This window comes from Sphingomonas glacialis, assembly GCF_006439055.1.
Classification (GTDB): domain Bacteria; phylum Pseudomonadota; class Alphaproteobacteria; order Sphingomonadales; family Sphingomonadaceae; genus Sphingomonas; species Sphingomonas glacialis_A.
Genome location: NZ_RCZC01000002.1, coordinates 168,725 through 399,410 on the forward strand (window position 1 = coordinate 168,725; position 230,686 = coordinate 399,410).

204 protein-coding genes and 1 tRNA gene (2 of these 205 cut by a window edge) are annotated in these 230,686 nt (G+C 67.0%); 103 read left to right on the plus strand and 102 right to left on the minus strand.

The features are described from left to right. A protein-coding gene (locus EAH76_RS04605; RefSeq protein ID WP_140848686.1) for a hypothetical protein crosses the window boundary here: on the minus strand, positions 1-157 show its 5' portion. The gene continues 290 nt to the left of window position 1, outside the view; the window shows 157 of its 447 coding nt (coding positions 1-157); it begins with the start codon at positions 155-157; the stop codon falls past the left edge of the window. 45 nt (positions 158-202) lie between these two features. Then, on the minus strand, positions 203-832 hold the full coding sequence (locus EAH76_RS04610; RefSeq protein WP_140848688.1) for a carbonic anhydrase: 630 nt from the start codon (positions 830-832) through the stop codon (positions 203-205). A 66-nt stretch (positions 833-898) separates the two neighbouring features. On the opposite strand from EAH76_RS04610, the gene lipA reads away from it, so the two are divergent. Together lipA and EAH76_RS04620 are read left to right on the plus strand one after the other, a co-directional pair. Further along, the gene (gene lipA / locus EAH76_RS04615) at positions 899-1,816 is read left to right on the plus strand and encodes a lipoyl synthase (RefSeq protein WP_140848690.1); all 918 of its coding nucleotides are present in this window, start codon (positions 899-901) and stop codon (positions 1,814-1,816) included. A 112-nt stretch (positions 1,817-1,928) separates the two neighbouring features. Continuing rightward, positions 1,929-2,408 carry a type II toxin-antitoxin system RatA family toxin gene (locus EAH76_RS04620; RefSeq protein ID WP_140848692.1) on the plus strand — a complete coding sequence of 160 codons (480 nt, stop codon included), beginning with the start codon at positions 1,929-1,931 and terminating at the stop codon, positions 2,406-2,408. Here EAH76_RS04620 and EAH76_RS04625 read toward each other — a convergent pair. The 3 genes from EAH76_RS04625 to ispF are packed head-to-tail and all read right to left on the minus strand — an operon-like array spanning position 2,348 to position 4,630. Beyond that, a complete protein-coding gene (locus EAH76_RS04625; RefSeq protein ID WP_140848693.1) occupies positions 2,348-2,878 on the minus strand; it encodes a CinA family protein in 531 nt (176 codons plus the stop codon). The genes EAH76_RS04620 and EAH76_RS04625 overlap by 61 nt on opposite strands. Beyond that, on the minus strand, positions 2,871-3,392 hold the full coding sequence (locus EAH76_RS04630) for a hypothetical protein (protein ID WP_140848695.1): 522 nt from the start codon (positions 3,390-3,392) through the stop codon (positions 2,871-2,873). Before EAH76_RS04630 ends, EAH76_RS04625 begins: the two co-directional genes overlap by 8 nt. Beyond that, positions 3,389-4,630: a 2-C-methyl-D-erythritol 2,4-cyclodiphosphate synthase gene (gene ispF, locus EAH76_RS04635; RefSeq protein WP_140848697.1), complete on the minus strand. Its 1,242-nt coding sequence runs from the start codon at positions 4,628-4,630 to the stop codon at positions 3,389-3,391. The genes EAH76_RS04630 and ispF overlap by 4 nt, the downstream gene beginning before the upstream one ends. Positions 4,631-4,740: 110 nt before the next feature. On the opposite strand from ispF, the gene dusB reads away from it, so the two are divergent. The 9 genes from dusB (at position 4,741) to EAH76_RS04680 (ending at position 15,926) form a co-directional block, all read left to right on the plus strand. Further along, positions 4,741-5,745, plus strand: a complete 1,005-nt coding sequence (dusB, locus tag EAH76_RS04640) for a tRNA dihydrouridine synthase DusB (protein ID WP_140848699.1) — start codon at positions 4,741-4,743, stop codon at positions 5,743-5,745. Then, positions 5,721-6,815: a two-component system sensor histidine kinase NtrB gene (locus EAH76_RS04645; protein ID WP_140848701.1), complete on the plus strand. Its 1,095-nt coding sequence runs from the start codon at positions 5,721-5,723 to the stop codon at positions 6,813-6,815. The genes dusB and EAH76_RS04645 overlap by 25 nt, the downstream gene beginning before the upstream one ends. Then, entirely contained in the window at positions 6,812-8,230 is a 1,419-nt protein-coding gene (ntrC, locus tag EAH76_RS04650; RefSeq protein ID WP_140848703.1) for a nitrogen regulation protein NR(I), read from the plus strand. Before EAH76_RS04645 ends, ntrC begins: the two co-directional genes overlap by 4 nt. A 93-nt stretch (positions 8,231-8,323) precedes the next feature. Continuing rightward, a complete protein-coding gene (locus EAH76_RS04655; protein ID WP_140848705.1) occupies positions 8,324-10,543 on the plus strand; it encodes a sensor histidine kinase in 2,220 nt (739 codons plus the stop codon). 3 nt (positions 10,544-10,546) lie between these two features. Then, positions 10,547-11,920, plus strand: a complete 1,374-nt coding sequence (locus tag EAH76_RS04660; RefSeq protein WP_140848707.1) for a sigma-54-dependent transcriptional regulator — start codon at positions 10,547-10,549, stop codon at positions 11,918-11,920. 243 nt (positions 11,921-12,163) lie between these two features. Beyond that, positions 12,164-12,994 (plus strand): 23S rRNA (adenine(2030)-N(6))-methyltransferase RlmJ, encoded by an 831-nt coding sequence (locus EAH76_RS04665; RefSeq protein WP_140848709.1) that lies wholly within the window; start codon positions 12,164-12,166, stop codon positions 12,992-12,994. Positions 12,995-13,520: 526 nt separating this feature from the next. Further along, positions 13,521-14,012, plus strand: coding sequence for an RNA chaperone Hfq (gene hfq, locus EAH76_RS04670; RefSeq protein ID WP_010186442.1), 492 nt, complete (start codon positions 13,521-13,523; stop codon positions 14,010-14,012). Next, entirely contained in the window at positions 14,009-15,295 is a 1,287-nt protein-coding gene (gene hflX / locus EAH76_RS04675) for a GTPase HflX (protein WP_140848711.1), read from the plus strand. The genes hfq and hflX overlap by 4 nt, the downstream gene beginning before the upstream one ends. Then, positions 15,273-15,926 carry a GNAT family N-acetyltransferase gene (locus EAH76_RS04680; protein ID WP_140848713.1) on the plus strand — a complete coding sequence of 218 codons (654 nt, stop codon included), beginning with the start codon at positions 15,273-15,275 and terminating at the stop codon, positions 15,924-15,926. The genes hflX and EAH76_RS04680 overlap by 23 nt, the downstream gene beginning before the upstream one ends. On the opposite strand, the gene mazG is transcribed toward EAH76_RS04680, so the two are convergent. The 11 genes from mazG to EAH76_RS04735 form a co-directional block, all read right to left on the minus strand. Further along, on the minus strand, positions 15,907-16,650 hold the full coding sequence (gene mazG / locus EAH76_RS04685) for a nucleoside triphosphate pyrophosphohydrolase (protein ID WP_140850361.1): 744 nt from the start codon (positions 16,648-16,650) through the stop codon (positions 15,907-15,909). The two genes, EAH76_RS04680 and mazG, sit on opposite strands and share 20 nt — an antisense overlap. Before the next feature lie 153 nt (positions 16,651-16,803). After that, the gene (locus EAH76_RS04690) at positions 16,804-17,484 is read right to left on the minus strand and encodes an RBBP9/YdeN family alpha/beta hydrolase (RefSeq protein WP_140848715.1); all 681 of its coding nucleotides are present in this window, start codon (positions 17,482-17,484) and stop codon (positions 16,804-16,806) included. Between the two features lie 497 nt (positions 17,485-17,981). Further along, a complete protein-coding gene (locus EAH76_RS24075; RefSeq protein WP_140848717.1) occupies positions 17,982-18,164 on the minus strand; it encodes a hypothetical protein in 183 nt (60 codons plus the stop codon). Further along, positions 18,161-18,925 carry an MBL fold metallo-hydrolase gene (locus EAH76_RS04700; protein WP_140848719.1) on the minus strand — a complete coding sequence of 255 codons (765 nt, stop codon included), beginning with the start codon at positions 18,923-18,925 and terminating at the stop codon, positions 18,161-18,163. The genes EAH76_RS24075 and EAH76_RS04700 overlap by 4 nt, the downstream gene beginning before the upstream one ends. After that, complete coding sequence (locus EAH76_RS04705) at positions 18,922-19,698, minus strand: TatD family hydrolase (RefSeq protein ID WP_140848721.1); 777 nt, start codon at positions 19,696-19,698, stop codon at positions 18,922-18,924. The genes EAH76_RS04700 and EAH76_RS04705 overlap by 4 nt, the downstream gene beginning before the upstream one ends. Beyond that, positions 19,698-21,239 carry a methionine--tRNA ligase gene (gene metG / locus EAH76_RS04710; RefSeq protein ID WP_140848723.1) on the minus strand — a complete coding sequence of 514 codons (1,542 nt, stop codon included), beginning with the start codon at positions 21,237-21,239 and terminating at the stop codon, positions 19,698-19,700. The genes EAH76_RS04705 and metG overlap by 1 nt, the downstream gene beginning before the upstream one ends. A gap of 55 nt (positions 21,240-21,294) precedes the next feature. Further along, the gene (locus EAH76_RS04715) at positions 21,295-22,272 is read right to left on the minus strand and encodes a DNA polymerase III subunit delta' (protein ID WP_140848725.1); all 978 of its coding nucleotides are present in this window, start codon (positions 22,270-22,272) and stop codon (positions 21,295-21,297) included. Next, positions 22,269-22,895, minus strand: coding sequence for a dTMP kinase (gene tmk / locus EAH76_RS04720; RefSeq protein WP_140848727.1), 627 nt, complete (start codon positions 22,893-22,895; stop codon positions 22,269-22,271). The genes EAH76_RS04715 and tmk overlap by 4 nt, the downstream gene beginning before the upstream one ends. Then, positions 22,892-24,061, minus strand: coding sequence for a D-alanyl-D-alanine carboxypeptidase family protein (locus EAH76_RS04725; RefSeq protein ID WP_140848729.1), 1,170 nt, complete (start codon positions 24,059-24,061; stop codon positions 22,892-22,894). Before EAH76_RS04725 ends, tmk begins: the two co-directional genes overlap by 4 nt. Before the next feature lie 18 nt (positions 24,062-24,079). Continuing rightward, positions 24,080-24,982 carry an SPOR domain-containing protein gene (locus tag EAH76_RS04730; protein WP_140848731.1) on the minus strand — a complete coding sequence of 301 codons (903 nt, stop codon included), beginning with the start codon at positions 24,980-24,982 and terminating at the stop codon, positions 24,080-24,082. Between the two features lie 2 nt (positions 24,983-24,984). After that, positions 24,985-26,031: a lytic murein transglycosylase gene (locus EAH76_RS04735; RefSeq protein ID WP_140848733.1), complete on the minus strand. Its 1,047-nt coding sequence runs from the start codon at positions 26,029-26,031 to the stop codon at positions 24,985-24,987. Positions 26,032-26,137: 106 nt separating this feature from the next. Between EAH76_RS04735 and EAH76_RS04740 the strand changes: the two genes are divergently transcribed. From EAH76_RS04740 to EAH76_RS04790, 11 genes are all read left to right on the plus strand, one after another. Further along, positions 26,138-26,227: transfer RNA gene (locus EAH76_RS04740), tRNA-Ser, on the plus strand. Positions 26,228-26,385: 158 nt separating this feature from the next. After that, positions 26,386-27,465 carry a glycoside hydrolase family 43 protein gene (locus EAH76_RS04745; protein WP_140848735.1) on the plus strand — a complete coding sequence of 360 codons (1,080 nt, stop codon included), beginning with the start codon at positions 26,386-26,388 and terminating at the stop codon, positions 27,463-27,465. 8 nt (positions 27,466-27,473) lie between these two features. Further along, positions 27,474-28,928 (plus strand): xylulokinase, encoded by a 1,455-nt coding sequence (xylB, locus tag EAH76_RS04750; RefSeq protein WP_140848737.1) that lies wholly within the window; start codon positions 27,474-27,476, stop codon positions 28,926-28,928. A gap of 20 nt (positions 28,929-28,948) precedes the next feature. Next, entirely contained in the window at positions 28,949-30,259 is a 1,311-nt protein-coding gene (gene xylA, locus EAH76_RS04755) for a xylose isomerase (protein ID WP_140848739.1), read from the plus strand. Positions 30,260-30,383: 124 nt separating this feature from the next. After that, positions 30,384-31,964 (plus strand): aldehyde dehydrogenase (NADP(+)), encoded by a 1,581-nt coding sequence (locus tag EAH76_RS04760; protein WP_140848741.1) that lies wholly within the window; start codon positions 30,384-30,386, stop codon positions 31,962-31,964. A gap of 124 nt (positions 31,965-32,088) precedes the next feature. Beyond that, positions 32,089-33,240 (plus strand): fumarylacetoacetate hydrolase family protein, encoded by a 1,152-nt coding sequence (locus EAH76_RS04765; RefSeq protein WP_431357973.1) that lies wholly within the window; start codon positions 32,089-32,091, stop codon positions 33,238-33,240. Beyond that, on the plus strand, positions 33,237-33,983 hold the full coding sequence (locus EAH76_RS04770) for an SDR family NAD(P)-dependent oxidoreductase (protein ID WP_140848743.1): 747 nt from the start codon (positions 33,237-33,239) through the stop codon (positions 33,981-33,983). The genes EAH76_RS04765 and EAH76_RS04770 overlap by 4 nt, the downstream gene beginning before the upstream one ends. After that, a complete protein-coding gene (locus tag EAH76_RS04775; RefSeq protein WP_140848745.1) occupies positions 33,983-34,849 on the plus strand; it encodes an SMP-30/gluconolactonase/LRE family protein in 867 nt (288 codons plus the stop codon). The genes EAH76_RS04770 and EAH76_RS04775 overlap by 1 nt, the downstream gene beginning before the upstream one ends. Continuing rightward, positions 34,833-36,323: a sugar porter family MFS transporter gene (locus tag EAH76_RS04780; protein ID WP_277754272.1), complete on the plus strand. Its 1,491-nt coding sequence runs from the start codon at positions 34,833-34,835 to the stop codon at positions 36,321-36,323. Before EAH76_RS04775 ends, EAH76_RS04780 begins: the two co-directional genes overlap by 17 nt. A 209-nt stretch (positions 36,324-36,532) precedes the next feature. After that, positions 36,533-37,312 (plus strand): HupE/UreJ family protein, encoded by a 780-nt coding sequence (locus EAH76_RS04785; protein ID WP_277754258.1) that lies wholly within the window; start codon positions 36,533-36,535, stop codon positions 37,310-37,312. Position 37,313: 1 nt separating this feature from the next. Next, positions 37,314-37,952 carry a hypothetical protein gene (locus EAH76_RS04790; protein WP_140848748.1) on the plus strand — a complete coding sequence of 213 codons (639 nt, stop codon included), beginning with the start codon at positions 37,314-37,316 and terminating at the stop codon, positions 37,950-37,952. Between the two features lie 103 nt (positions 37,953-38,055). Here EAH76_RS04790 and EAH76_RS04795 read toward each other — a convergent pair whose 3' ends face one another. After that, positions 38,056-39,372 carry a sugar MFS transporter gene (locus tag EAH76_RS04795; RefSeq protein WP_140848750.1) on the minus strand — a complete coding sequence of 439 codons (1,317 nt, stop codon included), beginning with the start codon at positions 39,370-39,372 and terminating at the stop codon, positions 38,056-38,058. 193 nt (positions 39,373-39,565) lie between these two features. Between EAH76_RS04795 and EAH76_RS04800 the strand changes: the two genes are divergently transcribed. After that, entirely contained in the window at positions 39,566-41,380 is a 1,815-nt protein-coding gene (locus EAH76_RS04800) for an IlvD/Edd family dehydratase (protein ID WP_140848752.1), read from the plus strand. Positions 41,381-41,449: 69 nt separating this feature from the next. On the opposite strand, the gene EAH76_RS04805 is transcribed toward EAH76_RS04800, so the two are convergent. The 4 genes from EAH76_RS04805 to EAH76_RS04820 form a co-directional block, all read right to left on the minus strand. Continuing rightward, positions 41,450-42,367, minus strand: coding sequence for a Gfo/Idh/MocA family protein (locus tag EAH76_RS04805; protein ID WP_140848754.1), 918 nt, complete (start codon positions 42,365-42,367; stop codon positions 41,450-41,452). Between the two features lies 1 nt (position 42,368). Next, a complete protein-coding gene (gene araD1 / locus EAH76_RS04810) occupies positions 42,369-43,352 on the minus strand; it encodes an AraD1 family protein (protein ID WP_140848756.1) in 984 nt (327 codons plus the stop codon). A 144-nt stretch (positions 43,353-43,496) separates the two neighbouring features. Next, positions 43,497-44,123 carry a response regulator transcription factor gene (locus tag EAH76_RS04815; RefSeq protein ID WP_140848758.1) on the minus strand — a complete coding sequence of 209 codons (627 nt, stop codon included), beginning with the start codon at positions 44,121-44,123 and terminating at the stop codon, positions 43,497-43,499. Further along, the gene (locus tag EAH76_RS04820; RefSeq protein ID WP_140848760.1) at positions 44,113-45,615 is read right to left on the minus strand and encodes a PAS domain-containing sensor histidine kinase; all 1,503 of its coding nucleotides are present in this window, start codon (positions 45,613-45,615) and stop codon (positions 44,113-44,115) included. Before EAH76_RS04820 ends, EAH76_RS04815 begins: the two co-directional genes overlap by 11 nt. A gap of 233 nt (positions 45,616-45,848) precedes the next feature. Here EAH76_RS04820 and EAH76_RS04825 point away from each other — a divergent pair, with 233 nt between their 5' ends. Then, entirely contained in the window at positions 45,849-46,499 is a 651-nt protein-coding gene (locus EAH76_RS04825) for a BON domain-containing protein (protein WP_140848762.1), read from the plus strand. Next, positions 46,496-47,509 carry a L,D-transpeptidase gene (locus tag EAH76_RS04830; RefSeq protein ID WP_241659560.1) on the plus strand — a complete coding sequence of 338 codons (1,014 nt, stop codon included), beginning with the start codon at positions 46,496-46,498 and terminating at the stop codon, positions 47,507-47,509. Before EAH76_RS04825 ends, EAH76_RS04830 begins: the two co-directional genes overlap by 4 nt. A gap of 26 nt (positions 47,510-47,535) precedes the next feature. On the opposite strand, the gene EAH76_RS04835 is transcribed toward EAH76_RS04830, so the two are convergent. Next, positions 47,536-48,066: a GNAT family N-acetyltransferase gene (locus EAH76_RS04835; RefSeq protein ID WP_140848766.1), complete on the minus strand. Its 531-nt coding sequence runs from the start codon at positions 48,064-48,066 to the stop codon at positions 47,536-47,538. A gap of 311 nt (positions 48,067-48,377) precedes the next feature. On the opposite strand from EAH76_RS04835, the gene EAH76_RS04840 reads away from it, so the two are divergent. After that, the gene (locus EAH76_RS04840; protein WP_140848768.1) at positions 48,378-49,763 is read left to right on the plus strand and encodes a M20/M25/M40 family metallo-hydrolase; all 1,386 of its coding nucleotides are present in this window, start codon (positions 48,378-48,380) and stop codon (positions 49,761-49,763) included. On the opposite strand, the gene EAH76_RS04845 is transcribed toward EAH76_RS04840, so the two are convergent. Beyond that, a complete protein-coding gene (locus EAH76_RS04845; protein ID WP_140848770.1) occupies positions 49,730-50,341 on the minus strand; it encodes a TetR family transcriptional regulator C-terminal domain-containing protein in 612 nt (203 codons plus the stop codon). The genes EAH76_RS04840 and EAH76_RS04845 overlap by 34 nt on opposite strands. Before the next feature lie 47 nt (positions 50,342-50,388). On the opposite strand from EAH76_RS04845, the gene EAH76_RS04850 reads away from it, so the two are divergent. Further along, a complete protein-coding gene (locus tag EAH76_RS04850) occupies positions 50,389-51,552 on the plus strand; it encodes an aromatic ring-hydroxylating oxygenase subunit alpha (RefSeq protein WP_140848772.1) in 1,164 nt (387 codons plus the stop codon). A 177-nt stretch (positions 51,553-51,729) separates the two neighbouring features. Further along, a complete protein-coding gene (locus EAH76_RS04855) occupies positions 51,730-53,337 on the plus strand; it encodes a phytoene desaturase family protein (protein ID WP_140848774.1) in 1,608 nt (535 codons plus the stop codon). Positions 53,338-53,350: 13 nt separating this feature from the next. Here EAH76_RS04855 and EAH76_RS04860 read toward each other — a convergent pair whose 3' ends face one another. Further along, entirely contained in the window at positions 53,351-54,721 is a 1,371-nt protein-coding gene (locus tag EAH76_RS04860; RefSeq protein ID WP_347233102.1) for an APC family permease, read from the minus strand. Positions 54,722-54,819: 98 nt separating this feature from the next. On the opposite strand from EAH76_RS04860, the gene EAH76_RS04865 reads away from it, so the two are divergent. The 4 genes from EAH76_RS04865 to EAH76_RS04880 all read left to right on the plus strand — a co-directional run bounded on the left by EAH76_RS04865 (position 54,820) and on the right by EAH76_RS04880 (position 58,676). Further along, positions 54,820-56,391 (plus strand): cytochrome ubiquinol oxidase subunit I, encoded by a 1,572-nt coding sequence (locus EAH76_RS04865; RefSeq protein WP_140848778.1) that lies wholly within the window; start codon positions 54,820-54,822, stop codon positions 56,389-56,391. 16 nt (positions 56,392-56,407) lie between these two features. After that, positions 56,408-57,550, plus strand: coding sequence for a cytochrome d ubiquinol oxidase subunit II (gene cydB, locus EAH76_RS04870; protein WP_140848780.1), 1,143 nt, complete (start codon positions 56,408-56,410; stop codon positions 57,548-57,550). Between the two features lie 18 nt (positions 57,551-57,568). After that, complete coding sequence (cydX, locus tag EAH76_RS04875) at positions 57,569-57,688, plus strand: cytochrome bd-I oxidase subunit CydX (protein WP_140848782.1); 120 nt, start codon at positions 57,569-57,571, stop codon at positions 57,686-57,688. A gap of 280 nt (positions 57,689-57,968) precedes the next feature. Beyond that, on the plus strand, positions 57,969-58,676 hold the full coding sequence (locus EAH76_RS04880) for a Crp/Fnr family transcriptional regulator (protein WP_140848784.1): 708 nt from the start codon (positions 57,969-57,971) through the stop codon (positions 58,674-58,676). 3 nt (positions 58,677-58,679) lie between these two features. Here EAH76_RS04880 and EAH76_RS04885 read toward each other — a convergent pair whose 3' ends face one another. Then, positions 58,680-59,186, minus strand: a complete 507-nt coding sequence (locus tag EAH76_RS04885; RefSeq protein WP_140848786.1) for a hemerythrin domain-containing protein — start codon at positions 59,184-59,186, stop codon at positions 58,680-58,682. A 50-nt stretch (positions 59,187-59,236) separates the two neighbouring features. Beyond that, on the minus strand, positions 59,237-59,899 hold the full coding sequence (locus EAH76_RS04890; protein ID WP_140848788.1) for an OmpW/AlkL family protein: 663 nt from the start codon (positions 59,897-59,899) through the stop codon (positions 59,237-59,239). 137 nt (positions 59,900-60,036) lie between these two features. Between EAH76_RS04890 and hemN the strand changes: the two genes are divergently transcribed. Then, a complete protein-coding gene (hemN, locus tag EAH76_RS04895; RefSeq protein WP_140848790.1) occupies positions 60,037-61,380 on the plus strand; it encodes an oxygen-independent coproporphyrinogen III oxidase in 1,344 nt (447 codons plus the stop codon). A gap of 85 nt (positions 61,381-61,465) precedes the next feature. Continuing rightward, positions 61,466-62,269, plus strand: a complete 804-nt coding sequence (locus tag EAH76_RS04900) for a universal stress protein (protein WP_140848792.1) — start codon at positions 61,466-61,468, stop codon at positions 62,267-62,269. A 17-nt stretch (positions 62,270-62,286) separates the two neighbouring features. Here EAH76_RS04900 and EAH76_RS04905 read toward each other — a convergent pair whose 3' ends face one another. The 4 genes from EAH76_RS04905 to EAH76_RS24080 form a co-directional block, all read right to left on the minus strand. After that, a complete protein-coding gene (locus EAH76_RS04905; RefSeq protein WP_140848793.1) occupies positions 62,287-63,135 on the minus strand; it encodes a GGDEF domain-containing protein in 849 nt (282 codons plus the stop codon). A 141-nt stretch (positions 63,136-63,276) separates the two neighbouring features. Then, positions 63,277-64,383 (minus strand): S-(hydroxymethyl)glutathione dehydrogenase/class III alcohol dehydrogenase, encoded by a 1,107-nt coding sequence (locus tag EAH76_RS04910; protein ID WP_140848795.1) that lies wholly within the window; start codon positions 64,381-64,383, stop codon positions 63,277-63,279. Between the two features lie 67 nt (positions 64,384-64,450). After that, the gene (locus tag EAH76_RS04915) at positions 64,451-65,719 is read right to left on the minus strand and encodes an MFS transporter (protein ID WP_241659561.1); all 1,269 of its coding nucleotides are present in this window, start codon (positions 65,717-65,719) and stop codon (positions 64,451-64,453) included. Positions 65,720-65,795: 76 nt separating this feature from the next. Beyond that, complete coding sequence (locus EAH76_RS24080) at positions 65,796-68,576, minus strand: TonB-dependent receptor (protein WP_140848797.1); 2,781 nt, start codon at positions 68,574-68,576, stop codon at positions 65,796-65,798. 104 nt (positions 68,577-68,680) lie between these two features. Here EAH76_RS24080 and EAH76_RS04925 point away from each other — a divergent pair, with 104 nt between their 5' ends. The 5 genes from EAH76_RS04925 to EAH76_RS04945 all read left to right on the plus strand — a co-directional run bounded on the left by EAH76_RS04925 (position 68,681) and on the right by EAH76_RS04945 (position 75,520). Further along, positions 68,681-68,863 (plus strand): hypothetical protein, encoded by a 183-nt coding sequence (locus EAH76_RS04925; RefSeq protein ID WP_026046530.1) that lies wholly within the window; start codon positions 68,681-68,683, stop codon positions 68,861-68,863. Between the two features lie 143 nt (positions 68,864-69,006). Next, positions 69,007-70,215, plus strand: a complete 1,209-nt coding sequence (locus tag EAH76_RS04930) for an efflux RND transporter periplasmic adaptor subunit (protein ID WP_140848799.1) — start codon at positions 69,007-69,009, stop codon at positions 70,213-70,215. A gap of 9 nt (positions 70,216-70,224) precedes the next feature. Continuing rightward, the gene (locus EAH76_RS04935; protein WP_140848800.1) at positions 70,225-73,425 is read left to right on the plus strand and encodes an efflux RND transporter permease subunit; all 3,201 of its coding nucleotides are present in this window, start codon (positions 70,225-70,227) and stop codon (positions 73,423-73,425) included. Next, entirely contained in the window at positions 73,422-74,912 is a 1,491-nt protein-coding gene (locus EAH76_RS04940) for an efflux transporter outer membrane subunit (RefSeq protein WP_140848802.1), read from the plus strand. Before EAH76_RS04935 ends, EAH76_RS04940 begins: the two co-directional genes overlap by 4 nt. Positions 74,913-75,001: 89 nt before the next feature. Beyond that, positions 75,002-75,520, plus strand: a complete 519-nt coding sequence (locus tag EAH76_RS04945) for a GNAT family N-acetyltransferase (RefSeq protein ID WP_140848804.1) — start codon at positions 75,002-75,004, stop codon at positions 75,518-75,520. Positions 75,521-75,541: 21 nt separating this feature from the next. On the opposite strand, the gene EAH76_RS04950 is transcribed toward EAH76_RS04945, so the two are convergent. Next, on the minus strand, positions 75,542-75,874 hold the full coding sequence (locus EAH76_RS04950; protein ID WP_140848806.1) for a phasin family protein: 333 nt from the start codon (positions 75,872-75,874) through the stop codon (positions 75,542-75,544). Between the two features lie 285 nt (positions 75,875-76,159). On the opposite strand from EAH76_RS04950, the gene EAH76_RS04955 reads away from it, so the two are divergent. Beyond that, positions 76,160-76,939, plus strand: a complete 780-nt coding sequence (locus EAH76_RS04955; protein WP_140848808.1) for a hypothetical protein — start codon at positions 76,160-76,162, stop codon at positions 76,937-76,939. A gap of 35 nt (positions 76,940-76,974) precedes the next feature. Beyond that, a complete protein-coding gene (locus EAH76_RS04960) occupies positions 76,975-77,457 on the plus strand; it encodes a bactofilin family protein (protein ID WP_140848810.1) in 483 nt (160 codons plus the stop codon). A gap of 7 nt (positions 77,458-77,464) precedes the next feature. Here EAH76_RS04960 and EAH76_RS04965 read toward each other — a convergent pair whose 3' ends face one another. The 5 genes from EAH76_RS04965 to EAH76_RS04985 all read right to left on the minus strand — a co-directional run bounded on the left by EAH76_RS04965 (position 77,465) and on the right by EAH76_RS04985 (position 82,335). Further along, positions 77,465-78,925: a hypothetical protein gene (locus EAH76_RS04965; protein ID WP_241659562.1), complete on the minus strand. Its 1,461-nt coding sequence runs from the start codon at positions 78,923-78,925 to the stop codon at positions 77,465-77,467. Between the two features lie 64 nt (positions 78,926-78,989). After that, positions 78,990-80,384: a dihydrolipoyl dehydrogenase gene (gene lpdA, locus EAH76_RS04970; protein ID WP_140848811.1), complete on the minus strand. Its 1,395-nt coding sequence runs from the start codon at positions 80,382-80,384 to the stop codon at positions 78,990-78,992. Further along, entirely contained in the window at positions 80,377-80,775 is a 399-nt protein-coding gene (locus EAH76_RS04975; RefSeq protein ID WP_140848813.1) for an acyl-CoA thioesterase, read from the minus strand. The genes lpdA and EAH76_RS04975 overlap by 8 nt, the downstream gene beginning before the upstream one ends. 10 nt (positions 80,776-80,785) lie before the next feature. Further along, a complete protein-coding gene (locus tag EAH76_RS04980) occupies positions 80,786-80,995 on the minus strand; it encodes a hypothetical protein (protein ID WP_140848815.1) in 210 nt (69 codons plus the stop codon). Next, a complete protein-coding gene (locus EAH76_RS04985; RefSeq protein WP_140848817.1) occupies positions 80,995-82,335 on the minus strand; it encodes a pyruvate dehydrogenase complex dihydrolipoamide acetyltransferase in 1,341 nt (446 codons plus the stop codon). The genes EAH76_RS04980 and EAH76_RS04985 overlap by 1 nt, the downstream gene beginning before the upstream one ends. Before the next feature lie 140 nt (positions 82,336-82,475). Here EAH76_RS04985 and EAH76_RS04990 point away from each other — a divergent pair, with 140 nt between their 5' ends. Both EAH76_RS04990 and EAH76_RS05000 read left to right on the plus strand, forming a co-directional pair. Then, positions 82,476-82,928, plus strand: coding sequence for a universal stress protein (locus tag EAH76_RS04990; RefSeq protein WP_140848819.1), 453 nt, complete (start codon positions 82,476-82,478; stop codon positions 82,926-82,928). A gap of 168 nt (positions 82,929-83,096) precedes the next feature. Beyond that, positions 83,097-84,416 (plus strand): M28 family metallopeptidase, encoded by a 1,320-nt coding sequence (locus EAH76_RS05000; protein ID WP_140848823.1) that lies wholly within the window; start codon positions 83,097-83,099, stop codon positions 84,414-84,416. 6 nt (positions 84,417-84,422) lie between these two features. On the opposite strand, the gene EAH76_RS05005 is transcribed toward EAH76_RS05000, so the two are convergent. After that, complete coding sequence (locus EAH76_RS05005) at positions 84,423-85,301, minus strand: RcnB family protein (RefSeq protein WP_140848825.1); 879 nt, start codon at positions 85,299-85,301, stop codon at positions 84,423-84,425. A gap of 108 nt (positions 85,302-85,409) precedes the next feature. Beyond that, positions 85,410-85,895: a GAF domain-containing protein gene (locus tag EAH76_RS05010; RefSeq protein WP_140848827.1), complete on the minus strand. Its 486-nt coding sequence runs from the start codon at positions 85,893-85,895 to the stop codon at positions 85,410-85,412. Between the two features lie 102 nt (positions 85,896-85,997). Here EAH76_RS05010 and arfB point away from each other — a divergent pair, with 102 nt between their 5' ends. Then, on the plus strand, positions 85,998-86,420 hold the full coding sequence (gene arfB / locus EAH76_RS05015; RefSeq protein ID WP_140848829.1) for an alternative ribosome rescue aminoacyl-tRNA hydrolase ArfB: 423 nt from the start codon (positions 85,998-86,000) through the stop codon (positions 86,418-86,420). Here arfB and EAH76_RS05020 read toward each other — a convergent pair. Further along, positions 86,417-88,906, minus strand: coding sequence for an ABC transporter permease (locus tag EAH76_RS05020; protein ID WP_140848831.1), 2,490 nt, complete (start codon positions 88,904-88,906; stop codon positions 86,417-86,419). The two genes, arfB and EAH76_RS05020, sit on opposite strands and share 4 nt — an antisense overlap. After that, a complete protein-coding gene (locus EAH76_RS05025) occupies positions 88,903-89,604 on the minus strand; it encodes an ABC transporter ATP-binding protein (protein WP_140848833.1) in 702 nt (233 codons plus the stop codon). The genes EAH76_RS05020 and EAH76_RS05025 overlap by 4 nt, the downstream gene beginning before the upstream one ends. Between EAH76_RS05025 and EAH76_RS05030 the strand changes: the two genes are divergently transcribed. Together EAH76_RS05030 and EAH76_RS05035 are read left to right on the plus strand one after the other, a co-directional pair. Then, the gene (locus tag EAH76_RS05030; RefSeq protein ID WP_140848835.1) at positions 89,595-90,272 is read left to right on the plus strand and encodes an arylesterase; all 678 of its coding nucleotides are present in this window, start codon (positions 89,595-89,597) and stop codon (positions 90,270-90,272) included. The genes EAH76_RS05025 and EAH76_RS05030 overlap by 10 nt on opposite strands. Then, complete coding sequence (locus EAH76_RS05035; RefSeq protein ID WP_140848837.1) at positions 90,269-90,526, plus strand: hypothetical protein; 258 nt, start codon at positions 90,269-90,271, stop codon at positions 90,524-90,526. Before EAH76_RS05030 ends, EAH76_RS05035 begins: the two co-directional genes overlap by 4 nt. 21 nt (positions 90,527-90,547) lie before the next feature. Here EAH76_RS05035 and EAH76_RS23885 read toward each other — a convergent pair whose 3' ends face one another. Beyond that, positions 90,548-90,847: a putative quinol monooxygenase gene (locus tag EAH76_RS23885; RefSeq protein ID WP_161988973.1), complete on the minus strand. Its 300-nt coding sequence runs from the start codon at positions 90,845-90,847 to the stop codon at positions 90,548-90,550. A 152-nt stretch (positions 90,848-90,999) separates the two neighbouring features. Between EAH76_RS23885 and EAH76_RS05045 the strand changes: the two genes are divergently transcribed. From EAH76_RS05045 to EAH76_RS05055, 3 genes are all read left to right on the plus strand, one after another. Further along, a complete protein-coding gene (locus EAH76_RS05045) occupies positions 91,000-92,028 on the plus strand; it encodes an alpha/beta fold hydrolase (RefSeq protein ID WP_140848841.1) in 1,029 nt (342 codons plus the stop codon). Between the two features lie 97 nt (positions 92,029-92,125). Then, positions 92,126-92,347 carry a hypothetical protein gene (locus EAH76_RS05050; RefSeq protein ID WP_140848843.1) on the plus strand — a complete coding sequence of 74 codons (222 nt, stop codon included), beginning with the start codon at positions 92,126-92,128 and terminating at the stop codon, positions 92,345-92,347. A 38-nt stretch (positions 92,348-92,385) separates the two neighbouring features. Beyond that, entirely contained in the window at positions 92,386-92,661 is a 276-nt protein-coding gene (locus EAH76_RS05055) for a hypothetical protein (RefSeq protein ID WP_241659563.1), read from the plus strand. On the opposite strand, the gene xth is transcribed toward EAH76_RS05055, so the two are convergent. The 4 genes from xth to EAH76_RS05075 are packed head-to-tail and all read right to left on the minus strand — an operon-like array spanning position 92,654 to position 95,700. Continuing rightward, entirely contained in the window at positions 92,654-93,454 is an 801-nt protein-coding gene (xth, locus tag EAH76_RS05060; RefSeq protein ID WP_140848847.1) for an exodeoxyribonuclease III, read from the minus strand. The genes EAH76_RS05055 and xth overlap by 8 nt on opposite strands. Beyond that, a complete protein-coding gene (locus EAH76_RS05065; RefSeq protein ID WP_140848849.1) occupies positions 93,451-94,812 on the minus strand; it encodes an ABC1 kinase family protein in 1,362 nt (453 codons plus the stop codon). The genes xth and EAH76_RS05065 overlap by 4 nt, the downstream gene beginning before the upstream one ends. 10 nt (positions 94,813-94,822) lie before the next feature. Further along, the gene (locus tag EAH76_RS05070; RefSeq protein ID WP_140848851.1) at positions 94,823-95,317 is read right to left on the minus strand and encodes a DUF427 domain-containing protein; all 495 of its coding nucleotides are present in this window, start codon (positions 95,315-95,317) and stop codon (positions 94,823-94,825) included. Further along, positions 95,314-95,700 carry a thiol-disulfide oxidoreductase DCC family protein gene (locus tag EAH76_RS05075; protein ID WP_140848853.1) on the minus strand — a complete coding sequence of 129 codons (387 nt, stop codon included), beginning with the start codon at positions 95,698-95,700 and terminating at the stop codon, positions 95,314-95,316. Before EAH76_RS05075 ends, EAH76_RS05070 begins: the two co-directional genes overlap by 4 nt. Before the next feature lie 224 nt (positions 95,701-95,924). Between EAH76_RS05075 and EAH76_RS05080 the strand changes: the two genes are divergently transcribed. The 6 genes from EAH76_RS05080 to EAH76_RS05105 all read left to right on the plus strand — a co-directional run bounded on the left by EAH76_RS05080 (position 95,925) and on the right by EAH76_RS05105 (position 105,293). Beyond that, a complete protein-coding gene (locus EAH76_RS05080; protein WP_140850366.1) occupies positions 95,925-96,884 on the plus strand; it encodes an SDR family oxidoreductase in 960 nt (319 codons plus the stop codon). Continuing rightward, positions 96,881-97,417: a DUF4142 domain-containing protein gene (locus EAH76_RS05085; RefSeq protein ID WP_140848855.1), complete on the plus strand. Its 537-nt coding sequence runs from the start codon at positions 96,881-96,883 to the stop codon at positions 97,415-97,417. Before EAH76_RS05080 ends, EAH76_RS05085 begins: the two co-directional genes overlap by 4 nt. Positions 97,418-97,900: 483 nt before the next feature. Continuing rightward, positions 97,901-100,540 carry an HWE histidine kinase domain-containing protein gene (locus tag EAH76_RS05090; protein WP_140848857.1) on the plus strand — a complete coding sequence of 880 codons (2,640 nt, stop codon included), beginning with the start codon at positions 97,901-97,903 and terminating at the stop codon, positions 100,538-100,540. A gap of 56 nt (positions 100,541-100,596) precedes the next feature. Beyond that, the gene (locus EAH76_RS05095; RefSeq protein ID WP_140848859.1) at positions 100,597-101,487 is read left to right on the plus strand and encodes a transporter; all 891 of its coding nucleotides are present in this window, start codon (positions 100,597-100,599) and stop codon (positions 101,485-101,487) included. Between the two features lie 249 nt (positions 101,488-101,736). Next, entirely contained in the window at positions 101,737-104,097 is a 2,361-nt protein-coding gene (locus tag EAH76_RS05100; RefSeq protein ID WP_140848861.1) for a phosphoketolase family protein, read from the plus strand. Further along, positions 104,094-105,293 (plus strand): acetate/propionate family kinase, encoded by a 1,200-nt coding sequence (locus tag EAH76_RS05105; protein WP_241659564.1) that lies wholly within the window; start codon positions 104,094-104,096, stop codon positions 105,291-105,293. Before EAH76_RS05100 ends, EAH76_RS05105 begins: the two co-directional genes overlap by 4 nt. Here the strand turns inward: EAH76_RS05105 and EAH76_RS05110 are convergent. The 4 genes from EAH76_RS05110 to cydD all read right to left on the minus strand — a co-directional run bounded on the left by EAH76_RS05110 (position 105,279) and on the right by cydD (position 110,144). Then, positions 105,279-105,920 carry an NAD(P)H-dependent oxidoreductase gene (locus tag EAH76_RS05110; RefSeq protein ID WP_140848864.1) on the minus strand — a complete coding sequence of 214 codons (642 nt, stop codon included), beginning with the start codon at positions 105,918-105,920 and terminating at the stop codon, positions 105,279-105,281. The two genes, EAH76_RS05105 and EAH76_RS05110, sit on opposite strands and share 15 nt — an antisense overlap. Positions 105,921-106,001: 81 nt before the next feature. After that, positions 106,002-106,796: a universal stress protein gene (locus tag EAH76_RS05115; RefSeq protein WP_140848866.1), complete on the minus strand. Its 795-nt coding sequence runs from the start codon at positions 106,794-106,796 to the stop codon at positions 106,002-106,004. A gap of 28 nt (positions 106,797-106,824) precedes the next feature. Continuing rightward, entirely contained in the window at positions 106,825-108,489 is a 1,665-nt protein-coding gene (locus EAH76_RS05120) for an amino acid ABC transporter ATP-binding/permease protein (protein ID WP_140848868.1), read from the minus strand. After that, complete coding sequence (gene cydD / locus EAH76_RS05125; protein WP_140848870.1) at positions 108,486-110,144, minus strand: thiol reductant ABC exporter subunit CydD; 1,659 nt, start codon at positions 110,142-110,144, stop codon at positions 108,486-108,488. The genes EAH76_RS05120 and cydD overlap by 4 nt, the downstream gene beginning before the upstream one ends. Positions 110,145-110,258: 114 nt before the next feature. On the opposite strand from cydD, the gene EAH76_RS05130 reads away from it, so the two are divergent. Together EAH76_RS05130 and EAH76_RS05135 are read left to right on the plus strand one after the other, a co-directional pair. Next, positions 110,259-111,053, plus strand: a complete 795-nt coding sequence (locus EAH76_RS05130) for an NAD(P)H-dependent oxidoreductase (RefSeq protein WP_241659565.1) — start codon at positions 110,259-110,261, stop codon at positions 111,051-111,053. A 124-nt stretch (positions 111,054-111,177) separates the two neighbouring features. Then, on the plus strand, positions 111,178-111,801 hold the full coding sequence (locus EAH76_RS05135) for a response regulator transcription factor (protein WP_140848874.1): 624 nt from the start codon (positions 111,178-111,180) through the stop codon (positions 111,799-111,801). Positions 111,802-111,831: 30 nt separating this feature from the next. On the opposite strand, the gene EAH76_RS05140 is transcribed toward EAH76_RS05135, so the two are convergent. Then, a complete protein-coding gene (locus EAH76_RS05140) occupies positions 111,832-113,298 on the minus strand; it encodes a hypothetical protein (protein WP_241659566.1) in 1,467 nt (488 codons plus the stop codon). A 147-nt stretch (positions 113,299-113,445) separates the two neighbouring features. On the opposite strand from EAH76_RS05140, the gene EAH76_RS05145 reads away from it, so the two are divergent. Continuing rightward, the gene (locus EAH76_RS05145) at positions 113,446-115,830 is read left to right on the plus strand and encodes a hypothetical protein (RefSeq protein ID WP_241659650.1); all 2,385 of its coding nucleotides are present in this window, start codon (positions 113,446-113,448) and stop codon (positions 115,828-115,830) included. Between the two features lie 21 nt (positions 115,831-115,851). Here EAH76_RS05145 and EAH76_RS05150 read toward each other — a convergent pair whose 3' ends face one another. The 10 genes from EAH76_RS05150 to EAH76_RS05195 form a co-directional block, all read right to left on the minus strand. After that, entirely contained in the window at positions 115,852-117,318 is a 1,467-nt protein-coding gene (locus tag EAH76_RS05150) for an efflux transporter outer membrane subunit (protein WP_140848878.1), read from the minus strand. A 5-nt stretch (positions 117,319-117,323) separates the two neighbouring features. After that, positions 117,324-118,841: a DHA2 family efflux MFS transporter permease subunit gene (locus EAH76_RS05155; RefSeq protein WP_140848880.1), complete on the minus strand. Its 1,518-nt coding sequence runs from the start codon at positions 118,839-118,841 to the stop codon at positions 117,324-117,326. Then, positions 118,838-119,983 carry an HlyD family secretion protein gene (locus EAH76_RS05160; protein WP_140848882.1) on the minus strand — a complete coding sequence of 382 codons (1,146 nt, stop codon included), beginning with the start codon at positions 119,981-119,983 and terminating at the stop codon, positions 118,838-118,840. The genes EAH76_RS05155 and EAH76_RS05160 overlap by 4 nt, the downstream gene beginning before the upstream one ends. A gap of 370 nt (positions 119,984-120,353) precedes the next feature. Beyond that, complete coding sequence (locus EAH76_RS05165; protein ID WP_140848883.1) at positions 120,354-120,884, minus strand: hypothetical protein; 531 nt, start codon at positions 120,882-120,884, stop codon at positions 120,354-120,356. Positions 120,885-120,983: 99 nt separating this feature from the next. Further along, positions 120,984-122,285: an ABC transporter ATP-binding protein gene (locus EAH76_RS05170; RefSeq protein WP_140848885.1), complete on the minus strand. Its 1,302-nt coding sequence runs from the start codon at positions 122,283-122,285 to the stop codon at positions 120,984-120,986. 10 nt (positions 122,286-122,295) lie between these two features. Next, positions 122,296-124,041 carry an ABC transporter permease gene (locus EAH76_RS05175; RefSeq protein ID WP_140848887.1) on the minus strand — a complete coding sequence of 582 codons (1,746 nt, stop codon included), beginning with the start codon at positions 124,039-124,041 and terminating at the stop codon, positions 122,296-122,298. Between the two features lies 1 nt (position 124,042). After that, a complete protein-coding gene (locus tag EAH76_RS05180; RefSeq protein WP_140848889.1) occupies positions 124,043-125,389 on the minus strand; it encodes a carbohydrate porin in 1,347 nt (448 codons plus the stop codon). Between the two features lie 373 nt (positions 125,390-125,762). After that, on the minus strand, positions 125,763-128,336 hold the full coding sequence (locus EAH76_RS05185) for an HWE histidine kinase domain-containing protein (protein ID WP_140848891.1): 2,574 nt from the start codon (positions 128,334-128,336) through the stop codon (positions 125,763-125,765). Beyond that, positions 128,329-128,883, minus strand: coding sequence for a biliverdin-producing heme oxygenase (locus tag EAH76_RS05190; protein ID WP_140848893.1), 555 nt, complete (start codon positions 128,881-128,883; stop codon positions 128,329-128,331). Before EAH76_RS05190 ends, EAH76_RS05185 begins: the two co-directional genes overlap by 8 nt. Before the next feature lie 76 nt (positions 128,884-128,959). After that, the gene (locus EAH76_RS05195; RefSeq protein WP_140848895.1) at positions 128,960-129,517 is read right to left on the minus strand and encodes a DNA-3-methyladenine glycosylase; all 558 of its coding nucleotides are present in this window, start codon (positions 129,515-129,517) and stop codon (positions 128,960-128,962) included. A gap of 182 nt (positions 129,518-129,699) precedes the next feature. Here EAH76_RS05195 and EAH76_RS05200 point away from each other — a divergent pair, with 182 nt between their 5' ends. The 5 genes from EAH76_RS05200 to EAH76_RS05220 all read left to right on the plus strand — a co-directional run bounded on the left by EAH76_RS05200 (position 129,700) and on the right by EAH76_RS05220 (position 136,611). After that, on the plus strand, positions 129,700-130,902 hold the full coding sequence (locus tag EAH76_RS05200) for an MFS transporter (RefSeq protein WP_140848897.1): 1,203 nt from the start codon (positions 129,700-129,702) through the stop codon (positions 130,900-130,902). Between the two features lie 91 nt (positions 130,903-130,993). Beyond that, positions 130,994-132,247, plus strand: a complete 1,254-nt coding sequence (locus EAH76_RS05205; RefSeq protein ID WP_140848899.1) for an MFS transporter — start codon at positions 130,994-130,996, stop codon at positions 132,245-132,247. A 162-nt stretch (positions 132,248-132,409) separates the two neighbouring features. Beyond that, entirely contained in the window at positions 132,410-133,453 is a 1,044-nt protein-coding gene (locus tag EAH76_RS05210; RefSeq protein WP_170208000.1) for a rod shape-determining protein, read from the plus strand. An 85-nt stretch (positions 133,454-133,538) separates the two neighbouring features. Continuing rightward, positions 133,539-133,811: a DUF1488 family protein gene (locus EAH76_RS05215; protein WP_010186626.1), complete on the plus strand. Its 273-nt coding sequence runs from the start codon at positions 133,539-133,541 to the stop codon at positions 133,809-133,811. Positions 133,812-133,905: 94 nt separating this feature from the next. Continuing rightward, entirely contained in the window at positions 133,906-136,611 is a 2,706-nt protein-coding gene (locus EAH76_RS05220; RefSeq protein WP_140848903.1) for a M1 family metallopeptidase, read from the plus strand. 86 nt (positions 136,612-136,697) lie between these two features. On the opposite strand, the gene EAH76_RS05225 is transcribed toward EAH76_RS05220, so the two are convergent. Next, complete coding sequence (locus EAH76_RS05225) at positions 136,698-138,017, minus strand: MFS transporter (protein ID WP_140848905.1); 1,320 nt, start codon at positions 138,015-138,017, stop codon at positions 136,698-136,700. 122 nt (positions 138,018-138,139) lie between these two features. On the opposite strand from EAH76_RS05225, the gene cyoA reads away from it, so the two are divergent. The 9 genes from cyoA (at position 138,140) to EAH76_RS05270 (ending at position 147,480) form a co-directional block, all read left to right on the plus strand. Further along, positions 138,140-139,252, plus strand: a complete 1,113-nt coding sequence (gene cyoA, locus EAH76_RS05230) for a ubiquinol oxidase subunit II (RefSeq protein ID WP_140848907.1) — start codon at positions 138,140-138,142, stop codon at positions 139,250-139,252. 13 nt (positions 139,253-139,265) lie between these two features. After that, complete coding sequence (gene cyoB, locus EAH76_RS05235; protein WP_140848909.1) at positions 139,266-141,284, plus strand: cytochrome o ubiquinol oxidase subunit I; 2,019 nt, start codon at positions 139,266-139,268, stop codon at positions 141,282-141,284. Then, entirely contained in the window at positions 141,281-141,919 is a 639-nt protein-coding gene (cyoC, locus tag EAH76_RS05240) for a cytochrome o ubiquinol oxidase subunit III (protein WP_140848911.1), read from the plus strand. Before cyoB ends, cyoC begins: the two co-directional genes overlap by 4 nt. Continuing rightward, on the plus strand, positions 141,916-142,332 hold the full coding sequence (gene cyoD, locus EAH76_RS05245; RefSeq protein ID WP_140848912.1) for a cytochrome o ubiquinol oxidase subunit IV: 417 nt from the start codon (positions 141,916-141,918) through the stop codon (positions 142,330-142,332). The genes cyoC and cyoD overlap by 4 nt, the downstream gene beginning before the upstream one ends. Beyond that, positions 142,329-143,024, plus strand: a complete 696-nt coding sequence (locus tag EAH76_RS05250) for an SURF1 family protein (protein ID WP_140848913.1) — start codon at positions 142,329-142,331, stop codon at positions 143,022-143,024. The genes cyoD and EAH76_RS05250 overlap by 4 nt, the downstream gene beginning before the upstream one ends. Then, positions 143,021-144,304, plus strand: coding sequence for an ATP-binding protein (locus EAH76_RS05255; RefSeq protein WP_140848914.1), 1,284 nt, complete (start codon positions 143,021-143,023; stop codon positions 144,302-144,304). The genes EAH76_RS05250 and EAH76_RS05255 overlap by 4 nt, the downstream gene beginning before the upstream one ends. Next, positions 144,301-144,843 (plus strand): response regulator transcription factor, encoded by a 543-nt coding sequence (locus tag EAH76_RS05260; RefSeq protein WP_140848915.1) that lies wholly within the window; start codon positions 144,301-144,303, stop codon positions 144,841-144,843. Before EAH76_RS05255 ends, EAH76_RS05260 begins: the two co-directional genes overlap by 4 nt. Positions 144,844-144,916: 73 nt before the next feature. Then, positions 144,917-146,029 carry an NADH:flavin oxidoreductase/NADH oxidase gene (locus tag EAH76_RS05265; protein ID WP_140848916.1) on the plus strand — a complete coding sequence of 371 codons (1,113 nt, stop codon included), beginning with the start codon at positions 144,917-144,919 and terminating at the stop codon, positions 146,027-146,029. A gap of 41 nt (positions 146,030-146,070) precedes the next feature. Then, positions 146,071-147,480 carry an alginate export family protein gene (locus EAH76_RS05270; protein ID WP_140848917.1) on the plus strand — a complete coding sequence of 470 codons (1,410 nt, stop codon included), beginning with the start codon at positions 146,071-146,073 and terminating at the stop codon, positions 147,478-147,480. Here the strand turns inward: EAH76_RS05270 and EAH76_RS05275 are convergent. Together EAH76_RS05275 and EAH76_RS05280 are read right to left on the minus strand one after the other, a co-directional pair. Continuing rightward, a complete protein-coding gene (locus EAH76_RS05275; protein WP_241659567.1) occupies positions 147,477-149,843 on the minus strand; it encodes a putative bifunctional diguanylate cyclase/phosphodiesterase in 2,367 nt (788 codons plus the stop codon). The two genes, EAH76_RS05270 and EAH76_RS05275, sit on opposite strands and share 4 nt — an antisense overlap. 1 nt (position 149,844) lies before the next feature. Continuing rightward, the gene (locus tag EAH76_RS05280) at positions 149,845-150,453 is read right to left on the minus strand and encodes a methylamine utilization protein (RefSeq protein WP_140848918.1); all 609 of its coding nucleotides are present in this window, start codon (positions 150,451-150,453) and stop codon (positions 149,845-149,847) included. Positions 150,454-150,576: 123 nt separating this feature from the next. Here EAH76_RS05280 and EAH76_RS05285 point away from each other — a divergent pair, with 123 nt between their 5' ends. The 13 genes from EAH76_RS05285 (at position 150,577) to EAH76_RS05345 (ending at position 165,733) form a co-directional block, all read left to right on the plus strand. Continuing rightward, positions 150,577-151,470, plus strand: coding sequence for a DUF3034 family protein (locus EAH76_RS05285; protein WP_170208001.1), 894 nt, complete (start codon positions 150,577-150,579; stop codon positions 151,468-151,470). Between the two features lie 15 nt (positions 151,471-151,485). Next, positions 151,486-151,950 (plus strand): group I truncated hemoglobin, encoded by a 465-nt coding sequence (locus tag EAH76_RS05290; protein ID WP_140848919.1) that lies wholly within the window; start codon positions 151,486-151,488, stop codon positions 151,948-151,950. Positions 151,951-152,019: 69 nt separating this feature from the next. Then, the gene (locus EAH76_RS05295; protein ID WP_140848920.1) at positions 152,020-152,634 is read left to right on the plus strand and encodes a TetR/AcrR family transcriptional regulator; all 615 of its coding nucleotides are present in this window, start codon (positions 152,020-152,022) and stop codon (positions 152,632-152,634) included. Positions 152,635-152,958: 324 nt separating this feature from the next. Next, positions 152,959-153,354, plus strand: a complete 396-nt coding sequence (locus EAH76_RS05300; protein WP_140848921.1) for a hypothetical protein — start codon at positions 152,959-152,961, stop codon at positions 153,352-153,354. After that, positions 153,351-154,622 (plus strand): efflux RND transporter periplasmic adaptor subunit, encoded by a 1,272-nt coding sequence (locus EAH76_RS05305; protein WP_140848922.1) that lies wholly within the window; start codon positions 153,351-153,353, stop codon positions 154,620-154,622. Before EAH76_RS05300 ends, EAH76_RS05305 begins: the two co-directional genes overlap by 4 nt. A 220-nt stretch (positions 154,623-154,842) precedes the next feature. Next, a complete protein-coding gene (locus EAH76_RS05310) occupies positions 154,843-158,040 on the plus strand; it encodes an efflux RND transporter permease subunit (RefSeq protein ID WP_140848923.1) in 3,198 nt (1,065 codons plus the stop codon). A gap of 8 nt (positions 158,041-158,048) precedes the next feature. Next, positions 158,049-159,452 (plus strand): efflux transporter outer membrane subunit, encoded by a 1,404-nt coding sequence (locus EAH76_RS05315; protein ID WP_140848924.1) that lies wholly within the window; start codon positions 158,049-158,051, stop codon positions 159,450-159,452. Between the two features lie 455 nt (positions 159,453-159,907). Next, positions 159,908-160,357, plus strand: a complete 450-nt coding sequence (locus EAH76_RS05320) for a MarR family winged helix-turn-helix transcriptional regulator (protein ID WP_241659568.1) — start codon at positions 159,908-159,910, stop codon at positions 160,355-160,357. Continuing rightward, a complete protein-coding gene (locus EAH76_RS05325) occupies positions 160,354-162,399 on the plus strand; it encodes an FUSC family protein (RefSeq protein ID WP_140848926.1) in 2,046 nt (681 codons plus the stop codon). The genes EAH76_RS05320 and EAH76_RS05325 overlap by 4 nt, the downstream gene beginning before the upstream one ends. Beyond that, complete coding sequence (locus EAH76_RS05330; protein WP_140848928.1) at positions 162,396-162,602, plus strand: DUF1656 domain-containing protein; 207 nt, start codon at positions 162,396-162,398, stop codon at positions 162,600-162,602. Before EAH76_RS05325 ends, EAH76_RS05330 begins: the two co-directional genes overlap by 4 nt. Next, positions 162,599-163,483, plus strand: a complete 885-nt coding sequence (locus EAH76_RS05335) for an efflux RND transporter periplasmic adaptor subunit (RefSeq protein ID WP_140848930.1) — start codon at positions 162,599-162,601, stop codon at positions 163,481-163,483. Before EAH76_RS05330 ends, EAH76_RS05335 begins: the two co-directional genes overlap by 4 nt. Next, the gene (locus EAH76_RS05340) at positions 163,480-164,883 is read left to right on the plus strand and encodes an efflux transporter outer membrane subunit (protein WP_140848932.1); all 1,404 of its coding nucleotides are present in this window, start codon (positions 163,480-163,482) and stop codon (positions 164,881-164,883) included. The genes EAH76_RS05335 and EAH76_RS05340 overlap by 4 nt, the downstream gene beginning before the upstream one ends. Positions 164,884-164,902: 19 nt before the next feature. Continuing rightward, positions 164,903-165,733 (plus strand): aldo/keto reductase, encoded by an 831-nt coding sequence (locus EAH76_RS05345; protein ID WP_140848934.1) that lies wholly within the window; start codon positions 164,903-164,905, stop codon positions 165,731-165,733. Here the strand turns inward: EAH76_RS05345 and EAH76_RS05350 are convergent, their stop codons facing one another. The 4 genes from EAH76_RS05350 to EAH76_RS05365 all read right to left on the minus strand — a co-directional run bounded on the left by EAH76_RS05350 (position 165,734) and on the right by EAH76_RS05365 (position 169,203). Beyond that, positions 165,734-166,576 (minus strand): exonuclease domain-containing protein, encoded by an 843-nt coding sequence (locus EAH76_RS05350; protein ID WP_347233087.1) that lies wholly within the window; start codon positions 166,574-166,576, stop codon positions 165,734-165,736. A gap of 43 nt (positions 166,577-166,619) precedes the next feature. Then, positions 166,620-167,210 (minus strand): alpha-ketoglutarate-dependent dioxygenase AlkB, encoded by a 591-nt coding sequence (locus tag EAH76_RS05355; protein ID WP_140850371.1) that lies wholly within the window; start codon positions 167,208-167,210, stop codon positions 166,620-166,622. Between the two features lie 231 nt (positions 167,211-167,441). Further along, entirely contained in the window at positions 167,442-168,746 is a 1,305-nt protein-coding gene (locus EAH76_RS05360) for an OmpP1/FadL family transporter (RefSeq protein ID WP_140848938.1), read from the minus strand. A 46-nt stretch (positions 168,747-168,792) separates the two neighbouring features. Then, the gene (locus EAH76_RS05365; RefSeq protein ID WP_140848940.1) at positions 168,793-169,203 is read right to left on the minus strand and encodes a DUF2147 domain-containing protein; all 411 of its coding nucleotides are present in this window, start codon (positions 169,201-169,203) and stop codon (positions 168,793-168,795) included. Between the two features lie 346 nt (positions 169,204-169,549). Here EAH76_RS05365 and EAH76_RS05370 point away from each other — a divergent pair, with 346 nt between their 5' ends. Then, on the plus strand, positions 169,550-169,984 hold the full coding sequence (locus tag EAH76_RS05370) for a MerR family transcriptional regulator (protein WP_140848942.1): 435 nt from the start codon (positions 169,550-169,552) through the stop codon (positions 169,982-169,984). Here EAH76_RS05370 and EAH76_RS05375 read toward each other — a convergent pair. From EAH76_RS05375 to EAH76_RS05390, 4 genes are read right to left on the minus strand one after another with little or no spacing between them, the layout of a single operon-like run. Then, on the minus strand, positions 169,981-170,721 hold the full coding sequence (locus tag EAH76_RS05375) for a FadR/GntR family transcriptional regulator (RefSeq protein WP_140848944.1): 741 nt from the start codon (positions 170,719-170,721) through the stop codon (positions 169,981-169,983). The two genes, EAH76_RS05370 and EAH76_RS05375, sit on opposite strands and share 4 nt — an antisense overlap. A 29-nt stretch (positions 170,722-170,750) precedes the next feature. Further along, entirely contained in the window at positions 170,751-171,389 is a 639-nt protein-coding gene (locus tag EAH76_RS05380) for a 2-dehydro-3-deoxy-6-phosphogalactonate aldolase (protein ID WP_140848945.1), read from the minus strand. Further along, entirely contained in the window at positions 171,386-172,288 is a 903-nt protein-coding gene (locus tag EAH76_RS05385) for a 2-dehydro-3-deoxygalactonokinase (RefSeq protein WP_140848947.1), read from the minus strand. Before EAH76_RS05385 ends, EAH76_RS05380 begins: the two co-directional genes overlap by 4 nt. Further along, complete coding sequence (locus tag EAH76_RS05390; protein ID WP_241659569.1) at positions 172,285-173,145, minus strand: SMP-30/gluconolactonase/LRE family protein; 861 nt, start codon at positions 173,143-173,145, stop codon at positions 172,285-172,287. Before EAH76_RS05390 ends, EAH76_RS05385 begins: the two co-directional genes overlap by 4 nt. A gap of 214 nt (positions 173,146-173,359) precedes the next feature. Here EAH76_RS05390 and EAH76_RS05395 point away from each other — a divergent pair, with 214 nt between their 5' ends. From EAH76_RS05395 to EAH76_RS05410, 4 genes are all read left to right on the plus strand, one after another. Further along, on the plus strand, positions 173,360-174,097 hold the full coding sequence (locus tag EAH76_RS05395; RefSeq protein WP_140848949.1) for a glycosyltransferase family 2 protein: 738 nt from the start codon (positions 173,360-173,362) through the stop codon (positions 174,095-174,097). Positions 174,098-174,183: 86 nt separating this feature from the next. Further along, entirely contained in the window at positions 174,184-174,648 is a 465-nt protein-coding gene (locus EAH76_RS05400; protein ID WP_347233103.1) for a potassium channel family protein, read from the plus strand. Between the two features lie 32 nt (positions 174,649-174,680). Beyond that, complete coding sequence (locus tag EAH76_RS05405; RefSeq protein WP_140850373.1) at positions 174,681-176,165, plus strand: PAS domain-containing sensor histidine kinase; 1,485 nt, start codon at positions 174,681-174,683, stop codon at positions 176,163-176,165. A 53-nt stretch (positions 176,166-176,218) separates the two neighbouring features. Then, on the plus strand, positions 176,219-176,602 hold the full coding sequence (locus EAH76_RS05410; protein WP_140848951.1) for a response regulator: 384 nt from the start codon (positions 176,219-176,221) through the stop codon (positions 176,600-176,602). Here EAH76_RS05410 and EAH76_RS05415 read toward each other — a convergent pair. Then, positions 176,595-178,097: an MFS transporter gene (locus EAH76_RS05415; protein ID WP_170208002.1), complete on the minus strand. Its 1,503-nt coding sequence runs from the start codon at positions 178,095-178,097 to the stop codon at positions 176,595-176,597. The genes EAH76_RS05410 and EAH76_RS05415 overlap by 8 nt on opposite strands. A 152-nt stretch (positions 178,098-178,249) precedes the next feature. On the opposite strand from EAH76_RS05415, the gene EAH76_RS05420 reads away from it, so the two are divergent. Then, positions 178,250-178,921, plus strand: coding sequence for a DUF6445 family protein (locus EAH76_RS05420; RefSeq protein ID WP_140848953.1), 672 nt, complete (start codon positions 178,250-178,252; stop codon positions 178,919-178,921). 22 nt (positions 178,922-178,943) lie between these two features. Here the strand turns inward: EAH76_RS05420 and EAH76_RS05425 are convergent, their stop codons facing one another. Further along, positions 178,944-179,966 (minus strand): LacI family DNA-binding transcriptional regulator, encoded by a 1,023-nt coding sequence (locus EAH76_RS05425; RefSeq protein ID WP_140848955.1) that lies wholly within the window; start codon positions 179,964-179,966, stop codon positions 178,944-178,946. Between the two features lie 213 nt (positions 179,967-180,179). Between EAH76_RS05425 and EAH76_RS05430 the strand changes: the two genes are divergently transcribed. From EAH76_RS05430 to EAH76_RS05460, 7 genes are all read left to right on the plus strand, one after another. Beyond that, positions 180,180-183,134, plus strand: coding sequence for a TonB-dependent receptor (locus tag EAH76_RS05430; protein WP_140848957.1), 2,955 nt, complete (start codon positions 180,180-180,182; stop codon positions 183,132-183,134). Between the two features lie 81 nt (positions 183,135-183,215). Beyond that, on the plus strand, positions 183,216-184,739 hold the full coding sequence (locus EAH76_RS05435; RefSeq protein WP_140848959.1) for a tryptophan halogenase family protein: 1,524 nt from the start codon (positions 183,216-183,218) through the stop codon (positions 184,737-184,739). Next, positions 184,736-186,550, plus strand: coding sequence for an alpha-amylase family glycosyl hydrolase (locus EAH76_RS05440; protein WP_140848961.1), 1,815 nt, complete (start codon positions 184,736-184,738; stop codon positions 186,548-186,550). The genes EAH76_RS05435 and EAH76_RS05440 overlap by 4 nt, the downstream gene beginning before the upstream one ends. A gap of 5 nt (positions 186,551-186,555) precedes the next feature. Beyond that, entirely contained in the window at positions 186,556-188,175 is a 1,620-nt protein-coding gene (locus EAH76_RS05445) for an alpha-glucosidase (protein ID WP_140848963.1), read from the plus strand. Then, entirely contained in the window at positions 188,172-189,692 is a 1,521-nt protein-coding gene (locus EAH76_RS05450) for a tryptophan halogenase family protein (protein ID WP_241659570.1), read from the plus strand. The genes EAH76_RS05445 and EAH76_RS05450 overlap by 4 nt, the downstream gene beginning before the upstream one ends. Before the next feature lie 18 nt (positions 189,693-189,710). Next, positions 189,711-192,200: a TIM-barrel domain-containing protein gene (locus EAH76_RS05455; RefSeq protein WP_140848965.1), complete on the plus strand. Its 2,490-nt coding sequence runs from the start codon at positions 189,711-189,713 to the stop codon at positions 192,198-192,200. A 162-nt stretch (positions 192,201-192,362) separates the two neighbouring features. Further along, positions 192,363-193,502 (plus strand): aldose epimerase family protein, encoded by a 1,140-nt coding sequence (locus EAH76_RS05460; RefSeq protein WP_140848967.1) that lies wholly within the window; start codon positions 192,363-192,365, stop codon positions 193,500-193,502. Positions 193,503-193,590: 88 nt separating this feature from the next. Here EAH76_RS05460 and EAH76_RS05465 read toward each other — a convergent pair whose 3' ends face one another. From EAH76_RS05465 to EAH76_RS05490, 6 genes are all read right to left on the minus strand, one after another. Next, positions 193,591-194,268: a hypothetical protein gene (locus EAH76_RS05465; RefSeq protein WP_140848969.1), complete on the minus strand. Its 678-nt coding sequence runs from the start codon at positions 194,266-194,268 to the stop codon at positions 193,591-193,593. Positions 194,269-194,460: 192 nt separating this feature from the next. Continuing rightward, positions 194,461-195,570, minus strand: coding sequence for an ABC transporter permease (locus tag EAH76_RS05470; protein ID WP_140848971.1), 1,110 nt, complete (start codon positions 195,568-195,570; stop codon positions 194,461-194,463). Continuing rightward, a complete protein-coding gene (locus EAH76_RS05475) occupies positions 195,567-196,703 on the minus strand; it encodes an ABC transporter permease (RefSeq protein ID WP_140848973.1) in 1,137 nt (378 codons plus the stop codon). The genes EAH76_RS05470 and EAH76_RS05475 overlap by 4 nt, the downstream gene beginning before the upstream one ends. Then, positions 196,700-197,698 carry an HlyD family secretion protein gene (locus tag EAH76_RS05480; protein WP_140848975.1) on the minus strand — a complete coding sequence of 333 codons (999 nt, stop codon included), beginning with the start codon at positions 197,696-197,698 and terminating at the stop codon, positions 196,700-196,702. Before EAH76_RS05480 ends, EAH76_RS05475 begins: the two co-directional genes overlap by 4 nt. After that, positions 197,695-199,179 (minus strand): TolC family protein, encoded by a 1,485-nt coding sequence (locus tag EAH76_RS05485; protein ID WP_140848977.1) that lies wholly within the window; start codon positions 199,177-199,179, stop codon positions 197,695-197,697. Before EAH76_RS05485 ends, EAH76_RS05480 begins: the two co-directional genes overlap by 4 nt. A 75-nt stretch (positions 199,180-199,254) precedes the next feature. Continuing rightward, on the minus strand, positions 199,255-200,148 hold the full coding sequence (locus EAH76_RS05490; protein ID WP_140848979.1) for an aldo/keto reductase family oxidoreductase: 894 nt from the start codon (positions 200,146-200,148) through the stop codon (positions 199,255-199,257). Between the two features lie 96 nt (positions 200,149-200,244). On the opposite strand from EAH76_RS05490, the gene EAH76_RS05495 reads away from it, so the two are divergent. Beyond that, positions 200,245-201,144: a LysR family transcriptional regulator gene (locus tag EAH76_RS05495; RefSeq protein WP_140848981.1), complete on the plus strand. Its 900-nt coding sequence runs from the start codon at positions 200,245-200,247 to the stop codon at positions 201,142-201,144. On the opposite strand, the gene EAH76_RS05500 is transcribed toward EAH76_RS05495, so the two are convergent. From EAH76_RS05500 to EAH76_RS05575, 16 genes are all read right to left on the minus strand, one after another. Beyond that, positions 201,145-201,471 (minus strand): PilZ domain-containing protein, encoded by a 327-nt coding sequence (locus EAH76_RS05500; protein WP_140848983.1) that lies wholly within the window; start codon positions 201,469-201,471, stop codon positions 201,145-201,147. 183 nt (positions 201,472-201,654) lie between these two features. Continuing rightward, the gene (gene rpmE / locus EAH76_RS05505; protein WP_140848985.1) at positions 201,655-201,888 is read right to left on the minus strand and encodes a 50S ribosomal protein L31; all 234 of its coding nucleotides are present in this window, start codon (positions 201,886-201,888) and stop codon (positions 201,655-201,657) included. A gap of 82 nt (positions 201,889-201,970) precedes the next feature. After that, positions 201,971-202,189, minus strand: a complete 219-nt coding sequence (locus EAH76_RS05510) for a hypothetical protein (protein ID WP_140848987.1) — start codon at positions 202,187-202,189, stop codon at positions 201,971-201,973. Then, entirely contained in the window at positions 202,189-202,665 is a 477-nt protein-coding gene (fabZ, locus tag EAH76_RS05515; RefSeq protein WP_133188489.1) for a 3-hydroxyacyl-ACP dehydratase FabZ, read from the minus strand. The genes EAH76_RS05510 and fabZ overlap by 1 nt, the downstream gene beginning before the upstream one ends. Before the next feature lie 5 nt (positions 202,666-202,670). Next, positions 202,671-203,408, minus strand: coding sequence for an OmpH family outer membrane protein (locus tag EAH76_RS05520; protein ID WP_140848989.1), 738 nt, complete (start codon positions 203,406-203,408; stop codon positions 202,671-202,673). Next, positions 203,408-206,197 (minus strand): outer membrane protein assembly factor BamA, encoded by a 2,790-nt coding sequence (bamA, locus tag EAH76_RS05525; protein ID WP_194150940.1) that lies wholly within the window; start codon positions 206,195-206,197, stop codon positions 203,408-203,410. Before bamA ends, EAH76_RS05520 begins: the two co-directional genes overlap by 1 nt. Before the next feature lie 68 nt (positions 206,198-206,265). After that, entirely contained in the window at positions 206,266-207,399 is a 1,134-nt protein-coding gene (locus EAH76_RS05530) for a M50 family metallopeptidase (protein WP_140848991.1), read from the minus strand. After that, positions 207,396-208,589 (minus strand): 1-deoxy-D-xylulose-5-phosphate reductoisomerase, encoded by a 1,194-nt coding sequence (locus EAH76_RS05535; protein ID WP_140850378.1) that lies wholly within the window; start codon positions 208,587-208,589, stop codon positions 207,396-207,398. The genes EAH76_RS05530 and EAH76_RS05535 overlap by 4 nt, the downstream gene beginning before the upstream one ends. Continuing rightward, positions 208,586-209,386 (minus strand): phosphatidate cytidylyltransferase, encoded by an 801-nt coding sequence (locus EAH76_RS05540; protein ID WP_140848993.1) that lies wholly within the window; start codon positions 209,384-209,386, stop codon positions 208,586-208,588. The genes EAH76_RS05535 and EAH76_RS05540 overlap by 4 nt, the downstream gene beginning before the upstream one ends. Further along, positions 209,383-210,087, minus strand: coding sequence for an isoprenyl transferase (locus EAH76_RS05545; protein WP_140848995.1), 705 nt, complete (start codon positions 210,085-210,087; stop codon positions 209,383-209,385). The genes EAH76_RS05540 and EAH76_RS05545 overlap by 4 nt, the downstream gene beginning before the upstream one ends. Before the next feature lie 35 nt (positions 210,088-210,122). Beyond that, positions 210,123-210,680 (minus strand): ribosome recycling factor, encoded by a 558-nt coding sequence (gene frr / locus EAH76_RS05550; protein ID WP_133188501.1) that lies wholly within the window; start codon positions 210,678-210,680, stop codon positions 210,123-210,125. 3 nt (positions 210,681-210,683) lie between these two features. Further along, positions 210,684-211,358 carry a UMP kinase gene (pyrH, locus tag EAH76_RS05555; RefSeq protein WP_241659654.1) on the minus strand — a complete coding sequence of 225 codons (675 nt, stop codon included), beginning with the start codon at positions 211,356-211,358 and terminating at the stop codon, positions 210,684-210,686. A 353-nt stretch (positions 211,359-211,711) separates the two neighbouring features. After that, positions 211,712-212,650 carry a translation elongation factor Ts gene (gene tsf, locus EAH76_RS05560; protein ID WP_140848999.1) on the minus strand — a complete coding sequence of 313 codons (939 nt, stop codon included), beginning with the start codon at positions 212,648-212,650 and terminating at the stop codon, positions 211,712-211,714. 85 nt (positions 212,651-212,735) lie between these two features. Next, the gene (rpsB, locus tag EAH76_RS05565; protein WP_140849001.1) at positions 212,736-213,581 is read right to left on the minus strand and encodes a 30S ribosomal protein S2; all 846 of its coding nucleotides are present in this window, start codon (positions 213,579-213,581) and stop codon (positions 212,736-212,738) included. A 420-nt stretch (positions 213,582-214,001) separates the two neighbouring features. After that, positions 214,002-214,817 carry a CDP-alcohol phosphatidyltransferase family protein gene (locus EAH76_RS05570; protein WP_140849003.1) on the minus strand — a complete coding sequence of 272 codons (816 nt, stop codon included), beginning with the start codon at positions 214,815-214,817 and terminating at the stop codon, positions 214,002-214,004. Positions 214,818-215,010: 193 nt separating this feature from the next. After that, positions 215,011-215,739 carry a phosphatidylserine decarboxylase gene (locus tag EAH76_RS05575; RefSeq protein ID WP_140849005.1) on the minus strand — a complete coding sequence of 243 codons (729 nt, stop codon included), beginning with the start codon at positions 215,737-215,739 and terminating at the stop codon, positions 215,011-215,013. 174 nt (positions 215,740-215,913) lie between these two features. On the opposite strand from EAH76_RS05575, the gene EAH76_RS05580 reads away from it, so the two are divergent. Together EAH76_RS05580 and EAH76_RS05585 are read left to right on the plus strand one after the other, a co-directional pair. Then, complete coding sequence (locus tag EAH76_RS05580) at positions 215,914-217,137, plus strand: NADP-dependent isocitrate dehydrogenase (RefSeq protein WP_140849007.1); 1,224 nt, start codon at positions 215,914-215,916, stop codon at positions 217,135-217,137. 295 nt (positions 217,138-217,432) lie between these two features. Next, on the plus strand, positions 217,433-219,223 hold the full coding sequence (locus EAH76_RS05585) for a cation:proton antiporter (RefSeq protein WP_140849009.1): 1,791 nt from the start codon (positions 217,433-217,435) through the stop codon (positions 219,221-219,223). Positions 219,224-219,263: 40 nt separating this feature from the next. Here the strand turns inward: EAH76_RS05585 and alaS are convergent, their stop codons facing one another. Then, the gene (alaS, locus tag EAH76_RS05590) at positions 219,264-221,945 is read right to left on the minus strand and encodes an alanine--tRNA ligase (protein WP_140849011.1); all 2,682 of its coding nucleotides are present in this window, start codon (positions 221,943-221,945) and stop codon (positions 219,264-219,266) included. A 391-nt stretch (positions 221,946-222,336) separates the two neighbouring features. Between alaS and EAH76_RS05595 the strand changes: the two genes are divergently transcribed. Next, positions 222,337-222,909 carry a DUF922 domain-containing protein gene (locus tag EAH76_RS05595; RefSeq protein ID WP_140849013.1) on the plus strand — a complete coding sequence of 191 codons (573 nt, stop codon included), beginning with the start codon at positions 222,337-222,339 and terminating at the stop codon, positions 222,907-222,909. A gap of 173 nt (positions 222,910-223,082) precedes the next feature. Here EAH76_RS05595 and EAH76_RS05600 read toward each other — a convergent pair whose 3' ends face one another. Continuing rightward, on the minus strand, positions 223,083-224,369 hold the full coding sequence (locus tag EAH76_RS05600) for a M24 family metallopeptidase (RefSeq protein WP_431357974.1): 1,287 nt from the start codon (positions 224,367-224,369) through the stop codon (positions 223,083-223,085). A 132-nt stretch (positions 224,370-224,501) separates the two neighbouring features. Here EAH76_RS05600 and EAH76_RS05605 point away from each other — a divergent pair, with 132 nt between their 5' ends. After that, on the plus strand, positions 224,502-225,809 hold the full coding sequence (locus EAH76_RS05605; RefSeq protein WP_140849015.1) for a dicarboxylate/amino acid:cation symporter: 1,308 nt from the start codon (positions 224,502-224,504) through the stop codon (positions 225,807-225,809). A 121-nt stretch (positions 225,810-225,930) separates the two neighbouring features. Here EAH76_RS05605 and EAH76_RS05610 read toward each other — a convergent pair whose 3' ends face one another. The 5 genes from EAH76_RS05610 to EAH76_RS05630 form a co-directional block, all read right to left on the minus strand. Beyond that, on the minus strand, positions 225,931-226,563 hold the full coding sequence (locus EAH76_RS05610; protein ID WP_140849017.1) for a glutathione S-transferase family protein: 633 nt from the start codon (positions 226,561-226,563) through the stop codon (positions 225,931-225,933). A gap of 232 nt (positions 226,564-226,795) precedes the next feature. Beyond that, the gene (recA, locus tag EAH76_RS05615; protein ID WP_029625358.1) at positions 226,796-227,905 is read right to left on the minus strand and encodes a recombinase RecA; all 1,110 of its coding nucleotides are present in this window, start codon (positions 227,903-227,905) and stop codon (positions 226,796-226,798) included. Between the two features lie 136 nt (positions 227,906-228,041). Further along, positions 228,042-228,923: an SDR family oxidoreductase gene (locus EAH76_RS05620; RefSeq protein WP_140849019.1), complete on the minus strand. Its 882-nt coding sequence runs from the start codon at positions 228,921-228,923 to the stop codon at positions 228,042-228,044. An 87-nt stretch (positions 228,924-229,010) separates the two neighbouring features. After that, positions 229,011-229,361, minus strand: coding sequence for a response regulator (locus tag EAH76_RS05625; RefSeq protein WP_140849021.1), 351 nt, complete (start codon positions 229,359-229,361; stop codon positions 229,011-229,013). A gap of 37 nt (positions 229,362-229,398) precedes the next feature. Then, positions 229,399-230,686, minus strand: the 3' portion of a protein-coding gene (locus EAH76_RS05630; protein WP_140849023.1) for a response regulator. It continues 1,118 nt past the right edge of the window; 1,288 of the gene's 2,406 nt are visible here — the last part of the coding sequence; the start codon falls outside the window, past its right edge — the gene reads right to left on this strand; its stop codon occupies positions 229,399-229,401.

The window sequence follows — 230,686 nt, forward strand, 5'->3', positions numbered from 1 at the left end:
CGATCCAGTTCGGCGGCGTGCCGCCATAACCGCGCGCTTCCTGCAGCCGGAAGGTCTGCAACGCGCCGCTCACCGAGAACAGCAGGATCATCGGCGCGAAAAACAGGCCGAGATAATGGTGATAGCGGCGCAAGGTCCGCAGCGTGTTGGGTCTCATGCGATCTGCGCTACGCGAACGTAACGACTCGGGCAATTGTGGACCTTACGCAGGGGCAAAATCGCCCGCTTCGTCCATCACGTGCAGCACGCCGTCGGCGATCGCGAAATAGGCGCCGCGCAGCCGCAGCGCGCCGGCCGCCTCGGCCTCGCGGATATTGGGGAAGCTGCGCAGATTGGCGATGCTGACGCGGACCGTCTCGAGTTCCATCTCGCGAATCGCGGCAGGGCCGGTGCCGTGCTCTGCAACAATCCGGTCGCGCGCCGAATCGAGCATGTCGATCCAATGCGCGATGAAGCCGCCTTCGCCCGGCGCCTTGCCCTCGAACGCGCGTGTCAGCGCCGCATGGACGCCGCCGCACGAGCCGTGGCCCATCACCACGATCTCGCCGACCTTGAGCTGGCTCACCGCGAATTCGAGCGCTGCCGAGACGCCGTGGCGCGACCCGTCGAGCTCGAACGGCGGCACCAGATTGGCGACGTTGCGCACGACGAAGATCTCGCCAGGCGACGTGTCGAACACCTGGGCTGGATCGACTCGGCTGTCCGAACAGGCGATCACCATCACCTTGGGGCTCTGCCCCTCGGCCAGTTCCGCCCAGCGATCACGCTGGCGGACATAGTCGGAGGCGCGGAAGCGGTGATACCCGCCGACGAGGTCGCTGAAATCGGTCATGCGCTGCTTTTACCGGAGGACAAGAGGGGGTGGCAAGCCGCGTCGTCAATCGCTATCTGCACCCCAATGAACGAGATGTCCCCGCTCGCCCGCCCGCCCCGCGAACGCAAGCCAGACTGGCTGCGGGTCAAGGCGCCCACCTCGGCCGGCTTCGCCGCGACCCGCGAATTGATGCGCTCGAAAAGCCTGACGACCGTCTGCGAGGAGGCGGCCTGCCCCAATATCGGTGAGTGCTGGAGCAAGAAACACGCGACGGTGATGATCCTCGGCGACACCTGCACGCGCGCCTGCGCGTTCTGCAACGTCAAGACGGGCATGCCGCGCGCGGTCGACAAACTCGAACCGCAGAACGTCGCCGATGCGGCGGCGCAGATGGGCTTGCAGCATATCGTCGTCACCTCGGTCGATCGTGACGATCTGCCCGACGGCGGCGCGTCGCAGTTCGTCAAGGTGATCCAGGCGCTCCGCGCGACGACGCCGAACACGACGATCGAGATCCTCACCCCCGATTTCCGCAACAAGGCGCAGGCCGCGGTCGAGTCGATCATCGAGGCCGGGCCCGACGTCTACAACCATAATCTCGAGACCGTGCCGCGGCTCTACCCGACGATCCGCCCCGGTGCGCGCTACTACGCGTCGCTGCGGCTGCTCGAGAGCGTCAAGCGCCACGACCCGCGGATCTTCACCAAGTCGGGCGTGATGCTCGGGCTCGGCGAGGAGCGGCTCGAGGTCCATCAGGTGATGGACGACATGCGCAGCGCCGAGATCGACTTCCTGACGATGGGGCAATATCTCCAGCCGACCCCGCGGCACGCCAAGGTGCTCGACTTCGTCACGCCGGCGGCGTTCGACGCCTATGCCGCGATCGCCCGCGCGAAAGGCTTCTTACTCGTCGCAAGCTCGCCGCTGACGCGTTCGAGCTACCACGCCGGCGATGATTTTGCCCGCCTGCGCGCGGCACGTGCGGAAAAGCTCGCGCGGTGAAGGTCGGATCATCCCGTCGCCCCGGCGCAGGCCGGGGCCAGTGCGTTTGGGGCAACTGGTCCGCGCACCTGCTGGCGGCCCCGGCCTCCGCCGGGGCGACGGAGTAGCGCGGATGCCCCGTCACTCTGAAACCCGGCGCCTGCCCTACAGCCCCGAGCAGATGTTTGATCTGGTCGCCGATGTCGGCCGCTATGCCGAATTCCTGCCCTGGGTCTCGGCGATTCGCGTGCGGTCGAACAGCGCGACCGAGCTGACCGCCGATATGATCGTCGGCTTCAAGGGCCTGCGTGAGACCTTCACCTCGAAGGTCGATAAGGAACGGCCGGGCCGGATCCATGTCGAATATCTTGACGGGCCGCTCAAATATCTGCGCAACGACTGGGTATTCCGCCCCGACGGGACCGGGTGCGCGGTCGACTTCACCGTCGATTTCGCGTTCAAGAACCGCGTGTTCGAAATGCTCGCGGGCCAAGTGTTCGGCACCGCGCTGCGCAAGATGATCGGCGCGTTCGAGGAACGCGCCGCGGTGCTTTACGCCTCGCCCTCGACCTCCGGCGGCAACAGCAGTTCGAGCGCGCACAGCGCCGCCTGAAGCCGCACGCCACCGCGGCCGAGATCGCCGAAATCCTTGCGATCGGCGACGACATGCCCGGGATCGGCACCCCGCTCGGCGCGCGCGAAGACGACCGTGCCGACAGGCTTCTTCTCGGTCCCGCCGCCGGGCCCCGCGACGCCGGTGATCGCCACCGCGACGTCGGCGCCGCTCGCCTCGAGCGCGCCCTGCGCCATGCTCCACGCGGTCGCCACCGAAACCGCGCCGAACGTCTCGAGCACATCGGCGCTGACGTTGAGCATTTCGAGCTTCGCGTCGTTCGAATAGGTCACGAAGCCGCTCTCGAACATGTCGGAAGACCCCGGAATCTCGGTCAGCGCCGCGGCGACCAGGCCGCCGGTGCAGCTTTCGGCCAGCGCGATGCGGCGCCCGGCCGCGAGGTTGGCCGTGACCACCTTGCGCGCCGCCGCGACCAGTTCGGCCGGGAGGATGGTGTCGCGCTTATCCATGGGTCGGGCAGATCGTGAAGGGCGCGCGCTTCTTCGAAGAGTCGCTGCCGAGCAGGAACAATTGCACCACCAGCGCTGCGGTATTGGCGACGGGTAGCGGGGCGAGCAGGCCGGTGATCCGGTCGATCCGCGGGCAATCGCCCGGCTTAAGATCCTTGACGACCAACGGCCCGAGCAAGCTGCTGACCAGCGGGCGGATCACGTCGGGGTCCATCCCGCGCAGCTGTTCGCCGCCGAGCTTGCCGATCGCGGGCTTGGCCGCATTCCACGCCGAATCGCCATCCATGCGGTAGCGTGCGACCAGGGCAGGGAGCCCAGCCCGCAGCGTCGCGGTCGGCGGCAGCGTGCTCGCACACGCCTTGCCGACGGCATCGAGCACGTCGGGCAGCACAACCCGGACGAGCGATTGCCCCTCTTGCTCGGTCAGGCACGGCAGGTCGGTCGGCGCGGCCTGCGCGGCGACCGTTGCGGTCGCCCCGATCCAGAGTGCCGCGAGTGTCGTCAGCCGCTTCATCGCTTGCCCCCCGGAACCCGGACCGTCGCCGCCGCCTGCGCGGCAATGCCTTCGCCGCGCCCGGTAAAGCCGAGCCGCTCGGTCGTCGTCGCCTTGATGCTGACCTGATCCGCGTCGAGCTGCAAGAGGTCTGCGATCCGGTCGCGCATCGCGGCGCGGTGCGGGCCGATCTTGGGCTCTTCGCACATGAGCGTCAGGTCGACGAAATCGATGATCCCGCCGCGATCGGTGATGAGTGAGGCGGCATGCTGGAGGAACTGCGCCGAGTCGGCGCCGCGCCATTGCGGGTCGCTCGGCGGGAAGTGCGTGCCGATATCGCCCGCCGCAATCGTGCCGAGCAAAGCGTCGGTGATCGCGTGGAGCGCGACGTCGGCGTCGCTATGCCCCGACAGGCCCTTGTCGTGCGGGATCCGCACGCCGCCGAGCCACAGCTCCTCGCCGACTTCGAGCCGATGGACGTCGAACCCGGTCGCCATGCGCGTGCGCATCGTGGTGGCGAGGCGGTCCTCGGCGGCGGCGAAATCGGCGGGGTGGGTGATCTTTTCGAGCATGGGGTCTCCTGCGACCAGGGCGACGCGGCCGCCGGCGGCGCGCACCATCTGCGCGTCGTCGGTCGGTTCGTCACCGGTCCAGCCGCGATGCGCGGCGAGGGCGGTGGAAAAGGCAAAGGCTTGCGGCGTCTGGATACGATGCAGCGAGTCGCGCGGCACGGTTTCGCCGAGGTCGGTATCACCCCTGGCGAGCGTATCCGCGACGGGGAGGGCGGGGACGGCGCCGTCATGGTCGTCGAGCGCGGCGAGCAGGCGGTCGATGACGAAGGCGCTGAGGAACGGGCGTGCGGCGTCATGAATAAGCACGCGCTCCACCCCACCCGTCGCCCCGGCGGAGGCCGGGGCCGCTGCGTTGCTCACGTCCCCCGCTGAAACGAGGCGGCCCCGGCCTTCGCCGGGGCGACGATCCTGGGTCAGCGCCTCCAGCCCCGCCAGCACCGACAGCCGCCGCGAAGCACCGCCGATCACATAGTCGACCTCGCCCACGGCGTCGCGCAACGCCGCTTCCTGCCCGGCACCGATCACCACGATCACCCGATCGATCGCCGGATGCGCCGACAGCGCGGTATAGGAATGCGCCAAAACGGCCTTGCCGCCGAGCGGCGCATATTGCTTTGGAATGCGGCTGCCCGAGCGCACGCCGGTGCCGGCGGCGACGATCAACGCGGCAGTGCGGGGGTTCGTCATGCGATGAGCGCCTAGCCCAAGCCGAAGCGCCCCGCCAGCCCAGCCGCACATGCTTGCCGGTTCGCGCGCTTTCCCCTATAGGCTGCCCGTTTTTCAGGCAGACTCTCCCCGTGACTTCGCGCACCCTTGCCCCGCTCAAGATTGGCCCCGTGACGATCGCCTCGCCGGTGATCCTCGCGCCGATGACCGGCGTCACCGACATGCCGTTCCGCACGCTGGTGCGGCGCTACGGCTCGGGGCTCAACGTCACCGAGATGGTGGCGAGCCAGGCGGCGATCCGCGAGACGCGCCAGTCGCTGCAAAAGGCCGCGTGGGCGCCGATCGAGGATCCCGTCTCGATGCAGCTCGTCGGCTGCACGCCGTATGAAATGGGCGAGGCGGCCAAGCTCAGCGAGGATCGCGGCGCAGCGATCATCGACATCAACATGGGCTGCCCGGTGCGCAAGGTCACCAATGGCGATGCCGGCTCGGCGCTGATGCGCGATCTCGATACCGCGGGTGCGATCATCAAGGGCGTCGTCGATGCCGTCAGCGTGCCCGTCACGCTGAAGATGCGGATGGGCTGGGACCATGCGAGCCTCAACGCACCCGAACTCGCGCAGATCGCGCAGGATCTCGGCGTAAAACTCGTCACCGTCCACGGCCGCACCCGCAACCAGATGTACAAGGGCAATGCCGACTGGGCGTTCATCCGCTCGGTCAAGGACGCGGTCAGCATCCCGGTGATCGCCAATGGCGACATCAATTCGATCGAGGATGCCGAGGCGGCGCTCGACCAGTCGGGTGCCGATGGCATCATGATCGGCCGCGGTTCCTACGGTCGCCCGTGGTTGCTAGGGCAGGTGATGGAGTGGTTCGCCACTGGCCGGCGCGTCGAGGATCCCTTGATCGAAGAACAATATCGCGTTATCTCAGAACATTACGAAGCGATGCTCAGCCATTACGGCAATGAGACCGGGGTCAACATGGCGCGCAAGCATATCGGCTGGTACACGCGCGGCCTCCACGGCTCGGCCGAGTTCCGCAACAAGGTCAACCAGATCCCCGATCCCAAGGTCGTGCAGGCGATGCTCGCCGAATTCTACGCCCCCTGGTGCAGCCGCGCCGCCGCGTGACCGGGAACGTCGTCGGGGGCGGGGCCCCGGATTTCGCTGAACTGTTCGCCGCGCTGCCGGTCGCGGTGCTGGTGGTCGATGACCGGTCCTGCATCGTCCACGCCAATGCCGAGTGCGAGACGCTGCTCAACCTGTCGGAGCGCGCGATGCTCGGCCAGCCGCTCGTCGCGGTGATGACCCCGCCCAGCCAGCCCAATGCGCGCGACAATCACGGCCTCGCCGCGTTCGACACCGAGATAGCGCTCAAGCGAGGCGGGAAGATCCGCGTCGATTATATCGAGACGCGCGTCGCCGATCATCCCGGCTGGCACACCATCACCCTGCATCATGCCGCCACGTCGCGCCGGATGGGGCACAGCGCCGACCGCGCGGCCGCGGCGCGCGCCGCGATCGGCGCGGCGGCGATGCTCGCGCATGAGATCAAGAACCCGCTCTCGGGCATCCGCGGCGCGGCGCAATTGCTGTCGAAGGGGAAGGGGGCCGAGGAGCTCACCACCCTGATCACGACCGAGGTCGATCGCATCGCCGCGCTGATCGACCGGATGCAGGATTTCACCGACACGCGTCCGCTCAAGCTTGCGCCCGAGAACATCTATCCGCTGCTCGGTCATGCCCGGCGCGTCGCGCTCGCCGGGTTCGCGCGCCATGTGACGATCGACGAGCGGTTCGATCCATCGCTGCCGACGGTCCAGCTCGATCGCGACGCGATCCTGCAGGTCGTGCTCAACTTGCTCAAGAATGCGAGCGAAGCGACCAGCGAACAGGCCGATGCGCGGATCACGCTCGCCACCGCCTATCGCCACGGCATGGCGGTGTCGCCCGCAGCCGGCAAGCCGCGCCAGCCGCTGCCGATCGAGATCTGCGTGATCGACAATGGCCCGGGACCGCCAGCCGACATTGCCGAACATCTGTTCGACCCGTTCATCTCGGGCAAGCCCGAGGGGCAGGGGCTTGGCCTCGCGCTCGTCGACAAGCTCGTCCGCGATATGGGCGGGATCATCCAGTTCGCGCGCGAAGGAGCCCCGCCGATGACCGTGTTCCGTATCATGCTCCCGCGCGGTGACGCATGAGCCGCACCGGCCGGATCCTAGTGCTCGACGACGACGCCGCGATCCGCACCGTCGTCGGCCAGGCGTTGAAGCGCGACGGCCACCGCGTGCTGACCGCCGCGACGATCGCCGAGGCCGAGGTCCAGCTTGCGACGGCTCTGCCCGACGTGCTGATCAGCGACGTCAAGCTGCCCGACGGCAATGGGCTCGACCTGGTCGACCGCGTCGTACGCGCGCATCCCGGGCTCCCGGTCATCGTGCTGTCGGCGCAGAACACGCTCACGACGGCAGTGCGGTCGACCGAAGTCGGCGCGTTCGATTATCTGCCCAAGCCGTTCGATCTCGACGCGCTGTCGCGCACCGTGCAGAGCGCGCTCGCGCGCGGGTCGGGCGGCGTTTCCGAACCGATCGAGGCGGAGGACCGCGCGCTGCCGCTGATCGGGCGCTCGCCCGCGATGCAGGACGTCTATCGCATCATCGCGCGCGTCGTGTCGAACGACCTCACCGTGCTTGTCTCTGGCGAATCGGGCACCGGCAAGGAACTCGTCGCGCGCGCGATCCATGATCTGGGACCACGCCGCCGGTCGCCCTTCATCGCGCTCAATATGGCGGCGATCCCGCGCGAACTGATCGAGGCCGAGCTGTTCGGCCACGAACGCGGCGCCTTCACCGGCGCACAGGCGCGCTCGGCCGGCCGCTTCGAGCAAGCCGCGGGCGGCACGCTGTTCCTCGACGAAATCGGCGACATGCCGATGGAAGCGCAGACGCGGCTGCTCCGCGTGCTCCAGTCAGGCGAATTCACCACGGTCGGCGGCGCGCGGACGATCCGCGCCGACGTCCGCATCGTCGCGGCGACCAATCGCGAGCTCGCGCAGCTCGTCGCGACCGGCCAGTTTCGCGAGGATCTCTTCTACCGCCTCAACGTCGTCCCCGTCACGCTCCCCGCGCTGCGCGCGAGGCGGCAAGATATCGCCTTGCTCGCGCGGCACTTCCTCGATCGTGCCGCCGAGGACGGCCTGCCGCGCAAGCAGCTCGACGCCGACGCGATCGCGGTACTCGAAGCCTATGACTGGCCCGGCAACGTCCGCGAGCTCGAGAACATGATGCGCCGCGTCGCTGTGCTCGCGCGCGACGAGCGGATCGACGCCGACGAGGTCCGCGCGATGCTCGGCGGCGCGATGCCGTCGGTCGCGGTGGTCGGCGATGCCGGGATCGACGCCGCGATCCGCGCGCGGATCGAGCGACTCGCGATCGAGGAACCCGCCGCGCTCGACGACGGGACGCTCTACGACCGCATCATCGCCGAGGTCGAACGCCCGCTGATCGAGGCGCTGCTCGCACGCCACGGCCAGAACCAGCTCCGCGCCGCGCGCGCGCTCGGGATCAACCGCAACACGCTGCGAAAGCGGCTCGACGTGCTCGGAATCGATCCCTGAGCGCGCCGCGCGGACGCCCGATGGGTGCCGAAGTGCGACAAAACCCCGAATTGTGTGTTTTCCTTGCAACGCAACCGTTGTAGCAATGTCACGATGAGCGACGCCTCGGCCTCTTCTGTCCCTGTTCCGGCCGCGAGGTCGTGGATCAGCGTGACGCCGGCGCTCGAGCTTTCGGTCGTCGCCGGCGCGGTCGCGATCGCGATCGCAAGCTATTTCGTGATCGCGAGCGGGGCCGCGTCGCAGAGCCTGCTGAGCCCCGGTGTGGTCGCCTTGCTGCTCGTCTCGAATCTGCTACCCGGTGTCGCCTTGCTCGTCCTGCTCGGCCGCCGCGTCGCGATGCGGCGCGCCGCGCGCTCGCCGATCGGCGGGCGCGGCCGGCTCCACGTCCGGCTCGTCGCGATCTTCTCGATGATCGCGGCGGTGCCGACGCTGCTCGTCGTGATCTTCGCCTCGCTGCTGTTCCAATACGGCGTGCAATTCTGGTATTCCGACCAGGCGCGCGACATGATCGAGAACGCGACGGGCGTAGCCTCGACGTCGTACCAGCAGATGCTCAAGCGCTGGCAGCAAGCGACCGTCACCGCCGCGCAGGACATTGCCGGCTATCCCGAATTCAGGGCGGGCTCGCCGGCATTCGACAACATCTTCTTCTACCAGATCTATTTTCGAAGCCTGTCGGACGGCTTCATCTTCGCCGCCAGCCCCAAGAACGACATCCAGCTGATCTACGCGATCAATCCCGACAAGCTCGATCTGCGCAACGAGATCACCGCCACCGATCTCGACCGCGTGCGTCGCGGAACGCCGAGTGTCACGACCGTCAAGGGCAACCGCATCGAGACGTTGACCGCGATCCCGGGCACAACCGACCGCTATTTCCTCAGCGTGGCGATCTCCGACGTCAAGGTGATGGAGGAGCAGTCACGCCGCAGTACCGAGGTGCTCGCCACCTATCGCGACCTGCTGGTCAAGGCGCGCTCGCTGCAGCTGAAGTTCAACGCCGCGCTGCTCGCGATCTCGCTGCTGATCGTCGCGATCGCGGTGTGGATCGCGCTCGCCGTGGCGGATCGTCTGGTCCGTCCTGTCGGCGAACTCGTCGCAGCCGCGCACCGCGTCGCGGCGGGCGATCTCGGCGCGCGCGTCCCGACGCCGACCACCGACGACGAAGTCGGCACGCTCGCCAACGCCTTCAACGGCATGACCAGCCGGCTGCAGGCGCAGAACAGCGCGCTCGAGAGCCGCCGCGCGCTGATCGAGGCGGTGATGTCGGGCGTCACCGCCGGCGTCATCTCGGTCGCGCCCGACGGCACGATCCGGCTGATCAACCGCTCGGCGATCACCTTGCTCGAAAGCGTCGAGGAGACGCTCGCAGGCAAGCCGCTCAGCCTGATCTCGCCCGAACTCGCAGCGCTCGTCGAGGGCAAGGAGCGCGAGGCGATCGTCGAGCTCGGCGCTGGCGGCGGCGAGGCGCGCACGCTCGCGGTGAAAGTCACCCGCGCGGCGGAAGGCCCGATCCTGACCTTCGACGACATCACCGGGCAGCTGCTCGACCAGCGCCGCGCCGCCTGGTCCGACGTCGCGCGTCGCATCGCGCACGAGATCAAGAACCCGCTCACCCCGATCCAGCTCGCCGCCGAGCGCCTCCAGCGCCGCTATGGCAAGCAGATCGACCCCGAGGACACCACCTTCGCCCGCCTGACCGAGACGATCATCCGCCAGGTCGGCGATCTCCGCCGGATGGTCGACGAATTCTCCTCCTTCGCGCGGATGCCCAAACCCGTGTTCCGCGAGGAATCGCTGGTCGATCTCGCGCGCCAGACGATGTTCCTCCACGAAGTCGCGCACCCCGGCATCGTCTTCACGCTGACGCACGACGATCCCGGCCCGACCCTGGTGTGCGACCGCCGTCAGATCGGCCAGGCGCTGACCAATATCGTCAAGAACGCGGTCGAGGCGGTCGAGGCGCATACCGACGCGTCCTCCGCCGAAATCGCGATGACGCTGAGCGAAGACGAGGGGCATGCCACGCTGACCGTCGCCGACACCGGCATCGGCCTGCCCGCCAATCGTGACCGTATCGTCGAACCCTATGTCACGACGCGCGCGCGCGGCACCGGGCTCGGCCTCGCGATCGTCAAGAAGATCGTCGAGGAACATTGCGGCACGATCGCCTTCTCCGACCGCCCCGGGGGGGGCACGATCGTCACCGTGCGCTTCGACACGGCGATGCTCGCCAATCTCGACCAGGGTGATGGAGGCGATGGGGGCATCGCCAACACGCCCGCACCCGCCCTTTTACAGAACCGGACCTGAGCCATGCCCCTCGACATCCTCGTCGTCGATGACGAACGTGACATTCGCGATCTGGTCGCCGGCGTCCTCGAAGACGAAGGCTATGGCGCGCGCGTCGCCGCCGACAGCGATTCGGCGCTCGAGGCGATCTCGGTGCGCCGCCCCTCGCTCGTCCTGCTCGACGTCTGGCTCCACGGCTCGCGGCTCGACGGGCTCGAACTGCTCGACGAGATCAAGAGGCGCGACCCGTCGATCCCGGTGCTGATGATCTCAGGCCACGGCAATCTCGACACCGCGGTCGCCGCGATCCGCCGCGGCGCCGCCGATTTCATCGAAAAGCCGTTCGAGGCCGAACGCCTGCTGCTGATGGTCGCGCGCGCGACCGAGACCGAGAGCCTGCGCCGCGAGATCGCGTCGCTGCGCGAATCGGTCGGACAGAATAACGATCTCACCGGCAATTCCGGCGCGATCAACGGCGTCCGCGCGACCTTGAAGCGTGTCGCCGCAACCGGCAGCCGCGTGCTGATCATGGGCTCGGCCGGCGTCGGCAAGGAAGTCGCCGCGCGGCTGCTCCACGGCTGGAGCCAGCGCGCCAACGCGCCGTTCGTCATCGTCAATGCCGCCCGGATGACGCCCGAGCGCGTCGAAGAAGAACTGTTCGGCGCCGAGGAAGCGGGGCAACTCGTTCGCTCCGGCCTGCTCGAACAGGCGCATGGCGGAACGCTGTTCCTCGACGAGATCGCCGACATGCCGCTCGCCACGCAAGGCCGCATCCTGCGCGTGCTGACCGACCAGAGCTTCAGCCGCGTCGGCGGGCAGCGTATCGTCAAGGTCGACGTCCGCGTCGTCTCGGCGACCGCGCGCGACCTGACGCACGAGATCGCCGAGGGGCGTTTCCGCGAGGATCTCTATTACCGCCTCAACGTCGTCCCCGTCGCGATCCCCGGCCTCGCCGAGCGCCGCGAGGACATCCCCGCGCTGATCGACCATTTCATGGCGCATTACGCCTCGGAACGCCGCGTGCCCACGCCCGAGGTCGCGCCCGACGCGATGGTCGCGCTGCAATCGTACGAATGGCCGGGCAATGTCCGGCAGCTCCGCAACGTGGTCGAGCGCACGATCATCATGGCACCGGGCGACCGGATCGGCCGGATCGACCTCGACATGCTGCCCGCCGACATCCTTGGCGATCCCGGCGAACTCGGCGGGAGCGGGACGGCGATCATGGGCTCGCCGCTGCGCGAGGCACGCGAGACCTTCGAGCGCGAATATCTGCGCGTGCAGATCCGGCGCTTCTCGGGGAATATCTCGCGGACCGCGAACTTCATCGGGATGGAGCGCTCGGCGTTGCACCGGAAGCTGAAGCTGCTGGGGATTACCGAGGTGCGCGAGGATTGAGGGGCGGGCGGGGACGGACGCGGTAATCCCAGTCGCGTCCGGTTTCTCCATGATCGAGCATTCGCATGCGCCCGGAGCCGCGCGCCTCTGCCTCTTGTGACGGTCGCGAACGCGGGCTTGCGGCCTCGCGGGGAAGGGCGTTGAAGGTTTCCGCCCGACTTTATACGAGCACCGGATTGGTACCTCGATCGCCTCGCGCTCAGAAGCCCGTATAAAGGTCGATCGTCAGGATTTTGAGACGCAATGAATTATCGACATTCCTTCCATGCCGGCAACAGCGCCGATGTCGTGAAGCACAGCCTCCTGATCGCCCTCGTGCGGGCCTTGCAGCAAAAGCCGGGCGCGCTGACGCTGATCGACACCCATGCCGGTTGCGGGCTGTACGACCTTGGCGGTGAGGATGCCCAACGCACCGGCGAGTCCGCGCAGGGTGTGCTGCGCGCCTTTGCCGACCCGAACCGGTTGCTGGACGACTACCGCACCGCAGTACAGGCTGTGAATGTCGGGGCCGAGCCGCAGCTCTACCCCGGCTCGCCGCGGATTCTGGCGCAGCTTCTGCGCCCGCAGGATTTCCTGATCCTCAACGAAAAACATCCCGATGACGCCTATACCTTGCGCGGCGTGATGCGCGGCACATCCGCTGCCGTGCATGAGCGCGACGCTTACGAGCTTTGGCTGGCGCTGCTGCCGCCCCGCACCGCGCGCGGCGTGGTGGTGGTCGATCCGCCCTACGAGCAGACGGACGAACGCGAACGGATCACTGCCACCCTCGCTGCCGCTCACCGCAAATGGGCGCATGGCGTGACGGTGATCTGGTATCCGCTCAAAGACCGCGCCACGCATTGGCAGTGGAAGGCGCAGTTACGCAGGCTCGGCATCCCGAAATTTCTTGGGGTGGAGCATTGGTTGTACGATGGCGACCAGCCCGACATCTATAACGGCGCGGGCCTTTATATCTTCAATCCGCCCTACGCCTTCACGCAGGCGCTGCCGCCGCTGCTCGAAGCCCTGCGCGCCGTGCTGGCACCGGAGGGGCATAGCGGCGAGATCACAGCCGATTGGTTGAACGATTAAAGCTTCCTTCGAGGGCGGCTCATTGCCGGATACGCTGGGAAGGGTAGCGAAGTCGTAATAGCGGCAGAACCGCCGGGTCTGCAGTCGATATAGTCGCTCACGAATTCCCGTATCGATCAGGTCAGCGTTCCACCAAAGTGTTCAGTAAGCTATCTCTGTCCTACAAACACAAAATCTGATATCGTGGCATCACTGCCTATCAGTGACTTATCCGAATAAAACATGCCCAAGAATACTCTAGCGGAAGTCTTCGCTACCGCATGATACCGAAACACCATCGATGGTGAGACTTTTGTGTGACTTTCCGACCCGGCCAGCTGGGGAAACGCCTGTCACGGCGCGTCCCGAGCTGTGCGAGCCGGTGCGCGATCGAACGCCGCCGACGCGAGACCACACCCTTTCTACCCCCGACCGCTGGACGAACCGCCCCCGGCACCCTAAATCAGCCTCAGCGTCAATCAGGCGCATCTCGACGCCGGAACCGGCGCACTGCGGGAACCACCCGCCAAAAACATAGGATCGACCGATGGCCGACAAGCACACTTCGCTGCAAGACCTGTTCCTCAATGCGCTCCGCCGCACCAAGACCCCGATCACGATGTTCCTCGTAAAGGGCGTCAAGCTCCAGGGCATCGTCACCTGGTTCGACAATTTCTCGGTGCTGCTCCGCCGCGACGGCCAGTCGCAGCTGATCTACAAGCACGCCATTTCGACGATCATGCCGTCGAACAGCGTCGATATCGACGCGATCGTCAACGCGGTCGGCGAAGCGCAGCGCAAGCAACCGTTGCTGCAGGAAATCTTCCTTAACGCGGTCCGCAAGTCCGAGGACAACGTCACGATGTTCCTCGTCAACGGCGTGATGCTCCAGGGGCAGATCGCGGCGTTCGACCTGTTCTGCATGCTGCTCCAGCGCGACGGCATGGCGCAGCTCGTCTACAAGCATGCGGTCTCGACGATCCAGCCCGCGCACCCCCTCAATTTGGCTGATGAAACAGCAGGTTCGGACGAAGATTGACCACAGGTTTCGAACGTGACCGCGACGACGTAGCGCGCGGTGCCAAAGCCGTTGTCGTCTACCCCGATACCGGTGCATCGACGCGCGACGCCGAGGCGCGGCTGGCAGAAACCGCCGGCCTCGCCATGGCGATCCATGTCGAGGTGGTCGATCGCGTTGCGATCAAGGTCCGCACGCTCCAGCCTTCGACGCTGATCGGCAAGGGTCAGCTCGAGGCGCTCGCGGCGACGGTGCGGATGGGCGAGGCCGAACTCGTCGTGTTCGACGCGAGCCTCACGCCGGTCCAGCAGCGCAACCTTGAAAAGGCGCTGTCGGCCAAGGTGATCGACCGCACCGGGCTGATCCTCGAGATCTTCGGCGAGCGCGCCGCGACCGCCGAAGGGCGCTTGCAGGTAGAGCTCGCGCATCTCGACTACCAGGCCGGTCGCCTTGTGCGCAGCTGGACCCATTTGGAACGTCAGCGCGGCGGCTTCGGCTTCCTCGGCGGCCCGGGCGAGACGCAGATCGAGGCCGACAGGCGCTTGATCCGCGACCGCATGGCCCGGCTGAAGAAGGAACTCGAGCAAGTCTCGCGCACCCGCGGCCTCCACCGCGACCGGCGCCAGCGCGCGCCGTGGCCGGTGATCGCGCTGGTCGGCTACACCAATGCCGGAAAATCGACGCTATTCAACCGGATGACCGGCGCCGACGTCATGGCGGAAGATCTGTTGTTCGCGACGCTCGACCCGACCTTGCGCCAGATCGCACTGCCCGGGATCGACAAGGCGATCCTGTCGGACACGGTGGGGTTCGTTTCAGAACTCCCGACCCAGCTCGTCGCGGCGTTCAAGGCGACGCTCGAGGAAGTGGTGTCGGCCGATCTGCTGATCCACGTCCGTGACATCGCGCATCCCGACACGCTGGTGCAGCGTGACGATGTCGAGACGGTGCTGCGCGACATCGGCGTCGATACCTCGGTCCCGCGGATCGAGGCGTGGAACAAGCTCGACCTGCTCGACGAGGATGAGCGCACCGAATGGCTCGGCGAGGCAGCACGGCGCGACGATGTCGTGGCGATCTCGGCGCTGAGTGGGGAAGGGGTGGCGCATCTGCTCGACACCGTTGCGGCGCTGCTCACCGCGACGCATCGGCGCTACACGATCCTGCTCGAGGCCGGCGACGGCGCGGGCGCGGCCTGGCTCCACGCGCATGGCGAGGTGCTGAGCCAGTCGGTCGAGGGCGAGCAGGCGATCTACGAAGTCCGGATGGCCGAGCGCGACTATGAGCGCTTCGCTCAGCGCTGACGGGGTCGATCCCGACCTGCTCGCGGGCTGGGTCGCAGCGCGGTCGCTCGCGCGCGGCGTGGCGGCGCCGGTCGCCGATCATGGCGGCTGGCGCGTCGATACGCGCAGCGATGTCGAACATTGCCGCTACATCTTCGCGCGCACCGACCCTGCGATCGCCTCGCTTGCGCGCTCGATCGACCTACCTCGAATCCTCATCAAGGTGTGCACGCAAGACGCTGCATTGCGGGCGCTTCTGTCCGGCGGATGGGCATTGCAGGATCGCGCCTGGGTCATGACCAGCCTCGTCGAACCGCCCGAGCGGCGCTTGGCGTCTGGATATACGCTGACGGTCGAACACACCAACGGCGTCATCGCGGCGACGATCACCGCCGCCGACGGGTCGCTCGCCGCGAGCGGCTATGCGGTCGAGACCGACGGCGTGTTCGCCTACGACCGGATCCGCACCAGTGCCGATCACCTCCGCCGCGGGCTCGGCCATGCGGTGATGACCGCGCTCCACGCAGAGCGTCGTTCCGCGGCATCGCGCGAAATTCTCGTCGCGACCGACCAGGGAAGGGCGCTCTACACCAGCCTCGGCTGGACCGTGCAGAGCGCCTATGCGAGCGCGCTCAGCCCGCCGGCTTCTTGATCGCCTGCCAGAGCGCTTCCTTGTCTTCGAGCGACAGCGCGGTGAAACCGTCGCCTGCCGCAGCTTCCATCGCGGTGAAGCGCCGCTCGAACTTGGCATTGCCACGGCGCAGCGCCGCCTCGGGATCGACCCCGAGCTTGCGCGCCCAGTTCACCACCGAGAAGAGCAGGTCGCCGATCTCGTCCTCGCGCTCGGCCTGTGTCGCCGCGGCATCGACTTCGGCGATCTCCTCATGGATCTTCGCCCGCGAGCCCGCGGCGTCGGGCCAGTCGAACCCGGTCCGCGCCGCGCGCTTCTGCAGCTTTTCCGCGCGGAGCAAAGCGGGCAGGCCGGCCGCGACGCCGTCGAGCGCTCCGCCCGCGCCCTTCGCGGCGCGTTCCTCGGCCTTGATCTGTTCCCAGCGCTGATGCCCGCCATTCTCGGCGTCGCCGAAGATGTGCGGGTGGCGGCGCTCCATCTTTTCGCTGATCGCCGCAACCACGTCTGGCAGCGCAAAGAGCCCGGCCTCCTCGGCGATGCGGCTGTGGAACACGACCTGCAGCAGCAGGTCGCCGAGCTCTTCCTTCAGATCGGCCATGTCGCCCCGCGCGATCGCGTCGGCGACTTCATAGGCTTCCTCGATCGTATAGGGCGCGATGCTCGCGAAATCCTGCGCGACGTCCCATTCGCACCCGGTCACCGGGTCGCGCAACCGCCCCATGATCGTGACGAGGCGCTCGATCATCGCAGTATGGCTCCGCAATTGGCGGCGATACGCGGATGCTCGGTCGCTGCCCGCGCTGAACTCGATCGGTGCATCTAGATCCCGGACTTGCATCTGAAAGGTGTCGATGAACCTATCGCAATCCGGCAGGCGACGCGATCCCTCCCGCGATCGTTAGTGACGAATATGCGCCCCTTCGCCGTGGGAGGTCCGGCCCGCCTCGATCGTCCCACTCGTGCGGGGGTTGGGATCGGAGTCGAGCAAGATCGCCTGCGCCTGCCGAGCCAATGTCCGCACATTGCCGGTACGGGCATCGCGCAAGAGCTCGGCTGCGGCCTGCCCCTGCGGCCAATGCGCCAGGCCGGAGCGCGCATTGATGTGGCCGGCGCGCCCGATATCGACGAGGCCCGCGCCCCATTTCCGCGCCAATGCCCGCGATTCGTCCATCGTCGCATAGGGATCGTCCTCGCTCGCGACGAGCAGCGAGACGAAGGGCAAGGCGTGGCGCGGGTCGTTGCCGAACCGCGCAATCCGCGGATCGAGGTCGGGGCGGTCGGTCGCAGGTGGCGCGACGAGCACCGCGCCGAGCACCGACGACGCGCCGCTCGGGCCCGACGCATTGGCCCACCACGTCACCGCCTGACAGCCTAGGCTATGCGCGACCAGCACGACCGGCCCACGTGCAGCGGCGACGGCCTGATCGATCCTGCTCATCCATACGGTCCGATTGGGGTTCTCCCAATCACCGAGGTCGATCCGGTGTGTATCGCTGCGCTCGCGCTCCCAGCGCGTTTGCCAATGATCGTCGCCCGAGCCAAGCAGCCCGGGAACCGTGAGGAAGATCGGGCTGATCATGACGGAGCACCTCGGCCGCAGCGCCAGGATAGGGGCGCCGAGCGAAGGCGCTTTCGCATTCCATCAAAGCCTGCAGACGACATGGCTAATTCCGATCTCGTTGATAGGACATGATCACTCAAGCCGGCGAACGCCGCCAACGCCGCTTTCTTGCTGCCGCTAAAGCTGACCTATGGCGGTCGAGATGGCGCCGGTGATTATCCGTTTTCGTCTGCTGGTAGGGTGAGAGCCGCCACGGCCGCGCCTTATACGGCGGGTTCCACTGGACGCCGGATGCGTTCGCGGTGCGGTACCGCACCACGCAGCATTTTCAGGTTGCGGAGTATCCGTCTGCGCGGCGTCGAATAGAACAGATCACGATAAAGGGCGACGGGCCGTTCTGAGGAAATGTGGGTGATGGAGCGAAGCGGAGATGTCCCACGATCACCAGATAGTCGTTACCAGTCGAGTCCGATAATATCCATTATGTTAATTATAGACTGGTTCCGGCGCAGCGGTCAGCCCGCCGTTGTGGCGCCCTGCCAAAGCGTCACGATGATAACCAGCACGCCGAAGATCGCGATCCACGCGAGCGCCATCTTGATCGCATCGCCAATCGGCAAACGCCGCGCGACCAGCGCGCTGAGCGGCAGGACGAGCACCAGCAGGTACAGCACGATCCTCATCACGCTGTCGGTCACAGCAACAGTTCCAGCCCGTCATAGCCCGGCTCGACGCCAACCGGCAATTCGGCCGCCAGCGTCGCATAGTCCATCGACTGATCCATATGCGCGAGCACGGTATGCCGTGGCCGGAACGTCTCGACCCAGCCGAGCACGCTCGGCAGATCAGCGTGCGACGGATGTGGTCGCCGGCGCAGCGCGTCGACGATCCAGATGTCGAGATCCTGATACAGCATGGCCATATCGGGCGTCATCGCACTGAAATCGGTCGCATATCCGATCGATCCCACCATGCTGTCGAAGCGCAGCCCGGCCGAAACGAACGGACCGTGCGGCTGCTCGACGGTGCGGACGGTGATGTCGCCGATTGTGATCGCATCGGGCAGTTCCTCGCTCACCACCGTGGGCGGATAGCCGTCATGCCCGCGAAAGACATAGCTGAAACGGCGTTCGAGCATCGCCTTGAGATCGGGCCGGGCAAGCCCGCGTACCGGCCGCCCCATCGCGTGAAATACCTGGCGCAGATCGTCGATGCCATGCGTATGATCGGCATGGTCGTGCGTCCAGATCACAGCGTCGAGCGTGTCGACCTTGGCCGCCAGCAACTGCTCACGCATGTCGGGTCCGGTGTCGACGAGGATCCGCGTTGTCGCGGTCTCGACCAGGATCGAGGCGCGCAGCCGGCGATTGCGCGGGTTGGTCGGATCGCAAGCACCCCAGTCATTGCCGATCCGCGGCACGCCCGATGACGTGCCAGACCCGAGAATCCGCACCTTCATACGCGCGTCTTGGTGAACAAAACGTGAAAGTTCTCGGCCGTCGCGGCGGCGAGCGTGTCGAGCGATTCACCGCGCAGCTGCGCGAGGAACGCCGCGGTATCGGCAACGAACGCAGGCTCACCGGTCTTGCCACGATGCGGCACCGGCGCGAGGAACGGCGCATCGGTCTCGATCAGCAGCCGATCGAGCGGCAACCGCGCGGCCGTCTGCTGCAGATCCTTCGCGTTCTTGAAGGTCACGATCCCCGAGATCGAGATATAGCAGCCGAGTTCGAGCGCGATATCGGCGAATGCGCCGCTCGCGGTGAAGCAATGGATGACGGCGGGATAGGCCCCCTTCCCCATCTCCTCGCGCATGATCTCGGCGGTGTCGTCCTCGGCCTCACGCGTGTGGACAACGAGCGGCAGCTGCGTCTCGAGCGCCGCGGCGATATGCGCGCGGAAGCTCGCACGCTGCCGATCACGGTCGCTGTGATCGTAGAAATAATCGAGCCCGCTCTCGCCGATCCCGACGACGCGGGGATGCTGCGCGCGCTCGACCAGTCGCGCGGTTCCCACGTCAGGATGCTGATCGGCTTCATGCGGATGGATGCCGACGGTCGCCCAGACGTCGCTCTCGCGCTCGGCGGTCGCGATCACTGCATCCCATTCGCCCTCACGCGTCGCGATGTTGAGCATCGCATGCACACCGCGCGCCCGCGCGCGGCCGAGCACCTCCTGCTGCCCCTCGACCAGACCCTTGTAATTGAGGTGGCAATGGCTGTCGGCGAACATCAGGCGTCCACCGCCGGAGCTTCGAGCCGCGGGAAGACGCCCGCCGGGGCCGGCAGAGTCAGCCCCGGCGCGAGCAGATGACCTAGCGCCTCAAAGCTGCGCGCATCGGGCGCCTGTCCGAGCAGGTCGAGCAGCTTGTCCGCCCCGCCCGGAATGGCCCAGCGCGCGAGGATGGCGATACGGCGGATCGCATCGGCGGCATGATACAGGATCGTGTCGGCGCGCTCGGGATCGGTCTTGCGCACGCTCCACGGCGCCTGGTCGGCGAAATACTGATTGGCGTCGCGCGCGGCCGACCAGATCGCCTCGAGCGCGTTATGAAGCGCCAGATCGGTCATCGCAGTGTGCATTCCCGTCTCGGCTGCCTCGACGCTGGCGATCAGCGCGTCTTCCGCCGCGGTCCGCGTGCCCATTGCCGGGACGACGCCGCCGCACGCCTTGGCGATGATCGACAGGCAGCGCTGCGCGAGATTGCCGAGATTGTTGGCAAGATCGGCGTTGCAGCGCGTGACGATCGCGTCCTCCGAATAGCTGCCGTCCTGACCGAAGCTGACTTCGCGCAACAAGAAATAGCGCAACGCATCGACGCCGAAGCGCGTCGCCAGTTCCATCGGATCGGTGACGTTGCCGACCGACTTCGACATCTTCTCGCCGCGGTTGAGCAGGAAGCCGTGCCCGAACACCGCCTGCGGTAGCGGGATGTTCGCGCTCATCAGGAAGGCCGGCCAGTAAACGGCATGAAACCGCACGATATCCTTGCCGATGATGTGCAGGTTCGCCGGCCAGAAGGTCTCGAACACTTCGACGTCGTCGGGATAGCCGACACCGGTCAGATAGTTGGTCAGCGCATCGACCCACACGTACATCACATGGCCAGGGCTCCCGGGTACGGGAACGCCCCAGTCGAAGCTGGTGCGCGACACCGACAGGTCGGACAGCCCGCCCTCGACGAAGCGCAGGATCTCGTTGCGGCGCGCTTCCGGTCGGATGAAGTCGGGATTGGCCGCATAGAAATCGAGCAGCGGCTGCTGGTATTTGGAAAGCTTGAAGAACCAGGTTTCCTCGGCGGTCCACTCGACCGGCGTGCCCTGCGGCGACAGCTTGACGCCGCCCTCGCCTTCGACGAGTTCCTTCTCGTCGTAAAACGCCTCGTCGCGGACCGAATACCAGCCTTCGTATCGGTCGAGATACAGATCGCCAGCGGCTTCCATCGCCCGCCAGATTGCCTGGCTGGCGCGGTAATGATCCTCGTCGCTGGTGCGGATGAAACGATCGTAGGAGATATCAAGCGCGTCCGCCATCGCCTTGAAATATCCGCTCATTTCATCGGCAAGCGCGCGCGGCGTCAGATCGCGCTTGCGCGCTTCCTGGACCATCTTGAGGCCGTGCTCGTCGGTCCCGGTCTGGAAGCGAACCTCGCGGCCCAGCTGGCGCTGGTAGCGCGCGATCGCATCGGTCGCGATCGCCTCATAGGCGTGGCCGATATGCGGGCGGCCATTGGGATAGCTGATCGCGGTCGTGATGTAATAGGGGTCGGTCATGCGCGCGTCCTAGAACATCGGGCGCGGTTATTGAAGCCTCGCCGCCGCGTTCGGCTTACGCCGCAAGCCGCGCGACGATCCCCGCCATCTCGTACACCGTCGCCTGCGCATCAAGCGTGAGGGCGCGCGCCGTGGCGGCAAGCGTCCGCGCCGCATCGTACCCGTCGAGCGCAATGCGCAGCCGTTCGCCGCGCCGTTCGGCCGCGTGCGCGGCGATAAATGCAGGCGCGCGGTCGAGGAACGCCTCATAGCGTTTCTGCGCGGCCTTCAGCGCGAGCGACTTCGCCAGCCGTACGCGCTTGCCGTTTCCAGGATCGCCATCGCGCGCGATGACCGCCAGCGCCTGATCGAGCGCGGCGAGATCGAGCCCGGCAAACCCCAATGCGCGTCCGGGCGATCCGTGCGCGACGCCGACCAGCGCGGCCAGTTCGGCCGGTTCGACGCCGGGCAGCGCATGCTCGAGCACCGACGTCATGTCGGCGTCGTTCAACGGATCGAAGCGCAGCTGGCGACAACGCGAGCGGATCGTCGGCAACAGCCGACCCGGCGCATGGCTGATCAACAGGAAGATCGTCCCCTGCGGCGGCTCCTCGAGGTTCTTGAGCAAGGCGTTCGATGCGCCGGGCCGCTCGAGATCATCGACCGAGTCGATGATCACGACGCGCCGGTCGGACATCGACGGCCGCGTCGCGAACATCGGCCCGAGCGCGCGGACCTGCGCGATCGGAATGCTGCGCGCCAGATCGAGCCCGGTCTTATCGCCTTCCTTCGGCTGGCGGGTGAGTTCACGATAATCCGGGTGCGAACCCGCGGCGATCAGCTTGCGCTGCGTGTCGCTTTCCGGAACGGCGAAGCCGGGCGGCAAGTCCGCCCCCGCCCCTTGCGCGAGCAAGCGCAGCGCCGCGGCGCGCGCAAAGGTCGCCTTGCCGATCCCTTCGGGGCCGGCAAACAGCCAGGCATGGTGCAGCGCCCCGCTCGTCATTGCGGCGGCGAACGCCTGATGCGCGGCAGTATTGCCGAGCGGAAGCGTCATGGCAGCAAGTCCGCGACCGCAGCAAGGACAGCGGCGGCGACCTCGTCGATCCCGCCCGCGGCGTCGATCAGCCGGAAGCGCTCGGGCTCGCTCGCCGCAAAACGCTGGAACGCGGCGGCAACGTCGGCATGGAACGCCGGCCCACGCGCCGCGAAGCGATCGGAGGCGTCGCCGTCGCGCAGCGCCGCCCGCGCGCTTCCCTGCTCGGGGGAGAGTTCCAGCACCAGCGTCCGATCGGGCAGCATGCCGCGCGAGCCGAAGCCGTGCAACGCCAGCACGGCGGCATCATCGATCCCGCCCGCGACGCCTTGATACGCCCGACTGCTATCGAGGAAGCGGTCGCAGATCACCCACCGGCCAGCACCTAGCGCCGGCCGGATCGTCTTCTCGACATGATCCGCCCGCGCCGCGGCAAACAGCAGCGCCTCGCTATGCGCGCTCCAGCGCGACACATCGCCCTGCATCAGCAGGCCGCGGATCGCCTCCGCGCCCTCGCTACCACCCGGCTCGCGGGTTACGAGCGCATCGATCCCGCGCGCGCCGAGCGCGGCGGCGAGCCGTTTGGCTTGCGTCGACTTGCCCGCCCCCTCCCCGCCCTCGAGCGAGATGAAGCGTCCGCTCACCCGCCGAACAGCCCCATCAGGCCCGCCCAGGCGCGCCCGAAAAAGCCGGCTTCGCTGACATCGTTCGCCGCCACCAGCGGCAGGCGCTCGGCGGGCATGCCGGGCGTGACCACGACGAGATCGGCGATATGCTGACCGGCCTTGATCGGCGCCTTGATCGGGCCATCATATTGGACGCTGAGCTTCATCTCGCCCGCAGTCCCGGCCGGGACGGTCGCGCTCAGATCGTTCGCTGCGACCAGGCCGACGCTGCTCGAGCTGCCGAGCTGGACCTCGGCGGTCTCGATCTGCTTGCCCTTGGCGAGGATCGGCTTGGCCTGCCATGCACGGAAGCCCCATTCCATGAACTTGACCGATTCCTCGGCGCGCTGCCCCGAGCTGCCGAAGCCCGCCATGACGAGCACAAGACGGCGGCCGTTCTGCATCGCGGAACCGGTGAAGCCATAGCCGGCCTCGTCGGTATGCCCGGTCTTCAGACCGTCGGCACCCGACACGCGGCCGAGCAACGGATCGCGATTGGCCTGGTCGATCGGCTTCTCGCCGCCGAGCGTCTTGCCCCAGGTGAAGCTGCGCAGCGAATAGAAGCGCTTGTAGAGGTCGGGATAGTTCTGGATCGTTGCGGAAGCGAGCTTGGCGAGATCGCGCGCTGTCACATAGGTCACGCCGTTGTCGGGCCAGCCGTTCGCGGTGCCGAAATGGCTGTTCGTCAGGCCCAGTTTCTGCGCCGCGCGGTTCATCCGCTCGGTGAACGCGCTCTCGGTGCCCGAAATCCCCTCGGCCAGGACGACGCACGCGTCGTTGCCCGACAGCGTGACGATGCCCTTGAGCAGGTTCTCGACGCTGACCTCTTCGCCCGACGACAGGAACATGGTCGAGCCCTGCGAATGCCAGGCGCGCCACGTCTCGGGGCGGACCGGCATTTTCTGGTCGAGCTTCAATTCGCCCGACTTGATCATCTCGAACGCGACATAGACCGTCATCATCTTTGCGAGCGAGGCCGGCGGCATCCGGCGGTCGGCATCCTTCTGGTAGAGGATCGTACCCGACGACAGATCCTGCAGATAGGCGACCGGCGCCGGGGTCTGGAATTCGGGGGCGGCAACTGCCGGGCACGTCGCGGCGATGGCGACGACAGCGGCGGCAAGCAGTTTCTGGCGCGAGGACATGCGGTTCGGTCTCGTTTTTCAGTCGGTGTGGAAAATGCGTGCGTCAGCATAGCCGCGTCGGGCGGCGCCGTCACGTGCGCGCTGTGCGGCGGCGGAATCGGCGAAGGGGCCAAGCTGAACGCGGTAAAGCTTGCCGAGCGGAGCGACGCGGCCGCCCAGCTGCTTGGCCAGCGCGGCGGCGCGTTCGCCGGACGACAGCGCCGCGATCTGCACCATAAGGCCCCCGCGCGCTGGCACCTGTACCGCCGCGGGCTTCGCGCGAACGGGGGGTTCGATCTCGGGTACGGGGCGCGGTTTTACGGGCGCGGGTCGCTGCGGCGCTGGCGCTGGGCGTATCGCGCTGACCGCAGGCCGGCTGGGCAGTCGCGGCACGGTCGCGACGCGCTCATTGGGCAGCTTGTGGCGGAGCGCCACGAGCAAGGTCGGCGGTGCGTCGAGCCGCGGCGACGCTGCCTGCCCGGCTTGCAGGGCACGCAAATCCTGCGGCGAGGTGACGACCGTGCGAACGCGGACGCCTGCATGATCGCCGACACCCAGCGCCTGCGCGGCGCCCGGCGATAACGCGACCACCGCGCCACTGCTGGGGGCGACCACCATCGCGACGATCGTCCGCCCGCTGTCGAGCGCGGTCAGCTCGACCGGCGTGCCCGGGGCCAGCGTCGGATGCCCGACGCCGATCACGACATTCGCCCAGCGACCTTCGGGCGGCCCGGCGAGCACGGCCGCATAGCCAACGCCATCCTCATGAACCTCCCCCGACGTGCCGCGCGGCCCGGAGCCTTGCGCGACTTCGGGCGGCACATCCGGCGCCGGCACCGCGGTCGCCGACGGCAACACAGGCGGATCGCGCAGGTCACGCTGCACAGTGCTATCGGGCGCGAGCAAGGCGCTCAGCAGCGCCAGACCGAACAGCGGCGCCACGCTTATTGTTCGACCGCGTCGGCGAGCAAGCCGACCGACAGCGCATAGAAATTCGAACAGTTATAATCGAGGATCACGCGGTAATTGCCGGTGATCAGATAGCCCGTCCGCCCGACCCCATCGGGTTCGATCAGCGTCGCCAGCACCGAATCGCCGGGCCAGCTGCGCGATACCGGCGCGACGCCGAGCGCGCGCCACTCCGCCATCGTCTTCCAGCCGCTATGGCGCGCGAACACCTTGAGACAGCGCGGCGACAGCAAGCGATTGGTGATCTGGCTGCGATCGAAGCTCGCCGGCACCGACACCGCCAGGCCCCACGGCTGGCCCGGCCGCCACCCGGCATTGGTGAAATAATTCCCGATCGAGGCCAGCGTATCGGCATGGCTCGACCAGATATCGGCGCGCCCGTCGCCGTCACCGTCGCGTGCGAGCCGCAGATAGATCGACGGCAGGAATTGCGGCCCGCCGGTCGCCCCCGCCCAGCTGCCGACAAGTTGCGAGCGCGTCACACCACGATCCATCATCTGCAGCGAGGCGATGAACTCGTCGGCAAACAGATCGCGCCGCCGCCCTTCATAGGCGAGCGAGGCGAGTGCGCGCGGCAGGTCGAACCCGCCCATCACGCGGCCATAGCTCGTCTCATGCCCCCAGATCGCGACCATGATCGATTCGGGAACGCCGGTCTCCTGCTCGATCCGCCGCAGCCGCCAGCGTTCGGCCTGATACGCGCTGCGGCCATTGGCGATGATCGCGCTGCTGAGATGCTGCGCCTTGTACGACGCGAAATCGGGGATCCCGGCGTTGGGATTGGCACCAGGCTGGCCGCGATCGAGCTCGATCACACGCTGGTTGAGCGTCAGCGTCGGGATCACCGCGTCGAGCGTCGTACGGCTCACACCCTTCGCCTCGGCCTTGGCGCGCAGCGTCGTCAGATAGCTCTGAAAACCAGAGTCATCCTGCGCGCCGGCGGCCCCGCCGACGCCCAGGCACAGCGCAGCCGCCGTCAATCCAAGGGCGATCCGCGCCCGCAATGTGTGTTTGTCCCGCATAAGCCAACATTGGCACAGCCATGGGCGCACATGAACCCCCAAAGCCCCGCGCTTGATCACAAACCTTGCACGAAGCGGCGTCCCATGGCTATGCGACCGGCGGCGCGGAGAGATGGCCGAGTGGTTTAAGGCAGCGGTCTTGAAAACCGCCGTGGGTGCAAGCTCACCGTGGGTTCGAATCCCACTCTCTCCGCCAGCCGCTCGCGCAAATGACGCCTCTCTCCGCGATAGCTGGCCACGCCAGCGGAGGCCCCTTCCAAAGTTGAAATCGCTTTTCCGAAACCGCTTGCGGCGGTCAAATGTTAGCGCTACCCGTTCGCCATAGCGCGGTTACGCGCATTCGGGAGAGGACCAATGGCATATCGCTTCGTAGCCGCCGTGGTGGCATGTGGAACAGCGTCGCTCGCGCTGGCGCAGGATCGCGCTCCCGATGGGCGGCAGTATCTGTCGCAGCCGCTCGTCAAATCGATCTACACCGCCGATCCGTCGGCGCACGTCTTCGATGGCAAAATCTACGTCTATCCCTCGCACGACGTCCCCACTGAAACCCCTGACGACGATCTTGGTAACCAATATGCGATGCACGACTATCGGGTGTTGCGGATGGACAAGATCGGTGCTCCCGTCACGGTCGGCCCGGTCGCGCTCGACGTGAAGCAGGTGCCCTGGGCGTCGCAGCAGATGTGGGCGCCCGACGCCGCTTACAAGAACGGCACCTATTACCTGTATTTCCCGGCACGCGACAAAACCAAGGACAAGAACGGCCTCGGCAAGTTCATGGTTGGCGTCGCGACGTCGAAGAGCCCGATGGGCCCGTTCAAGGCCGACCCCAAGCCGATCGCGGGCGCCTTCTCGATGGACCCGGCTGTGTTCACCGACACTGACGGCAAGAGCTATTTGTATTTCGGCGGGATCTGGGGCGGACAGCTTCAGCGCTGGAAGGACGGCAAATTCGATCCCAGCGGCAGCGACACCGATCTCGGCAAGGACGATCAGCCCGCGCTCACCGGCAAGGTCGCGCGACTCAACGCCGACATGAAGAGCCTCGCCGAGACGCCGCACGATGCTGTGATCCTCGACGAAGCCGGCAAGCCCGTGCTCGGCGGCGATCATGACAAGCGCTTCTTCGAGGCGTCTTGGATGTTCAAGCGCGGCGGGCAATATTATTACACCTACTCGACCGGCGACACGCACTTCCTCAATTATGCGACCGGCACAAACCCGTACGGCCCGTTCACCTATCGCGGGCATTTCCTGCTGCCGGTGCAGGGCTGGACGACGCATCACTCGATCATCGAGACCGGCGGCAAGTGGTGGCTGTTCTATGCCGACACGCAGCTCAGCGGGAAGAACCACCTGCGCAACGTCAAGGTGACCGAGCTCAACTTCAACGCTGACGGGACGATCAAGACGATCGATCCGCTGGTCAAATAAGGCAGCCGATGTTTCTGGGAATCGATATCGGCACGTCGGGCGTCAAGGCCGTCGTCCTCGACACGCATGGCGCGGTCGTCGGCCAGGGCGTCGCGGCGCTCACCGTCCAGCGCCCCCACCCCTTATGGTCCGAGCAGGACCCTGAGGATTGGTGGAAGGCAACGAGCGCCGCGGTGCTCGCGATCGACCCGAGCGTTCGCCGCGCGGTGCGCGGGATCGGGCTCGCCGGGCAGATGCACGGCGCGACCTTGCTCGGCGCGGACGATAAGCCGTTGCGCCCCGCGATACTCTGGAACGACGGGCGCTCGTTCGCCGAATGCGCGGCGCTGGAAGAAGCGACCGGGGATTTCCGCACCGTTGGCGGGAATATCGTGATGCCGGGCTTCACCGCGCCCAAGCTCGAATGGGTCCGTCGCCACGAGCCCGAGATCTTCGCGCAGGTCGCGACCGTGCTCCTCCCCAAGGACTATGTCCGGCTGCGGATGACCGGCGAGAAGGCGTCCGACATGTCGGATTCGGCAGGCACGCTGTGGCTCGACGTCGCCGGCCGCCGCTGGAGCGAGACGCTGCTCGCCGCCTGCGGGCTCACCGAAGCGCAGATGCCGCGTCTGGTCGAGGGCACCGACGTCGCGGGAACGCTGCGCGCCGATATCGCCGAAGCCTGGGGCATTCCGCAGGTACCCGTCGCGGGCGGCGCGGGCGACAATGCCGGTGGTGCCGCGGGCGTCGGCGTCGTCACGGACGGCAAGGCGTTGCTGTCGCTCGGCACGTCGGGGGTGATCTTCGTCGCCAATGACAAGTTCCGTCCCAACCCGGCGCGCGCGGTCCATGCCTTCTGCCATTGCCTGCCCGACATGTGGCACCAGATGTCGGTCCATCTCAGCGCGGCCTCGTGCATCGATTGGGTCGCGCGGCTGACCGGTGCGAGCGGTGCGGCCGAACTGTTCCAGCGTGCCGAAGCGGCGGGTGCTGCCAACGGTCCCGAGATTTTCCTCCCCTATCTCTCGGGCGAACGCACCCCCCACAACGACGCGCAGGTCCGCGGTGCCTTTTTCGGGCTCGACAATGACACCGACGCCAACCGGCTCGCGCAGGCCGTGCTAGAAGGCGTTGCGTTCGCGCTCGCCGACGGGCTCGACGTGTTGCGCGAAGCCGGCACCGAAGTCGCCGAACTCGCGGTGATCGGCGGCGGCGCGCGCTCGCGTTATTGGGGCGAGACGCTCGCGGCGGCGATGGACGTGCCGCTCGTCTATCTCCAGGGCGGCGAAGTCGGCCCCGCGCTCGGCGCGGCGCGGCTCGCGCAGCTTGCCGTCGATGGCGGCACCCCGGCCGAGGTTTGCGTCGCCCCGCCCGTTTCGCACCGGATCACCCCCAATGCGGAATTGACCGCACGGCTCGCGCCCAAGAAGGCGGCGTTCCGCGCTGCCTATGCCCGCATTTCCCCCCTCACCGCATCCAACTGACCTTTCGAAGGAGCGCCCCCATGGCCAACGACTTTTTTGCCGACATCCCCCAGATCAGCTTCAAGGGGCCCGAGACCGACGACGAGCTGGCATACCGCTATTACGACAAGGACCGGGTCGTCATGGGCAAGCGGATGGAAGACCATCTGCGCTTCGCCGCCTGCTTCTGGCACACCTTCTGCTGGCCAGGTTCGGACGTGTTCGGTGGCGGCACGTTCAACCGCCCGTGGCATGCCGGTGCGAATGATGCGGCCGCCGCCGCGCAGAAGCGCGAAGTCGCGTTCGACTTCTTCTCCAAGCTCGACATCCCGTTCTACGCCTTCCACGACGTCGACGTGATGGCCGACGCGCACAGCGTCGACGAGCATCGCCGCAACTTCGCCGAAGCGGTCGATCATCTGGAGAAGCTGCAGGCCTCGTCGGGCCGCAAGCTGCTTTGGGGCACCGCCAACCTGTTCAGCCACCCGCGCTTCGCCGCCGGCGGAGCGACCAACCCCAACCCCGAAGTCTTCGCGTTCGGCGCGATGCAGGTGCGCGATGCGCTCGAGGCGACGCATCGCCTGGGCGGCGCGAACTATGTGCTGTGGGGCGGTCGCGAGGGCTATGAGACGCTGCTCAACACCGATCTCAAGCGCGAGCTCGACAATCTCGGTCGCTTCCTGTCGCTCGTCGTCGAGCACAAGCACAAGATCGGCTTCACCGGCACGATCCTGATCGAGCCGAAGCCGTTCGAGCCGACCAAGCACCAGTACGATTTCGACACCGCGACGGTGTACGGCTTCCTCAAGCGCTACGGCCTCGAGAATGAAGTGAAGGTCAACATCGAAGCGAACCACGCGACGCTCGCCAGCCACACCTTCGAGCATGAGATCGCGACCGCGGCAGCCCTCGGCATCTTCGGCTCGATCGACGCGAACCGTGGCGATCCGCAGAATGGCTGGGATACCGACCAGTTCCCCAATTCGGTCGAGGAACTGACGCTCGCCAATCTCGAGATCATCCGGGCTGGCGGCTTCACAACCGGCGGGTTCAACTTCGACGCCAAGGTGCGGCGCCAGTCGATGGATGCGGTCGATCTGTTCCACGGCCATGTCGGCGCGATCGACGTCGTCGCCAAGGGCCTGCTCAACGCAGCCGCGCTGATCGAGGACGGTCGCCTCGATGCCATCAAGACCGAGCGTTACGCCGGCTGGGACGCCGATTTCGGGCAGAAGATCGGCTCGCTCGATCTGGCCGGGATCGCCGATCTCGCGGTCGAGCAGGGCATCGACCCTCAGCCGCGCTCGGGTCGCCAGGAGCGGATCGAGAATCTGATCAACCGCTTCATCTGACGAAGCGATCGGCCCGTCCGTTTCGCGCGGACGGGCCGATGTCCGCGCCGAGCCCTGCGCCGATCGCCTTGTACTCTGCGCCGGCAGCTTCTATTATGTCGGACTAATTCAAGGAAGGTTATCTATGATCGACGGAGCGATTTTGGTCGGTGCCGAGCAACGGCAGGCGACGACGCGATTCTCGGGGATCGACCCTTCGACTGGTGCGACCCTCACCCCCGATTTCTCCTCGGCCGGCGTCGATGCCGTGGCCGATGCTGCCGCGCTCGCTGAGGCCGCGTTCGTTGATTACGCCGCGACCGATCTCGAGACGCGCGCGAGCTTCCTCGAAGCGATCGCCGACGCGATCGTCGCAATCGGTGACGAACTGATCGACCGTGCCGTCCAGGAAAGCGGCCTGCCCCGCCCCCGCATCGAAGGCGAGCGCGGCCGGACCGTCGGCCAGCTGCGCCTGTTCGCGACCGTCGTTCGTCAGGGCGACTGGCTCGACGCGACGATCGACCCTGCCCTTCCCGACCGCGCCCCGCTGCCGCGCCCAGATCTGCGCCGCGTCAATGTGGCCGTAGGCCCGGTCGCGGTGTTCGGCGCGTCGAACTTCCCGCTCGCTTTCTCGGTTGCCGGTGGTGACACCGCGTCGGCGCTCGCCGCAGGCTGCCCGGTCATCGTCAAGGGCCATCCGGCGCATCCCGGCACGGGCGAGCTCGTCGCGCGCGCGATTGCCAGCGCCGTCGCGAAATGCGGCCTTCCTGCCGGCACCTTCTCCTATCTGCCCGGCGACACCAACGATCTCGGCGGTGCGCTCGTCGCTGATCCGCGGATCAAGGCAGTCGGTTTCACCGGTTCGCGCGGCGGCGGCCTGGCTTTGGTCAAGATCGCTTCGCAGCGTGCCGAGCCGATCCCGGTCTATGCCGAAATGTCGAGCATCAACCCGGTGATCCTGTTCCCGGCGGCGCTCGCGGCGCGCGGTGATGCGCTCGCATCGGCGTTCGTCCAGTCGCTGACGATGGGTGCCGGTCAGTTCTGCACCAACCCCGGCCTGGTGCTGGCGATCGACGGTCCCGCGCTCGACGCCTTCGTCACGGCAGCCGGCGCGGCGCTGAGCGAGGTCCGGCCCGCGACCATGCTGACCCCCGGCATCCATGCCAGCTACGAAAAGGGCGTCGCCACGCTCGCGCAGCATGGCGCGGTCAAGACCGTGGCGCGGGGCTGCTCGACCGATGGCGCCAACCAGGCGGTCGGTGCGCTGTTCGATACCGATGCCGCGGCCTTCCTCGCTGACAGCGCGCTCGGACATGAAGTGTTCGGCTCGTCGGCAGTCATCGTGCGCTGCAAGGACAGCGCCGAACTGACGCGCGTCGTCGCGCAGCTCGAAGGCCAGTTGACCGCGACGCTCCACGTCGATGCGGGCGATCATGCCGAAGCCGCCAAGCTGCTTCCGACCCTTGCCGGTCGCGTCGGGCGGATTCTCGCCAATGGCTGGCCGACCGGTGTCGAGGTCAGCCACGCGATGGTGCATGGCGGCCCCTTCCCCGCCACCAGCGACGGGCGGACGACCTCGGTCGGCACGCTGGCGATCTATCGCTTCCTGCGTCCCGTCTGCTTCCAGAACCTGCCGGCGGAGTTGCTGCCGACAGCGATCGGCCCCGACAATGCGTGGAATGTCGCGCGCCGGATCGACGGCATTCGCGAAGCTTCGCCGCGGTGAAACCGTGCGGCCGTGGCGGGCATCGGCTCGCCACGGCCGTAGCAGAAGCGACTCGGTAAACGGGCGTATCCCGCGCTCTTGACACACGGCTCGCCGGCGTGTTGTTAGCGCTATCAGAAAAAGAATGCGGCAGGAGTTGATGATGGCGGGCAGCAACGACCCAAGGCGGTCGGCACTGGCAGCGGACTGGCAGAGCGGAACCTTCCTTGGCCGCATCGAGCGTGCCGAGGGTCCATCGCCTGTCCTGCTCGTCCATGGCGAACTGTTCGACATGGCGAAGATCGCCCCCACCGTTTCCGCGCTCGTCGAAGCGGGCGATTTTACCGGCCAGGGCGGCGAGTCGCTCGGCGCGTTCGATCCTGCGGCGGTGACCTTGCTGACCCCCGTCGATCTGCAATGCATCAAGGCGTGCGGCGTCACCTTCGCCGTGTCGGCGATCGAGCGCGTGATCGAGGAACGGGCACGCGGGGATTCGAGCGCCGCTGCCGATATCCGCGCGCGGCTCGAGACGCGCGTCGGCGGCTCGATCCGTGCCGTCGTACCGGGCTCGAGCGAGGCTGCCGATCTCAAGCAGGCCCTGATCGACGACGAGATGTGGTCGCAATATCTCGAGGTCGCGATCGGTCCCGATGCCGAGGTGTTTACGAAGGCGCCCGTCCTCTCGACCGTCGGCGGCGATGCCGAGATCGGCATCCGCTCGGATTCGACCTGGAACAACCCCGAACCCGAGATCGCGCTGCTCGTCGACAGCCGCGGCACCGTCGTCGGCGCGACGCTCGGCAACGACGTCAATCTGCGCGATTTCGAGGGCCGCTCGGCGCTGTTGCTCGGCAAGGCCAAGGACAATAACGCATCCTGCTCGCTCGGGCCGATGGTCCGGCTGTTCGACGACAGCTTCGGCATCGACGATGTCCGCTCGGCCGAATTGCGGCTGCGGATCGAGGGCGAGGACGGCTATGTTCTCGATGGCGCTAGCAACATGGCCGAGATCAGCCGTGATCCGCTCGATCTGGTCCACCAGACGCTCAGCGAACATCAATATCCCGACGGCCTCGTGCTGTTCCTCGGCACGCTGTTCGCGCCGGTGCAGGACCGCGACGAGCCCGGGCGTGGCTTTACGCACAAGGTCGGCGACAGCGTCTCGATCGAGAGCGCTCGGTTGGGCCGTCTGGTCAACCGCGTCGTCACGTCGCGCGATGCGGCGCCGTGGAGCGTCGGGATCAGCGCGTTTTTCACGAATCTTGCCGCACGCGGCCTGTTGGGAGCAACCAAGTGAGCGGTGCCGTCTATCCTAGTCTCGTCGGCAAGCGCGTATTGGTCACTGGTGGCGGCAGCGGAATCGGCGCGGCCCTGGTCGAGGCGTTCGCCGCGCAGCAGGCCCATGTCGCCTTCATCGATGTCGATCAGGATGCCGGCGAAGCGACCGCGGCAAAATTCGCACCCGGCAGGTTCCACCCGTGCGACCTGCGCGATCTCGATGCGCTTGCCGCGACGATCGCGAAGATCTCGACCGAGCTCGGCGGGATCGACATCCTCATCAACAACGCCGCGCGCGATGACCGCCATACGATCGAGGAAGTGACGCCAGCCTATTGGGACGAGCGGATGGCGACCAACCTGCGCCATCTGTTCTTTTCGGCCCAGGCCGTGGTCCCCGGGATGAAGGCCGCGGGCGGTGGCGTGATCATCAATTTCGGGTCGATCAGCTGGCATTTGGGGCTGCCCGACCTCGTTCTCTACCAGACCGCCAAGGCCGCGATCGAAGGCCTGACGCGCAGCCTCGCGCGCGATCTCGGGCGCGACAACATCCGGGTCACGACGATCGTCCCCGGCAACATCCAGACCCCGCGGCAGGAACGCTGGTACACCCCCGAGGGCGAGGCCGAGATCGTCGCGGCACAATGCCTCGATGGCCGCATCCAGCCGTCCGACGTCGCGTCGCTCGCGCTGTTCCTCGCGTCGGACGATGCGCGCATGTGCACCGGCCATGACTATTTCGTGGACGCGGGCTGGCGCTGATGGTCGGGGCGGTACGCTCGGTCCAGCCGATCGGCGCGATCCTCGGCGAGGGGCCGGTCTGGTACGACGCGGCTTTGTGGTTCGTCGATATCAAGCGCCAGCGCATCTATCGCTACGATCCGGCGCGCGATGCGCTCCAGGAATGGGACGCGCCGGGCGAAGTCGGCTGGGTCCTGCCGCGCGCGGGCGGCGGGATGATCGCTGGCCTGGATACCGGGCTGCACGCCTTCGATCCCGTAAGCGGACAGTTCGAGCATCTGTTCGATCCCGAGGCGCACCTTCCCGGCAACCGCCTCAACGATGCGACGACCGATGCGCAGGGTCGCATCTGGTTCGGCAGCATGGACAATGCCGAACAGGACGCGACCGGCCGGCTGTACCGTGCAGAGGCGACCGGCAGCTCCGATAGCGGACTGTCGCCGGTCGTCATCACCAACGGCCCGGCGATCGCGCCCGACGGTGGGGCGCTCTATCACACCGATACGCTCGGCCGGACGGTATGGCGGGTCGTGCTCAACGACGACGGCACGCTTGCTGCGCCGACGCTGTTCTGCGAGATCGCGCCGGGAGAAGGTCATCCCGACGGCTCGACGATCGATGCCGAAGGCTGTGTCTGGGTTGCCCTGTTCGGTGGGTGGGGCGTGCGCCGCTATGATCCGGCGGACACGCTGATCGAGACGGTGCGCTGCCCCGTCGCCAACGTCACCAAAATCGCATTCGGCGGCCCCGATCTGCGCACCGCCTACGCGACCACCGCGCGTAAGGGCCTGAGCGAAGAGGATTTGCGCGCGCAGCCCCTCGCGGGCAATCTGTTCGCCTTCGACGCCGGCGTGGCGGGCCTCCCGGTTCATCCAGCAAAACTATAAACAGCTTCAGGAGCGGAAAAACGATATGGCGACTACCCAGCCCGACACCCAAAGGGGCAATCTAGGGTTCATTGCCGCGATCGTGGCAGTGGCCACGATCGGCGGACTGTTGTTCGGTTACGACAGCGGCGCGGTGAACGGGACACAGCCCGGGCTCAAGGCCGCGTTCGCGCTCGACGATGCGGGCCTGGGCTTCACCGTTGGGTCGCTGCTGATCGGCTGCGTCGTCGGGGCTTTCTTCGCCGGCACGCTCGCCGATGCCGTCGGCCGCCGCAACGTGATGCGCTATGCCGCCTTGCTGTTCCTGGTCGGCGCGATCGTCCAGGGCGTCGCGCATGACCATACGCTGTTCGTCATCGCGCGCATCTGCGGCGGGATCGCGGTTGGCGCGGCCAGCGTCCTGTCGCCCGCCTACATCTCCGAGGTCGCACCGCCCAGCATCCGCGGGCGTATGACGACAGTGCAGCAGATCATGATCATCACCGGTCTGACCGCTGCCTTCTTCGCCAATTATTATCTCGCGGCGGCCGCGTCCAACCCGGCCAATCCGAACGATGTCGCCTCGCTCAACCCGCTCTGGTTCGGCATTGCGGCATGGCGCTGGATGTACCTGCTGCAGGCGGTCCCTGCGGTCATCTTCTTCATCGCGCTGTTCTTCATCCCCGAAAGCCCGCGCTTCCTGGTCTCGAAGCAGCGGAACGAAGAAGCGCTGGACGTGCTGACCAGCCTGTTCGGCAGCCGCCAGGGCGCGCTGACGCTCGGCGAGATCCAGGCAAGCTTCTCGAAGGACCACCGCCCGCGTTTGTCCGACGTTCTGACGCCCGCAGGTGGCCGTGGCTTCCTCGGTCTGCGGTCGGTCGTCTGGGCGGGTCTGTTGCTGGCGGTGTTCCAGCAGCTCGTCGGCATCAACGTGATCTTCTATTACGGCGCGACCTTGTGGCAGGCGGCGGGCTTCTCCGAATCGCAGGCGCTGATGACCAACATCATCTCGGGCTCGATCTCGATCGTCGCGTGCTTCATCACGATCGGCCTGGTCGACAAGATCGGCCGCAAGCCGCTCTTGCTGATGGGTTCGGCCGGCATGGCGATCACGCTGTTCGCGATGGTCTATGCCTTCTCGACCGGCACGCTCGTCGCCGACAAGCTCACCCTGCCGGGCCATATGGGCCAGCTCGCCGTCGGCGCGGCACTGGCCTATTCGTTCGCGTTCAACATCAGCTGGGGCCCGGTCATGTGGGTGATGCTCGGCGAGATGTTCCCGAACCAGATCCGCGGCTCGGCGCTCGCGGTGTGCGGCTTTGCGCAGTGGTTCGCCAATTATCTCGTCGCACAGTCGTTCCCGATCATGCTCGGCAGCATCGGCCTCGCGAAGAGCTATTCGTTCTACGCGGTCTGCGCGGTGATCAGCTTCTTCCTGGTGCAGAAGTTCATCGTCGAGACCAAGGGGAAGTCGCTCGAAGCGATGGAGGGGTAATAGACACGCGCGCCGCGCCTGCGGCGCGCGCTGTTACGCTCTTAGAGCAGATCCGTTTGGCGGGACCGCGATGATGCCATCGCGGTCCCGTTTTCGTTTGCGGATAGCTCAAGCTTCCCGATGCCAAGCCGATAGGCCGGCTGCCCGTACGGTTACGGAAGCGCCCGTAGCGGCGGCCCGTACGGTTCGTAACTTCACCCTTCAAACCGTTGCTCTACGCTTGCCCGAAATCGAGACTGATTGGGGAGCAGGGTTTGCCGGATCTATCAAGCTACCGGGTTTCGTTCGCTCCAGCCTGCCGGTTTGCGCTGCTGGGAGTGATTGCGGTGTTGCTCGCCAACGTATCGGGCGAAGCCTTGGCGCATGCGATCGGCGGGAAGGACGCGGCGTTCGTAGCCGCTACGAAGGGTCCGGCGCCGCTGCCGTTTGCCTATCTCGGCGGCAAGCACATGGTCACGGGTTATGACCATCTGCTTTTCCTGCTCGGGATCATATTTTTCCTGACTCGGTTCCGGGATGTCGCCCTCTACGTGTCGCTCTTTGCCATCGGCCACAGCATAACCTTGCTGTCGGGCGTACTGATCGGCTTTGGTCTGAATGCCTATCTCGTCGATGCCGTGATCGGCCTGTCGGTCGTCTATAAGGCCTTCGATAATCTCGGCGGCTTCGAGACCCTGTTCGGCGGACGTCCCAACCCCAAATGGGTCGTATTGGTCTTCGGGCTGGTCCATGGTCTCGGCCTCGCCACCAAACTGCAAGAGCTGCGGCTCAATCAGAATGGCCTGCTGATAAACCTCGTCTCGTTCAACGTCGGGGTCGAGATCGGCCAGCTCATCGCGCTCTCGATCATGCTCGCGCTGATCGCGGTTTGGCATCGGACCCGCTGGTTCTCCTCAACCGCAATCGCCGCCAATGGGCTGCTGATGGTCGCGGGGTTTTGCCTCATCGGGGTCCATCTGGCCGGTTATGTCATCACCAAGGGAGCTTGATATGGTCACCGCGGAAATCCAGCCCCCTTTGTCGCGTCGTCGCCTGCTTGGCCTCACCGTCGCTGCCCTGCTGGCTGCGCTCGTCATCCTGTTCGGCGCGATCCTGCCCGCCGAATATCATCTCGACCCGCTTGGCTTGGGCCGGCTGACCGGAACCGAACGGTTGTGGGCGCCGCCCGAAGAAACCGTCGCTGCAAAGCCATCATCAGATCCGGAACCCGCAGTTCGCAATTATGCGACCACGTTTCGAAGCGACGAAATCATCGTCCCGCTTCAGGCGGGTGGCGATCCGTCCCGCAACGACGAGATCGAATATAAGGTGCATCTGAAAAAGGGAGGGACGTACATCTATTCATGGGCGGTCATCGGGGAGAGTGGCCCGACCGACGTCTATGTCGAATATCACGGCCACACGCTGGCGAGCCGCGAGACAATGAAGGTCGCCTATTACAAAAAGGGCTTTGCCCAGAACGACAACGGCACGTTCACGGCGCCGTTCGACGGGATCCACGGGTGGTTTTTTCAGAACCAGTCGCTGAAGCCGCTCCGCATCAAGCTGCGGCTTGCCGGGTTTTACGACCTCGTTCCGCCGGGTGAGGCGGGGAACGAAGGCGAACTGGTCGCCAAGCGGCTAGAATGAAGCCGCCGGTTGCGCCCGTTCTCGAAAATCGGCTTTCGCGCTCGTCAGCAGCTCGGGGCGCGACCGGATTTGGCCGTTGGCTCCCCGCCGCCGCGGCTGGCGATCACTCCGCTCCGCTTTTCGCCGCCACCTCGGCGCTCACACGGCACCCCCACACCGCATAGAACAGCACGTACAGTTCGCACGCGGCGGTCAGCAGGAACGAGTTCTGCAGCCCGTACATGTCGGCAAGCTTGCCCTGCACGATCACCAGCGCACCGCCGGCGATCGCCATGATCAGCAGGCCCGAACCCTCTTCGGTCAGCGGCCCGAGCCCGCGGATGCCGAGCGTGAAGATCGTCGGGAACATGATCGAATGGAACAGCCCGACCGAGATCAGCGCCCACATCGCGACATGGCCCGTGGTGAAGGTCGCAACGAGCATCACCACGCACGCGCCGATGCTCGCGGCGGCGAGCACGTGCTCGGCCGGGATGCGCTGCATCAGATAGCTGCCGACGAAGCGGCCGACCATCATGCCGCCCCACAGCAGGAAGAGATAATGCGCGGCCTGCTCGTGCGTCGTGTTGCCGATTTCGGGCTGGCTGATGAAGTTGATGAAGAGGTTGCCGACGCCGATCTCGGCGATGAGGTAGATGAAGATCGCGGGGATGCCGAAGATCAGATTGCGGTGCGACCAGAGCGAATGGTTGGCGCGATCGGCCTTGGCGTTGCGCTTGGTCGCGCTGCCCATTGCCGGAAGCGGCGAACGCGCGATGACCACTGCGAGCAGGACCAAGACGACCGCGACGATCAGGTACGGCAGCTGGACCGACTGCGCGTCGGCGAGCCGCTGTGCCGGGGTCAGCGCCGCAGCACCTGCCGCCGCCGTGCCAGACGTCGAGCGGCCGAGGATCAGATACCCGCCGAACAGCGGCGCAAGCGTCGCGCCAAGCGAGTTGAACGCCTGCACCAGGTTGAGCCGCGACGAGGCGGTCTCGGGCTTGCCGACGACCGCGACATAGGGGTTGGCGGCGACCTGGAGCAGCGTGATGCCGCTCGCGATCACGAATAGCGCGAACAGCGTGACGCCGTAAGACGGGATCCGCGCAGCCACGATCATGCCGAGCGCACCCGCCGCCATGATGACGAGCCCGACCACCAGCGAACGCTGATAGCCGATCCGCTCGATCAGCTTGGCCGACGGGATCGACGCGACGAAATAGGCGATGAACCAGACGCTCTCGATCAGCGTGGTCTGAGTGTAGCTCAGATCGAACACGCTGCGCAGATGCGGCAGCAGCGTGTTGTTGATGACCGTGATGAAGCCCCACATGAAGAACAGGCTCGCCAGCAGCGTCAGCGCCGAGCGATAGCGCCCGCCATCGGGTGAATCGCCCGTGGCGACGGGAGCGTGCGCGGCAATCACGGGTGCGGCCATTCGTAAATCCTCTATCTGGCGATACCGCGCGCGGGGCGGATTGCCTTCTCGTTATTTGTCCGAGTATAAGTCTGGCGTTATCTCGTCAACAGATAGCCTCGGCGACCAGAGGGCGCTGCGCGGGAATTTGCAAGCCCGCCCGCGTCTTCCGAAAGTCGTATCGCTACTGCTGACCCAGTCCGGACGATCCTGCATGACCGATACGCCTAACGACCTCTCCACCCCGCTGGCCCGGCTGCGCTCGCGCGCCTGGTTCGACAATCCCGACAATATCGACATGACCGCGCTGTATCTCGAGCGCTATCTGAACTTCGGGCTGAGCCTCGAGGAACTGCAGTCGGGCAAGCCGATCATCGGCATCGCGCAGACCGGCAGCGATCTGTCGCCGTGCAACCGCCATCACCTCGTCCTCGCCGAGCGCGTCCGCGAAGGCATCCGCGAAATGGGCGGCATCGCGATCGAATTCCCGGTCCATCCGATCCAGGAAACCGGCAAGCGCCCAACCGCCGGACTCGACCGCAACCTCGCCTATCTCGGCCTTGTCGAGACGCTCTACGGCTATCCGCTCGACGGCGTCGTGCTGACGATCGGCTGCGACAAGACGACGCCGGCCTGCCTGATGGCGGCCGCTACGGTGAACATCCCGGCGATCGCATTGTCGGTCGGGCCGATGCTCAACGGCTGGCACAAGGGCGAGCGCACGGGCTCGGGCACGATCGTCTGGAAGGCGCGCGAGATGCTCGCCAAGGGCGAGATCGACAATGCCGGCTTCATCAAGCTCGTCGCCTCATCGGCGCCATCGACCGGCTATTGCAACACGATGGGCACCGCGACGACGATGAACTCGCTCGCCGAGGCGCTCGGCATGATGCTGCCGGGCTCGGCCGCGATTCCCGCGCCGTATCGCGACCGCCAGGAAGTCGCCTATCTCACCGGCAAGCGCATCGTCGACATGGTACGCGAGGATCTCAAGCCCTCCGACATCATGACGCGCGACGCCTTCCTCAACGCGATCGTCGTCAATTCGGCGATCGGCGGCTCGACCAACGCGCCGATCCATCTCGCCGCGATCGCGCGCCATGTCGGCGCCGAGCTCGAGCTGAACGACTGGCAGACGCACGGCCACAAGGTCCCGCTGCTCGTCAATCTGCAGCCGGCGGGCGAATATCTCGGTGAGGATTATTATCGTGCGGGCGGCGTGCCCGCCGTCGTCGCCGAGTTGATGCGCCATGACCTGATCCAGGAAGGCGCGCTGACCGTCAACGGCCAGACGATCGGCGACAATTGCCGCACCGCGACGATCGAGGACGAGCGCGTTATCCGCACCTTCGAGACGCGGCTGGTCGAGGAAGCCGGCTTCGTCGTACTAAAGGGCAATCTGTTCGACGCTGCGATCATGAAGACCAGCGTGATCAGCGCCGAATTTCGCGCGCAATATCTCTCCAATCCCGAGGATCCGGAAGCGTTCGAAGGCCCGGCGATCGTGTTCGACGGCCCTGAGGATTATCATCACAAGATCGACGATCCCGCGCTCGGCATCACGCGCGAGACGCTGATGTTCATGCGCGGCGCGGGCCCGATCGGCTATCCCGGCGCGGCCGAGGTCGTCAACATGCGGCCGCCCGCCTATCTGATCCGCGAGGGCGTCCATGCCCTGCCGTGCATCGGCGACGGGCGTCAGTCGGGGACGTCCGCCTCGCCGTCGATCCTCAACGCTTCTCCTGAAGCGGCCGCCAATGGCGGGCTGGCTTTGCTCAAGACGGGCGACCGCGTGCGGATCGATCTCGGCCGCGGCACCGCCGACGTGCTGATCTCGGACGAAGAACTCGCCGAGCGCCGAGCGGCGTTGGTTGCGGCGGGCGGATATCAATATCCTGCCTCGCAGACACCGTGGCAGGAAATGCAGCGCGCGGTCGTCGGCCAGCTCAACACCGGCGCGATCCTCGAAGGTGCCGAGAAGTACCAGCGCATCGCGCAGACTCGCGGCCTGCCGCGCGACAGCCACTGAGCTGACGCAAAAAGGGACGGCGGTTGTGGCCGCCGTCCTTTTAATACTCACCGCCGCTGCGGGCGTCGCTCAGTCCTCGAACGCCTCGACCTGCCGCCGTTCGGCGCGCAGATAGGCATCGGCCACGTGCCGCAACGGCGCGACGTCGACATCGCTCTCGCCCGCCGCAATCAGCGCCGCGAAACGATCGTAGAGCCCACGATATTCCGCCTCGGGCGGAAGCGTCTGTTCGACGCCGTCGATGCGCAACTCGCTGCCGCCCTTCGACAGCAATAGCGTGCCCGCATCGGTCTCGACCTTGATGTCCCACGTCTGCGGGCCCGTCTGGCGCCAGTCGAACTCGGCACGGATCGGCGTTCCCGCCGCATCGGTGAAGTGCAGATCTGCCGCGATCGGCGAGGCGCGGTTCGCTGGAATCTCGAGCAGCCCCTCGGTCAGGAAGAAACCCGGCAGGATCGCGGTCGCGATCGACAGCGCGTTGATGCCGGGGTCGAACACCCCCATCCCGCCGGCTTCCCAGATCCAGGCTTGCCCCGGATGCCAGTGCCGCACGTCTTCCTTCCATTCGATATGGACCGAGTGCAGCGACTTGTCCGCGAGCCATGCGCGCGCCGTCTCGACCCCGGCGGCGTAGCGCGAATGCCAGCTGGCGAAGAGCGTCACGCCCTTTTCGCGCGCCTGATCGCGCAACAGTTCGACTTCGGTGAGCGTCGCGCCGGGCGGCTTCTCGAGAAAGACATGCTTGCCGGCTGCGATCGCGACGCGCGCCGCCTCGAAGCGGACCTGCGGCGGCTGGCAGAGGGAAACGGCGTCGATATCCTCGGCGGCGAGCATCTCCTCGATCGTGGTGTGCGTCACCCCGTGCTCGATCCGCCCATGCCGGCTGGCGGCGGTGACGAGATCGAAATCGGGCGAGGCGTCGAGGACGGGGATATGCTGGTCGCGCGCGATCTTGCCGACGCCGACGATGCCGATGCGGATCACCATCTCAAAGCGCCTTCACGCTGACGGGAAGCGGTGCGTCGATCGCGATCGGGTTGCGCACCGGCAGATGGAACGGCGCGGCCTCGATCTCGAACACGTCGCCCGCCTGCGTCTGCACGCCCTCGCTGAACGACAGCGTCGCGGTGCCGAAGAAATGGACGTGGACGTCGCCGGGGCGGCGGAACAGCGCATATTTGAAATGGTGATGCTCGAGATTTTCGATCGAATGCGACATGTTCGCCTCGCCCGACAGGAACGGCTTTTCCCACAGCACCGCGCCATCGCGCACGATCCGACTGGTGCCGCGCACATCGGCCGGAAGCGCGCCGACGCGCAGCTCAGCGCCGAGCGCCGCGGTGCGCAGCTTCGAATGCGCGAGCCACAGGTAATTGCCACGCTCGGTTACATGGTCGGAAAATTCGTTGGCGAGCGCGAAGCCCAGCCGGACCGGCGTGCCGTCCGCATCGATCAGGTAGATGCCGGCAATCTCGGGCTCCTCGCCTGCGTCGAGCGCGAAGGCGGGCGAGCGAAGCGGCTCGCCGGGGCCGACCAACTGCGAGCCATCGCCCTTATAGAACCATTCGGGCTGGACGCCCTGCCCCGGCTCGCACGGCTTGCCACCCTCGACCCCCATCAGGAACATCTTCATCGAATCGGTCGGCGCCGGATTTTCGACGGCAGCGCGGTGCATCTTGTCGCGCCCCTCGGCCGAACCGAGATGCGTGAGGCCCGTGCCCGTCAACAGCATATGCGCGGGATCGGCATGGTCGATCGGTGCGAGCACGGTGAGCGTCGTCAGATCGAGCACATCGCCGACGCCAGCGCGTTCGACCGCCGCCGCCAAATCGATGCCATCGGCCAGCGCCATGGTGGCGAGCGCGAGCGTGCTGCTCGCGCCGGGGACTGTCCGAGCAACGCCCTCGGCGTCGAGGGCGGCCACGCCGCGCGTGCCGTCAGCGGCACGAAATTGAACGAGCGACAAACTCATCGTAGCTTCTCTCCAGTGTGCGACCTAACGGCTGACGGGTCGGCGCAGCGACGCCCGGCATTAGTCTGACAACCAGCTAGCAGCGCGTCCGCAGATGTTCAACCGAGCTTCCGCCGCCGGGTCCTGGCCGGAGGACAGGGGCGCTCACGCTCCCGTCAGTGGCCCAGGATCGGCCGCAAAAGCGAGCCGTAGGACGTCCGACATCGATCGCACGCCGAGCTTGTGCGTCAGATTGGCGCGATGCGTCTCGACGGTGCGCGTCGAAATGCCGAGCTTGTACGCGGTAATCTTGTTCGGCTGGCCTGCCACCAGCCCGTCGAGCACGTCGCGCTCGCGAGGCGTGAGGGCGGCCAGCCGCATCGACGCCTCGCTCGCATCGAGCTGCTGCGCGAACGCCGCCTCGAGCCGCTCGAACGCTTCGTCGATCGCGTGGAGCAAGGCCGCCTTCTCGAACGGCTTTTCGAGGAAGTCGATCGCGCCCGCCTTGATCGCGCGGACCGACAAGGTGATGTCGCCATGTCCGGTCAACACGATGATCGGATAGGCGATGCTGCGCTCGACCAGGATGCGCTGGACCTCGAGCCCATCGAGCCCGGGCATCCGGATGTCGAGCAGGATGCATCCAGGCTCGGTCCCACCGACTGCGCCGAGAAATTCGGTGCCCGAGGCATAGGCGCACACCTCGAAACCAGCGTTGCGCAACAGGAACCCGGCCGAACGCCGGATCGCCTCTTCATCGTCGACCAGATGGATGATCCGCTTATCCGACATCGGCGAGTTCCCGCGGCAAGGTGAAATGAAACGCCGCTCCGCCGCCGAGCGCGGGCGTCGCCCAGATCCGGCCGTGATGCGCTTCGATGATCGTGCGACAGATCGAGAGGCCGAGCCCCATTCCGTCGGGCTTGGTCGAGGCAAACGCCTGGAACAGCCGATCGGCGATCGCGGGCGGAATGCCATCGCCGCTGTCGGCGACGGTGACCAGCATCTGGTCGTCGGCAGCGATCGCGGTCGAGATCGTCAGGATGCGGCGCGGCGAGTCAGCCATCGCCTGCAGCGCGTTACGGATGAGATTGACCAGCACCTGCTGGATCTGGACGCGGTCGGCATGAACGCCCTCTGTATCGTCGGCGAACTCCATATGGATCGCGATCCCCGTTTCGACAGCGCCAATCAGCCCGAGCTTGGCCGCGTCGCGCACCAGCGCGTTGAGCGGCTCGCTACATTGTTCGACGTCGCCGCGCGCGACGAACGCGCGCAGGCGCCGGACGATCTGGCCGGCGCGGATCGACTGCCCCGCAGCCTCGCTGAGCGCTTCGCGCACATCGGCAACGTCGCGCACGGTCGGATCGGTGAGCATGTCGCGCGCAGTCTCGAGATAGTTGGTGATCGCGGTCAGCGGCTGATTAAGCTCGTGGGCGAGCGTCGAGGCCATCGTTCCCATCGCGCTGACACGCGAAACGTGGATCAGTTCCGACTGGAGCTCGCGCAGCCGCGTCTCGGCACGATCGCGTTCGGTCAGGTCGCGGACGAAGGCGGTGAGGATCCGCTGCCCCGCGCTGACCGTCTCGCCGACCGCGAGCTCGGCGGGAAAGGTCGTGCCATCGGAGCGAAGCCCCGTGACCATCCGTATCGCGCCGACCAGCGTGGCGGTACTGCCGTCCGCCCCGCCGAGGTCGAGCCCGCACAGCAGCGTGGCGACATTGCGGCCGAGCACGGCCGCTTCGGCATAGCCGAAGCTGCGCTCCGCTGCCGCGCTGAACGATACGATCCGGCCCTGCTCGTCGGTCACGATCATCGCGTCGGGAACGGTCGCGAGGATCGACAGCACATGCTGCTCCCGCCGCGACAACGCCGTTTCCGCTGTCTTTTCCTCGGTAATATCGCGCACCACCTTGCCGAAGCCGCGTAGACTGCCGGCGTCGTCATACAGTGCCGTGATCGTCACGCTCGCAAGGAACGATGATCCATCCTTGCGCAGCCGCCAGCTTTCTTCCTCGAAGCGCCCCTCGGCCGCGGCGCGCACCAGGTCGGCGTCCGGCTTGCCGGCGAGGACGTCCTCTGGCGTGTAGAAGACCGCGGCATGGCGGCCGAGGATCTCGATCTGGCGCCAGCCCTTGATCCGTTCGGCGCCACGATTCCAGATCGTCACATGGCCCTGCGGATCGAGCATATAGATCGCATAATTGGTCGCGCCGTCGATCAGCAGCGCCAATTCCTCGGCGAGCAGGCGCGCATCGCTGACCGGCAATGGCGCGGGCGTCATGCCGGACGATCGAGACGCGAAGCGGCTATGGCGAATGTCCTGGGCGCGCGCACGCCGGTGTCGGCCGTGCATGGCCAACCAACCGGCGTAGATCGGCTATGACGGGTCTATCATAGGTTCGGTACGGATCAGCATCAATTCGTTAAGCTCCGGAAGATGCGTACTATCCGAGTCTATCGACTGCGGGGTCCGGCCGACAGAATGACGACAGCGCCCGCCCCAGGAGTTTCGCCATGTCGTCCGATCACCATCTGCAAGCCGCAGTCCTCGCCGAACTCGCCTGGGACCCGCGCGTCAATGCCGCGCATATCGGTGTCGCCGCGCGGGAGGGGGTCGTCTCGCTCAGCGGGCATGTCGCGAGCGGTGGCGAGAAGCAGGCCGCCGAGTCGATCGCCGGCCGCGTCCGCGGCTGCAAGGGCGTGGCCGACGAGCTGACCGTTCAGCTTGCGTCGAGCGCGGTCCGGGACGATGAAGCCATCGCCACGGCGATCCTCGATCGGTTCGACTGGGATGCGTCGGTACCCTCGGGCGCGATCCTGCCCGCGGTCGCCAATGGCTGGGTCACGTTGACGGGCGAAGTCGACTGGCACTTCCAGAAGGAAGCGGTCGAGCGCGACGTTCGTCAGCTGACCGGCGTCAGCGGCATTACGAACAGCGTGACGATCAAACCGCGCGTCGATGTCATCGGCGTTTCCGACGATATCCGCGCCGCGCTGCATCGATCGTGGTTCTTCGACACCGATACGATTACGGTCACCGCCGAGGGCGGCAAGGTCACGCTCACCGGCACCGTACCCTCGCTCCACGACCGGCGCGCGGCCGAACGCGCCGCCTGGAGCGCGCCGGGCACGGTCGATGTCATCGACAAGATCGCGATCGTATGATGATGCCGCGGCACCGCGTGCGTGGCGCGCTGTTCGGGTTGGCGGGCGCGGCGCTGCTGTGCGGGGTCGTCTCGGCAGCGCGGTCGCAGGTCGCACCCTCCGCGCCCGTCGTCGATGCCGCCGCGGCCCCTTCCCCGCTCCGCTCCGACGGCGCGGTCGAGGCGTTGCGGCCGGGCGAGTATCTCTGGGCGCCGCAGCTTGCCCCGGCTGGCCCCGTCATGATGATCATCAGCCTGACCACGCAGCGCGCCTATGCCTATCGCAACGGCGTCCCGATCGGCGTGTCGACGGTGTCGAGCGGCAAGCGCGGCCATGCCACGCCGACCGGGGTCTTCACAGTGCTGCAAAAGGCGGTGACGCACAGATCGAACCTTCATGCCGATGCGCCGATGCCCTTCATGGAGCGTCTGACCTGGGGCGGCATCGCGCTGCACGCGGGACATTTGCCGGGCTATCCCGCCTCGCACGGCTGCGTGCGCCTGCCCCTTGCCTTCGCCAAACTCCTCTACGGCATCTCTTCGCTCGGCATGACGGTGGTGGTGACCGACGCGGCGGACGTGCCGGTCGCCGCCCCTGTTCCCGCGATGCTTGCGCCGCCGCGCGGGCCGGATGCTTTCCTGGAGTATCTGTGGCAGCCCGAGCGGTCGCCGAGCGGGCCGCTGTCGATCGTGATCAGCGGACAGGATTCACGCGTCGTCGTGCTGCGCAACGGCGTCGAGATCGGGTCGGGCGCGATCCGCCTCGATGCCCCGGTCCCGCGCACGGTCGCCTTCTCGCTGCTCGGGATCGACGCGGCCGGCGAACATTGGGTGCGACTGCCGCTCCCGGGCGATCCCGTGGCGGCGACGGGAGAGATGACCGAGGCCGAGCGGTCGCAGGGGCATTTGCCCGGGGGGCTTCGCGTCGCGATCGAGCGGGCGCTGACCCCCGGCACCACGCTGCCCGTCACGCGCAGTTCGCTGAAGAGCAGCGGTGTCGGTCAAAAGCTGACCGTCATCACCGGCGACTGAGGCTCACCTCCGCCCGGCGGCATTGATCATCCGGGCGATCGGGCAGTGCTGATCGCGCGGCTTACGCGGAGCAATGTCGGGTCGCCAGGATAGGGCGCTACCGTGAAGCCCATGTCGCGCTCGACTTCGATCGCGGCATGGTTGTCGCGGCTTTCGATCGCTTCGATCACCTGGACGCCCTTGGCGTCGGCGACCGCAGCGAGATGCGCGAGCAACGCCCAGCCGATGCCGTGCTGCTTGAAATCCTTGCGGATCGCGATGGCGACTTCGCCGCGCTCGAACGCCGGATCGCAGGCGAGCATCGCGGTCGCGATCATCATCGATCCATCGTGGGTGAAGGCGAGGAAATTCTCGGTGCGGCGATGGTCGACATGCGTCAGCGCGCTGATCTGCGCGGCGCCGACTTCGTTGAGGCCGGCAAGGAAGCGAAACCGCAGATCCTCGCGCGTCACGTGCGTGAAGAACTCGGCGACCGTGCCATCGTCGTCGGCGCGTGCCGGACGGACGTGGAAGGTGAAGCCGCTGCGGGTGGTGAGTGTCTGGCTCGGTTGCTGCATCGGACGGACTTTCGCGCGGGAGCGATGCCCGGTGCGAGCGTCGCGAGATCAGCGTCATGCCTTCTCGAGCGGGCGCCGACAGTTGATAAAACTACGTAGAACAGGCGCAATCGGCGTCGGAAGCTCTGGCCGCACTGCCCACCGCGAGCCCCATCGCCGATCAGAACGCGGCTGCGATCCCCTGCAAATCCGCCCGCACGGTGCGCGTGCGACCGGCCTGAACTGACGTAGGTAGCACCCCCGAGAGCAACCGCTTGCGCCGCCTGAACCGCGCGCTAGGGTCGCGGCGTCTCTCGTCCAAGGACCTCTGCATGCGCGCTGCCTTTGCTTTCCTGCTGTCTACCGCGATCCTGACGAGCAGCGTCCACGCCGCCGCGCCGACCACGGCGGCGGATGCCGCGCTCGATCTCGCCAAGCAGGCGATCGCGCTGCGCTCGGTGCGGGGCCCCGGCAACCAGACGCCGCAGGTTGCCGCGCTCTACAAGGGCGCGCTTGTCGCGGGCGGTTTTGCCGACAAGGACGTCGAGATCGTGCCGCTCGACGATACCGCCTATCTCATCGCGACCTGGCCGGGCAGCGATCCAACGCTCAAGCCACTGGTGATCTCGGGGCATATGGACGTGGTCGAGGCTAAGCCCGCCGACTGGCAGCGCGACCCGTTCACCCCGGTGGTCGAGAACGGCTATCTCTACGGCCGCGGCGCGACCGACATGAAGCTCGACGGGACGATCGCGATCACCGCGCTGACCGACCTGCGGCGCACCGGCTACAAGCCACGCCGCACGATCGTGATCGAATTCTCGGGCGATGAGGAAACCGTGATGAAGACCTCGGCGGTGATCGCCGAGCGCCTCAAGGGCGCCGATATCGTGCTCAATATCGATGGCGGCGGCGGCGTGCTCGACGAGGCGAGCGGAAAGCCCAAATATTGGACCTGGAACGGCGCGGAAAAGACCTATGCCGATTTCCGGCTGACCGTCACCAATCCCGGCGGCCACTCGTCGATGCCGCGGCCGGTCAATGCGATCGTCGAGCTGTCGAAGGCGCTCGAAAAGGTCGGCGCGTATCGCTTCAAGCCCGAGCTCAGCCCGCTGACGCGCGAGGCGCTCGGCAAGGCCGCGCCGTTCGAGGAGCCCGTGATCGGCGCCGCGCTGAAGGCGTTCGTCGCCGATCCGACCGACACGGCCGCGATCGCGACGCTGACTGCCAATCCCGCAACGGTCGGCAAGATCGGCACGACCTGCGTCCCGACCTTGGTCAGCGGCGGCCATGCCGAGAACGCGCTTCCGCAGCGCGCCACTGCCAACATCAATTGCCGGATCTTTCCCGGCCACAAGCCGGCCGAGATCATGGCCGAACTCGGCCGCGCGATCGGCGATCCCGGCGTGGTGCTGAGCGACGTGACCGAAGGATCGGTCCCCAACGACGCCTCGCCGATGCGGCGTGATTTCATCGCCGCGATCGATCGCGCGATGGGTCAGGTCTATCCGGGCGTGCCGGTCTTCCCGGCAATGGCCTCGGGTGCGAGCGACAGCATGTGGTTCCGCTCGCATAATGTCGCGAGCTATGGCGCGAGCCCGACCTTCATCAAGCCGTCGGACGATTTCAGCCACGGCCTCAACGAGCGCGTGCCCGTGGCGACGATCGCACCGGGGATCCGATACTATCGGCTGCTGTTCGCCGATCTCTCGAAATAGCCGTCGAGCTGGCGCGCGGCGAGTTCGCGCGCCTCGTCGGGCGTGAACGCGCCCGGCAACAGGCACAGTTCGAGCCATAAGCCATCGACCAGAGCGGTGATCGCGATTGCTGCGAGGCGGCGTTCGGCGGGTGCGAGGCCGCACTCTGCGAGCAACGCGGCGAGATCGTCGCGATAGGATTGATAGATCGCGTCGTGTTGCGCGGCGATCTGGCTTTTGCCCGACAGGCTCCAGAACGCGATCCACGTCGCGAACAGCCCGCGATCGGCGATCGGCGGGGCAAAGCTCGCCGTGACGTACGCGGCGACGCGCGACCGTGGGTCGGGATCGGCGGCGGCCACGGCGGCGGCGAGCGCGTCGCGCACCTGCTGCCCGGTCGCGGCATAGGTCTCGGCGACCAGCGCATCGATTCCGGCGAAATAGTGCCCGACCAGCCCCGGCGACACCCCCGCCTCGAGCGCGATCGCGCGGACCGATGCACCCGTCGCGCCGTCGCGCGCGAGAACGCGCCCGGTCGCCGCGATCAGCGACTGGCGCCGCACGTCGGGTTCGGAGCGAACGAAAGCAGGCTTGCTCATGCCGCGAGCCTATTATACGATCGTCCAACAAGCAATCGGAGCCGAGCATGGCGCACCCCTTCGCGACGAGTGACGCCCCGGATCCCGATGCCGACTGGAGCCTGCCCGGCTGGCTCTACACCGACCCCGAATATCACGCGGTCGAGGTCGAGCGCGTGCTGCGGCCGTCGTGGCAGATCGTCTGCCATCTCAACGATGTGGCGAATCCCGGCGATTTCCACACGATCGACTATCTCGGCGAGAGTGTGATCGTCGTGCGCGGCGACGATCACAAGGTGCGCGGTTTTGCCAATGTCTGCCGACATCGCGCGATGCGGCTGGTCGAGGGCCCCACGGGCTGTGCAAGGAAATTCGTCTGTCCCTACCATGCCTGGACCTATGAGACCGACGGCCGCCTGTCGGGCGTGCCGATGCGGCGTGATTACCCCGCGCTCGCGCTCGAGGACCATGGTCTTGCCGCGGTCGATCTCGAAGTCTGGCGTGGCTTCGTGTTCGTCCGGCTCGAGGGCGATGGCCCGTCGGTCGCGGCGATGATGGCGCCGTACGATGCGCAAATCGCGCCCTATCGCTTCGAGGAGATGCAGACGCTCTCCCCCGTCCGGCTGCGCGAGCGTGCGGTCAACTGGAAGAATGTCGGCGACAATTATTCGGACAACCTCCACATTCCCGTCGCGCATGACGGGCTGACGCGGCTGTTCGGCAAGAGCTATGCGATCGAGGCGGCGCCGTTCGTCGACAAAATGTCGGGCCAGATCGTCGACCGTCGATCGGACAATCCGTGGGAGCGGTTCTACCAGACGCATTTGCCGCGCGTCGATCACCTGCCAGAGGCGAACCAGCGGTTGTGGCTGTATTTCAAGCTGTGGCCCAACATGGCGTTCAATCTCTACGCCGACCAGATCGACTTCATGCAATGGCTGCCGTTGACGCCGACCACCAGCGTGCTGCGCGAAATGGCGTTCGCGCTGCCCGACGATCGCCGCGAGATGAAGCTCGTGCGCTATGCCAATTGGCGGATCAACCGCGTCGTCAATGCCGAGGACACCTGGCTGATCGATCGCGTCCAGCAGGGCATGGCATCGCGCAGCTATACTGCGGGGCCGATCGGGCGGAGCGAGGTGTGTCTGCGCAGCTTCGCGCGGAAGATCCGCGAACGGATTCCCGAGGCACGCCTGCACCGCGCGCCTGCGCCGGGGTGGTCGCGCCGTTAGATCCTCTCCCGCTCGCGGAAGAGGCAACGCAGACTTGGTCCGCCTTCTTCAGGCGGGCCTAGTCGTAATCGGTGAGGGTCGTCTTCTTTCGGAAATCGCGGGAGCCGAAGAAGAAGACCCTTCCCTGCCCCTCCCGCGAAGGCGGGAGGGGGAAGTCGAAAAGAAGGCGGGAGCACAATGACCAAACGCTACGACGCAGTGATCATCGGTGGTGGCCATAATGGCCTGGTCTGCGCCTTCTACCTCGCGCGGGCGGGGCTCAAGGTGCGTATCCTCGAGCGCCGCCATGTCGTCGGTGGCGCGGCGGTGACCGAGGAGTTCCACCCCGGCTTCCGGAATTCGACCGCGAGCTACACGGTCAGCCTGCTGCGCCCGAAGGTGATCGCCGACATGAAGTTGCACGACCGCGGCTTTCGCATCATCGAGCGGACGATCAGCAATTTTTTCCCTTTCCCCGACACCTATCTCACGCTCGGCGGCGGCACCGCGCGGACGCAGGCGCAGTTCGCGCGCTTCAGCCAGAAGGATGCCGACGCCTACCCGGCCTATGACGCTGCGCTGGAAAAGGTCGCGCAAGTGCTGCGTGATCTCGCGCTCAAGACCCCGCCCAATGTCGGCGGGGGCCTGCGCGCGCTGCTCGCCGGGGCGGCGCAGGGCTGGCCGGTCGCGAAGATGGGGATCGAGCAGCAACGCGACCTGCTCGACATCTTCACCAAATCGGCGCGCGATTTCCTCGGCGGCTGGTTCGAGGACGATCACGTCCAATCGGCCTTCGCGTTCGACGCCGTGGTCGGAAACTATGCCGGCGTCTCGACCCCGGGCAGCGCCTATGTCCTGCTCCATCATGTCTTTGGCGAGGTGAACGGCAAATATGGCGCGTGGGGCCATTCGGTCGGCGGCATGGGTGCGATCACACAGGCAATGGCGCACGCCTGCCTCGAAGCCGGCGTGGAGATCAGCCTCGATGCGCCCGTCGCCAAGCTGCTGACCGAGGGTGGCAAGGTCGCTGGCGTACGCCTCGAGTCGGGCGAAGAGGTCGCGGCCAAGACCGTCGCGGCCAATGTCGGCCCCGCCTTGCTCTATCGCCAGATGGTCGATTCCTCCGATCTACCGGCCGATTTCAACCGTCGGATCGCCGGTTTCAAGACCGGCAGCGGCACCTTCCGAATGAACGTCGCGCTGTCGGAGCTGCCCGATTTCAGCGTGCTGCGCGGCAAGGACAAGGCCGAGCATCATACCGCCGGGATCATCATCGCCCCCGGCATGGACTATATGGACCAGGCCTTTATCGACGCGCAGCAGCACGGCTGGTCGAAACAGCCGATCGTCGAGATGAAGCTGCCCACCACGGTCGACGACAGCCTCGCACCGCCCGGCCAGCACATCGCCAGCCTGTTCTGCCAGCAATTCGCGCCGACGCTGCCGGATGGCCGCTCCTGGGACGATGCCCGCGAGGAGGTGGCCGATCTGATCATCGACACCGTCACCGCGCATGCCCCCAACTTCAAGGCCAGCGTGATCGCGCGCCAGATCCATTCGCCGCTCGACCTCGAGCGCAAGTTCGGGTTGATCGGCGGCGACATCTTCCATGGGGCTATGGGGCTCGACCAGCTCTGGGCGGCGCGGCCGGTGCTCGGTCACGGCGACTATCGCGGGCCGATCAAGGGGCTCTATATGTGCGGATCGGGCACGCACCCGGGCGGCGGCGTCACCGGCGCACCGGGGCACAATGCCGCGCATGAAATCCTGCGCGACCGAAGTCTGGTTGGGCGGATGTTCGGATGAGGCCGCGTCCGGCTCAGGTCAGGCGATTGCGCAGGAAATAGAAGGGCAGCGCGGGCAGCATCAGCGCAAGGCTCAGCCCGATCGCCTCGAACCCCGCGCCCACCATCGCCCACGCGGCAAAGGCGAGCCCGAGCGCCGCCGCGATCGGGGCGACGCGCATCACCAGCGCCGTGAGGCACGCGCCGACATAGAGCCAGATCGTCGCCGCCGACGTCAACCGCAGCATGAAGTCGAGCAGGCCGCCCAGCGAACGCGTCGCGTTCGACAGGATGAGCAGGCTGGCAAGCGTACTCGAGACGAGCAGGATCGCGACGGGCACATCACGCGCATTGGTCCGGCCGATCCAGCGCGGCAGCAACCCGGCGCGCGCCATGCCGAGCGGAACCTCGCCCTGCACCAGCGTCCAGCCGTTGAGCGCACCGATCGCCGCGACGGCCGCGAAGCCCGCGGTGGCGAGCCCCGCCCCGGCGCCCCAATAGGTCGATACGAACAAGGCGAACGGCGCCTGCGCGTTTGCCACCGCCGCAGTCGGCAGCGCGAAGATGATCCCCGTGCACACGACGAGGTACAGCGTCCCCGTCAGCACCAGCCCGACCAGCATCGCGCGCACGATGGTCCGCGTCGGATCGCGCACACGCTCGGCAGCGACACTCGCTGCCTCGAACCCGACGAGCGCGTAGAAGGCGAAGGTCAGCGCAGGCGTCAGCCCGTGCCACGCGAAAGCCGGATGCTGCGCGATCGGACGCCCCGCCCCGCCCTGCCACACGATCCCGGCAAGGATCAGCACGATCGCGCCGAGCGGGACGAGCTTGAGCACCGTCGTGCCGATCTGAAACGCCCCGGCCAGCCGTGCGCCACCGAGATTGAGTAGCGTCATCAGCCAGATCAGCACGGTCGCCGAGAGGGCCTGCGCCAGCGTCGTCGCGCCGATCATCGGCGAGAATTGCGCGAGATAGCGCACTGCGGTGAGCGCGATGATGGCGTTGGCCGACCAGATCCCGATCCAGTAGCTCCACCCGACCAGCACGCCGCACAGCGGCCCGAGCCCATGCGCCGACATCGCGACGACCCCCGTCGCGTCGGGCATCGCCGCGGTCAGCCGCGCGAGCACCCAGGCGATCAGCATCGCGCCGCCGATACCGACGATCCACGCCGCGATACTCGTCCAGCCATACGGCGCGAGCTGCGCCGGCAAGACGAAGATGCCCGAACCGATCATCCCGCCGACCACCAAGGCGGTCGTGGTCCAGAAACCGAACGGGCGGCGCGACTCCGATTCGATGCTGAAGCTCCCTTCATCGACGAATGGAGCACGTTGCGGAGCCCGACACCAGTGCGCCGCATTCAGCGCGATCGCGACGTCTGAGAGGGCTTTGACGACGATCTACGGCCGAACCTACGGGAAAACCCCAATATCTGGCGCGCTGCGATTTGGGTTGATGCCGGCGACCGCTGCTTGTGCGGCGTTGATGGAGATAGACAATGGATCCGGGTGTCGTCGACCTGTCGCGGCTGCAATTCGCACTCACCGCGCTTTACCACTTCCTGTTCGTCCCGCTGACGCTCGGTCTCAGCTTCATGCTCGTCATCATGGAGGCGGTCTATGTGATGACCGACCGGCCGATCTGGCGCGTCATCACCCGTTTCTGGGGCAAGTTGTTCGCGATCAACTTCGTGCTCGGCGTCGCCACCGGGCTGACGATGGAATTCCAGTTCGGCACCAACTGGTCGTATTTCTCGCATTATGTCGGCGACATCTTCGGCGCGCCGCTCGCGATCGAAGGGCTGATGGCGTTCTTCCTCGAGGCGACCTTCGTCGGGCTGATGGTCTTCGGCTGGACCAAACTGTCGAAGCTCGCGCATCTCGGCGTGACCTTCATGGTCGCGCTCGGCACCAATCTCTCGGCCCTGTGGATCCTCGTCGCCAATGGCTGGATGCAGAATCCGGCGGGCGCGACTTTCAATCCCGAAACGATGCGGATGGAGGTCAGCAATTTCGGCGAAGTGCTGTTCAACCCGATCGCACAGGCCAAGTTCGTCCATACCGTGAGCGCGGGCTATGTCTGCGCCTCGGTGTTCGTGCTCGGCATCTCGGCGCTCTACCTGCTGCGTGGCAAATATGTCGGTGTGGCGAAGCGCTCGATGGCGGTCGCCGCGGCGTTCGGCCTTGCCTCGTCGCTGTCGGTCGTCGTGCTCGGCGACGAGAGCGGCTATGCGCTGACCGACAACCAGAAGATGAAGCTCGCCGCGATCGAGGCCGCCTGGCACACCGCCCCCGCCCCCGCCGGCATCACGCTGATCGGCCTGCCCGACGTCGCCGCGCGCACCACGCATTATGCGGTCGAGGTGCCATGGGTGCTCGGACTCATCGCCACGCGCAGCCTCGACAAGGAAGTCACCGGCATGTCCGAGCTCGTGCTCAAGGCACAGGAGCGGATCACCTCGGGCGTCGTCGCCTATGACGCGGTGCAGAAGCTCAAGACCGATCCGAACAACGTCCGCGAACGCGCCCGGTTCGAGGCGCATAAGCGCGACCTCGGCTATGCGTTGCTGCTGAAGGCGCATGTCGCCGATCCGCGCCAGGCGAGCCCCAGGCTGATCGCCGCGACGGCGTGGGACGTCGTCCCCAACGTGCCTTTGATGTTCTGGAGCTTCCGGACGATGGCGTTCATCGGCTTCTACATGATCGCGCTGTTCGCAACCGCCTTCGTGCTGGCGAGTCTTCGCCGCCACGACAGCACGCGCTGGTTCTTGCGCCTCGCGCTCTATTCGATCCCGCTGCCATGGGTCGCGATCGAGCTTGGCTGGATGCTCGCCGAAATCGGTCGCCAGCCCTGGGCGATCGACGGCGTGCTGCCGACCTTCCTCGCCACCTCTACGCTGAGCACCACGGCGCTCTGGACGACGATCGTCGGCTTCACGCTGCTCTACGGCGCGCTCGCGGTAATCGAAGTGCGGCTGATGATCGGGGCGATCCGCAAGGGGCCGTTCGAGCATGTCGATGATCCCGCGCCCGTGATCGCCATCGTCCCCGCTCTCCCCGTCGCCGCCTGAATCGAAAGGACGGACAATGTTCGACTATGAAATCCTGCGACTGATCTGGTGGACGCTGATGGGCGTCCTGCTGATCGGCTTCGCCGTCACCGATGGCTTCGATCTCGGTGTGGGCGCGCTGTTGCCGTTCGTCGCGCGCAGCGATGCCGAGCGGCGGATGGTGATCAACTCGGTCGGCCCGACCTGGGAGGGCAACCAGGTCTGGTTCATCACTGGTGGGGGCGCGATCTTCGCGGCGTGGCCGTTCGTCTATGCGGTGAGCTTTTCGGGCTTCTATCTGGCGATGTTCCTGTTGCTCGCGGCGCTGATCCTGCGTCCGGTCGGCTTCAAATATCGCTCGAAGCGCCCCGATGCGGCCTGGCGCAGCCGGTGGGACTGGGCGCTGTTCGTCGGCGGGTTCGTTCCTGCGCTCGTGTTCGGCGTCGCGGTCGGCAATGTCCTGCTGGGCGCGCCGTTCCGGCTCGATAGCGACCTGCGCTCGTTCTACGAGGGCAGTCTGCTCGGACTGTTCACGCCGTTCAGCCTGTTGTGCGGATTGCTGTCGGTCGCGATGCTCGTGCTCCACGGCGCGACCTGGCTGACCTTCAAGACCGAGCAGGGTGGGCCCGTCCACCAGCGCGCGCGGCGCTTCGGCGCCGTCGCCGCGATCCTGACGGTCGCGCTGTTTGCCGCCGGCGGCCTCTACGTCGCCTTTGGCGATATCGGCTATCACATGGTGTCCGCCGCCGATCCGCTCGGCCAGTCCAACCCGCTGCGCACCACGACCGAGCATGTCGCGGGCGCGTGGCTCGGCAATTACCGGCTCTACCCATGGATGCTGGTCGCGCCGGTGCTCGGCATAAGCGGCGCGGTACTGGCCTTGCTCGGCATTACGCTCGGCGCTGAGAAAAGCGCATTCGGCGGATCGGCGCTCGCGATCACCGGGATCATCTCCACGGTCGGGCTTGCGATGTTCCCCTATATCCTGCCCTCGAGCATCGATCCGCATTCGAGCCTGACGGTGTGGAACGCGTCTTCGACGCCGACGACGCTCGGGATCATGCTGTTCGTGACCGCGATCCTGCTGCCGATCGTGCTGCTCTACACGAGCTGGGCGTTCAAGGTGATGTGGGGCCGCGTCACCACCGCCGAAGTCGCCACCAACCCCGATTTCTACTGACCGCGAAAGGACCGAACGATGTGGTATTTCACCTGGGTATTGGGGCTTGGCCTCGCGGTTGGCTTCGGCATCCTCAACGGGATGTGGCATGAGTTCCATCTGCCGCCCGAAGACGAAGACGGCACGCCGCACGCGTGATGCAACCCTCCAGAAAAAAGGACCGCGGCCGATCGGAGCGATCGGCCGCGGTCCCCTGTCGCTGGCAGCGCGGGTCGGTCTCAGCGACCGCGCCGTCGATCGCGCAGCGCATCGTCGATCGCGACCGCCGCTACCGCGAGCAGGAAGACCAGGGCAGCGCCGACTGCGAGGTACAGGAAAGCCGTTTCCGCCATTGCGCATCTCCGATCGAGGGTGAGGTCGCCAATGTGCGCCCCGCGGCACGCATCAGCTTTGACCCGCGTCGAACCGGTGCGCGGCGATGAGCGCGGTCTGCGCCGATTGCGCGGTTCGCGACGCGAGCCTGTGCAGCAGCCTCGGCGATGATGCACTGCGCCAGCTCCACCGGATCGGTCGACGCCAGCGGGTCGCACGCGGCGAGACGATGCTGTGGGCGGGTTCGGACAGCCTCGTCTGCGCGACCTTGCTGTCGGGCGTCCTCAAGCTCAGCGCGGCGACCAGCGACGGGCGCGAGCAGATCGTCGGACTGCACTTTCCCAGCGACTTTATCGGCCGGCTCTATGCCGACACGATCCCGTTCACCGTGTCGGCATTGACCGATGCCGAACTGTGCGTCGTCCCGCGCGATCGCTTCGAGGCAATGCTCACGACCAACGGCGAGATGGAACGGTTGTTGCTGAAGCGCACCTTCGCGACGCTCGACGCGACGCGTGCGCGGCTGCTGATCCTGTCGCGCAACACCGCGGCGGAGAAGGTGGCGGGCTTCGTGCTCAGCATGGCCGAACGCGCCCGCGGGATCAGTGATTTTCAGGCGCTGCCCGGTGGGCCCGTGACCTTCGAACTGCCGCTGACGCGCGGGCAGATCGCAGACGTGCTCGGGCTGACGATCGAAACCGTCAGCCGACAGCTTACCAAGCTCCGCCACGCAGGCGTGTTGGCGTTGCCCGGCGTGCGCAGCGTGACGATCCGCGACGCGGCGGCGCTGCGTCATTGTGCCGGGCTCGACTAAGCCTCAGCCGGCGCCCGCGGCGAGACGCTGCGTCAGCACCGCGCGCGCCGCCGGGGTCAAGCGATCCCCGGCGAGCGCCAGCAGCGCAAGCTCCTCGAACGCCATTGCCTGGCGGCACCCCTGGAAGAAGCAGCGCAGCATATAGCCGAACGCCTCTGGACACAGCGTCGCGCCGGCATCGGGTTGCAGCGCCGCGACGATGTCTTCGGACTGCGCGAGACAGGCGGAGTGCCCCGCGGTAATCTGCCCGATCAACGTATGGCACAGCGGCTGCGCCAGCGAGCCGGCGAACACCCGCGTAAACAGCCGCTCCTCCCGCACGACATGCCGCCCGAGCGCAACGCGCAGGTCGGCGCGCAACGCGTCGGCTTCGCGTGGCGACGGACGCTGCGGCAACCAGTCGGCATGCTGCTCGAGCCGATCGCACAACCGATCGAGCGCGGCGTGGTCGGACACCAGTCCCACCACGTCGATCTCGTCGATGACGTGCCAGCGCATCGGCTTCGCCACAGGGTGGGTCCAAGGCTCCGCGTGCGCGCCCGGCGTTGCGCCCGACGGGCTCATAGCCGGACGCCGAGCCCGATGCCGAACACCAGCGGGTCGATGCTCGTATTGACGCGGTTGACCAGCGCGCCGGTCGTCAGCCGCGCCTTGGTGTCGATGTCGATATATTTGACGTCGAGATTGGCGAAGACGCGCTTGGTGATGTCGAAATCGAGCCCCGCCTGCAGCGCATAGCCGAAGCTGTTCTTCAGATGGACATCGGTATCGCCGATCGCCGCCTTGAGCGCGCTGCTCGCCTTGCTCGAATAGAAGATCGTGTAGTTCGCCCCGACCCCGACATAGGGGCGGATCTTCGCGTGCGGCAGGAAATGATATTGCACGGTGAGCGTCGGTGGCAGCACCCAGGTGCTCGCGACGTGATCGACGCCCGACAAGGCCGCACGCCCTTGCAGCTGGTGCTTAGTGGTGGCGAGGATCAGCTCGGTGCCGATATGGTCGCTGATCATATAGGTGAAATCGAGCTCGGGCGCGTAGCTGTCGGTCACCCCGATCCGCGCCGAGGGGAAGCTCGGCTGGACCCCGCCCGAACTTTCGTTGGGCGAGACCATGATCGCCCGGACGCGGACCAGAACGTCGCCCTTTTCCTGCGCGAGGGCCGGCACGGCGCTGCACAATGCGGCGAGGCCGAGCAGCGGAGCGGCGAGTGTGGGGATGCGCATTGGGGTTCTCCTGGTGAAACGATGCGCCGGGCCTAGACCGGCGCGGCGCAACGCCCTTTGATCCCGCGCAAACTCGGTCGCGCGGCGATTTGACCTGGGTCAAAGGCGCGCGCGGCGCGATTTGGCAGGACGGCGCCATGCCCAGCTATTTGCCCGATCTCGCGACCCAATCGGTCCCGCGCTACACCAGTTACCCGACCGCGGCGGAATTCCACGACGGCGTCGGCCCCGCCGAGCAGCGCGCCGCGCTCGCGGCGATCGCGCCGGGAGCACCGGTCTCGCTCTACCTCCACATCCCCTATTGCCACGAGATCTGCTGGTATTGCGGATGCAACACCGGCGCGATCGGTCGCGCCGACCGGTTGAGCGCCTATCGCACAGCGCTCGAGCAGGAGATCGATACCGTCGCGGCGGCGCTGCGCGGGCGGGTGAGCGCGATCCATTTCGGCGGGGGGAGCCCGAACGCGCTCGACCCTGCAGACTTCGTCGCGCTCGTCGCGCGGCTGCGCGACCGCTTCGATTGTGGCGATACGCTCGAGATCGCGGCCGAGCTCGATCCGCGCACGCTCGACGCGCGCTATGCCGCCGCGCTTGCGCAGGCTGGGGTGACGCGGGTCAGCCTCGGCGTGCAGAGCTTCGACGCCGCAACACAGGCGCGGATCAACCGCCACCAGCCGCTCGATCTCGTCCGCCGCGTGGTCGGCGAGCTCCGCGCCGCGGGGATCGCGCGGATCAATTTCGACCTGCTCTATGGCCTGCCGGGACAAGACCTCGAAGGCGTCGCCGCGACCATCGCCGCCGCGCTGACGATGGCGCCCGACCGGGTCGCCTTGTTCGGCTATGCCCATATGCCGCGGCTCCTGCCGCGCCAACGGATGATCGATGCGGCGAGCCTGCCGGACGGCGCGGCCCGCTTCGCGCAGGCGATGCTCGGGAACGCGCTGTTCGTCGCGGCGGGGTATCGCGCAATCGGGTTCGACCATTTCGCGCGCCCCGACGACAGCCTCGCTTACGCCGCCGCCGAGCGACGCCTGCGACGTAATTTCCAGGGCTTCACCGACGAAACCGCCACCGCGATCATCGGGCTCGGCGCGTCGGCGATCAGCCAATATGCCGGGCTGCTCGTGCAGAACGAGAAGCATGTCGGGCGCTATCGGCTGCGTGCCGCCAATGGCGGGCTTGCTGGCGTCCGCGGCATCGCCCGCTCGGCCGACGATCGCCTGCGCGGCGCGGTGATCGAGCGGCTGCTGTGCGACGAAACGGTCGATCTGGCCGAGATCGCGGCACAACACGCGACGCCGGTCGCGCCGCTCGCCGCCGCGCTGCCCGATCTCGCGCCACTCGCGGAGCGCGGCCTGGTGCGGATCAGCGGCACTCGCCTCACGCTCCTGCCCGCCGGACGGCCTTATGGTCGGATCGTCGCCGCATATTTCGATCGCTATCGCGCCCCGCAGGCGCAGCGGTTCAGCCGCGCGATATGAGCCGCTCGCCGTCCGTAGACATCCCGATGGGGGCCGGCAGGCCCCTGTCCTACCCTTTGCTCCGACACCCGCCAAGGACGCCGAAATGAAGACCATCCTGCTGCTCGCCCACGACGATTCGGGACAGGAAGCCCGCTTCCAGGCGGCGGTCGATATCGTCCGCGCGGTCGACGGTCATCTCACCTGCCTGGACGTCGCGATCCTGCCGGCGATGATCGCCTCGGATCATGTCGGCGACATCGGCGCGGCGTCGTTGCTCGCCGACGAGGTCGCCCGCGAAAGCGCCAATCGGACGCATCTCGAATTCCGGCTGATGCACGAAGACGTGGCGTGGGACTGGATCGAGGCGACCGGCGCGATCGGCCAATGCCTGCGGAGCGCGGCGGAGCGCGCCGATCTGATCGTCGTCAGCCGCCAGCTCGACGATTTCCCGCTGCCCGACATGCGCGGTGCAGCCAGCGCGCTGATCATCAAGTCTGGCAAACCGCTGCTCGCAGTGCCACCCGATCTCGCCCGTTTCGACCACACCAGCGCAGTGATCGCGTGGGACGGATCGGTCTTCGCTGCGGCGGCGCTACGCGCGGCGGTCCCGCTGTTGGGCTTCGCCGAACAGGTGACGATCCTCCAGATCGGGGCGGCCGCGAGCGACGCCCCGGCAGAGGACGCAGCCGCTTATCTGGCGCGCTACGGTATCCCGGCGACCGTCGAACACCAGCCGTACGGCGAGACCCGCGTCGCCGACCAGATCGTCGAGCGGGCACTGGCGATCGGCGCGGGCTATATCGTGATGGGCGGCTTCGGCCATCTGCGCTTCGTCGAGGCGCTGTTCGGCGGGACGACGCGGGCGCTGCTGGCACACAGCCCGCTACCGCTGTTCCTCGCGCATTGAGCGGTGCCTGGCGGCAGTTACGCCATGCTCTTGACGCGATCGCGGCCGCCGCGCTTCGCCTCGTACAAGGCACTGTCGGCACGCCGCATCGCCGAGGCGAGCGAACCATATTCGCGAACGACCGCCAATCCGCACGAGAAGGTCAGCCCGTCGCCACCGCGACGGCCGATCACGTCGCGCTGCAGCGAGGCGCGCAGCCGTTCGACGATCTCGGTCGCCTCGTCGAGCGCGGTATCGGGCAGCAGGATCGCGAACTCCTCGCCCCCCCAGCGCGCGGGAAGATCCGAGCGCCGCAGCTCGGTCTGCAGCCGCTTGGCGAACTCGACCAGCACGCGATCGCCCTCGTCATGGCCGTAGCGATCGTTGACCGCCTTGAAATGATCGAGGTCGAGCACCGCGACGACCGAATTGCGCTCCTCACGCAGCAGCGGTGCGATCGCGTCCATGAAGCCGCGGCGATTGCGGAGCCCCGTCAACAGGTCCTTTTCGGCGGCTTCGGCGAGACGTGCGACCCGCTTATGGGTTTCGGCGGATGCGCGAGCGACCGAGGCGAGCAAGGCGCCGACCAGATCGTCACCCCCCGACGGCACCGCAGAGACCGGCTCCCCGCGTTGCAGCGATTGGAGCAACGCGGTCGCGTGCGCGACCGGGGCGAGCAGCCCGCGAATCGCCGCGATCGCCGAGACCGTGCCGACCAGGGTCGCGACCAGCAGCGCGGTGAACAGCCGCCAGTCCCATCGCGCCAGCGCCAGTTCGGCCACGCAAAAGACGATGATCGGCAGATGCACCGCACCAAAGCAGATGCTGAACATCCGGAACTGGAAATTCCGCGGAAACAGGAATCGCGTCGCTTGATAAAACCGCATGCCCGTCCTTAAGCAACCTCATCCCAAGATCGGCGCTATTGGTTTGCGCTTTCCCAAACGTTAACGAACCGGTCGATACCGACGGCCGGTCGCCAAACCCCAGGGTCAGCGCGATGGTTCCAGCGAAACCGCTTCGGCCGCTTAATAGACGACGACGCTGCGGATACTTTCGCCGGCGTGCATAAGATCGAAACCCTTATTGATCTCCTCGAGGCTGAGGACATGCGTGATCATCGGGTCGATCTCGATCTTGCCGTTCATGTACCAATCGACGATCTTCGGAACATCGGTGCGTCCCTTCGCCCCACCGAACGCCGTCCCGCGCCAATTGCGCCCGGTGACGAGCTGGAACGGGCGCGTGCTGATCTCCTTGCCCGCCTCGGCGACGCCGATGATGATCGAGGTGCCCCAGCCGCGATGGCACGCCTCGAGCGCCTGCCGCATCACCGTCGTGTTGCCGGTGCAATCGAAGGTATAGTCGGCCCCGCCATCGGTCAGCGCGACGAGATGCGCGACGAGATCGCCGACGTCCTTCGGGTTGACGAAGTGCGTCATGCCGAACTTGCGGCCCCATTCCTCGCGGTCCGGGTTGATGTCGACCCCGACGATCATGTTGGCGCCCGCCATCCGCGCACCCTGCAGCACGTTGAGACCGATGCCGCCGAGGCCGAACACGATGATGTTGTCGCCGACCTGGACTTTTGCGGTGTTGACCACCGCGCCGACACCCGTCGTCACGCCGCAGCCGATATAGCAGCTCGTCTTGAACGGCGCGTCCTCGCGGATCTTCGCGACCGCGATCTCGGGCAGCACGGTGAAGTTCGAGAAGGTCGAGCAGCCCATGTAATGGAAGATCGTCTCGCCCTTGTACGAAAAGCGCGAGGTGCCGTCGGGCATCAGCCCCTTGCCTTGCGTCGCGCGGATCGCGGTGCACAGGTTGGTCTTGCCGCTGAGGCACGACTTACATTGGCGGCACTCGGGGGTGTAGAGCGGGATGACATGGTCGCCCGGCTTAACCGAGGTGACGCCCGGCCCGACCTCGCGCACGATCCCTGCCCCTTCATGGCCGAGCACGCTCGGGAACAGCCCCTCGCTGTCGAGCCCGTCGAGCGTATAGGCGTCGGTGTGGCAGATCCCCGTCGCCATGATCTCGACCAGCACTTCGCCCGCCTTGGGGCCTTCGAGGTCGAGCTCGACGATCTCGAGCGGTTGCTTGGCGGCAAAGGCGACGGCGGCGCGGGTTTTCATGGGGGCACTCCTTCAGGCGATCGCCAATCCCTTACGGCGGTGTCCCGAGGCGTCAACCGCCGCCGGATCAGGCGGTGTCGCGCCGCGGCATGCCGCGCAGCAGCAGCGCCACGCCGAGCGTCGCCACGCCGAGCATCCCGATCACCCCCGGCACATCGCTGCCGAGCGCGATCATCGCGGTCGCGACGATCACCACCACCACGGTCACGAGCGAATTGGCGATGTTGTTCGCAGCGATCACGCGCGAGCGCTCGGCGGGCGGCGTCGTGGTCGAGAGGATCGCGTAGAGCGGCACGATGAACATCCCGCCCGCAAACGAAATCCCGGCGAGCCCGATCAGGATATGCCAGCTCCCCGCCGCGGCAAAGAAGCGCGCGATGTCGAGCCCCGCCGCGCGCACCTGGAAGCCGTGCGTCGAGGCCCACAGGTCGATCATGCACGCGCCCATCAACGCAGCCGATAGCGGGACGTAGCGCGCCGACACTTCGCCGCGCAGCAGGCGGTTGACCGTCAGCGAGCCCGCCGCGATCGCAGTCGAGAAGACGAGCAGGAACAACGTCACCACCGCCTTCGATCCGCCCAATGTGCCGCTCACCAGCGGCGCGAATTCGGAGACGAGCACCGCGCCCGCGGCGAAGAACCAGCTGATCCCGAGGATCGACAGGACCACCGCGCGGTCGCGGCTGGCGGTCCGGATGATGTCGGCAGTTCCCTTGAAGACGTTCCAGTCGATGTGGTGAAGGCGGCCGCTCGGCGGTGCGGGCGGTATGGCGAGGCTGGCGAGGAAGCCGACGCACGCGAGCGCGGTCGCCGCCACCCCCGCCTCCCACGGCGCCAGCACGCCGGCGAGCAACTGCCCACCGAGGATCGCAAGGAAGGTCCCCGCCTCGATCAGCCCGGTCGCGCCCATCATTTCGTGATGCCCGAGATGCTGCGGCAGGATCGAGTATTTGACGGGACCGAAGATCGTCGAGTGCAGCCCCATCAGGAACAGGCAGACGAGCAGGATCGCGATCGACCCGATCGCGAAGCCGAGCAAGGCAACCGCCATGATCGCAATCTCGGCGGCCTTCACCCAGCGGATCAGGATGCGCTTGTCGATCGCGTCGGCGGTCTGCCCGCCGATCGCCGAGAACAGGAAATAGGGAAGGATGAAGATGCCGGTCGACACCGTCGCCAGCATCTCGCCGCTCAGCGCGGTGTGGTGCGCGCCGAAATTGGCAAGGAACAGCAGAGCGAACTTGAGCACATTGTCGTTGAACGCGCCGAGGAACTGGACGACGAACAACGGCGCGAAGCGGCGCTTGGTGAGCAGCGAAAAATCGGGCGAGGCCATCGCCCGCTTGTCGCCGCAGCGCGACCCGGGCGCAAGAGCCGCGCCCAGGTCGATGTCGGAAGAACCTTGGCCCGCGTCAGAGGAACAGTTTGCGGATCGATAGGCGTACGGTTCGACCGAGCGGGTTGAGATAATCCGGCTGGTAGGCGACCGGCGTCGTTCCGTTCGCGTCGGTCACGCGCTGACGCGCGTCGAACAGATTGTCGATCGCAACCGCGACGCGCATCCCGCGCATCCAGGGATGCGCTTTGACCAGCTCGATGCGCTGCCCGAGGTCGCCGAACAGCCGCACGCCGAGCGTGCCGAGCGCAGAGAAGTGCAGGTTCTGCGGGTTGCCGAGCGTCCCGCCATTGACGTCGGTTGCGCTCTGCCAATTGGCCGAGAGACGGACGCCCAGTCCGTTATTGTTATACCCCGCCTGCCCTTCGAGTTCGTGCCGCGGTTGCCCGCCGCTCGACCCGATCGCGTCGCCGTTGAGCAGATCGAGCGACGGCCCGCCGCGCTGGACGAGCACGCGATCGGTGAAGTGCCAGGTATGATAGAGCGCGAACTGCAGTCGCCCGCCGCCACCGCCACGACCGCCGCCGCCGAAGCCGCCAAACCCGCCGCGCCCGCCGCCCGGGCCACCGCCCGGCCCGCCGGGACCGCCGGGACCGCCGGGACCGCCTGGCCCAGCACCGCCCGGTCCGCCACCTGGTCCACCGCCGCCCGGCCCACCGGGGCCATCCGGGCCGCCGCCGCCGCCACCGCGCTCAGCGCGCGCCTGGGCGATCTGCCGTTGGACGCTCTCGGGGATCTTGATCCCGGCAAACGGGTTGGGCCCGGTGCCGGCGCGCCACGCTTCGATCTGCTTCTGCAGCTTCGACTTGAGCGCCATCGAGAAGTTGATTCCCCAGCGCAGCTCGGACCGGCTGCTCTGCGCGAAATTGATCGGGCGCGTGTCGAGTTGCGTCAGCACCAGATCGCCGTTCGCGTCGCGGACGCGGGTGAAGCGCGACGGGAAGGCGGTCTCGATCGCGGCCGTGCCGGTGGGGAAAGCCACGATCGGATTGTCGATCCGCGCGTCGATATAGGTCGCGGTGAGCGACAGATCCTTCGTGCTCCACGGCTTGACCGACGCGCTCAGCTTGTAGGTGTGGCTGGTGCTCGCGATCAGATTGGGGTTGCCGCCCGAGATCGTCGTCACGCTGGCATTCTGCCCGAGCACATAGTCGAACACCGGCACGTTGGGGGTCACGATCTGCGGATTGCCGAGCTGCGTCGCGCTCGGCGCAGTATCCTGCGTCGTCGCCGAGGCGATGATCCGCACCGGCACGATCGGCGACCAGTTGAGGCCGTAGCCCAGCGTGGTCAGCGTCCCGAAATCGGAGAGATGGTTGACCGCGACATTGCCGTTGACCGACAGCGTGCCGATCGCGGCGAGCACGTCTTTCGCGCGGCTGGTCAGCGGCACGTCGATGTTGAGCTGGCCATTGACGATGTCGCGCGACACCGCGCCGGTCGACGTCAGCCCGTTGCGATACGAGCGGCTGTCGAAGCTGCTGATGTCGCCGCCGAGATGGACGCTGGTCGAAACCTCGCCCGCCGGCAGCTTGAACACCGTGCCGGTGAGCAGCGCATCGATCTTGCCCTCGTCCGACGTCGAATAGGCGCGTGTCGTGGCGCGCGTGCCGATATCGGCGGCGCCGAGCGTGCCCAACGGGTTGGCGTTCGGGTCATTGGCGGCGAGCCGTGCGTTGAAGGCGGTCGCGTCGAGCCCGGCATCGGTGAACGTCTTCGATTCCGAATGGTCATAGGTGCCCGTCACCGACCATTGCCACACCTTGCTGAGCGAACCGTTGAAGGTCGTGCCGAGATGCGCCGCGATCGTCGAATTGCGCTGCTTGAGCGGCGAGAAATCGCCGTCGAGCGTCCGGCTGACGGTCACGGCATCGGCCGAGAACGGGTTGCCCGCGGGCACGTTGAGCGTCGTGGTCGGCAGGCCGTTGAGCCCGATCGTGTCGCTCGCCGACAACGTGCCGTTGAGCGTTCCCGAAATGTCGCCGAAGCTGCGCGCATAGGTCGTGTTTGCGTTGAACGTGCGGCCCGAGGGCAGCAGCGTGCGATATGGGCGCTGGTCGGTCGGGTCGGTCGCGACGGTCGTCGCGCCCGCGGTGGTCGATCGAACGGTGGGCTGGATGTCGCGCTCGCTCTCGGTCAGCGCCTCGACCGGCTGATATTCGAGGTGGAGATTGACCCGCCCCTTATTGGCGATCTTGAGCAGATCGAGCTCGCCCTGCGGCGCATTGCGCCCGCCTTCGGTGGCGAGCTTGTCCGACAGCTCGACGGTCGCCGCGCGGAAACGCCGGCGCAGGACGAAGTTCACCACCTTCTGGTCGGCGGTATAGCCATATTTGAGCGCGACCTCCTCGGGCAGGATCTCGACCCGCGCGATCGCCTCGGTCGGCAGATCGCGGATTTCGGCAAAGCCCGAGATACGCTTGCCGTCGAGCAAGATGACCGGCGCGCCGCCGCTGCCGCGATCGCTGCGGATCTGCGGGGCGAGTTCGGTGAGCAATTCGGTTATCGAGCTGACGCCGTAGGAGCGGATGTCGGCCGGCCCGAAGGTCTGTTCGGGCGGGATATCGCCGATCACCGATCCGGGCTGCTTGGCGCCACGCACGACGATGTCGGGGCCATCCTCAGCTTCGTCGACGGCGGGGGCTGGCGCCTTGGTGGCCTTCGTCTTTGTTGCGCTTTTTGTCGTCGCCTGCCCGGTCGCTTGCCCTGGCACCGGCTGCGTCGCCTGTTGTGCGGCGGCGAATGCCGGGGTCGCGGCAAGCGCGAGCGTCAACAATTTGGTCGTGCGGATCATCATGGCCCCATTTATGTCTTTGCGGTCCGCTAACTGTCGTCTGTCGCAAGAGTATGCCAGCGCTGGTCGCGCTGGCACTTGCCTAGCAGCTGCCGTAGAACCACCCCATGAGTGAAGAACGATTCGAACGCCATCGCCAGCCCTGGACGACTGACGAAATCCAGAAGCTGCATACGCTGGCGAAAAAGGGCATGGCGTTGAAAGCCATTTCCAAAGCGCTGAAACGCAGCGAGGAATCGACCAAGGACCGCGCCAAGGCGGACGGCCTGACGATCGCGAAATTACGCTAAGCACTCGCGCCGTGGCCGCCATCGAATTGCGGCCGTACCGAGACAGTTGATATGCCGCTGGAACTACCGCTATCAGGTCGCGTTTGGCGTCCGTTGCGTAGGGTATCCACCGTGCGCGAACAGCCTTGAAAGCGGTGGACAAGATGGCGGTTGAGTGTTCTTCCCTGCGCGCGGTGGTGTTTGTCGGCACCGCGGCGCTTCTGCTTGGCGGCTGTGGTGCGGCAAAACAGGAAAAGGGCGGGCGCGGTGCGCCCAAGGGCCCGCCTGAAGTCGGCTATATCGTGATCCAGCCGAGCAGCGTGCCGCTGGTCACCGAACTCGCCGGGCGTACTGCCGCCTATCAGAGCTCCGAGGTCCGCCCGCAGGTGACTGGCCTGATCAAGCGGCGCTTCTTCACCGAAGGCTCGTTGGTCCGTGAGGGCCAGCCGCTCTATCAGATCGACCCGAGCCTCTATCGCGCCTCGACCAACCAGGCGAACGCCAATGTCGCCAGCGCGATCGCCAATGCCGAGGCGACGCGCGTCAAGGCCGATCGCTACAAGCCGCTCGCCGACATGCAGGCAGTGGCGAAGCAGGATTATACCGACGCCGCCGCCGCCGCGCGCCAGGCCGCCGCGACCGTGTCCCAGACCAAGGCGGCGCTCGACACCGCCAAGATCAATCTCCGCTTCACGACCGTCCCCGCACCGATCACCGGGCGGATCGGTCGGTCGCTCTACACCGTCGGCGCGCTGGTGACCGCAAGCCAGACCGATCCGCTCACAACGATCCAGAAGCTCGATCCGATCTATGTCGATATCCAGCAGGCCAGCGCCGACCTGCTCCGCCTGCGCCGCGCGCTCGCCTCGGGCGGTTCGGTCGCGACGCGGGCGAGCGTCCAGCTCAAGCTTGAGGACGGCTCGGACTATGGCCTGACCGGCGATGTCGAATTTTCCGAAGTCGTCGTGGATGCCGCGACGGGCACGGTGACGCTGCGGGCGCGCTTCCCCAATCCCAAGGGGATCCTGCTCCCCGGCATGTTCGTCCGCACGCGCTTTGCGCAATCTATCGATCCCAACGCCTTCCTCGTCCCGCAACAGGCGGTCTCGCGCAGCCCCAAGGGTGAAGCGACGGTCTTCGTGGTCGGCCCCGACGGCAAGGGCGGCTATAAGGCCGTCCAGCGTCCCGTGACCGCGACGACGACGCAGGGCACCGACTGGATCGTCACCGCCGGGCTCAAACCCGGCGACAAGATCATCACGCAGGGCGTCGGCAAGGTGAAGGTCAACCAGACCATCAAGCCAGTCGCCGCGAATGCCCCGCAGACGATCAAGTCGCCCAACGCGGGTGACACGTCCGCCAAGACGAACTGAGCCCGCCCGGTGATCTCTCGCATCTTCATCGACCGGCCGATCTTCGCCTGGGTCGTCGCCATCATCATCATGCTCGCCGGCGTCGGCGCGATCTACACGCTGCCGGTCGAACAGTTTCCCGACATCGCGCCGCCGCAGGTCAACATCCGCGCGACCTATCCCGGCGCTTCGGCCGCGACGCTCGAGAATTCGGTCGCGCAGGTGATCGAGCAGCAGCTTACCGGCATCGATGGCCTGCTCTATTTCGCGACAAGCTCCTCCTCGCGCGGCCAGGTGACGATCACCGCGACCTTCGACAAGGGCACCGATCCCGACATCGCGCAGGTCCAGGTGCAGAACAAGGTCCAGCAGGCCCTCTCGCGCCTGCCGCAGCAGGTCCAGCAGCAGGGCCTGACCGTCACCAAATCGAACCCCGACTTCCTGCTGATCGCCGCGATCTACGATACGACCGACCGGACGACCAACCAAGACGTGTCGGACTATCTCGTCTCGAACCTCCAGGACACGATCGGCCGCATCAAGGGTGTCGGCGACATCAACGTGTTCGGCGCGCAATATGCGATGCGCATCTGGCTCGATCCCAACAAGCTCGCCAGCTACAGCCTGATCCCGAGCGATATCACGACAGCGATCACGGCACAGAACGCCGAAGTCGCCGCGGGCGAGATCGGTGGCGTCCCCAACACGCCCGAGCAGGTGCTCGACGCGACCGTGACCGCGCAGTCGCGCCTTTCGACCCCCGAGCAGTTCCGCGCGATCGTGCTCAAGACGCAGCCGGACGGGTCTGCCGTCCATCTGTCCGACGTGGCGCGCGTCGAGCTTGGCGCCGAAAGCTATGCCGTGACGAGCCGCGTCAACGGCCATCCGGGCGCGGGCATCGCGGTTAGCCTCGCACCGGGCGCCGACGCGCTCAGCACCGCCGAACTCGTCAAGGCCGAGATCGAACGCTCGGCCAAGGCCTTCCCGAACGGCTATGCCTACAGCTTCCCGCAGGATTCGACCTCGTTCATCAAGCTTTCGGTCGAGGAAGTCGAAAAGACGCTGTTCGAGGCGATCCTGCTCGTCGTCGTCGTGATGTTCGTCTTCCTGCAGAACTGGCGCGCGACGCTGATCCCGACGATCGCGGTGCCGGTGGTGCTGCTCGGCACCTTCGGCATCTTCTCGCTCGCCGGTTTCTCGATCAACACGCTGACGCTGTTCGGGCTCGTGCTCGCGATCGGCCTGCTCGTCGACGACGCGATCGTCGTGGTCGAGAATGTCGAGCGCCTGATGGAAGAGAATCCCGACATGTCGCCGCGCGATGCGACGATCCAGTCGATGAACGAGATCACCGTCGCGCTGATCGCGATCGCGCTCGTCCTTTCGGCGGTGTTCCTGCCGATGGCGTTCTTCGGCGGATCGACCGGCGTGATCTATCGCCAATTCTCGGTGACGATCGTCTCGGCGATGGTGCTGTCGGTCGTCGTCGCGCTGGTGCTGACCCCCGCGCTCACCGCGACGCTGCTCAAGCGCAAGCAGGACATGAAGCAGGACGGCTGGCTCGCGCGCAAGACGCAACCGGCCAAGGACTGGTTCAACAACGGCTTCGACAAGACGATCGATCGCTACGGCACGTCGGTCAGCAAGGTGATCGACCGCAAATGGCTGTTCGTGCTGATCTATGCCGGCGTGCTCGCGATCCTCGCGATCCTGTTCCTGCGCTTGCCGACCGGCTTCCTGCCGAATGAGGATCAGGGGATCGCGCAGATCCAGTACAATCTCGCGCCGGGCGCGACGCTCAATTCGACCCGCAAGGCGCAGCTCGAGATCGAGAAGTATTTCTCCGGGCCCGAGGGCAAGAATGTCGGCGGCTATCTGACCGTCGCCGGCGGCGGCGGCGGGTCGGGCGGGCAGAATGCCGGCCGCGGCTTCATCGCCTTCAAGGATTGGGCCGACCGCAAGGGGACCGAAAACGGCGCCGACGCGATCACCTCGCGCGCGACCAAGGCGCTGAGCGGCCTGCGCGACGTCGAATTCTACGCGACCGTCCCCTCGCCGGTGCGCGGACTTGGTCAGTCGACCGGTTTCACGATGGAATTGCTCAATTCGGGCGGCCTCAGCCGGGAACAGTTCAAGGCGACGCGCGACAAATTGCTGGCCGACGCCCGCGGCGACAAGACGCTGGCGGCGGTGCGACCGACCGATCTCGACGATCAGCCGACGCTGCAGGTCAATCTCGACGCGCAGAAGCTCAGCACGCTCGGGCTGACCCAGGCGAACGTCAATTCGACGCTGTCGACCGCGTGGGGCGGCAGCTATGTCAACGATTTCAACGACCGTGGCCGCGTCAAGCGCGTCTATGTCCAGGGTGACGCGCCGTACCGCTCGTCGCCCGACGACCTCGCGCAATGGTACGTCCGCGGCTCGACCGGCGCGATGACGCCCTTCTCGGCCTTCGCCACCACGGGGTGGAGCACGGCAGCGCCGTCGCTCGCGCGCTTCCAGGGGATTTCGTCGTACGAATTCTCAGGCCAGGCGGCACCGGGGCAAAGCTCGGGCACGGCGATGGAGAAGATGGCCGAGCTCGCCGCGAAATATCCCGGGACGAGCGTCGCCTGGAGCGGCCTGTCGTATCAGGAACGCCTGTCGTCGGGCCAGGCACCCTTCCTCTACGCGATCTCGCTGCTCGTCGTGTTCCTCTGTCTCGCCGCATTGTATGAAAGCTGGTCGATCCCGATCGCGGTGCTGCTGATCATTCCGCTGGGGCTGGTCGGCGCGGTGTTCGCGGTGACGCTGCGCGGTCTGCAGAACGACGTGTATCTGCAGATCGGCCTGCTGACGACGATGGGCCTTGCGGCCAAGAACGCGATCCTGATGATCGAATTCGCCGAGCAGGCCGAAAAATCCGGCAAGCCCGTGGTCGAGGCCGCGCTCGAGGCCGCGCGGATCCGACTGCGTCCGATCCTGATGACGAGCTTCGCCTTCATCTTCGGCGTGTTGCCCTTGGCGATCTCGACCGGTGCCGGCGCGAACAGCCGCGTCGCGATCGGCACAGCCGTGATCGGCGGGATGCTGACCGCGACGATCCTCGCGATCTTCTACATCCCGCTCTTCTTCGTGATGATCCGCCGCGGCGCGCGCGGCCTCTCGAAGAAGCTGCACCACGATAAGACGCCGGACGACGAGACGCCCCCCGCGCGTCCGACCGGCCAGGGCGAGGCGACCGCATGATCCGCAAGACTGTCTCGCTCGTCTCGCTCGCAGCGCTGTCCGCCTGTTCGCTCGCGCCCAAATATGTCCGGCCCGAGCTGCCGGTGCCGCCGAGCTGGCCGGTCGGCGACGCCTATCTCGTGCAGAACGAGGCGACGCTGCCGAGCGTCAGCTATCGCGACATCTTCCGGGATCCGCGACTCCAGAAGGTCATCGAGCAGGCGCTCGTCAACAATCGCGACCTGCGCGCCGCCGCCGCCAACATCGCGATCGCACGCGCGCAATATCGTATCCAGCGTGCCGAACTGCTCCCCGAGATTGGTGGAACTGCGAGCTACTCGCGTCGCGACAACGGGACGCGTGGCGTCACCAATACGGGGAATGGCGTGGGTACGGGTACCGGCGGGACCGGGACCGGAGCGGTCACGACCAACGGTGGCGCGACCAATAATTTCTCGGCAAGTCTCGGGATCACCGCGTTCGAGGTCGATCTGTTTGGCCGGATCCGCTCGCTGACGACCGCCGCCCAGGACCGGTATTTCGGCACCGAGGCGACGGCGCGCGCGACGCGGCTGACACTGGTCGGCGACATCGCGACCGCGTGGCTGACCTATGCCTCCGACACCAGCCTGCTCAAGATCGCCCGCGACACCGCGGCGCTCGCGGCCCGCAGCGTATCGCTCACCAAATTGCGCGTCGATGGCGGGATCGCGGCGCGCACCGATCTCGACCAGGCGCGGATCATCGAGCAGACCGCGCTGTCGGACTTGGCGACGCAGACCACGCTGGTCGCGCAGGACGTCAACGCGCTGCAGTTGCTCGTCGGCGCGCCGGTTGACGCAGCGCTGCTGCCCGCCTCGATCGAACAGGCCGCGCCGACCATCGCCGAACTCCCTGCCGGCCTCAACTCGAGCGTCCTGTTGCGCCGCCCCGACGTCGTCCAGGCCGAATATGAACTGCGCGCGACCAACGCCGAGATCGGCGCGGCGCGCGCGGCGCTGTTCCCGACGATCTCGCTGACGGCGCTGGCGGGTCTGGCGAGCAGCTCGCTCGGCAATCTCTTCACCGGCGGCGCATTCAACTATTCGGTCTCGCCGAGCGCGAGCTATTCGATCTTCCGCGCGGGTGCCGGGCGCGCCGGCGTCGCGCAATCGCGCGCACAGCGCGACTATGCGCTGGCGACGTATGAGAAGGCGATCCAGACCGCGTTCAGCGAAGTCGCCGACGCACTCGCGCGGCGCGGTACGATCACCGCGCAGCTCACTGCGCAACGCGCGCTGACGGCGGCGTCGAGCGACAATTATCGCCTGTCCGACGCGCGCTATCGCGGCGGGATCGACACCTTCCTGCAGAGCCTTACCGCGCAGCAATCGCTCTATTCCTCGCAGCGCAGCCTGATCTCGGCACAGCTCACGCAAGCGACCAATCTGGTGACGCTCTACCGCACGCTCGGCGGCGATTCGACGCTCGACGTCACCGCGGCCGGGCCGAAGTCCGCCCAACCGTAACGAATGCGTGACAAGCCGAGGCGCGCGTGGCAGCGTCGCCGCCTAAGTCTAGGGAATCCAGCCCTGGATCGGCGCGGGGAGCGATCGAGATGGGCTATCACATCCGCCGGTTCGAGCCCAAGGACGAGGGCGCGATGCTCGCCTTTGCCGAGACGCTGCCCGAGCACGATCTCCTGTTCCTCGGGCGCGATCTGCGCCATCCTCGCGTCATCGCCGCCTGGGTCGCGGCGATCGACGAGGGTTATATCGACAGTCTCGTTGCCGAAGATGGCGGGAAGTTCGTCGGCACTGCCGCGCTGCTACGCGATCCACTCGGCTGGAGCGCGCATGTCGGCGAGATCCGCCTGCTCGTCGCGCCGACCAAGCGCGGAAACGGTCTCGGCCGCGACCTGCTCGAGGGCGTGTATGCGATCGCGCTCGAACGCCGGCTCGAAAAGATCAGCGCGCAGATGACTCCCGACCAGATCGGATCGGTCATGCTGTTCGAAAGCCTGGGCTTCCGGGCCGAGGCGTTGCTCAAGGACCATGTCCGCGATCGGGCGGGCAACACGCACGACGTGGCGATCCTCAGCCACGATATCGCGCGCACCGCCCCGCCCGCGCGCTGAGCGACGGGTCGACCCGCCGCGTTATTTCTCGCCGCGGACCGCGCCGACGGCTTCGCGGCCGAACTGAAGGATCACTTCGCCCATCTCGCGCGCCTGGCTCATGCTGCGCTGGCCCTGATCGCGGAGGAAATCGCCCTGGATCTTCATCACTTCCGATAAGTCCTTCGCGCCCGCCGCGGCGCGCATCGCCGCAAAGGCTTCGCGCGCATTCGCCTCGGCCTGATCGAGCATCTTGATGCCGACCGCCGAGCCGCTCTCGGCCATCTTGCCGCCGGCGTCGCGGAGCGCCTCGCCGGCTTTCTTGGCGGGTTCGGCGACTTTTTCGTTGAAGGCGTCGCGTATCTTGTCGGTCATGCGCTCGGATCCTTTTCCCGGGGGGTGCGACAGGATCGGCAGGTGCTGCCCGGCAACGCGTCGCGAGGCTGGCGGACGATCGCGAGGCTGACGGGGTACGGCATCCGACTCTCCTCTGCCGCGGTCTGTGCCGCTTGCAGGAGGCAAGCTTAATCACCTCCCCCGCCAAGCGCAAATCGAGCCGGCGCGCATCCTTAACGGGGTAGCAACCCCGACGCGCCACAAGACGGGACGATGGTTCGCCCCGCCCCCACCCTGCTCCTACCGCCGCCAAGCGCCGCGGCGATGCTGCTGCTTCCGCTCAGCGTTCTGGCAGACGGCGCGCTGTTCTGGCCGGCAGCGTGCTTCGCGACAATCCTGGCGGCCAGCGCGCGGCACTATGGCGCGATGCTGGTCTGGTATGGGCTGGCACTCGGCTTCGATGGCGATGCGCTAATCCTCGGGCCGTTCGTGATGGCGGTCGCGATCGGCGCGCGGATGCGGTGGCAGATGCTGCCGCTCGTCCCGGTGTTCGCGCTCGCGATGCTCGTTGCGCGGTCACGGGGGCTGCCATTGTCGCTCGACCTTCAGCCATTGGCGATGGCGGACGAAGCGCCCTCGCTTTGGGCGATCGTGCGGACGCTGCCCTGGATCAATACGCTGCCGCTCGCCGGGCTTGCGCTGACCAGCGCGTTCGGCGCAGCGGTCGCGTTCGTCGCCTGGGGATCGACGCGACCGCTCCGTCAGGCCGCGTTGCTCGATACGGCCTTGTTCTGCGCGCTTATGCTCCCCGTCCTCCTGCCGGCCGCCGAACCGCAGGCCCTTCTGCTCGCCGGAGGATTGGCATGGCTGGTCGCGGTGCTCGATCCGCGGGCGCCGCGCTGGCGGATCGCCGCTTTGGTGACGACCGGCGCGCTCACGGCATGGCTGGGCGGCGCGACCGCGGCGCCTTTCGCGGCGATCGCGCTTGTCGCGGCGACGCTGCTCCACGCGCGCATTGTGCTCAAGCCCGCCGCCAACGACAATCCCGCGATGGCGCGTGCGATCCACCGAGGCCCTCTGCCGCTCCAGCGCGAGACGTGCTAGCCAACCCCGATACGGACAGTCAGGGGGCATGTGCGATGGCGATATTCACCGGCAAGGGACGCGACGGCGGCGGTACCGCGGGGGCGCTGCTGGCGTCTCCCACAAGCGCCAAGCGCGGGATGTTCTCGGTGATCAGCGCCGATATGGTCGTCGCGGGGAATATCACGGCAAGCGCCGACCTCCACATCGACGGGCGGATCGAGGGCGATGTCCAATGCGCCACGCTGATCCAGGGTCAGGACAGCCGGATCGCCGGCGCGATCATCGCCGAAACCGCGCGGATCGGCGGCGCGATCGAAGGGTCGGTCGCGGTGCGCCATCTCACGATCGAGCGTTCGGCGCGGATCCTCGGCGACGTGCAGTACGAGACGATCGCGATCGAGCTCGGCGCGTCGATCGATGGACGGGTCAAGCACGTGACCGAGAGTAGCGACGCCGGCATCTTCGACCGCGCGACGGCGGTCGCCCCGCTGCGGCAGATCGAGCCCGTGCGGCAGATCGAGACCGTCTCGGACTAAGCGCGCGTCAGCGCAGCATCGCGGCATAGGAGGTCGGCGGCGCCGGAAGGCGCAACCGCGCCACACCGCCGGGGAGGATCACCAGCGCGAGCGCGACGCCGGTGCCGAGCACGGCTTGCCGCGACCAGCGCGCTTCGGACCACAAGACGATCGTCGCCAGCGCCGTCGCCGCCATCGGCCACAGATGGTAGCGCAGGTCCGACGCGATGCTGAGCACGCTGAAGCTCGCCTCGAGCACGATCGCCGAAGCGAGCAGCGCCAGCGCGAAATCGCGCAGCGGCGCCTGGGGCCGCCGAACCGCAACGACCAGCGCGGCGAGGGCGAGCGTGAGCCACGCGATCGGCCAGCCGAGCGGCGACTCGGCATTCCACCGCGCGAGCATCTGCCAGCGCGGCACGGCTGGCCCGGGGCTGCGCAGGCCGACGGGGTTGGCCTCGGTAACGCCTGGCGGGATCGCGCTCGGCCAGCCGGCTGGTACGATCCAGCGCTCGGTCGAATTGAGATGCGCGAGACGATGCCCCGCATAGGCCAGCGGGTGCCGAACGATCGCCTCTGCAAGGAGCCGGTACAGCGGCCCCGCGCTGAGGCCGTGCAACCGCTCGAGCGTCGGCCCGCAGCGGTCGGGCGTGCCGAGCGGATCCCAGAAGAAGGGTTTGACGCAGTTGCGTGCGACGACCGTGCGCGCCTCTCCGGGGGTGAGACCGACCGGATGTGCCGGGTCCTGCGCCGCGATCGCCGACAGGTCGTAGAACGCCTCGGTCCGTTCGACGCCACTCGCGCCGGCGCCGAGCACGCCATGGTTGATCGCCTGCGAGAGCCCCAGCACCGCGACGACCCCGCCGAGCGTCAGCAGCGCGCGTGCCCACCACCGCGCCGGGCCGAACAGGATCACGACCAGCGGCACCGTCGCAAACACCGCATTGGAGCGCACCAGCGTCGCATAGGCCAGCAAGACACCGACCGCGAGCAGCGCCGAGACGGGCAGCCGTACGCCACGCAACCGCCACCAGGCGATGATCCCCGCCGCGGCGAGCATCGCGCCAAGCATCTGCGTGTCCTTGAGCACCACGCTCTGCCACCCGAGGAACAGGGGAAGCACCGAGACCCCCAGCACGCTCACCGCGGCGTGGCGCCGCCCCAGGCGCGCGAGCGTCGCGGCGAGCAGTCCGAAGCCCGTCCAATAAAGCGTCATCTGGAGCGCGAGCATCGGCCCCGCCTCGCCGCCGAACAGGCCATGCAGAACCTGCCACAGCCGGGCCATGATCGGCGGGTGCCAATCCTCGAATTGGCCGGCAAGCGCCTGCCCGAACTGCGCGATGCCGTCGTAGGTCGCCACGCCCGGCCAGAACAAGGCAAGCGAGCCCGCGAGCAGCAGCAACGTCGCCCCGCCGATCCGTGCCGCCGCGACAAGATCGGTACGCGGCGGCGGGGCCGGTGGCTCGGTTGCGCGCGTCATACCGTCAGGCATGACGCGCCGCACCATAAGTGTAAAGGCCCGAACTGGGCCGCTTTATCGCGGCCCGGCGCGCCACCTAGATATGGATCGCCCGGCCGTACGCGCCGAGCACGCTCTCGTGCATCATTTCGCTGAGCGTCGGATGCGCGAACACCGTTTCCATCAGCTCGGCCTCGGTCGTCTCGAGCTGGCGTGCGACGACATAGCCCTGGATCAGCTCGGTCACTTCGGCGCCGACCATGTGCGCACCGAGCAGCTCGCCGGTCTTGGCGTCGAACACCGTCTTGACGAAACCCTCGGCCTCGCCGAGCGCGATCGCCTTGCCGTTGCCGATGAAGGGGAATTTGCCGACCTTGAGTTCGTAGCCCGCTTCCTTGGCTTTCGCCTCGGTGAAGCCGACCGAAGCGACCTGCGGGCGCGAATAGGTGCAGCCCGGGATGTTCCACTTCTCGAACGGATGCGGCTTCAGGCCCGCGATCGCCTCGACGCAGACCACGCCCTCATGGCTCGCCTTGTGCGCCAGCCACGGTGCGCCGGTCACATCGCCGATCGCGTAGATCCCTTCGACATTGGTGCGCGCATAGCCGTCGACGTCGATGTGACCACGGTCGGTCTTAATCCCGAGCGCCTCGATCCCGATATTCTCGGTGTTGGGCACGATGCCGATCGCGACGATCGCATGGCTGAACTCTTCGGTCGTGACCGTGCCGTCCTTGCCCTTGATCTTGGCGGTGACACCCTTGGCGTTCGGCGTCAGCGCCTCGAGGCCGGTGCCGACGAGCAGCTTGATGCCCTGCTTGGTCAGCGCCTTGTCCATGAACGCGGAGACTTCCTCGTCTTCGACGGGGAGGATGCGCGGCAGCATCTCGACGATCGTGACGTCGGCGCCCATGTCGTTGTAGAAGCTCGCAAACTCGACGCCGATCGCGCCCGAGCCGATGACCAGCAGCTTGGTCGGCATCTCGGGCGGCACCATCGCGTGGCGATAAGTCCAGATCCGCTCGCCATCGGCCTTGGCGAACGGCAGGTCGCGCGCCCGCGCGCCGGTGCCGATGATGATGTGCTTGGCCTCGAGCTCGGTCGTCTTGTCGCCTTGCTTGACCGAGAGCTTGCCCTTGCCCGTCAGCGCGCCGAAGCCCTCGTAGACCGTGACCTTGTTCTTCTTCATCAAGCCCTTGACGCCGGCATTGAGCTGCCCCGCCACCTTGCGGCTGCGCTCGACCACCTTGTTGAGGTCGAACGACACGTTGTCGGCCTTGAGCCCGTAGCTCTCGGCATTCTGCATATAATGGTAGATTTCCGAGGTGCGCAGCAGCGCCTTGGTCGGGATGCAGCCCCAGTTGAGGCAGATGCCGCCGAGGCGCTCGCGCTCGACGATCGCGGTCTTGAGACCGAGCTGCGCCGCGCGGATCGCGGCGACATAGCCGCCGGGGCCCGAACCGAGGATGATGAGGTCGAATTGGTCAGCCAAGGGAGGATTCCTCTATCACTAGCGGGCGCGGCCGGTCGTCCTCGCCCATCGAAACAAGAATATAGGTGCCGCGAGCGGCGCGTTCAGTGCCTTCGCCGTGGCGGTCGCGCCGCCATACGTCGACCGCGACGGTCATCGAGCTGCGTCCGGTCTTGACGATCTCGGCATGAAACGAGACTTCGTCGCCGATCTCGACCGGGGCGGTAAAGCTGAAGCCATCCGCCGCCACGACCGGCGCACGCCCGCCGCAATGCCGCGACGCGACCGAGCCTGCCGCCAGCGCCATCTGCCCCATCAGCCAGCCGACGAAGATCTTGCCGTACGGATTGGCATCGCATGCCATCGCGGTCGCGCGGATCGCAGGCGGGATGCTCGGGGGCTGGTCGCTCATGCCCAAAGCGTCAGCCGCGCCGTGCCCGGTCCGCACGCCACGCGAGCCGCAGCGACGGAAGCCCCAGGAGCACGATCACGGCCATCATGCCGAACGCCACTTCCCAGATCGGGCTCGCGGCGTGCGGCAGCGACCAGACCGCACCATAGGCGATCACCGCCGCCCCGATCACGCCGGCGGCGATGTGCAGCAGCTCGATCAGGGTAGCGCGGCCGATCATCAGGCCAGCATCGACAGCGGCGATTCGACCAGCGTCTTGAACGCCTGCATCAGCTCGGCGCCATCGGCACCGTCGATCGCGCGATGGTCGAAGCTGCCCGTCGCCGACATCACCGTCGCCACGCCGAGCGCGTCGTCGATGATGTACGGGCGCTTCTCGCCCGAGCCGATCGCCATGATCATGCCCTGCGGCGGGTTGATCACCGCCTCGAACTGCTTGATGCCGTACATGCCCATGTTGCTGAGCGAGGCCGTGCCGCCCTGATATTCCTCGGGCTTGAGCTTGTTGTCACGCGCGCGCGCCGCGAGATCCTTCATCTCGGCCGAGATCGTCGCGACGCCCTTGCTGTCGGCGCCAGAGATGATCGGCGTGATCAGCCCCGACGGGGTCGACACCGCAACCGAGATGTCGGCGCGGCTGAAGCTGATCAGCTGGTCGGGGGTGAACATCACGTTGCACTTGGGCACCTGGATCAGGCTGGCGGCGAGCGCCTTGATCAGCAGATCGTTGACCGACAGCTTCACGCCGCGGCCTTCGAGGCCCTTGTTCATCTCGCTGCGCAGCTTGAGCAGCGCGTCGAGGCGGATGTCGACCGTCAGATAGATGTGCGGAACGGTCTGCTTCGATTCGGTCAGGCGGCGCGCGATCGTCTTGCGGACGTTGCTGAGCTTCTCGGCCGTGTGCGGGATGTCGGGGATGACGGCGGGCTTGGCTGCGGCGGCGGGCGCCGGGGCTGCACTCGGAGCAGGCGCGCTTGCGACTGCAGCCGGGGCTGCGGCCGAAGCCTTCGCGCCTTCCAGATCGGCGCGAACGATCCGGCCGTTCGGTCCGGAGCCCTGCAGCGTGGCGAGGTCGATGCTCTTTTCGGCGGCGATGCGGCGCGCGAGCGGACTCGCCTTGACGCGATCGCCGTCCTGGCGGGCAACCGGGGCCGATTTCGGCGCAGCGCCGCCTTCGGGATTGCCGTGATCCTCGGCCTGCTCGGGCGTACGCTCGACGGGCTTGGCTTCGCTGCCGGTCTTGTTGGGATCGGCCGGCGACGGCTTGGGCTCGGATTCCTTGGCGGCGGGCGCGGGCGTCGTCGCGTCGGCGCTCTCGCCCTCGGCGAGCAACGTGGCGATGACCGTGCCGACCTTCACGTTATCGGTCCCCTCGGCGACCAGGATCTTCCCGATCGTGCCTTCGTCGACGGCTTCGAATTCCATCGTCGCCTTGTCGGTTTCGATCTCGGCCATCAGGTCACCCGATTTGACGGTGTCCCCTTCCTTGACCAGCCATTTCGCCAGCGTGCCTTCCTCCATCGTGGGAGAAAGAGCGGGCATCTTGATTTCGACCGGCATCAACGCGTCCTCATCTGTCCGAATCCGTAGGGGTCGTCTCTCGCGCCCGACGCGCGGCGGGTCAAGGCCATGGCTTGCACGATGCGATACTTAGCCCCACCTATCGCTCACAATATCGCTGTGGGGGGAGAGCGAGCGCCATGCGGACCTATCTGGTCGTGATCGACGAGACTCAAGAAAGCAGCATCGCGCTGCGCTTCGCCGCACGGCGTGCGGTAAAGACCGGGGGCGGCGTCGAGATCCTCGCATTGATCCCGCCGACCGAATTCACCGCCTTTGCCGGGATCCAGGCGACGATCGAGGAGGAAGCGCGCCAGCATGCCGAGGGCCTCGTCGCCGCGGCGGCCGGAACTTTGCTGCAGGAATCGGGACTGAAGCCGACACTGACAGTGAGGGAGGGCGAGGGACCCAAGGTCATCCGCGATGTGATTGCCGGCAATTCGGAGATCGCAGCGCTCGTGCTCGCCGCCGCGGCGAGCGGCGTGCCGGGGCCGCTGGTCGCGCATTTCGCGGGCGCCGATGCCGCGTTGCCGATCCCGCTGATGATCATCCCCGGCTCGCTCGACCGCGAAGCGATCGACCGGTTGAGCTGACGTCTTCTCCCCTGGGCTTCTCCTCCCCTCCCTGAAAGGGAGGGGTCGGGGGTGGGTCGGCCCGTTGTGACGCGCCACCTCCGCCACGGGCCGACCCACCCCCAGCCCCTCCCTTCCAGGGAGGGGAGGCAACTTGCGTCGCGCCTTTTATCGCGCCACCATACCGCGATGCGTACCCTCCCCACTGCCGCCGCGCTGCTCGCGCTTCTTGCAACGCCCGCTTTCGCCAAGGATGCCGCGCCGCCCGCGCCCGACCCCGCGCGTCTCAAGGCGACGGTCGAGAAGCTCGTCAGCTTCGGTACGCGGCATACGCTCTCGTCAGCGGACGACCCCGTCCGTGGGATCGGCGCCGCGCGCACTTGGGCGGGCGGCGAGCTCACCCGTATTGCGGATGCGTGCGACGGCTGCATCACCGTCGCCAATATCGCGCGGACCTTCACCAACGCGCGCGCGCCGAACGGCGTCAACGTGGTCGACGTCCTCGGCTTCCAGCAGGGGCTCGACCCCAAGCGCGTGATCATCGTCGGCGCGCATATCGACAGCCGCGTCAGCAACGAAATGGACGCGACGCACGATGCCCCCGGCGCGAATGATGACGCCTCGGGCGTGGCACTGGTGCTCGAGACAGCGCGGATCCTGTCGAAGCAAAAATTCCGCGCGACGATCGTCTATGCGGTGTTTTCGGGCGAGGAGCAGGGGCTGTTCGGCGGCACGCTGCTCGCTGAGACCGCCAAGGCGCGCGGCTGGACCGTGTCGGCGATGCTCAACAACGACATCGTCGGCAACACGATGGGGCAGAACGGCGTACGCGTCGCCGACCGTGTCCGCGTCTTTTCCGAAGGCATTCGCGCGGCGGACGAATTGCCCGCGCAACTGGCGCGGCGAGGGAATGGCGGCGAGGATGATGGGCCCTCGCGGAGCCTTGCCAAGACGATCGACGGAGTCGCGGGGACGATTCCCGGCGGGCTCGACGTGTTCGTCGATCGCCGGCCCGATCGCTTCGGGCGCGGCGGCGACCATGAGCCGTTCCTCAAGCTCGGCTATCCCGCGGTGCGCTTCTCGGTCGGCGCCGAGAATTGGACGCAGCAACACCAGGACGTCCGCGTCGAGAACGGCATTCCCTATGGCGACACGATCGACAAGATGGACTTTCCCTATCTCGCCAAGGTCACTGCGATCAACGTCGCGACGATCCGCCGCCTCGCCGCAGCGCCCGCCGCGCCCGACGGCGTGACCGTCGCCGGGGCGTTGAGCTTCGATACGACGGTCAAATGGCAGCCCGTGGCGGGCGCAAGCGCCTACCGCATCCACTGGCGCCGCAACGACACGCAGGATTGGCAGAAGACGGTCGACGTCCCGGGCACCGCGACGAGCACGGTGCTCAAGGATATCAGCGTCGACGATCACTTCGTCGGCGTCAGCGCGGTCGCGGCGGACGGGTCGGAAAGCCTGGTGAGCTTTGCCGGACCCGAACCGCGCAAGCGCTGAGCGCGGTCAGCTTCCCAGGATCGGCTGCTCGACCGGACGGCACACCGGCTTGCGCCGGACGGGCCGGTAATAGCGCTTGCGCGCGGCGCGATAGACGTGCCGCTCGCGGACGGTTTCGACATATTCGGTGGTCGTCGTGGTGACGATGGGGGCGGACTGGATCGTCACCACCGTGGTCGTCGCACCCGGATAGGCGTAGCTGTAGCCGCCGCCATAGCCAGACCCATAGCCAGATGAGGTCGAATAGGTCGTCACGTTGCCGTTCTGGACGATCGGCGGCAGCGGCGCGGGATAGGGCTGCGGCGGATAGGGTCGGCCGTAGCCGCCCGACCGATCATACCCACCATCCTCATAGCCGCCCTGATAGCCGCCGTCCCAATCGAGCCCATCGACAGTATCGTAGACCCGGCCGCGCGGATCGAGCAGCACGGCGTCGTCATAATAGCGATACCAGCCATAACCGGCCGGCGGTGCCGACAGCCCATAGCCGGAATAGTCGCCGATGAAGAAGTTCGGCGAGAACCAATAGCCCGGCATGCGATAGCCGCGCGACCGCGGACGGTAGGCGTTCCAGCCGCCCGGCGCGTTGAGCCCGCCCTGCCAGCGCCCGCCAACCGATCCACCCCAGCGATGCCGATCGGGCTGATTGACCGGACGCGGCCCGGAGTTCGGCCGGCCAGGCCCGTTCATCGGCGGCCGCTGCATCTGCGCCTGCATTTGGGGCTGCATTTGCGGAGCCGGGGCTGGCGGCGCGGGGATCGTTGCGCCCGGCACGGGATAGGGCGCGCCCGGGTTAGACCCGCCACCGCGATACCGTTGCGCATCGGCCTGCCCCGCACCAAGCGCAGTGACCAGCGTCAGAGTGGCCAGGATAAAGGGTCGCATCGTCAAGCCTCCGGAACGGCACCGCACACAGAGTGTGTACGAAGCGTTAACCCGTCAGCTACCATTTCGATCGACGCGATTCTAGATTAACGGCTGTCCCGTTTCGGATCAGCCCGCGATCCGCGACGCGAGCAGCGCCATCAGCGCTTCGCACCCGGCGGCATCGGCAGGGTCGAAGCGCGCCGCGCTCGGGCTATCGAGATCGAGCACGCCGATCAGCCGGCCGTTATGGACGATCGGAACGACCAGTTCGGACCGACTCGCCGCATCGCAGGCGATGTGACCGGGAAAAGCGTGGACGTCTTCGACCAGCTGCGTCGTGCGCGTCTGCGCGGCGGCGCCGCACACACCGTCGCCGAGCGCGATGCGGATGCAGGCGGGCTTGCCGAGGAACGGCCCGACGACGAGCATATCGCCGACCAGCCGGTAGAAGCCCGCCCAGTTGAGATCGGGCAGATATTGCCAGATCAGTGCGGCGGCGTTGGCCATGTTGGCGACCGCGTCGTGCTCGCCGTCGGTCAGCGCGTCGAGCGCCGCATGGAGGTCGCGGTACAGCTCGGTCTTCGAGCTTTGATCGATCGTGAAGTCGTACATGCCCTGCCCCTATCGCGTTCGCGCACGCGGCGAAAGCGCCCAGCTGCTCGATCGACCGCCTGCATGATCGACCGCGCCGCGCTTATCTTTTAGGGAGGCGCGATGGCCGCAATCCCGATCACCCGCTCGATCAGCATCGACAGCGACGAACTGCTGGAATCGTTCACCCGCGCCGGCGGCCCGGGCGGGCAGCATGTCAACACCACCGACAGCGCGGTGCTGCTGCGTTTCGATGTGGGCGCATCGCCGTCGCTGCCCGACGCGGTGAAGAATCGGCTCGCAGTACTTGCGGGATCGCGGCTGACGCGCGATGGCGTATTGGTGCTGCGGAGCGAAGGCGCCCGCTCGCAATTGCTCAACCGCCAGGAAGTCCGCGAACGGCTGATCGAGCTGATCCGCGAGGCGACGATCGTCCCCAAACGCCGCCGCCCGACCAAGCCCTCCAAGGCGGCCAAGGCCAAGCGGCTTGACGGCAAGACCAAGCGCTCGACGGTCAAGTCGCTGCGCGGCAGAGTGACCGACTAGAGCTCGCGCAGCGCGCTCGCAGGCCGCGCCCGCAACGCCGGGAGGCTCCCCGCCAGCCCGGTCCCGAGCGTCAGCGCGACGGCTGCGGCAAGCGTGGCCCCGACCACGTCCCAACGCGGCGCCCAGCCGATCTTGAAAACCTGCGTCACGACGTACCAGCCCGCCGCCGACCCCATCGCCAGCGCGACCACGACGAGGACGAGCGAGAGAACGGCATATTCGAGCGCCTGCGCGCCAAGCACCTGCCGCCGGCTGCCGCCGAGCAGCTTGAGGATCACCGCATCGTAGCGCCGCGTCGCGCCCGAGGCCGCAACCGCGCCGATCAGCACCGCGATCCCCGCCGCGACCGTCACTGCCGCCGCCGCGCGGATCGCCAGCGCGATCTGGCCGAGCACCGCGCTGACCTGGCCGATGACATCGCCCACCCGGATCAGCGTCACCGAGGGCAACGCCGCCGCGACCTGTCGCGCGATCGCGCCGTCGCGCTCGGGCGCGGCATAGACGCTGGCGAGCAGGCCGTGCGGCGCCTCCTCGATATAGCCGGGCGAGAAGACGATCGCGAAGTTCAGCCCGAGCCCGCCCCAGTCGATCTTGCGCAGCGCCGCGATCCTTGCGGGTACGTCGACCCCGAGCACCGAGACGGTGATCGTATCGCCGACATGCAGCCCGAGCGCCGCCGCCGCTTTGTCCTCGAGCGACACGAGCGGGGGCCCGCGATACTCGGCGGGCCACCAGCGCCCGGCGACGACCGCATTGCGCGGCGGCAGGCGTGCTGCCCAGGTGATCGTCCGGTCGCCGCGCAACACCCAGGCGTCGCTCGGCAGCGTCTTGATCTTGCTGACGGGGACGCCGCGCAACGCGACGATCGATCCGCGCAGCGACGGCAGCGCCTCGATCTTCGCGCTCGGCGCTGCCCTTCGGACGGCGCGCGCGAAGGTCGCGGCATCGTCGGGCTGCAGGTCGATCGCAAAGAAGCGCGGTGCCTTGGCGGGCGCGGCATTGCGGAGTTCGGCGCCAAGGCTCGAATCGATCACCGCGAGTGCGACGAATAGCGAGAAACCGAGCCCCAGCGCGACGACGAGGCGATCGGTCTGCGCACCCGGCCGATGGAGATTGGCGATCGCCAGCCGCAGCAGCGGACGGCGCGACCGCGGCATCCGCGCCGCGATCGCCCGGATCGCGACGCCACAGCCCCAGAGTAGCGCGATCAGCACGAGGATCGCGGCGACGAAACCGAGCGCGAGCCAGGGGTCGGATGCGGTCGCGACCGCCAGTCCGATCAGCGCCACGACCAGCACCCCCATCGCGCCGACCACGCGCGCGCCCGGCCAGCGCCGCGCGCCCAGCGTGTCGCGCAGCAGCGTCGCCGCCGGCACCGACCGCGCGCGTGCCAGGGCGGGCAAGGCGAACAGCAATGCGACGAGCACAGCAAGCCCCGCCGCGGTCGCCAACGGCACAGGATAGATCGCAAGCCGCGGCGGCACCGGTAGCGCTGCACCGGCAAACGCCGTGACGGCCCAGGGCAACGCTGCCCCGACCACGAGCCCGGCGCCGATCCCGACAGCGGCGACGAGCCCGAGCTGCGCGAGGAAGATCGCCGCGATCGTCCGCGACCGCGCGCCGAGCACCTTCAGCGTCGCGATGATCTTCGCCTTGCCCGCGAGATAGGCGGCGACCCCGCTGCCGACCCCGACGCCCGCGATCGCCAGCGCGGCCAGCCCGACCAGCAACAGGAATTGCCCGAGCTGCGCGATCCCGCGGCGAAATCCGCCGGCCGCCTGGTCGCTCAGCTTGGCCGACCATCCCGCACCACGGAACTGTCGGAGCACCGAGTCCCGAGCCGCCGCCGCGCTATCGGCACGCGTGAGCACGACGCGGTAGTGGCTCTCATACAGGCTGCCCGGCTGAACCAGCGCGGTCGCGTCGAGCCCCGCCAGATCGACCAGCACCGGCGGCCCGAGTGCAAAGCCCGCCCCCAGGCGATCGGGTTCATTCGCGATCACGCCGATCACGCGAAGCCGCGCCTGCCCCAAGGTGAGCGTAGCGCCGGGCTTCACGCCGAGCCGATCCGCCAGCGCCGGCGCGATCGCGATCTCGCGTCCATGCGGACGCGCCGCCAGCGCACCGGGCGCGAGCCGGAATTGCCCGAGCAGTGGCCAGGCCTGATCGGTCGCGCGCAGATCGACCAAGGCGGGCGCACCGCCGGCGCTCGCCATGCCGCGCAGCGAAACCGTCTCCGAAACGCGCCCGAGCCGCCCGAACGCAGCCAGTTCGGCGACCGTCGCGCGCCGCTGCGACACGCTGAACTCGACATCGCCGCCGAGGATCTGGCGCGCGTCGACGTCGAGCGCGGCGATCATGCTCGCAGCCAGGCTCCCGATCCCGGCGAGCCCCGCCGTCCCGAGGAACAGGCAGATCGCGAGCAGCAGCAGCCCTCGCCCGCCGCGCCGCAGATCGCGCAGCGCAAGCCGCAGGACGAGCGTCACGCGCCGCGCCGATCGCCGACGATCCGCCCGTCGCCTAGCTCGATCACCCGCGCGCAGCGTGCCGCCAGCCGCGGATCGTGGGTGATGATGAAAAGCGTCGTTCCGCTCGCCGCGTGGCGCGCGAACAGCACGTCCATGATCGCCGCGCCGGTCGCGGTGTCGAGATTGCCCGTCGGCTCATCGGCGAAGATCAGCGCCGGACGCCCGACCAGCGCGCGCGCGATCGCGACACGTTGCTGCTCGCCGCCCGAAAGCTGCGCGGGGTAATGGCCGATCCGGTGCGCGAGACCGACTGCCGCCAGCTCGGCCTCCGCCCGCGCGAAGGCGTCCCCCTCCCCGGCCAGTTCGAGCGGCACCGCGACATTCTCGAGCGCGGTCATCGTCGGCAGCAGATGGAAAGCCTGGAGCACGATCCCGATCCGCCCGCGCCGCGCGACCGCGAGCGCATCCTCGTCGAGCGTGGTGAAGTCGCGCCCAGCCACCGTCACGATCCCGCCGGTCGGACGCTCGAGCCCGGCGAGCACCGCCATCAGCGATGATTTGCCCGAACCCGATGGCCCGAGCAACGCGACGCTCTCGCCAGCGGCGACGTCGAGATCGATTCCGCGCAGGATCTCGACGCTGGCGGGCGCCCGGCCGAGGACCAGCGAAACATTGCGCGCGACGATCAACGCGCTATCGACAGGGGATGGTTTCATCGAACTTCCTTGGGCGATATCGCTGGCGACGGCAAATCGCGGCCGGGCTCGCTCTGCTTTCCTGCGTAATCCCGATCGGTGCGACCGCCTCCCCCAAGGCGCCGCTGATCTGGGCGTTCGGCGACAGTCTTACCGCGGGCTATGGCCTGCCGCCCGAAGCGGGCTTCACCGCCAAGCTGCAGGCCGCATTGCGGCGCGCGGGGATTGCCGCGACGGTCCGCAACGGCGGGGTCGCAGGCGATACGGTCGCACAGGCGCGCGCACGGCTGCGCTGGGGGTTGCGCGGGCTCGGCGCGACGCCCGATCTGGTGATCGTCGAGCTCGGCGCGAACGACATGCTGCGCGGGCTTCCTGTCGCGCAAGCCAAGGCGAACCTCGACGCGATCCTGACCGAGTTGCAAGCGCGGCACATTCCCGTGCTGCTCGCCGGAATGCGCGCCGCGCCAAACCTCGGCCGAGAGTATGTCCAGGCCTTCGATGCCGTGTATCCGACCCTCGCCAAAGCCCATTCGGTCCCGCGCTACCCCTTCTTCCTCGACGGGGTCGCGGCGAACCCGCGACTGATCCAGGCCGACGGGATGCATCCCAACGCGCGCGGGGTCGACATCATCGTCGCGCGGATCGTGCCGAGCGTGCGCAGCGCGCTCCGGCCTGAGGCGCGGCGATGAACCTCGACGACCAATTCCTGCGCTATTTCGGCAGCAGCGATCTCGCCGAAGTGACGCCCGCCGCACTGCAAGGGGGAATCGACCATATGCGAGTCGATTTCGGGCTGGAGCAGGACCGCGAGCGACGCTTCGGGCTGTGGACGCTGCTCCACATGCTCGGCGCAGCGCCCGACCTCGACATCGCTTTCCCCGATGCAGCGGACCGCGCCGCGGCGCGGCGTTTCATCGAGATCACCGAGCATCACGAGGGCTGAGGGCGGCCTGACGGCCTGGCGTCAGTCCGCCACGTCGATCGGATGGGTGACGATGATCTCGGGCCGCGCGGTCGCGAGATCGCGCGCAGCGACGCCCAGTGCCTTGAAATGGTCCGAGGCCATATGCTGCTGCACGGCGGCATCGTCGACATACAGCTCGTTGAAGACGAAGCGCTGCGCACCCTCGGTCTCACGCCACAGTTCGTAATGCAGCACGCCCAGCTCGGCGCGCGAGGCCGCAACGCAGGTCCGGGCGGCGGTGATGAAGGCATCGTCCGCGCCGGGCTTGACGGCGATGAAGGCGACGATCTTGACGGCCATTATGTGCACTCCTGTGTCCTGCGGCGAACCTGGGGTCGCAGGCCGGGCAAAGCAAGCGGGCACCATGTCTCGGCAGCGCAGAAAATCGGAACTCGCGGCGCGTCGGTTCATTGGACCTTCGCACCCCGCTGCCCGAGGTGAGGAAATCCACCATGCGCCATATCCTCCCGGTCCTTCTCGTCGCGACCGCAACCGTGTCATCGGCGAGCGCGCAAGATCGGACGCCGTCCCCCGCGCCGACAACAAAACCGCTCGGAGCGAACCTCGAGAGCTTCACCTACCCCTTTCCGGTCCACTGGTACGAGACGATGTCACAGGGCGCGCCGGTCCGCATGGCGTATCTCGACGTCGCGCCGACCGGGGTGGCGAACGGCCGGACGGTCGTTTTGCTCCACGGCAAGAATTTCTGTTCGGCGACGTGGCAGGACACGATCATCAATCTCGCAGCAAACGGCTATCGCGTGATCGCGCCCGACCAGATCGGCTTCTGCAAATCGTCGAAGCCGACGGGCTATCAATACAGCTTTGCCGCGCTCGCGACGCTGACGCGCGGGCTGCTCGACCAGGCCGGAGCGGGCAAGGTTCTGCTCGTCGGGCATTCGACCGGCGGTATCCTCGCGACCCGCTTCGCCTTGCTGTATCCGCAGCGCATCGAGCGGCTGGTGCTCGTCAATCCGCTCGGGCTCAACGACACGCTCGCGCACGGCGTCCCCTATACCGAGCTCGGCGCGTTGCGGCAGGAAGAGGCGAAGACCGATGCCGCATCGATCAAGGCCTATCAGCTGCGCAATTACTATCATGGCGAATGGCGGCCAGCCTATGATCGCTGGGTTGCAATGCTCGCCGGGCAATATGCCGGGCCCGATGGCGACCGCGTCCGCGATGCGCAGGCGCGGCTGTCCGACATGATCGAGACGCAACCCGTCGCGGCCGAGCTCGACCGGGTTCGCGCGCCGGTGTCGCTGATCATCGGCCAGCGCGACCTGACCGCGTTCCGCGCCAACACCGCGCCCGCGCCGCTGCGGGCGCAGGTCCAGACGGTGCCGCAAGCCGCGGAGAGCGCGGTGCGCCGGTTCCCCGACGCACGGATCGTTCGGATCCCCGGCGCTGGCCATGCTCCACAGGTCGAGGATCCCGCGACTTTCGGACGGCTGTTGCTTGCCGAACTGGATCGCCGGTGAGGCGGAAAGAGACCGTAGCGTGAACATTATTTCACGAGACAGCACGCTGTCGTCACGGCAAGATCGCGCCCCAAGGTTCCAGTGTAAGGACATCCGAATGCGTATCGTTTCCCTGCTCGCCGTCTCCGCCGCGTTGGCGTCGGCCTCGCCCGTTCTTGCCAAGGGCTGCATTCGGGGCGCTGCCGCCGGCGGTGTCGCGGGGCATTTCGTCGGCAAGGGCCATGCCGTGATGGGCGCAGTCGCGGGCTGCGCGATCGCGCACCACCATTACGCCAAGCAGGCGCGCGCCGAAAAGGCGGCCGCGCGCGCACAGCACTGAGCGACCATCCGACAACGCCCGACGGCCGCTATTTCGTCGTGCGCGGGCGGCTCTGGCGCAAGAGCAACCCCGCGCTCGACGAAGCGACACGCGCAGGCTTGGTGCACGATCTGATGGCGGCCCGCCGCGCTGTCGGAGCTGCCCTTAGAAGCCATGACGAGACCGCCGAGCGATCGGCGCGAGCGGCGGTCGATGCCGCAAAGCACGCGCTCGGCGAACGCGGGCCGGTGTGGTGGGACGACGGCGCGCCCGATTACAACCGGCATATGGCGCACAACACGCCCTACGCCGCGTGGTTCGCCGCGCTCAGCTAGACCGACGCTTTCGCGCGGGCTTGTCGGAAAGCTCGATCCAGACCGGCGCGTGGTCGCTCGTCTTCTCCCACCCGCGCACATCGCGATCGACCTGCGCATCGACCAACCGCCCGGCGAGCGCCGGGCTCAGCAGCAGATGGTCGATCCGCAAACCGGCATCGCGGCCATAGGCGTTCCGGAAATAGTCCCAGAAGGTGTAGATCGTCTCGTCGGGATGCAGCGTGCGCAGCGCATCGGTCCACCCCTGCCCCGTCAACTTTGCGAACGCCGCGCGGATTTCAGGCGCGAACAGCGCATCGTCAACCCAGCGTTCGGGCTTATAGACGTCGCGCTCGGTCGGCATGACGTTGAAATCGCCCGCTAGCAACACGGGCAGTCCGGATTCGAGCAAACTCGCGGCATGCGCGATCAGCGCGTCGAACCAGCGCAGCTTATAGTCGAACTTCGGCCCCGGCCGCGGGTTGCCGTTGGGCAGATAGAGACCGCCGATCAGAACGCCGTTGACCGCCGCCTCGAGATAGCGGCTCTGCGCCGGATCGGGATCGTCGGGCAGTCCGCGGCGCGTCTCGTGGATCTCGCCGACCCGGCTGAGCAGAGCGACGCCGTTCCAGCTTTTCTGCCCATGCCAGATCGCGTCGTAGCCGAGGTCACGGATCGCAGCTTCGGGAAATTTGTCCTGCGGGGCTTTCAGTTCCTGCAGCACGACGACATCGGGCGCGCTTTCCGCGAGCCAGCGCAGCAGGACGGGCAAGCGCCCGTTGACGCCGTTGACGTTGTAGGTTGCGATCTTCACGCCGCAGCGCTGGACGGGCGATCCGAAACCGGGGCAGGCGCGACCGCCCGCGTCACCATCGCGCGCACATCGACTCGCGCCTTGAGCCGCGCCGCGAGCAGAGCCGTCCCGCTGATCTTGCGCTGGACGAACAGCGTGTCGATCGGGGGGACGTGCCACGTGTCGCGATCCGCCGCAATCGCCATGCCCTGCTCGCGAAGCACCCCGACGAACGCGCGATCGCCGAAGTCGAACGGGCCGGTGCGGTTGAGCTCGACCAGGATCACGTCGATCATCCGATCGACGAGCGCACCGTGACGCGCCACCGCCGCGTCCCCGAGGAATCCGGCGGACACCGCTGCTGCGCGCACCCCGGCATGGTCGCCCGCAAGCCCCGCTTCGAGCAACTGCCGATAGCCTTGCGCCGTCTCGGGTGCGACGGCGCGGGTCGCGCCAAAATCGAGCAGCACGAGCTTTCCCGTCGTCGGCTGGTAGCGATAATTGGCGAAGTTCGGGTCGGTCTGCATCAGGCCGAACTCGAACAGTTCGCGCAGCACCAATGCCATCAGCGATTCCATCGCAACGTCGCGGACGCCTTGCTCGGCCTCGACCAGCGACTCGATCGCCACACCCTCGACGAAGCTCATCGCAAGCACGTCGCGGCCGCTGAACTCGCGATCGAGCGTGGGCACGACATAGGCCGGGCTGTCCGCCAGCAACGCACCGAAGCGCGCGAGCTGCTCGCCCTCGCGGACATAATCGGCCTCTTCGTGGAGCTGGCGCTTCGCCTCGGCGAGCAAGGGCGCGATATCGATCGTCTTGGGCAGCGCGCCCGACACGCGCAGCAGCGTCGCGACATTGTCGACGTCCGAATCGATGCTGTCGCGCACGCCCGGATATTGCACCTTGATCGCGAGATCGCGTCCATCGGGCGTCCGCGCGCGGTGGACCTGGCCGATCGACGCCGCGGCGAGCGGCCCGGCATCGAAACGCGCGAAGCGGCGGCGCCAATCCTTGCCCCAGTCGCGCGCAAGCACCTGCTGGAGCTGCGCGGGGGGCATGTGATACGCATTGTTGCGCAGCCGCGCGAGAATTTGCGAGAGCTCGGGCGGAAGGAAATCGCCCGAATCCATCGAGATCATCTGCCCGAGCTTCATCGCCGCGCCGCGCAGATGCGACAGCTGATCGGCGACGCGCCCGACATTGGCCGGGGTCAGCAGCAGGTCGCTCATCCGCGGCCGCTGCCCATCGGCGATCCGGCGTGCCCCCTCGGCGATCACCCCGCCCGCGACGCCGCCGGCCAGGCGCCCGAACACCCCGAGCCGCGCCATGCGTCCACTGGGGACGGATTTTCCGTTCGAATTGCGATCGTCGGTCATGGGTCGGCCCTTACCAAAATCTGCTGCCCGGCACGCCCTTGAACGGCCCGGCAAAGGCAGACGTGATCCACCCGCCATAAAAGCCGCCGGGCTGCGGGGTGACCGTCTCGCCATCGACGCTGCAGCGATCGAACGGCGCCGCGTAGAAGGCGATATGATCCTTGAGCATCGCGAACTCGCGCGTCGGACTCAGGTAGCTCCAGCCTACGCTCGGCAGGACCTGCCCGTCGATGACGACGTCCCAATAGGTCGCAGCGCCTTTCCACTCGCAGAACGAACTCCCCGCACCCCGCCGCAGCGCGCTTTCGCGGATGTCGGCGCGCGGGATGTAATAGCTCGGCGGGTGGCTCGTCTCGAGCGTGCGGACGCTCGCACGCGTATCGGCGAGCACCATGCCGCGGTGCTCGATCACGACATGCGCCGGGCTCGGCTCGGCGATCGCCGGGCGCGGGAACGACCAGACGCTTTCCTGGCCCGGTTTCGGCGGGATCGGCTCGGGTGTCATTGGCGCTCCAATCGCAAGGCCAGCCGCTGCAGCCGCGGGCGCGCCCGCAGGAACAGGCGATAGCCATATTCTAGCATTGTCAGCACGAAGCGGTTGCGGGCGAGCAGCCCAAGCGGCCGCAAAACCGGGATCGCGCGCCACATCGCCGCGAACGCGGCGGCGCCCGACAGCAATCGGTCGCCTTCGCGCGCATGGAAGCGGGCCAGCAGATCGGCGCGATCGATCGGGCATGCCGCCGGACCATCGCCGGAAATATCGATGAACGCGATCCGTCCCGCGCGGTCGAGCCGCTGCAGGCCCGCAATCTCGCGGCGACAGAGCGGGCAGCCGCCGTCGAACCACACGGTAACGCGCGTCGAATCGGAGGCTGCTTCACGGTCCATGCGACTGCATAACGCGAAACCAGGCGGATCGGGCGCACAGATCCATCATAGCAAAGCCGCTAGCTACGAGCTCCGGCGCGGCCCTGTCGCTTACCCGTCCGACCCGTCCATCCGATGCTTGATACAAATCTAGCAGAAAAGCCGGTGCGAGAGCGGCACTCCCACGACGCTTGCGGGTTGGGGGCAAAAGGAGATTTGCCGTGACCGAGACGACACGCCGCCAGATGCTGACCGCCGCCACCTTGGGGACGGCGGCCGTGCTCGGTGCGACACCCGGCATCGCCGCAGAGGCGCAACCCAAGCCCGCCAAGCAAAACCCGCGCGACAAATACCCCAAGCCGCCGTTCGAACCGCAGCGCCAGCCCTGGCCCGGCCTCGCCAGCCAGATGAAGCCGCGTCCCGACCATGGCGAGACGAGCTATATCGGCAGCGGACGCCTGCGCGGCCGCAAGGCGCTGATCACTGGTGGCGATTCGGGCATGGGGCGTGCCGCCGCGATCGCCTTTGCGCGCGAAGGCGCCGACGTCGCGATCAACTATCTGCCCGCCGAGGAAGCCGATGCCCGCGAGGTGGTCGACCTGATTCACCGCGCCGGCCAGAAGGCCGTCCCGCTCACCGGCGACCTGCGCTCGGCGCCGTTCTGCCGGCAACTCGTCGATCGCGCGGTCAGCGCCCTCGGTGGTCTCGACATCCTCGTCTGCAACGCCGCACGGCAACAGTCGATCGCCTCGATCCTCGACGTCACCGACGAGGAATTCGACCAGACGATGAAGACGAACATCTATGCGCCGTTCTGGATGATCAAGGCGGCGGTGCCGCACATGGAGCCGGGTTCGGTGATCATCGGCACCACGTCGGAACAGGCGTACGACCCATCGCCCGATCTCTATGCCTATGCGCAAACCAAGGCGGCGACGATGAACTACGTCAAGTCGCTCGCCAAGCAGCTCGGCGCGAAGGGCATCCGCGTCAACGGCGTCGCGCCCGGGCCGATCTGGACGCCGCTCCAGGTCTCGGGCGGCGCGTCGCAGGGCAAGCTCGTCACCTTCGGCGCGACCACGCCGCTCGGCCGGCCGGGGCAGCCAGTCGAACTCGCCGGGATCTATGTGCGGCTTGCCGAAGACGATGGCAGCTTCACGACCGGCAACATCTACGGTGCCGGCGGCGGTCAGGGTCAGCCATGAGCAAGGACCCCGCACTGCGCACCCCTGCCCGCCTCCTCGCCCTTGCGCTCGGTGTCTGCGTGCTCAGTCCTGCGATCGCGCAGGAAACCGGATCGCGTCAGACGCGCGACTTCGTCCAATCGCTCGCGCAATCCGACACGTTCGAGATCCTCGCGGCGCAAAGCGCCCTCGCGCAAAGCAGTGACCGCGACGTCCGCGGGTTCGCGCAGATGATGATCACCGATCATACCGCAATGGATCGCCTGCTATCCGACAGCGCGGCAAAGGCCGGGCTGGCGCCGCCGGTCAAGGCGATCGGTGCCGATCAGGCGCTGCTGTTGAACGGCCTCGGCGGGCTGACCGGCCCGGAGTTCGACAAGACCTATCTCCAGCAGCAGGCGCTGGCGCATCGCTCGGCGCTCGCCGAGGCACAGACCTACGCGGCATCGGGCGACAACGCCGTGATGCGGTCGGTTGCAAAGACGGCGGCCCAGGCCATTTCCGCGCACGTCGCGATGGTCGAGCCCGTGCTTGGCAAAGCGGCGGCTCGGTAGGACGGTTTCAAAACTCTCACCAGGCAATTAGTCCGAGTCGGGACTATTCGGCTAACTATCGCGTCTCATTGCTCTATTTTAATGGCACAAGTTGGAGGCACGGGCGCGATCAGCTATGATTTGCGAGCCACGCCAAAGAAAGCTTTCGATCATAATATCCTATAGATCTGGGGTCATTTATGTCGTGATTATCAAGAAAGGACGACGATAAGCCCCAAATCTGCTATTATACGCTAATGAAACGGCTGGCTGAAAATGCTGAAAATGGGCTTTCGCTCTTCATGCTGCGACCGCCATGCAGAGATATGGTCGTCCACTTTACCCAAGGACGCGCTCACGTGGGCAGACCGGTGCGCACCAGGGCCGCGGGCGGGCCGGGCATAACGCCCTCCCCCAATTCCCGACGCAATGGGATCCGGCGTCCGATCTCGCCACTGCCGGCACGTGGCGAGCGGCCGCAGCGGCAGTGAGGCGACACGCATCATGTCAGACCATCTCGACGCCGACTTCGACCTGACGATTTGCGACCGCGAGCCGATCACGCGGCTCGATCAGATCCAGGACTTCGCTTTTCTCATCGCGATGACGAACGACTGGACCGTGGTGCGCGTCTCGTCGAACACCCACGACTTTCTGGCGGTCAGCCCCGAGCAGTTGCTCGGTTCGCGCTTCGATATCTGGTTGACCAAAGCAGCGTTGCACAAGATCCGGACACGCGTCGCGCTCCTCGCCTCGACCGGCAGCGAACGCCTGTTCGGCCTCACGCTCGTTCCGGGGATGCCGCCACTCGACGTCTCGATCCATTTCCAGGAGGATCTGCTGATCGTCGAAGGCGAGTTCTCGCAAAAGACCGACGAGCCCGAAGTCGCCTCGATGGTCCGGGCGATGGCAGCGCGGCTCGCCAAGGCGAATACGTTCGAGAAATTCCACACCGATGCCGCACGCCAAGTGCTGGCGATCTCGGGTTTCGACCGCGTGATGATCTACCGTTTCGACGAAGAGGGCGCCGGCGAGGTCATCGCCGAATCGACCCGCGCGGGCATTGAGAGCTTTCTCGGGCTCCATTACCCGGCGAGCGATATCCCGCAACAGGCGCGTGCGCTCTACCTGCGCAACCCGTTCCGGATCATCTCCAACGTCGCCGACACCCCCGTCGCGCTGCTTCCGCCGATTGATGCCGTGACGCCACCGCTCGATCTCTCGATGGCGGTCAGCCGCGCAGTGTCGCCCGTTCACATCGAATATCTCGTCAACATGGGCGTCGCCGCATCGCTGTCGATCTCGATTATCGTCGAGGGGCGGCTGTGGGGCCTGATCGCCTGCCATGCCACCGCCCCGCGGCTGCCGAGCTTCGTCCTGCGGACCGCCGCCGAACTGTTCGGCGCGATGTATTCGCTGATGCTCGAAAGCCGGCAGCGCCACGGCAGCGGCGAGGACGAACGCAAGGCGCGGCTGCTCGCCGACCGTTTGATCGCGATGATCGCGGGCGACGAAACGCTGCTTCGCAATGCGCAATGGCTGCAGGACATGACGCGCGACGTGATCGAATGCGACGGGATCGCGATCCATGTCGGCGGAACGACCCACAGCCACGGCGCCACGCCGTCAGAGCAACAGATCGCAATCCTGGCACATCACCTCAACGGAGCCTCACCCAGCCGCGTCTTCATCACCGATTGCCTTGCGGAGATTCATCCGCCGTGCGCCGCGACCGCCGACCAAGCGGCCGGCATGATGTCGATCCCGATCTCGCGCTCCCCGCGCGATTATATTCTGTTGTTTCGGCGCGAACGGCTAAGTCAGATCCGCTGGGGTGGCGACCCCGCCAAATTCCAGAGCGCGGACGGCGGCACGCCCCGGATCTCGCCGCGCCGGAGCTTCGAGGCCTTTGTCGAAGAGATCCGCGGACGCTCGGCACGCTTTTCGGATCGCGAGCAGCGAATGGGCGAAGCGATCCGCCAGGCGCTGATCGAAGTGATCCTGCGCTATTCCGATGCCGCGATCGTCGAGCGACAGCGCGCGGCGGAACGGCAGGACCTGTTGATCGCCGAACTCAACCACCGCGTCCGCAACATCCTCGCGCTGATCCGCGGCCTGATCACCCAGACCGGCGGCGCCAGTCCCGCCATGGCGCGTTATACCAAGGCGCTGGGTGGCAGGATCCAGGCGCTCGCGCGCGCACACGACCGGATCACGCGGCAGAGTTGGGGACCGGCCCCGCTCGCCGGCGTGTTCGAGGACGAGTTCGCCGCGCATCAGGGGACGAAGGAACGGCTTTCGCTGGCGGGGCCCGCGGTGCTGCTTCAACCGAAAGCGATTTCGACGATGGCGCTGGTGATCCACGAACTGGTCACCAATTCCAGCAAATACGGCGCGCTGTCGATGACCGGATCGGTCGACGTTACGATCGCCATGGTCGATGGCGAGGGGATCCATCTGCACTGGCGAGAAAGCGGTGGCCCGCCGGTGGCGCCACCGACCCGCCGCGGCTTCGGCTCGGTCGTCCTCGAACGCGCGGTTCCGTTCGATCTTGAGGGAACCGCAGACCTTCATTTCCGGCCGGGCGGGATCGAGGCGGACTTCTTCATCCCGCAGCAGCATGTCTTCGTCCCGGACGATGTCGCTGCGTCCGATCCGACTCCCGCCCGCCCCCCCGCCCGGCCCTCCTCCCCGCCCGCCGAACTCGCCGCGCCGCCGCCGGAAGCCGTGCCGGCGCTAGCATCCGATGCGCCGCTTCGCGGGGCGCTGGTGCTGCTGGTCGAGGACAACATGCTGATCGCACTCGAAGCCGAGGACATGCTGCGCTCGCTCGGCGCGGCCGAGGTGTTCGTCGCGCCCACGCTGGTCGATGCGGAGCGACTGATCGCGGCGCATCGCTTCGCGTTCGCGATGCTCGATATCAATATCGGGCGCGGTACGAGCTTCGAACTCGCCACGAAGCTCAAGAGGTCCGGCACGCCGTTCATCTTCGCCTCGGGCTATGGCGACGAACTCGCACTCGGACGGCGTGCCTCGGAGGAGGTGGTGATCCAGAAACCCTATGAGCGCGACCATCTGCTGCGCGCGGTCCACTGGGTGCTGCGCGATGCCGCTGCCGGGCCGGGCAGCGCCGAGCGGGATTGACCCCGATCAGGTTGCTGTCGCTTGCTCCAGGCGTCGCGTGACCGCATGGAGCGGCGATGACCTTTCGCCACGCCCCAGCCCGTCCGTTTCCGCGCCTGCGCGCGCTGCTCTTCCTCGCGCTCGCGACCCTGCCCGGCGCCGCGCTCGCGCAGGAACCCGCGCAGGGTGATCCGTCGCAAGGCACCGGGCCGCTTCCCGCCAATGTCGCGCCGAACCCAACCCCGATCTGCACCGATCGCCCGACCCGCGCGAGCGTCGCCTGCACCGTTCCCGCAGGCGCCTTCCAGCTCGAGACCGACCTGATCGACTGGACCCGCCAGACGCTCGACGGGGTTCGCACCGATACGATCCTCTACACCAACCCGACGCTCAAATACGGCGTCGGTCGCCACACCGACGTCGAGGTCAATATTGCGCCGTATGAAACCGTCCGGACGCGGATGGAGGATGGCAGCGTGACGACCGATAGCGGCGTCGGCGATCTGTTCGTGCGCGTGAAGCAGAAGCTGACGGTCGATCGGTCGAAGACGCAGGTCTCGGTGATCGGCTCGGTCAAGGCGCCGACCGCGGGATCGCGGGTCGGCAACGGCCAGTGGGAGGGCAACCTCGCGCTCCCGGTCAACATCCCGCTGCCCGCCAAATTCACGCTGACCACGAGCCCGGAAGTCGACATTGCCGCGAATCAGGGGGACGTGAACGGCTACCATCTCGAACTCGTCAATCTGATCAACCTGTCGCACCCGGTCGGCAAGAATGCGACGGTCTATGCCGAATTCTGGACGAAGGAGAGTTTCGAGCCGCGCCAGAACGGCCAGCAATATTCCGCCGATCTCGCTGCATCGTATCAGCTGACCAAGACGCTCCAGCTCGATGCCGCGGCCTATATCGGGCTCAACCGCGAGACGCCGGGGCTGCAGCTCTATACCGGTCTATCGACGCGCTTCTGAAGCAGGATCAGCGCGACTCTGCGCGCTCGTCTGAAGATGCGCCATGATTGAATGGGGCGGGTCGCCGCAAGACCGCGGCGGCATGCCTCTCCGCGAGGCTATGCAGCGGACACGCCCTACGGGTTTACCCGTATGGCGACAGCCCCTCGAACCGGCGAGGAGCAGAGCGTCGGTCGCCGGATCTCGCGCGCTTCCGCGCGGGGCCGCCGTCCAGGCAGATGGCCCTATCGGGCGCTTCCGGAGACGCGCATGTCCGATCCCCTTTCGCTCAAACAGGTCGCTGCTATCCACGCCTATTGGCGCGCGGCGAACTACCTCTCGGTCGGGCAGATCTATCTGCGCGGCAATCCGCTGCTCGAGCGGCCGCTCACTCTCGCCGACATCAAGCCGCGCCTGCTCGGCCATTGGGGCACGACGCCGGGGATCAACTTCGTCTATGCGCATCTCAACCGGCTGATCGTCGCGAACGGTCTCGACATGATCTACATCATCGGGCCGGGGCATGGCGGACCCGGCCTCGTCGCCAACGCCTATCTCGAGGGCGCGTATACCGAACATTATCCCGCGATCGAGCGCAGCCGCGGCGGGATGGAACGGCTGTTCCGCCAATTCTCCTGGCCGGGCGGTATCCCGAGCCACGTCTCGCCCGAATGCCCGGGCTCGATCCACGAAGGCGGCGAGCTCGGCTATTCGCTCGCGCACGCATACGGCGCGGCGTTCGACAATCCCGGCCTGATCGTCGCCTGTATCGTCGGCGATGGCGAAGCCGAGACCGGGCCGCTCGCGACCAGCTGGCACAGCAACAAGTTCCTCAACCCGGCGCGCGACGGCGCGGTGCTGCCGATCCTGCATCTCAACGGCTTCAAGATCGCCAATCCGACGATCCTCGCGCGGATCGGCAAGGACGAACTGACTGACCTGCTGCGCGGCTATGGCCACGAACCCTATTTCGTCGAGGGCGACGATCCCGAGTTGCTCCACCAGGCGATGGCCGCGACGCTCGACACGGTGCTGCGCAGGATCGAGACGATCCAGGCGGAAGCCCGCGCCACCCCCGCCACGCCGCCTACCCGTCCGCGCTGGCCGATGATCGTGCTCAAGACCCCGAAGGGCTGGACCGGCCCCAGGACGGTCGATGGCCTCCCGGTCGAAGGAACGTGGCGCGCGCATCAAGTCCCGATCGCCGACTTCAAGAAGCCCGAGCATCTCGACCAGCTCGACGCCTGGATGCGCAGCTATCGCCCGGCCGAGCTGTTCGACGCGGCGGGCAAGGTGCGCGAGGAGATTTCCGCGCTAGCCCCGACCGGGCATCACCGGATGAGCGCGAACCCGCACGCCAATGGCGGCGCGCTGCTCGAACCCCTGTCGCTCCCCGACTTTCGCGATTTCGCGGTCGCGCTCGACGTCCCCGGCGCAGTCGAGGCCGAGGCGACGCGCGTGCTCGGCCACTATCTGCGCGAGGTCATGCGGCTCAATCTCGACAGCCGGAACTTCCGCCTGTTCGGGCCCGACGAGACCGCCTCGAACCGGCTCGATGCAGTCTATGACGTCGCGGGCAAGGCGTGGATGGGCGAGGTCGAGCCGATCGATATCAACCTGAGCCCCGACGGGCGCGTGATGGAAGTGCTCAGCGAACATCTCTGCCAGGGCTGGCTCGAGGGCTATCTGCTCACGGGCCGGCACGGCTTCTTCTCGTGCTACGAGGCCTTTGCCCACATCGTCGATTCGATGCTCAACCAACATGCCAAATGGCTCAAGGTCAGCCGCCAGATCGCATGGCGTCGGCCGATCGCGTCGCTCAACTATCTGCTGACGTCGCATGTCTGGCGGCAGGACCATAATGGCCTGTCGCATCAGGATCCGGGCTTTATCGACCAGGTCGCCAACAAGACCTCGGACATCGCCCGGGTCTACCTCCCGCCCGACGCCAATTGCCTGTTGTCGGTGGCGGACCATTGCCTGCGCAGCCGCGACTATGTGAATTTGATCGTCGCGGGCAAGCAGCCCGAATGGCAATGGCTCGGCATCGAGGAAGCGGTGCGGCATTGCACCGCAGGGGCCGGCATCTGGCACTGGGCGGGCGTGCAGGACGACGACCCTGACGTGGTCATGGCATGCGCGGGCGACGTCCCGACGCTCGAGGCGCTGGCGGCGGTCATGCTGCTGCGCGAACAGGTGCCCGATATCCGCATCCGCTTCGTCAACGTGGTCGATCTGATGGTGCTCGAGCCGAGCAGCGAGCATCCGCACGGGCTCGACGACCACGCCTTCGATGCGCTGTTCACCACCGACACGCCGGTGATCTTTGCCTTTCACGGCTTTCCCGCGACGATCCACACGCTGACCTATCGCCGCACCAACCACCGCAACATCCACGTCCGCGGCTTCAAGCAGGAGGGCACGACGACGACGCCGTTCGACATGGTCGTGCTCAACGATCTCGACCGTTATCGCCTCGCGCTCGACGCGATCGAGCGGATCCCGCGCCTTAAGGCGCAGGTTCCGGCGGCGCGCGATCGCTATTGGGCGGCGATCGAGCGGCACAAGCTCTACATCGCCGAACATGGCGAGGATCTGCCTGAGATCCGCGACTGGCGCTGGTCCGCGTGAGCACTTCAGGGGCAACGATCCTGACCTTCAACGGCGGATCGTCGTCGCTCAAGTTCGGTTTGTTCCGGGTTGCCGATGCGACTACCGAGCCCTTGCTGACCGGCGAGATCGAGACCGAGGGCGGCGGAGCGGTTCGGCTGCACGCGGCAACGGCCGCGGGACGCTGGCATGTCGATCATTCGCTCGGCCAAGCCGCGCCGGAGACGTGGACCGGCCATGTCGTCGCCCTGCTCGATCGCACCGAACTACCCGCCCCGATCGCAGTCGGGCATCGCCTCGTCCATGGCGGCCCGGATCTGCTCGCCCCAACGCGGATCACCGACGCGGTGCTCGACCAACTCGAGCGCGTGCGCAGCTTCGCCCCCGTCCATATCCCCGCCGCGCTGGCGACGATCCGCGCCGCGCGCCGCCATTTCCCGCACTGTCCGCAGATCGCCTGTTTCGACACCGCCTTTCACGCGACGATGCCGGCGGTGGCGAGCACGCTGCCGCTCCCCAAGACGCTGCGCGACCAAGGGCTGCGGCGCTACGGCTTTCACGGCCTGTCGTGCGAATCGATCGTGCGTCAACTCGGCAAGGATGTACCCGAGCGTCTGATCATCGCACATCTCGGCAATGGCGCGAGCGTCACCGCGGTGCGCGCCGGCCGATCGGTCGACACCAGCATGGGGCTTACCCCGACCGGCGGCCTGATCATGGGGCGCCGCACGGGCGATCTCGACCCCGGCATCCTGCTCCATCTGCTGCGCGACGGCGGTTACACGGTGGGAACCCTCGCCACGCTGGTCGATCGCGAAAGCGGGATGCTCGGCATCTCGGGGGTCGACAGCGATCTGCGCCGGCTCAACGCTGCAGCCTCGGCCCAGCCCGCCGCCGCCCTCGCGATCGCGATGTTCGGGCACTCGCTCGCCAAGATGCTCGCCGCGATGACGTGTTCGCTCGGCGGGGTCGACATGATCGTCTTCACCGGCGGCATCGGCGAGCATGATGCCGGCGTCCGCGCGACCGCCGCGGATGCGCTCGCCTGGATGGGCGTTGCGCTCGATCCTGCCCGCAACGTCGCCGGCGTGACAACGATCAGCGGCGCCGCCTCGCGCGTCGCGCTGCGCGTGCTTGCCGCGCAGGAGGATGCCCAGATCGCGCTCCACAGCGCGGCGGTGCTAGACGCCGCGCAAAGCGCCTCAGTCGGCGGCTAGAACGGGCCCGTCGAGCTCACGCACGAGCGCGCGCGCCTGGCCGCGGACTTCGTCGAGGTGACGCCGACCCCAGGCTGGCTCCATGTCCGACGTGATATGGCCGAAATGCACGTGCCGCGACGGCAGCATCGCAAAGGCATGTTCGATATAATGATCGAACGCCTGCGTCAGCGCGCGCAACTGGCCCATTTCGTCGAGCCAGATCTCCTTGAGCCCCGAGGTCGTGAAGCTGAGCAACTGCTTGCCCGCCAGGACGCCCTTCGCCGTGCCTTCATACACCGCATCGGGCAGCACCCCGGTCCCGAGCACGCGCTCGACATAGCCCTTGAGCATCGCCGGCGGCCCGCCGAACCAGATCGGATAGACGAGCACGAACACGTCGGTATCCTTGAGGATCGCGAGTTCCTCGCTGACGTCGGCGAACTGCCGTTCGTCTTCACCCGGACGTTCGATCGACTTGAGCACGGGATGGAACCCCATCGCGTAGAGATCGCGCACGATCACCTCATGGCCATGCTCGCGCACCGTCGCGCAATAGGCCGCCGCAATCGCCGCGTTGAAGCTGTCCTGCTCGGGGTGGCAAAGGATGACGACGTGACGCGGCGGCTTGGAACGAGTGTCAGGCATGCGAAATCTCCTTGCCCTAGCGATACGCCGCGCCGCTGCCCGGCGCGCTCCGGGATCTTACGTAGAACACTTCCGCCGGGCTCAGTGGCCGAGCACGAGCGGGACCGCGCAATGGCCGAGCATCCGCTTGGTCACGCCGCCGAACGTCTCGAGCAGGCGGCCGTGCGTGTAGCCGCCCATCACGATATAATCGCAATTGAACCGCGCGCATTCGGCCTCGATCAAGCGGTCGGGGGCTGTCAGGCCGTCGTCGATCGTCTTGACGGTCGCATAGATGCCGTGGCGTGAAAGATATTCCGCGGCCTCGGCCGGCTCAGTGCGCTCGCTGCCGTCGCGCGCCATGAAGATCTCGACCGCGTCGGCCAGCGCGAGCAGCGGAACGCACGCGCGCAGCGTCGCCGCCGCCGATGCCCGACCATCCCAGGCGACCAGCGCGCGTCCGATCGCGAAGCGCGTCAGCGTTTCGGGCACCGCAACGATCGGCGTGCGCGAATGCATCAGCACGCGCCCCGCCACGTCGCGCATATCGGGGTCGCGGTCATCGGTGAGCTTGCGGCTCAGCACGATCAGGTCGGCGAGCTCGGCGGCCTCGAGCACCGAATCAGCGAGCGTCCCGGTGGCATCGATCCAGTTCCAGCGCACGTCTTCGCGCGCGAGCCGCGCCACCAATTCGGTCTTGTTCCCAGCCTCGCGGGTGCGTTCGTCCTCGAGCAGGCCGACCGCGGCGATGCCGTAATAGTCGCCGTTGATCGATGCCGGCACGACGACATCGACGCACGAGAGATGCCCGTCGAGCGCGCGCGTCAGGTCGAGCGCGGCCTGCAGTCGCGATTCCTGCCCGGTATCGTCATGCACAAGCAAAAGAACGTTTTTCATCGCCGCCTCCCTTGATGGTGCGCCGACGCTATTGGGCGACCGTCTCGGCCGCTATCGGGATTGATACGGATAGGGGCTGGCGAACGTCCCGCTGGTGCGCTGCATTCGTGTCGAGCACGACGACGCGCTCGCACAGCGCGGCCAGCGCCGGGCGATGGCTCACCAGCAGCAGGCCCTGCCGCGTCATCGCGAGCCGGGCGGTCAACCGCGCGAGGATCACCTCCTCGGTCGCGCGATCGAGTCCTTCGCTCGGTTCGTCGAGCACCAGCCACGGCGCCGGACGCAGATAGGCGCGCGCGAGTGCAAGCCGCCGACGCTCGCCGCCCGACAGGCGCGCGCCATTCTCGCCGATCCAGCTGTCGAGACCATGCGGCAAGGCGCGCACGTGGTCATCGAGCGCGGCGTCGTGCAGCGCGTCCCAGAGCGCGGTGTCGTCGGCATCGGCGCAGCCTAGCAGCAGATTGTCGCGCACCGTGCCCGACAACAAAGCCGCGTCCTGTGGCGCCCAGGCGAACAGATCGCGCCGGTCGGCCGGGGCGAGGTCGGCAAGGTCGTAATCGTCGAGCCAGATCTGTCCGCGGTCGGCCGCGCGTAACCCGAGCAACGTCTCGACCAGGCGCGTCTTGCCGGCCCCCGAACGACCGGACAGGTGAACCCGCGTCCCGGGGGCCAGCGGGCTATCGGATTGCGCCAGGCGGATCGACGGACGCACCGACGCCGACCCCCGCGATACCGGCGGTGCCTCTTGTTCGAGCAACCCACCAAGTCGCGCTTCGGCCTCGCGGACCGCGCCGCGCTGCGCGATGCGGCGCACCAGCGGCGCGGCCCCGTCGATCGTCATCGCGGCAGCGAGCGCGCCCAGCGCGACGATCGCCGCACCATGCTCCCGCGCGAGGACGGTGACCGCACCTGCCGCGAGTGCAATCGCCACCGCCTGCGCCAGTTCGAACCAGCCGAGCGCCGCCGTCTGCGTGGCAACGGCCTCGCCCAGCACATCGCTCCGCGCGCCGATCCGCGCCGCGGCCCATCCCTCGAGATCGTAACAGCGGAGCTCGGCAGCGGCGGCGGCATGCGCGGCAAGCTCGTCCTTCAACGCTCCGGCAGCGCGCTGCACGGCCCGACCGGGTTCCTCGAGGCCGCGCGCAAGCCGGTCGGCGACGAGCAGCAGCACACCGAGACAGGCGAGCACCGCCAGCGCCGCCGCACATCCGCCCAGAACGGCGAGGCAGGCGCCCGCGACCGCTGCCGCGGCGAGGCCCCACGGCGCCGATGCCATTGCGAAGCGCGTCTCGATCACGCCGACATCCTGGACGATCCGCGCGGTCGCCTCGCCGGTCGAAAAGCCGAGCGCGCGCGACACCGGGGCGGCCGCGATCGCGCGGAAGAGAGCCGGGCGGATCCGCGCCAGCGCGCCGAACGCCGCCTCGTGGCTCGCGAGCCGCTCGCCGTAGCGCGCCCCCGTCCGCACGATCGCCAGCAGGCGGATCGCGGCGCTCGGCAGCATATAGTTGAAGCCCTGCACGACGATCGGCCCGGCGAGCCCAGCGATCGCCGCGGCGGTGATGAACCATCCCGACAGCCCGAGCAGCAGGACCGACGCCGCGCTGACGAGTGCGGCATAGCCGGCCGCACGCGCCAGCATCGACCGCTGGCGGCGGCGCTGTTCGGCGAGCAGCACGGCGAGCGGGGTCATGCGCGTGGTTCCAGCGATACGATCCGGTCGGCGATCGCCGCCAGCACCGCGCTGTGCGTCGCGATCAGCGTGGTGCTGCCCCGGCAGGCGGCACGGATCGTCTCGACCAGCGCGGCTTCGCCCGCCTGATCGAGATGCGCGGTCGGTTCGTCGAGCAACAGGACCGCACTCGGCTTGAGCAGCGCGCGCGCGAGCGCGATCCGCCGGATCTCGCCCCCCGACAATCCCCCGCCGCGCGCATCGATCGGCGCATCGAGCCCGCGCGCAGCGAGCATCGGCCCAAGTCCCGCGCGAAGCGCCGCCTGCTCGATCTCGTCCGCCGTCGCGGTGGGCCAGGCGAGCGCGATATTGGCGCGCAGCGTCGCCGGGATGATCAGCGGTGTCTGGCCGACCCATGCGGACGCCGCGGCAAGCGAGATCTCCGCGCCGAGATCGACGCCGTCGATCGTCACCCGCCCCGCGCTGAGCGGCGCAAGCCCGAGCAGGAGGTGCAGCAGACTGCTCTTCCCGCTCCCCGACGGGCCGACCACCGCGACGATCTCACACGGGGCGATATCGATCGAGACATTGGCTATCGCAGGGGCATCGCTCCCGGGATAGGCGATCGCAACGTCCGTCAGGGTAATCCGCGGCGCCGTCTCGGGCGCAAGCGCTGCAACCGTCACGCCCGGCGGCGCGAACAGCACGTCGGGAAAGCGCTCGACCGCCGTCTGTGCGGCCTGCTTGTCGTGATAGGCTGCCGCCAGCCGCCGCATCGGCAGATAGAATTCGGGCGCCAGCGCGAGGACGAAGAAGGCGCGCGCCAGATCGAGCTTCTCGGGAACCGGGAAGGGCAGCAAGCCAAGCAGGTTGAACCCGGCATAGACCGCGACCAGCGCGACCGACAGAGCCGCGAAGAATTCGAGCGACGCCGAGGACAGGAAGGCGACGCGCAGCACGCGCATCGTGCGCAGCGCAACATCGTCTGACGCGGTGCCGAGCCGCTCGGCCTCGCGCTGCTCGCCGCCGAACGCGAGCAGGATCGGCAGTGCGCGGATACGGTCGGCGAACAGGCCCGACAGCCGCGACAGCGCACCGAACTGCCGCCGCGATTCCTCCGCCGCGGCGCCGCCGGCGAGGATCATCGCGGCGACGAACGGAATGAGCGTTATGCCGAGGATCGCGGCCGCGATCGGGCTGGCGATCGCGGTCACGGCGAGCACCAGCAGCGGCGCCAGCGCACCGGCGGACCGCGCCGGGAGGAAGCGCGCGACATAGCCGTCGAGCGCTTCGACCTCGTCGACGCAGGTCGCCAGCAGCGTGCCCGTCGTCGCGCGTCCGCCCGGCGCGCGCGCCAGCAGATCGGTGACGAGCGCGGCGCGCACCCCGCGCTTGGTCCGCTGCGCCGCCTCCGCACCGATGCGCGCCGCGAGCAGCGCGCAGCCGCCGCGCACCATCCCGGCGGCGACGACCAGCACGACCCATGGCAACAGCGCGCCCCAGCCCGCCGCAACCTGCACCACCGCGCCGGAGATTCCCGCAGCGAACCCGATTCCCGCCAGCGTGTCGCCGACCAGCAAGGCCGTCGCTGGCCAAAGCCGCGCAGCGGGCGGCACGATCCGCGCGAGACGCTGAACGGCGTCGAGGGGATCGGGGCGGGCGGAGATCGAGCGCATGGCGGCGGGGTAGAAAGCGCCGTCGCGCCGGCGAATACGTAATACCCCGTAGCGGCGCCGCGGCACCGGCTCCGTATAGACCCGTATGGCGCATCCGCGCGCCGCCGTGCTTCGATGTGTGCGGCAAAGGAACGAGTCGATGATGAAGCGCGCATCCCCATCCCCACGATCGGTCGCGTCCGCTCGATCGATCGCCTCGCGCGCGTCCAGCCTGCGAAGCGTGCGATGACCTGCGCCACCGACGCCGACCCGGCCGACCTTCGCCACGTCGTGATCCTTGGCACGCCGAGCCCGAGCAGTTTCACCCATGCCGTCGCCGAAGCCTATTGCGCCGAAGTGCGCGAATGCGGCCAGGCGGCGGACCTGCGCGATCTCTATGCGATGGGGTTCAAGCCCCTGCTCAGCAATGCCGAGCGTTCGACCGCGCCGAACCATCAGCGCCCATCCGATGTCGCCGCCGAACTTGCCGTGCTCGACGGCGCCGCAGTGATCGCGCTCGTCTATCCGCTGTGGGTCGGGATGCCGCCCGCGATCATCAAGGGCTATATCGATCGGGTGTTCGGCGCCGGTTTCGACCAGGCCGCGCTGTGCCCCGATGAACCGATATCGCCGTTCACGGGCAAACGCCTGCTCAGCTTCAGCACATCGGCGTCGACCCGGCCGTGGCTTGAAGAACACGGTCAGTGGACGTCGATTTGCCAGGGGATCGACAGCTACCTCTCCTCGGTCTTCGCGCTCGTCGATGGCGGGCATGTCCATTTCGACTCGATCGTCGAAGGGGTCTCGGCGCAATATGTCCGCCAGTGCCTGTCCGACGTCCGCGAAACCGCCCGCCGCACCTGCGCCGCCGTCCTCAGCGAGCGCCATGCGCGCCGCAACGAGGCGCGCCGCGTGCTGCTGGCCAGCTGATTCCGTCACCGGGCCACACCATCCGATGCCGCTCATCCCCCACGATCAGCCCGATACCGTCGCGCAGGATGGCGCCGCTGGCGCCCCCGGTCTAAGCTCGCCTGGGCGGCACGGAGTTGCGCAAGTGGCAGAACACAGACTCGTCCACATCGTCGATGATGAGGAAGCGATCCGCCGGTCGGCGAGCTTCATGCTCAAAACCTCAGGGTTCCTCGTCGAAACCTGGGCGTCGGGCGTCGAATTCCTTAAAGCGGCGCGGCATGCGGAGATGGGGTGCGTCTTGCTCGACGTGCGGATGCCCGAGATGGACGGACTCGAGGTCCAGCAGGCGATGCTCGAGCGCGGCATCGCGATGCCCGTCGTCGTGCTGACCGGGCATGGCGATGTCTCGATCGCGGTGCGGGCGATGAAGGCGGGCGCGATCGATTTCATCGAAAAGCCCTTCAGCAAGGCGGTCCTGCTCGAGGCGCTCGCGGCCGCTTTCGAGCGGATCGACCGTGCCGAGACCGAGGCGGTCCGTGCCGCCGGCGCGGCGGTCGCGATCGGCGGGCTGACGGTGCGCGAGCGCGAGGTGCTGGCGGGTCTCGCGAACGGCCTGCCCAACAAGACGATCGCCTATGATTTCGGCATTTCGCCGCGCACGGTCGAGGTCCACCGCGCCAATATCATGACCAAATTGCACGCGCGCAGCCTGTCCGAGGCGCTGCGCATCGCATTTGCCGCAGGGTTGGGCGGTCCTACGAGCTGACGTCCGCGTCGGCGCTCCTGTCCACGCTCGCTACCGCCGGCGATAGACCGCGATCGCCTCGTGCCCCATCGGGCGGACCGCGACGAGGCGATAGTCGCGCGCCATCGCGGCGGTGACGATCTGCCGGATTTCGGGCCGCTCGCCCGAAAATGCCGGCCGCATCACGACCACCGCAGGACGCGCGGCGAGGATGCGCCGGACCTCGCTTGCCTGATCGACCCCGGTTGCGCCGCTTTCGCGTGCGCGGTTGAGATGCGCCGGCACGACATAGCGCGACAGGCGGCAGCGTTCGGTCGCGGCATAGAGCATCGTCGTCCCAGAATAGACGTAGAGGCACCCCGGCCCGCGCCCTACCGCCTCGCTGAGCGCCGCGAACTGCGCCGCATCGCCCCGCGCCCGCAGATTGACCTGGACGACGATCTGCGCGGCCAGCGCGACAATCACGAGAATCGCCGGCCCGAGCCGACGCCGGAACCGCGCATTCCCGAAAAACCCGGCGGCGCAGGCACAGCCCGGGACGAGCACCGGCAGCCCGTAATGATCAAACCACGTCCCGAACAGGACCAGCCCGATCACCGCTGCCGCGAACCAGAGATAGAGGAAACCCCGCGCATCGGGCGATCCGTCGCGTGTACCGCCCCGCGCGGCGAACGCCATCGCGACCAGCGGCGACAGGATCAGCACGAGCGTCGCGATGTTGCGCGCCATCTCGCCCAGCGGATTGGCATTGCGATGCGCGATCGAGGCGAAATTGGCGAAGACGAACGCATCCGCCTGCCCGTGCGCCGCATAAAAACCATAGGCCGCAACCGTCGGCGCGAGCGCAAGCGCCACCAGAATCGCCCCATAGGCTGCGAGCATTACCGGGCGGCGCACCGCGCGCCATTCCTGCCTCAGCAGCCACAGGCCGAAGAAGATCCCTTCGAACAGCGCGGTATATTTGATCTGCATCGCGGTGCCGACCAGCACCATCGCCAGCCCGCCGAGGACACGCCGATCACGCCGTTCGCCCGCCGCGACGATCAGCGCCGCGGCGGCCACCATCGGCAGATTGTAGAAGATCGGCGACTGCCCCCCGACCCCGTTGAGCAAATCGGGCCACACCACATAGGCGATCGCCCCCGCCAACGCCCCCCGGCCCCATCCCGCGCGCCGCGCAAGATGCGCGACCAGCAGCGCCGTCAGGATGAGCGAGAGCGTCGCCATCGCCTGATAGGCGAGCAGCCCCCAGCGCAACGGCAACCCGGCCGCCGGCATATAGAGCAGGAACAGGCCGATCGGCTTGCGATCCCAGATGTCGATATAGGGCAAGGCGCCGCGCCACATCGCCTGCGCGGTGACGTAATAGAATTCCTCGTCGACCTGGATCACCGGATCGCCGAAGGTCATGATCCGCGCGAGCAAGGCGATCGCGGCGATGAGCGCGACCTGCGCGAACGTCGGGACGCGCCCGCCACGCTGGGCCTGCGACGAAGGCGGGATCGGAGACATGGGCATAGCGAGGCGCCTAGAGCCCCGGCCCCGCTTTGTCACCAACCCGGCCCGCGCGCCGCGTGCGGGGTTGCGGCGGCTCGGCTTCAGCCCCATTGTCGCCACACGCCAAGGGCATAGGCCGGGGCAAACATAAACTGGGCCGTGGACACCGTGTTGCGTTTTTCTCCTATCGTCGGTCTGCTTGGTCTCCTGCTGGCGGCACCCGCCGTCGAGGCGGCATCGTCCTCGTTCGACCTGATCGGGCCGCGGCTCGAGGTCACCGTGCTGCGCGACGGCGTCACGCTGCCGCTCGAGCGCGTGCCCAATCTCGCCGAGGGCGACCGCATCTCGATCAAGCTCGCGGTCCTTCCGGGGCATGACGAACATTACCGGCTGATCGCGGTGTTCCTGCGCGGCGCGGTCGATCGGCCCGGCAAGGATTGGTTCCGCGAGGCCGAGAGCTGGCGCGACAAGAATGCCAGCCTGTCGCTCCTCGTCCCCAAAGACGCACAGCAGATGCAGCTGTTCATCGTCCCCGAGCGTGGTGGCGGTGCGGGCGCGGTGATCAGCGCGGTACGCAAGCAGCCCGGCGCGTTCGTCCGCGCCGCACAGGAGCTCAACCAGGCCTCGCTCGACCGCGCGCGGCTCGACACCTTTCTGAGCGAGATGCAGCGCGCCGAGCGCAAGAACCCCGAAAGCCTCGCGACCGTCTCGCCGGTGCTGACGCGCAGCCTTGCGGTCAAGCTCAAGGCCGAATGCCTCGTCCAGCCGACCGAGGTGCAGTCGGCGTGCCTCACCGGCGACCGCGAGACGCTGTTGCTCGCCGATACCCACAGCTCGGCGCTCGCCGACACGCTGGCCGGCGCGCCGACCGATCTCGCTTTCCAGCTCAGCGCGACGCCGCAGGCCGGCTATGGCTCGTACAGCTCGTATATCGGCGTGGTGCGCGACGTGTTCCGCCTGTTCGGCGCGTTCCAATCGACCCAGTTGCAATTCATCCCGGCGCTCGCGCAGCAGCGCGAGGGCCATGTGACGGTGTTGCTCAACACGCCGGTCTCGTTCGCCAAGCCGACCTCGGTGATGGTCGTCGCACTTCCCGCGATCGAGGCGCCCAAGCCGCCGCCGCTGCGCCAGCCGCTCCCCGCAACGATGCTGTGCGCGGCGCCAGGGCTGGTGCTGCCGGTCGAAGGCGCGCCGCTCGTCTACGCCACGGGGTACGCGCACGACATGGTGCTGCGGCTGAAGCGGCTCGACGGGACGCAGGCCGAAATGCCGGTCCGCGCCGATCCAAGTCTCGGTGGTTTCGTCGCGACGGGCGACATTCCGTTCGGCCCGTTCGGCCAGGTCATCTCGGCGCAATTGCACGGCGCCTGGGGCTTCTCGTCGTTCGACGGCCCGAGCTTCGGCTTGACCAAACCCGGTGACGGCACCTGGAAAGCGACCGATCGCACCGCGCTGGTCGTCGGCCGCTCGAACGAATTGCAGTTGACCGGCGGCAGCGCGGGCTGCGTCACCAAGATCGGGCTGCGCCGCGGCGATGGTCCGGTCGAGCCGCTGACCTGGAAGCAGTCGGGCGCGCACGGGATCGTCGCAACCGTTCCGCTCGAACAAGCCGAGCCCGGCACGGTATCGATCGTCGTCGAGGAAAAGGGCGTCGCGACCGCAACCGAAGTGCCGCTGCGCGCGCTGCAACAGGCCGGCAGCGTCGACGAACTGAGCTTTCATGCCGGGGACGATCAGGCGACGCTGACCGGAACGCGGCTCGACCAGGTCGTCGCGGTGACGCTTGGCTCGCTCGCCTTCCAGCCCGGCGCACTCACCCGCGTCGGCAAGCAGGACCGGGTCGTGCTCCAGGCCAGCACACCGGCCAGCGCGATGGCGCTCGCTGCCGGGACGACGCTCCCTGCCGACATCAGCTATGCCGGGGGTCGGCACAAATCGCTCAACGTCACGATCGCACCGCGGCGCGTCTCGGCGACGCTGGTCCGGGTGACGGCGCGCGCGCCGGTTCGCGACGGCGTCCTGCCGATCGCCCTGCCCGAAAACGCGGTCTTCGCGCAGGACGCGAAGCTGACCTTCGCCTTCCACCTCGACGATCCGGCGCCGCTGTCGGGGCGCGAGACGATCGAGATCAGCACGCTCGACGGGCGGTCGAGCACGACCGTCACGGCCGGCAAGGGCTATGACCTGCAGGACGCCAAGACCGGGATCGTCTCGCTCGACCCGGCCGAGGCGCTCGGCCCGACCGGATATGGCGCGCTGCGCTTCCGCATTGCCGGGGATGGTGCGGGGTCATCGTGGACGCCGTTGGCGACGGTCGTGCGGCTGCCGGAGATCCGCGCGATCAATTGCGTGGCACGCAAGGCCTGCAAGCTGACCGGCAACCGTTTCTTCCTGATCGACGCAGTCGGCGCGAATGCCGAACTGCAGCCCAGCCAGACGATCCCCGACGGGTTCGTCGCAACCGAGATCACCGCGCGCGCCAGCGCCGACGGGCGGGTCTTCCTGCGATTGCGCGATGCGCCGCAGGCAATCGCGACAGTTACGGCGCCCTAACGTCGGGCCCTGCTGCTGCGTTCAGCCCGCGCCGGGCGTATCGGTGGCAGGCCCGGTCCAGCCCCCGGCGGTCGCGACATACAGCCGCGCGACATTGAGCAACTGCCGCGTGCGCGCGAGCACCAGGCCGTTGCTGGCGCGTTGATACAGGCGCTCGGTCTCGAGCACCTGGAGAATGCCCGAATTGCCGACCTGATAGCTGCGCTGCGACAGGTGCCGCGATCGTTCGGCGACCGACACCGATTCACTCTGGTTGGTGACCGAGCGGGCGTCGCTCTGGATTGCCGATAGCAGATCGGCGACCTGGCCGAACGCGGTCAGCACGGTCTGCTGATACGTCGCCTCGCTCGCTTTCGCGCGGTTGATCGCGGCCGCGCGCTGCGCCTTGAGCGTCCCGCCATGGAAGATCGGCGCGGTGACACCGGCGAAGATGTCGTAGCCACGGAACGCATTCTTGACGAGATCGCCGATCCCCGGCGCGCCCTGCGTCAACGTCGCGCCGAGCGTGATGTCGGGATAGAGCCGCGCGGTCGCGACCCCGATGCCCGCCGCCGCGGCATGGAGATCGGCTTCGGCCTGCAGGATGTCGGGCCGGCGATGGACGAGCTCGGAGGGCAACGCGACCGGGATCGCGCTGGGCAAGGTCAGCTTGGCGATATCGAACTCGGTCGCGCCGAGCTCCGACGGTGCAATACCGACCAATGTCGCGAGCAAATGCCGCGCCTCGGCCAATTGCTGCTCGAGCTGCGGGATGTCGCCGCGGTCGGCGGTATATTGGCTCTGCGCGTTGAGCACCTCGACCAGCGTACCCTCCCCGCCCTGGCGCCGCTTCTGCGTGAGATCGACGTTGCGCAGATCCTCGGCGAGCAAGGCGTTGGCGGTCGCGATCTGTGCGCGGATCGCGGCGACGGTGAGGACCTGGTTGACCACCTGTCCGGCGATCGAGAGATGCGCGGCCTCGGTCTGGCGCTGCTGCGCCTCGACCTGCGCGGCGCTCTGCTCGACCTGGCGGCGCAGCCCGCCGAACAGATCGAGATCGTAGCTGATCCCGCCGCCGACCGAGTAAAGGTGGAATTCGGGATTGCCGCCCGACGCGAGCGGATTGTTGCCCGAAAAGCCGAAGCCGGCGAGATTGACCTGTTCCTGATCGACGCGCGCGTTCGCGTCGATCTGCGGCAGCTGCCGCCCGGCGACCGCGCGCAGTTCGTCGCGCGCCGCAGCGAGGGTCGCATTGCTAGCCGCCAGGCTGCGGTTGTTGGCGATCGCGCGATCGACCAGCGCATCCATCTCGGGCGATCCGAACGCGGTCCACCAGCGCTGCGTCGGGCCAGCGCCGAGCGTCACCGCAGGCGCCCCGCGCACCGCGGTATTTTGCTCGCTGGACGGCTGATAGCCCGTCGTCCCCGGCGCTTGCGGGCGCACGAAATCGGGGCCGACGGTGCAACCGGCAAGCGCGGTCGCGGCGAGGAGGATGGGAAGCAAGCGCATTGGCATCAGTCCATATGGATCGTTGGCCCGTCGCCCGCGCCTTTGCGCGGACCGCGCATCAGCAGGAGCAACGGGATCACCGCGAGCGTCAGCACGAACAGCAGCCAGAACGCGTCGATGTACGAGACCATCGACGCCTGCCGGGTGACCTGTGCGTTCAATGCCGCGACGGCGCTGGGCAGATCGAAATCGAAGCCTTGCGCCATCGCCGGATTATCGGGCCGGACGCCCTCGGTCAGCCGCGAATGGACCGCGGCGGCGTTGCGGATCGTCAGCGCCTGCAGCACCGAGATGCCGACCGCCGAGCCGATATTGCGCGTCAGCGTGAACATCGCCGCGCCCTCGTTGCGATATTTGACGTCGAGCGTCGCGAACGCGATCGTCGTCAGCGGCACGAAGACAAGCCCCGTGCCAAGTCCCTGGATGAACCCGGAAACGATCACCAGCCGCTCGCTCATCTGCAGCGAGAAGCCCGCCATGATGTAGAGCGAGATCGCCGCCAGCCCAAAGCCGATGAAGATCAGCAGCCGCGCATCAACGCGCTTGATGATCCGCCCGACGATGATCATCGAGATCAGCGTGCCGATCCCGCGCGGCGCGGTGACGAGCCCGGTCAGGACGACCGGATAGCCCATCAGCGTCTCGAGCATCGTCGGCAGCAACGCGAGCACGCCGAACAGCACGGTGCCGAGGAAGAAGCCGAAGATCGAGCCCGTCAGGAAGTTGCGATCCTTGAACATGCCGATATCGATGAAGGGCTTCTTCGCGGTCAGCGTATGGACGACGAAGAGATAGCCGAAGAACAGCGCAAACCCCGCCTCGATGCAGATCTCGAGCGAGCTGAACCAGTCCTTGGTCTGCCCGCGGTCGAGCATCAGCTGGAACGCCCCGATCGCCAGCGTGAGCATCGCGAAGCCGAACACGTCGAGCCGTGGCCGCACCGCGTCCTTGGTCTCGGTGAGGAATCCCGACAGGCCGACAAAGGCGAGGATACCGATCGGCAGGTTGATGTAGAACACCCAGCGCCACGTGAGATTGTCGGTCAGCCAGCCGCCGAGCGCCGGGCCGATGATTGGCCCGAGGATCGCGCCCATGCCCCACACCGCCATCGCCGGGCCGTGGCGTTCGGGTGGATTGATGTCGAGCAGGATCGCCTGGCTCATTGGCACCAGCGCGGCGCCGAACACGCCCTGCAACAGCCGGAAGCCGACCAGCTCGCCCAGGCTATTGGCGAGCCCGCAGAGCCCCGACACGACGGTGAAGCCGACGATCGACCACAGCATCAGCCGCTTGCGCCCGAAGCGTCCGGCGAGCCAGCCGGTGAGTGGCGTCATGATTGCCGCCGCGACGATGTAAGACGTCAGCACCCAGGTGATCTCTTCGCTCGACGCCGAGACGCTGCCCTGGATATGCGGCAACGCAACGTTGGCGATCGTGCTGTCGAGCGAGTTCATCACCGTTGCCGCCATCACCGATGCGGTGATCAGGTTGCGGACGGCGGGGGCCGGATAGGCGCTGGTCATCGCACCGGCGTCGCGGCGCCGAACAGGTGACGCTGATAGCCGGTATCGACCGTGACCTCGACGCTCAGCCCGGCATGCAGCGGGATGTCGCGCGGCAATTGGTCGATGCTGAACTCGATCGGCAGGCGCTGGACGACCTTGACCCAGTTGCCCGTCGCGTTCTCGGGCGGGAGCAGCGCGAAGCTGTTGCCGGTGCCGGGGCTGAAGCTCGCGACGCGGCCGGTCAGCTTGAGATCGGGAAAGGCATCGACCTTGAAGGTTGCGCGCTGGCCGACGCGCATGTGATCGAGCTGGTTTTCCTTGAAATTGCCCTCGACCCACAGCCGCGTCCCCGCGAGCGTGAAGACGGGCTTTGCCGCCGAGACATAGCTGCCAAGCTGAAGCTGATCGACCTTGGTGACGATGCCGTCCTGTGCCGCCCGGACCGTCGTATAGCCCAGGTTCAGCCGGGCGCGTTCGAGCGCCGCCTGCGCGCGCTGCACCGATGGCTGGCGTTCGGTCGGCGCGCTGACGCTGCCGGTCAGCGTGGCCGCGACACCGGCATTCTGCTGGACCGAGGTCTGGATCTGCTGGCGCGCGGTCTGCTCGGCGAGCACCGCCTGGTCATATTGCGCCTGCGATGAAATGCCCTCGGCGAGCAGTGCCTTCTGCCGCGCCGCTTCGCGCTGCGCATAAGCGAGCTTGTCGCGGCCCGCTTGGAGCGTTGCCTCGCCTTCGCGATAGCTCGCACGGACCGAGGCGACCTGCGTGCGCGCGCTGGCGAGTTCGGCCGCGGCTTCGTCGACGGCCGCCTGATACGGCGCCGGGTCGATCCGGAACAGGACGTCGCCTGCCTTGACGCGCTGGTTGTTGTGGACGGCGATCGCGACCACCGGGCCGCTGACATTGGCGCTGACCGAGACGAGACCCGACTGGATATAGCCGTTGTCGGTCGCCTCGTAGCGGCCGCCGCTCAGATAGAAATACAGGATCACCAGCGCCGCGACGATCGGCGCGAGCAGCAGCAACGGCGTCCGCAGACGACGCCGCGCGCTGGGCTGGCGGTCGGCGGCTTGCACCACGGGGGCAGGCTCGACGATCGGCGTCGCGTCTTCCAACGCAGGATAGTCGGCCGAACGACCTGGCGAATCTTCCAAGCTCATACTCTTTGCTCTCGAAAAGCATTGGGTCCGCGGACCACAAATCGGACGCGGATAGCAGCTGCAACCGCGGTCGCGCCTTGCCGCTTCCGCCGATACCATGCAAGCAGATAATATGTATGCTTATGTTTTGAAAGAGGGGCAGTGGTATTGTAAGAGACGGTCGAACAGCGTGCGAGCGATAGGAAGGGATCGGACCACCCGGTCCCGCGAGCGGAGCATCAACGTTCCGCCGGCGAGAATGCCAACCGCATCGAGACGATCGATTTTCTTTTTAGCTTTATAAGCTTATGTGCGATTTGGTGATACCCGAACGCAGAAAGGCTGGCGCTAGGCCAGCCTTCTCAAACGCAAATGTGGGGTGGGCCGAAGTCTAGTCGCAGATCTGCTCATAGCTTTGGATCTGCGGGATCCAGACGGACTCGCACCCTACGCTGTCATCGAGATACGCATCGTCATAGCCGTAGCCATCCCCGTACCCGCCATAGCCGGATCCGTATCCGTACCCGCCATAGCCGTACGCTCCGATCGCGTAGCCGAGGGGCGCGCCGTAATAGCCGCCATAGCCATAGCCATAGCTCGGATAATAGCCGCCATAGCTGCGGCCGCCGCGATACCCGCCATTGCCCCGTGCGATCTGGTCGCCACGATAGCTGCCGCGGATACCGCCATCGCGACCGCCGCCACCGCGAAAGCCGTCACCACCGCGCACGCCGCCGCCACCGAACGACCCACGACCACCAAAGCTGCCGCCACCATGGCCGCCGCCGCCGCCGCCACCGCCCATATGCGAGCCGCCCCCGCCACCGCCGTGCGAGCCACCGCCGCGTTGCGCGAGCGCAGGAGACCCCGCCAGCAGCGCAATGCCGGCGATCGAAGCCAAAAGAGCGGTATAGGGTTTCATCGACTAATCCTCGGGGAGTGCCCCTCACCATGTCGATATAGGAAGCCCGCCTCTGCCTTTTGAGGGGGCCGCACAAACCGCCCCCGAATGCGTCGTCGATCAGGCCGGGTCGTCGAGCGAAAACAGATCGCCGTCGTCGTCGAACGCGAACAGCTCGGCATAGCGCCCCCATTCGGTCACCGTGCGCAGCGTCGTCGCGGCGAAATCGGGCGACATATGGTCCTCGAGTTCGTCGCGAAACCGGCGCGCCGGCGCCTGATGGCTCGGGCGCTCGTCGAGCACGACACGGATGTGGCGCGCAAGCCGGACGTGGGTTTCGAGCGTGCGGCGAAAATTGGCCTTGCGCTGGTCGACATCCTCCTGCGCGAAAGCGGCGCCGCGCTTGGTCAGCACTGCATCGCCATCATCGATATCGACGAATTGCAACATCTGCAGCGTCTCGACGATCGGGAAGAGATCGTCGATCTCGAGCTGGAGCGTGTCGGCCAGCGTCGCGAGCGGCGCGCGCCCCTCGAACGGCGCCGCCTCGATCTCCTCGATCAGGCCCGCCAGGCTGTTGATCGAAACGTCGGGCAACGGCCGGTCCAGCCCGTGTTCGGGCTGGGTTCCCGGGAGCGCAACGGGCACGACCGCGCGCTGCGTCATGCGCGCGTAGATCTGCTCGACCAGTTCGCGGAATTCGGGATCGAGCCGGTCGCGCGGCTGCGGCAGATCGACGGTGAATTCGGCGGCGATCCGGCCCGGGTTGGACGACAGGACGAGGATGCGATCGCACATCAAGACCGCCTCCTCGATATTGTGCGTGACGATCAGGACGGAAGCGATGCCGAGCTTCCCCTCGCCCCACAGGTCGAGCAGGTCGGTGCGCAGCGTTTCGGCGGTGAGCACGTCGAGCGCCGAGAAGGGTTCGTCCATCAGCAGCAGCGATGGCTCGACGACGAGCGCGCGCGCAAGGCCAACGCGCTGCCGCATCCCGCCCGACAGCTCCTTGGGGAAGGCGTTCTCGAAGCCGTCGAGCCCGATCAGATCGATCGCCGCGAGCGCGCGGGTGCGCCGTTCCTCGGCCGGCACGCGCTGCGCTTCGAGGCCGAGCTCGACATTCTGCAGCACCGTCAGCCACGGGAACAGCGCGAACGACTGGAACACCATCGAAACCGAGCGCGGCGCACCCTCGGCGTCGGGGACGAAGCGCAGCTCACCGCTCGACGGGCGGACCAGGCCGGCGATCGAGCGCAGCAGGGTCGACTTGCCCGATCCAGAGCGGCCGAGCAGCCCGACGATCTCGCCTTCGCGCACGGCGAGTGCAACGTCTTCGAGGATCGGCGGCCCACCCTGCTCGCCACCATAACTGTGGCTGACATGCTCGAGCGTGACGACGGGGCGTGCGGTGTGCGTGATCATGACAAGGTCCTCAGGACAGGCGCAGACGGCGTTCGGACAGGCGATAGAGCGGACGGAACAGCAAGCGGTTGATCGCGATGACGAACACCGACATCACCATGATGCCGAGCAGGACGCGCGCGCCGTCGCCCGCGGTGGTGGCATCGGCGATATAACTGCCGAGCCCCTGCGCGCGCAGCCGTGTGCTGCCCCACGACACGGCTTCGGCGACGATGCTGGCGTTCCACGATCCGCCCGAGGCGGTCAGCGCGCCGGTGACGTAATAGGGGAAGATCCCCGGTAGGATCAGCCGTCGCCACCATTGCCAGCGCGTCACGCCGAACATCTGCGCGGCTTCGCGCAAGTCGCTCGGGATCGCGCTCGCGCCGGCAATGACGTTGAACAGGATGTACCATTGCGTGCCGAGCACCATCAGCGGCGACAGCCATACGTCGGGATCGGCATGGAAATGCACGATCGCGACGACCGCGATCGGGAACAGGACATTGGCCGGGAACGCCGCAAGGAATTGCGCGACGGGCTGGATCCGCGACGTCCAGCGCGGGCGCAACCCGACCCACACCCCGATCGGCACCCAGACGAAACTCGCGAGGATGATCAGCACGATCACGCGCAACAGCGTGATCAGGCCAAACCGCAACGCCGCCCATGCGTCGCCGAGCGACAGCGTCTGGTGGAGAAAATCGATCGCATAGACCGTTGCGGCAAGTGCGCTCAGCGAGACCATTACAGTCCACAGCCGCATCCCTCGGGCCGCGGGCTTCTGTGCCTTGCTCGTGAACTGCCGCTGCTGTGCGATCGGGCGGCGCGCGGGTTCGAGCAGACAGACCATCTGCCCGACCGCACGGAGCGGCGCGGTGAACGCCGGGAGCAGTCGCGCCCGGCGGAACAGGTCGAACAGCCACGATTTCGGCGGCGCGACGCTCGCAGTCTGCTCGACGCGGAAGCGATCGGCCCAGGCGATCACCGGGCGGAAGACGAGTTGGTCGTAGAGCAGGATGACGACTGCCATCGCGCCGACCGCGAGCGCTACTGCGCTGAGATTGCGCTGCTCGATCGCGATCGCCAGCCATGAGCCGATCCCCGGCAGCATGATCTGCGTATGCCCGACGCTGATCGCCTCGGACGCGACGACGAAGAACCAGCCACCCGACATCGACATCATCGCGTTCCACACCAGCCCGGGCGCGGCGAACGGCAGTTCGAGGCGGATCAGCTTGCGCAGCGGCGACAGGCCGAAACCGCGCGCGACCTCGTCGAGATCGGCCGGAACCTGCCGCAGCGACTGGTACAGGCTGAACGCCATGTTCCACGCCTGGCTGGTGAAGATCGCAAAGATCGCCGCGCATTCGACCCCGACCCGGCTGCCCGGAAACAGCCCCATGAAGGCGGTCACGGTGAAGGTCATGAAGCCCAGCACCGGCACCGACTGGAGGATGTCGAGCGCAGGGATGATCACCAGTTCCGCCCGCCGGCTCTTGGCCGCCGCGGTCGCCGCGACCAGCGTGAAGACGAACGATGCCGCCAGCGCCGCGAACAACCGCAGCGTCGTCAGCAGCGCGTAGCGCGGCAATTGCCACGCATCGAGCACGACCGGCTCGAGCCGGAGCTGTGCGAGCGGCTCGGTCGCGTCGTTGACCCCTGCCGCGATCGCAACCCCGGCCGCGGCGAGGATCGCGAACAAGGCGGCATCGGGCCAGCCGAACCGCACCTTCAGGCGCCGCGGCGAAAAGCTGAGAAAACCGGGCGTTTGCATGTCAAAACGCTCCATGCAGCCGCAAGGCGGCGATATTCGCCGGCCCGCGATCGCGATTGTAGCTTGGGTTGGCGATATGCTGCGCGTCGAGCGTCGCGTCGACACCCGGCAGGACATGCACGTCGTAATAGAGCTCGGCGATCTCCTCGCTGCCCGCATCGGGCAGCCGCGCATCGCCGACGAGCACGCCGATCCCACCCGCGGCGAGATACCGCTGATGCTCGGCCGAGATGCCGTTGACGACCAGCGCCAGCCCGATCCGGTCGGTCGACCGTCCCCAGCCCTTCCCCGCGAGCACCGCACCGACCTGCGCCGTGCGATCGATATCGGTAAAGTCGTACGGCTCGATCGCGCCATCCGACCAGCCGAGACGGCCGAAAATGCCGAGCGTGCCGGTCAGTTCCTGCTCGGCATTGGCATAGACGCCGAGCCGCGTCCGCCTACCGCGCACCAGCGCGGTATCGACCGGGGCACCGCTCGCCGCGCCGAGTGCCAGCGCATCGTCGAACCGCCCGAACTGCCCACGATTGCGGAACATGCCAAGCCGCACGGTTCCCGCGCGCTGCCCGAAGCTGTGTCGATGCTCGACCTCGCCATCGAGTTGATACTGGCCGAAACCGCGCTCGAGCGTCTCGCCATTGGGCACCCGCGACAGGTTGAACACGCCGAAGCGGACGGTCCAATGGCCGCGATAGGCCTCCAGTGCCGCGCCGGTCGAATAGCCCCAGGCGTCGGCGGCGTAGTCGAGGCTGCCAGCGTCAACCACCGACCAGTTGAGAAAATCGGCGCGCGGATCGTGCGCGTAGCGGTTCGAATCGAACACATCGCCGACGCCGATCTTGCCGACGGTGAGGACGAGCCGATCGACCGGGCGCGACCCCCCGAGCTGGTTGGATGACGCCACCACCGCCTCGCGCTCGCTGCCGAGCCCGATCGTCTGGCGGAAGAACAAGCGCTGCAGGCGGAAATAGGGCGCGGACTTGCCCACCTTGTACGCCTCTGCGCTCGGGAATCCCGCCGCGCCGAGCGTGTTCGACAGGCCGAAGCCCTGATCGATCTCGGGGTTGGCCCACAGCTCGGCACCCTGCCACGGGTGCACGCCGACATAGGCGGTGACGTCGGTGGTCTCCTTCACCTGGCGTGGCGTCAGGCTGTTGGGGCCTGAATAGGGCGAGGCGAAGCCCCCTACCCCCTGGACGACCAAGGTCGCCTGTCCGTGGAGCGCGAAGCTCTGCGGATCGCTTGGTTGCGCGTCACTGGTCTGCGCCGCGGCGGAACTAGCGGCGAGCAGCAGCAGGCTGCCGAGCGTCGCGATCGGAAGATACGGCAACACGTTGCCCATGGGCATACGCGGCCGAAACGGCGCGTCAGCGACGCGCACGGCAAGATACGATGCGCGCTTGGGCGCGAAACAGGGTCATCGGCGAAATCCTCGGGTCTCGTGGTTCGAGCCCGCCGGAGATCGCCTCAGGCCAGCAGTATGCCGCCCGTGACGACCCGGTCGGGCCCAGGATTCCGGCAATCGGCAACGCAGAAGCCGAGGCTTCTACTGTCGCCGTCTCCGGACAAGGGGCTAGATCGGGGCATCGGGTTCCTGTGTGGAAGAGGCATCAAAGCGGTGCCGAATCGAGCGATCGATCACGATATCGCGCGGCGCCTAGCAGCTTGCCGGGCGCACGCACAGCGTTTGTGCGGCAGTGCGGCATAATCCGTGGCGGCGCTCATTCGGTCGCGACCGGCCCCAGCATTTCGTCCATCGCCCGTGCGACGTTTTCGAGCGTGTAGGGCTTCTGCACGACCATGCGCTCCTGATGATCCGACGGCAGTTTGGCCTGCTCGCCATAGCCGGTTGCGAACAGGAAGGGCACGCCGAGCGCGAGCAGCCGATCGGCGATCGCGAAGCTGTTGCGGTCGCCCAGGTTGATGTCGAGCATCGCGACCGCCGGCCGGTTCTGCTCGATCGCATCGAGCGCGCCATCGACCGTCGCCGCGGTGGTGACGGTCTCCGCACCAAGCCGTGTGACGATGTCCTCGGCATCGAGCGCGATGATCAGACTGTCCTCGACCAGCAGCACATCGCGTCCCTGCAACATGCGGTCGGGCACGACCGGCTGAAGGCCCGGTACAGGTCGCGCGTAGCGGACCGGCGGGGCGATCCCGGGAGGCGCCTCCGATACGTGCCGTGCGGGGATGCGGAAGCGCGCGACCACGCCCTCGGGCCGATATTCAACATCGGCCGTCCCGCCGATATCATAGGGGACCGAACGGTGGATGATCGTCGTGCCGAATCCCTTGCGGGTCGGCTGAGCAACCGCCGGGCCGCCCGACTCGCGCCAAGTGAAATGCAGGTCCTCCGCCGCATCGCGCTCCCAGCAGATCGTCACACGCCCCGCGGGCACCGACAGGCTGCCATATTTGGTCGAATTGGTGACGAGTTCGTGCAGCACCAGCGCCATCGTCGAATAGGCCTGGGGGTTGAGCAGCACCGGCGCACCGTCCGACACGATCTTATCGCCATCGGCGAGGAAGGCGGCGGCCTCGGCGTCGATCAGCGCCTGCATCGGCGCCGGGCCCCAATGATCGTCGGTGATCTGGTTGTGCGCCCGCGCGAGCGCGTGGATCCGCCCGTCGACCACCTTGACGAAATCCTGGACGACATTCTCGGCCGGCTGCGACTGCCGGATCAGCCCGCGGATCACCCCGAGCACGTTGCGCACGCGGTGGTTGAGTTCGGCGATCAGCACTTCCTGCCGCGCGCTGGCCTGCTGCCGCTCCGCCGAAGCCTCGTCGGCGAGCCGCAGCACGACCTCGATCAGCGTCGCACGCAACGTCTCGGCAACGCGCACTTCGGACGGCGTGAAGGGCAGCGAGCGGCCCTGCACGATCTCCTTCCACTCGGCGAAACTTTCGCGCGGCGACAAGCGTGGGCCGTTGACGCCATATTCGACCGGTTTGTGCGGATCCCCCGCCCACCGCACCGACCGCACCATCTCCGAGCGGAAGAGCACGACATAGTCGCGCGGCGCGCGTGAAATCGGGATCGCGAGCAGGCCCGCCGAAGCCGAGGCGAATGTCTCCGCACCCGGGAGGATCGCGGCGATCCGGTCGGTCGCGAAGACCTTGCCCGCCGCGGTGCTGTTCAGCGCGCGCACGATCCGGCGGAACTCCTCGGCCGGCGGCGTCACGCCCGAAAAGGCGTGATTTCCGCCGATCGACACGCCGACACCATCCGCCGCGATCGCCCGCGTCAGGATATCGCCGAGCCAGTCGGGATTCTTCAGCAGCGTATCGTCGGACGCGACCGCGCCGAGCAGCTGATCGGCGATGTCGCGTGCGCCGCGCTCGAATTCGACGGTCGCCTGGCGCTCGCGGCTTTCGAGCCGCATCGCGAACATCTGCGCGAACAGTTCGCTGATCGACCGCCGCTCGAAGGTCGGGCAGCGCGGCGCGTAATGGTGGCAGGCAAACAGGCCCCACAGCCTGCCGTCGACCAGGATCGAGATCGACAGCGAGGCTTGAACGCCCATATTCTTGAGATATTCGATATGGATCGGCGAAACCGACCGCAGCACTGACAGCGAAAGGTCGAGCGGCTGACCCGCCGCATCGCGCGCCGGAAGGATCGGGACGGGCTGGTCATCGACGTTCGCAATCACGCGCAACAGGTTGCGCTTGTACAGGGCGCGCGCCTGGACCGGAATGTCGCTGGCCGGATAACGCAGCCCGAGGAGTTTGCCGATCCCGGCTTTCACCGCCTCGGCGACGACCTCGCCTGAATCGTCGGCCGCGAAGCGATAGACCATCACCCGGTCGAAGCCGATCAGCGCGCGGACCTGGCGCGCGCCTTCGCGGAAGAAAGCATCCATATCGGCGCATTGATCGAGCCGCGAGATCATCGAGCGTACCATGCCGCTCGCATCACCATATTCGCCCGATGCGGGTTCGGCCTCGATCACGATCTGATCGCCGGAATAATGCATCGCGACGTCGAACGGCTGTCGATCGGGCAACAGCGCAATGTCGAACATCCGTTCGACCGCGTCGGCGCCGCGCAATATCGCCGCGCGGTTGCGCAGATCGTGGATGACCGACGACGAAAAGATTTCGGACAGCGGGAGGCCGATGAGATCGTCCGGGCCGTGCCCGATATACGCGGCGATATTCGCCGATGCGCGCGCGACAAGCCAGTCCGCGGTCAGCGCAAGCAGGAACCCGATCGGCTGGATCGCGCCAAGGATGTGGATCGGTTCGCGATCACAATTCGTGAGATCGACGGTTCCGAAAGCGTCAGCCAAAGTGCCCGATCCTTACAAATCGCTGCCCGCTCGTCTCGAACAACGCAAACACGTTACGCGCCGCGGCGACCGCGACGGAGCGCTTTACCGCACTATCGAGCCGGACGTCGAGCATCTGGAGCAAGCTGCGCCAGGCGGCCGAGTCGACACCGCCCAGGAAGCGCGTCGGGAAGTCGGCGGGGACCGAACGTTGGAGCATCGTCCCGCCGAGCCGCGATCCTTCGAGCACGTAGAGACCACCGAGCACCGCCGCCTCACCGTCGAAGGCGATCGTTCCGGCGGGTTCGGGTGTGGCGAGGCCAAGTGCCGCGAGATCGGCCCGGATCAAATCGCCGCGCTGGCGGGCGTCCCAATCGGGGACGATGGTGGCGACACCGCCCGCGGCAAGCGCGCCTTCGACCGGAATATGCGCTGCCGCCTGCGCGCTGAGAAACGCGCCATACTCGCGCCGATCATCGAGCCTGACCTGCGAGAAGATGCGATCGACCTGGTCGTGCTGATCGCGCGTTTCGGCTCGCAAAAGGGATCGCGCGGTGGTTTCGGGCATCATCACGCCTTTGTACCGGGTATCGTCCCGAATGGAACCGTACTCGATCAGGCCCGGATCGATCCGCGCCGCGCGTTCAGACCGGTTTGCTCAGATAGCGCGACCCAGCGAGGCAGAAGCGCCAGGGCGTTGCCGCCGCCTTGGTGATCCCGATCCGCGGCCCGGCGACGATCCGCGATGGCGTATCGGGCGCCGTCAGCGCGAACGGGGACTGGTCGAGCGGCGCGCCGTCCAACGCCGCATCGACGCCGAGCGCCTGTGCCAGCCGCCCGGGCCCGCTGCACAACAGCCGGTCGGCGATCGCGCCGCGGCGCGCGCGCATCACGTCGATCCCGGACAGCGGCTCGACCGCGCGGATCAGCACCGCACTGCCCGGCTGATCCTGCGCGCAGACGAAGTTCAGGCACCAGTGCAGACCATAGATCCGATAGACATAGGCATGACCGACCGGGCCGAACATCGCGGCATTGCGCTTGGTCGCGCCGCCGAAGCTGTGCGAGGCGGGGTCGCCGGCGTCATACGCCTCGGTCTCGACGATCCGGCCGCCGACGCCATCGATGCACAGTTCGGCACCGATCAACCCGCGCGCGACGCTGACCGCGTCCTGCGCAAAGAAATCCCGCGAAATCGTCACCGCGGCCGATCCGTATCAGCAGACCAGGCGGCGCGCGCTTCGCGACGATCGCGGAAAGATTGTAATGGCGTCATCGCGCCCGGCTTGTATGGGGCGGAGCGCGCGGATCAACCCCCTGCACCACGGAGAGGCTGCTGAATCGCCCGTCGCCGCTGTTCGGCGACGGATCAAGGAGCCTGTCCATGCCTGCCCTTCCCCCAACCTCGGCACGTCCCGCGGGAGTCCGGCATGTCGGCCTGGTCCATTTCGCGCTGGCCGTCGGCGGCTTCGCGATCGGGACGACCGAATTCGCGACGATGAGCCTGCTCCCCTATTTCGCGCGCGACTTGCATGTCGATGAGCCGAGCGCGGGGCATGTCATCAGCGCTTATGCGCTGGGCGTGGTCGTAGGCGCGCCGCTGATCGCGATCCTGTCAGCCAAACTGCCGCGGCGCACGCTGTTGATCGGCCTGATGACGATATTCGCGATCGCCAACGCGCTGTCGGCGCTCGCGCAGTCCTATACGATGCTGCTGCTCGTCCGCTTTCTCAGCGGTCTGCCGCATGGTGCGTATTTCGGCGTGGCGTCGCTCGTCGCGGCGTCGCTGGTTCCGCCCGAACGGCGGACCCACGCGGTCGGGCGGGTGATGCTCGGACTGACGGTCGCGACGATCATCGGCGTGCCGGTCGCGACGTGGTTGGGACAGGCGTTCGGCTGGCGCTTCGGCTTCGCGATCGTTGCGGTGCTCGCGCTGATCACCGCCGGGCTCGCGATCGCGATCGTGCCGCGCGACCGCCCGCAGGCCGGCGCGAGCCCGCTGCGCGAACTCGGCGCGCTGCGGCGCGGGCAGGTGTGGCTGACGCTCGGCATCGGCGCCATCGGCTTTGGCGGGCTGTTCGCAGTCTATACCTATCTGACCGCGACACTCACAGCGGTGACGCACGTTCCCGCCGCGCTCGTTCCCGTCGTACTGGCGGCGTTCGGCCTAGGCATGACCGTCGGCAATCTGGTCGTCCCGCGCTTCGCCGACAAGCGGCTCATGCCGACCGGCGGCGTGCTCCTGCTCTTCATGGCGGTGGTCCTCGCGCTCTACACGATCGCCGCGCACAATTTCATCGCGGTCACGCTCGACGTCTTTGCGATCGGGCTCGGCGGGGCGCTCGGGACGGTGTTGCAGACGCGGCTGATGGACGTCGCGGGCGACGCGCAGACGCTGGCGGCCGCGCTCAACCATTCGGCGTTCAACGTCGCCAATGCGCTCGGGCCGTGGCTCGGCGGGATGGCGATCGCCGCCGGCTTCGGCTGGACGTCGACCGGCTGGGTCGGCTGCGCGCTCGCGCTCGGCGGGTTTGCGATCTGGTGCGTGGCGGTGGTGATGAGCGCGCGGGAGCGACGCGCGGCTTAGGCCGGGGCACCTTCGGTCCGCGAAAGGTCCGCCTGTCGGGATACGCGCAGGACGCCTTCGACAAGCCGCGCCCACGCCCGTAAGAAGCGCCATGCCCACCGCCTCGACCCGCCGCATCCTTCTCGCCAGCCTGATCGGCACCTCGGTCGAGTTTTACGATTTCTACGTCTATGCGACCGCGGCGGCGCTCGTATTCGGCCCGCTGTTCTTTCCGGCAAGCGATCCCGGCGTCCAGATGATCGCATCCTATGCGAGCTTCGGCCTTGCCTTCTTCGCGCGACCGCTTGGCGCGGCGGTATTCGGCCATTTCGGGGATCGGCTCGGTCGCAAATCGACGCTGGTCGCCTCGCTGATGCTGATGGGCGGATCGACCGTCGCGATCGCCTTCCTGCCGACCTATGCGCAGATCGGCTGGATCGCGCCGCTGCTGCTCTGCATCCTGCGCTTCGGCCAGGGGCTCGGGCTCGGCGGCGAATGGGGCGGCGCTTCGCTGCTCGCGGTCGAGAATGCGCCGAAGGGTCACGAGAATCGCTGGGGGATGTTCCCGCCGCTCGGCGCGCCGATCGGCTTCATCGCCGCGAACGGCTTCTTCCTGCTGCTCGGCGCGACGCTCACGCCCGCGCAATTCACCGCCTGGGGCTGGCGCCTTCCCTTCCTCGCCAGCGCGGTGCTCGTCGTGCTGGGACTGTGGGTGCGGCTCAAGCTCAGCGAGACGCCGGCGTTCCGCGAGGCCGCGGCGCACGACGCGCTGCCGCCGGTGCCGATCGCCGAGCTGTTCCGCCACCATCTGCGCGCAACGCTCGCCGGGACGGGCGCGGTGATCGCCTGTTTCGCCCTCTTCTATCTGACCACCGCCTTTGCGTTGAGCTATGGCACGACGACCCTCGGTCACAGCCGCCAGGCGTTTCTCGGAATCGAGATCGGCGCGATCCTGTTCCTCGCGCTCGGCGTCATCGTGTCGTGTACGCTCGCCGATCGCACCGGCGCGCGGCCGATGCTGCGCTGGGGTTTTCTAGGGTGCGCAGTGTCGGGACTGCTGATGGGGCCGATGCTGGGCGCGGCATCCTTGTGGATCGTGTTCGCGTGGCTCGCCCTGTCGCTGTTCGCGATGGGCTCCGCCTATGGGCCGCTCGGCGGGTGGCTGCCGTCGCTGTTCGACGCGGGCGTGCGCTATACCGGCGTGTCGATCGCGTTCAATCTCGGCGGGATCCTCGGCGGCGCGCTCGCCCCGATCGCGGCGCAGAAACTGGCCGAGGCAGGTGGGTTGAACCTGGTCGGCATCTATCTCGTCGGCGCCGCGCTGCTGAGCCTGGGCGGGCTGGCGCTGCTCAAACCGGCGCGTTGAGCGAGTCGCGCGCGCCGCTCTGGCCCGCAACTTGCCGCGCGAAACGATCGGCGGGTCGGAAGCGCGCTTGACCGACGGCGCGGCGGCACCCACGGAGTCGTCCAAAGCCTGCGCCGGAAGCCTTCCGGCGGCCAGACCACGCAAACATAATCGAGACCTATCATGTGGCCGGCGCGGCTCTTCACTTTCTCTTCGAACGACATGGCGATCGACCTCGGCACGGTGAACACTTTGGTCTACCTGCGCGATAAGGGGATCGTGCTCGACGAACCCTCCGTCGTCGCACTCGAGACGATCGACGGCGTGACGAAGCTGCGTGCGGTCGGCACCGATGCCAAGCTGATGATGGGCAAGACGCCCGAGGAAATCCGCACGATCCGCCCGATGCGCGACGGCGTGATCGCCGACATCGATGTCGCCGAACAGATGATCAAGCATTTCATGGACAAGGCGCTCGGCGGCGCGAGCCGGATGCCGCGGCGCCACAAGGTCGTGATCTGCGTGCCGTCGAGTTCGACCCAGGTCGAGCGCCGCGCGATCCGCCAGGCCGCGACCAATGCCGGCGCGGCGAACGTCCTGCTGATCGAGGAGCCGCTCGCCGCCGCGATCGGTGCCGGGATGCCCGTCACCGAGCCGATCGGCAGCATGGTCGTCGATATCGGCGGCGGCACCACCGAGGTCGCGATCCTGTCGCTGCGCGGGCTTGCCTACAGCACCTCGGTGCGCGTCGGCGGCGACAAGATGGACGATGCGATCGCGTCGTACATCCGCCGCAAATACAACCTCATGATCGGCGAAGCGACCGCCGAGCGCGTGAAAATGACGATCGGCATGGCGCGCAAGCCCGAGGACGGTGTCGGCCTGACGATGAACGTCCGTGGACGTGGGCTCGTCGGCGGGATCCCGACCGAGATCGAGATCAACCAGGCCGAAGTCGCCGAGGCGCTCGCCGAACTCGTCGCGCAGATCGTCGAGGCGGTGATGAACGCGCTCGAGCAGACCCAGCCCGAGCTTGCCGCCGATATCGTCGATCACGGGATCGTCATGACCGGCGGCGGCTCGCTGCTGCGCGAACTCGACACCGTCCTCGCCGATGCGACCGGGCTGCCCGTGGTGGTTTCGGAGAATGCGCTGACCTGCGTCGTCACCGGTGCGGGCCGTGCGCTCGAGGATGCGGTGTTCAGCGGGGTGCTCAGCGAAAGCTGATAGCGCGAGGGAACCTCCACCGCGTACTTGCGCTTGATCAACCGCACGGGCACATCGCGCCCTCACACGATCTGGAGCATTCTGCATGGCCGCCGACAAGATGGATATTCTGCACTCGAGCCTGCTCGACAATGACGATGAACGCGTCGTCGAATTCATGGGCGAAGTCGATGGCGAGGAATATCAGTTCGCGGTGCAATATGCCGTGCTCGAAGCGCTGAGCGGCGACGCACCCGAAGACGACGCGATCGAGCAGTTCAACCGCTTCGAGGATTCGATCGCCGAAGCCGGCTTGGTCGCGCTCGCGCGCAACAGCGACCAGGCGATGATCGTGATCAGCGAGAACGATCTCGAATAGTGCCTTTCGCCATGCCGGGTCCGCCCGGCATGGCGGCTTGCGAGACGTGTCTTAGCTGGATAGACCACGAGCTTCCTCGTGGAGACACCATCCGATGCGCGCACGCTTGCTCCTGTCCACTGCAGCGTGGCTGCTTGCGCTTTCATCGACAGCGCAGGCCGAAACCCCGATAACGCCGGACCCGGCGGCGCCCAAGGGCAAGCTTCCCGACACCGCACAACCGACCGCGTACCGCCTGTCGTTCATAATCGATCCCGATCAGCCGCGCTTCAGCGGCGAGGACGAGATCGACATCACGGTCAAGGCACCGACCTCGGTCCTTTACCTTCACGGCCGCGATCTCACCGTCGCTGGCGTCCTCGCCAAGGTCGGCGGCAAGGTCATCGCGGCGCGCTATACCCAGGTCGACAAGACCGGCGTCGTCCGGCTCGATTTCGCCTCGCCCCTGCCCGCCGGCGCCGCGACGCTGAGCTTCTTCTATGACGGCGCATTCGGCGATGGCGCGTCCGGCCTCTACCGCGTCAAGGTCGCCGACAAATGGTACAGCTGGACGCAGTTCGAATCGATCGACGCGCGCGCCGCATTCCCGAGCTTCGACGAACCTGGCTTCAAGACGCCGTTCACGCTGCGCGTCATAACCAAGGTCGGTGATCGCGTGACAGGCAACGCCCCCGAGACTGAAGTCCGGCCGCTGAAGGTTGATCCTCAGTCCGGCGCGGCAAAATTCCTGCGCGCCGCAGGCAAGCCCGTCCCCGCCGCGATGGAAGAGCATGTCTTCGCCCCCACCCGCCCGCTGCCGACCTATCTCGTAGCGGTCCATACCGGGCCGTTCGTCCGCGTCGATGGCACGGTTGCGCCTGATCCCGAGCGCAGCGCCCCACTGCCGCTCGGCGCGGTCGCGACGCAGCCGCAGAAGGACAAAATGGGCTATGTCATGGCCGAGACGCCGCGCATCGTGCAGCTGCTCGAAAAGTATTTCGGCGAGCCCTTCCCCTTCCCCAAGCTCGACCAGATCGGCTCGCCCATCATGCCCGGCGCGATGGAGAATGCCGGCGCCGACACCTATGGCGACGGCATCATCTATCTCCCGCCCAATGCCTCGACCGGCAGCAAGCAGGAATTCGGCATGGTCGTCGCGCACGAGCTCGCGCACCAATGGTTCGGCGATCTCGTCACGCCCGCTTGGTGGGACGATATCTGGCTCAACGAAAGCTTCGCCAACTGGATGGGCTATCGCATCGGTAACGAATGGCGGCCCGAGCTCAACATCGGCGTCGGCGGGCTGGCCGAGGGCTTCTCCGCGATGAACACCGATGCGCTCGAAGTCGGCCGCCCGATCCACCAGGCGATCGCCACCAATGGCGAGATCGACAGCGCGTTCGATTCGATCACCTATGGCAAGGGCGGCCATGTCATCGCGATGATCGCGGCCTATCTCGGCGACGACAAGTTCCGCGACGGCGTGCGGCTCCACCTCAAGCGCCACGCTTATGGCAATGCCACGTCGGAGCAATTCTTCCAGAGCCTCGCCGACAGCGCGCAGGACCCGCGCGTGCTGGCGGCGCTCAAGAGCTTCGTCGATCAGCCCGGCGTGCCGGTGGTCGATCTCGCGCGGAACGGCAGCCAGTTCACCGCCACCCAGTCGCGCTACGCCTTTCTCGGCTCGACCCCGCGCGCCGAGGATTGGACGATCCCCTTCTGCTACCGCCCGATCGACGGCGCGCGCGCCTGCACGCTGATCGACCGGCCGAGCGTTACCTTCGCCGCCCCGGCGGGCGGTGCCTTCGTGCCCAATGCCGGCGGGACGGGCTATTATCGCTTCAACCTTCCGCAGGCCGACTGGCAGGCGCTGATCGCGCAGTCGCCCGCGCTAAAGCCCGCCGAGGCGCTCGCGGTGCAGGACAGCCTGTGGGCTGGTTTCCGGGCCGGCAAGGTTCCCGCCGCGTTACTCGTTACCGCGGCAAAGGCGATGGCCGCCAACCCCGATTCGAACGCGGCAATCAATGGCGGCGCGCGCCTATCGGGTCTGCGGTCGCGTGGGCTGATCGCCGATGCACAAAGCCCCGCCTATCGCCGGCTGATCGGATCGCTCTACGCGCCGATGCTCGCCAAGATGGGGTTCGACCCGGCCGCCGGAGCGCACGCCGCCGATACGCCCGATCGGCAGAAGCTGCGCCAGTCGCTCGTATCGCTCGTCGCCGAGGAGGCGGAGGACAAAGCGGTCGACGATCGCCTCACCGCTGCGGCGACGCGCTATCTAGGCGGCGAGCAGCAGGCGCTCGACCCCGCCTTTCTCGGCGCGGGCTTCGCCGCCTATGCGCGGCAAGGCGGCTTGCCCGCCGCGCGCAAACTGGTCGCGGTCGCCTTGGCGAGCGAGGACTCGGACGTTCGCGCATCGGCGCTCGTGGCCGCCGGATCGACCGGGCGGCGCGACGTGCAGGACTATCTGCTCGCGCTGTCGGACCCGCGACTGCGCGGCTACGATCGGCTCGTCGTGATCCAGTCGCTGACCGGCACGCCCGGCACCGTCGAAAGCGCGGGCGACTGGCTGCTGGCGCATTACGATGCCCTTCGCGCCGGGGGCAACGGCGTGTTCATCACCAGCCGTTTGCCCGGCGCGCTCAGCAGCCAGTGCGGGGTCGATCGCGCCGCGAAGATCGAGACCGTGCTCGGTTCCAAGGTCCGCGCCGCCGGCAGTGGCGTGCTCGCATTCGAGCGCGTGGTCGAGTCGATCCGCCACTGCGGCGCGCTGCGCGACGCCAAGGCCGGCGAGATCGCCGCGGCGATCGACGCCAGCTGAGGCTGCCCCAAACGAAAAACGCTTCCACGGCGATGGCCGGGGAAGCGTCTTGACGTCTCGTTTTATCGACGGTGGGGCCGCACCGATCAGGTGCGGCTCGCCAGCTCCTTGTTGAGCCACAGCGCCAGCAGCGTAGCGAGCGCGCCCGACAGCAGATACGCGCCGCCAGCGACCAGCCCGAAGCGCGACGACAGGAACAAGGCGACGAGCGGCGCGAAGCCCGCGCCGACCAGCCAGGCGATGTCCGAGGTCAGCGCCGCACCGGTATAGCGCGACTCGCCGGAGAATTCCGACGCGACCACGCCCGACGACTGGCCGAACGAAATACCGAGCAGCGCAAAGCCGAGCACCATGAAGATCACTTCGCCAAGCTCGCCCGCGGCGAGCAACTGCGGCGCGAAGCCCGAGAACACCGCGATCGCCGCCGCCGACGCACCGAGCAGGGTACGCCGCCCGATCCGATCGGCGAGATAGCCCGACGCGACGATCGCGACGACGCCGATCGCGGCACCCAGGACTTCGATGACGAGGAAGCGCTCGGGGTTGCTCTCGGTATAGAGAAACACCCACGACAGCGGGAACACCGTCACCATATGGAACAAGGCGAAGCTCGCGAGCGGGGCAAACGCGCCGAGCGCGATCGTGCGGCCCTGCTTGCGGACGGTCTCGAGCACCGGTGCGGGGATCAGGTCACGGCTGGTGAACATGTCCTGATAGTCCGAGGTGCTGACGATACGCAGCCGGGCGAACAGCGCGACGACGTTGATCGCGAAGGCGACGAAGAACGGATAGCGCCAGCCCCAGTCGAGGAAATCGACCGCCGACAGCGTGCTCGTGAAATAGGCAAAGAGGCCGGCGGCAACCATCAGGCCGAGCGGCGCGCCGAGCTGCGGTATCATCGCATACCAGCCACGCTTGTCCTGCGGCGCGTTGAGCGCGAGCAAGGACGACAGGCCATCCCAGCTGCCGCCGAGCGCGATCCCCTGGCAGATGCGCAGGAAGGCGAGGACGAACGCGGCATAGACGCCGATCTCGGCATGGCCTGGCAGGAAGCCGACTGCCACGGTCGATCCGCCGAGCAGGAACAAAGCGATCGTCAGCTTGGTGCCGCGACCATACATATGGTCGATCGCGAGGAAGATCATCGAGCCGATCGGGCGCGCGATGAAGGCGAGCGCGAACAGGCCGAACGAATAGAGCGTGCCGGTCAGGCGATCGACGTACGGGAAGATCATCGTCGGGAAGACGAGCACCGAGGCGATCGCATAGACGAAGAAATCGAAGAATTCGGACGTACGCCCGATCACCACGCCGATCGCGATCTCGCCCGAGGAGACATGCTCCTGGTTGATCCGGCTGGCGTCGGCCTCGATCGCGCGCGACGTCGGGGTGTGGGTGGCTTGCATCGGTGTTCGAACTCCCGGCCATGATCGCCGTTTATCGCGTTCCCCTACGCTTGCTGCACCGCAGCGAGGATTGGACAAAATGTCCAATGGGAGGCGCTCGGTTTGAGGCTTAGCTGCGCGGCATGATCCGACCTCCCTCGCTCCTCCGCCCCGCACTTGCGGGCCTCGCGCTGCTGGCGCCCGCCTTGCTCGGGGGGTGCAGCACCGTCGTCCTGTCCCCTGCAGGCGATGTTGCGCAGCAACAGGGCGACCTGATCGTCATCGCCACGTTGTTGATGCTGATCATCATCGTGCCGGTGATGGCGTTGATCGCTATCTTTGCATGGCGCTATCGCCAGACCAACACCGATGCGCCGTACAATCCCGAATGGCACCATTCGACCGCGCTCGAGCTGGTGATCTGGGCAGTCCCGCTGCTGATCATCATCTGCCTCGGTGCGGTGACCTGGACCAGTACGCATCTGCTCGACCCCTATCGCCCGATCGGCCGGATCGACGCGACTCGCCAGGTTGCGCTCAACGCCAAGCCGCTGCGCGTCCAGGTCATCGCGCTCGACTGGAAATGGCTGTTTATCTACCCTGACTACGGCATCGCCACGGTCAATCAGCTGGCAGCGCCGGTCAATCAGCCGATCGAGTTCGACCTGACCTCGTCCGATGTGATGAACGCCTTTTACGTCCCCGATCTTGCCGGCATGATCTACGCGATGCCGAGCATGACCACCAAGCTCAACGCGGTCGCCAACAAGCCCGGCAACTATCCGGGCTTCTCGTCCAATTTCAGCGGCGACGGCTTCTCGTACATGAAGTTCCGCTTCCTGGCCGGCTCGCAGACCGACTTTGACGCCTGGGTCGCCAAGATCCGCGCTAGCGGAACGATGCTCGACCGCGCGACCTACCTCAAGGTCGCCAAGCCCAGCATGAACCATGCGCCGACCTTCTATGCAGGCGTAGCGCCCGGGTTGTTCAACGCTGCTGCCAACAATTGCGTCGCGCCGGGCCAGGTCTGCATGGACGCGATGATGCGCGCCGATGCGGGCCCCCACCATGCCGAGCATGGCGAAGGGCACGCCAAGAATAACGACGCGATGAAGATGTCGGCGATGCCGATGCCGATGGCCAAGTCGGACGCACCGGCAGCCGTCAGCGACGCGACCGCCAAGAATTCCGCCCAAAGCACAGCGCGCCTTGCCGGCGCAGGTCTGCCGATGCCCGGCGACCGGAGGACCTTCTGACATGATGCCCCCGATGACAGACGTACACCCAGTGGTCAGCCCGCTCCTCGGGCGTCTGACGCTCGACGCGCTGCCGCTGCATGAACTGCCCGTGTTGCTCGCCTTTGGCGGCGTCACGGTCGGCGGCATCGCGCTGCTCGCGATCATCACCTACTTCAAGGCATGGGGTTGGTTGTGGCGCGATTGGTTCACATCCGTGGACCACAAGAAGATCGGCATCATGTATGTCATCCTCGCGCTGGTAATGTTCCTGCGCGGCTTCTCCGACGCGCTGATGATGCGCGCGCAGCAGGCGATGGCGTTCGGCGACAACGCCGGTTACCTCCCGCCCGATCACTATAACCAGATCTTCACCGCGCACGGCGTGATCATGATCTTCTTCGTGGCGATGCCGCTGGTGGTGGGCCTGATGAACTTCGTCGTGCCGCTGCAGATCGGCGCGCGCGACGTGTCCTTCCCCTATCTCAACAATTTCAGCTTCTGGCTGACCGCGTCGGGCGCGATCATCACGATGATCTCGCTGTTCGTCGGCAACTATGCGCGCACCGGCTGGCTCGCCATGCCGCCGCTGTCGGGGATGGAGGCGAGCCCGGACGTCGGGGTCGATTATTATATCTGGGGCCTGCAGATCGCAGGGCTGGGCACCTTGCTCTCGGGCGTCAATCTGCTCGCGACGATCGTCAAGATGCGCGCGCCGGGCATGACGCTGTTCAAGATGCCGATCTTCGTGTGGACAGCGCTTTGCACCAACACGCTGATCGTCGCCGCCTTCCCGGTGCTGACCGCAGTGCTCGCGATCCTGTCGCTCGACCGTCTGCTGGGGATGCAGTTCTTCACCAACGGCCTCGGCGGCAACCCGATGATGTACGTCAACCTCATCTGGATCTGGGGCCACCCGGAGGTATACATCCTCATCCTGCCGGCGTTCGGCATCTACTCGGAAGTCGTCGCGACCTTCTCGCGCAAGCGCCTCTTCGGCTACACGTCGATGGTCTATGCGACGATCGTCATCACGATCCTCGCCTATCTCGTCTGGCTCCACCACTTCTTCACGATGGGGTCTGGCGCGAGCGTCAACTCGTTCTTCGCGATCACCACGATGATCATCTCGATCCCGACGGGCGCGAAGATCTTCAACTGGCTGTTCACGATGTACCACGGCCGCATCCGCTACGAATTGCCGATGATGTGGACGGTCGCCTTCATGCTGACCTTCACGATCGGCGGCATGACCGGCGTGCTGCTCGCGGTGCCGCCAGCCGACTTCGTGCTGCACAACTCGCTGTTCCTGGTGGCGCATTTCCACAACGTCATCATCGGCGGCACGCTGTTCGGCATGTTCGCGGGCATCAACTTCTGGTGGCCCAAGGCGTTCGGCTTCAAGCTCGACCGGGTGTGGGGCAAGCGCTCCTTCTGGCTGTGGGTGGTCGGTTTCTGGACCGCCTTCGCACCGCTCTACGTGCTCGGCCTGATGGGCGTGACGCGTCGCCTGAGCCATTTCGACGACGCTTCGTACCAGCCCTACTTCATCGTCGCCGCACTCGGCGCGGGGCTGATCGCGATGGGCATCGGCTGCATGTTCATGCAGTTCTACGTCAGCATCCGCGACCGCAACACCGATCGCCTGCGCGACGTGACGGGCGATCCGTGGGATGGCCGTACGCTCGAATGGTCGACCTCGTCGCCGCCGCCGGACTACAATTTCGCATTCGCGCCGATCGTGTATGACAACGACGCCTTCTGGGACATGAAGACGCGCGGGTTCGAGCGTCCGACGACGGGCTTCAAGGCGATCCACATGCCCAAGAACGCCGCGGCCGGCGTCATCATCGGCCTGATCAGCGTCGGCTTCGGCTTTGCGATGATCTGGTACATCTGGTGGCTGGCGATCGTCACGCTGCTCGCAATGCTCGGCGTGTCGATCTGGCATTCGTTCAACTACAAGCGTGACTTCCACATCCCAGTCGAGGACGTGATCCGTATCGAGGACGAGCGCACGCGCCTCCTCGCAGCGCAGAAGGTGGTGGCATGAGCGCCGAACTGACCTACGAGCCGACCGCCGGCGGCGAGAAGCCGGTGTTCTTCGACCTTGACGAGCACGATCATCCCGAGGGCGGCAGCACGATGCTGGGCTTCTGGATGTATCTGATGAGCGATTGCCTCATCTTCGCGGTGCTGTTCGCCTGCTATGGCGTGCTCGGGCACGGCTATGGCGGCGGCAAGGGGCCGAAGGAGCTGTTTGAGCTGCCGCTCGTCGCGTTCAACACCGCGATGCTGCTGTTCTCCTCGCTCACCTATGGCATCGCCATGCTGACGATGGAAAAGGGCAGCGTTCGCCAGGTGCAGTTCTGGCTGGTCGTCACCGGCCTGTTCGGCCTGACCTTCCTCGGCGTCGAGATGTACGAGTTCAGCAACCTGATCGCGGAGGGCCATGGCCCGTCGCGCAGTGCGTTCCTCTCGGCCTTCTTCACGCTGGTCGGCACGCACGGCTTCCACGTCACCTGCGGCCTGATCTGGCTGACCACGCTCGTCATCCAGATCGGCACGCATGGCCTCGGCCAGGCCAATCGCCGTCGCCTGCAGTGCCTGAGCATGTTCTGGCATTTCCTCGACGTCATCTGGATCGGCGTCTTCACCATCGTCTATCTCATGGGAGTGCTCGGATGAGCGCCGATACGCACATCACCGCCCACGAATACGATGCCGGCGCGGACGGGCATCACGACTCGCATGGCGACGACATGCCGCACGGCTCGATGCGCGATTACGTTATCGGCTTCGTCCTCTCGGTCATCCTGACGGCGATCCCGTTCGCACTGGTGATGACGGGCGCGCTCGATCACACGTGGACCGCGATCATCGTGCTCGGCTCGGCGCTGGTGCAGGTGTTCGTCCACATGATCTACTTCCTGCACATGAAGACGAGCAACGAGGGCGGCTGGTCGTTCATCGCGCTGCTGTTCACGCTGATAGTCATCGTCATCACGCTGTCGGGATCGATCTGGGTGATGTATCACATGAACGCCAACATGATGACGATGAGCCCCTCCATGTCGTCCGAGACGATGAGCCAGCAATGAGGCGATCCCCCGCGACGATGGCCGCGCTGCTGGTCGTCGCGGGGGTGCTGTGTGCCGGTTTGATCGGGCTGGGTATCTGGCAGATCGAACGGCTTAGCTGGAAACGCGCGCTGATCGCTTCGGTCGAACAGCGCGTCCATGCCGCGCCGGTCTTGGCACCCGGCCCTGATCGGTGGGCAACCGTCAGCGCAGCGCAGGACGGCTATCGCCACGTCCGAGTCGCCGGCCGCTACCGCGATACCGCGACCGTGTTTGTCCAGGCGGTCACCGAGCGCGGCCCCGGTTTCTGGGCGATGACCCCGCTGCTGTCCGATCGCGGTTTCACTGTCCTGATCAACCGCGGCTTCGTCACGACGCGCCAGGCTCCGGCCGGTGGTGCCGCGAGCGTCTCGGGATTGCTGCGGCCGAGCGAACCCGGCGGCGGCTTCCTGCGCAGGAACGATCCCGCCGCGAACCGCTGGTATTCGCGCGATGTCGCCGCGATCGCCGCGGCGCAGCGGCTTGGACGCGTCGCGCCCTATTTCATCGACGCCGATGCCGGGCCACCCGGAAGCCGGCCCGTCGGCGGACTGACCGTCATCCGCTTTCCGAACAATCATCTGGTCTATGCGCTGACCTGGTTCGTGCTCGCGGCGATGGTCGCTGGGGCCGGCGCGATGCTCGTCCGCAGCCAGCGCCGCGGCGCCGCGTGACCGCCCCGCTCCCGCCGCTCGACACGACCGGGCGCGACAACCTTCGGCAGTTGATCAATCTGCGTTGGCTCGCGGTCGGGGGCCAGTTCGCCACGATCCTCGTCGCGCAATTCTTCATGGGGCTGACGCTGCCGCTGGTGCCGATGCTGCTCGTCGTCGGCGGGCTGGTGCTGCTCAACATCGTCAGCCTCTCGCAACTGCCGCGCCGCGTCGCGATCTCGAATGGCGAGCTGTTCGCCAGCCTGTTGCTCGACGTCGGCGCGCTGACCGCCTTGCTCTATCAGAGCGGCGGGGCGACCAACCCGTTCATCGCGCTGTATCTCGTCCAGATCGTGCTGGGCGCGATCCTGCTCGAGGCATGGTCGAGCTGGGCGCTGGTCGCGGTGACCAGCGCGGCGTTCGCCTTGCTCGCCGAGGTGCATATGCCGCTGCTGCTGCCGCAGCGCTTCGCCTATGGCTGGAGCGACCTGTACGTGCTCGGTTCGCTGATCTGCTTCGTGCTGATCGCGGTGCTGATCGTCGGCTTCGTCACGCGGATCAACCGTAACCTCAGCATGCGCGACGCACGCCTCGCGACGATGCGCCAGCAGGCGGCCGAGGAGGACCATATCGTGCGGATGGGCCTGCTCGCGACGGGCGCGGCGCACGAACTCGGCACGCCGCTCGCCTCGCTCTCGGTGATCGTCAACGATTGGGGGCACTCGCCCGCCCTGCGCGCACAGCCGGGGCTCGCAGAGGAGATCGAGGACATGCGCGTCGCGCTGACGCGCTGCAAGACAATCGTCACCGGCATCCTGATGGCGGCCGGCGAGGCGCGGGGCGAGCATCCGACGATCACCAGCGTCCATCGCTTCTGCGACGAAGTCGTCGCCGAATGGCGCGTGCAGAATTCGGAAGAGGCGATCGTCTTCCGCAACCGCTTCGGCACCGATCTCGCGATCGTCGCCGATACCGCGGTCAAGCAGATGATCTGGAACCTGCTCGATAATGCCAAGGAAGCGTCGGGCCAGCCGATCACGCTCGAGGTAGCGCGCGACGGGCCGTCGCTGCTGTTCGCGGTAAGCGACACCGGCCCCGGCTTCGCGCCCGAGATGCTCGCCAATATCGGCAAGCCCTATCATTCGACGCGCGCGCGGCTCGGCAGCGGGCTCGGCCTGTTCCTCGTCGTCAACGCGATGCGCAAGCTTGGCGGGACGGTCGAGGCGCGCAACCGCGCGAGCGGCGGCGCAGTGGTGACCCTGACGCTGCCGCTGTCGGCATTGGAGTGGGACGGAGCATGAGCGACAAGCATCTGTTGATCGTCGAGGACGACGGCGCGTTCGCCAAGACGCTGCGCCGTTCGTTCGAGCGCCGCGGCTACGTCGTCGAGATCGCCGCCGACCAGGGCGCCGTCGCGACCGCGCTCGCCGAACGCACGCCCGACTTCGCCGTGGTCGATTTGAAGCTCGGCGCGACCTCGGGGCTTGCCTGTGTCCAGGCGATCCATGCGCATGACGCAACCACGCGGATCGTCGTGCTGACAGGCTATGCCAGCATCGCCACCGCGGTCGAGGCGATCAAGCTCGGCGCGACCAACTATCTCGCAAAACCGTCGAACACCGATGATATCGAGGCGGCATTCGGCCAGACCGATGGCGCGGCGGCGGGCAATGTCGATGCGCCGCTGACCAACCGCCCGACCTCGATCAAGACGCTCGAATGGGAGCATATCCACCAGACGCTCGCGGCGAACAATTTCAACATTTCCGAGACCGCGCGGCAGCTCGGGATGCACCGGCGCACGCTGGCGCGGAAGCTCGAGAAACAGACCGTCAAATAAGCGCGGTTGGGCGCACGCAGGTGCGTCCAAATCCAGGTTCGTGCGTTTTAGCGACGACACTGGGGAGACTTCCATGCCAGGCCCAAAACTGTTCGAGCCGATTACCGTCGGCACGCTTGCGTTGCGCAATCGCATCGTGATCGCCCCGATGTGCCAATATTCGGCGGTCGACGGTGCGATGACCGATTGGCACCTCATTCATCTCGGCCATCTCGCGCTGTCGGGCGCGGCGCTGTTGACGATCGAAGCCACCGCCGTCCTGCCCGAGGGTCGGATCAGCTATGGCGATGTCGGGCTGTGGAACGACGCGACCGAGGCAGCGCTCGCTGGAGTGATCGCGGGGGTTCGCCGCCATTCGGACATGCCGATCGCGATCCAGCTATCGCATGCCGGTCGCAAGGCGTCGACCGAGCTGCCGTGGCGCGGCGGCAAGCAGATCGCGCCGTCGGCGCCGAACGGATGGCAGACCGAAGCGCCCTCCGCGACGGCCTTTGCCGATGGCGAGAATGCCCCGGTCGCGCTCGATCGCGACGGGCTCGCGCGGGTCCGCGACGCTTTCGCCGCATCCGCCACGCGGGCGGCGCGGCTCGGGATCGACCTGGTCCAGCTGCACGCCGCGCACGGCTATCTACTGCATCAATTCCTCTCGCCTTTGTCGAACCGGCGCGACGACGAATATGGCGGCAGCCTTGAGAACCGGATGCGCTTTCCGCTCGAAGTGTTCGACGCGGTGCGCGCGGCTTTCCCGGCGGACAAGCCGGTTACCATGCGGGTCTCGGGGACCGACTGGGTCGAGGGCGGCTGGGATATTGAGGGCACCGTCGCCTTCGCCCAGGCGCTCGAAGCCCGCGGATGCGCGGCGATCCACGTGTCGAGCGGCGGGCTCGATCCGCGCCAGGCGATCCCGGTCGGGCCATCGTATCAGGTCCCGCTCGCACGCGCGGTCAAGCAGGCGGTCGCGATGCCCGTCGTCGCGGTCGGATTGATCACCGAGTATGACCAGGCCGAGGCGATCGTCGGGACGGGCGACGCCGACATGATCGCGCTGGCGCGGACGATCCTCTACGATCCGCGCTGGCCATGGCATGCGGCAGCTCATCTCGGCGCGCATGTCGTGGCGCCCGAGCAATATCTACGCTCGCAGCCGCGCCAGTACGGCCGCTTGTTCGATCGCCCGGACACCTGATCGCCAGCACTCCGGCGGCAAGACAGACCAAGGATAGCGCGATGAAGATGCTTTCATTGGCGGCGACGGCGCTCGGCCTTTCGCTGGCGCCGTTCACTGCGCACGCCCAGTCGCTTCCGGCGTCGCCCGCCTCCTCGACCGAGAAGCCCGGCAAGGAAGAGACGGCGCCCAAAAAGGACGAGACCGGGTTGATCGTCACCGCGTCGAGCCGGCTGCGCTATGAAACCGTCGATGGCCGCCCGCGGCCGGGCCTCGCCACCGCCGAGGATGCGCTTGAACTCCGCACCGGCATCGCGGTCGAATATGGCCCCGGCCCGCTCTCGATCGGGGGCGAGTTGATCGACAGCCGCGCCTATCTCACCGGCACGCGAACCGCGATCGGGACGAATGAGGTCGATGCGCTGGAGCTGCCGCAGGCGTATCTCAAGCTGCGGCTTGATGGCGCGGTCGGTCGCGGAAACGCGCTGAGCGTTGAGGGCGGGCGGTTCCTGATCAATCTCGGATCGGGCCGGCTGATCGCGACCGACGAATATCGCAACACCGTCAACGGCTTCACCGGTCTGCGCGGCGATCTCAAGCTCGGGAAACGGTTCGAGGCGACGCTCTTCTACGTGCTGCCGCAGGAGCGCCTCCCCGACGCCGACGCTGCGGTCCGTGCCAACAAGGTCGTGTTCGATCGCGAGACGTTCGACGACGTGCTGTTCGGCGGCTATGTCCATCGCAAGCAGGCGCTGGGTGCGGCGCAGGTCGAATTCGCCTATTATCGCCTCGCCGAACATGACTCGCCCGGTCGCGAGACCGCCGACCGCCGCCTCCACACGATCGATGGCCGGATCTTCAGCGAGGCGAAGGCCCGCACGGTCGATTACGATCTCGAGGGCGCGTATCAGTTCGGCCATGCCAGCGCATCGACGCTGGCGACCGCGCGCTCGGCCACTGTCGCGGCAGGCTTCGCGCACGCGGCGATCGGCTACAGCTTCGCCATGTCGTTCAAGCCGCGGATCGGCCTGTTCTACGATTATGCGAGCGGCAACGGCCGGGGCGGCAACGTGAACCGTTTCGACACGCTGTTCGGCAGCCGACGCGACGATCTCGGGCCATCGGGCACCTATGCCGGGCTCGCGCGCGAGAATATCAGCGCACCGGGCATCCGGTTCGACGCCAAGCCCGGCAAGCGCGTCGAAGCGCTGCTCGACTATCGCGGCATCTGGCTCGCCTCGCGCTACGACCGGTTCTACGGCGTCACCGACGCGACCGGGCGTTCGGGCGATTTCGGTGGGCAACAGCTCGAGGGGCGGCTGCGATACTGGCTCGTGCCCGAGCACCTGCGGTTCGAAAGCAACTTCGCCTTGCTCTACAAAGGCGACTTCCTCGAGAACGCGCCGACCGCGCTGGCGTCAGCCCAGCACATCGTGCGCTTCCTCGAATTCAACGTCCAGGCAAGTTTCTAGGCCGCCGCGCTCATTGCGCTGCCGATCATCGCCTCGACCAGTTCGCCTTCGATCGGGCGGCTGAAGAGATAGCCCTGGATGCTGCTGCAGCCCTGCCCGCGCAGCTCGCTCAGCTGGTCGCGGTCCTCGACGCCCTCGGCGGTCGTCTCCATGTGCAGCGCGGTCGCGAGATCGACGATCGCGCGGACGATCGCCGCGGCGCTCTTGTCCTCCGCGACCGCGTTGACGAAGCTCTTGTCGATCTTGATCTTGTCGAAGGGAAAGCTGCGCAGATAGCTGAGCGACGAATACCCGGTCCCGAAATCGTCGAGCGCGATGCGGATCCCCATCGCGCGCAATTTGTGGAGCAGCGTCACCACGGTCGTCTCGCCGTCGAGGAACACCGACTCGGTGATCTCGATCTCGAGCCGATTGGGGGCAAGCCCGCTATGGCTGAGCGCCTGGAAGATGACGTTGGGGAAGCCCGAATTGCGGAACTGCAGCGGCGAGACGTTGACGGCGATGCGAACATGGTCGGGCCAGGCGGTCGCCTGACGGCAGGCCTCCTGCATCACCCAATCGCCGATCGCGATGATCAGCCCCGTCTCCTCGGCGACCGAGATGAACTCGATCGGCGGGACATTGCCCCGCGTCGGGTGTTCCCAGCGCAGCAGCGCCTCGAACCCGCCGATGCGATCGCGCTTGAGATCGAAGATCGGTTGGAAGTTGAGCCGGAACTGGCCGCCCTGGATCGCCTCGCGCAAATCGAGCTCGAGCATGCGTCGTTTGCGCGCAGCGGCATCGAGCGCGGGCTCGAAGAAGCGGAACACGCCGCGCCCGTCCTGCTTGGCGCGGTATAGGGCGAGATCGGCGTTCTTGAGCAAGGCGTCGCTATCGGCGCCATCGTTCGGGCTGATCGCGATTCCGATGCTGACGCCGGTCGCGATCTGATGCCCCGCAACCGTGATCGGCGTGCGCATCTCGTCGAGGATCGCCTGGGCGAGCGCGCGCGGGCGATCCGAATCGCCGCGATCGTCGAGGATGATCGCAAATTCGTCGCCGCCGAGCCGCGCGACGACCGCGTCATTGGCGAGGCGTGACAGCGTATCGCCCATACAGCGCAGCAAGGCGTCGCCGATCGGGTGCCCGAGCGAATCGTTGATCCCCTTGAACCCGTCGAGATCGAGGCAGAGCAGGGTCGTCCGCTCGCCGCGCTTGAGCGAGCGCGGCAGGTCGCTCTCGAGCTGCTGGCAGAAATAGGTCCGGTTGGGCAGGCCGGTCAGCGTATCGTGGAAGGCGAGATGCGTGATGCGATGCTCGCGCTCGACGATCCCGGCGGACATCAGATTGAAGCTGGCGGCCAGCCGACCGACCTCGTCGTCGCTTTCGACCAGCAGCTCGGTACGATTGCCCTCCTCGAGCGCACGCGCCGCGGCGTCGAGCGCGGCGATCGGACGCGCGATCCCGTTGGCGAGGCGGCGGCTGCCGAGCAGGACGAGCAACAGGCCGAGGATCCCGGCCAAAGCGACGCCGATCTGCATCGTGCGATACCCCGCCATCGCCGCGGCCCAGGGGTAACTGAGCAGCAGGATCGCAACGGGTTTCCCGGCGGGGCCGCTGAGCGGCTTGGCGAGCGCGAGCGCATCGCCGCCGGGCAGCGACAACAGCCCGGGCTCGCCACGGCCGCCGATCGCGGTCGCGACGAAGGCGTCGAGTGCAGGTTCGGGCGTGATCGCGCCCGATACGCCGCGCCACGATCCCTGCGCGTTACGCGCCAGGATCGTCGCGGTCAGCGGGATGGACGAGAGGTGCTGCAGCGCCGCCATTTCGCGAAGATCAAGGGGAAGCGCGAAGATCACCCAGCCGATGTCATCGGGCGCGAGCACGGGCGCCACGATCAGCCGAAACACCCCGGTTTTCGTCGTGATCACCGCGTCGGTCCGCCCCTGCGCCAGCGTCGTCGGCACGCTTGCCACCGCGCGCCGGACGTCGGCGGGGCCGGCCCCGAACACCCGCCCTGTGGGATCGACGAAAAACGCCTGGGGCACGTCGGCGCGTGCGCGCAGCGATCCGAGCGCGGATTCGATCGTCGGGCGATCCCCGCTGGCGACCGCCGAGCGAAAACCGAAATCGCGCGTCAGCACCGACGCGCTGTCCCCCAGCGCCCGCGCGCGCATCGCCCAGATCCGATCATAGACGCTGCCGCTCGTGCGCAGCTCGGCGCGGACCGCATCGCGCGCCTGCCCCCAGATGACGAGTTGCCCGACGAGCGCGACGGCAAGCAGGCAGACGGCGAACAGCATTCCATATTGCACGGCGAGCCGCGTCCGCAGGTGCCGGAAGCGCCAGCGTCGCAGCGCCGGGAAGGTCACGGCGCGGGACATGTCAGCGCCCCCGGATTGTATAGGTGGTGGCAAAGCCGGTCGGTGCGATCGTAGCCGATTGCACCAGCATATTGTCGGGTGCGCGGATCGAAGGATGCCACACCCGGATCGTCGCGCCGCCCGCCGGAACGCCGGTGATCGTGGCATGGCCGTTCGCGTCGGTCTGCACCGCATAGGGCGTCTCGACGACGACGACATAGCCGTTCATCGCGTCATGGATGTTGCATCCGAGCGCAACCACGCCGGGCTTGTCGAACACCACCGAACGGGTCTCGTCCTTGCCATAGAGCTTGAGATCGAACTTGCGCGGCTTGGAAAAGGAATAGACGTGGTGCCTGACCTTGTCGCGATTGGGAAAGGTCACCGTAGCCCCGACCGGCACGATCAGGACGTGCGGGACGAACGCGATATTCTGTTGCGCCATCTCATAGGGCGGATCGAATTTGATCGGCCCGGCGGGTTTCCGCGGCGTGTCGAGCGCTATGACGGCGCCGGCAAGCGGTTTCCCGTCGCTCCCGCGGACATCGACGCTGACCGTCGCGGCGATCGCTTCGGCGGGCAAAAGGACAGCCGCGAAAACGGCTGCGTACGCTACAAAACATCTATCCATCGACTCGGCGATAGGGCCGATCCGTAGAGAATTCCTGAATCCCGCATTCACGAAAAGACAAGGAAACCGCGCTAGCCGCAGCAGCACCGCAGCGGTTGTTTCCCGCTGCGGACGGGGCGTTCCATGCGTGTTTTTGTAAAATGTTTGACAGCCGCGGTGCTCGGCCTGGTCCTCGCGAGCCTGCTCGGCGCGCAACCCGCCCAGGCGCGCGAGTTGCGACAGGGCGGCAAACTGCTGCTGACCGGCGGAGTCTCGACCGTCGAGGGCGCAGCCGGCGGCGGACTGGCGACCTGGGCGTTGATCGCGGGCAACGAAACCGATGCCGGGATCGGCGGCAGCGCACATGCGACGCTCGTCGCGCTGCCCGATTTCGATCTCAAGAGCATCGGAGGCGCGATCGGGTTCCACAATCGGATCGAGCTGTCCTACGCGCATCAGCGCTTCGATACGCGTCAGGCGGGCGCGGCGCTGGGTCTGGGGCGCAATTTCACCTTCGGCCAGGACGTGTTCGGCGCCAAGCTGCGCGTGATCGGCGATGCGGTCTACGATCAGGATCGCATCCTCCCGCAAATCGCGATCGGGGTGCAATATCATCGTGCCGAGAAGGCGCCGGTCATCGCCGCGGTCGGCGGGCGGCACGCGCAGGGCACCGATTTCCTCGTGTCCGCGACCAAAGTCGTGCTCGCACGCAGCCTCGTGCTCGATGCGACGCTGCGCTTCACCAAGGCCAACCAGTTCGGTCTGCTCGGCTTCGGCGGCGACAAGAGCAATGCCTATCACGCAGCGTTCGAAGGGTCCGCCGGGCTCTTGGTCTCGCCGCGTCTGCTGCTCGGCGCCGAAATCCGCACCAAGCCCGACAATCTCGGCTTCGCGCGCGAGCAAAAAGCGGTGGATGCCTTTGCGGCATGGCAATTTCAGCGTCATCTGGCGGTAACCGCGGCCTATGTCGATCTCGGCAGCATCGCGACCGTCAAGCGCCAGCGCGGCGCATTCCTGTCGCTCCAGGCCAGTTTTTGAGATAGGCGCTCGACCATGTTGCTTCTCGCTTTGGCGCTCGCACTTCAGACCACCCCGCCCGGCGAGGATGCGGTCGATCCCTATCTGCAAAGCAATGCCAATGCCGGCGCGACCCCGTTCACGGGGACTGCGATGCTCGCCGCGTTCCACGGTCGTGCGGGGATTGATCGGATCGCCGACGATCTCGTCACGCGGATCGTGGCCGACCCGCGAATCGCCGACATCTTCAAGGGGCAGGACGAAGTGCGGTTGCGGCGGCTGCTCAAAGAGCAGTTCTGCTACATCCTCAATGGCGGCTGCGCCTATAGTGGACGGACGATGCGCGAGGGGCACAGGAATCTCGGGCTGCAGACCGCCGATGTCGGCGCGCTAATCGAGGACCTCCAGGCGGCGATGCGCACGGAGCGCGTGGCCTTCCACGCGCAGAACCGTTTTCTCGCCAAGCTGGCGCCGATGAAGCGCGCGGTCGTCGAACGCTGACAGGCCCCGGCCCTCAGCGATTGTGACACATCTGGACGTTTCGCCGCAAACGCCTATATACCGAACGGTATGAATAGCGTTTGCTCCATCTCGCCCCCGAAAGGGAGGCCGCGCGAGTTCGACATCGACGTGGCGCTGGGCCAGGCTTTGCTGGTGTTCTGGCGGAACGGCTATGAAGCCGCGTCGATGACCGAGCTGACCGCCGCGATGGGGATCACCAAGCCGAGCCTGTATGCCGCGTTCGGCAATAAGGAGCAGCTGTTCCACAAGGCGCTCGACCTCTACGAACGCGAGAAGCTCGCTTATATGACCTCGGCGCTCGAAGCGCCGACCGCGCGCGCCGTCGCCGAGCGGCTGCTCCGTGGAGCGCTCGAGATGCAGATGAGCACCTGCGACCCCAAGGGGTGTCTCGGCGTAATCAGCGCGGCGACCTGCGGCGCCGAGGCCGAGCCGATCAAGGCCGAAGTCGTCAAACGTCGCGCATCGTCCGAGGCAGCGCTGATCAAGCGCTTCGCTGATGCGCAGAGCGCCGGCGAATTTCCCGAAGGCATGACGCCCGAAGCGCTCACGCGGTTTCTCTTCGCAATCCTGCAGGGCATTGCGCTGCAAGGCGGATCGGGTGCGACGTGTGCCGAGCTGTCGCAGCTCGTCGAAACCAGCATGGCGGTTTGGCCGACCCAATAAAAACTTGTCGCGAATTATTCTGACCGGTACAGAATGCAGTTGACGCACCAAACGGCGCCTTTATATACCGACTGGTATTGAAGCTGGATCCTAACGCGGACCCGGTAGCGGCAAAAGGGTCTGCGCCCATGACCATCACGATCACCTGACCCACTGCCCGGCGGCCAACCGCTGGGCTTTTCTGTAAATTTTCATGGCCAACCCGCAGGATGCACGCGCTTCCTGCAATGGTCTGTCACGCCCATCGGGCGGCCGTTGCGGACGGACGTCGCTCCGCAGCGCCTGTCGCCCACCCGTCCGCCAAAGACCCATAGGGGGAATTTCATGGCCTATCTGGACCTCGACAACATGTTCGCCGCGCCTGTCGCCAGCCGCACCCAGACGCCGGCGGCGGTGAAGGCCGCCGGCTTCTCCGCGCTCGAGTGGAGCGTCATCGCGCTCGCCCAGCGCGACACGCTCGGCAGTCTCAACACGCCGGGACGGCTGTCGCGCGCGCTTGGCGGCCTGTTCGGCGGCGGCACCACGTCACGGCTCGCCGATCCCAAGCTCGAAGCGCTCCGCCGCGCCGCGGTCCATGCGCGGCATCGCGGCTTTGCCCTGCCCTCGTCCGAAATCGCGCATTTCCATTCGGTCGGCTTCAGCGAAGCGCAGCTCGAAACGCTGGTCACCAGCGTGACCGGAATGCGTGTCGGCCGAACCGACCGGAGGATCTTCGCATGAACATGATAACGCCGATCGATACGCCGCACGATCTTCGCTCCGGGTCTGATACGCTCCCTCCAAGGCATCGCAATCGCTGGCAGAAGCGCGCGCTGATCCTCGTCCCGATCGCGATCGCCGGGGTCGTCGGGGTCAAGCTGTTCGATCATTCCGACGCCGTCGCGGCGCTTCCGCCGCCCGCCGCGGTGACGATCGCCACCCCGCTGGTCCGCCAGATCAGCGAGTGGGACGATTATGTCGGCCGCTTCGCCCCGAGCCGCAGCGTCGAGGTCCGTCCGCGTGTGGCGGGCGAAGTGACCGGGGTGCATTTCCACGATGGCGACGTCGTCAGGCAGGGCCAGTTGCTCTTCTCGATCGACGCCCGCCCCTTCGCCGCCGCGCTCGCCGAGGCGCGCGCCAACGAAGCCAGTGCGCAGAGCGCGCTGGTCCTCGCACGGTCCGATCTCGGCCGCGCCACTCGGCTGGTCGCCGATGATGCGGTGTCGGCAGGCGAGGTCGATGCGCTGCGTGGCAAATTGCAGGCGGCACAAGCCGGATTGGCCGCAGCCCAGGCGCGCGTCCGCGCCCGCGCGCTCGACGTCTCCTTTACCCAGATCCGCGCACCGATCGGCGGGCGGATCTCGGATCGGCGGGTCGATGCGGGCAATCAGGTCGCCGGCGGCGAAGGCACGGGCGGCACCGTGCTGACGACTATCAACGCGCTCGACCCGATCTACTTCACCTTCGACGGCTCGGAGGCGCTGTTCCTCAAGACGCAGCGCAATCGCCAGCCGGGCGCCGCGGCGCCTGCGGTCGAGATCCAGCTGCAGGACGAAACGAGTCATCGCTGGAAGGGCAAGCTCGATTTCACCGACAATGGGCTCGACACGCATTCGGGCACGATCCGCGGGCGCGCGGTGCTGTCCAATCCCGGGCTGTTCCTGACGCCGGGGATGTTCGGCAACATGCGGCTGGCGAGCGCCGGGACCAAGGCGGCGCTGCTCGTCCCCGACGATGCGGTGCAGACCGATCAGGCGCGCAAGGTCCTGCTGACGGTCGACGCCAACAATGTCGTGACCGCCAAGCCGGTCGTGCTCGGCGCGGTGGTCGATGGGATGCGCGTCGTCCGATCGGGCGTGGGCCCGCAGGATCGCATCATCATCAAGGGCACGCAGATGGCGATGCCCGGGGCAAAGGTCGCGCCGACGGTCGGCAAGATCGCGGTGTCGGCGGATACCACGGCGCCGACCGCGCAACCGATCGCGGGCGAAGCGACGCTGAGCCGATAGACCCTGCCCGTCATCCCCGCGAAAGCGGGGATCCCGCTTCTTCTCCGACGACGGGCCAAGGCAGCGGGATTCCCGCTTTCGCGGGAATGACGGCGGGGCGGCGGGCTTGCCCCAGATACTGACCCAATAGCCGATCGATTCATCACTGCCGTTCGTCGCGTCGGCGTCCGCTCCTGGACGCCGCTCGGTGGCGTGCGCGCTTCTTCGAGGGACACTGTCCATGCGCTTCTCGCGCTTCTTCATCACCCGGCCGATCTTCGCCGGAGTCATCGCGGTGGTCATCACCATCGTCGGGCTGATCGCCTATTTCAGCCTGCCCGTGTCGCAATATCCCGACATCGTGCCGCCGACCGTGACGGTCAGCGCGACCTATCCGGGCGCCTCGGCGGAAACGGTCGCCGAGACCGTCGCCGCGCCGATCGAGCAGGAAATCAACGGCGTCGACAACATGCTGTACCAGTCGTCGCAATCGACCGGCGACGGCAAGGTGACGATCACCGTCACCTTCAAGATCGGCACCAATCTGGATGCAGCGCAGGTGCTGGTGCAGAACCGCGTCGCGGTCGCGGTGCCGCGGCTGCCCGAAGACGTGCAGCGCCTTGGCGTCGTCACGCGGAAAACCAGCCCCGACTTCCTGATGGTCGTCAATCTGGTCTCGCCCGACAATTCGCTCGATCGCGGCTACATCTCCAATTACGCGCTGACGCAGGTGCGCGATCGCCTCAGCCGCATCGATGGCGTCGGTGACGTGCAGCTGTTCGGCGCGCGCGACTATTCGATGCGCGTGTGGATCGACCCCGGCCGCGCCGCGGCGCTTGATCTGACAGCGGGCGAGATCGTCGCTGCGCTTCGGGCGCAGAACGTCCAGGTCGCGGCGGGCACGCTCGGCCAGCCGCCCTACGCCACCGGCAACGCCTTCCAGCTCAACGTCGAGACGCAGGGCCGACTGACCGACCCGAAGCAGTTCGCCGACGTGGTGATCCGCACCGACAAGGACGGTCGTCAGGTCAAGGTCTCCGACGTCGCCCGCGTCGAGCTCGGCGCGCAGGATTACGGCGCCAACACCTATCTCAGCGGCAAGCCGACCGTCATCGCCGCCGTCTTCCAACGCCCCGGTTCCAACGCGCTCGCCGCCGCACAGGCGGTGTCGGCCGAGATGGAGACGATGTCGAAGAAGTTCCCCAAGGGGCTCGCCTATCGCGTGATCTACAATCCGACCGAATTCATCGCCCAGTCGATCGACGCGGTGAAGCACACGCTGATCGAAGCGATGATCCTCGTCGTGCTCGTCATCCTCGTCTTCCTGCAGAAATGGCGTGCGGCGATCATCCCGATCGTCGCGATCCCGGTCTCGCTGATCGGCACCTTCGCGGTGCTCGCGGCGGTCGGTTACTCGCTCAACAACCTCTCGCTGTTCGGTCTGGTGCTCGCGATCGGCATCGTCGTCGATGACGCGATCGTCGTGGTCGAGAATGTCGAGCGCAACCTCGAACACGGCCTCTCCCCGCTCGAGGCGGCGCGCAAGTCGATGGACGAGGTGTCGGGTGCGCTCGTCGCGATCGTGCTGGTGCTCTGCGCGGTGTTCATCCCGACCGTGTTCCTCACCGGCCTGTCGGGCGCCTTCTACCGTCAGTTCGCGGTGACGATCTCGACCGCGACGATCATCTCGCTGCTGCTCTCGCTGACGCTGTCGCCAGCGCTCGCGGCGATGCTGCTCAAGCCGCATACCCCGGCGGATTCGGGCGGGCGCCTGACGCGCCTCGTCCGCCGCGCGGGCGATAGCTTCAACCGCGGTTTCGAGCGGATGAGCGAGGCCTATGGCCGCATGACGCTGCGCCTCGTCAGCGCACCGCGGAAAATGATGCTGGCGTACGGCGCGTTGATCGCGCTGACCGCCGTCGTCTTCACGGTCACGCCGTCGGGCTTCGTGCCGGCACAGGATCAGGGCTACTTCCTGACGATCATCCAGCTGCCGCCAGGATCGGCGGTCGATCGCACCGATGCGGTGATGCAGAAGGTCGCCAAGCGCATCCTGCCGCTCGCCGGGGTCAAGGGCGCGGTGATGCTCGCCGGGTTCGACGGCCCGTCGCAGACGCTCGCGCCGAACAGCGCAGCGGCGTACATCCCGCTCAAGAGCTTCGAGGAGCGTCGCAAGCTCGGCGTCAGCCTCGCCTCGATCATGGGCGAGGCACAGAAGGCGACCGCCGACATCAACGAGGCGCGCCTGCTGATCGTCCCGCCCCCGCTGATCCAGGGGATCGGCTCGGCCGGCGGCTATCGCCTGATGGTGCAGGACCTGCAGGGCCACGGCTATCAGGAGATGGGCAAGACCGCCTACGGCCTGATCGGCCAGGCGAACCAGACCAAGGGGCTCGCGCAGGTCTATACCTTCTTCGACACCGCCACCCCGCGCATCTTCGCCGATGTCGATCGTACCAAGGCGAACATGCTGGGTGTGCCCCCCGAGCGCGTGTTCGAGGCGTTGCAGGTCTATCTCGGGTCGGCGTTCGTCAACGACTTCAACCTGCTCGGCCGCACCTACCGCGTCACCGCCCAGGCCGACGCTCCGTTCCGTAACACCACCGCCGATATCGCCAACCTCAAGACCCGCTCGAACACCGGGCAGATGGTGCCGATCGGCGCGGTCTCGACCTTCCGCGACAAGACCGGGCCGTATCGCGTCGTGCGCTACAATCTGTTCCCGGCGGTCGAGGTCGATGGCGACACCGCCAAGGGGTCGTCCTCGGGCCAGTCGCTTGTCGCGATGGAGAAGCTCGCCGATACAGCCTTGCCGACGGGCTATGCGCACGAATGGACCGGGATTGCCTATCAGCAGAAGTCGGCCGGCAGTACCGCAGGGCTCGTCTTCGGCATGGCGGTGCTGTTCGTCTTCCTAGTGCTCGCCGCGCAATATGAGAGCCTGACGCTGCCGCTCGCGATCATCCTGATCGTGCCGATGTGCCTGCTCGCGGCAATGACCGGGGTGAATTTGCGCGGGATGGACAATAACGTCCTGACGCAGATCGGCCTGGTCGTGCTGATCGCGCTCGCCGCGAAGAACGCGATCCTCGTGGTCGAGTTCGCCAAGCAGGCCGAGGAAGAGGACGGCCTGTCGCCGATCGAGGCGGCCGTCCGTGCCGCCAAGGACCGGTTGCGGCCGATCCTGATGACGAGCTTCGCCTTCATCCTCGGCGCGGTGCCGCTGGTGATCGCCGAAGGGGCTGGCGCCGAATTGCGCCAGGCGCTCGGCACCGCGGTGTTCTTCGGGATGATCGGCGTCACCGGCTTCGGCCTGCTCTTCACCCCCACCTTCTATGTCGTCGCGCGCGCGCTGGCGAAGCGGCTCGAACGCCGCCGCCCCGACCCGCACGCGACGCATGGCCCCGCTGCCGCCCCCACGCTGCAGCCAGCCGAATAGGAACGATCATGAAAACCGTCCTGCTCACCAGCCTTTCCGCGCTCGCCCTTTCCGCGTGCGCCGCTGGGCCCAGCTACGTCGCCCCCCTGCCCCCGCCGACCGCCGCTGCGCCCTTCGTCACGGCGAATACGGCGACGATCACCGCCGATGCCGACCAGAATTGGTGGCGGCTGTACCGCGATCCCGTGCTCGACGGTCTCGTCACCGATGCGCTGGCGGCGAACACCGATTTGCGCGTCGCGGTCGCGCGGCTCGACACGGCACGCGCTTCGCTGCGCGGGGCCAAGACCGACCGCGAGCCGCAGATCGATCTCGGCGCGAGCGGGAATTACGCGCGGGCATCCCAGCTGCAGAGCTTGCCGGGCTTCGCGCGTGAACGGGCCACCTACGATGTCGGGCTCGACGTCAGCTACGAGCTCGATCTGTCGGGCCGCGTCCGCCGCAACGTCGAGGCGGCGCGCGGTGACGTCGGGGCGGCGCAGGCCGATGCCGATGCGGTGCGCGTCTCGATCGTCGCCGCCACGACGCGTGCCTATGTCGATGCCGCCTCCTCGGCCGAGCGGCTCGCGGTCGCGCGGCGGATCGTCGACCTGCTCGAAAAGTCCACCACGCTGACCGGCAAACGCGTCGAGGCCGGGCGCGCGACCAAGCTCGACCAGGTCCGCATCGCCGCATTGCGCGATCAGCGCGCCGCGCTCATTCCGCAGATCGAGGGCGAGCGGCAGGCGGCGCTGTTCCGCCTGGCGACGCTCACCGGCCGTACGCCGCGCGATCTGCCCGCCAACGCCGGCGCCCGGAGCACCACGCCGCGCATCGACCAGCCGATCCCGATCGGCGACGGCGCGGCTCTGCTCGGTCGTCGTCCCGACGTCCGCGCGGCCGAACGCCGCCTCGCCGCGGCGACCGCGCGGATCGGGGTGCAGACCTCGCAGCTCTATCCGCAGATTTCGCTCGGTGCGTCGATCGGATCGACCGCGACCACCGTCGGCGACATCTTCACCGGTGGACCGGTGCGCTGGCTGCTCGGCCCGCTGCTCAACTGGTCGCTCAATCAATCGGCGGCGCGTGCCAAGATAGCAGGCGCCAAGGCCGAGACGCGCGGCGCGCTCGCGACCTTCGACGGCAGCGTGCTCACCGCGCTCGAGGAAACCGAGACCGCGCTGTCGAGCTATGCCCGCGAGCTCGACCGCCGCACCCAGCTGCAATCGGCGCGCGACAATGCCGCGACCGCCGCGCGCATCACTCGCGCCCGCCAGCGCGAGGGCACGATCGACTTCCTCGAAGTGCTCGATGCCGAACGCACCTTCGCCGATAGCGATGCCGAACTGGCGTCCGCCGACGCGCGGATCGCCGACGCGCAGATCGACCTGTTCCGCGCGCTCGGGGGTGGTTGGCAAACCGCCCGAACCTAATTCCGCTAGGCGCAACAGCCGCGACTTCTCCTGGTGCGGCATGAGGTGAGCGTCGATGTCCGACGCGATCAGCGCGCCGGAGGCGTAACGCTCTCCCCTCCCTGAAAGGGAGGGGCTGGGGGTGGGTTGGTCTGAAGAGAGGGCCGACGCCGCCACGGGCCGACCCACCCCCGACCCCTCCCTTTCAGGGAGGGGAGGAGAATCGGCTTTACCGAGCGCGGCCATCAAAGATACCATTTGGCCGTGCTTCGCCGTTCGCCCGCGGCCGATCGGTCGTCAGGCCCAGAGACCCTATGCCGCGCGTAGCCGACGATAAATGTATGTCATCGGGGGCCTGCCGTTCCTCCCAGAAAATTCGGACCAGCGCGGACCCAAAGCCGTTTCGTTTCGTTCCCGTCTCATTCCGTCCTTGAGGCTTGCGAAAGCGCCATGCGTCATTACTTAGCACGCTAATGATGTCCGAACGATCTCACGTCGAGGCCGCCTATGCGCGCACCCTGCTGCCGCTCGCACGGATGTGGCGGCAGTCGGCCGATCGTGCGCTGAGCGGGCTCGGTCTGTCGGCATCGGGGGGATGGACGATCGTCCAGGTCGGGCGCCTCGGCGACGATGTGCGACAGACCGACCTTGCCGCGCAGCTCGACGTTTCCGCCGCCTCCCTGGTCCGCGTGATCGACCAGCTCGTCGCGGCAGAACTCGTCGATCGGCAGCGCGACGAGGTCGATGCGCGCGTCAGCCGCGTGCGCCTGACCGAGCGCGGGCGTGCGCTGGTGGCAAAGATCGAAGCGGCATTCGAGGCCTTGCGGCGCGAGATGCTCGCGGACACGCCCGACGACGATCTCGCCACCGCGCTACGTGTCGCCGAGCAGCTCGAGGGGCGTTTCACCCGGAAACGCAGCCGATGACGCGCGATCGCTTCGGCTGGAAAGAGGCGCTGTTCTCGGTCAAATGCCTGATCGCAGCGGGGCTCGCTTATTATATCGCGCTACGGATCGGCCTCACCCGCCCCTATTGGGCGGTGACGACCTCGTACATCGTCGCGCAGCCGCTGGCGGGCGCAGCACTGTCCAAGGCGGTCTTCCGCGTGATGGGCACGGTGCTGGGCGCAGCAGCCGCGGTCGTGCTCGTGCCCAACCTCGTCAACGCGCCAGAACTGCTGTCGCTCGGGTTGGCGCTGTGGCTCGGGGTGTGCCTCTATATCGCGCTGCTCGACCGGACGCCGCGCGCATACGTTTTCCTGCTCGCCGGCTACACTGCGAGCATCATCGGCTTCCCCTCGGTCGAAGCGCCCGGGGCGATCTTCACGACCGCGATCCTGCGCGTCGAGGAGATCACGATCGGCATCCTGTGCGGCGCGCTGGTCCACGGCTTCGTCTTCCCGCAGACCGTGACCGCGACGCTCCTTTCGCGAGTCAACGCGATCCTTGCCGATGCCGAGCGCTGGTCGCGCGATTCGCTCGCGGGGCTTGCCGACAGCCGGCTCGACAAGGACCGGCGGCGGCTCGCGCTCGATATCAACGAGCTGCACCAGCTCTCGATCCATCTGCCGTTCGATACCGCGCGGCTCCAGCCGCGCGTCCGCACGCTCCGCGCACTGCAGGGCGAGCTGTCGATGCTGCTGCCCCTCGCCAGCGCGGTCGACGACCGCATCCGCGAATTGCTGCGCGGTGCCGACGCGCCCCGCCCCGAGGCGCTCGCGCTGATCGAAGACGTCCGCATTTGGCTCGCGGCAGCGCCGCCGATGGCCGAACGCAACGCCGCCGCCGACGCGCTGATCGCGCGCGCGCGCGGGCTCGAGCCGTCGGTGGTCGAGCCGCTGCTGTGGCGCGATGCGCTGCGCCTCAGCCTTCTCGCAAGGCTCGCCGAGCTGATCGATGCGCACCGCAACGCGCGCGACCTGCTCGACCAGATGCGCTCACCGTCGCGCGCGCCGCTCAATCCTGGGGTTGCCCGATTGCTGGCGCGGACCGCGCGGCGCCCGCTCCACCGCGACCGCGGGATCGCTTTGCGGGCGGCGGCGGGGACGGTCGCGACGATCCTGCTCGGCTGCGTCTTCTGGATCGGCACGGGCTGGGCCGATGGCGCCGGCGCGGTGCTGATCGCCGGCGTGTGCTGCGCGCTGTTCGGCAACAGCGACGATCCGGCGCCTGCGATCATGGCGTTCTTCTACGGCACGATCGTCGGGTTGCTCGTCGCCGCCGTCTATGCCTTCGCGATCCTCCCGCGGATCAGCGATTTCGCGACGCTGATCGCGGCGCTCGCGCCGGCACTGCTGGTCGGCGGCGTGTTCCTCGCGCGCCCGCGCACGACGCTCATCACGCTTGGCGCTCTGCTCGGCGGGATCAACACCGTCGGGCTCAACGATCGCTATGGCGGCAGCTTCGACACTTTCGTCAATGGCGGCATCTCGCAGCTGATCGGGACGATCTTCGCGGTCGTCACCGTCGGTCTGTTCCAGACGATCGGCGCCGATACCGCCGCGCGCCGGCTGATCCGTGCCGGCTGGCGCGAGCTGGCGCAGCGTAGCAACGCGAAGGGGCCGCCCGATGCCGCCGGCTGGGTCGCGCGGATGCTCGACCGGATCGGCCTGCTCGCGCCGCGGCTTGCGCTGCAGGACAAGGACCCCGGCAAGCCGCTGCTCGACGCGCTGAGCGACCTGCGCGTCGGCGTGGCGATCGGCGAATTGCGCCAGCTGCGGATCGACGGCACACCCGACGATGCGGCGAGCATCACGCCGGTGCTGTTGGGGGTCGGCGCGCATTATCGCGCGCTGCGGCCCGATCGCCCCGCCCCGCCCGAACCCGTCCTGCTCGCCGATCTCGACAGCGCGCTCGGTACGGCTGCGGCCAATGCCGAGGCAGCGAAGGCACGTGCCGGCGTGCTGGCGTTGACGTCGCTCCGCCGCAACCTGTTCCCTGCCGCCCCGGCATATGGAGTCGCGGCATGATCGGCGAGGTCTCGCTTGGTGGGGTCTATGTCCCGACGATCCTGCTCTTGGCGATCGCGGCGCTGGTGCTGACCGGCGTGGTCACGCGGCTGCTCTCGGCGTTCGGCGCCTATCGCTTCGTTGCGTACCGACCCCTGGTCGATCTTGCCCTGTTCTTCCTTCTCCTCGGACTCTTGTCCTTGCTGACCGGACCCTCGTTATGAAATCGCTGCTCGCCCCGCTTGGCCGTTCCGCCGTGACGATCGTGATCGTGCTGCTCGCGATCCTCGTCGCGATATGGTTGTGGCACCGCTACGAGACCGATCCGTGGACGCGCGACGGGCACATCCGCGCCGATGTCGTGCGGATCACCCCCGATGTCGGCGGGCTGATCACCCAGGTCGCGGTGCGGGACAATCAGCGGGTCAAGGCGGGCGACATCCTGTTCGTGGTTGATCGCCCGCGCTTCGAGCTGACGCTCGCGCAATCCGACGCCGCGATCCAGAGTGCGCGCGCGACTTTGCTCCAGGCCCGACGCGAGGCGCAGCGCGATCTGGCGCTGGGTGATCTCGTCGCCAAGGAAACGCACGAGCAGAACGTCGCGCGCGTCGCGACCGCCAGCGCCGCACTCGCGCAGGCGCAGAGCGCGCGATCGACCGCTGCGCTCAATCTGGCGCGGACCACGGTGCGCGCCAGCGTCAACGGTACCGTGACCAACCTCGATCTGCATCCCGGCGACTATATCGCGGCGGGTGCACAGGCGATGGCATTGGTCGATGCCGATTCGATCCGCGTCGAAGGCTATTTCGAGGAAACCAAGCTCGGCAGCATCCATCTCGGCGATCCCGTCGTCGTCCATCTGATGGGCGAACCGCGTGCGCTGAAAGGCCGGGTCGACAGCATCGCCGCGGGCATCAGCGACAATGAGCGCAGCGTCAGCGCCAACCAATTGCCGACCGTCAACCCGACCTTCACCTGGGTTCGCCTCGCGCAGCGCATTCCGGTGCGCGTCAAGCTGGTCGCGGTGCCGCAGGGCGTCGCGCTGATCGTCGGCCGCAGCGCGACGGTGACGGTCGTGCCGCCGGCGCCAAAGGTGCATGCATGACGCGCGGTATCATCACCGGCGCCGTCGCGCTGCTGCTGGCGGGCTGCACCACTGCCGGACCGAACTACACGCTGCCCGATCCCGCCGTGGTCAACCGGCCGAGCGCGCAAGGCGCGTTCGATAGCGGCAAGGAGGCGCGCTTCGCCGACGTGCCGCTGCCCGATCATTGGTGGCAGCTCTATGGCGACGCGCGGCTCGACGGTTTGGTCGCCGAGGGGCTCGCCGCCAATGCGGATTTGCGCGTCGCCGACGCCAATCTCCGCCGCGCCGACGCGGTCGTGGCGGAAGTGGCGGCTGGGCGGACGCTTTCGACCACGCTCGGCGGCGGCGCGACGCTATCGCGGCCCTATGGCACCGGCGGATCGCTGCCGGGGACGGTGGGGTACGATGTCGGGCTGTCGCTGGCTTACCCGCTCGATTTGTCGGGCCGCATCCGACGCGGGATCGAGGCGGCGCAAGGCGATGCCGAAGCCGTCGCCGCCGCGCGCGACAATGTCCGCGTGACCGTCGCTGCCGAGATCGCGCGCAGCTACGCCGCCGCCTGCACCGCCAACATGGTGCTCGCCGCCAACAACCGGGTGCTCGCGCTCCAGCGCCAGACGCTCGGGGTGACGCAGCGGCTGCAACGCGGCGGGCGCGGCACCGCATTCGACGTGACGCGCGCGCAGAGTGCGGTCGACCAGAGTGCGGCGCTCGTCCCCTCGACGATCGCGACGCGCACCGCTGCGCTCTACCGGCTCGCCACGCTGATGGGGCGCGCTCCGGCCGACTATCCCAAGGACGTGGCAAGCTGCGCCACTGCGCCGACGATGCGCAAGCCGTTGCCGATCGGTGACGGCGCGGGGTTGATCGCGCGGCGTCCCGATATCCGCGCCGCCGAGCGCTCGCTCGCCGCTGCGACTGCGCGGATCGGCGTTGCGACCGCAAACCTGTATCCGCAGGTCAGCCTTGGCGGATCGGTCGGGCTGACGGGGCCGCTATCGGCGTTCGGCTCGGGCGATGCCTTCCATGTCGGGCTGGGGCCGCTGATCAGCTGGAGCTTCCCCAACCGGCCGATCGTGCGCGCGCAGATCGCGCAGGCCGGCGCCGCCGCCGATGGCGCGCTCGCACAGTTCGATTCGACGACGCTCGAGGCGCTGCGCCAGACCGAGACCGCGCTGTCGGCCTATGCGCGCGAGGCCGATCGCAACGCGGCACTCGCCCGCGCGCAGTCGAGCGCCACCACCGCCGCCAACCAGGCGGGCACGCTCTATCGCTTCGGCCGGACCGATTTCCTGTCGCTGCTCAGCGCACAGGCGGCGCTGACCACTGCGCAAGCGAACCTTGCCGCCTCCAACGCGTTGTTGGTTGATCGGCAAGTCGATGTGTTCAAGGCCCTTGGCGGGGGCTGGCAGTCCTGACGCGCCGCCAGGAGCGATGATGCAACAGGTTTCCCTTCCCGATGGCACGAGCGTGCCCGCGCTTGGCCAGGGCACGTGGATGATGGGCGAGGACCGCGCGAAACGCAGCGCCGAGATCGCGGCTTTGCGCGAGGGCATCGCGCTCGGCATGACGCTGATCGACACCGCCGAAATGTATGGCGAGGGCGAGTCCGAGGCCTTGGTCGGCGAAGCGATCGCGGGTCTTCGCGATCAGGTGTTCCTCGTCAGCAAGGCGTATCCGCAAAATGCCGGGCGGGCACGACTACGCGCGTCGTGCGAGGCGAGCATCGAGCGGCTCGGGACCGACCGGCTTGATTTGTATCTGCTTCACTGGCGAGGCTCTGTCCCGCTGGCCGAGACGGTCGAGGCGATGGAGGCACTCCGGGACGCGGGTTTGATCGCTCGCTGGGGCGTCAGCAACCTCGACACCGAGGATATGGAAGAGCTGATCGACGCCGGCGGCGAAGGCTGCGCAACCGACCAGATCCTCTACAATCTCACGCGACGCGGGCCCGAGCATGATCTGTTCCCGTGGCTAGCGGCGCGTCGCATCCCGGTCATGGCGTATAGCCCTGTCGAGCAAGGCCGCCTGCTCGAAGACCGCACTCTGGCGGCGATCGCTGCCGAGCGCGACGCGACCCCGGCGCAGCTCGCGCTGGCCTGGACGATGCGGCGTGACGATGTGATCGCGATCCCCAAGGCGGGCAGCGTCGAACACGTCCGCGACAATCGCGCCGCGCTCGATTTCGAACTCGATGCGGAGACGCTGGCAGCGCTCGACGCAGCCTTCCCGCCGCCGCGGTCGCGGACGCCGCTCGCGATGCTCTGATCAGCCGATCGCGGCGAGCAGCGTCTGTTCGGACACGATCTGGATCGGCTTGCCCGCGCGGCGCAGCGCCTCGGCCTTGCCGTAAGCCGGGCTGGTAAACGTCGCGCGCGTGAAGCGATCGCCCCCCGCGACGACGAGCACGTTCGTGCTCGTACCGACCGAGGTCATCACCTTGGCCCCAAGCGCCGCGAGGCGGTGCGCCAACGGCCCATCACGTGGCTCGCCGACGATCGCGACGCGCTCGCCGAGCAGCGGCCCTGCCTCGGCCGGCGTGGGCGGCGGCCCGGGCTTGCGCGGCGGCGCCAGCCATTCGTCGAGCGAGATGCCGGTCTGGTCGATCGCCTTGACGATAACCCAGCCCGCCGCACGCGCATCGCTCAGCGCATCGTGATGGCGATGCTCGATCCCGAGATAGCGCGCGAGGCCGCCGAGCTTGTGGTTCTCGAGATCGGGCCAGGCGCGTTTGGCGACGCGGACGCTGTCGAGCCACGTCGTCTCGATCATCCGCTGGTCGTGCTGCCGACACGCGGCCGCAAGCGCGCTCTTGTCGAAGAACGAATGCGCGACCGTGGTCCGCCCGGCGAGATGCCGCTCGACGATCGCATGGACGTCACCGAAACGCGGCTGGCCGACCACATGGTGCGCGGCGATCCCGTGGATCCGCGTGTTGAAGATGTTGAACTCGTCGCACGGATCGAGCAGCGTCTCATACTCGAAGATCTCGCGGCCATTCCGAAACCCGACAATGCCGATCTGGCAGATGCTGCTCGCACGCGAACAGGCGGTCTCGACGTCGATCACGACGAAATCGGGCGGCGGGGACTGGAATGCGGCAGACGACACGTCGTCCCGCATAGCAGTTTTCGGGCGGGCCTTGTCCACAGGCTTAGCGATTCCCGGCGGCGATCAGCGCCCTGCCCTTGTCGGACAGGCTGCGAAAGGTGATCGACCAGCGCGGCGCGTCCATCTCGGTGATGCTGTGCTCCCAGTCATGCCGCGCCGCACCGCTCAGATGATAGGCAGCGCGCGGGGTCAGCGGCACTGTGGCGCGCTCGAAGCGATCCCCGATCCGACGGCGGAAGCGCAACGTCGCGGGGGCGCCCAGCGAAACGCCGACGACATGCTCGAAGTGCGGGCGGTCGCGGTGCCAGCCGATCCCGGCGCCGATATCGTAGCGGATCACCAGCGCCTGGACGAGCGAACCCTCCGCCAACCCCGCCATCGCCTCGGCGCGGCAGCGAAGCGGATCGAGCCATTCCGGGATCGGCTCAGCCTCGCCCATCCCGCCGGTGTCGAAATCATAATGCCAGCCGAAACTGTGCGTCAGCCGCTTGCCGAGCCAGCCTTGGAAGCGGAACGGTTCCAGCTCCGTCGCGTCGATCGCCTCGATCAGCGCCGCCGCCTCGGTCTCGGACACGAAATCCTCGACCGCGTGCAGGCCGGGCAGGATCGGGGTATCGAACAGGTCCAGCGTCATCAATCCAAAGACAAAAGGCCGCCCCTTGCGGGACGGCCTTTCCATTGTCGGCCTCAAGCCGGCAAAATATTCAGGCGAGACCGCCCTCCACGAGGGAGACCGAGCTCAAAACCTGTGCCGACTGCGGCGTGAGACAATGAGACATTCGACCACCTCCTTTCCATTGTTGAACGATGACAAGGAGATGGTGTCGTGTCCGGGGATTGCAAGATCCCCGGATGTCGGTCGCGATCAGAAGCTGAAGCGCCCGCCGAGCGACAGCACGACGGCATGCGCGTTCTGCAGCAGGCCCTTGGTCAGGATCACCGTCTGCGCAGCGGTCCCGGCATAGGCCGCGGTCGCACGGTCGATCGTCGTGTCCTTGAAGTCGACATAGCTCGCCGCCGCGTCGATCGTCATGTGCTTGTTCATCCGGTAGCTGCCGCCGGCCGAATAGGTCCAGCGGTTCGAATCGGGCACGCGCGCGTCACGCAGGCCGTCCTGCGTCGGGGTCACGGCGCGCTGCACGCCGGCGCGGATCGTCGCCTTGGGGCTGACGGCGTAATCGAAGCCGCCGGCAAGGCTCCAGCTGTCGCGATAGTTCTCGGGCAGCGCGACGTTGATCGGCGCGCCGAGGCGGATCGCGTCGAACTTGCTCCAGTTATACGCGACGACCTGCGCGTTGAGCGTCAGCGCCTCGGTCGCGCGCAGGCGGCCACCGACGATCACCTGCCCCGGCGTGTTGAACTGCGCGGTGACGCCCGAAAGCGAGCGGTTCTGCGACGCGAGCGGACCGACTAGCCCGGCAACGGTCAGATCGCCCTTCAGCGTGTGCTTGATGCTCGACTTGTAGCTGATGCCGACCGAAACGAGCTTGTTGTGCAGCTGCACGCCCGCGGTCCAGCCGAAGTCCCAGCCGTCGCCCTTGAGCGTCTGGCTGCCGTCGGGCAGCGCCGCCGAGAGGTTGGGAAGCGCGTTGCTGAGATAGGCATCGGTATATTCGACGTTGAGCGCGCCGCCGACGCGCAGCCAGTCGGTCAGCACCACGCCGATCGACGGCTGGATGTCGATCGTGCGCAGCCGCGTCTTGTCCGCGCTGTAGCGCGTCCAGCTGTTGGCGTCGTAATCGGTGGTGAAGCTGAACGGCGAGGTCACCGCGAGGCCGACCGCGATCCGGTCGTTGATCGGATAGGCGAACGATCCGCTCGGCAGCACGCCGTTGTTGATCGGGTCACGCGAGCGGGTCTGGCCGCCGATCGCGGTGAAGGGCTGGCCCGGGCGCGAGATCAGCGTGCCGTTGTCGACGACGTCACCCTTGGGCAGGATCGCGGTCGCGCTGACCTGAACTTCGGCATCGGTGATCCCGGCGATGGCGGCGGGGTTCCACCACAGCGAAGATGGGCCCGTGTCGGCGACTTCGCCCGAGAACGAGCGGCCTGCGCCGACCGTAGTCTGCGACTGGAGGTAGAACGCGTCGGCATGCGCTACGCCAGCGAAGCCGACGGTCGAGACGAGTGCGGACGCGGCCAGCAACGGGGCCTTGCAACGAAATACCATGATAATTTCCTGAATGTACTTTTCGAGGGGAAGAAAAAGCGGGCGATCAGCGCACGCGCGTCCACGTCTGCGTCTTGCAGAGCGGGAAGAAGACGCAGCCGCGCAGCTTGAGCTGGTCGTTGCCGAGTGGCGTGATGCGGCCACTATAGGTGCGGCCGTCCTGAGCGTTGTAAACTTGGCCGTTGGCCCAGACGCCGTCCTTGTCGGGCGAGAAGCCGCTCAGCATCAGCATCCCCTGAACGGGGCGCATGCGCAGCTTGACGTCGGAATTGTTGGAATCCTTGAGCGCCGGGTTCGACCGCAGCGCGTCGGAGGTGACGATCTTGCCGCAGATCGATGCGCCGCAATGGCTGATCTCGACGATGGCGTTGTGGGTTTCGGTTTTCCACCGACCGATCACGGTGTCGGCAGTGGCGGGTGCGCCGGCGAGCAAGGCGCCGATGAGCAACAGGGACATGTCTTTCCTCTCCAAGCACCGTCATCGCGGCAGTGCAGTCGTTTTGCCATGCTTGGGGCGATGCCCGCACGGTCGGTTCTGCTGTCGCTCCGTTTCGGCCCTAATCGCGAGCGCGTTGACGTATGCGGCAGTTAGGCCCCAGTAGATTCGTCGCTCGACAAGTCAAGCCTTTGTCGGCGGCGTGGCGTCGCGCGAAACCACGCCACGCCAAGATCGCGCTTCCCCAATGCGACGAAATCCGCGACACTCGCGACAAGACGTTGACCGGCACGCACTCCGCACAGGGGCGTGTCCGGCGCTCGCCGGGGGTCCGGCAAGGGTTGGTGTCGCTGGATTGAGGACATGAATGGACGAGCCTTTGGAGGATCTGACGGGGATCAACGCGGTCGCGGAGATGCTCGACATCACGCCGCGGACATTGCGATTCTACGAGGATAAGGGGCTCATCACGCCGTGCCGGGTCGGCGCGATTCGCGTCTATACCCGGCGCGAGATCGCACGGATGCGGCTGATCCTGCGCGGCAAGCGCCTGGGCTTCACGCTGCGCGACATCGTCGAATTCCTCGATCTCTACGATGCCGACCCGCAGCATGTCGAACAGATGCGCGCGCTGGCACAACGCTGTCGACAGCGGATCGACCGGCTGGCCGCGCAACAGGAGGCGATCGCCGAAACGCTCGCCGAGCTCGAGAAGATCGAGCGTGAGGCGCTTGAGCGCGTGCCGAAGCCCCGCCGCCCACGGCCTAGCGTCGTGGCGGGTGCGGCTGCGCGCGACGCCTAGGCGGCGGATCCCTCAGCGCGTCGGTCGCGTTCGACGATCAGCGCCAAGACGTCGGCGATGATCTGCTGCATCGCGCGGTGCGCCGCGATGCCGTCCGCCGCCTCGATCGCCGCGAGTACCGCGCCGTGCGCCGCGAGATCGGCGCTGCGGCCCTTGAAGCGGTTGGTGAAGCGAATCGACGAGCGCAAGGCCGTCGTCACGACCTCCTCGAACTGCGCGTAGAACGGATTGCCCGCGGCGCGCAGGATCGCGACGTGGAACGCGATATCGGCGTCGAGCGGGTCGTCCTCGCCCGCCTCGGCCGCCACCATCCGCGCATAGCCGGCGCGGATCGCCGCGAGACCGGCGTCGCCCGCATTGCGCTCCGCCAGCTGCGCGGCGGCGGGCTCGATCGCGATCCGCAGTTCGTTGAATTGGCGCAACAGCTCGAGCGAGAAGGTGCGATCGAGCAGCCACCCGAGCACGTCGGGATCGAACAGGTTCCACGATTCGGCGGGCTGGACGATCGTCCCCTGCCGCGGCCGCGCCGAGAGCAGACCCTTGGCGGTGAGCATCTTGACCGCCTCGCGCGTTACCGAGCGGCTGACGCCGTGCTGCAGCGTCAGATCCGCCTCGGTCGGGAAGCGCTTGCCGGTATAGACGCCCGTGACGATCGCCCGGCCGAGCGCGTCGAGCATCCCGTGCGTCAGGTTGCGGCCAAGCGAGCTGCGGACATCATGCGGCGGCAGGGGTGTCATGACGCCAGGATCGCGCACTCCGCCGCCACTCACAAGGCTCGGCGTGTCACCTGCCACGCCGCGACCAGCGCGTGCGCCTTGGCGCCGACCGCCGCGGCATCGTCGCCCGGCCGATAGACCCCGCCCCCGACGCCGATCCCCTCGGCGCCCGCTGCGAGCCAGTCGGCGAAATTGTCAGCGCCGGTGCCACCCACGCCCCATACCGAGACGTCGCGCGGCAACACCTCACGGATCGCCTTCAGATAGTCCGGACCGAGGGCGACCGCGGGGAACAGCTTGATCCGGCGCGCGCCGGCATCGATCGCGCGGAACGCCTCGCTCGGCGTGACGAAGCCCGGCATCGGCTCGAGCCCGAGCTCGACCGCGCGCGCGATCACCGCGGAATCGGTATTGGGGGTGACCATCACCGTTCCGCCCGTCGCGGCGAGCGCTTCGACCGCGGCGACATTGAGTACGGTCCCGCCACCGATCGCGGCCGTATCACCGAACGCCTGCTGGATCGCGGTGATGCTGGTGAACGGATCAGGCGAGTTGAGCGGCACCTCGATGATGCGTATACCGGCCTCGACAAGCGCTTCGGCGACCGGGAGCGCCTCGTCGGGGCGGATCCCGCGCAGGATGGCGACAACGGGCGGAGCGCCACCAGCCAGCAGTTCGTCGATCGTCATCGGTCCGTCTCCATCAGGGCAAGGCCGGCGAGCACACAGGCATCGCCGTCGAGCAAATTCGTGTCGATCCCGCGTGCGGCAAGCGCGCGGGCATAGCGGTCGCAGAGCGCCGGATCGCCGATGAGGCCGACCGTTTCGCCCGCGGTTGGCGCAAGCTCGGCGATCTCGCGGCCGATCAGCAGGCCCGACAGATAGCCCGCTGCCCAATCGGGCGATCGGCCCTCGATGAGCTGCGCGCTGCGCGCTTCGAACAGCGCGCCGAGCAGCAGATCGCCATCACCCGCTCGCGTCAGGCCATGCGCGAAACCGGCCTGTTCGGCGGCGGGATCGGCGTCGCTCCTGGCCGCGGCGCGCAACAGCGTCGAGCGATCGCGCAGCAGGGCGAACAGCTCGCCGGTGAAGAAGGTCTGGAAGGCGACGATCCGCCCGTCCTCGATCGTCGCCCATTTGCTGTGCGTCCCCGGCAGCGCGATCCGGTGCCGCCCGGTGCGCAGCACGGGATCGCGCGCGATCGCGCCGAACAACTGAGTCTCCTCGCCGCGCATCACGTCGGGGCCGCCCGACGGTGCGGTACAGGCGAGCCCGGCCAGGATCGCGACCGGCACGCCGTCGAGCGCGATCCGCCCCGCCTCCGCCGCCCAGCCCGCCACATCGGCCGGGCACGCCGCATAGGGCACTTCGATCCAGCCGTTGCGCGACCCGACCATGCCGCACAGCGTGATCGCCTGGGGTTCGCCATCGGCCCGCCACGGCGCGATCGCTGTGCGCAGCGTCGCTTCGGGGGTATCCTCCAGCGCGCCGATCCCCGCCGCCTCGACCCGCGCCACAACGTGGCCGGCTTCGATTCGGAACAGGCGGAGCCGGCTGGTGCCCCAATCGCCGACGATGCGATAGCTCATCGCGCGATCCGCACGCTGGCAAGCGGCAGCCCCGGCGCCGGCGCGTCGAACGCGAACAGGCCGCCAGCGAGCGGCTGCTCGGCCAGTTCGGCGTCGGACAGGCCGACGCGCGCGGTCGTGACATAGGCGGTGCGCAGATCGGGGCCGCCAAAGGCGATTTTGGTGACGTTGGCGCAGGGCAAGGCGACACGCAGCAGCAGCGTTCCGTCGGGCGCATAGCGGCGTGCCTCCCAGCCGCCCCACAGCCCGACCCAGACGCATGCTTCCGAATCGACCGTCACGCCGTCGGGATTGCCGTCCTCGGGCGCGATCGTCGCGAACAGTGTGCCATCGCGCAACAGCGTGTCGGTGGCGATGTCGAAGCGGTGGATCGTACCGGCCAACGTATCGACATGGTACAGATGGCGCCCGTCGGGACTGATCGCAGGCCCGTTGGTGATCGTACAGTCGCCGCCGACCGCGCTGATGCTTGCGCCGTCGAACACATGCACGGCGCCGCTCGGGCGCGTCTCCTCATCGTCCATCGTGCCGAACCAGAGGCGCCCCAGCGCATCGACCGTCGCATCGTTGGTGCGATTATGCACCGGCATCGACACTGTCGCGAGCGGCGGGGCAAGCGCTTCGCCGTCGAAGAGATGCAGCGCGCCGCGATTGCCGACGAGCAGCGCGCCGTCCGCGGTCGGCACGATGAAGCTCGGCGCGCCGCCCACGACATAGCTGTCGCGCGCATCGGCGGCGGGATCGTAGCGATGGATCGCCCCCGCCTTGATGTCGACGAACCACAGCATGTCATCGATCCAGGCAGGCCCCTCGCCCAGGGTCGCCTCGATCGGCCAAACCAAACGACTTTGCGGCACAGATGCTCTCCGATCGTGAGCCAATGGCCCGTAATGTCTGATCGATCATATAATTGCCCGACCCGGATCGGGCAATCGCCGATCCGCAAAGTGCGGGCGAACCCGCGACGGGCCTCCGCATGGGCTCGAAAAATGTCCCATCCCTGCCCAAATCCACCGCGTTCCGCGACATCCGCGCTGGCGTTAAAGCCGATAATCGGGCACCTGCGCCGACATGACCGGCTTACCCCATGTTCGAACGCCGACAATCAGCCTCATCATTCCCGCCTATAACGAGGAGGCCTATCTCCCCGCGTGTCTCGACGCGGTGATGCGCAATGTCGCGGGCAAGGCATTCGAGATCATCGTCGTCGATAACAACAGCACCGACGGCACCAAGGCGGTGGTCGAGCGCTACCCCTCGGTCAAATATGTGTTCGAGCCGAGCAAGGGCATCACGCGCGCACGGCAGCGCGGCTTTACCGCATCGAGCGGCGATATCCTGGCCTATGTCGATGCCGATACGCATCCGCCGGCGGGGTGGATCGAACAGATCTGGGAGCAGTTCGCCGCGAACCGCGATCTCGCCTGCCTGTCGGGCCCCTACAGCTTCTACGACCTGAGCGGGCTGCGTAACCGCGTGTCGACCGCGTGGTTCGTCGCGGCGCGCTCGATCTATAGGATCACCGGCTATCTCCTGGTCGGCGGCAATTTCGCGATCCCGCGCCACGTGCTCGAGAAGATGGGCGGCTTCGACAGCACGATCGAATTCTATGGCGAGGATGTCGATATCGCGAAGCGCGCCAAGCAGCAGGGCAAGGTCCTGTTCTCGCCGCGCTTCGTCATGCCGACCTCGGGCCGGCGGATGCAGAAGCAGGGGTTCGCGAAGATCGCGGGCATCTATCTCGCTAATTACGCCTCGATCATGGTGCGCGGCAAACCCGCGACCAAGGGCTATCAGGATATCCGCTAGCGGATGATCCGCGCTGGGTCCGGTGCGCCGCGGTCGGCTCGCCCCCTGCCCGCTACGTATAATCCCCAACTGCGCATCGGGCGTGCGTGGCCTTCACTCATCGCGTGAACCTCGTCTTCGAACTCCTGGTTGCAACCGGCATGGTGGCGCTCACCGTCGGCATCCATCTCGTCGGGATCGCGCTGCTGCTGACGGTGTTGCGCCATCACCGGGCGCGCAGCCAGCCGACGGGCAGCGTCGTCCGCGACGGGATCGGCATCATCGGCGCCGCGATAGGGCTGTTCGTGCTTCATGCGATCGAGATCTGGAGCTATGCGGCGCTCTACAGCGTGACGCGCGCGCTGCCCGATTTCGAAAGCGCTCTGTATTTTTCGACATCGACCTACGCCACGATCGGCTATGGCGATATCGTGCTCGACCGCAGCTGGCGGATCATCGGCGCGATCGAAGGCGCGAACGGCGTCATCCTGCTCGGCTGGTCGACCGCGTTCTTCGTCGCGGTGGTCGGGCGAATCCGGTTCGTCGAAGGGGAGATAGGCACATTCCGGTAACCCCGACCGATCCGCTGGCGGATGCCTTCGCGCTGTTCGTCAACAGCACCACCGACCGCGCGCAATTCCTGCTCGATCCCGCAGGGCTGGTGACAAGCTGGAATCGCGGGGCCGAGATCCTCACCGACTGGAGCGCCGAGGCGATCATCGGCCAGTCGTTCGCGCTATTCTATCCCCCCGCCGACGCCGAACGCGGCGTTCCCGCCGCCGACCTGGCGCAAGCGCGCGAGCATGTGACGACGCGCAAGGAAGCGTGGCGGATCCGGCGCGACGGTTCCGAATTTCTCGCCGATTCGACACTCGTCGCATTGCGCAACCCGGCGGGCGCGTTGCTCGGCTATGGCCAAAGCGTGTACGACGTGACCGCCCGCCGCGCGGCCGAGGCGGCGCTCGCCGATAGCGAGCAGCATGTCCGCTCGATCCTCGAAACCGTGCCCGACGCGATGATCGTGATCGACGAGCGGGGTCGGATCCTCTCGTTCAGCGCCGCCGCCGAGCGGCTGTTCGGCTATGCCGAGGCCGAATTGATCGGCCGCAACGTCAGCACGCTGATGCCCGGTCCCGACCGCGACCGCCATGACGGCTATCTCGGCCATTATCTGACGACGGGCGAGCGCCGCATCATCGGGATCGGCCGCGTCGTGGTCGGCGCGCGGCGCGATGGCAGCGTCTTCCCGATGGAACTCGCGGTCGGCGAGGCGAGCAGCCGGGGCCGCCGCATCTTCACCGGCTTCATCCGCGACCTGACCGAACAGCAACGCAGCGAATTGCGGATGAAGGAGCTCCAGTCTGAGCTGATCCACGTTTCGCGGCTCAGCGCGATGGGGACGATGGCCTCGACGCTCGCGCACGAACTCAACCAGCCGCTCACCGCGATCGCCAATTACATGGAGGCGAGCCGCGATCTGCTCGACGCGCCCGATGGCAATACGCTCGGCTATCTGCGCGAGGCCGTCGATCAATCCGCCAAGGAAACGCTGCGCGCGGGCGATATCGTCCGGGCCTTGCGGGATTTCGTGACGCGCGGTGAGGTCGATCGGCGAGTCGTCGCACTGCGTCCGCTGATCGAGGAGGCGAGCGCGCTGGCGCTGATCGGCGCACGCGAGCGCGGCGTGCGGGCCATTTTCGATTTCGAAAGCCCTGCCCCGCACGCGCTCGTCGATCGCGTGCAGATCCAGCAAGTCCTGGTCAATTTGGTGCGCAATGCGGTCGAGGCGGTCGCGCGTTCGCCGGTGCGCGACGTGACCGTCCGCGTGCGCGCGGCGGCGGGCGACATGGTCGAAATCATCGTCGCCGACACCGGCCCCGGCATTGACCCGACGGTCGCGCCGCGATTGTTCCAGGCCTTTGCCACCAGCAAGGAAAACGGCATGGGGCTCGGACTGTCAATCTGCCGGACGATCGTCGAGACGCATGGCGGGCGGATCTGGGCCGTGCCCGCCGCGAAAGGGGGTGCGGCGTTCCATTTCACCGTCCGCGGCGCGCCGGAGGACAGCGACCCCCGGAGCATTACGTAACGACGCGGCGCATCGTACCAGGCAGGATGCGCGCTCTGATCCACCGGGTGCCTATGTCCTACCTTTCCGCTGCCGATCCGCGCCGCCGTCCCCGCATCCTCCTGATCGACGCCGATGAAGGCGTCCGCCGTCAGCTGCAATTGGTGCTCGACTGGCACGGCTATGATGTCCGCTCGTTCGGTACGGCGGCGCCGGTGCTGCAGGGCGGCTATAGCGATGCCACCGACATCCTGATCACCGATTATGCCCCGCCCGACAGCAACGGGATCGCGGTGCTGCGCATCCTGCAAAGCCGCGGGTGGGAGGGGCGCGCGGTGTTGATCACCGGCACGCCGTCGCTCGAGCAGGAACGCTGCGCACGCGCATCGGGCTTTGCCGCCGTGCTCGAAAAACCGGTCCACCACGGCGATTTGATCGCCGCGATCGCGCTCAACTGACGCGGCGGTCCCCCGTTTCGGGAACCCGCAGCATGGCGAGCGCCGCCAGCGCCATCACGATCGCGGCGAACGCCATCGTCCAGATCGGCTCGGTCGGGAAGAAGGCTTTCAGCACCGATCCCATCACCGTCGCGACGAGCAGTTGCGGCACGACGATGAAGACGTTGAACAGCCCCATATAGATGCCGAGCTTGGCTTGCGGCAGGCTCGAAGCGAGGATCGCATAGGGCATTGCCAGGATCGACGCCCAGGCGATGCCGACGCCGATCTCGCTCAGGATCAGCCAGTTGGGATCGCGGATTACGAAGAAGCTGGCATAGGCCGCCGCCCCGCACAGCAAGCATGCGATATGCGTTTTCACCTTGCCGATCCGCGCCGCGAGCCGGGGCAGAACCAGCAAGGCGGCCAGCGCCGCCACGCCATTATAGACCGCGAACAGCACGCCGACCCAGTCGCCACCGGCATTGTAGGCGGCACTTTTCGGTTCGCTCGCGCCGAACATATATTGCGCGACGACGGGGGTGGTGAAGATCCACATGATGAACAGCGCCGACCAGCTGAAGAACTGCACCAGCGCCAGCCGCTTCATCACCAGCGGCATGCCCGCGAAATCGCCGACGATCATGCTGAGCGCGTTGTCAGTATTCCCGCTGCGCGCCAGCCGGATCGCGACGATGCTGGCGACACCGTAGGCGATCAGCAATGCGCCGAGCAGATAGACTTCCTTCTGCAGCGCAAGCAGCGGAACCGCTGCGACGATCGCCACCCCGCCGACGATCCACGCGAGGCTGCGCCCCAGCCCGCGTGCGGCAAGCGCGCGCATCGGTCCATCGACGCCTTCGACGGCATCGCGCTCGCCGAACGCGGCCATCTGCGCCGGACTGTATTCCTTGACGTTGCCGACCGTCCACAACACCGCGAGCAGCAGCGCCGCCCCGCCGAACCAGAAGCTGTAGCGCACCGTATCGGGCACCCCGCCCAGAGCCGCGCCCGAAACCCCCAGATGTGCCAACACGAACGGGAAGATCGACCCGACCACCGCGCCTGCACCGATGAACGCGGTCTGCAGCGCATAGCCCGCCGTATGTTGATCCTTGCGCAGCATGTCGCCGACAAACGCGCGGAACGGTTCCATCGACACGTTGACCGAGGCATCGAGCACCCACAGCGTCAGCGCGGCGAACCACAGGATCTTGGCCTCGGGCATGACGAACAGCGCGAGCGCCGCGAGCACCGCGCCCGTGAGGAAATACGGTCGCCGCCGGCCGAGCCGGTTCCACGTGCGGTCGCTGTAATAGCCGATGATCGGCTGGATCAGCAGCCCGGTCAGCGGTGCCGCGACCCACAGATACGACAGATCGTCGAGCGAACCGCCGAGCGTCTGGAAGATCCGGCTCATATTGGCGTTCTGCAGCGCAAAGCCGATCTGGATGCCGAAAAAGCCGAAGCTGATGTTCCACAGGCCGCCAAAGCCCTGCACCGGTTTTTCGTTCAACGCTGCCTCCCCTGCCCGGCGCCTGACGATCGGCCCGGGGTGTTTGTCCCGATGCGTGGCGCCAAGCCGGGGGCGGCACAAGCCTGCATACGAATGCGCAAAGCGGCGCGAGACCTTGCCGAGCCCCCGCTGGGCGTCCCATGAAGATCGCCATGAAGACTGTCAGCGTCCACCATCAGGGCCATGAACGCCGCCCGTTGCTCGTCATCGACGATTTCTGGCCCGACCCCGACATGCTGCGCGAGGACGCCGCGGCGTTGCGCATGGCGCCGATCGGCCCGCATTATCCCGGCGTTCGCGCCGAGGTGCCCGCCCGTCTCGCCGAGACGATGCGCCGGAAGATCGCGCCGTTGCTTAGCGAGCATTTCGGGCTCGATCCCGCGCCCGGCGTATCTGAGGCCTATTATTCGCTCGTCACCACGCCGCCTGCGGCCCTCGCGCCGATCCAGCGGCTGCCGCATTTCGACCGGGTCGAGCCGCGACGAATCGCGGTGCTGCTGTTCCTCGGCCACGGCGCGCAGGGTGGCACCGCATTCTACCGCCAGCGCGAGACGGGTTTCGAGAGCGTCAGTGCCGACCGGCTCGCGCGCTTTACCGCGACGCTCGAGGACGGCGTGCGCCTTCAAGGGATGCCTGAGCCCAGCTACATCTCCGGCGACACGCCCCTTTATGAGCAGATCGCGCTCCAACCCGGCGCGTACAACCGCGCGCTCGTCTATCCCGGCAACACGCTGCACTGCGCCTATCTCCCGCCCGAGGTGGCGCTGAGCGCGGATCCGCTTGCGGGGCGGCTGACGCTCAACCTGTTCCTGTTCGACGACTGAGGCGCGCGGCGGACGCCGCCTGTTATCGCTTGCTGCTGGCCCGCACCACGAGCCGGGTCGGGAGCGGCGCGGGTTCGCCAGTCCCACCGCGCAGCTGTGCAAGCAGCGTATCGACCAGGACTTCCCCCGCGCGCCGCGTATCCTGCACGACGCTCGACAGCGGCGGGCTGGTCAGCGACGCCGAGGGGATATCGTCGAACCCGACGATCGCGACATCGTCGGGCACGCGCCGCCCCGCCGCCGCCAAAGCGCGCATCGCGCCGATCGCGATGCTGTCGCTTGCCGCGAAGATCGCATCATAGGCGACGCCGCGCTCCGCCAGCGTCTCGACCGCCGCCTGCCCCGGCTCCTCGGCCGTCGTCGCATCGACGCGCAGCGCGGCATCGGGCACCAACCCGGCCGCCGCCAGTGCATCGAGATAGCCGCGATAGCGCTCCTCGAGCTCGGGATAGCGGCTGTCGGCCGATCCGAGAAAGGCGATCCGCCGCCGCCCCTGCGCGATGAGATGCGCGGTCGCCTGCGCGCCGCCGCCGCGATTGTCCGATCCGACCGTGATCCCCGCCGGCCCGGTGCCGACCGCGCCCCAGCGCACGACATGCGTCCCCTGTTCGACGAGATGATCGAGTCGCGCGCGGTACGCCTCGTAATCGCCATAGCCGAGCAGGATGATCCCGTCGGCCTTGTGGCTGTCCTGATAATCGACGTGCCAGTCGCCCGACAGCTGCTGGAACGAGATCAGCAGGTCATAGCCCGCCTTGGCGCAGGCGCGCGTGATCGATCCGAGCATCGACAGGAAGAACGGATTGATCGCGGCATCGTCATCGGCCGCCTCCTCGAAGAACAGCAGAGCGAGCGTGTTCGACGATTGGCTCCGCAGGCTCGAGGCGTTCTTGTCGACCGCATAATGCAGACTGCGCGCGATCGCCTCGATCCGCGCGCGCGTCTGCGGATTGACCGATTTCACCCCGCGAAGCGCGCGCGAAACGGTGGGCTGCGACACGCCCGCCAGCTGCGCGATATCGAGGGAAGTCGGTCGTCTGGCCATCGGGGAAAGCGGGTCCTGCGCTGCTCGGCGCCAGCGATACTGCGCCAAAGCATCCGCTGACGACAGCCCATTCGTGAATACGTATGCCCGATCCTTTCGAAATGTGTCCGCCGGAAATATAGCCGTGCCGGGCCAATCGACGCTGTTTCACGACGTCGAGGAAACTGAAGCAGAGGATGTGCGGGCCGTGCCCGCCTGATGGGGAACACTCACATGACTGATTTCGAGCCGAGCCGCGCGGACCGCGCGTGCGCGCCGCTGCGCCGCATTTCGATGACGGCACGCCTTGGCCTGTACACCAGCACCGCCGCGATCAGCGCCGCCTTGCTGCTGCCGGCTGCCGCCTACGCGCAGGATGCGACGACCACGCCGAACGCCAACCCGACCGCGAAGGCACAGGCCGAGGCAACGCCGACCCAGGCCGATCCCACGCCGCAGCCGACGACGCCCGCGCCGGTGACCACAGCAGACGTGGCACCGAGCGCAGACACCACGCCCGGCGGCGATATCGTCGTCACCGGCATCCGCGCCGGTCTCGACTCGTCGGCCAAGATCAAGCGCCAGTCGGTGCTGATCGTCGACTCGGTCTCGGCCGAAGACGTCGGCAAGCTGCCCGACGTGTCGATCGCCGACTCGCTCGCCCGCCTTCCCGGTGTCACCGCGCAGCGCCTCGAAGGCCGCGACCAGCGCCTGTCGATCCGCGGCCTCGGCCCCGACTTCTCGACCACGCTGCTCAACGGCCGCGAGCAGGTCACCGTCGGCGACAATCGCGGCGTCGAATACGACCAGTATCCGTCGGAATTCTTCAAGACGGTCAACGTCTACAAGTCGGCCGACGCCTCGCTCGTCGCGGCCGGTATCTCGGGCACGGTCGATCTGCGCATGCTGCGCCCGCTCGATCAGGGCAAGCGCGTGCTCGCGGTCAGCGCGCGCGGCCAGATGAACGGCATCAAGAACCTCAACCCCGACAGCGCGCGCTACGGCTATCGTGCGTCGGCGACCTATGTCGACAAGTTCGCGGGCGACACGCTCGGTATCGCGCTCGGCGCATCGGCGACGCTCACCCCGTCGCAGGACGAGCGCTACAATGCCTGGGGCTATGCCGGCTCGGGCACCGCGGCGAGCCCGTTCGTGCTCGGCGGCGCCAAGCCCTATGTCCAGTCGAACGAGCTCAAGCGCTATGGCGGCGTCGCGACGATCGAATGGCGTCCGTCCGACGTGTTCCATTCGACCTTCGACGCGCTCTATTCGCACTTCGAGGAAACCCAGCATCTGCGCGGGATCGAATTCCCGCTCGGCTTCTCGAGCCCGACGCAGAGCGGTGTGACCGTCGCCAACGGCTTCGCCACCGCGACGACCTTCTCGGGCGTCCATGCGATCCAGCGCAACGACTATAACCAGCGCAAGGCGGAGAATTTCTCGCTCGGTTGGAACAACGATCTCAAGCTCAGCGACAAGATCCACCTTAACGTCGATGCGAGCTGGAGCCATGCGACGCGCACCGACTTCCTGCTCGAGACCTATACCGGCGTCGGTTACGGCGGCACTGGCCCGAACGACACCGTCAGCGTGACGCAGCAGGGGAACGGCACCTACAAGATCGTGCCGACGCTCGACTATACCAACGCCAGCGTGTTCAAGCTCACCGATCCGCAGGGCTGGGGCTATAACGGCACGCAGGCTGTGGTGCAGGCCGGCTTCCTCAACCGCCCGAGCTTCAAGGACGACCTCAAGTCGCTCCGTGCGAACCTCAACGGCGAGTTCGACAACAGCATCGTGAAGAGCTGGGAAGCCGGCGCCAACTACAGCCGACGCGAGAAGACCAGCGCGTACCAGTCGTTCTTCCTGTGCCCCAAGGGCACCGGCAGCAACTGCACCGTCGCGAGCGGCACCCCGACCTCGGCACCGATCCCGACCCAGGCGATCCTCGGCAAGATCCCGCTCGACTATCTCGGCGTCCCCGCGGTGCTCGCGCTCGATCCGCTGTACCTCTACAATAACAGCTACAATAATTTTTACGACAACCGCCCGTCGTCGCTAGTGCGCGACAACGTGGTGACCGAGAACGTCTATACCGGCTACGCCAAGATCAACATCGACGGCGACGTCGGCGGCAAGGCGCTCAAGGGCTCGATCGGCACACAGGTGATCCATAGCGAGCAGCGCTCGACCGGCCAGATCGCGAGCGTCGTCAACGGCGTGGTGACGATCGCACCGGCGTCGCAGAAGTATAGCTACACCAACGTCCTTCCGTCGGCGACGATGGCGGTCGAACTGGTGCCGCTGGGCTATGTCAAGCTCGGCGCCTCGCAGACGATGGTACGTGCGCGCCTCGACCAGGAGCGCGTGACGCAGGACGTTGCGATCAACATCGCCAATATCGTACCGAACAACGTCAATCCCGGGCTCAATCCGGTGTTCACCTCGACGGGCGGCAACGTCCTGCTCAAGCCGTACAAGTCGACCAACATCGACATGTCGTTCGAGCAGTATTTCCGCGGCGGCGGCTACGTCGCACTGTCGGGCTATTACAAGCACCTCACCGACTTCGTCGATCCGAACAACAGCTATGCCTATGACTTCTCCTCGCTGCTCGGCGCGCTGTCGCCAGCACAGCAGGCGATCGTCACCGCGAACCGGCTGACGATCGGCAACGTCAGCGCGCCGGCCAATACCGGGCGCGGGAGCGTGATCGGTCTTGAAGGCACGATCTCGGTGCCGTTCAAGATGGTCAGCGAGGCGCTCGATGGCTTCGGCATGTTCGTCTCGGGCAACTACACCGAGTCGGAGATCAAGTTCGCGAGCAACCCGACCCAGGCGATCACCCTGCCCGGCCTGTCCAAATGGACCGGCAGCGGCACGGTGTATTTCGAGAAGCACGGCTTCCAGGCGCGCGTGAACTATCGCTATCGCTCGTCGTTCCTCGCCGAAGTCGCGGGCCTGTCGGCAACGCCGACGTATCGCACGGCGCGGTCGGAAGGCATTCTCGATGCGCAGATCGGCTATGAGTTCCAGAGCGGGTTCCTCAAGAACTTCGCGATCCTGGCGCAGGCGAAGAACCTGACCGATCGTCCGTTCGTGACGTACCAGAATGACGACCCGCGCCAGGTGATCGATTACCAGCGCTACGGCCGTGATTACTATCTGGGCGTAACCTACAAGTTCTGACCGCGATCGGCGGCGGACGGCGAAACCTTTCGCTGTCCGCCGTTCCGCGAGTCGGGTGTTGAAGAAGCGGAGACGCGGACCATGGCCAATCTATCCGAGCCGACCGGGCCGATCCGGATCGTGATCGTCGGCGGCGGCACCGCCGGTTGGATGGCGGCGGCCACCTTCGCGCGCTTCCTGGAAACCGGCTTCGAGATCGATCTGGTCGAGTCCGACGAGATCGGCACCGTCGGCGTCGGCGAAGCGACGATCCCGCAGATCCGCCTGTTCAACGACGCGCTCGGGCTCGACGAGGATGCGTTCCTGCGCGCGACGCAGGGGACCTACAAGCTCGGCATCGAATTCGTCGACTGGCTGCGGCCGGGGCATCGCTACATGCACGCGTTCGGCGCAGTCGGGCGCGATGTCGGCTTGCTGCCGTTCCACCAATATTGGCTGCGGGCCAAGGCGCTTGGCAGCGCGAAGGACCTCGCCGCCTATTCGCTCAACAATCAGGCGGCGCTGGCCGATCGGATGCAGCGCGGACCGGCGCGGACTGCGCGCGTGCTGCCCGACATGCCGTCCGCCTTTCATTTCGACGCGGGCCTCTATGCGCGCCATTTGCGCCGCTATAGCGAGACGCGCGGGATCAATCGGATCGAAGGCAAGGTCGTCCGCGTCGATCAGGACGAAACCGGCGATATCTCAACGCTTGTTCTCGAGGACGGCACGACGCTGGCCGCCGACCTGTTTATCGATTGCACGGGTTTCCGCGGACTGCTGATCGAGCAGACGCTCAAGACCGGCTATGACGACTGGACCCACTGGCTCCCGGCCGACCGCGCGATCGCGGTGCCGTCGGCGCGCAGCACGGCGTTCACCCCCTATACGCGCTCGACCGCCAAGGCGGCGGGCTGGCAGTGGCGGATCCCGTTGCAGCATCGCACCGGCAACGGTCTGGTCTATTCGTCGCAGCATCTAAGCGACGACGAGGCGACCGCGACCTTGCTCGCCGGGCTCGATGGTGCGCCGCTCGCCGATCCGCGCCCGATCCAATTCCGCACCGGCAAGCGTCGGAAGATGTGGAACCGCAACGTCGTTGCGATCGGCCTGTCGGGCGGCTTCATGGAACCGCTCGAATCGACCAGCATCCATCTGATCCAGTCGGCGATCGCGCGGCTGCTGAAGCTGCTCCCTGGCCGCGCAATTCCGCAGGCCGACCGCGACGAATTCAACCGCCAGAGCGATTTCGAATACGAACGCATCCGCGACTTCATCATCCTGCATTATCACGCCAACGACCGGACCGAGCCGTTCTGGCGGATGTGCCGCGAGGCGGCGCTGCCCGAAACGCTCGCCGTCAAGATCGACCTGTGGCGCGGCAACGGCCACATCACGCGCGAGCATGAGGAGCTCTTCACCGAGGTCGGCTGGCTTCAGGTGTTCGCGGGCCAGGGCGTGATGCCGGCGGGGCATCATCCGCTCGCCGATGCGATCCCGGCCGCCGATCTCGCCGAATTCCTAGATACGATCGACCAACTCAACGCGCGTGAGGTTGCCCAGATGCCGAGCCATGCCGACTTCATCGCGCGCCACTGCGCCGCGCCGACGCCGGTGACGGCATGAGCCTCGCCGCCGCCTTGCTGTTCGCGCTCGCTGGCTCAGCGACCACCGTCCCCGTCGAACAGGTGCGCGCGCGGCTGCCCGAGGACGAGATCATCTATTTCGTCCTGCCCGACCGGTTCGACAATGGCGATCCGGCCAACGACACAGGCGAACTGACCGGTGACCGGCTGAAGACGGGCTACGACCCGACCGCAAAGGGTTTCTATCATGGCGGCGATCTCAAGGGTCTGACGCAGCGGCTCGATTACATCCAGGCGCTCGGCGTTACCGCGATCTGGGTCGCGCCGGTGTTCAAGAACAAGCCCGTGCAAGGTGCGGCAGGGCATGAGAGCGCCGGCTATCACGGCTATTGGATCACCGACTTCACCAAGGTCGATCCGCATTTCGGCACCGATGCCGAGTTCGCGGCCTTCGTCGATGCGGCGCACGCGCGCGGGATGAAAGTCTATATGGACATCATCGCCAACCACACTGCCGACGTGATCCAGTACCGCGAATGCGTCGGCAAAAGTTGCGCGTATCGCAGCAAGTCGGATTATCCGTATCAGCGCCGCCTCGGCGTCACGGGCAAGCCGATCAACGCCGGTTTTGCGGGCGACGCGGTGCAGACGCCCGAGAATTTCGCCAAGCTGACCGATCCGGCTTATGCCTACACGCCCTTTGTTCCCGCAGGCGAAGCGCATGTGAAGGTGCCCGAATGGCTCAACGACCCGCGCTATTACCACAATCGCGGCGACTCGACCTTCGCAGGCGAATCCGCGCGCTACGGCGATTTCAGCGGGCTCGACGATGTGATGACCGAGGACCCGCGCGTCATCGCCGGGTTCATCGCGATCTATGGCGGCTGGATCGATCGCTTCGGCGTCGACGGCTTCCGCATCGACACCGCGCGCCATGTGAACCCCGAATTCTGGCAGGCGTTCATCCCCGCGATGCAATCGCGCGCAGCGGCCCGCGGCATCCCCAACTTTCCGATCTTCGGCGAAGTCTATTCGGAAGCCGTCGACCCCGGTTACACCGCGCAATTCACGCGCCGCGACGGCTATCCCGAAGTGCTCGACTTCTCGTTCCAGGCGGCCGCGCGCGCGATGCTGAGCGGCAAGGCTGGCACCGACGTCTTCGCCAAGCTGATCGACGGCGACGTGCTCTACCAGGGCGGCGATGCCACCGCGCTGCGATTGCCGACGTTCCTCGGCAATCACGACATGGGCCGGATGGGGCACATGCTTGATCTGGCCTGGCCCAAGGCGACCGACGCCGAACGGCTTCAGCGGCTCGAACTCGCGCACGTCCTGCTGCTTTCGGCGCGCGGTGTGCCGACGATCTATTCGGGCGACGAGCAGGGCTTCACCGGGCACGGCGGCGATCAGGATTCGCGCGAGGACATGTTCGCCAGCCAGGTCACGAGCTATAACGACAACCGCCTGATCGGCTCGACGAGCACGACGGCGACCGCGCATTTCGGCACTGACAACCCGATCTTCCAGACGATCGCGCGTCTGTCGCAGATCCGGCGGACCCACGCGCAGTTGCGCCACGGTCGCACCGTCGTCCGTTTCGCGTCGGACAAGCCCGGCCTGCTCGCCTTCACGCGCGGCGACGATGATGGGCGCGAGATTCTCGTCGTGCTCAACACCTCGAGCCAGCCGCTCAGCGCCAATGTCGAGGTCGGGGCGCAGTCGGCCGGCTTCGCCACGCTCGCCGGCGCCTGCCCCGCCAAAATCACCGCACCCGGCTCGGCTGCGATCACGCTCCCGCCGCTCGGCTACGCCATCTGCGCCGCCACTCCTGCCCGCCTCCCCAGCGAATGAGTCCTATGCCCGCCCCTGCCGTCCAGTCCGATCCCGCCGCCCCCATGCAATGGTGGAAGGGCGCCGCCATCTATCAGATCTATCCACGCAGCTTCGCCGATGCGAACGGCGACGGGATCGGCGACCTCAACGGCATCACCGCGCATCTGGAGCACGTCGCCTCGCTCGGGATGGACGCGGTGTGGCTGTCGCCCTTCTTCACCTCGCCGATGAAGGATTTCGGCTATGATGTTGCGAACTATCGCGATGTCGATCCAATCTTCGGCACGCTCGCCGATTTCGACGCGCTGGTTGCGCGCGCGCACGATCTCGGACTGCGGATCATCATCGACCAGGTCTATTCGCACACCTCGAACGCGCACCCGTGGTTCGAGGCGAGCCGCGCGAGCCGGTCGGGCGACAAGGCCGATTGGTACGTCTGGGCCGACGCCAAGCCCGACGGCAGCCCGCCATCGAACTGGCAATCAGTGTTCGGCGGCCCGGCCTGGACATGGGACGCTCGGCGCCAGCAATATTATCTGCACAACTTCCTCAAGGAACAGCCGCAGCTCAACGGCCACAACCCGGCGGTGCAGCAGGAACTGCTCGACACCGCGCGCTTCTGGCTCGATCGCGGGGTCGACGGCTTCCGGCTCGACGCGATCAACTTCGCGATGCACGACCCGGCGCTGACCGACAACCCGCCCGCGCCCGCGACCAACCGGGCTCGCACGCGTCCGTTCGATTTCCAGCTCAAGCTTCACAACCAGAGCCATGCCGACATTCCGGCGTTCCTCGAGCGGATTCGCGCGCTGACGGACGCGTATGGCGCGGGCTTCACCGTCGCGGAAATCGGTGGCGAGGATAGCGACCGCGAGATGAAGCTGTTCACCGCGGGCGGCAGACGGCTCGACAGCGCGTACAGCTTCGACTTCCTCTACGCCGACGCACTTACGCCAGACCTCGTCGCGGACTCGCTCGCGCGCTGGCCGAACGATCCGACGATCGGCTGGCCGAGCTGGGCGTTCGAAAACCACGATGCGCCGCGGGCGGTGTCGCGCTGGACCAGCCCCGACCATGCGACGGCATTCGCGCGGATGAAGCTGCTGCTGCTGGCGTGCCTGCGCGGCAACATCTTCCTGTATCAGGGCGAGGAGCTCGGGCTGACGCAGGTCGACATCGCGTTCGAGGATCTGCTCGATCCCGAGGCGATCGCGAACTGGCCGATGACGCTGTCGCGCGACGGGGCCCGCACGCCGATGCCATGGACCGGTAGCGCGCCCGACCTCGGTTTCGGCAGCGAGACGCCGTGGCTGCCCTTCGGTGGTGATCACGCCGCGCTGGCGGTAGACGTGCAGGATGCCGATCCGGACTCGCAGCTCAACTGGACGCGCCGCGTGATCGCGGCGCGCAACGCGCATCCGGCGTTGCGGTCGGGCGATCTACGCATGCGCTACAGCGACGCGGCGATCCTGGCGTTCGAACGCGCGGAAGCTGGCGAGCGGCTGCTGTGCGTGTTCAACATGAGCGCTTCGGCGCGTGCATGGCCGGCGGGCGTCGAGCAGCCAGGCACGATCGTGCTCGCTACCAGCGAGACAGAGGCAACCACCCTGCCCGCCTTTGCCGGGTTGGTGCTGCGCCTGTGAACCATTCCGCCAGGGACTTCGCCCGCGACGGCGCGATCGTGATCCTTGGCGGCGGAACCGCGGGCTGGATTGCAGCGTGCCTTATCGCGCAGCGCTGGCCGCAGGGGCGGGTGACGCTCGTCGAAAGCCCCGAGATCGGCATCGTCGGCGTCGGCGAAGGCTCGACACCGCAATTGAAGTATTTCTTCGACCGGCTCGGCATTGCCGAGGCCGAGTGGATGCCCGCCTGCGATGCGACCTACAAACTCGGCATCGGCTTCGAGGGATGGTCCGATCGTCAAGGGTTCGAGCGCTATTTCCACCCGTTCCCGACTGCGCTCGACAGCCACACCGCAGGCAGCTTCTTCTACAACACGCGCGCGCGCCGTACCGGCCGCGACGTCGCGGCGCACCCCGATCAGTTCCTGCTGCCTGCCCGACTTGCCGCGGCTGGATGCGCGCCGCAGTCCGACGAGAGCTTTCCGTTCGAGGTGAGCTACGGCTATCACTTCGACGCCTATAAGGTGGGCGCGTTCCTCGGCCGGCATGCGGTCGCCAAGCTTGGCGTCACGCACCTGCAGCACCGTGTCGAAGGGATCGAACGCCGCGCCGATGGCGGTATCGCCGCCTTGCTGTGCGACGGCGGCGAGCGGATCGCGGGCGATGTCTTCATCGACAGCAGCGGGTTTCGCAGCCTCTTGTTCGAGGGCACGCTCGGCGTCCCGTTCGTCAGTTATGGCGATACGCTGTTCAACGACTCGGCCGTCGTCATGCCGACCTCGCGCGATGCGGCTGAGCCGCTCGCGAGCCAGACGCGCGCTACCGCTCTGTCGGCCGGCTGGGTGTGGGACATCCCGCTGACTAGCCGGACTGGCAACGGCTATGTCTATTCGAGCGCATACCTCGGCAGTGACCAAGCGGAGGCCGAACTGCGCGCCCACCTCGCCATCGGCAACGAAGGCACTGCACGCCACCTCTCGATGCGCGTCGGGCGCGTCGCCGAAAGCTGGTCGCACAACGCGCTCGCTGTGGGCCTGGCGCAGGGGTTCCTCGAGCCGCTCGAGGCGACAGCGCTGCACATCGTTATCGCGACGGTCGAGGCGTTCCTCGACGCGGTCGATCAGGACGGCTTCACCGAGAAGGCCCGCGCCCCCTTCAACGCGCGCATCGCCGCGCGGTACGATGGCGTCCGCGACTATATCGTCGCGCATTACCGGCTCAACCAGCACCATGCCGACCCGCACGGCTATTGGGCGGCAGCGCGTGCGGTCGAGCCCTCCGATACGCTCAAGCGCGTGATGTCCGCCTGGTTCACCGGCGCCGACCTCGCCGCGACGATCGATCAGCTCGACATCGCGCGCTATTACAACGCGATCAGCTGGCACTGCCTGCTCGCAGGGTACGGGACCTTTCCCGAAGACGCCCGGCTCGTGCCCCCCGGCCCCGACATTGATCGGATCGACATGGCCGGGATCGACGACTTCCTGCGCCGCTGTGCGCTCAATTTCCGCCCCCATACCGACCACCTCCCCCGGTAATCTGTTGAGAGACCTGCCATGAAACGCCTTCCCCTCGCGCTGCTGCTCGCGACCGTCGCGCTGCCGCTCACCACCGTCGCCGCACACGCGCAGAGTGCCGCCCCGGCGCCGACGCTGACGGCGGCGAAAGACGGCGTCGAGGTCACCGCCGGCGCGCTGAAGATGAAGCTGATCGCACTCGGTGACGATCTCGTCCGCGTCCGTATCGCGCGCGGCGGCGTCTATCCCGAGGACGCCAGCTGGGCGGTCCTCCCCGCGCAGCGCAAGACCCGCGCGACGGTGACGCCAACCGCCGACGGCTTCACCACCGCGAAGCTCCGCGTGCGGATCGGCGCGGGCGGCGCGGTGACGTTCGAGACGCTCGACGGCAAGATCATCTCCGCCGATGCCGCGCCCGCGAGCGTCGACGGCAAGGCGTTCACGCTGACCAAGACGCTGCCGATCACCGAGCATTTCTATGGGCTCGGCGACAAGACCGGCGGGCTCGACCGGCGCGGCAAGGCGTTCGTCGACTGGAATACCGATGCGTTCGGCTTCTCGAGCTCGGACGACCCGATCTACAAGTCGATCCCGTTCTTCGCCGCCACCGGCGGAGCCGGCGGCAGCTACGGCGTGCTGCTCGACAACACCTATCGCACCTGGTTCGATTTCGGCCACAAGGATGCCGAGACCCTGTCGTTCGGCGGCCCTGATGGCCCGATCGACTATTATTTCATCGCCGGCCCGACCCTCGCCGACGTGACGCGGCGCTATGCCGGTCTCACCGGCCACGCCCCGCTCGCGCCGAAATGGGCGCTCGGCTATCAACAGTCGCGCTACAGCTACATGTCCGCCGACGAGGTTCGCGAGATCGCGCGGCACCTGCGCGCCGACCGGGTGCCGACCGACGTGATCTGGCTCGACATCGACTATCAGGACCGCAACCGGCCCTTCACCACCAACCCCAAGACCTTCCCCGATCTGCCAAAGCTCGTCGCCGACATGAAGGCCGAAGGGATCAAGCTCGTCGCGATCACCGACCTCCACATCGCCAAGGTCGATAGCGGCTATGCGCCCTATGCCAGCGGCAAGGCGGCCGACGCCTTCGTCAAAAACCCCGACGGCAGCGACTATGTCGCGCCGGTGTGGCCGGGCCCGTCGGTCTTCCCCAATTTCACCCAGAGCACATCGCGCGCCTGGTGGGGCACGCTCTACAAAGGCTTCCTCGACGACGGCATCGCGGGCTTCTGGAACGACATGAACGAGCCGGCGATCTTCAACACGCCGACCAAGACGATGCCGCTCGACACGCAGCACCGCATCGCCAGCGACGATTTCGCCCCGCGCACCGGCGACCATCGCGAGATCCACAACGTCTATGGCATGCAGAACACACGCGCGACGTACGACGGCCTGCTCGCGCTGCGCCCCAACGAGCGCCCGTTCGTGATGACGCGCGCGAGCTATGCCGGCGGGCAGCGCTATTCGGTCACCTGGACCGGCGACAACAGCGCGACCTGGGACCATCTGAAACTCTCGGTCCACCAGATCATCAACCTCGGCCTGTCGGGCTTCTCCTATAGCGCCGCCGACGTCAGCGGCTTCGCCGGCGGTCCGAGCCCCGATTTGCTCACTCGCTGGTTCGAGATCGGCGCGTTCACGCCGGTGTTCCGCGATCACTCCGCCACCGGTACGCCGCGCGTCGAGCCGTGGGTCGATGGCCTCGACCATCTCGCGATCCGCCGCCGCTTCGTCGAGGAGCGCTATCGCCTGATGCCCTATTTCTACGCGCTCGCCGACCAGAACAGCCGGCTCGGCGATCCGATCATGCGCCCGGTATTTTACGATTATCCGAGCGCGGCGAACATGGGCTGCGACCAGTCGATGGCGTTCACGCTCGGCAAGGCGCTGCTGATCGCGCCGCCGCCGAGCCCCGAATCGCCGCAGCGCTACGACGTCTGCCTCCCCGCAGGCGGCTGGTACGATTATTGGACCGGCCAGCGCGCGGGCACGCCCGAACCGACCGCCGCCGGCCCGATCCAGTCGGCGACGCAAGCCGTCCCGACCGAACACGCCAAGGGCGACCGCGTCAGCGAGACCCCGCGGCTCGACCGCCTGCCGGTGTTCGTCCGCGCCGGCACGATCCTGCCGCGCCAGCCGCTCGTCCAGAGCACCGCGCAGACGCCGTCGGGACCGCTGATGCTCGATATCTATCCGGGCGAGGATTGCGTCGGCACGCTCTACGAGGATGACGGCACGACGCTCGCCTATCAGCGTCGGGGATTCCTGCGCCAGACCGTCCGCTGCAGCGCGACCGCGACTGGCCTGACGATTGCGTTCGAGGCGCGCGAGGGCAGCTTTGCGCCGTGGTGGAAGCAGATCACTGTCACCGTGCATGGCTGGACCGGCGCCGCCACCGTGTCGCAGAACCGCAAGCCGATCGCCGGGCAGCAGGACAGCGCTGCGGGAACGATGACCTTCACCGTCGCCGCGCCGGTGCGGGCGACGCAGATCACGCTGACGCGCTGATCGGGTGTGCCGAACCGGGCGCGGCGGCGCGCTCGGTTTGGCAATTGCCGGCGCCACAGAGGCCTTGCGCTTTGCCTTCTGTTGTCTGACTATAAGCGCAACGGGTTCGCGTCGATTTCGCATCGACCGCCCTGCGTCATTCGACACCTGGAAGGGACTGCCATGCATCGGAATTTTGCGCTCGCGGCGCTTGCGCTCGGCTTTGCCGCGCCCTCGGCGGCGAACGCCGCAAGCGCAGATCGCGCGCCCTTTGGGACGCTTGCCGACGGCAGCCCGGTCGAGGTCGTTACCCTGACCAATAGCCACGGGATGCGCGCGCGGATCCTGAGCTATGGTGCGATCCTGCAGGGGGTCGATGTTCCCGACCGCGATGGCAAGATCGCCGATGTGACGCTCGGCTATGCCGACATGCAGGGCTATCTGACCGCCCCCAACTATTTCGGCGCGACCGTCGGGCGCTATGCCAACCGGATCAAGGCGGGTCGCTTCACGCTCGACGGCAAGGGCTATACGCTCGCGCTCAACAACAAGACCAACGCGCTGCATGGCGGCGTGAAGGGGTTCGACAAGCGTCCGTGGCGGATCGTCGAGGTCGCGGGCGGCGCCACCCCGCACGTGACGCTCGCTTATACCAGCGCCGATGGCGAGGAAGGCTATCCCGGCGAGCTCCAGGTCACCGCGACCTATTCGCTCAACGACGCCAACGAACTCACGGTCGATTATCGCGCGACGACGAACAAGCCGACCGTCGTCAACATCACCAATCACAGCTTCTTCAACCTCGGCGGCGAAGCGGCACAGCGGTCGATCTACGACGCTGTGCTGACGATCCCCGCCGAAACCACGACCTCGGTCGATGCCACGCTGATCCCGACCGGCAGCTTCCGCCTGGTCGCCGGCACGCCGTTCGATTTCCGCCAGCCGATGGTGATCGGCAGCCGGATCCGCGACGCGCGCGATCCGCAGATCGTCTTCGGCCAGGGCTATGACGAGAATTACGTGCTCGCCCGCACGCTCAGCGCGACGCCGCGGCTTGCGGCGCGCGTTACCGATCCGGTGAGCGGGCGCACGATGGAGGTGCTGTCGAACCAGCCGGGTGTCCAGCTTTACACGGGCAATTTCCTCGATGGCACCGCGGTCGGCAAGTCGGGCCATGCCTATCGTCAGGGCGACGGCATCGCGCTCGAGCCGCAAGTGTTCCCAGACACGCCTAATCAGCCGGCGCTCGGATCGGCGCGGCTCGATCCGGGCCAGACCTATCACAACGTGATCGTCTACCGCTTCTCCGTCTCGCCGCGCTGATCGGCAGAGCGGATACGCGGGACTACACCGTCGCCTCGATAGACGTTCGAGGCGACGGCAAGCTTACGACGAAGCGCCGCGTGCCAGGCTAGATCGCCTTCTCGTGCTTCCAGCCGTCGTTGGTCAGCACCACCGCGGCTTTGGCATCGCGTGTCCCGGCGGTATTGGTCGCAAGCGCGGGGAATGCGGCCTGGACCTTGGCTTTCTTGGTCCAGTCGGGCAGGTCCGCGAGGTGGTAGGTATAGCTGACCTGCGACAGCGTCATGCCCATCATGTCGGCCGGCTGGGTGAAGTTGGTCACTTCATCGACCTGCGGTTTGCCGTAGCAGAAGCGCGGCTGCATCCCGCCGAACCCGGACTTGTCGGCCTCATCCTTGAAAGCGGCCTTGCCCTTGTCGGTGAGATCATAGGCCAGAACGGCGACCTTCCCGCCATTGCTAACGAATATCCCCTGCCCCTGTTCGATCTCGGTCCGGGTCGAGCGCAGCAATCCCGCATCGACCAGCGCGTCGAGCGGCGCGATATGGCGCTGGCGGTTTTCCTCGGCATAGGGTCGCGCCGCGACCGCCGCCTCGACATAGACCGGCATCGCGTCATGCTTCTGGTTTGCAGCGGTGATCGTCCCGTCGGGCATTGCGAGACATGGCGGTGCCTTTTCGATCCAGTCGTTGATGGCGTGTTGAAAGTTGCTCTTGCTGGCCTCTTTGGGATTGGAACACCCTGCGAGGAGCGCAGCAGAAACGACCAATGCTACGGAAATCTTCATTCAGCGATGCCCCTGTCGTTGAACCGCCAATGTGACGATAGTGTTCTGTTTACCGACGCTTACGCGACACGATTTCAGTATCGGGTCTGTACTCCAACGGTCCTGGTGCTGATGCGATCCCTCGCGCGGGCCGGTGCTAGGGAAACGGGGGGGGCCGGGATAAGCCGCCAGCCCGTACGAACCGGAGCGCCTTTAGCGAGGGTTCGTGTCGCTCCGCCGCGTCAGCAGCCAACCGGCGAGGGCGCCATACAGCAGCACCTCACCCGCGAGCAGCATCGTCATTCCCGCCACGTCGCTGAGCCGCGCGCCCATCTGGTTGAGCGGCACGAAGATATGGACCGCGAGCGTCGAGGGCACGAGATGCGCCAGCGCCGCGAGCCAGGCCGGCATCTGGTCGAGCGGCCAGGCCGAACCGGTGAGGAAGAAGAGCGGGACCGAGGTCGGCACCAGCACCGCCATCGCGCGCTCCGAGCGATCGAACAGCCCGCCGAGGAACAGCCCGAGCGCCGCCACCGCCGCGGCGAAGAGCGGCACCGTCAGCAGCAAAGCGGGGACGTTGCCGCCGCGCGGGACATCCTGCAGCCAGAAGATGAAGCCGAAATAGAAGAAGCCCGCAAACACCCCGAGCAGCGTCATCGCTGCCCATGCCCCGAAGAACGCGGCGCGGCGCATCGGCGGCGCCCCCTGCTCGCGCCGCCCGGCGAAGAAGGTTGCGACGCCGAAGAGCAAGGTTTGCTGGAGGATCACGCTCGCCACCGCGGGAAAGACATAGTCCTTATAGCCAGCGCTGGTGTTGAACAGCGGCTCCTGGATGACGCGGACCGGGGTGCGCAGCCCGAAGGCGCGCGCAGCGCTTCCAAGCCGGTGCTCGGCCGCACCGGCGAGCGCCGCGCTCACCCCCTCGCCGATCGCGCTCGCGCGCAGCAGATATGCCGCCTTGACCCAAACGCCGACCCCGCCGCCGGGCGCGCCGGTCAACAGCGACCGCGTCACGCCGCGCGACAGCAGGATGATCCCATCCGCCTCGCCCGCGCGCATCCGCGCGGTCGCGCTGGGCATATCGGCGACGGTATCGACGATCCGCACCCCGCGCGTCGCCGCCAGATCGCGCAGCACTTCGCGCGTCAGCCCGCTATCCTCCTGATCGACCACGAGCACGGGCACGCGCTGCGCGGTTTCGTGCGCATAGGGGGCGGGATAGTAAAAGGCGTAGAGCACGACCGCGAGCAGCATCGTGCTGACCAGCGTGCGCGACGTCAGCACCGCACGCCAGGTTTCCTCGAACCCTGCGCGGAAGCTCATGCCGCGCTCCGGGCGCTGCGCGCGATCAGCGGAACCGCGATTCCGCCGGCAATGCCGACATAGGCGAGCAGCGCCAGCATCGGTCCAACCGCGGAGGCAGGTGCGTCACCGACGAACTGCCCCATCTGCAGCGCGAGATAGTGCGTCAGTGGCAGGATCGCACTGACAACGCGCGCAAATCCGCTGCCACCGTCGAGCGGCAAGGTCGCCCCCGAGAAAGCGAGCGCCGAGCCGGCATAGACCGCGCTTGCCGAAAGCCCGGTCGCGGTCTCGCGCGTCACCGCGACGAGCAGCGCCGAGATGCACGCCGTGCCGAGATAGAAGAGCGACTGCCCCGCGACGATCAGCGCGATGCTCCCCTCGACGCGCCACCCGCGCGCGAGCGTCAGATAGAGCAGCCAAACCACGCCCCACAGGCTCATCGCCGCGACATAGGGCAGCATCTTGCCGAGCAATGCCGGGACAACCCCGCCGCTCGCACGCGCCCAGGCGCCAAGCGATTTATCGTGGAGCTCGCGGCCGAGCGCCATCACCGTCACGCAGGCGGTCAGCAGATGCAGCACCGCCGGATTGATCAGCGAGAGCAGATACCATTCGAAACTCGTCGCAGCGTTGTACAGCGCGGTGACTTGAACGGTGAGCGGCGTCACGCGCAGCACCGGCAATGCGTGGGCGCTCAACTGCGCGGCGACGAGCTCGGCGCTCTCCGCGGTCACCGCGCCCGCGATACCGCGCACCGCTTGGGTTCCGGTCGACAGGAAGCTCGCTTGATAGCGGATGTGGATCTCCGGCGCGGTGCCACGCGCAAGTCCACGCCCGACGCCGCGCGGGATCTCGACGATCGCCCAGGCTTGCTCGCGCCGGACCAGCGTCAGCGCCTCCGGCAGATCCGCCCCGACCGACACGATCCGCACCGCCGGCGAGGCATCGACCGCGCGCACCAGCGCCCGGCTCGCGCTGGTCGTATCATGATCGACCACCGCGATCGGCAGGTCGCGCGCAACCCCGCCAAATAGCATCGCCCCCATCGCGAACAGCAAGGCGGCGGGCATCAGCGTCAGCATCGCCAAATCCCAGCGGCACGCGCGCAGATGCGCCAGCTCCGCCGACAGCGCGCGCGCGAACGCGTTCATTGCGGCCAGTCGAACAACACGCTCATGCCCGGCCGCAGATTGGCCAGCGTGCCGACCGGACGCAGCCGCACCTCGAACGAGCGCACGTCATAGCCCGACGATTGCCGCGTCGCGCGCCACGTCGCGAAATCGGCGCGCGGAGCGATACTGTAGATGCGGAACGTGGCGGTCGTCCCGAGCGCAGGGACTTTGCCGCTCAGCGCCTTGCCCATCGCGATGCCGCGATACTGGTCTTCGCGCACCGTAATCGACACCCACGGATGCGCGACTTCGATCACCTGATAGGCGGGAACGATCGGGCTGACGACTTCACCCGGCTGGACGAGCTTGCGCGAGACCTCGCCCGCGATCGGCGAGACCAGGCGCGTCTCTCCGCCGAGTGCGGTCGCCGTCTGCAAAGCGGCGCGCGCGATATCGACCTGCGCCGCCGCGACCGCCTTGTTCTGCGGCCGCGCGCCCGCCAGCGCCTTGAGATATTGCTGGCGCGCCGCCTCGGCCTGGCGCGCGCTGCTGTCGCGCGCGGCGACGGCTTCGTCGCGCCGCTGCGCCGCGATCACGCCCTCGGCATAGAGCGTCTCGGAGCGGCGGCTGGTGACCTGCGCCAGATTGGCCACGGATTGCGCCGCAAGCCAGACCGCCTTGACGTTCGCGACATCCTCCGCGCGCGCGCCCTGCTCGGTCTCGGACTGGACCGCCTGCGCGCTCTGCAACGCGCCCTTGGCCTGCGCCTGCCCGCCGGCAATCTCGGGGCTCGACAGTTCGGCGAGCACTTGCCCGGCGCGGACGTGAGCGCCCTCGTCGACGAACAGCCGATCGACCCGCGCCAGCGCCTTGGTCGCGACATTGACCTCGTCGGCATCGACCATCCCTTGCAACTGCTCTGGCGCGGGCCGGCTGGCGAGCCACAGCCCGATCGCAAGCAGGATCGCGACGAGGATCAGCGCGACATAGAACAGCGGCCGGAGATTGCGTTTGCTACGCGGACTGTCGGTCATGGCGTCACGGGCCCCAGGCGGTGGTCGGCGCGCGCGAGATAGCCGCCGAAACTGTCGAGCTGATGGCTGGCGACGAGCAGCCCCGCCAGCGCGAGATCATATTCGTAGGCCGCCGCGATCCGTTGCGTGCGGACGGTCGCGATCGCCGCCTGCGCATCAATGACGGCCGCCGACGTCGCCTCGCCCTCGCGGAACGACAGCGCCTGAACGCGCAGATTTTCCTCTGCCGCCGCCACGCTGCTGTCGAGCGAGAGGAAAGTGCGCCGCGCGGTCTCGGTCAGGTCATACGCGCGGACGGTCTGCGTCGCGATCGTCTTGCGGATCTCGGCCGCGCTGTCGGCCGCGGCACGCTCGCGTTCGTGCGCCGCGTCGAGCGTGCGGCGGCGATCGACGTTCGACAGCAAGGTCATCCGCACCGCGACCCCGGCGATCCAATCGGGCTCGGTCGGCAGCGCATCGTTGCGGTTGAGATTATACTCGCCAAACGCGAACGCCTGCGGGCGAAAGCGCGAGCGCGCGAGATCGACCCCGGCCGCAGCGACCGCGCGCGCCGCATCGGCACCGCGCGCTTGCGGATGATCGGTCGCGGCGAGGAACTCGGCCTTGGGCGGCAACGGCTGCGCGTTGACGAATAGCGCGGTGGTCGGCTGCACCCCACCCTCGGCATCGAGCAGCCGCGCAAGCGTATCGCGCGCGGTCGTCGCCTCGAGATCGGCGCGGAGATAGGCGCGATCCGACGCATCGCGCGCCACCTGGATTTCGAGCACGCGCGCGTGCGACAGAACGCCTTGCTGCTCGAGCTTGCGCGCGTCGGAAAGGTGGCGGTCGAACCCGTCGCGCGTCGCACGCGTCGAGGCGGCAAGCTGTTCGGCGACTTGCTGCCCGAAATAGGTTCGCACCAGATTGAGCTGCGACAGATCGCGCCCCTGCGCCTGCGTCGCCTCGGCGATCGCCACCCCGGCCTGCGCGCCGCGCTGGATCGCGGGGATCGCGCCGCCGGTGTAGAGCGGCAGCGCGGCGGTGACCGTCGGGCGAAACGCCGAATCGCGCGTCTGGAAGCGGAGCGTATCGGGGATCGCCGACAGCAGCCCCGGCAGCGCCGCGCCGACGCGTTGCGTCACCTGGGTGACGATCTCCTGAAAGCCCGGCGGAAATTGCCCGGGGAGCCCCGCGAGAAAATCGCTCGTCGCGCCCGTCAGATTGTTCTTGGTCCCCGACAGATCGATCGCCAACGTTTTCTGATATTCGACAAAGCTCGCCGAGGCCGAGACGACCGGCCGCCGCAGCGCTTTCAGCGCATCCGCCGTCGCCTGTGCCGCGCGCACCTCATGATCCGCCGCGCTGAGCGCGCGTGAACCCTTGCCCAGCGCCTGCGACGCCGCCTCGAAGCTCATCGCTACGGGCGCGGCATCCTGCGCAACGGCCGGCACCGCGATACACAAACTCACGCCCGCCGCACCGATCGAAAGCAAATGACCCATGCGGCAGCAATGCCTCGACTTCGGCCCTACGTGCAAGCCGCAGCGTGGTTGATCCTCACGCTGCGGCCCGAAGCCTCATTGCGCTTGCGACCCTGTCCCCTTCGGCGCGATCGCGTCCAGCACCGCGAGCGCAGCGGCAGGGAGGACGATCTCCGCGGCTGCCAGATTCTCCTCGAGATGCGCGCGCGACGATGTTCCGGGGATCAGCAGGATATTCGGCGACCGCTGGAGCAGCCACGCCAGCGCGACCTGCATCGCAGTCGCGCCGAGGTCGCGCGCCACCGCATCGAGCGCGCTCGACTGAAGCGGCGAGAACCCGCCCAGCGGAAAGAAGGGAACATAGGCGATCCCGTCCGCCGCCAGTGCGTCGATCAGCGCATCGTCCTCGCGGTGCGCGAGATTGTACTGGTTTTGAACGCAGACGATCTCGGCAATCCGCCGGCCCTCGGCAATCTGTGTCGCCGTCGCATTGCTGAGCCCGATATCGCGCACCAGCCCCTGCCGCTGCAGCTCGGCCAACACGGTCAGCGGCGCCTCGAGCGATCCTTCCGCCGGCCCATGCCCATCGCCCAACATCAGGCGCAGATTGACCACGTCGAGCCTTTCGACCCCGAGGTTGCGCAGATTGTCGTGCACTGCCCCCGTCAGGTCAGCCGCCGAAAAGGCCGGGTTCCACGACGCATCGGCACCGCGCCGTGCCCCGAGCTTGGTGACGATCGTCAGATCGTCGCGATAGGGCGACAGGGCCTCGCGGATCAGCTGATTGGTGATGTGCGGGCCGTAGAAATCGCTCGTGTCGATATGATCGACCCCCGCCTCGGCGGTGGCGCGCAGCACGGCGATCGCTGCGTCGCGATCCTTGGGCGGGCCGAATACGCCCGGCCCCGCCAGCTGCATCGCGCCATACCCCAGCCGCTTCACGCGGCGCTCGCCCAGGCGATACGTTCCGGCCTTATCGATACTCGTCATGCTGCGCTCCTTACTGGTTGGTGCCCAGCATGTAGCCCCCGCGCCGCTGTATGATTAGACGAGACAATTCGCACGCCCCGTGCGACACGGCGCACAGTGGCGAACCTCGAAGATCTTTCCGCTTTCCTCGCCGTGGCGCGCGCCGGCGGGTTTCGCGATGCTGCACGCACCGGAGGCGGCAGCGCGTCGGGGCTGAGCGAGGCGGTGCGGCGGGTCGAGGCGAGTCTCGGCGTGCGCTTGCTCCATCGCACGACGCGCAGCGTTCTCCCGACCGAGGCGGGCGCACAGCTCATCAGCCGCCTGACGCCGGCGCTTGCCGAAATCGATGCCGCGCTCGACATGGTCAACGGTTTTCGCGATTCGCCGACGGGGACGCTGCGGCTCAACGTTCCGATCAGTGCCTCGCGGATGTTCCTGCCCGCGATCGTGCCGCGCTTCCTCGCCGCCTATCCCGACATCCGGCTTGAGATCACCGCCGAGGACGGCTTCGTCGATATCGTCGAGGCGGGCTACGATGCGGGCATCCGCTATGACGAGCGGCTCGAGCAGGACATGATCGCGGTGCCGATCGGCCCGCGCGAACAGCGCTTCGCCGCCGCCGCAGCGCCCGCCTATCTCGCGCAGCACGGCGTTCCCGGCCACCCCCGCGATCTGCTCGGCCATGCGTGTCTAGGCGGTCGCGCGACGGGCGGACGGGTGGGCCCCTGGGAATTCGAGCGCGCCGGCGAAATCGTGCTGGTCGAGCCGAGCGGCCCGCTCACCGTCGTCCATGCCGGCACCGATCTTGCGATCGAGGCGGCGATCGCCGGGACCGGGATCATCTTCCTGTTCGAAGACTGGCTGCGGCCACATTTCGAAAGCGGCGTCTTGGCACCGGTGCTGGAGGAATGGTGGCAAGCCTTTCCCGGGCCGTTCCTATACTATTCGGGCCGCAGCAATCCGCCCGCTCCGCTGCGCGCGTTCATCGATTTTACGCGAAAGCTGGCGGCGCCCTAGTCAGGCCAGTTCGAGCGTCTTCCCGGTCAACCGCGCGAAGGCGTGGTCATCAAGCGGCTCGCGGAACTGGCACCCCGCTTCATAGTCGTCGGCCCAGATGATCGTCGCGATGATCTGCCCGATCTTGGGCAAGGTCAGCCAGATCATGGAGCCCTTGGTCAGCGGCGAATAGGTGTGGATCTTGGCGCCGTGCAGCGAGATGTCGGTCACCTTGCACAAGGCGCGATCGAGCCCGCCGCGCCCCATCTTGGCGTCGAGCGAGATCGGCGAGCGCGGGCTGCGGCGGCGCTCGGTCCGGATGGCGGGTTCGAATTCGGCGGCGATCATCGGCAATTCCTCCCCGCGGCGGTCGCGAGACGCCAAGTCTATGCCGCTATCGTTAAGGCGCGGTTAGCGATGCTGCGATCACCCGAATTTCGGGGCCCAAACGCAGAACCGGCCCGCTCCCCGATGGGGAACGAGCCGGCTCGACCACAGGGCGCCACGCGAGGGGGGCGCCGAGGTGAAAGCTTACTTCTTGCCGAGCGACGACATCGCGCCGAAACGCTTGTTGAAGCGTGCGACCTGGCCGCCTGCGTCGAGCATCGTGCCGCGCCCGCCGGTCCATGCCGGATGCGCCAGCGGATCGATGTCGAGCGTCATCAGATCGCCTTCTTTGCCCCAGGTCGTGCGGGTCTGGAACTGCGTGCCGTCGGTCATCTGCACCGTGATGGTGTGATAATCGGGGTGAATGCCTTTTTTCACGTCTTGAATCTCCGAAAGGCCGCTGGTTACCGACCAGCAGCGAAGCCGCGGCCCTTAGCAGGGGGCGACGGCGTTTGCAAACTTAACCGCATCGCAATCCCCACCAGCGGCGCAGCGCGATCAGCGACCAGATCGCCTCGACCCCGCCGAACGGCCACGCGCCCTGAAGAAAGCCATAAGTTGAGCCGAGCACGCACGCCCCGGCAAAGCCGAGCACCCACCAGGGCGAGCGCTGCTCGAAGGCATAACAGACGAGCATCGCCGACACGGCGAACAGACCGAACCAGGTCAGCGGGTCCATTACGCCTTGGGCGGATCGGCAATCATCGCGGTAAAATTGGCTTCGGCGGCAAGTTGCCCGTCGATCGTCGCGCGGCCTGCGAACTTGCAGACGCTCGAGCGCTTCTGGACGAACTCGACTTCGAGCTTGAGCAACACGCCCGGCTCGACCGGTTTACGGAACTTCGCGCCGTCGATCGCCATGAAATAGACGAGCTTGCCCGAGCCCGCGAGCCCAAGCGATTCGACCGCGAGGATCCCGGCGGCCTGCGCCATCGCCTCGACGATCAGCACGCCCGGCATGATCGGGCGCCCGGGGAAATGCCCCTGGAAGAACTGTTCGTTGATCGTCACCGCCTTGATCGCCGTGATCGACCGGTCGAGGATCAACTCCTCGACACGGTCGACCAACAGCATCGGATACCGGTGCGGCAGCGCCGCCATGACCCGCCCGATATCGAGCGGGCCAAGCGGGCCCCTGCTTTCGCTATCGCTCATCTGGCTCAGCGGCCCGACGGCGCCTTGGTGCCGGCAGCCGGTGCTGCGCCGGTGGGCGCGCCACCAGCCTGCTGCGCCTGCGCACGGCGGACGGCCGAGAGATAGACGAGCTGCTGGAACTGCTGCTGCAGCTGCACCGTCTGCTGGCTCGGCTGCCAGTTGGCAGGCGGCGTGATCGAGACGGTCGGCGAAGCGGCGTCGAGCGCTGCCTTGATCTCGTCGGTCATGTCGACCGCCGGTGCGCTGTACTGAACCGAATTGGCCGACAGCAGCAGGCTGATCTTCTTGGCATCGACGACGGTCTTCACCGCAGCCGAATATTTCTGCGAAATCTGCTCGATCGCATAAGCCTGGGCGCGCGTTGCCGGTGCGCTGAGGCGGGCCGACTCGGCCTGTGCAGCCTTCTGTGCGGCTTCCATCTTGGCGAGGATCGGGCTGCGGGCGGTCTGTGCAGCGGCGATTTCCTCGTCCGACAGACGCTTGTCCTTGTTGGTGTCGAGCGGCGCGCCGAGCGTCGCCATCTCGGTCTGCAGCGCAGCCTGACGTGCGCTCGCCTGATCGAGCTGCGCCTTGTAGGTCGTGCTGATCGACTGGTTGGCAGCGTCGAGCGCCTTCGCGGTGAGGATCACCGTCTCGGGATCCGAGATCGCCACGCCATTGGCCTGCGCCTGTGCCGAATTCGCCATCGCGAGCGCCGGCAGAATCGCCGCGCAACCCAGCATGAGCTTCTGGTACGTCTTCATCAGAACTGTGTCCCTACGTTGAAAGTAACGAGTTTCGAATCGTCGCTCTTATCCTTGAGCAACGCATAAGCAAGATCGATCCGGAGCGGGCCGAAAGGCGAGTTCCAGTTGACGCCCGCACCGACCGAAATACGTGGCCGCGGCGAGTCGCCCCCGAAAGTCTCCTTGAACGGCGCGGTCGAGCTGGTCGAGGCCGTGTTGACCGAGGTGCCCGTGCAGGCGCCGCCGATCGTCGCGGAATAGCCGACCGCGCAGGTCGTTGCCGAACCGGCGTTGAGCGCATCGGTCGTCGGCACGACGTAGAGCGGGTTGCCGTTCGACGCGAAATTCTGCGTGATCAGCGGCAGGTAGGTCACGCGGCCAGTGACCGGATCGATCTGCGTCGGGAACTGGCTGCCCTGCAGCACCGGCGAGGTGATGCCGAACAGCGCACCCGCCTGGACGTAGATCGACGGCCGCAGACCGAGTTCGCGTGCACCCGCACCGAGCGGGATCTCGAGCTCGAGCTTGCCCAGATAATAGGCCCGACCGCCGAGCGCGTCGTCGGCGAGCAACTGCGTCCGATCGGTGACGAGCGTCTGATTGCCCGCCGCATCGGTCGTGTAGCTCTGACGCTGGACGCGCGGACCGACGCCGCGAATGTCGAAGCCGCGGAAATCGGGCTCGCCGAGGTAGAAGCGATCGGTGATGCGGACATTGTCGATGCCGACGCCACGGCTCTTCTCGAGCGACTTGATATAGCCGCCTTCAAGATTGGCCGAGGCGATGAAGCCACTGCCGATGTTGAAGAACTTCGACCCTTCGAACTTGGTGCGGATGTACTTCACATCGCCGCCGAGGCCAGCGATATCCTGGCTGAAGATGAAGCGATGCCCGGCGGTCGGCCGCAGACGGCTGTTGAGGCTGTCATAGATCAACGAATAGCCGACCGACGACGTCCAGCGATTACCGATCGCGTCGCACAGATAGCGGCCAGCCTGGAGCGGGTCGCACGCGTCGGCGGAGGAGTTGCCGCGGACGCCGTCGAAATTGCTGTCGGTATAATAGGTCGACTTGTCCAACCCGACCTGGTCGTACGACAGGCCGTAACGGCCGGCGAGCTGCCAATATTCGGTCAGCGGCACGCCCGAACGGATCTGGAAGCCGGTCGAGACCTGGGTGTAGGTCGTCTGCCGCTGGTTATCGACCGTGTAGTTGAACGCGTTGTAATCGCGCCGGAAGATGTCGCCGCCGATCGCGATGTTCTTGTTGAACAGATACGGCTCGGTGAAGCCCAGCTCGACCGACTTCGAATAGGTCGAGTAATTGACGCTGGCGCGCAATTCCTGGCCCTTGCCGCGGAAGTTGCGCTGGCGGATCGAGGCCTGGATGATGAAGCGCTCGAGGCTCGAATAGCCCGCCGACAGCGACAGCTCGCCGGTCGACTTTTCTTCGAGGTTCGCGGTCAGCACGACGCGGTCGGGCGACGAGCCCTGCGTCTGCTTGATCTCGAACTTGTCCTGGAAATACCCCAACGAGTTGATGCGGTCCTGCGAACGCTTGACCTGGAAGCTGTTGAACGCATCGCCTTCCGAGAGACGGATCTCGCGGCGGATCACCTTGTCCTGCGTCTGGGTGTTGCCGTTGATGTCGATCCGCTCGACGTACGTGCGCTTGGCTTCGGCGATGTGGAAGTTGATCCCCATCGTCAGCGTGTCCTTGTCACGCGCGTAGTCGGGGTTCACCTCGGTAAAGGCGTAGCCGAACAGACCGGCCGCTTCGCTCAGCGAGTCGATCGCGGTTTCGACCTTCTTGGCGTCGTACCAATCGCCCTTGTTGATGCCGAGGTTGGCGGCGAGCTTCTTGTTGTCGAAGTCGCGGATGTCGCTGTCGACGCTGATGTCGCCGAACTTGTAGCGCTTCCCTTCCTCCACCACGTACGTGATGATGAAGTCCTTCTTGTCGGGCGTCAGCTCGGCGACCGCCGAGGTCACCTTGAAGTCGGCATAGCCCTCGGTCAGGTAGAACTGGCGCAGCTTCTGCTGATCGTACGCCAGACGATCCTGATCGTAGCTGGTGTTCGAGCTGAGCAGCGTCGTCAGGCGCGCCTGCTTGGTCGCCATCTGCTCGCGCAGCTTGCTGTCGGAATAGACCTCGTTGCCGAGGATGTTGATCTGGCGGACCTTCGACTTCGGGCCTTCAGAAACCTCGAAGATCACATCGACGCGGTTCTGGTCGAGGCTGACCATCTTCGGCTCGACGACCGCGGCGAAGCGGCCCTGGCGGCGGTACAATTCGACGATCCGCGCGACGTCCTGACGGACCGCGGTGCGCGTGAAGATCTGGCGGGGGGCGAGTTTCACCTCCTTCTTGATCTTGTCTTCCTTGAGCCGCTTGTTGCCCTCGAAGATAACGCGGTTGATCACCGGGTTCTCGCGCACGCGCAGCACCAGGTCACCGGTATCGGCGCCGGCGATGATCACGTCGGCGAACAACTCACTCGCGTAGAGATCCTTGATCGCCTGATCGAGCGTCTCGTTGGTGAACGCCTGGCCGGTGCGCAGCTTGGTGTAGGACAGCACCGTCTCGGGCTCGAGCCGCTGCGCGCCTTCGACGCGGATCGACTTGATCACGCGCGATACGGCGGGCGCGGCGGCGACCGCTGCCGGAGGCGTGGCCTGTGCGGGAGCGGCGACGGGCTGACCCGTCGTCTGTGCCGACGCCGCAAGCGGCACGCCCGTCAGCATCGTGCCGGCGAGCAACACGGCGGTGGCCCGTGCGCCGAAATTTGAAACCTTGATCGCTGTCACATCCCACCCCAAATCGGAGAAAATTCCGCGTGGCCGATAAATCGTCGGCCCGCCCTGCCTTACCTGCGTCAACCGATCAAGCCGGTCAGCGACTTCCACAGGCCGAAAGCGCCGAGATCATTGATCGTTACCATGATCATCAGCGCTAAAATCGCTGCCAACCCGCCGCGGAACGCCCATTCCTGGATCGCGGGCGTCACGGGCCTGCGCCGGATCGCCTCGATCGCGTAAAAGAACAGGTGGCCGCCATCGAGCAACGGGACTGGCAACAAGTTGATGAATCCCAGATTAATCGACACGCCCGCGATCAGAAAGATGAGGTCGGGCCAGCCGAGCGCGAGCTGTTCGCCCGAGACCTTGGCGATCCTGAGCGGCCCGCCGAGTTCGTCGACCGAGCGGCGGCCGGTGATGATCTGGCCCAGGCCATCGAGCGTGGTGCGCAGGATCTTGCCGGTCATGGCGACCCCCTCGCCCGGCGCTTCGAGCAACCCGACAGGCTGCGCGACGGGCGCCGTAGGCGTTATGCCGAGTTGCCCCTTCTTATATTCGTTGCCGAAGCGATCGCGCTCAGTCGCCGTACCGAGAACGGCTTCGCGCTCGACCTTCGTCTCGCCATGAAGGAAATCGACCGCCACACGCTCGCCCGGCCGAAGCACGGCGAATTGCGCGACGTCGTTGAAGGTCGCAATCGACCGACCGCCGAGCCCAATGATCCGGTCGCCGCTCTGCAAGCCGATCGCCGCCGCAGCGCTCCCCGGGCTTACGGTGCCGACGATCGACGGCGTCCGATCGACCCCGAAAGTCATCGCAAAACCCGCCAGGATGACGATCGCGACGATGAAATTGGTCACTGGCCCTGCCGCCACGACGATCGCGCGCTGCCACACCGGGCGCGCCTGCAGCGTTCGCGCGCGCTCCTCGGCCGGCAGTTCGAGCCATGCCGGATCGGGGGCGCTTGCCGCGTTGAGATCGCCCGCAAACTTCACATAGCCGCCGAGCGGCAGCGCACTGAACTTCCACCGCGTCCCGCGCCGGTCGGTCCAGCCGAACAGTTCATGGCCAAAGCCGATCGAAAAGGCATCGATCTTCACGCCGAACACACGTCCGGCGAGATAATGTCCCAATTCGTGCAGGAAAACGAGCGGCCCGATGACGAGCGCGAAAGCCAGGATGGTAAGCAACAGACCTGGGGAGTGGCTCAAACCGAGATATCCTTCACGTTCGCCCCTCTCGCAACCCCGCTACGCGACCCAACATAACCGCGCGCGACGGTACGCGCCTCGGCATCGACCACCAGCACGTCTTCCAACGTCGCCGGCGCGGCCGGATCGTAGCCCTCGAGCGTATCGGCGACGATTGCGGCAATTTCGAGGAAGCCGATCTCGCGGTTGAGAAAAGCCGCGACCGCGATCTCGTTGGCGGCGTTGAGGATCGCCGGCCGCGCGCCACCCGCGTTGAGCGCGTCGCGTGTCAGACGGAGTGCCGGAAAGCGCACGGGATCGGGCGCCGTGAAGTCGAGCCGACCGATCGCCACTAGGTCGAGCGGCGCCATCGGCGTCGCCATCCGGTCGGGCCAGGCAAGGCACGAGGCGATCGGAACGCGCATGTCGGGCGGTCCCATCTGCGCGAGCACCGAACCGTCGACATAATCGACCAGCGAATGGATCACCGATTGCGGGTGGATCACGATCTCGATCGAATCGTGCGGGACCGGGAACAGCCGCGCCGCCTCGATCAGCTCGAGCCCCTTGTTGAACAAGGTCGCCGAATCGACCGAGATCTTCGCGCCCATCGACCAATTCGGGTGCGCGACCGCCTGTTCGGGCGTGACGCTGCGCATCTGCTCGGTCGACCATTCGCGGAACGGGCCGCCGCTGCAGGTCAGGATGATCCGCCGGACACGCTCGGGGCGTGCCGCGTCGAAGCATTGGAAGATCGCATTATGTTCGGAATCGGCGGGGAGCAGCGTCGCGCCCGAGCGCGCCGCCGCGGCAAGCACGACTTCGCCCGCCGACACCAAGGGCTCCTTATTGGCGAGGATCACGGTCTTGCCGCCCGCAATCGCCGCCATCACGGGCTCGAGCCCGGTGCAACCGACGATCGCGCCCATCGTAATATCGGCACCCATCGCCGCGGCTTCGATGATCGCGGCGCGTCCGCCGGCGCAGCCGATAGTGGTTCCGGCCAGCGCTGCGCGCAGCTCGGGGAGGCAGCTTTCGTCAGCGACGACCGCGAGCTTGGCGTTGGTGCGGATCGCCGCCGCGGCGAGCCGCGCGACATCGCAATTCGCCGTCAGCGCGAGCACTGCGAACCGATCGGGCTCGCGCTCGACCAGATCGAGCGTCGACGTACCGATCGAGCCGGTCGCGCCAAGAATCGTAATCGTCTTCACCACCAATACACTTTCGGTAACAGGATCAGCAGCGCCGCGACGGGGGCGACCGGCACCAGCCCGTCGAGCCGATCGAGCACGCCGCCATGCCCTGGCAACAGCGTGCCGCTGTCCTTGACGCCAGCCTGTCGCTTGAGCCAGCTTTCATAGAGATCGCCCGCTTGCGCAAGCACCGCAAGAAACGGCGTCGCCAGCGTCAGGCGGAGCGGAAGGCCATAGTGCAGGTGCATCGCTGCGGCAAATAGGCTCGCTGTCGCCACGCCGCCGGCAAGGCCCGCCCAGGTCTTGTTAGGGCTGATCGCGGGTGCAAGCTTGGGGCCGCCAATCAGGCGGCCAGCGGCATAGGCGCCGATGTCGCACGCCCAGACCAACGCCAGCGCCCAGAGCGTGAGCACCACGCCCTCGTGCTGATGCCGGATGAGCAGCAGCGCCATGATCGGCAGCCCGACATAGAGAATGCCGCGCGCGAGGCCGGGAAGTCGCGTGACGATCACGACGAAGAACGCCGCGCCGACCAGCAGGCCCAGCGACAAGAACCCCGCCCCTGCCCCGACCACCGGCATCATGATCGCGAGCGGCACCGACAGCGCATATTGCGCGAGCCGCCTGGTCTGCGGCCGCACGCCGTGCAGATCGGACCATTCGGCCATCATGAACAGGCCGAGCACCACGCACAGCAGCCAGAACGGAATACCACCGAGCACGACTCCGGCCATCGCGACCGTTATCAGCACCACGCCGGACAAGATCCGAAGCGTAAGATTCGACGGACCGGCCGCCTTGGGCGCAGCCGTCACAGGCCGCCGAACCGCCGCTGCCGCTGGCCGAAGGTCGCGATCGCATTGGCGAGCGTCTCGGCGTCGAATTCGGGCCAGAGCGTGTCGACGAAGAGCAATTCGGCATAAGCCGCCTGCCACAGCAGGAAATTCGACAGCCGGACTTCGCCCGAGCTGCGGATCAGCAGGTCGAGCGGCGGGAGGTCGCGCGTCTCGAGCTCGTCTTCGAACATCGCCGCGTCGATCGACGCGGGATCGAGCGTACCCGCGCGCGCGCGCTCGGCCATCCGCCGCGCGACATCGACGATCTCGGCCTGCGCGCCATAATTGAGCGCGATCACCAGCATCGGGCCCGTGTTGACCGCGGTGCGCGCGATCGCGCCGTCGATCAGCTCGACGAGATCGGACGTGAAGCGGCGATAGTCGCCGATGATGCGCAAGCGCACGTTGTCGCGCACCATCTCGTCGAGATCGCTTTTGATGAAGACGCGCAGCAGACCCATCAGGTCGCTGACCTCCTCCTCGGGACGCCGCCAATTCTCGCTCGAAAAGGCGTAGAGCGTCAGCGCCTCGATTCCCATCGCGCGCGCGGCGCGCGCGACGCGGCGCAAAGCCTCGACCCCGGCGCGATGCCCGGCTAGCCGCGGCAAATGCCGCTTCTTGGCCCAGCGGCCATTGCCGTCCATGATGATCGCGACGTGGCGCGGGAGCACCCCGGCCACGGTCGCAGGATCGGCAGCCCGGGCGGCGAACGGCCTCACTTGCCCAGGATTTCCTTTTCCTTGGCGGAGGCCGCGGCATCGATGTCGGCGATCGTCTTGTCGGTCAGCTTCTGGACTTCGGTCTCGAGCTTCTTGCGATCGTCCTCGCCGAACAGGCCCTTCTTCTCGTCGACCTTGAGCGAATCCATCCCGTCGCGACGCACGTTGCGCGCGGCGATGCGTGCGTCTTCGGCGTACTTGCCGGCGAGCTTGGCGAGTTCCTTGCGGCGCTCCTCGGTCAGATCCGGGATCGGCAGGCGCAGCGTGGTGCCGTCGACGATCGGGTTGAGGCCGAGCCCGGCCGAGCGAATCGCCTTGTCGCAGGGGCCGACGTTCATCTTGTCCCACACCTGGACCGAGATCATCCGCGGCTCGGGGACCGAGACGGTCGCGACCTGGTTGAGCGGCATCTGCGCGCCATATACTTCGACCGTCACCGGATCGAGCAGCGAGGTCGAGGCGCGACCGGTGCGCAGGCCGCTGAGATCGCCCTTGAGCGATTCGACGCTGCCGGCCATGCGGCGTTCCAGATCAGCCTTGTCGTAAGCGGCCATGGATCAGTCTCCCTTGATATGCTGGACGATCGTCGAGACGCCTTCACCGCGCAGCACCGCGGCGAGATTGCCGGACTGACGGATGTTGAAGACGACGATCGGGATATTGTTGTCACGGCACAGGGCGATCGCACTCGCGTCCATGACCTTGAGGTCCTGCGCGAGCACGGTGCCGTAGCTGACGGTGTCGTAGCGCTTGGCGGTGGGCACGAGCTTCGGGTCAGCGTCATAGACGCCGTCGACCGAAGTGCCCTTGAACAAGGCGTCGCACTTCATTTCCGCAGCGCGCAGGGCGGCGCCGCTGTCGGTGGTGAAGAACGGGCTGCCGACGCCGGCCGCGAAGATCACGATCCGCCCCTTTTCGAGGTGACGCTCGGCGCGGCGGCGGATGAAGGGTTCGCACACCGACGACATCGGGATGGCGGACTGGACGCGGGTCTCGACGCCGATCTGCTCGAGCGCGTTCTGCACCGCGAGCGCGTTCATCACCGTCGCGAGCATGCCCATGTAGTCGCCGGTCGCGCGGTCCATGCCGCGTGCAGCACCGGAGATGCCGCGGAAGATGTTGCCGCCGCCGACGACGACGCAGAGCTCATAGCCCTGATGCTTCACGTCGGCGATTTCCGCCGCGACGCGCGCGATGACATCGGGGTCGATCGACAGGCCGCCCGAGCCCATCAGGACTTCGCCCGATAATTTCAACAAGATGCGTTTGTGGGCGATCGTCACGGGAATCCAGACTGCAATGGGCTTGATCCGCCGGTGGGCGGTGCGGCGCGGACCTTATCGGCGACGCCGGGCGATTGGAAGCGCGGAAACCGTGCAGAGTGCTCGGGTCGGCGCGGATGTGGATGTGCCCCCGCTTCCGTCACCCTCGCGAAAGCGAGGGTCCCGCTTCTTCTTCTCGGCCCGGGCCAGGCAGCGGGATCCCCGCTTTCGCGGGGATGACAGGTTTCCGACACGACAAGGGCCGCACCATCCGGCGCGGCCCCTGCCCTTTATCGCCTCGCCCTGAGGCGAAGCCGAATCGCTTAAGCGGCCGGCTGCTGCGGGACGCCCGAAGCGGCAGCGACTTCGGCTGCGAAGTCGCTCGACTCCTTCTCGATGCCTTCGCCGAGCTGGAAACGGACATAGTCCTTGAGCTCGATCGGCTTGCCGGCTGCCTTGGCAGCGTTGGCGACGACGTCCGAGATCTTGGTCTTGCCGTCCATCACCAGCAGCTGGCTGACGAGCGCGTTTTCCTTGCAGTACTTCGCGATCGCACCGTCGACCATCTTGGCAACGATCTCGGCGGGCTTGCCGCTTTCCGACGCCTTCTCGGTCGCGATCGCGCGCTCGCGGGCGACGATCTCGGGGTCGAGGCCGTCCTCGTTGAGCGCGAGCGGGAAGGCCGCTGCGATGTGCATCGCGATCTGCTTGCCGAGCGGAAGGAGCACGTCCTCACCGGCTTCGCTCTCGAGCGCGACAAGCACGCCGATCTTGCCGAGGCCGGGGGCCGCTGCGTTGTGGATGTACGGAACAACCGCGCCAGCGGTCACCTCGAGGCGCTTGGCGCGACGCAGGTTCTGGTTCTCGCCGATCGTCGCGATGTTGCTGGTCAGCGTCTCTTCGACGGTCTTCTCGCCGATCGAGGCCTTCTTGATCATCTCGATATCGTCGCCGAGCGCGAGGGCTACCGCGGTGACGTCACGGACGAAGGTCTGGAACTGGTCGTTCTTCGCGACGAAATCGGTCTCGGAATTGACTTCGACCGCAGCACCGGTGGTGCCGTTGACTTCGACGCCGATCAGGCCCTCTGCCGCGGTGCGGCTCGACTTCTTGGCAGCGGCAGCGAGGCCCTTGGCGCGCAGCCAATCCATCGCAGCCGTCATGTCGCCAGCCGCTTCGGTCAGCGCCTTCTTGCAGTCCATCATGCCCGCGCCGCTCTTTTCGCGCAGGTCCTTAACCGCTGCTGCAGTGATCTCGGCCATGTGAAAATCCTCATTGTCTGTAGATACGAATATAGGCGGAGCGGGGCCGAAGCCCTACCCCGCCCATAGGTCAGTTCGGTGACGCTTACGCGTCGATCTGGCGCTCGGCCTCGGCGACCATTTCGGCCTGCAGGGCAGCGTCCGATGCCGGCGTGATATCGGCGGCCGGAGCCTCCGGTGCCACGGTCAGCGCTTCCTCGGCGGGCGGCGCTTCCATCGAACCGATGTCCTGACGGCGCGACATCTGCTCGTTGCCACCGCGCGTCGCGGCGATCGCGATCGCTTCGCAATACAGGCGGATCGCACGGCTGGCGTCATCGTTCGCCGGAACCGGGAAGGCGATGCCGTCGGGCGAGACGTTCGAATCGAGGATCGCGACGACGGGGATGCCGAGCGTGTTGGCTTCCTTGATCGCCAGCTCTTCCTTGTTCGCGTCGATCACGAACATCACGTCGGGAATGCCGCCCATGTCGCGGATGCCGCCGAGGCTGAGCTCGAGCTTGTCGCGCTCGCGCGTCAGCTGAAGGACTTCCTTCTTGGTGAGACCGACGGTGTCGCCCGAGAGCTGCTCTTCGAGCGTCTTGAGGCGCTTGATCGAACCCGAGATGGTCTTCCAGTTGGTGAGCATGCCGCCCAGCCAGCGATGGTTGACGAAATGCTGGCCCGAACGGCGAGCTGCGTCAGCGACGGGCTCCTGCGCCTGACGCTTGGTGCCGACGAACAGGACCTTGCCGCCAGCGGCGGTCGATGCCGAGACGAACTCGAGCGCGCGCGCGAAGAGCGGAACGGTCTGCGAGAGATCGAGGATGTGGACGCCGTTGCGGTCGCCAAAGATGTAAGGCTTCATCTTCGGGTTCCAGCGATGCGTCTGGTGGCCGAAGTGCGCGCCCGTTTCGAGCAATTGCTGCATGGAGACGACTGGTGCCGCCATAAGATAGTTCCTTTCCGGTTGTGCCTCTGGGAAGCGAGTAATCCGTTGATCCTGGGTGAAACCCCGGACGGGCACCGGCAATATGTGCTTCCCATGCGGTGTGAAGGCGGCCCCGTTAGCCGAGCTTGCCCCAACAATCAAGCCGGAACAGCGCTTGACACAAGGAACGTAAACGGAACATACCATGTTCGAGAGCGGAACGGGGAACCTGAACGCCTTAAGGATGTTGCGACTTTGTGACGCTGCACCGTGATAGACGGAGATGAACGATGGCTGTTGTCGGTTTCCTGGTTTTCGCAAGCGCGTTCGCGGCAAGCGTCGCTGTGTTCTGGTTTACGCTTGCCCCGGCGCTGCCGCGGATTGTCGCGTTGCTCCGCGATGGTGTCGACCCGATGGCGGCGCGCACGCCGGCATGGATCGTCAGTGAGCCCCGTCTTCGGGCGCGGGTGCGGACGGTGTCTGCGGTAGCCCGCCCGAAGCTGCGCGCTGCCGCTTGATCCGCGCATAGGCGGCGATGCTGAACGGCACCGTCGCCAGATACGCGGCGCACAGGAAGGTCAGCGTGTGCCATGGCGCGGAGATCAGCGCCGCGCCAAGCAACACGACGACCGCGATCGCCTCGAAGCGGATATTGGTGCGCAGCTTGAGCGACGACCAACTGAAGGTCGCAACGCTCGACACCATCAGGATCGCCATCAAGGCGACCCACGGCCCGACGATCAGCGGCGAGCGCCACAGCTCGAGCCCGGTCCAGAACCAGAGATAGAGCGGCAACATCGCGAGCCCTGCACCGACCGGTGCTGGAGCACCGGTCAAATACCCAGCCGATTTGTGGGGTTGCTCGGCGACATCTATCCCGGCGTTGAAGCGCGCCAACCGTAACGCGCAGAAGACCGCGAACACCAGGGCGACGAGCCAGCCGAAGCGCGGCACTTCCTTGAGCGACCAGAGATAGAGGATCAGCGCCGGCGAGACGCCGAACGAGATCGCATCCGACAGCGAATCGAGCTCGGCGCCAAAGCGGCTCTCGCCGCGCACCATGCGCGCGATCCGGCCATCGATGCCGTCGAGCACGCTGGCGATCATCACCATCAGAACTGCGGTTTCCCACTGTTCGGCGATCGCGAATCGAATTCCGGTAAGCCCGGAGCACAAGGCCAGTGCGGTGACGGCGTTGGGCGCCACGGCACGCAGCGGCAGGCCGCGCGCGGCAGTCCTACGCAGGGGCGTGGTCATGCGATTGCGCTCGGCAGAATGCTCTGAACCGACCAGGGATCGGCGGCGGATCCGCTCGCCCGTTTGGGCTGGGTTTGTCGAAGCGGCGCACCGAGCTTGGGCGCACTTCTGCCCGCGCGGCGCAGCGCTTCGAGAGCTTCAGCGCGAACAGTGCAGAGGATATGCGAGCCGAACGACGAGGACGATCGCAGCCTCACTGCGCGATCCCGCTCGCAACAGTGCCGCCGACGCGCCCGAGAATCGTCTCGCCCGCAACGCTGCGCTGGCCGAGCACGACCTGGCAGGCGCAATCGTCGGGCAGGAAGACGTCGAGCCGGCTGCCAAAACGAATCAGCCCGATCCGCTGGCCCGCGGCGATCATGTCGCCCGGCTTGACGAACGGCACGATCCGCCGCGCTAGCAGACCGGCGATCTGCGTGAAACCGATCCGCCGGCCATCGCGTCCTTCGACCACGATATGCTGGCGCTCATTGTCCTCGCTCGCTTTGTCGAGCTCGGCATTCACGAACTTGCCCGAGATATAGACGACCTGCTTGACCGTGCCCGCGATCGGCGTGCGGTTGATGTGGACGTCGAACACCGACATGAACACCGATACGCGGATCAGCGGCGCATCGCCCAGGCCATTGGGGCCAGCGAGCTCGCGCGGAACGGGGACGCGCTGGATCATCGAGACGAGGCCGTCTGCGGGAGAGATGATCAGTCCCTCGCCGACCGGCGTCACGCGCACCGGATCGCGGAAGAACAAGGCGACCCACAGCGTCACGCCGATCAGCGGCCAGGTGAGGATCGGCACGAACACCCACGCCAGCAGAACGATCGCCGCGGCGATCGCGACATATTTGCGGCCCTCGGGATGCAGATCGGGTACGCGCCATTTAACGGCTTCGGCGGGTACGGCGGGCTTGTCGGCTGGTATCATGCGGCAATCTCTACCCCAGCCCTCACGCTGCGACAATCGACAACCCACCCGACAACCCGCCCGACAACCCGGGGCGTCGCGCCGCCGCTAGGGTGCCGCAGCGGCCAACCGGGTTGATCACCGCGCGCCTTGCTCCTAGACGCTCCCCAAACCTCCCTTCAAGAAAGAGCGGAAATGGCCAAGATCAAGGTAAAAACGCCCGTCGTGGAAATCGATGGCGACGAGATGACGCGGATCATCTGGCAGTGGATTCGCGAGCGCCTGATCCTCCCCTATCTCGACATCGATCTCGAATATTACGACCTCGGCATGATGAGCCGCGACGGCACCGACGACAAGATCACCGTCGACAGCGCCAAGGCGATCCAGAAGTACGGCGTCGGCGTGAAGTGCGCGACGATCACCCCCGACGAGCAGCGCGTCGAGGAATTCGGCCTCAAGAAGATGTGGAAGTCGCCCAACGGCACGATCCGCAACATCCTCGGCGGCACGATCTTCCGCGAGCCGATCGTGATCAAGAACGTCCCCCGCCTGATCCCGGGCTGGACGCACCCGATCGTCGTCGGCCGCCATGCGTTCGGCGATCAGTACAAGGCGACCGATTTCCTCGTCCCGGGCCCCGGCAAGCTGCGCCTCGTGTTCGATGGCGAGGATGGCACCGTCATCGACCAGGAAGTGTTCCAGTTCCCGACCTCGGGCGTCGCGCTGGCGATGTACAACCTCGACGATTCGATCCGCGATTTCGCGCGCGCCTCGATGCACTATGGCCTCAACCTCAAGTGGCCGGTGTACCTGTCGACCAAGAACACGATCCTCAAGGCCTATGACGGCCGCTTCAAGGACCTGTTCGCCGAAGTGTTCGAGAGCGAGTTCAAGGACAAGTTCAAGGAAGCCGGCATCGTCTACGAGCATCGCCTGATCGACGACATGGTCGCATCGGCGCTCAAGTGGCACGGCGAATTCGTCTGGGCGTGCAAGAACTATGACGGCGACGTGCAGTCGGACCAGGTCGCTCAAGGGTTCGGCTCGCTCGGCCTGATGACCTCGGTGCTGCTGACCCCGGACGGCAAGACGGTCGAGGCGGAAGCCGCGCACGGCACCGTGACGCGCCACTTCCGCCAGCACGAGCAGGGCAAGGCGACCTCGACCAACCCGATCGCGTCGATCTTCGCCTGGACCGGCGGCCTCAAGTATCGCGGCAAGTTCGACGGTACGCCTGAGGTGACCAAGTTCGCCGAGACGCTCGAGCGCGTCTGCATCAAGACGGTCGAGGACGGTCACATGACCAAGGATCTCGCGCTGCTGATCGGCCCGGAACAGCCGTGGATGACGACCGAGCAGTTCTTCGAGCAGGTCCGCGTCAATCTCGAAGCCAAGATGGGCGAGATCACGGGCTGATCCTGCCCTTCCTGCCAAAGCGGGCATCCAGGGTTGCGAGCGGAGCGCTTACAACCCTGGGCGCCTGCCTTTGCGAGAATTCCCTTTTTCGGCGCTGCAATCAGCGGAGAGCTTTTCGGCCGTCAACAATGCCACTGACCCAAGCGGTTGGGCCGCATCTCCGCTTCAAGCATACGCAATCAAGCGTCGCCGCCGAATAGTCTTGCGACCGCGCGGAGCACGATGTTGCCGACAAATAGCATATCGATGTCAGGCTTAAGCTGACAAATCCCGCTCAAGCTGGTCTAATGCCGGCATGGCATCTCCCCTTCTCTCTTCCGGCTTCAGCGACGCGCTCGTCATTCTTGGCGCTGCGGGATTGGTCATCCCTGCCTTTGCCCGCGCGAAGATCAGTCCCGTCATCGGTTTCATCCTCGTTGGACTGCTCGTCGGGCCGTTCGGACTCGGTGCGCTCGTCAAGACCTATCCATGGCTGTACCACATCACGATCTCCGATCCGCACGCGATCGAACCCTTTGCCGAGTTCGGCATCGTCCTGCTGCTGTTCTCGATCGGGCTCGAACTGTCGTTCAAGCGCCTCTGGTCGATGCGGCAATTGGTGTTCGGCACGGGCGCTGCGCAGTTGATCGCGTCGGGGATCATCCTCGGCACCGGCCTGCATCTGCTGATGGGGCTGGCCTGGACCGGGTCGATGGCGCTGGGCATAGCGCTATCGCTGTCCTCGACCGCCCTGGTCCTCCCGATCGCGGGGACGGCGAGCCCGGTCGGGCGGACCGCGTTCGCGATGCTGCTATTCGAGGATCTCGCGCTCGTCCCGATCATCTTCGTACTCGGCGCGCTCGGGCCGATGGCGGCGGCGGCGGGCTGGGCGGGGTTCGCCAAGGTCGGTGGGGTCGCGGTGCTGACGGTCGCGATCCTATTTGTCGGCGGCCGCATGCTTTTGCCACGGCTGTTCGCACAAGCCGCGCGGACGAAGAGTCCCGAACTGTTCCTCGCGGCCTCGCTGATCGTGGTTATCGCTGCCAGCCTCGCCACGACCGCGGCTGGGCTGTCGCCGATCGTTGGCGCGCTGATCGCGGGACTGCTGATCGCCGAGACCGACTATCATAGCGAGGTCGAGGTGATGACCTCGCCGTTCAAGGGGCTCGCGCTCGGCGTGTTCCTGATTACCGTCGGGATGAGTGTTGATATCGGAGCGATCCTCGCCGACTGGACCAGCTATCTGCTCGGCATCGCCGCCGTCGTCGCGATCAAGGCGGTGGTGACCTTCGGGCTGCTGCGGCTGTCGGGGATCCGCGGCGGTGTCGCGGCCGAGACCGGCGTGCTGATGGGTAGCCCGTCCGAAACGACGCTGATCGTGCTCGGCGCGGCGGGCCAGGCGCAACTGCTCGCGCCCGGGCTCGCCAGTTTCTGGCAGACCGTCACCGCGATCGGACTCACCATCACTCCGCTGCTGGCGATGCTCGGCAAGCGCGCGGCGAAGCGGATCGAGCAACGCGCCGAAACCTTGCCCGAGGCCGAAATCTCGCCCGAGGGCCCCGGCACCGTCGTGATCGGCTTCGGCCGCGTCGGGCGGATGGTGTGCGACATGCTCGCCGTCCATGGCCAGCCTTATGTCGCGGTCGAGGCGGATATCGACGCGGTGACCGCGGCGCGGGCGGAAGGCTATCCGGTGATCTTCGGCGACGTGGTGCGCCCCGAGCTGGTCGACCGGCTCAATCTCGGGCGTGCCAAGGCGCTGATCCTGACGATGAACGATCCGGTGCTGAGCATATCGATGACGCGGCGCGTGCGCGGCTGGGTGCCCGATCTGCCGATCATCGCGCGCGCGCGCGATACCGCGCATGCGGCGCAGCTCTACAAGGCGGGCGCGAGCGATGTCGTCCCGGAGACGCTCGAAAGCTCGCTGCAACTGGCCGAAGCGGTGCTGACCGATCTCGGCGTCGCGGTCGGGCCGGTGATCGCTTCGATCCACGAGAAGCGTGACGAGCTGCGCCGTGAGATCAAGGCGGCGGCCGAGATGGAAGTCCTGCCGCGGCTCAAGCGCGTCCGCGGCGTGATCCGGACCGAGGGTAGCGCAACCTAACGCCTCGGCGCGCGCGCACCCACCGCCTTGGCGCGGCGGGTTAGCCGGCTGCGAGCGCCGCCTTGACCGCATCGACCGCTTCGTTGCCCTTGGCTCCGTCAGGCCCGCCGCCCTGCGCCATGTCGGGCCGCCCGCCGCCGCCCTGGCCGCCGAGAGTGGCAACCGCGATCTTGAGCAGATCGACGGCGCTGCGCGTGGCCGTCAGATCGGCAGTGACGCCAACCGCGACCGAGGCGCGGCCGTCATTGACCGCGACGATCATCGCGATGCCCGAGCCGAGCCGCTGCTTCATCTCGTCGACCGTGCCGCGCAGGCCCTTGGGATCGAGCCCCTCGACCACCTGACCGAGGAACGCGACGTCGCCGATCGTTTCCGGACCGGCCGGAGCCGCCCCTGCCCCGCCGCCGAGCGCGAGCGCCTTCTTGGCCTCGGCGAGTTCGCGTTCCAACCGGCGGCGATCCTCGACCAGTGCGGCGACGCGCGCCGGCACTTCGTCTGGCGACGATTTCAACGCGGTCGCGGCTTCGCGAAGCTTCTCGTCGCGGCCGGTGAAATAGGCACGCGCGGCCTCCCCAGTGAGCGCCTCGACGCGGCGGATGCCCGAGGACACTGCGCCCTCGCCGACCACCGCGAACAGGCCGATATCGCCGAGCGCGCGGACGTGCGTGCCGCCGCACAGCTCGAGCGAATAGGTCTTGTCGACCCCGTCTTCCTTGGCGGTCCCCATCGAGACGACGCGGACCTCGTCGCCGTACTTTTCGCCGAACAGCGCCATCGCGCCTTCCTCGATCGCTTCGTCGGGCGTCATCAGCCGCGTCGCGACGGGCGAGTTGCCGCGGATGTGGTGGTTCACGTCGGCCTCGACCAAGGCGAGCGCGGCCGGATCGATCGCGCTCGGCTGCGAGAAATCGAAGCGCAGGCGTTCGGGCGCGACCAGGCTCCCCTTCTGCGCGACGTGGAGGCCGAGCCGCTGGCGCAGTGCCTCGTGCAGCAGATGCGTCGCGCTGTGGTTGGCGCGGATGCGGTCGCGGCGGGCGCGATCGATCGTCAAATGGAGCGCGTCCCCGACCGCGATCTCGCCCTCGGTGATCGTGGTGGCGTGCGCGAACAGGCGGCCGAGATACTTCCGCGTATCCTCGACCTGGCCGAGCACGCCCGGCGCGGTGAGTGTGCCGGTATCGCCGACCTGCCCGCCGCTCTCGGCATAGAAAGGCGTCTGGTTGAACAGGATCTCGACGCTTTCGCCGGCACCGGCGCGCTCGACGCGGGCGCCGTCCTTGACGATCGCGACGACCTGGCCCTCGCCTTCCTCGGCGGTGTAGCCGATGAATTCGGTGCTGCCGGTCGCCTCGGCGATGTCGAACCAGACGTCGTCGGAGGCGCGCTGGCCCGAGCCCTTCCAGGCGGCACGCGCGGCGCGCTTCTGCTCGGCCATCGCGGTGTCGAAGCCCGCGCGGTCGATCCCGAAGCCCTGCGCCCGCAGCGCGTCCTCGGTCAGATCATAGGGGAAGCCGAACGTGTCGTAGAGCTTGAACGCGGTTTCGCCGGGGAGCGTCGCGCCCGGTTCCATGCTCGCAGTCGCTTCGTCGAGCAGGCGGAGGCCGTTGACCAGCGTGCGGCGGAACTGCGTTTCCTCCTGCAGCAGCGTCGATTCGATCGACGCCTGCGCGCGGACGAGTTCTGGATAGGCCGCGCCCATTTCCGCGACGAGCGCGGGCACGAGCCGGTGCATCAACGGCTCCTTCGCGCCGAGCAGATGCGCATGGCGCATCGCGCGGCGCATGATCCGGCGCAGCACATAGCCGCGGCCCTCGTTCGACGGCAGCACGCCATCGGCGACGAGGAAGCCCGACGAGCGGAGGTGATCGGCGATCACGCGGTGGCTCGCCTGAGTCTCCGGGGTCAAAGCCGCGCCCGACTGCGCGACCGAGGCGCCGATCAGCGCCTTGAACGTGTCGGTGTCGTAATTGTCGTGGACGCCCTGCAGCACTGCCGCGACGCGCTCGAGCCCCATGCCGGTGTCGATCGACGGGCGCGGCAGCGGGTTGCGCGTGTCCTTGTCGACCTGCTCATATTGCATGAAGACGAGGTTCCAGATCTCGACGAAGCGATCGCCATCCTCGTCGGGGCTGCCGGGAGGGCCGCCGGGGATGTGATCGCCGTGATCGAAGAAGATCTCCGAGCAGGGGCCGCATGGGCCGGTGTCGCCCATCGACCAGAAATTGTCGTTGGTCGCGATGCGGATGATGCGCTCTTCGGGCAGCCCGGCGATCTTGCGCCACAGGTCGAACGCCTCGTCGTCGGTGTGATAGACGGTGACGGTCAGCCGGTTGGGGTCGATCCCCCATTCCCTGGTCAGCAAATTCCAGGCGAGCGTGATCGCGCGCTCCTTGAAATAATCGCCGAACGAGAAATTGCCGAGCATCTCGAAGAAGGTGTGGTGGCGCGCGGTGTAGCCGACATTGTCGAGGTCGTTATGCTTGCCCCCGGCGCGGACGCACTTCTGCGACGAGGTGGCGGTAACGTACGGCCGCGATTCGAGACCGGTGAAGACGTTCTTGAACGGCACCATCCCGGCATTGACGAACATCAGCGTCGGATCGTTCTGCGGCACGAGCGGCGCAGAGGCGACCTTGGCGTGGCCGTTGGCCGCGAAATAGTCGAGGAAGCTGCGACGGATGTCGTTGGTGGAAACCGGGGCTGAGAGCGAAGGCTGGGTCATGCGGCGTGGCTTAGGCGAGCGCGCGCCGTAGCTCAAGCGGGGCTCGGTTGGTCGCATCGCGCTATTTCGGAATAGACCCAAGCCACAAGTCGCGCGCGTCGACGAATGCAGAAGCTCAGTCACGACGACAGGTCGAGCGCCGATGCGGATGCGCCGGGTCGCCGCAACCAACCGGACACGCTTTCTCGCGGGGCTCGGCCGCACTCTTCTCGCGCAAACGGGGGGGCGACCGGCGGCCCGCTGCTGCCTTCGGGTCCGTTCGTGTCCGGCGGGTTTATTCCGGGCTCGTCGTACTCCCAATCGCTCCCCAGTAGACAAAAAATACCCGAGACCGTGATACTTGTGACGAGCACCGGTTGCGTCAACGAAACTTCGAACTAAGCTCGCGACGATGTTGAAGCTCCTGACGAGATCGCTCTTTGCGCTATCATGTCTGATTGCTGCGCCGACCGTAGCGATGGCGCAGAGGCCGGAAGGCACGCCGTTTGCCGACATCTCGAATGTCACGATCCTACCGTATGATGTCGAGGGACGAGACACGGCTGCGGTTCGCAGAGCTATCGACAAGGCTCGTCCGACCGATCCGAATGACGGCAAGCGCGTCGATGCTCTGAGTCGCTACAACTTTCGCTGGCGTTGGCGAAGCGGCGCGCAAGGGAAGTGCTCTACCACTCTGGAAGACGTGGTCTTCACCGCAACGGTAACCGCCCCCCGACTGATCAACGGCAGTCCGAAGGTCAACGAACGGTTCGACCGCTTCATCACCTCTTTGTATGCGCACGAAGACGGGCATATCCGCTACGCTTGGGATCATCGGAGCGATATCGCCGCCGCCATCAATTCCGCGACGTGCGCCACTGCCAACGAAGCGGCGCTGGCGGCCGTGAAGACAATTTCGGAACATGACATCGCATACGACAAGGCGACCAGACACGGCGCGACCACCGTCATACCTTTCGATTGAGAATCAGGCGCACTCCTGAACGCTTCTTCCTCTCAGGATGCAAAAGGCTGATGCCTTGAAACGCGCTAGGTGCGCAACTGGTGACTGGCTTCGGCCCTTGTCGGACGGTTAGCCGGCGAGGTTGGTCGGTCCGGCACGAGTGGCGGACCAAGCCGGCCTCTTATCACATCCCGTTACCCGAGCGGCGCGTCGAGCGAGGTCGGCGGCACGCTGAACCATTTCGGGCCCGCCGCGGTCATGTGGAAGCAATCCTCGAGCCGCACGCCGAACTTGCCCGGCAGATACAGGCCCGGCTCGTCGGAGAAGCACATTCCCTCGGCCAGCCTGGTCGTCTCGCCGTGGACGAGGTTGACCGGTTCGTGCCCGTCGAGCCCGATGCCGTGGCCGGTGCGGTGCGACAGGCCGGGGAGCGCGTATCGCGGGCCGTAGCCGAGCAATGTGTAATAGGCGCGGACCGCATCGTCGACCGCGCCCGCCGGTGTGCCGAGCTGCGCGGCTTCGAAGGCTTTCGCCTGGCCGGCGCGGACTTGCTCCCACACCGTGCGTTGTTCCTTGCTCGCCGCGCCGTAGACGAAGGTGCGCGAGACGTCCGATTGATAGCCCTGCACGGTGCAGCCGCAATCCATCAGCACGATCTGCCCGTCGGCGACGATCTGCGGATCGCGGCTGCCGTGCGGGAAGGCGGCGGCGGGGCCGATCAGGACGAGCGAAAATTCAGGGTCGCCGCCGAGCTGCACCGTCGCGGCGTTCATCAGCGCGGCGATGTCGGCGGGCTTCATGCCCTTTTCGACGCGCGGCCAGGTCCAGCGATACGCCGCGATCGTCACGTCGGTGGCGGTCTGCATCAGTGCGATCTCGAGCGCGGTCTTGCGCATCCGCACGCCGCGCACGACCGGATTGGCGCTGACGATCTTTGCACCGGGGAGCGCGTGCGCGAGGCCGTCGACCGCAAAATAGCGCACCGTCTCCTCGATGCCGATCGGGCGGCCGGCGAGCTTGCGATCCCGCAGGAAGCCGGCGACGAGCTTGGCCGGGTCCTCGTCCTCCTGCCAGACGCGGACTTCCGCGGGGACGCCGAGCGTCTGGCGGACCGAGGGTTCCTCGAAGAACGGGGTGACGATGGAGGGTTCGCCCTCGACCGGCAGGATCGCCGCGGTGAGGCGTTCGCTGCGGTGCCAGGTGATGCCGGTGAAATAGACCAGGCTCGAGCCCGATTCGATCAGCACCGCGCCGATCCCGTTCGCGCGCATCAGCGCTTGCGCGCGTTCGATCCGGCCGCGGCGCTCGACCGGGCCGATCGGCGTCGCGCCGGTCGTGAGCGAGCGGAGGCCGGTGAGGTCGGGCGCGGCGGCGCGCACGACGGCGGTCGCCGATAGCGCGGGGAGCGCCGCGGCGGCGCCGATCAGCGCGCGGCGCGTCAGCAGCGCTGTCGGGGCCGGGGTTCGGATCTGATGTGGCACGCGGCTCTCCCTGATTCGGCCGTCTGTGTGACAGCCCCGCCGGCACCTCGCAACGTTCGGCCCGGCGGTGCGCGCTTGACCGGGCGCGCAATCTCCCCTTGATGACCGGGAAAGAGCAAACTGGGGCGACACGTGGCGAAACGGCTGACTAGCTATATCCTGATCGGGCTGGTGCTCGGGTTGATCGTCGGCTGGGCGATCAATTTTCAGATCGCCGACGGTACGCCAGAGGCGACCGCGCGGCTCAAGGAGATCGGCGCGGGCTTCTCGATCGTCACGACAATCTTCCTGCGGCTGATCAAGATGATCATCGCGCCCTTGGTCTTCTCGACGCTGGTCGTCGGGATCGCGCATATGGGCGACATCGCCGCGCTCGGCCGTGTCGGGGGCCGCACGATGGCGTGGTTCGTCACCGCCTCGCTCGTCTCGCTCGCGCTCGGGTTGCTACTGTTCCACGGGATCGAGGCGGTGATCGACCTGGTCGCGCCGGGTACTGGCTTCGGCTTCAAGCTGCCGCCGCCGGCCGCTTCGGTCGGGCTCGACGAGAAAGCGTTCAACCTCACCAATTTCATCACGCACATCGTGCCATCGTCGGTCGTCGAGGCGATGGCGACCAACGAGATCATCCAGATCGTCCTGTTCTCGGTGTTCGCCGGGGTCGCGTTGACCGCGATCGGCGAGAAGGGCGAACCGATCGTGCGCGGTGCCGAGGCGCTCGCCGCGATGATGCTGCAGATCACCGACTACGTCATGCGCTGTGCGCCGTTCGCGGTGTTCGCGGCGATCACCGCGACGATCACGGTCAACGGGCTCGGGATCTTGTGGTCGCTCGGGCTGTTCGTCGGGGGCTTCTATCTCGGGCTCGCGACCTTGTGGCTGTTGCTGTTCGGCGCGGCGTTCGTGTTCGTCGGTCCGCGGGCGTTTGGGCTGGCGCGGTATATCCGCGAGCCGATCCTGCTGGCGTTCTCGACGGCATCGTCCGAGGCGGCGTATCCGCGCACGCTCGAGGCGCTCGACCGGTTCGGCGTTCCGCGGCGGATCTCGAGCTTCGTGCTGCCGCTCGGCTATTCGTTCAATCTCGACGGGTCGATGATGTATATGACCTTCGCGACGCTGTTCATCGCGCGCGTCTATGGCATCGACCTGCCGTTCGGCACGCAGATCGTGATGCTGCTCGTGCTGATGATCACCTCGAAGGGGATTGCCGGCGTGCCGCGCGCGTCGCTCGTCGTGATCGCGGCGGTGATGGGGCAGTTCGGCATTCCCGAGGCGGGGCTGCTGCTGATCCTGCCGGTCGACCAGTTCCTCGACATGGGGCGATCGGCGACCAACGTCGTCGGCAATGCAGTGGCGACGACGGTGGTGGCGAAGTGGGAGGGCGCGCTCGGCGAGCCGGTGGCGGCGGAGATCGAACCGCCGCATGCGCCGCATCGGGCTTAGGCTCGCCCCCTTCTTCGTCACCCCGGCCTTGTGCCGGGGTCTACCGTGCCGCGCGTGCTACGACGGCATCACGTGTTTCGCGGTGGACCCCGGGACACGCCCGGGGAGACGGGTAGCCAGCTCAGGCGTAGGCGTAGGGCCCGCCCTTTTCGAGCGCGGCCTGATAGGCCGGGCGGGCGTGGATCTTGTCGAGCCAGGCGATCGTCGCTGGACGGCTGGCATCAAGCCCGGCGCGGCTCTTTGCGGCTTCGAGCGGGAAGCTCATCATGATGTCGGCGCCGGTCAGCGCGTCGCCTGCAAACCACGGCCGCTTGGCGAGTTCGGATTCGACATAGTCGAGATGGACGTCGATCATCGGCTGGACGCGCTTGGCCGCCGACGCGCCGAGCAGCGGGATCCGGTTGAGGACGAGGAGCAGCAACAAAGGCGGCATCACCGACCCCTCGGCATAATGCAGGAACTGGCGATAGCGCAGCACGTCGTCGCGGTGCGCCGGGGGGCCGAGCTTGCCGTCGGCATATTCGACCAGATAATCGATGATCGCGCCGGTCTCGACCAGCGTCTGCCCGGCGGCGGTGTCCTCGAGGATCGGCGACTTGCCGAGCGGATGGACGCGCTTCAATTCGGGCGGGGCGAGCATCGTCTTGGCGTCACGCTGATAGCGCTTGATCTCATAGGGCAGCCCGAGCTCCTCGAGCATCCACAGGATGCGCTGCGAGCGCGAGTTGTTGAGATGGTGGACGATGAGGGTCATGCGCGCGCTCCGGACTTGTACAGGATCAACCGATCGTAGAGCGGAACGCGGAAAGTCGCACTAAAGTCGCACCGTCACGACACGCGCTTCGTCCCGCCCACCATATGAAAGGCCCGCCATTGCTGGCGGGCCTTCCCGGTTTTGCGACGGCGTGATCCTGCCGCCTGTCGTAAGAGCGCGGCCGAGCCCTGCCGTCGCTCCCTGCCCCGGACCAGGACGGCCCGAAGCGAACTCACATCTCGGGCTCGTCACCGTCGTCGGGCTCGCCGCCGACCATCATTTCCTCGGCGACCTTGTCGGTGCGCGCGCGGATCGAGGCTTCGAGCCGGTCGGACATTTCGGGATGCTCCTTGAGGAACGTCTTCGAATTCTCGCGGCCCTGGCCGATGCGGACGCTGTCATAGGAGAACCACGCGCCCGACTTCTCGACCAGGCCGGCCTTGACGCCGAGATCGAGGATCTCGCCGATCTTCGACACGCCCTGCCCGTACATGATGTCGAACTCGACCTGCTTGAACGGCGGCGCGACCTTGTTCTTGACGACCTTGACGCGCGTCGTGTTGCCAATGATCTCGTCGCGATCCTTGATCTGCCCGGTCCGGCGGATGTCGAGGCGGACCGAAGCGTAGAATTTCAGCGCGTTGCCGCCGGTCGTCGTCTCGGGATTGCCGTACATCACGCCGATCTTCATGCGCAGCTGGTTGATGAAGATCACCATGCAGCGCGAGCGGCTGATCGAGCCGGTCAGCTTGCGCAAGCTCTGCGACATCAGACGTGCCTGCAGGCCGACATGGCTGTCGCCCATCTCGCCCTCGATTTCGGCGCGCGGCACCAGCGCCGCGACCGAATCGACCACCAGCACGTCGATCGCGTTGGAGCGCACCAGTGTATCGACGATCTCGAGCGCCTGCTCGCCCGTATCCGGCTGCGAGACAATCAGCTCGTCGATGTTGACGCCCAATTTCTTGGCATAGACGGGATCGAGCGCATGTTCGGCATCGACGAAGGCAGCGGTGCCGCCGGTCTTCTGCGCTTCGGCGATCACGTGGAGCGCGAGCGTCGTCTTGCCCGACGATTCAGGGCCGTAAATCTCGATCACACGCCCGCGCGGCAAACCGCCGACGCCGAGCGCGATGTCGAGCCCGAGCGAGCCGGTCGAGATCACCTCGACCTGCATCGTCTGCTTCGAGCCCAGCTTCATCGCCGAGCCCTTGCCGAACGCGCGATCGATCTGCGCGAGCGCGGCTTCGAGCGCCTTCGCGCGTTCGTCCTTGGCCTTTTCGGCGGCCTTGTCCGTGGATGCTGCCATTTTGCTGTCGATGACCTTCAAAGATACCGCCATTGGTAGCTCCCGTCGCTAGACCGAACGCCCGTCGCGTTCAATGCGTGACGACGATGTATCGCATTTGTTCTGCAAGAACAAGAGCGGAACGACAGGCGTTTTTTTCGAAGGCCGCAGGACAGGTTACAGCGGCAGGTTAGGGAAGCCCGCCGCCACCCATCGCGCCGTAGACCTGGCCGGTGGTGAAGCTTGCGTCATTCTCGGCGAACGCGACATAGATGTTGGCGAGTTCACCGGGCTGGCCGGGCCGGCCGAGCGGGGTCTGGCCCCCGAATTGCTCGAGCTTTTCCATAGTCGCGCCGCCCGAGACCTGGAGCGGCGTCCACACCGGCCCCGGCGCGACGCCGTTGACGCGGATTCCCTTTTCGGCAAGCTGCTGCGCGAGGCTGCGGACGTAGCTCGTCGTCGCCGCCTTGGTCATCGCATAATCGTACAGGTCCTTCGACGGCATCGTCGCCTGCTCGGACGTCGTACCGATGATCGACGAGCCCGGCTGGAGATGCGGCACCGCGGCCTTGATGATCCAGAACGGCGCGTAGATGTTGGTCTTGATCGTCGCGTCGAAATCTTCGCTGGAGAGATCGAGGATAGAGGCGCGGGTCTGCTGGCGCGCGGCGTTGCTGACGAGGATGTCGAGCCCGCCCAATTGCTCGACCGCGGTGGCGACCAGCGTCTGGCAGAACGCCTCGTCGCGCAGATCGCCCGGAATCGCGACGCCCTTGCGACCGGCTGCCTCGATCAGCGCGATCACCTCGCGCGCATCCTCTTCCTCATTGGGGAAATAGTTGATCGCGACGTCGGCGCCTTCGCGCGCATAGGCGATCGCCGCGGCGCGCCCCATGCCCGAATCGCCACCGGTGATCAGCGCCTTGCGGCCCTCGAGCCGGCCCGAACCGCGATAGCTGTCCTCGCCATGATCGGGCTTGGGCGTCATCTTGCTGGCAAGCCCTGGCCAGTCCTGGGTCTGCTTTTCGAACGGCGGCTTGGGGCCCTGCCGCGGATCCTTGAGAATGGCCATGTCATGTTCCCGTCGATTGGAGCTTCGGCAGGGGAAACCCCACCAGCCCGCAACGGGTTCATGAAAAACGCCAGGCCGTGGCGTGCGTCAGCCGAGCGCGTCGAGCGCCTTCGACACGCCGTCCATCGTGAACGGCTTGGGCAAGGTCGGGCGATCGCGATACTGTTCGGCGACGGTATCGTGCGATCCGCCGGTCGCGAAGACGAACGGGATGCCCTTATCCGCCAACACGTCGGCGATTGGGAAGCTCTTCTCGCCGCCGCGCAAATTGACGTCGAGGATCGCCGCGTCGACGCCGCCATCAGCGATGATCGCGAGCGCCGCCTCGATCGTATCGGCCGAGCCCGCGACCGTCTTGCCGAGGACATCGAGAAAATCCTCGATCATCATGGCAATAAGGGGCTCGTCTTCGACGATCAGGATACTCTGGGCGCTCATTGTGCGCCCTTAGCGCCCTATAACGCCATCCGCCAAGTCATTTCGCGCGCAGCGCCTCGCGCGTCGCCTCGGCAAGTTGCTGCACCGAAAAGGGTTTGGCCAGAAAGGCGACATTGTCGAGATCGATCGATTTGCGCAGCGTTTCCTCGGCATAGCCCGACATGAACAGGATCGGCAGGTCGGGATAGCGCGTGCGGACCTGGCGGACCATCGTCGGCCCGTCCATCAGCGGCATCATGACGTCGGAAATGAGCAGATCGGGCTTGTCGCACGATTCGAGCAGTTCGAGTGCCGCCTCACCATGTTCGGCGGTGAGCACGGTATAGCCCTGCCGCGTCAGCGCGCGCTCGGCGACGGCGCGGACCATGTCCTCGTCCTCGACCAGCAGAATCGTGCCCGTTCCCCACAGATCGGCGGGCTTTTCGCGCGGGAGCGCCTTGGCGGGCGCCGCATCGACCAGCGCGCCCGCGGTGTGGACGGGCAGATAGATCGTGAACACCGCCCCTGCCCCGCCCTTCGGCCCGGTCTTGACGCTGTCGGCGAAGATCCAGCCGCCCGATTGCTTGACGATGCCGTAGACGGTCGAAAGGCCGAGCCCGGTGCCCTTCCCCACTTCCTTGGTGGTGAAGAAGGGTTCGAAGATCTTGGGCAGGATCTCGGGCGGGATGCCGCCGCCGGTATCGGACACTTCGAGCACGACATAATCGGACGCGGGCAGGATGTCCGAGCCGAGCTTGCGCACCTGCGCGGCGGTGACGGCGTAGGTCTGGATCGTCAGCGTGCCGACGCCGCGCGAATCCTTGGCGATCATCGCGTCGCGCGCATTGACCGCGAGATTGACGACGACCTGCTCGAGCTGCCCCGGATCGGCGCGCACGGGCGAGAGGTTGCGGCCGTGTTTGACGGTCAGCGTCACCGTTTCGCCGAGCAGCCGCTTGAGCAGCGTCGAGACTTCCGAGATCACGTCGGGCAGCTGCAACACCTGCGGGCGCAGCGTCTGCTGGCGCGAGAAAGCGAGCAATTGGCGCGTCAGGCTCGCCGCGCGGTTGGAATTGGCGCGGATCTGCTGGATGTCGTCATAATCGCTGTCGCCGGGCGAATGGCGCATCAGCATCAGGTCGCAATGCCCGATGATGGCGGTGAGGATATTGTTGAAATCGTGCGCGACGCCGCCGGCGAGCTGCCCGACCGCCTGCATCTTGGTCGCCTGCGCGACCTCGCGCTTGAGCCGCGTTTCCTCGCTATTGTCCTTGAGGCTGAGCAGCACCGCCGAATCGCCCAGCCCTCGCGCACCCGCGATCGACAGCGCGACCGGCTCGTCCGGG

Bases quoted from the DNA above. Each gene is read 5' to 3' on its own strand.
- EAH76_RS05410 (WP_140848951.1), top strand. From the start codon at position 176,219: ATGTCCTACCTTTCCGCTGCCGATCCGCGCCGCCGTCCCCGCATCCTC.
- EAH76_RS04655 (WP_140848705.1), top strand. From the start codon at position 8,324: ATGAGCGACGCCTCGGCCTCTTCTGTCCCTGTTCCGGCCGCGAGGTCG.
- EAH76_RS05285 (WP_170208001.1), top strand. From the start codon at position 150,577: ATGCGTGTTTTTGTAAAATGTTTGACAGCCGCGGTGCTCGGCCTGGTC.
- tsf (WP_140848999.1), bottom strand. From the start codon at position 212,650: ATGGCCGAGATCACTGCAGCAGCGGTTAAGGACCTGCGCGAAAAGAGC.
- EAH76_RS04925 (WP_026046530.1), top strand. From the start codon at position 68,681: ATGAGTGAAGAACGATTCGAACGCCATCGCCAGCCCTGGACGACTGAC.
- EAH76_RS05250 (WP_140848913.1), top strand. From the start codon at position 142,329: ATGAGGCGATCCCCCGCGACGATGGCCGCGCTGCTGGTCGTCGCGGGG.
- EAH76_RS05510 (WP_140848987.1), bottom strand. From the start codon at position 202,189: ATGGACCCGCTGACCTGGTTCGGTCTGTTCGCCGTGTCGGCGATGCTC.
- EAH76_RS05345 (WP_140848934.1), top strand. From the start codon at position 164,903: ATGCAACAGGTTTCCCTTCCCGATGGCACGAGCGTGCCCGCGCTTGGC.
- pyrH (WP_241659654.1), bottom strand. From the start codon at position 211,358: ATGGGCTCGGGCGGCCTGTCGATCGACCCCGATGTCATCGCGCGCGTC.
- EAH76_RS04915 (WP_241659561.1), bottom strand. From the start codon at position 65,719: ATGGCCTCGCCCGATTTTTCGCTGCTCACCAAGCGCCGCTTCGCGCCG.
- EAH76_RS04865 (WP_140848778.1), top strand. From the start codon at position 54,820: ATGGATCCGGGTGTCGTCGACCTGTCGCGGCTGCAATTCGCACTCACC.
- EAH76_RS05120 (WP_140848868.1), bottom strand. From the start codon at position 108,489: ATGACCCCGCTCGCCGTGCTGCTCGCCGAACAGCGCCGCCGCCAGCGG.
- EAH76_RS04965 (WP_241659562.1), bottom strand. From the start codon at position 78,925: ATGCCTGACGGTATGACGCGCGCAACCGAGCCACCGGCCCCGCCGCCG.
- EAH76_RS05260 (WP_140848915.1), top strand. From the start codon at position 144,301: ATGAGCGACAAGCATCTGTTGATCGTCGAGGACGACGGCGCGTTCGCC.
- cydB (WP_140848780.1), top strand. From the start codon at position 56,408: ATGTTCGACTATGAAATCCTGCGACTGATCTGGTGGACGCTGATGGGC.
- EAH76_RS05265 (WP_140848916.1), top strand. From the start codon at position 144,917: ATGCCAGGCCCAAAACTGTTCGAGCCGATTACCGTCGGCACGCTTGCG.
- EAH76_RS05030 (WP_140848835.1), top strand. From the start codon at position 89,595: ATGGTTTCATCGAACTTCCTTGGGCGATATCGCTGGCGACGGCAAATC.
- EAH76_RS05155 (WP_140848880.1), bottom strand. From the start codon at position 118,841: ATGACCAGCGCCTATCCGGCCCCCGCCGTCCGCAACCTGATCACCGCA.
- EAH76_RS05325 (WP_140848926.1), top strand. From the start codon at position 160,354: ATGACGCGCGATCGCTTCGGCTGGAAAGAGGCGCTGTTCTCGGTCAAA.
- EAH76_RS04950 (WP_140848806.1), bottom strand. From the start codon at position 75,874: ATGACCGACAAGATACGCGACGCCTTCAACGAAAAAGTCGCCGAACCC.
- ntrC (WP_140848703.1), top strand. From the start codon at position 6,812: ATGAGCCGCACCGGCCGGATCCTAGTGCTCGACGACGACGCCGCGATC.
- EAH76_RS05045 (WP_140848841.1), top strand. From the start codon at position 91,000: ATGCGCCATATCCTCCCGGTCCTTCTCGTCGCGACCGCAACCGTGTCA.
- EAH76_RS05440 (WP_140848961.1), top strand. From the start codon at position 184,736: ATGAGCCTCGCCGCCGCCTTGCTGTTCGCGCTCGCTGGCTCAGCGACC.
- EAH76_RS05095 (WP_140848859.1), top strand. From the start codon at position 100,597: ATGACCTTTCGCCACGCCCCAGCCCGTCCGTTTCCGCGCCTGCGCGCG.
- EAH76_RS04855 (WP_140848774.1), top strand. From the start codon at position 51,730: ATGACCAAACGCTACGACGCAGTGATCATCGGTGGTGGCCATAATGGC.
- EAH76_RS05425 (WP_140848955.1), bottom strand. From the start codon at position 179,966: ATGGCCAGACGACCGACTTCCCTCGATATCGCGCAGCTGGCGGGCGTG.
- EAH76_RS04825 (WP_140848762.1), top strand. From the start codon at position 45,849: ATGTCGTCCGATCACCATCTGCAAGCCGCAGTCCTCGCCGAACTCGCC.
- EAH76_RS05445 (WP_140848963.1), top strand. From the start codon at position 186,556: ATGCCCGCCCCTGCCGTCCAGTCCGATCCCGCCGCCCCCATGCAATGG.
- EAH76_RS05315 (WP_140848924.1), top strand. From the start codon at position 158,049: ATGAAAACCGTCCTGCTCACCAGCCTTTCCGCGCTCGCCCTTTCCGCG.
- EAH76_RS04700 (WP_140848719.1), bottom strand. From the start codon at position 18,925: ATGAAGGTGCGGATTCTCGGGTCTGGCACGTCATCGGGCGTGCCGCGG.
- EAH76_RS05210 (WP_170208000.1), top strand. From the start codon at position 132,410: ATGTGGCCGGCGCGGCTCTTCACTTTCTCTTCGAACGACATGGCGATC.
- EAH76_RS05335 (WP_140848930.1), top strand. From the start codon at position 162,599: ATGAAATCGCTGCTCGCCCCGCTTGGCCGTTCCGCCGTGACGATCGTG.
- EAH76_RS05610 (WP_140849017.1), bottom strand. From the start codon at position 226,563: ATGACCCTCATCGTCCACCATCTCAACAACTCGCGCTCGCAGCGCATC.
- EAH76_RS05575 (WP_140849005.1), bottom strand. From the start codon at position 215,739: ATGATACCAGCCGACAAGCCCGCCGTACCCGCCGAAGCCGTTAAATGG.
- EAH76_RS05500 (WP_140848983.1), bottom strand. From the start codon at position 201,471: ATGATCGCCGCCGAATTCGAACCCGCCATCCGGACCGAGCGCCGCCGC.
- EAH76_RS05385 (WP_140848947.1), bottom strand. From the start codon at position 172,288: ATGAGCTATCGCATCGTCGGCGATTGGGGCACCAGCCGGCTCCGCCTG.
- rpsB (WP_140849001.1), bottom strand. From the start codon at position 213,581: ATGGCGGCACCAGTCGTCTCCATGCAGCAATTGCTCGAAACGGGCGCG.
- EAH76_RS04790 (WP_140848748.1), top strand. From the start codon at position 37,314: ATGGTCACCGCGGAAATCCAGCCCCCTTTGTCGCGTCGTCGCCTGCTT.
- EAH76_RS04690 (WP_140848715.1), bottom strand. From the start codon at position 17,484: ATGATCAGCCCGATCTTCCTCACGGTTCCCGGGCTGCTTGGCTCGGGC.
- EAH76_RS05160 (WP_140848882.1), bottom strand. From the start codon at position 119,983: ATGAGCTTGGAAGATTCGCCAGGTCGTTCGGCCGACTATCCTGCGTTG.
- EAH76_RS04665 (WP_140848709.1), top strand. From the start codon at position 12,164: ATGAATTATCGACATTCCTTCCATGCCGGCAACAGCGCCGATGTCGTG.
- frr (WP_133188501.1), bottom strand. From the start codon at position 210,680: ATGGCCGCTTACGACAAGGCTGATCTGGAACGCCGCATGGCCGGCAGC.
- EAH76_RS05180 (WP_140848889.1), bottom strand. From the start codon at position 125,389: ATGCCCATGGGCAACGTGTTGCCGTATCTTCCGATCGCGACGCTCGGC.
- EAH76_RS05130 (WP_241659565.1), top strand. From the start codon at position 110,259: ATGTGTGCGGCAAAGGAACGAGTCGATGATGAAGCGCGCATCCCCATC.
- EAH76_RS05330 (WP_140848928.1), top strand. From the start codon at position 162,396: ATGATCGGCGAGGTCTCGCTTGGTGGGGTCTATGTCCCGACGATCCTG.
- cydX (WP_140848782.1), top strand. From the start codon at position 57,569: ATGTGGTATTTCACCTGGGTATTGGGGCTTGGCCTCGCGGTTGGCTTC.
- EAH76_RS05480 (WP_140848975.1), bottom strand. From the start codon at position 197,698: ATGACCGACAGTCCGCGTAGCAAACGCAATCTCCGGCCGCTGTTCTAT.
- EAH76_RS05625 (WP_140849021.1), bottom strand. From the start codon at position 229,361: ATGAGCGCCCAGAGTATCCTGATCGTCGAAGACGAGCCCCTTATTGCC.
- EAH76_RS04980 (WP_140848815.1), bottom strand. From the start codon at position 80,995: ATGATCGGCCGCGCTACCCTGATCGAGCTGCTGCACATCGCCGCCGGC.
- EAH76_RS05300 (WP_140848921.1), top strand. From the start codon at position 152,959: ATGGCCTATCTGGACCTCGACAACATGTTCGCCGCGCCTGTCGCCAGC.
- EAH76_RS05050 (WP_140848843.1), top strand. From the start codon at position 92,126: ATGCGTATCGTTTCCCTGCTCGCCGTCTCCGCCGCGTTGGCGTCGGCC.
- cydD (WP_140848870.1), bottom strand. From the start codon at position 110,144: ATGCGCTCGATCTCCGCCCGCCCCGATCCCCTCGACGCCGTTCAGCGT.
- EAH76_RS05275 (WP_241659567.1), bottom strand. From the start codon at position 149,843: ATGTCCCGCGCCGTGACCTTCCCGGCGCTGCGACGCTGGCGCTTCCGG.
- EAH76_RS04940 (WP_140848802.1), top strand. From the start codon at position 73,422: ATGATCCGCAAGACTGTCTCGCTCGTCTCGCTCGCAGCGCTGTCCGCC.
- EAH76_RS04830 (WP_241659560.1), top strand. From the start codon at position 46,496: ATGATGATGCCGCGGCACCGCGTGCGTGGCGCGCTGTTCGGGTTGGCG.
- EAH76_RS05000 (WP_140848823.1), top strand. From the start codon at position 83,097: ATGCGTACCCTCCCCACTGCCGCCGCGCTGCTCGCGCTTCTTGCAACG.
- EAH76_RS04890 (WP_140848788.1), bottom strand. From the start codon at position 59,899: ATGCGCATCCCCACACTCGCCGCTCCGCTGCTCGGCCTCGCCGCATTG.
- EAH76_RS04735 (WP_140848733.1), bottom strand. From the start codon at position 26,031: ATGCGGGACAAACACACATTGCGGGCGCGGATCGCCCTTGGATTGACG.
- EAH76_RS05290 (WP_140848919.1), top strand. From the start codon at position 151,486: ATGTTGCTTCTCGCTTTGGCGCTCGCACTTCAGACCACCCCGCCCGGC.
- EAH76_RS04900 (WP_140848792.1), top strand. From the start codon at position 61,466: ATGAAGACCATCCTGCTGCTCGCCCACGACGATTCGGGACAGGAAGCC.
- EAH76_RS05220 (WP_140848903.1), top strand. From the start codon at position 133,906: ATGCGCGCACGCTTGCTCCTGTCCACTGCAGCGTGGCTGCTTGCGCTT.
- EAH76_RS04845 (WP_140848770.1), bottom strand. From the start codon at position 50,341: ATGAGCAAGCCTGCTTTCGTTCGCTCCGAACCCGACGTGCGGCGCCAG.
- EAH76_RS04775 (WP_140848745.1), top strand. From the start codon at position 33,983: ATGGTCGGGGCGGTACGCTCGGTCCAGCCGATCGGCGCGATCCTCGGC.
- EAH76_RS04625 (WP_140848693.1), bottom strand. From the start codon at position 2,878: ATGGATAAGCGCGACACCATCCTCCCGGCCGAACTGGTCGCGGCGGCG.
- EAH76_RS05295 (WP_140848920.1), top strand. From the start codon at position 152,020: ATGAATAGCGTTTGCTCCATCTCGCCCCCGAAAGGGAGGCCGCGCGAG.
- EAH76_RS05475 (WP_140848973.1), bottom strand. From the start codon at position 196,703: ATGAACGCGTTCGCGCGCGCGCTGTCGGCGGAGCTGGCGCATCTGCGC.
- EAH76_RS04945 (WP_140848804.1), top strand. From the start codon at position 75,002: ATGGGCTATCACATCCGCCGGTTCGAGCCCAAGGACGAGGGCGCGATG.
- metG (WP_140848723.1), bottom strand. From the start codon at position 21,239: ATGACCGACCCCTATTACATCACGACCGCGATCAGCTATCCCAATGGC.
- EAH76_RS05470 (WP_140848971.1), bottom strand. From the start codon at position 195,570: ATGAGCTTCCGCGCAGGGTTCGAGGAAACCTGGCGTGCGGTGCTGACG.
- cyoD (WP_140848912.1), top strand. From the start codon at position 141,916: ATGAGCGCCGATACGCACATCACCGCCCACGAATACGATGCCGGCGCG.
- EAH76_RS05365 (WP_140848940.1), bottom strand. From the start codon at position 169,203: ATGTCCCTGTTGCTCATCGGCGCCTTGCTCGCCGGCGCACCCGCCACT.
- xylB (WP_140848737.1), top strand. From the start codon at position 27,474: ATGTTTCTGGGAATCGATATCGGCACGTCGGGCGTCAAGGCCGTCGTC.
- cyoA (WP_140848907.1), top strand. From the start codon at position 138,140: ATGATCCGACCTCCCTCGCTCCTCCGCCCCGCACTTGCGGGCCTCGCG.
- EAH76_RS05430 (WP_140848957.1), top strand. From the start codon at position 180,180: ATGACTGATTTCGAGCCGAGCCGCGCGGACCGCGCGTGCGCGCCGCTG.
- EAH76_RS05225 (WP_140848905.1), bottom strand. From the start codon at position 138,017: ATGCAAGCCACCCACACCCCGACGTCGCGCGCGATCGAGGCCGACGCC.
- EAH76_RS04630 (WP_140848695.1), bottom strand. From the start codon at position 3,392: ATGAAGCGGCTGACGACACTCGCGGCACTCTGGATCGGGGCGACCGCA.
- EAH76_RS05115 (WP_140848866.1), bottom strand. From the start codon at position 106,796: ATGAAAAACGTTCTTTTGCTTGTGCATGACGATACCGGGCAGGAATCG.
- EAH76_RS05305 (WP_140848922.1), top strand. From the start codon at position 153,351: ATGAACATGATAACGCCGATCGATACGCCGCACGATCTTCGCTCCGGG.
- ispF (WP_140848697.1), bottom strand. From the start codon at position 4,630: ATGACGAACCCCCGCACTGCCGCGTTGATCGTCGCCGCCGGCACCGGC.
- EAH76_RS05035 (WP_140848837.1), top strand. From the start codon at position 90,269: ATGAACCTCGACGACCAATTCCTGCGCTATTTCGGCAGCAGCGATCTC.
- EAH76_RS05010 (WP_140848827.1), bottom strand. From the start codon at position 85,895: ATGTACGACTTCACGATCGATCAAAGCTCGAAGACCGAGCTGTACCGC.
- EAH76_RS05620 (WP_140849019.1), bottom strand. From the start codon at position 228,923: ATGGCCATTCTCAAGGATCCGCGGCAGGGCCCCAAGCCGCCGTTCGAA.
- EAH76_RS04930 (WP_140848799.1), top strand. From the start codon at position 69,007: ATGGCGGTTGAGTGTTCTTCCCTGCGCGCGGTGGTGTTTGTCGGCACC.
- EAH76_RS04610 (WP_140848688.1), bottom strand. From the start codon at position 832: ATGACCGATTTCAGCGACCTCGTCGGCGGGTATCACCGCTTCCGCGCC.
- EAH76_RS05360 (WP_140848938.1), bottom strand. From the start codon at position 168,746: ATGGTATTTCGTTGCAAGGCCCCGTTGCTGGCCGCGTCCGCACTCGTC.
- xylA (WP_140848739.1), top strand. From the start codon at position 28,949: ATGGCCAACGACTTTTTTGCCGACATCCCCCAGATCAGCTTCAAGGGG.
- EAH76_RS05420 (WP_140848953.1), top strand. From the start codon at position 178,250: ATGAAGACTGTCAGCGTCCACCATCAGGGCCATGAACGCCGCCCGTTG.
- EAH76_RS05490 (WP_140848979.1), bottom strand. From the start codon at position 200,148: ATGACGAGTATCGATAAGGCCGGAACGTATCGCCTGGGCGAGCGCCGC.
- EAH76_RS05025 (WP_140848833.1), bottom strand. From the start codon at position 89,604: ATGAAACCATCCCCTGTCGATAGCGCGTTGATCGTCGCGCGCAATGTT.
- EAH76_RS05455 (WP_140848965.1), top strand. From the start codon at position 189,711: ATGAAACGCCTTCCCCTCGCGCTGCTGCTCGCGACCGTCGCGCTGCCG.
- EAH76_RS05070 (WP_140848851.1), bottom strand. From the start codon at position 95,317: ATGACACCCGAGCCGATCCCGCCGAAACCGGGCCAGGAAAGCGTCTGG.
- EAH76_RS05570 (WP_140849003.1), bottom strand. From the start codon at position 214,817: ATGACCACGCCCCTGCGTAGGACTGCCGCGCGCGGCCTGCCGCTGCGT.
- EAH76_RS05340 (WP_140848932.1), top strand. From the start codon at position 163,480: ATGACGCGCGGTATCATCACCGGCGCCGTCGCGCTGCTGCTGGCGGGC.
- EAH76_RS05465 (WP_140848969.1), bottom strand. From the start codon at position 194,268: ATGAAGATTTCCGTAGCATTGGTCGTTTCTGCTGCGCTCCTCGCAGGG.
- EAH76_RS04840 (WP_140848768.1), top strand. From the start codon at position 48,378: ATGCGCGCTGCCTTTGCTTTCCTGCTGTCTACCGCGATCCTGACGAGC.
- EAH76_RS05140 (WP_241659566.1), bottom strand. From the start codon at position 113,298: ATGCCCATGTCTCCGATCCCGCCTTCGTCGCAGGCCCAGCGTGGCGGG.
- EAH76_RS05200 (WP_140848897.1), top strand. From the start codon at position 129,700: ATGCCTGCCCTTCCCCCAACCTCGGCACGTCCCGCGGGAGTCCGGCAT.
- EAH76_RS04800 (WP_140848752.1), top strand. From the start codon at position 39,566: ATGACCGATACGCCTAACGACCTCTCCACCCCGCTGGCCCGGCTGCGC.
- EAH76_RS23885 (WP_161988973.1), bottom strand. From the start codon at position 90,847: ATGGCCGTCAAGATCGTCGCCTTCATCGCCGTCAAGCCCGGCGCGGAC.
- EAH76_RS05085 (WP_140848855.1), top strand. From the start codon at position 96,881: ATGAGCAAGGACCCCGCACTGCGCACCCCTGCCCGCCTCCTCGCCCTT.
- mazG (WP_140850361.1), bottom strand. From the start codon at position 16,650: ATGATCGAGCGCCTCGTCACGATCATGGGGCGGTTGCGCGACCCGGTG.
- EAH76_RS05320 (WP_241659568.1), top strand. From the start codon at position 159,908: ATGTCCGAACGATCTCACGTCGAGGCCGCCTATGCGCGCACCCTGCTG.
- EAH76_RS04805 (WP_140848754.1), bottom strand. From the start codon at position 42,367: ATGGTGATCCGCATCGGCATCGTCGGCGTCGGCAAGATCGCGCGCGAC.
- alaS (WP_140849011.1), bottom strand. From the start codon at position 221,945: ATGACCCAGCCTTCGCTCTCAGCCCCGGTTTCCACCAACGACATCCGT.
- EAH76_RS05090 (WP_140848857.1), top strand. From the start codon at position 97,901: ATGTCAGACCATCTCGACGCCGACTTCGACCTGACGATTTGCGACCGC.
- EAH76_RS04725 (WP_140848729.1), bottom strand. From the start codon at position 24,061: ATGTCCTCGCGCCAGAAACTGCTTGCCGCCGCTGTCGTCGCCATCGCC.
- fabZ (WP_133188489.1), bottom strand. From the start codon at position 202,665: ATGAGCGATAGCGAAAGCAGGGGCCCGCTTGGCCCGCTCGATATCGGG.
- EAH76_RS04815 (WP_140848758.1), bottom strand. From the start codon at position 44,123: ATGTCGGATAAGCGGATCATCCATCTGGTCGACGATGAAGAGGCGATC.
- hfq (WP_010186442.1), top strand. From the start codon at position 13,521: ATGGCCGACAAGCACACTTCGCTGCAAGACCTGTTCCTCAATGCGCTC.
- EAH76_RS05280 (WP_140848918.1), bottom strand. From the start codon at position 150,453: ATGGATAGATGTTTTGTAGCGTACGCAGCCGTTTTCGCGGCTGTCCTT.
- EAH76_RS05270 (WP_140848917.1), top strand. From the start codon at position 146,071: ATGAAGATGCTTTCATTGGCGGCGACGGCGCTCGGCCTTTCGCTGGCG.
- EAH76_RS04680 (WP_140848713.1), top strand. From the start codon at position 15,273: ATGAGCGCTTCGCTCAGCGCTGACGGGGTCGATCCCGACCTGCTCGCG.
- EAH76_RS05520 (WP_140848989.1), bottom strand. From the start codon at position 203,408: ATGAAGACGTACCAGAAGCTCATGCTGGGTTGCGCGGCGATTCTGCCG.
- EAH76_RS05075 (WP_140848853.1), bottom strand. From the start codon at position 95,700: ATGGACCGTGAAGCAGCCTCCGATTCGACGCGCGTTACCGTGTGGTTC.
- EAH76_RS05100 (WP_140848861.1), top strand. From the start codon at position 101,737: ATGTCCGATCCCCTTTCGCTCAAACAGGTCGCTGCTATCCACGCCTAT.
- EAH76_RS04745 (WP_140848735.1), top strand. From the start codon at position 26,386: ATGGCATATCGCTTCGTAGCCGCCGTGGTGGCATGTGGAACAGCGTCG.
- EAH76_RS05395 (WP_140848949.1), top strand. From the start codon at position 173,360: ATGACCGGCTTACCCCATGTTCGAACGCCGACAATCAGCCTCATCATT.
- EAH76_RS04660 (WP_140848707.1), top strand. From the start codon at position 10,547: ATGCCCCTCGACATCCTCGTCGTCGATGACGAACGTGACATTCGCGAT.
- recA (WP_029625358.1), bottom strand. From the start codon at position 227,905: ATGGCGGTATCTTTGAAGGTCATCGACAGCAAAATGGCAGCATCCACG.
- EAH76_RS04905 (WP_140848793.1), bottom strand. From the start codon at position 63,135: ATGCGGTTTTATCAAGCGACGCGATTCCTGTTTCCGCGGAATTTCCAG.
- EAH76_RS05165 (WP_140848883.1), bottom strand. From the start codon at position 120,884: ATGAAACCCTATACCGCTCTTTTGGCTTCGATCGCCGGCATTGCGCTG.
- cyoC (WP_140848911.1), top strand. From the start codon at position 141,281: ATGAGCGCCGAACTGACCTACGAGCCGACCGCCGGCGGCGAGAAGCCG.
- EAH76_RS05065 (WP_140848849.1), bottom strand. From the start codon at position 94,812: ATGACCGACGATCGCAATTCGAACGGAAAATCCGTCCCCAGTGGACGC.
- EAH76_RS24080 (WP_140848797.1), bottom strand. From the start codon at position 68,576: ATGATGATCCGCACGACCAAATTGTTGACGCTCGCGCTTGCCGCGACC.
- EAH76_RS05080 (WP_140850366.1), top strand. From the start codon at position 95,925: ATGCTGACCGCCGCCACCTTGGGGACGGCGGCCGTGCTCGGTGCGACA.
- EAH76_RS04975 (WP_140848813.1), bottom strand. From the start codon at position 80,775: ATGAGCGACCAGCCCCCGAGCATCCCGCCTGCGATCCGCGCGACCGCG.
- EAH76_RS05485 (WP_140848977.1), bottom strand. From the start codon at position 199,179: ATGGGTCATTTGCTTTCGATCGGTGCGGCGGGCGTGAGTTTGTGTATC.
- EAH76_RS04910 (WP_140848795.1), bottom strand. From the start codon at position 64,383: ATGAAAACCCGCGCCGCCGTCGCCTTTGCCGCCAAGCAACCGCTCGAG.
- EAH76_RS05380 (WP_140848945.1), bottom strand. From the start codon at position 171,389: ATGACGATCGACGAACTGCTGGCTGGTGGCGCTCCGCCCGTTGTCGCC.
- EAH76_RS05355 (WP_140850371.1), bottom strand. From the start codon at position 167,210: ATGACGCTGGACCTGTTCGATACCCCGATCCTGCCCGGCCTGCACGCG.
- EAH76_RS04955 (WP_140848808.1), top strand. From the start codon at position 76,160: ATGCTGCTGCTTCCGCTCAGCGTTCTGGCAGACGGCGCGCTGTTCTGG.
- EAH76_RS05205 (WP_140848899.1), top strand. From the start codon at position 130,994: ATGCCCACCGCCTCGACCCGCCGCATCCTTCTCGCCAGCCTGATCGGC.
- EAH76_RS05110 (WP_140848864.1), bottom strand. From the start codon at position 105,920: ATGCCTGACACTCGTTCCAAGCCGCCGCGTCACGTCGTCATCCTTTGC.
- EAH76_RS05370 (WP_140848942.1), top strand. From the start codon at position 169,550: ATGGACGAGCCTTTGGAGGATCTGACGGGGATCAACGCGGTCGCGGAG.
- EAH76_RS04820 (WP_140848760.1), bottom strand. From the start codon at position 45,615: ATGACGCCCGCGCCATTGCCGGTCAGCGATGCGCGCCTGCTCGCCGAG.
- EAH76_RS04985 (WP_140848817.1), bottom strand. From the start codon at position 82,335: ATGCCGGTCGAAATCAAGATGCCCGCTCTTTCTCCCACGATGGAGGAA.
- EAH76_RS05190 (WP_140848893.1), bottom strand. From the start codon at position 128,883: ATGCCCGAAACCACCGCGCGATCCCTTTTGCGAGCCGAAACGCGCGAT.
- EAH76_RS04850 (WP_140848772.1), top strand. From the start codon at position 50,389: ATGGCGCACCCCTTCGCGACGAGTGACGCCCCGGATCCCGATGCCGAC.
- EAH76_RS05310 (WP_140848923.1), top strand. From the start codon at position 154,843: ATGCGCTTCTCGCGCTTCTTCATCACCCGGCCGATCTTCGCCGGAGTC.
- EAH76_RS05175 (WP_140848887.1), bottom strand. From the start codon at position 124,041: ATGCAAACGCCCGGTTTTCTCAGCTTTTCGCCGCGGCGCCTGAAGGTG.
- cyoB (WP_140848909.1), top strand. From the start codon at position 139,266: ATGACAGACGTACACCCAGTGGTCAGCCCGCTCCTCGGGCGTCTGACG.
- EAH76_RS04990 (WP_140848819.1), top strand. From the start codon at position 82,476: ATGCGGACCTATCTGGTCGTGATCGACGAGACTCAAGAAAGCAGCATC.
- EAH76_RS05215 (WP_010186626.1), top strand. From the start codon at position 133,539: ATGGCCGCCGACAAGATGGATATTCTGCACTCGAGCCTGCTCGACAAT.
- EAH76_RS04715 (WP_140848725.1), bottom strand. From the start codon at position 22,272: ATGACGCTTCCGCTCGGCAATACTGCCGCGCATCAGGCGTTCGCCGCC.
- EAH76_RS04795 (WP_140848750.1), bottom strand. From the start codon at position 39,372: ATGGCCGCACCCGTGATTGCCGCGCACGCTCCCGTCGCCACGGGCGAT.
- EAH76_RS05435 (WP_140848959.1), top strand. From the start codon at position 183,216: ATGGCCAATCTATCCGAGCCGACCGGGCCGATCCGGATCGTGATCGTC.
- lipA (WP_140848690.1), top strand. From the start codon at position 899: ATGAACGAGATGTCCCCGCTCGCCCGCCCGCCCCGCGAACGCAAGCCA.
- EAH76_RS04705 (WP_140848721.1), bottom strand. From the start codon at position 19,698: ATGTTCGCCGACAGCCATTGCCACCTCAATTACAAGGGTCTGGTCGAG.
- araD1 (WP_140848756.1), bottom strand. From the start codon at position 43,352: ATGAGTTTGTCGCTCGTTCAATTTCGTGCCGCTGACGGCACGCGCGGC.
- EAH76_RS04835 (WP_140848766.1), bottom strand. From the start codon at position 48,066: ATGCAGCAACCGAGCCAGACACTCACCACCCGCAGCGGCTTCACCTTC.
- EAH76_RS05580 (WP_140849007.1), top strand. From the start codon at position 215,914: ATGGCCAAGATCAAGGTAAAAACGCCCGTCGTGGAAATCGATGGCGAC.
- EAH76_RS04765 (WP_431357973.1), top strand. From the start codon at position 32,089: ATGCGGCAGGAGTTGATGATGGCGGGCAGCAACGACCCAAGGCGGTCG.
- hemN (WP_140848790.1), top strand. From the start codon at position 60,037: ATGCCCAGCTATTTGCCCGATCTCGCGACCCAATCGGTCCCGCGCTAC.
- EAH76_RS04880 (WP_140848784.1), top strand. From the start codon at position 57,969: ATGAGCGCGGTCTGCGCCGATTGCGCGGTTCGCGACGCGAGCCTGTGC.
- EAH76_RS04760 (WP_140848741.1), top strand. From the start codon at position 30,384: ATGATCGACGGAGCGATTTTGGTCGGTGCCGAGCAACGGCAGGCGACG.
- EAH76_RS05595 (WP_140849013.1), top strand. From the start codon at position 222,337: ATGTTGAAGCTCCTGACGAGATCGCTCTTTGCGCTATCATGTCTGATT.
- arfB (WP_140848829.1), top strand. From the start codon at position 85,998: ATGGCCGCAATCCCGATCACCCGCTCGATCAGCATCGACAGCGACGAA.
- EAH76_RS04960 (WP_140848810.1), top strand. From the start codon at position 76,975: ATGGCGATATTCACCGGCAAGGGACGCGACGGCGGCGGTACCGCGGGG.
- EAH76_RS05005 (WP_140848825.1), bottom strand. From the start codon at position 85,301: ATGCGACCCTTTATCCTGGCCACTCTGACGCTGGTCACTGCGCTTGGT.
- EAH76_RS04620 (WP_140848692.1), top strand. From the start codon at position 1,929: ATGCCCCGTCACTCTGAAACCCGGCGCCTGCCCTACAGCCCCGAGCAG.
- EAH76_RS05460 (WP_140848967.1), top strand. From the start codon at position 192,363: ATGCATCGGAATTTTGCGCTCGCGGCGCTTGCGCTCGGCTTTGCCGCG.
- EAH76_RS05375 (WP_140848944.1), bottom strand. From the start codon at position 170,721: ATGACACCCCTGCCGCCGCATGATGTCCGCAGCTCGCTTGGCCGCAAC.
- EAH76_RS05585 (WP_140849009.1), top strand. From the start codon at position 217,433: ATGGCATCTCCCCTTCTCTCTTCCGGCTTCAGCGACGCGCTCGTCATT.
- EAH76_RS05170 (WP_140848885.1), bottom strand. From the start codon at position 122,285: ATGATCACGCACACCGCACGCCCCGTCGTCACGCTCGAGCATGTCAGC.
- EAH76_RS05150 (WP_140848878.1), bottom strand. From the start codon at position 117,318: ATGCGCTTGCTTCCCATCCTCCTCGCCGCGACCGCGCTTGCCGGTTGC.